A 230,686-nucleotide genomic window follows, 5' to 3' on the forward strand; every position below is an offset into this window, starting at 1 on the left:
GATTTACGTTCATACCGGATTTTGCTGAAAAATATGCAATAAATGTTCCGAGTATACCAGCAACAATAATTGCGTAAATGGATGAAATAATGGCATTAATGGCTCCGAATTGAAGTGCCATCACACTCCCCATTTGAAAATAAAATATGGCTGTTGCAATACCAAAAGTGATATTTGTAATACTCAACCAGCCCATATTCCTTTTTTGTCTTGGTACTCTATCTAATGAAAAATCATCCGTCATATTTACTTTAGCATCGTGATCTGTAACTCGAACAGATCCCATACGATCCACTCCTTTTTTTTGTGTATTATTTCACAATGATGTTCTGCGATTTGTGTACGTTTTCACAATGGTATTCCCGCTTAAGTTGTTAAAATCCATGATCTCGCTTTTTTAGTATAACAATTTAAAGACGAATTTTTCAAATGTCACAGTTTTACATTACTAGTTTTTATCCGCTTAAAAACCAGCTTTATCTCCCGAATCCGACTTATTTCATAGGAACAATATAGTATACAAGTACTATATCCTATCTTGAAAATCTATTGTAAACTGAGAAGAAAAAGGAAATAATACCCTTTTAATATAAAAGATGGTTAAGAATAAATTTTTTTCCTATATTAATACCCCGTTTTTTCTGGAATCTTACAACTAGACAAACAGAAAATGCCAAGGGAATGGAGGGCGTCTGCGATTGAAAGAACAAACTAGGTACTCGAGACTTGCGAACTTAACTAAATTGATTAATACGAAGCTTGAGTTGCGTGAAGTATTGAATCATGTGACGACAGCAATATCCGAAGAAATCGTTCAATGCGATTCTGTTGGTATTTATTTACCGCAAGATGATGGAACATTCAGAGGATTCGTGGGAAAGCCGGAATTCATTAATGGGATGACGCTGGATATGCACGTCGTAGATACCGAAATGGACTTACTCGCAAAAGAAGTGATTGAAACACAAAAAACTATCTATATTCCCGACACATCCGTGGACAATCGTCCAGACCCCAGAGCTGTGAAGGCATTCCAAATTAAATCTTTATTAGGCCTTCCAATTTCTTATGAGCATGAGTTATTCGGATTAGTTTTTTTATTTGATTATGGAATTCCGATGAACTTAACAGAATCAGAGATTCAAACCGTTGAGGCGTATGTGAATATGGCAGCTGTAGCCATTCAAAATGCGACTAACTTAACTCGTAAGGAGAACCTCATCGCTGAAAAGCAATTATTACTAGATGTTACACGTGAATTATCTATGTGCTCCTCAATGAGGGAGGGGATAGATAAATGTTTTTTTTACGTAGGAAAAGTTTTAAATAACTATAATATTGGAGCCCACTTATTAGATCCTTTAGCAGAAAAAAGAATTAAACCTGTAAAGTTAAGTAAGGATAGTGACTGGACAGAGGAAGATTGGTTCAAAACACATAGTAAGATAAAGATTGACCAAAGTAATGATGCTGTGTTTCAAGAGGTTGTTAAAACAAGAAAAGCGATCCTCATCCCAAATGTTTTTGCGGATGAACGACCTAACCATGATCTTTGTCGGAATTTTGGGATTAAGGGTCTGTTTATGTTTCCATTAGTTTCCATGGGAGAGGTTTTAGGAGTAATTGCTGTAGTGAATCTTGAAGACAGGGGTTTCAATTATTCGGAAGCGGACATACAGCTGGCACAATCCATTGTGGATGCAACGGCCTCAACGTTATCAAATTTATTATATATGGAAAAGCAAGAGGTCATTATCGAAGAAAGAACGTTAGAGGTAAGGGAAAAAAATAAGGAACTGGAAAGAGTTCTTACGGAAATAAAATACTATGCTTATTTTGATAGTTTAACTAATTTGCCAAACAGAGTTTTATTAAAAGAAAGATTAAATGAAGGGTTAACTTACGCCAAAATACATGGGAATAAAATAGCGATTCTGTATTTAGATTTAGATCGATTTAAGTTGATCAATGATAGTCTCGGACATAGCTATGGTGACCTACTGTTGAGAGATGTCGCAAAACGGTTAAGTACTTGCGTCCCGGAAAACGCGACAGTTTCGCGACAAGGCGGGGATGAGTTCACAATCTTTTTACCAAATATTAATAGTAAAAAGGAAGTATTAACGGTTGTTAAACGCGTCATCGCTTCTTTTTCAAAACCGTTTTATTTAAAAGGAAATGAAGTATATATAAAAACGAGTATTGGCATTAGCCAATTTCCTGAGGACGGCGATACGGCTGAAACTTTAATTAAAAATGCGGATACTGCTATGTATAAATCTAAAGAGATATCTGGTAACAACTATCACTTTTTCAGATGCGGTATGGATACTAGAAGCTTTGAAAGTGTTAAATTTGAAAATGCTTTATATAAGGCATTAGATCAAGATGAATTAGTGATCTATTATCAGCCGCAAATAAACTATAAAACGAATACAATTATTGGAGTCGAAGCGTTATTAAGGTGGAATCATCCGACAGAAGGGATAATCTCTCCTAATGAATTTATTCCGATTGCCGAAGAAACGGGATTAATCGTTCCTATCGGAGAATGGGTTTTGAAAAATGCATGCAAGCAATTAAAGGAATGGCAGGAACAAGGATATCCGGTCATTAGCGTGTCGGTGAATTTATCCGTTCGTCAGTTTGAGGAAAACAATTTATTTCCTTTAGTAAAAAGAATCTTAAAGAACGCGGACCTATCACCTGAGCTATTACATCTTGAACTGACTGAAAATCAAATTATTAAAGATACGGAAATTACAATAAAAACAATGGAAAAATTAAAAAGTCTCGGAGTTAAAATAGCTATTGATGATTTTGGCACAGGATATTCATCTTTAGGATATTTAAAGGACCTTCCGATCAACACATTAAAAATCGATAAATCATTTATCCAAGATATTATAAAAGATCATGATAATGCAGCCATTACCAATACAATTATCACTTTAGCCCAAAACTTGAATCTTAATGTAATTGCTGAAGGAGTCGAGACAAAGGAACAGGCAAAATTCTTAGCCTCCAGAAACTGTCATTTGATGCAAGGGTTTTACTTTAGTCGACCATTATTGGCGGAAGATGTTGCTGAGAGATATCTTTCTAGAACTAGCGATATATTACATTAAGACTCTCGGAATTTCGAGGCGTGAAATAAGCTTTATTGAAGGTTTGGTATTCGCCTTTTCAAAAAAAGACATGCCAAAGAAGCGTGACATATATATTTTTTAAAAGGTTGTTTTTACAAAAATTGCTATTTTACTAAGGGTAGTGCGTGGTTGATTTCCGCTCCAGTTGCTCGCTTTCCGCGGGGCGGGCGGTGAGCCTCCTCGGCGTAAACGCCTGTGGGGTCTCACCGCACGCCCCCCCCCGGAACGCGTCTGCCTGGAACGGAAATCAACGGTGGTAGGCTCTTACATTGCATGTAGATTATTTAGCTCATTCAAAACAGAATGGGCAATTCTACTAATGAAAAATGAACTATCCCCCTATTAAAAGTAGGAGGAGACAAGCTTTGTACCATCTGATTCGGTGTATGCCGAAAGTCTATCGTTAAATCAGGAGGGATTTTCTTGAAAGCCATTCGTTCAGTATTAGAATATTTAAAAGGTAATGGAGTCAAACATATTTTTGGTATTCCTGCAGGTTCGGTAAACGCGCTTTTCGATGAGCTATATGATATGCCTGAAATCACACCGATCATCACAAAACATGAAGGGGCGGCCTCCTATATGGCGGCTTCTTATGCGAAGCACTCGCAACAGATGAGTGTTTGTATAGGCTGCAGTGGTCCTGGCGGAACCAACTTGGTAACAGGGGCTGCAAACGCGATGCGAGAGCATTTACCTGTTTTATTTTTAACTGGTGCTGTACCTGTTAATACAGAAGGATTAAATGCTTCCCAAGAATTAGATGCCGAACCCATCTTTCGATCAGTGACAAAATATAGTGTTACGGTTAAAGATCCGGCCGATTTATTGAACGAGGTAGTGAAGGCAACTGAAATAGCAGTATCCGGTGTACCAGGTCCAGTACACATTGCCATGCCCATTGATATTCAACAAGAAAAGGTGGAAAATTCCGTTATTCCCGCTCCACCTAAGAGAAGCCCGCTGGTTCCTGATTCGGATAAAATAAAAAATGTTGCTGAAGAGCTGTTAAAAAGAGAAAATGGTTATGTTTTTGTTGGACAAGGGGTAAGGAATTCTGTGGACCAAGTAATAGAGTTGGCGGAATTACTAGATTGGCCAATCATCACAACCCCTCAAGCAAAAGGGTTTATTCCCGATCATCATCCTCTTCTAGCGGGAGTATTCGGATTTGCCGGGCATGAAGATGTCTCAGCGCTAATCAACGAAGGGGACGGACAAGTACTATTGATCCTAGGTTCGAGCTTAGGGGAAACAGCGACGAATAATTACAATGTAAACCTTACAAAAGATCGTTTTACTATTCAAATGGATTTTGACAAGTCAGTGTTTAATCGGAAATATGATATCGACATACCTGTTTTAGGAGATATTAATTTAAGCTTATTATTTCTTATAGAAGAGTTAAAGGCTCTCGGGCTATCGAAAAAAAGTATAAAGCCTATTGAAAAGAAGAAAGTCAGCGAGCATTCAGAGGAATTTAACACCAAAAATATCCTTTTACATTTACAAAAGCAGTTACCTTCGTCCACAAGGTATGCCATTGATATTGGTGAATTTATGTCGTACGTCATTCACCATATGAAAGTTTTAGATTCCCATACATTTGATATTAATGTTCATTTTGGTGCAATGGGAAGCGGTATTGGTTCGGCAATCGGCTCGAAACTGGCCGAGCCTGAACGGCCTGTTGTATGTATTACAGGTGATGGTTGCTTTTTCATGCATGGGATGGAAATTTTGACAGCAAAAGAATATCATTTGCCGATCTTATTTGTTGTAATGAATAATGCCCGTCTAGGAATGGTCTATCATGGTCATTCATTACAATATAAACGCTCCCATCCATCTTTTGAGCAGGAACCAATCAATATTGCGGCGATGGCCGCGGCGATGAATATCCCGAGTTACAGAATTAACGAAATGGAAGACCTTAATCCAGACGTGATTAACGACTTAACTCAATTAAATGGACCAGCTGTTTTAGAGGTAGCCTTAATAGATAACAATATTCCACCTATGGGAGATCGTGTAAAATTTCTATCGTCTTTTGGGAAGTAAAATCCTATTATTACTCTGTTCATGATAAATGGACAGAGTAATTTTTTTTATGACTAATCTATTAAATTAAAAAAAACATTGACAGTTTACTTAGTTTTCTATATTCTGAACTTACAAAGAAAGCGTTTTCGTAAAACGTTTTCTTGGCAATGAATTAGGTGGAGATTTGATGTGAAAAGATTGACGATTAAAGATATCGCAGCAAAATCAGGTGTATCTATTTCAACGGTATCCCGTGTGCTGAATCGTAAAGAGGAGGGGATGTCTCAAGAAACGAGAGAAAAAGTTTTGCAAGTGATTGAAGAATTAAACTACCAGCCGAATCTGTTTGCTAGAGGGCTGATCACAAAACAATCGAAATTACTCGGTCTCGTTGTTCCGAATATTCAAAACCCCTTCTTTCCGGAATTGTGCAGAGGGGCCGAAGATGAAGCGAATCGCCATCAATATAGCTTGATTATTTGTAATTCTGATGATAATGCCGCCAAAGAAGAGAGTTATTTACGTTTGCTTAATGAAAAACAAGTGGATGGAATTCTACTATCCAGTGGAGATAATCTTTCCGTTTTAACTGAAAAACAACTGGAATATGGAAAGACCCCCTTTGTATTAATGGACCGAGGTGGGGATTCCGGAAAATATAATAGTATTTTTGTAGACAATGAAAAGGGTGGTTATTTAGCCGGCCGACATCTGATCGAGTTAGGCCATCGGAAGGTCGCCTGTATCATTGGTTCTGAGAATTTACGAAATTCTAATGAGCGCTTAGCTGGATTTCGGCGAGCGATGATGGAAGTTGGCATGGAGCTTCCCGATGATCACATCATTAACGGAGAATTTCATATCGAACCTGCTTATAAACAGTCGAAGGAATTTCTTGAAAACAAAAATGTAACCGCTATCTTTACTTGTAATGACTTGATGGCTTGCGGAGTTTACCAAGCCGCATCAGAACTTGGGATGAAAATTCCGGACGACCTTTCAATCATCGGCTTTGATGATATACCGCTCGTTTCGGCGCTCATTCCGAAGCTGACAACGATTCGTCAAGATATTTATAACATGGGAAGAAGAGCTGCTAAAATGCTGATCGATCATATTGAAAAAGGGGAAAATGACATTGTCATTTTCGAACCCTCTATCATTGTTCGTGGAAGCACAAAAGCAATATAGATAAGGAGAGTTATTATGATGAAACTACCAATTATTATTGATACAGATCCAGGGATTGATGATGTTGTTGCCATTACAGCAGCCTTATTTTCCGAGCAACTAGATGTTCAATTAATAACAACCGTTGGCGGAAATGTAGGAATTGAAAACACAACGAGGAATGCTCTTAATCTTGTTCACTTTTTAGGAAAGGACACCCCTGTCGCACGGGGGGCAAATGAGCCACTCATGACTCAATTAGTAACGGCTGCAGAAGTTCACGGAGAAAGTGGAGTAGGCACGTATCAATTTCCAGAGCAAGCAGATGAATCCTTACTTGTAAAAGAACATGCTGTTTTAGCATTAAGAAACAAGATTTTACAATCAAGTGAACCTGTCACGCTCGTTCCAATCGGCCCACTGACAAATATAGGACTATTATTGAAAATGTATCCGGAAACAAAGGAAAATATTAAGGAAATTGTCTTAATGGGTGGAGCGGTAGAAGGCGGTAATGCGACATCAGTTGCGGAGTTCAATATTTTTGTTGATCCGCATGCGGCTAAAATTGTTTTCGACTCAAATATAAATATTGTCATGTGCGGGTTAGATATTACGAGAATCACGACCATCACAGATGAAAATATTAAGATTGTTGAGGAATACGGAAAAGTTGGAAAAATGGTTAGTGAAATGTTGAGTACGTATGGGGATTCCTCTTCAACTACGAAACTATCATCTATCCATGATTTATGCACCATCTTTTATTTAACGAGACCTGAGCTGTTTACAGTAGTGAGAAGAGCGAAGGTAGATGTAGTGACTGAAGGCCCTGCCTTTGGCTGTACAGTAGCCGAATATAGGGAAGATGGCAATGTACAGGTATGTTTAGATGCCGATGTCGAAGCATTCCGATTAGAGTTTATCACAACGTTCAAAAAAATCTTTGATGAACTAGAGGTGTTACAATATGTCGATTAAAAAAGATTTTTCACTTATGGCGATCTTACTTATGCCAGTAGCCGTTGCGATTAATATTGTCGGCGGCCAATTGATTAACTTATTGAAACTACCAGTCTATTTAGATGCGATTGGAACCATTTTAATTGCTTGTATCGCTGGACCGTGGGTTGGCGCTTTAACAGGAATTTTAAGTAATGCCATTAATGCCATTTTTGCACCGCAATTATTTCCTTATGCATTTGTAAGTATGTGTATCGCGATTGCTGTTGGATTTTTAGCTAAACGGGGAATGTTTACGACTTTTGGAAGGACAATTATTTCGGCATTAGTCGTTGTCGTCGTAGCCATTATTACGAGTTTGCCGATTACTGTTTATGTATTTGGCGGAGCTTCTGGCGGTGGAACTTCCCTTGTAACGAGCGCACTTTTAGCCATGGGAAATAATTTAATCCAAGCGGTATTAACAACGAGTTTATTATCCGAATTGGCTGACAAAATTCTCTCATGTATCATTGCTTACTTTATTATTAAAGGGATGTCAGCAAGATATTTATCGAAGTTTTCTTTAGGAGAACAATATATTAATAATAATCACTCGCAAAAAAAGAATATAAGTCTTTAAGTAACTCAAGAGGTTCTCAGGAGAGAACCTCTTGTGTAAATGTTTTGTGAAAGGAAGAGAGCTGTGGAAAAGACAAAAAAGAATTTTATTTGCTCTTTATATCCAACGACTAAATTAATCGCTTGCTTATCATTCGTTATCCTAGCATTTTTGTTGCCAACATTTGTTGAACGACTTTTTCTTTTAGCTATTATTCATATTTTAGCGATCGTTAGTGGAACTTATAAAAATTTTATAAAAATCTCTTTCTTATCGGTTGGAATATTAACGTTATTTGTTCTGTTTATCCAATCTTTATTTTATCAAGGAGAAAGCACAAGGATATTAATGGAGCTAGGAATCTTTTCCGTCAAATATGAAGGGTTCATCCATGGATTAAACTTAGCATCATCTATATTAGTGTTCGGAGGAGCAATCTTGCTCTTTTTTCAAACAACGACGATCAAAGATTTTATATACTCTTTAGAGGTAAGTGGTTTAAATTCAAAGGCATCGTATGTCATCTTGGCAACGCTGCAAATGATCCCGCAAATGCATAAAAATTCCCAAGTAATCATGAGTGCACAAAAATCTCGAGGTGTAGAAACGGAAGGAAACTTAATTGTAAGAGCAAAAGCCTTTTTACCAATTTTAGCACCATTAATCTTAAGTTCCATTGCTAATACCGAAGAAAAGGCATTAACGCTTGAAGCTAGAGGGTTTTCGGCTCCAGTTAAAAAGACACAGCTGATGATTCTTCATAAAGAAAAAAGAGATTCTGTGTTAGTTGGTTTTTTCTTAGTATTAACCGTATGTACGATCGTTTGGAGGGTGGCATCATGGGTTATATAACTTTAAGTAATGTTAGTTATTCTTATCCTACTTCAAAAGACGCAGTCATCAAGAACGCCAATTTATCATTAGAAAAGGGAAAGTTCTATGCGTTAGTCGGTAGGAACGGCAGTGGAAAAACGACTTTATGCAATCTCATTAGAGGGTTCATCCCTCATTTTTATAATGGTCAATTAACTGGAAATGTCATCGTCAATAATAAAGATATTAAGAACGAAGATTTAGGTTCATTGGCTTTGGATATCGGCTATGTTTTCCAAAACCCTTTTAACCAGATTAGTGGGATTAAAGAAACAGTTTTTGAAGAATTGGCCTATGGCCTTGAAAATTTCGGCGTTCCTAGAGATGAAATCATTAGAAGAGTAGAAGAAATCATTGATGTTGTTAATCTAGCTGAATTACAACATAAAAATCCGATGGAATTATCCGGGGGCCAGCAGCAAAGAGTAGCATTAGCTTCGATTTTGATTATGGATCCTGAAATCATTGTCATCGATGAGCCGACATCTCAACTAGATCCACAAGCGACAGAGCATGTGTTTAAAATCATCGAATTGATGAAAAACAAAGGGAAAACGATCATATTAGTCGAGCATAAAATGGATTTAATCGCAGAATATGCGGATGAAGTGATCATTATCGATCATGGTGAAATTAAAATTCATGATGTAACGGAAAAAGTATTGATTGACCCGCGCCTGCGTGAATGGGGAGTTTCTTATACAGAATATACAAAATTAGGATTGAAGCTTAAAGAAAACAAATTCAATGTAGATAAAATTCCGACGACAGTAGATGAAGCGACACAAATGATGCAAAAGTTAATAAGGTGAGGTGATACGAATGGCTTACTTACAATTAAAAGATGTAACATTTAAGTATCCGAATGGATTTTCTGCTGTAGAGAATGTATCCATGTCGTTTGAATTAGGTGAAAAAGTGGCGATCGTTGGACAAAACGGTGCCGGAAAAACAACGACTGTAAAAATGATGAACGGATTATTAAAGCCGACACTGGGAGATGTCTTGATCAACGGAGAAAGCACAAAAGGATTTACGACCGCACAAATTTCAAAAAAAGTTGGTTATGTGTTTCAAAATCCCGATGATCAAATCTTTCATAGCAATATTCTGAGTGAAATCAAATTCGGACCGAAAGTATTAGGTTTTTCTCCTGAAAAAGAAAAAGAAATGCTTGAGTTAGCGATCGGTTTAACAGAATTACATGATTATTTAGATGAGAATCCATATAATGTGCCACTATCATTGCGTAAATTTATTACGATTGCAGCCGTTATTGCCATGGATTCCGATGTGTTAATCTTTGATGAACCAACAGCAGGACAAGATTTTGATGGAGTGAAGAAATTATCGAATTTGATTGATAAGCTGATTGAAATGGGGAAAACGGTGATTACCATTACACATGATATGGAATTTGTCGTGAATAATTTTGATCGAGTGATCGTGATGGCGCATAAAAATGTGTTGGCAGATTCGGATGTTAGAGATGTTTTTTGGCAATTGGATTTATTAGAGGAAAGCATGTTAAAACAACCAAGTATTAGTCAAGTAGCCCATCGTATAAACCTTGAATCAAAGGTGTTAAATGTGGATGAAATGGTTAGTGAAATATCGAAGGTAAAAGTGAAGACAAGCTAGCGAAAGGAAGTGATTCTGCTGATCACCGTAGTAGGAAGTATGAATATGGACATCGTCGTTGAAACAAACAAACTCCCCGAAAAGGGTGAAACCATTTTGGGGAAAGAATTTAACACTTTCCCAGGTGGAAAAGGTGCCAATCAAGCAGTCGCAGCGGCTCGTCTAGGTGGAGAAGTACAAATGATTGCTTGTGTTGGGAATGATGTTTTCGGGAAGGAATTAACAGAGAACTTATCTCACGAAAATATAGATATTACTCATGTATCGATTTCTCCTGAAAAGCCTACTGGGATTGCCAATATCATTATATCGGAAAATGATAATCGGATCATCGTGATTCCAGGAGCGAATAATGATTTATCCACGGAGCATATTCAGCAATTAAAAGAAACAATTCAATTAAGTAAAGTGGTCATCGTACAATTAGAAATCTTACCTGAAACTGTTAGATCCGTATTAGAAATATGTAAGGAATTCAATGTACCGGTCGTTTTTGATCCTGCGCCCGCTCAATACTTCGATCCTACGTTCATTCCTTATATAAAATATATGACGCCAAACGAACATGAGTGTGAACAATTATTCGGATTGAATATGGAAGCAGCTTTGGAAAAATATCCGAATCAATTAATAGTGACACTGGGCAAAGATGGCGTCCGCTACTTTGACGGAAAAGAACATATAAAGATTGCCGGAATTAACACAAATGTCGTTGATACAACAGGGGCCGGAGATACATTTAACGGTGCCTTAGGATATGCTTTAAGCGAAAAATATGAACTTAAAGATGCGATTATGTTTGCAAATGCTGCGTCATCCTTATCTGTTGAAAAACTAGGAGCCCAGGCGGGAATGCCTTCGAAGGAAGATGTAGAAAAGCGTTTATCTGAAATCTATCAATGATTGCTTTCGTTACCCTGTTCAAAAAAGGAACAGGGTAACTTTGTATCATAGATGCGAATATAAATTATGAATAACTTCAACAATAGCCCCGATCGTTTGCCCCTTAAAGGCATCAGGCACGGCTTGACCAGACGGATTTTTGAAATAGAAGCTGCCTATTTTCTCTTCGTAATGATACCCAATCCTAGTTAATGACTGTTGCAAATCTTTCGGCAACTCTTCTAATCCAGTTTGCTCAGTAAAATATTTTGTTGGAAAGACCTTTACATCGATATCTCCGGATCCAGTGTGAACGACAAATAAATCTTTCTCATTGCGAATAATCCATTGACCCTTTGAAAATAAAGAAATTTTTGCCTTTTCTAATGAAGAAATCCCATCTAAATTAATCCCAAACGTTTGATTGATAATTTTGCGAATTTCTTCACCAGTTATTTTGTTACCGTAATGATTGAGGCATGAGCCTATAACCACTCTAGATGACTTTATCTTCTCTGAAGATAAAATAGATACGGCATCTAAATCAATTCCGAAAACTTGATTTACTACTCTATAAATTTCAGAAGCATCAATCTTCTTTTCAAGCGAATCAAGATATTTGTCCATGACTTCTACCTTCGACATTGCCTCAACTTGATTTTCTAACTCGATATCCAAATACCCACCCCTATTTCCTATTTATTTCAACTATTCAATAAAATAATATTAACACAACCTCACCTCATTGAGACCGATAAACCCAATCAAAAAGTATTTTCAAACGAACTACAAATCGACAAAATCCACCAAATATCGGGTGGTGACAGGCACTTTGGCTATATGCGAACATTCAATTATTACCAGATAAAATTATTCGTGTTTTTCGTTGACGATTTTAGGACTTTTATGCTATTAATATAAGAGTGGAAAAAATAATTTAATAGAAGTTCATCGAATGTATATACTTGAGAATATGGCTCAAGCGTCTCTACCAGGTAACCTTAAATTACCGGACTACATGAAGAACGATTGGAAATTGACATTTTTTGTTGATATTATTTTTATTTTTTGTTAACTGTCATTTTCTGATATGTTTGAATGTGGAACGTAACCTGGGAGCATAGTACCCGGGTTTTTTGCATTTCATTCGAACTTTAGGAGGAAAAAGGATGGATCGTTATTTTAATTTTAAGGAGTTAAATACAAACTATCGTCAAGAATCCATTGCAGGTTTAACTACTTTTCTAGCAATGGCCTACATCTTGTTTGTGAATACTTCTATCTTAAGTGCGACTGGAATGGATGAAGGTGCAGTATTTGTCGCAACTGGACTTGCATCAGCGATCGGCTGTTTAGTGATGGGGATTTGGGCTAAATACCCAGTAGCATTAGCACCAGGTATGGGTGTGAACGCGTTTTTTGCTTTTACAGTAGTACTAGGAATGGGAGTTCCTTGGCAAACTGCATTAGCAGGGACATTTATTTCAGGAGTCATCTTCTTTATCCTAACTTTAACAAAAATACGTGAAACAATTATCAACGCGATTCCCGAACAGCTTAAGCTTGCTGTAGCTGCGGGTATCGGATTATTTATCGCATTTATCGGTTTTCAAAATGCAGGGATTGTAACGGAAGCAGCTCCTGGTACAACAATCGTTGCATTAGGTAATCTTACTGCACCAACAACTTTGCTTGCTGTTTTTGGCTTGATTGTTACTGCGTTTTTTATGATCAGAGGCTTCAGAGGCGCTATTTTTTATGGAATGATTCTTACTTCCATCGCAGGAATTATTTTCAACTTAATTCCGCTGCCGACTTCAATCATATCTTCTGTTCCAAGCCTTAAGCCTACTTTCGGTGTATTGTTTAGTCATATTGGTAATCTTTTTACTCCAGAACTATTAGTAGTTATCTTTACTTTATTATTCGTTGATTTCTTCGATACAGCAGGAACGTTAGTAGCGGTTGCAAGACAAGCAGGTCTTTTAAAAGATGGGAAACTACCTAGAGCTGGAAAAGCGTTATCAGCTGACTCAGTAGCTACTATGGTCGGTGCGGTTTTAGGAACGTCTACAACAACGTCTTATATCGAGTCTTCCGCAGGGGTAGCGGCAGGTGGTAGGTCTGGTTTTACATCTGTTGTCACAGCTGGATTATTTATCGTTGCATTATTCTTTTCACCACTATTAAGCGTTGTAACACCTCAAGTAACAGCACCAGCATTAATCATTGTCGGTGTTCTTATGTGCTCATCATTAGCAGGAATTAAGTGGAGTGAATTTGAAAATGCCATCCCGGCGTTTCTAACCGTAGTAACAATGCCGTTAACATACAGTATTTCAACAGGAATTGCACTCGGATTTATCGTTTATCCGTTAATGATGATTTTTAAAGGGAAATATAAAGAAGTACATCCAATCATGTATGCATTGTTTGTAGTTTTTGTAGCCTATCTTGGGTGGGCTGTTTAAAGGAGCTGAGCTCCAGATGGGGAATGCTCAGCATAATGGGCATTCCCCATTTTTAATATGTAAAGCGGAGGTTATTATCCATGGTGACGATAAACAACAGGAAAAAGCTATATGAAGTAAGCCAGCACCTGTCAAAGGTTGCTCGAGGTGTTGAGAAAGCTGATTCGGTTATTAAAAATGGAACTTTAGTTAATGTCTTCTCTGGAGAGCTATTAGCACATATGGACGTTGCAATTAGTGAAGGAAGAATTGCCTATGTAGGGGCTTCTGCGGACCATGCCATTGGTGACCAAACCGAAATCATTCATGCGAACAATCAATACATAGTACCGGGTTTTCTAGACGCACATATGCATGTTGAAAGTACAATGCTGTCTGTGACTCAATTTGCGAAGGCAGCATTAGCAAAAGGAACAACGGGAATTTTTATGGATCCGCATGAGATTGCAAATGTCTTTGGTACTGAAGGCGTCCGTCTCATGCATGAAGAGGGACAACAGCTCCCATTAAAGGTATATACAACATTCCCATCTTGCGTTCCTGCCACAACTGACTTGGAAGATGCAGGGGCATCCTTAAGTGTTGAGGATATAAAAGCAGGATTACAGTGGGAAAATGTAGCTGGATTAGGCGAAGTTATGAATTTTCCGGGAGTAGTTTTCGGTGATCCGCTTATGTGCGGGGAAATTGAAGAAACGATGAAGGCTAATAAAGCGGTAACTGGTCACTTCCCAGCTGAAGATCCGCATATGCTCCAAGCTTATATTGCATCAGGCGTAACTTCCGATCATGAAACGGTAACGAGAGAACAAGGACTCGAGAAGGTGCGTTTAGGTATGCACCTAATGATTCGTGAAGGGTCTGCATGGCATGATGTGAAAGAAGTCATCAAGGTCGTTACAGAGGACAAAGTAAACACAGATAATATCAGTTTAGTGACTGATGATGTTTACCCGCAAACCCTCGTGGAAAAAGGCCATGTAAACCATGTAGTTCGAAGAGCCATTGAAGAAGGGGTCAATCCTGTTACAGCAATCCAGATGGCTACTATTAATGTTGCGCGTTATTATAAATTGGAACAAGACTTAGGTGCGATTGCACCGGGAAAATATGCGGATATTTTAATAATGGAAGATCTGCAAAAAGTAGAGCCTTCAACAGTCATTACAGACGGTGAAGTTGTTTTTGAAAATGGAAAGATTGAAAAACCATTCCCAACCTTTACTTATCCCGACCATGTCATAAATTCGATTAACTTGAAATCTGAGTTAACACCTGAGGACTTCTTATTAAAATCTAAAAACGATCGAACTGAGACAGAAGTTCATGTAATAAAAATTATCGAAAACAGTGCCCGTACAGAAAAAATGATGGCTACTTTAGCGGTTGAGGATGGAGTAATCCAACCAGATAATGAAAAAGATATCATTCAACTAGCTTGCATCGATCGTCATCATGCATCAGGACATATATCACTAGGATTTGCGCATGGCTTCCAGTTGAAAAAAGGAGCGGTTGCTTCGACGGTTGCCCATGATAGTCATAATTTAATTGTGATGGGTACGAATCCGGAAGATATGGCATTTGCAGCGAATGAACTTGCAAAAGTCGGTGGAGGGATGATTGTCGTTGAAGATCAGAAAGTTCTGGCTTTAGTAAAAATGCCAATAGCCGGTCTTATGTCAGATCAGCCTTTAGAAACAGTGGTAGAAGAGGTACAGCAGCTTGAGAAAGCATGGAAAGAAATTGGCTGTCCAATCAATGCACCGTTTATGACATTTTCTTTAATCGCATTACCGGTTATTCCAGAAATCCGTATTTCTAATCGGGGAATTGTCGATGTTACCGAATTTAAATTGATGGAAACAGAGATTTAATCATATAGGGCGCCAATGGCGTCCTATTTGTATTTACAAAGTATCCAAAAAACGATTTAATGATTTGATGTTTTGTCCAATGACAAACATGATTAATAGTTTATAATTATAATATTAGGAAATTTCTTTACTTATCAATAATGATTAAGAAAACATATCTATTTTAAGTTATTTAAAAAGGAGTGTTTGATTTTGCAGAAACAAAAATTATTGATAAACGGAGTAAGGTTAAAGGATGAACTTGAGAAATTTGCAAACTTTGGCCGTACAGAAAATAATGGTGTAACTCGGTTGTCATTATCAGAAGAAGATCGTTTAGTCAGAGCTTATTTTCGTACTTGTTGTGAAGAATTAGGTCTGGTAGTCAAAATTGATGATATGGGTTGTATGTATGCGACGCTTGAAGGGACAGAAAATAAACCTCCGATTGTCATAGGATCTCATCTGGATACGGTAAAAAAAGGTGGCCGGTTTGATGGAGTGCTAGGAGTAGTGGCAGGTTTAGAAGTGGTTAGAACTTTGGTAGAGAATAAGATTAAACCGCAAATTCCAATCACGCTTGTTAATTTTACAAATGAAGAGGGTGCTAGATTTGAACCTTCTATGATGGCATCAGGGGTGATTTCAGGTAAGTTTGAGAAAACCGCCATGTTAAATAAAGTAGATTCAGATGGTATCACATTTGAGCAAGCATTAAATTCCAGTGGATATGCAGGTGCAAGTGAGAATCGTCTAAAAGAAGCTTCAGCTTTTTTAGAATTGCATATAGAACAAGGACCCATTCTTGAAAAGGAGTCACTCTCTATTGGTGTTGTTGAATGTGTAGTAGGGATGGTGTGCTATGAAATTGAAATCATAGGGGAATCCGATCACGCGGGCACAACCCCAATGGATATGAGAAAAGATGCTCTTTTTGCAGCTAATAATTTGATAACAGAGATTCGCAAAAGGCTTGGTGCTTTAGATAGTGAATTAGTATACACTGTTGGCAGAATGAACGCTTTTCCAAATATCCACACAGTGATTCCGAATAAGGTTGTTTTTTCCCTAGAATCACGGCACAAAAATCCAGAAATCATCGCCCAAGTAGAAGAGATTATACAAGGACTTCCAAGCCTATCTTCATTAAACGAGGGCTGTGAAGTTAAGACAACAAAATTATGGGACCGTGATACGGTTTGGTTTGAACCCGAGATTTGTAATTTGCTAGAACAATCAGCAGAGTCATTGGGATATTCAAATAAAAGAATGGTGAGCGGTGCGGGACATGACGCTCAATTTGTGGCTAGTTTTATTCCTTCTGCGATGGTATTTGTTCCTAGCCTCAACGGGAAAAGTCATTGTGAAGAAGAACGAACCACTTGGGAAGATTGCGAAAAAGGGGTAAACGTATTATTGGACACTGTTCTAACAATGCTGTCTAAATAAGTGCAAGAGATAAATAAAATGATCAGGGCTGTCCGAACGAGGATAGCCCTTTTCCTATTCATAGTATGTATAGAAGAAGGGAAATATGGAATTATAAAAACATCAAATTAGCTCTTGTCACATAATCACCATGGGTGTATAGTTATGTGTAAATGAATAGGTCAACATATGTCAAGACAAGGGGATTAATAATGAAAACTACAACAAAAGAACAACCTTCCATTTCACGCAATAAATTGCTAGGTATAGCTGGGACTGGGTGGGCATTCGATGCCATGGATGTCGGAATCCTTTCTTTTGTCATCGCAGCACTTGCGGTTGACTGGAATTTGTCACCTGGCCAAATGGGATGGATTGGGAGCATCAATTCAATCGGAATGGTAGTCGGTGCATTCGTTTTTGGTATTCTTGCCGATAAGCTTGGTCGCAAAAATGTATTCATGTTAACGTTAGTCTTATTTTCGATTGCAAGTGGGTTGTCGGCACTTACGACGACTTTGGCTGCATTTATGGTTTTGCGTTTCTTCGTCGGTGCGGGACTTGGCGGGGAACTCCCTGTTGCATCGACATTAGTTTCTGAAAGTGTAGATGCAAAGGAGCGTGGGCGTGTTGTTGTGCTTTTGGAAAGTTTCTGGGCACTGGGTTGGCTTATCGCTGCTGTCATCGCATATTTTATCATTCCTTCCTTCGGTTGGAGGGTCGCACTTATTATAACTGCATTACCCGCATTTTATGCCATTTACTTGCGCAGGAATCTCCCAGACTCACCGCAATATTCAGCAAAGAAAAACTTGACCCAATCGATTGGACAAAATATCCGTGATGTTTGGTCAAAAAAATACGCAAAAGCTACTATCATGTTATGGATTGTCTGGTTTATGGTTGTATTTTCGTATTACGGCATGTTTCTTTGGCTGCCAAGTGTGATGGTTATGAAAGGTTTTAGTCTCATTAAGAGTTTTGAATATGTACTAATCATGACGCTTGCACAGCTACCAGGTTACTTTACAGCGGCATGGATTATTGAAAGAGCGGGACGGAAATTTGTGTTAGCTACGTACATGCTTGGTACAGCCGCCAGTGCATTAATCTTTGGGAATGCTGACACAACCATGGTGCTGCTCATCTCCGGAATATTTCTTTCATTTTTCAACTTAGGAGCGTGGGGCGCATTATATGCCTATACACCGGAGCAATACCCGACAATCATCCGCGCAACTGGGGCGGGTATGGCTGCAGCTGCCGGTCGTGTTGGTGGAGTATTGGGACCGCTATTAGTTGGCTCCCTTGTCGCAGCAAAATACGACATCGGCTACGTTTTCGGGATATTCTGTATTGCAATAGTGATTGGTGTCCTCGCAGTATTGTTCTTAGGAAAAGAGACGAAGCAACTCGAATTGGAATAAATATTTACCGTATGTAAACAAAAATCCCGAATGCTAATCAGCATTCGGGATTAAGTATTTATCGATAAACTTTTACTTTCACTGTTCTTACGCCCCAATTAAAAGCTTTCTTTTTGGTAGGCATGTGTAGATCAATTTTCTTTCCTTTAATAGCGCCGCCAGTATCACCAGCGATTGCTTCTCCGTATCCTTCAACATAGACCTTTGTTCCAAGTGGAATCACTTTTGGATCTACGGAAATGACTTTTGCGTTAGGATTTTTCTTTAAGTTAATGCCGGTAGCGGTAATTCCACTGCAGCCTTTACAGCCCGCAGTATAAGCCGTTGCTTTAACCGTCAAAGTTTTGTATTTAGCCTTTTTAGTAGTTTTCACTACTTTTTTGCTAGTCGTTGTTTTTTTCGTGGCCGTAGCTTTAGGTTTAGTAATCTTTAAAACTTGCTTTGGCTTGATTATATCTTTTTTAAGACCGTTCCAGCTTTTAAGTTGGTTTACAGTCACTTTATATTTAGTAGCAATGCTCCATAATGAGTCGCCTTTTTGTACCTTATATGTAGTAGTCGCAGCCGATGCCTGTGAAACTCCAGAAATACCAAAGATTAGAAAACATGCTGTCATCATTGAAATTACGATTTTTTTCAAATTAGTAGTCTCCTTTGTTTTTAATCGTAGCATCAGTATAACAGTGAAATGTTACATGAATATTTCATTGGAATTACAAATAGATAATATTGGTAAATTGGGTTTAATATTGCTAATCTAGCATTTTAATAGAAATAGGAACAAAATCATCCAGCCAATTTTGATTTTAAGAACTTCGGTTTTCCATATTTATGTTCTAAATCAAGCATAATAGTGATTTGTAGGGTGACTAATTTCCTATATTGATGTACAATTCTGAATTAGAGGCCAATTGGGACGGAGAGGATGGTAGTGAAGTCATTAACTGTTAAAAATCTAGTTCATACATTTTCATTGGCAGTATTAGCCGGGGAAAATCAATTAGATCGAATCGTTACAAAATCGAAATCGCATCGTCCAGGATTGGAGTTCATTGGATATTTTGACTTTTTTCCAATGGAACATGTTCAGATACTGGGCAAAAATGAGATTACCTATTTACATACATTAACCCACGATGAACGCAAATTACGGATAGGCAATATTGTAAAATACCATCCTCCTTGTTTCATCGTCACAGACGAGCAGGAAGGCCTGATGTATTTGAAGCGATATTGCGAAGAAGAAGGGATTCCGTTGTTACATACAAATGAATCCGCCTATGAATTTATCGCAAAACTTGATGCCTATATGACAAAAGCTTTGGCACCAGAAGTCGCGATTCACGGGGTTTGTGTCAATGTATTCGGAATGGGCATTTTACTGCGCGGCAATTCGGGGGTAGGAAAAAGCGAAACGGCGCACACATTAATTGGCAGAGGGCATCGACTTGTGGCAGATGATATCGTTGTGTTAAAAAAACTCAGTCATCAAACCCTTCTTGGTACACACAATATGAAGAATAAGGAATTTCTCGCACTAAGAAGTGTAGGACTGTTGAATGTGGTTCGCGTTTATGGTCGAAAAGCATTTCAGGATGAAACGCGGATCGCGCTAGATATTGAACTAACAAAGTGGCAGAAAAACTCATTGAATAATGAATTAGAGATTAAAACTAAATATAAGGAATATATGGGCGTTCGGATTCCTCATATAGAGATTCAGCTTCAACCTGGAAGAGATGTTGTAGGGTTAATTGAAGCAGCGGCAAATAACTGGTACCTCAAGCAGCAAGGATACAGTGCTGCAGAAGAATTTATTAAACGGATTGAGAATCATGAGGAATGAACAATGGTTATAAATAGGGGCACCGCTTTCAGAAACGGTACCCCTTCTTTAAGGAAATTTACTTCTCATGAAGACTTGTTAATTGTACGTCAAATTCATTTTGTGGGTCATTTAGTGCAAAAACTCGGGCTGTTTCATTTTCTTCGTTAACACGTTGGATATAGATAGGAATCCCGTTATAAGTAACATGTTGTAAATCGGGTGATTGTGCGATTTCCTCAGCTCTTAGTCTGTTCATGAAAAAATCCTCCGTAAAATTTATTTATAGGCCTTCTTCAATTAAACCGTTCAAATCTACCTCTTGTTCATTTTCCATCTCATCAAGAGGAAAAATGGTTGCCGTTTTATTATGGACCTCTTTAATATAAACGGGTATCCCATGGTAATTTACGTTTATCATGACATGCGAATCAATTATTTCTTGCGCGCGCTGGATATTCATTATTTCCTCCTTGTTCAGGATATCCACTGTATGTTTTACTTGAATAGGCATAAATATACGAGATTTAGCAGGAAACCGTGAGCACTCGATGAAATTAGGAAATTAGAATAACGTATCAAAGTGAAAACATTGTTTTCCTCCACATTTAAAATCAGAACGGATTTGAAAAAATGAAGAAAAAAATTATTCTGCTGTTCAGCATTTTTATGGCATTGGTCATTGTCTATTTTGGAGCCCTGCAATTAAAGATGAGTCAATACAGCAAGCTGGAAGCACCAGAAAATGCGGATTATATTATTGTCCTTGGTGCAAGGGTGAAAGGTTCGGTCCCTTCGCTTGCACTCCAGGCCCGGATTGATGCAGCCTCCCAGTATTTAAAGGAGAACGAAAACACCATTGCAATCGCTTCCGGGGGTAAAGGCCATAACGAAGATATTTCTGAAGCCGAGTCAATCAAAAGGGAGCTGGTGAAGCAGGGAATCCATGAGGATCGGATTGTCATGGAGGATCAATCGACAAATACATACGAGAACATCGCATACGCAAAGGCACTCATACCTGGAAAGGCCAGTACAGGAGTGGTCGTCACCAATAGCTTTCACATATACCGATCAATCAATATTGCTCGAGATATAGGGCTTGATCTAGCAGGGCTTCCTGCAGAGACCCCGTTGATAGCAATCCCGAGGTCCTATTCAAGGGAATATTTAGCGATTACAAAGTATTATTTAATTAAACTTGGGGTGCTAAAATAACACTGTATGGATTTTATGAATAAGAGGAGAAATGCCGCATGATTTACGACAAAATTGAAAATTTAGGTCAGTACACTTTTAACAACGAAAAATTAAATAGTGCCATTCAAGATATTGTTGCAGGATTGATTGAAGAAGAAAATAAATCGATCGATTTTCAAAAAAATAAAATTGCGTTTCATACCACTTTACTGAGAGAAAAAAGATATGAAGCTCATAAGAAATACATAGATATCCACATAGTTTTGGAAGGAAAGGAATATGTTGAAGTAGCGAACCTGCAGCTTTTAACGAATAAAAGTGAATATGATAGCGAAAATGATATTTTCTTTGGGGATGTGTCTACAGACAGTAAGTTCTCCGGATACTTAGAAAAAGGATTCGCACTTATTTGTTTTCCAGAAGATGCCCATTTAGTAGGCGCACATAAGGAGTTAGAAGAAAGGGTCAGTAAAGTCGTTTATAAGATTCAGGCATAAAGGTTTGATACGAAGACAGAGCACCATGAAATTAGGCGAAGTCTGTCTTCATAAGATTACTTATGAGGACGCACACCGTAATATCAGGGGACGGCCCTAATAATACAAAAGCAAGTGGAGAAAAACAACTTGTTTTTCTCCACCTGCTTTATTTTAGGGACTTATTTGGCAGCCTGATTAATTTAAGGAACGATATTCCCCGCTGCTTTATAAATCTTGTACCATTCATCTCTTGTCAACGGAATGTCGGAGCCCTTGCATGCGTCTTTCAATCGCTGTGCATTGGTCGTTCCAAGTACTACCTGGATATTGGCAGGGTGGCGAGTAATCCATGCAGTAGCGATCGCAGTATTTGTCACTTCATATTTTTCAGCAATATTGTCAATGACTTCGTTTAACTCAGGGAAGTTCTCAACATCACCCAGGAATGGACCTTTAAAGAAGCCATTCTGGTAAGGTGACCATGCTTGGATTGTAATATCATTGAGACGGCAATATTCCAAGATGCTGCTGTCACGGTTAACAGATTGGTCAATATTCATATTTAAAGCAATGCCTGAGTCAATGATAGGCGTATGTGCAATGCTTAATTGCAATTGATTTACTACCAGTTTTTGAGATATATATTTTTGCAGTAGTTCAATTTGAGCTGGATTATGGTTTGAAACCCCAAAATACTTTACTTTTCCGCTATTATGCAATTCATCAAAAGCTTCTGCAACCTCTTCCGGTTCCATTAATGGATCTGGACGATGGAGAAGTAAAATATCTAGATAGTCAGTTTTTAAACGTTTTAAAATACCGTCAACAGACTTTAGGATATGCTCCTTTGAGAAGTCAAAATAGTTGTCCTTCGTGTTAATTCCGCACTTACTTTGCAATATCATTTTTTCGCGGATGTCCGCATTCATTTGAATAGCGTTTGAAAACAGTTCTTCACACTCGCCGCCGCCATAAATATCGGCATGATCAAAGAAATTAATTCCTTCATCCAAAGCCGTGCGAATTAAATTTTCAATCTCGGATAATGAAAGCTGCGTGATTCGCATATTACCCATAATAATATTGGAAACGTTTAAATTAGTGTTTTTAATTGGATAGTATTTCACGAGTAAAATCCCCCTTAATTTTAATACACACTATTACAATACCTCATCAGGTAGTCCCTAGGTCAATCTATAAGCACTGAAAATGGCAAAATTTCAAAAAACGCATTTTTAGAGTAAAAAGAGAGGTATGTAATGAAAGGTGTTGAATTATATTTAGGAGGGGGGGATTAGATGGAAAAAGAGAAACTAGTTCGTATATTTGACAGACAAGCAGGAAAATATGAAAAAAATAAAGAAACCGCTAAGCAAAGAAGGTGGCGGGAAAATCTAATCAGTCATGCAGAGGGTGAAGTGCTTGAGCTTGCCGTCGGAGCGGGTGCTAACTTTTCATTCTATTCAGCTGGAGTTAAGGTAACAGCAATCGACTTTAGCGAAGCAATGCTAGACATAGCTAAGCATACCGCACAAACATATCGTGTTGAAACAGATTTCATCTGTTCCGAAATTGAAAAGATGAATTTTCCTCATGATTCTTTTGATACGATTGTTTCCACACTATCCTTTTGTAGCTATGAGAACCCTTTAATGATGCTGAAAAAAATTCAAGATTGGTGCAGACCAAATGGGAAAATCCTGCTAATGGAGCACGGTATTAGCCCAAACTTCGTGGTTTCAACAGTTCAAAAAGCCCTCGATCCACTATTATACCGTATGATCGGATGTCATCAAACACGCAATATTCCAGAACTAATTCGAGAATCGGGGTTATCCATTGATCGCGTGGAAAGCCACTACTTTAAAATGCTTCATGTTATTTGGGCTAAACCAGGAGTAAGTGAGGTTTAATGTGCATAATTTAAAAGCCTTTTCCATATTCAATTAGAAAAGGCCTTCAACTCTATCATTTATTTAATAAACTTATAAATTCACGCATAAACCCTGGCAGATCAGGCCAAGCATGACCGGATACAAGGTTTTCGTAGACGTGCAAGTGTTCTTCAATATACTTAGCGCCACAAGCTTGCACATCAGGTTTACAGGCAATATATGCAGTATATTCTTTTCCCCTCATGAGATCAGGTACAACGGAAAGCACCTGTGCTGCATGGCAGATAGCTCCAACAGGTTTATTTTCCTCAAAGAAATGGCGAACTATGGCTGGAACTGATTCATCTAATCGAATATATTCTGGCGCCCGTCCTCCTGGTATAATCAATCCGTCATATTCAGATGGCATCACATCGGCAAAGGCTATATGAGAGTCTAATCCATAGGCTGGCTTTTCGACATATGTTTCTGTTCCTTCCACAAAATCATGACTCACTGTATACAGCTTTTTAACGGAAGGTGAAGCGATGGTTGCTTCGAATCCCTCTTCTAAACAACGATAATAAGGATAGAACACTTCTAGCGCCTCTACTGCATCACCTGTAATAATTAACACTTTTTTACTCATGAACATGCCCTCCATTAAACGATTTAGTTGTTGAAGATTTGTGTTGCTGCTTTCTTGGTGTCCATCATAGTAATCATTCTAGAATAATTGGTAAAAAGCCTTCTTTTTTTAATACCCAAAAACATCAAAGTAAAGCCTTCTAGGTTTTTACTAAATCTCCCCGTAACTTACTGCTCTTAATCTTGGCTGATGGTAGGCTTCTATGTTTCTGATGATTTGAAAGAGGACATTTTTATTTTAAAAAAGGATTTAGGCCCTATGAATTAGTAGCTAAAGGAGCAAATCATGGAGAGTATGAGAGAGTTAAAATAAATGATTATGATCTTGGGAAAATCAGACAAAAAAATTACGTAAGAAATATAATTCAATGGCAGTTATATTTATTTTTGAGAAATTGATTGAATAGATATAATTAGATGGTCAATTGTTGCTCAAAAAATAATATATAGGAGGAATAAAGGGAAGTTTGTAGAAATGATTTAATATCAGCTAAACGAGGTGATTAATTGATTAAAAAAATGAGGGAAATGCCCGTAATAATCTTGAAGCTAGAAGCACTATTGAGACGACTATCATTAAAACATCAGCGAAGAAAGAGCATTGAAGAGGAGTTGGCGATGCGTTATGCTGGATTCCGCGGAGAACAGGCACTAGATTATCATATTGCTCAAATTCCCCAGAAAAATCATTTTATTTTTCAAGACCTTCGATTGCCACTTTCAAAAGATTCCTTCTTTCAAATCGACATCCTCCTCTTATCACAGCAATATTTCATCATTTTAGAAGCAAAAAATATAGCCGGTACAATATTTATTGATCAAAATCAATTATTGCGTACGCTCGATGAAAAAGAAGATTCCTATCCGAACCCTATTCAACAAGTGGAAAACCAGCAATACAATCTTGATGAACTAATCGAAAACCACTGTAAAATAAAACTCCCGAGCACTTCATTTGTTGCCATGACGAACCCGTCCAGCATTATCAAACCCAATCCCCAATACTCCGCCGTAGCTAAAAACGTAATTCGTCCCGCTGCAATTCGGCAAAGATTTGGAGACGTTAATAATTCATACCAAAAGGAGCTGATTGAGAAAAAAGAAATGCAAAAACTTTCCCGCCTGCTGATCGGCATGCACACCCCTTCTGATCCTGATATTTTAAAACAGTTTCAAATAGGGAAGGGTGAGATTCTAACAGGGATATACTGTGACCAATGTAATAATCTGTCCATGACTAAGCGTCAGCGAGTATGGGACTGTACTATATGTAGTTATACGAGTAAAAATGCGCATATTCAGGCACTGATCGATTATCGATTATTAATTGGTCCAACAATATCGTGCAAACAATGTAGTTCATTTTTTCAAATCTCAAGTTCTATATCCTCCAAGTTATTACGCTCATTGAATTTAAATTTTTTTGGAGAAGGCAAAAATCGAGCATACAAGTTGGAGCTGGAAGACTTACAAAAGCTGATAAAGAATAAGTAAAATGCCTGAGTGGCTCGCAATCGCGGCTGAGTGGCTCGCATCCGTGCCCGAGTGGCTCGTATCCGTACCCGAGTGGCTTGAATCGGTCTGAGTGGCTCGCATTTGTGCCTGAGTGGCTCGCAATCGCGGCTGAGTGGCTCGCATCCGTGCCCGAGTGGCTCGTATCCGTACCCGAGTGGCTTGAATCGGTCTGAGTGGCTCGCATTTGTGCCTGAGTGGCTCGCAATCGCGGCTGAGTGGCTCGCATTCGTGCCTGAGTGGCTTGCATCGGTGCTAGAATCGCTAGATTCAAAAGTAGCCATAAAAAAAGACGAAAGGCCAATTAAATATGCCTTTCGTCTTTTCATACAATCTAATTAACGTACACCCTTCATAAAGCCCTGAATTTTAGGCGATAGTACGAAAAGGAGAATACTAAGAACAATCGCAATTCCGCCGATCGTACCGAAATATAGTGTTTCGGTTGCAGGTGAATAGAATTTAACAATTTGTGCATTAAGTGCCTGGGCAGCGGCGTTTGATAAGAACCATAAACTCATCGTTTGCGCCGAGAAGGCAGCAGGCCCTAATTTTGTGGCTGCAGATAGTCCAACAGGTGATAAGCATAATTCTCCAATTACGGCAATTAAATAACTAAGAACAAGCCATATTGGGCTTACTAGTGAATGCGTGCCCCCAAAGTAACCTGGTAAAAGAATAACAATAAATGAGATGCCAGCGAACAATAAACCTAAAGAAAACTTTTGTGGTATTGAAGGCTGACGATTTCCTAGCCTTATCCAAAGCCATGCAAATACAGGTGCTAAAACGATAATAAATAATGGGTTTAAAGATTGGAACCAAGCAGGTGAAATATGTAATCCTGCAAAGTCTAATTGTGTACGCTCGTCTGCATAATTAGCAAGGATGGTTGCCCCTTGCTCTTGAATCGACCAGAACATAACAGAAGCCAGGAAAAGCGGAATAAAAGCAATTAACCGTGAACGCTCTGTTGCTGTTGTTTTCGGACTGCGATACATAACAAAGAAATAAATTGCTGGAATTAGAAACCCAAGAATTCCTACAAGCGCAATGAAGGTTTCAATTGTTAGTAGGCCCATTGGAATTGCCACTGCGATTAAGATAGCGACAATAACAGCACCCAAACCAAACTTGGTGAAAACCTTTTTCTTTTCAGTTGGTGACAGTGGATTTGCTATATAAGTGCCGGCAAGACCGAGATTCTTTTTCTTCGTAACAATAAACACTATCAATCCTAAAAACATACCGACGGCAGCGATACCGAAACCTAAGTGGAAACTATATTTCATAACAGATCCGACAATTAATGGAGAAATAAAACCTCCAAGGTTAATCCCCATATAGAAAATGCTGAATCCAGCATCACGGCGATTGTCCTCTTCACTATAAATATCTCCTACCATGCTGGAAACGTTAGGCTTCAGCAAGCCTGTCCCAATGACAATCAGAACCATCGAAATAAAGAACATCGTTAAACTTCCAGGTAAAGCTAAGACAAGGTGGCCAAACATAATAAATATTCCACCATAAAATACAGCTCTTGACGTTCCGAAAACCCTATCGGCCAACCAGCCACCAATAATTCCGGACATATACACGAGTGATCCATAAATAGATACAATGGCAAGCGCGGTTGACTTATCAATCCCCAATCCGCCTTTTGACACCTCATAGTACATATAATAAACAAGGATTGCCCTCATTCCGTAATACGAGAAACGTTCCCAAAACTCAGTAAAGAAAAGGGTGAGCAATCCCTTAGGATGTCCAAAAAAACCTTTTTGCGGGACACTTTCTACAATTTTCTGTTTATTAAACGTTGACACGTGAGTAACCTCCTTTATTCTTTTACTATAATACTTTTAATCGATTTATATTGCAAAACAATTTTCTCATTCGGCTATTTGTGTGAAAATGTTAAATTTTTTAACTATTCCAGAATACTGTATATAGAGGGAAACTCTATCCTCGAATACGGGTATCATTTCCTATTTATACAAAAAATACAACCATCAGAAATGGTTGTATAGGTTAAACTTCTTTTGAAAGCGGGACACGAATTTCCACCTGAGTTCCTTTATGAAGGGTGCTTTGGATAGAAATAGTTCCGCTATATGAGTCTATAATACGTTTACAGACAGTTAATCCTAACCCGGATCCATCCTTATCCATAGTAAAAAACGGATTAAATACTTGATCCAAAATCTCTTTTGGAATTCCTTTTCCATTATCGACCACTTGAATGATACAGGAATCAGCATGCTTTTGGAGTGAAATGGTTAGTTTTCCACCGTTAGGCATAGCGTGTAAGGCGTTTTTTGATAAATTGAGAAATACTTGTTTTATTTGATCTTTTACACATGAAATAGGCAAATCATAAAGAGGATACTCCATAGAGACATCAACATTCATATAATGCGCTTCTGATTGAATAATGGGTTCTATTTCTTTTAATATATCTTTCACATTGTTCGTATGTAATGTGTAAGCGGTAGGTCTTCCAAGCAGTAGTAGTTCATTCACAATGGTAGTAATTCGAGTAATTTCCATTTGGATTACTTCGAAATAGTATTGAGCTTTCTTATCCTTGTATTCTTCGCTAAGCAGTGAAATCAATCCTTTTATTCCAGTTAAAGGATTGCGAATTTCATGGGCGGTACTAGCAGCAAGATTACCAATTAACTCTAGCTTTTGATATTCATTCTGTTCTTTTTCCTTCTTTACCTTATATTTTAGGCGAATAAAATGGATAAATAAAAGTAATATATTCATGATGAAAAAGACAATGAAAAAGTTATAAAAAATGGTCTTTCCGTATAAGTCGTCCTCATCGGGAATCACTTTGGCCGTAATAGTCCAAGGCAGTGGGATTAAATCAACACTAAAATCTATTGAATGATCTCCAGCAGCCAAAAAAACCGTCTCAATGATTGTTTCGCCAGTATGATCTGTTACTATGATCATTTCATCGTTTAATAAATCCTTCATTGAAGCTCCTAATTCATCCAGTCTTAAGCTAGCCAGGAGAACACCTTTCACATCACCATTGTCGCTCACAGGATTGGCAATTGTAATGATAAAGCGCCCTGTAACACGCCCGATATGTGCATTAGAAAAACTCGTTTTGCCTGTTTTTAATGCCTTTTGAAAATAATCACGATCACTAACATTCACCGAGGAAAGAGAATTAGAACCGAAAAGTAAGTCTCCTTCGGGATTGGCCCAATAGAACCCAGAAAAGCGTTTATCCATTGCGTGCGTTTCCCTTAATATTTCTTCTACATGATCCAAGTTATTATGCTGGATATTGATCAGTGTAGTCAGCATTTCTAATCTACCAACTGTTTCACCGATAAAGTTCTCTATACTTTTTGCATGAAGATTCGCATTCCATTGAGCTTCGTTTTTATATTCGTATGTAATTTCTTTCATTTGCTGTTTTGTCAAAATAGTACAAATAACTATGGTTGGCAGCAAAGTAATCAAAAGATAGATGATTAACTTCTTCGCAAATGGTTTGATGTTCCGTCTTAATATCAAAACGATCTTCTCCTAACTTCATAAAACTCACTTCCAATATTCAACCCATCATATCACCTATTGTCTAATTTTGGGAAAAAATAGCGTATCTTTACAAGATTTTTACACAGTAATTCGCTTATATCTTATCCATTTAGAAAACGGACTTCTATACTCGTTTTCTTATTTGTTATAAAGCTATCAATGCATTGAAAACAGGACCTTAATCATGTGAAAAATGTCGGTGGAAAAAGAGTGTGTAATTAAAAAAAATATGGTAATTTTAAGTAAATAACATATATTAATCTTTGAATCAAGGGAATATTTTACTATTTTATTTTTGGGATGAGGCAGAGGAAAAGAGACGAAAGCGCATATTAACAACCATAATGACGACAGAAAACAATAGGCAGCTGGGAAGTAGGTACATTATCTTAATTAATCAGGAGGAAATTCAAATGAAATATGAACAAGTCAGCATTAAAAGTGATGTTATGTTAAAGGGTACAATGACTTTTCCTGAAACGGAAGATGGCCAGCTCCCAGCGGTCTTATTTCTCTCGGGTTCAGGCAAGTTAAATCGAGATGGAAGTGCTGTTAAAGGGAAATTTAAATTTAATTTATATAAGGATCTGTCTGACTTTCTTGCCTCATTAGGATTTGTCACTCTTCGATATGATAAACGTGGGATTGGTGAAAGTGAAGGAGATTTTCAGAGTGCAGGGCTTTGGGATGCAGTAACGGATGCGGAAAATGCCCTTGAGTTTTTGGCGTCCAATCCTAAAGTTGATCCGAATCGAGTTCTTATTTTGGGCCATAGTGAAGGTTGCATGGTCGGGACGGCATTATCTGAAAGAAGACCAGTCAATGGATTAATTCTCCTGGCAGGTGGAGGCGCAGGGATGCGTGAATGTCTAGACTTGCAAAGACAACAATTATATAAAGAGTTAAGAGAGGCAAAAGGCTTACAAGGATTTATTATTAGAACGTTTAACACGCTTGAAAAAGGTGAAAAGCAAGCACAAGGGACGTATAAAAAAATGACGTCATCGAATAAAGATGTAATTAGGGTAATAGGTTTTATTAAAATGCCTGCAAAATACTTTCGTGAACATTTTGCCTTTAATATTGTTGAAGCGCTTAAGCAGGTTAGATGTCCTGTATTGGCGATAAACGGCTTAAAGGATTTTCAAGCAAGTGCGGAATATTTAAAAAGAATACCGGAAAATGTACAAGGAAGCTCAACGTGTATTTTAGTAGAAAATATGGATCACGGATTAAAAGAACAGCTTACACCACTTTCCGCTTCAACCTACAAAAAGGATTATATAAAAACAATCGGACAACCGATTCATCCAGAACTTACGATGCATCTTGCTTCATGGCTGAATGAATGGAAGGAAACAAAGATTGGTGAAACAGCTTCAACTGTTGAGAATAAAGCATTAACACTTTAAAAAAGAGAGAAGGGGTCAATGTGGTCAGTAATGCTACGATCATCTCAATGTTTGTTCCGATAGTATTTTCATTCTTATTATTTGCCGGGCTGATTTTGTTTTATAAAAAGAAAACAGGTATTTATGTAAAACCATTGATTATTGGTAGTATCGGATTTATTGTATTTACACAAATCTTAGAAAAGGTATTACACGTAATAGTGATAACTAGCTTCCCCAACTATGCGGACCATCCATGGTTATTCGGATTATATGGTGGAATGGCAGCGGGAGTATTTGAAGAGATTGGGAGATTCATATTATTCACATGGCTACTGAAAAAATACCTTGATTATAAAGGCGGAATTTCCTTTGGTATAGGGTGGGGAGGCATTGAGGGAGTTTTGTTAATGCTTATGATATTTGTACCAAATATTTTATTCGCTTTTTTCATCAATGCAGGGACTTTTGAGTCGGAATTAGCTGGGCAAATTCCCGCAGATCAATTAGCTACGCTAAAAGAAACAGTGTTGAGCCAAGGAGTATCCTTTTACTTGCTTGCATCTGTAGAACGACTCTTCGCTGTTTTCTTGCAAATTGCTTTAAGTTTATTAGTTTTACTGGCAGTTGTAAAAAAGAAATTTTCATATGTGATCTATGCTATTCTCATTCATGCTATGATCGACTATCCATTGGCGTTTTACCAAACGGGTCATATTAAAAGCTTATGGGTCATTGAATTATATCTCGCTATCATTTGCGCATTCTCGTTTATATTTATAAAAAAAGCAAAGAGAATGATCCACTAATTGAAAAATAGTGAGCAGTGTTGCATTACTGCTCGCTATTTTTAACGTTCTCTATAATATATTTTTCAATTTCTTTTGCTTCCTCCGGATGAAACATATGCGAAGAATTTTCATACCAGACCATTTCTTTTCCAAAAGGGGCATCTAATCTTTCAAAAAACTCTTGTACAGGCTTTCCGTTCACATGTACATCTTTTTTTCCATGTAAAAAATAAATGGGCGTATCTATCCTTTTCAAAGAATAATTGAAGTCTATTTTTGCAAAATCTTCGATTAAACTTTGTGTATATGTTTTGTTATAAGAGCTATAAAAAGTATGAAAAATATCTTTTAATGAGTAATCAGATGCAAATAAAAATAACTTGAAACCACCGATCATCCCTGGGTGTTTCACTGTCTCACTTGTATAAATCATTGAGTTGTATTTAATCAATGGAGAACGAAAGTCTAACCAGTTTTTGACGTTACTGACATAGGGCGGCTTGCCGATTTCATCCAATTTTTTCAGCGTTTTCTTATCCCCTTTTGCCTCAGCTTTTTTCTTCACCCATTCATAGCATAATTGATCGTTTTCCGTCCAATTCAATATTTGGGAAATACCTACATAGGCATGGAGTTTTTCGGGATATCTTGATGCAATGGATAATCCGATAATGCTACCCCAAGAGTGAGCGACAAGATAGATCTTTTCTTGATTAAACCTTTCTCTGAGAATATCAATCAATTCATTGCAATCACTAACAAACTGCTCCACCCTCATCGATTCAGGTGGAATCGTTTTATTAAATGATTTTCCCGCACCCCTTTGATCCCAAAGTACTAAATTGAAATGTTTCACCAGTTCCTTGGTTGTAGTGGATACGGCATAATCTTGACCGCGAGATACAACACCGGGGACCGGCATACAAGGTCCGCCATGAACGAACAACAGAACAGGATTAGTTGGATTAACAGATTGAATGAGGATTGTCTGATCTACTCCACCTAAGGAAAGTGTCTCGATAGAATCAATACCTGTTTCCGGAATGGTGAACTCTTTTCTTTTAAGAAATAATGCCATTTAATATCTCCCTTTTTTTATAATGATATATTTTTGTGAATATTAAAGCAATATCAATGTGGTTAAAATTGGGTAAAAGGTCATGTGAAAACACATTTAGTCATAAAGCTTGAGTTCGTACCGATTAAAAGTAAAAACAAAATCCACTTTCAAAGAATAAAATACAAAGAGGTTCGGAGATAAACCATAGCGGTCATTTCATCTATGCAAACCTTATTTTATCTTGAAAGGAAGTTGCGAACTCAGATGGGCATTGAAAAGGCAACTTATTTGCAAAAGGAAATTGAGGAAAACATTAAAGTTTTTGAGTACAGGAAAAATAGACATAAAAAAAAGGCATTCTACCTTAAATTGGTCACCGTTATTTGTTCTGCGAGCATTACTACTTTTCTTGGGCTAAAAGGCTTCAATGTGGGGAGTTTATTCATAAATATTTCTATTATTCTAGGAGCAGTTGTCACTGTGATTAATTTTGCAGACGGATTTTATAATTATAAGGAACTATGGATAAAGGACGGCAAGGCGTATATCGAGCTATTAGAGCTTCAACGAGACTTAACATTCTATATACAAGGAAGGGACCCCCGTTCTTATGTAATTGAGGAATTGGAACATTATAAATTCAGACTTAATGAAATCATCCATTCGAGTGCAGAGACATGGCATAAAATGCATCTTAAAGAAGGTAATAATGGTGAAGCGGAAGAGAATATGTAGATTGAGTATGGATGTCTCTTGGGAAAAAGGGAAATTAACACCGTTTGAATTATAAAACGGTGTTTTGTGATTGGATGCATGTTATCCAAAAGGTAAAAGAATTAATAGAATGTGTTGTAACAATTGTAATAATTGTAATATTTATCCAATGATAGTCATGTACAAAGTATTGGTTATTACGTTCCTTTTAGCTAATAAAGCTAAAGGATACAAACTTTTAATATAAAAAAAGTAATCGATATAGATAAAAGGACACTCAATAATAGTTGAAAAATATATTTTAATAATCCTTTAGCTTCATCTTTCTGAATCTGTAAAATTGTCACACTATTTTAACGAGGTCTTAATAATCCTGTTATATGATTGGTGTTGTACATATTATAAGGAGGGATAAAATGAAATTCTTGTTAAAAAAGAAAGTGATTTCCATTGTTGCTGTATCAACACTTATTATTGGAATATTGCTTGGTGCTGATTTCCAACCATCGAGTGTGGATGCACACCCTGCAATCAATAGTGGTAAGGCAAAAAATGTGATCTTTCTGATTCCAGATGGTTTCTCCGCTTCATATGCAACAAATTATCGATGGTATAAAGGCGAGGAATCCGCAATGGATTCTATGTTAGTAGGAATGCACCGTACATATTCTGCTAATTCGGAAGTTACAGATTCTGCAGCTGCTGGAACAGCCATGGCTACAGGAGAAAAAACAAATAATGGTATGATCAGTACTTCCCCAGAAGGAGAAAAATTACAAACGATATTAGAAGCTGCTGAAAAGACTGGTAAATCATCGGGACTTGTAGCTACATCCACAATTACACATGCTACTCCAGCTGTTTTTGCATCCCATGTTGCATCCCGTGCAGACGAAGCTGATATCGCACCCCAGCTCCTGGAAAATGATGTGGATGTCATCCTTGGCGGAGGGAAAAAGTACTTTCCTGACTCTCTGTTAAATGAAGCAAAAAAGAGCGGTTATAATATTATCAGTGATAAAAATGATTTACAGAAAGCTAAGAAATCAAAGAAACTGATTGGATTGTTTGCTGAAGATGCCCTGGCGCCTGAACTGGACAGAGACAAAACCGATCAGCCGAGCCTAGCTGAAATGACAGATACCGCTTTGAATATTCTCAATAAGGATAAAGACGGTTTCTTCTTAATGATAGAAGGAAGCCAAATTGATTGGGCGGGTCATGCTCATGATGCCGCTTGGGCAATGAAGGATACTGAGGCATTTGAAGAGGCGGTTGAGAGAGCGGTAGATTTCGCCAAAAAAGACAAGAAAACACTTGTCGTCATAGCTGGAGACCATGATACAGGTGGAATGTCCGTTGGAGGTTATGGCGAATACGCTGCAAATCTAGAAATTCTTAGAAATGTTACTGCTACTGGTGATTATATGGCAAGTCAATTGAATGATAACCGCAGTAATGTTAAAGAAATAGTTAAGAAATTCACAGATCTTGATCTTTCCGCTGAAGAAGTGGAAAAAATTAAAACAGCTACTAATCCAAATGGGGCAATCAACGATGTTGTATCCGAAAGGGCGCTGGTAGGATGGACAAGCTCTGCCCATACAGGAGTTGATATCCCTCTTTATGCATATGGACCAGGTTCTGAATTATTTAGTGGTTTGCATGAAAATACTGATATACCGAAATTAATTGCAAAGGCGATGAAGATTCAATTCAACAAAACAAAATAATCTGTATTATTGTAAATGGACTGCTGAGAATTTTCTCAGCAGTCTATTTTACTGACCATAATGTTTCTAATCAGTGAAAGGGAAATGGATATTCAAAATTATAAAAAAAGCAAAACGGAAGAAGAAAGCGATTGCATTTTTAATTAGGATAGCTATATAATATTTTTTAAAGAGGTGTTCTATGATGAAAGATGCAGATTATTTAGAGCGGTTTATGGACAGCGTTCAGTATGTCAGCAGGATGATGAAGAGGAATGTTCGTGATCAAGCGCTGCCACATGGGATTACAAAGACGCAATGGTTTATTTTACGGATATTATGGAAAAGACCTTGCACGATCGGTGAGTTAGCAGAAAAGCTGGAGGTACGCTCAAGTTCGATGTCGCAAATGATTGATCGTATGGAAGTGTCAGGCCTCGTACAGCGTCAAACTGACCCCTTAGACGGGCGATCCAAAATGGTCGTGTTAAATGAGAAAGGGGAGGAGCATATTAAGGCCGTTTCACGCAGTGGAATTGAATTATTGTCTGTCCCGTTTTCGCAATTTACTAGTGAAGAAAAAATGGTAATAGTGGAGCTTATGGAGAAATTCAAATTAAATCTTTCTGCTAATTTTGATCAGTGTAAAGATAAATAATATAAGGTACATATCATTATGTTGTGAAGGGTAGTAATTTACGGCAGTCATTTACTGAATTTTTAATTTACTCCCTGTGAGAAATGCGTTACCTTTCATAGTTGGATTAATTTTAGGGGGTATGATTTTGAGGAAGCTCATTCGCTATTTGAAGCCGCATTGGCTTTTTGCTCTGCTTGCACCACTATTAATGGTGCTTGAAGTTTGTATGGATTTATTACAGCCGCGGATGATGGCTAGCATTATTGATGAAGGGATTGTGACGGGAGATATAACGCTCGTGAAGTCAACGGGTTTATTAATGTTGCTTGTCGCATTCATTGGGCTCTTGGGCGGTGTTGGATGTACCGTGTTTGCAAGCTATGCTTCCGTTTACTTTGCGGCTGATTTACGGGAGGATTTGTATCAACGTGTTCAAAGCTTTGCTTTTAAGCAACTAGACCGCTTTTCTGGAGGTCAGCTTGTCACACGGCTAACGAATGATGTCACGCAGCTGCAAATGTTCGTGGAGATGGTATTAAAAATTTTCGTCCGTGCTCCTTTACTTACGGTTGGAAGTATTATTATGGCGATTATGATAAGTCCAAAGTTAGCCGCCATCTTAGTCGCTTCCATACCACTTCTTTTCGCCGCTCTTTTTTTGCTTATTCGCTTTGCGTTCCCTTTGTTTTCTAAAGTACAAGATAGACTTGACAATGTGAATAACGTTTTACAGGAAAACTTACGTGGCATGCGGTTAGTAAAAGCATTTGTACGCAGTGATTATGAACGGAAGAAATTTCAAAAGAGCAATATGGATTATACAGAATTTGCGGTGAAGGCGTTTCGAATCATGGCGCTCAATATGCCTGTGATGATGCTCATTATGAACATGACAATCGTTGCTGTCCTATGGTTTGGCGCCGGTCAGACATGGGCAGGAAATCTACCTGTAGGCGAGCTCGTTGCATTCATCAACTATGTTACTCAAGTGTTATTTTCTCTTTTAATGGCAGGGATGCTCATGATGGCTGTTTCACGAGCAAAGGCTTCTGCTGATCGCGTTAACGAAGTACTTGCTGTCGAGCCGGAAAAACAATCGCCAGCAGCTCAGCCACTTGAAAATTTGTATGGGCATATCCAATTTAATAATGTTTCCTTTGCCTACGAAAAAGAACAAGACTTTATTTTAGACGAAATCAATTTTGAAGCAAAACCTGGACAAATGCTTGCTATTTTAGGGGCAGCTGGATCGGGAAAATCAACGCTTATTCACTTAATTCCGGGGCTTTATGAGCCAACAAGAGGGACCGTATCTCTCGATGGCAAAAACGTACTAGACTTGCCACTTGAAGAACTTCGAAGGAATATTGGTCTCGTCCTGCAGCAAACTATTTTATTTAGTGGAACAATCTATGAAAATATTAGCTTTGGAAAACCGAATGCCACGATTGAAGAAGTAGAGGCTGCTGCTAGAGCTGCACAGGCTCACGAATTTATTAGTAAAATGCCGAAAGGATACGAAACGATACTTGGACAACGTGGAGTCAATTTGTCAGGAGGCCAAAAGCAGAGAATTGCAATTGCTAGAGCTTTACTTTTAAAGCCACAGATTTTAATCCTTGATGATAGTACGAGTGCTGTCGATGTGAAAACTGAAACTGCTATCCAAAAGGCGCTGAAAACGGAATGGAGTCACTGCACGTGTATTTTTATTGCACAGCGTATCTCATCTGTGGTTGATGCCGATCACATTATCGTGTTGGAAAATGGAAAAATTGCCGCAGAAGGAAAGCACGAGGAGTTACTTGTTGAAAGCGACATATATCAGGAGATTTATGCGTCGCAACAGCGGAAGGAGGATGTGATCAATGTCTGATAAGGAGAAACAAAGTGCGGCCACTGGCGCTCCTCCTGGATTTCGCGGTCCAGGCCGTCACATGCCTACAGGTCCTGTCGTTAAGGCGAAAAATACGAAATTAACCTTGCTAAGGCTTTGGAATTATTTGCGCAAACAAAAAGCGGGATTAATCGGAGTAACGGTCTTCACGGCCATTAGTGCTGTCCTTATGTTAACTGGGCCATATTTAATCGGGATATCGATTGACCGCTATATTATTCCCCGTGATTACAACGGCCTTTTTGTCCTTTGCTTTGTATTGCTCGGTGTTTATGTAGCGAGTTCGGCATTTTCCTGGCTGCAAATGCATGTCATGGCAGCAGTATCCCAGCACACAGTTCGCGATATGCGCCACGATTTATTTGATAAATTGCAGAAGTTACCTATTCCTTATTTTGATAAAACGACCCATGGCGAGCTCATGAGTCGTACGACAAATGACATGGAAACGGTCTCGAATACACTTAATCAAAGTATGGCGCAATTTATCAATAGTGTACTCACGCTAGTGGGGGTCATTATTTTTATGCTTGTTATGGACGTGAGGCTGACGATTGTTAGTATGATCATCATCCCGCTTGTTATTTTGACAACGAAAAGAGTTGCCACGTATACACGTAAGTTTTTCAGCACCCAGCAAAAAGAGCTTGGTTCTTTAAATGGCTTTATTGAGGAAACCGTATCTGGGCAAAAGGTCATCAAGGTGTATCGGAGGGAAGCAAAGACGCTCGAGCAGTTTAAAGAAAAAAACTGGGCTCTTCGCGATGTTTCGAAAAAGGCGCAAATCTTCGCCGGTGTCATGGGTCCTTCGATGAACTTTATTAATAATCTAAGCTTTGCACTCATTGCCGGAATCGGTGGTTGGATGGCCTTAAAGGAAATTGTGACGATTGGAATCGTCGTTGCATTCCTTAATTATTCCAGACAGTTTAGTAGACCAATCAACGAGCTGGCGAGCCAATTTAATATGCTGCAGTCCGCCATTGCGGGCGCTGAACGAATTTTTGAAGTGATGGATGAAGTGGAAGAAGATGATAAGAGGGAGAAACGACCAGCCCTTCCGCAAATACAACATTCTATCGAATTTGAAGATGTCTCATTCTCCTACACAAATGAAGATGGTCAGATCTTAAAAAACGTCAGCTTTACTGTGGAAAAAGGACAAAATATCGCTCTTGTTGGACCAACAGGAGCTGGTAAAACGACGATTATTAATTTGCTGACCCGTTTCTATGATATCGAAGAGGGCAGTATTAAGGTTGATGGAACAGATATCAAAGAGTGGGATCGTAACAGCTTACGACGTCGTATAGGGATCGTATTGCAAGATGCATTTCTATTTAGTGGCTCTGTGATGGAGAACATTCGCTATGGACGTTTAGACGCAACAGATGCAGAGGTGCGAAAAGCAGCAGAAATGGCTAATGCCGACAGCTTTATTCGTAAGTTGCCGGATGGCTATGCTTCTAAGCTATCCGCTGATGGCGGCAATTTAAGTCAAGGCCAGCGACAGCTAATTACGATTGCCAGAGCAATATTAGCGAATCCCGATATATTAATTCTTGATGAAGCAACGAGTAGCATTGATACACGGACAGAAAGGCAAATACAAGAAGCAATGAAAACCCTTATGGCTGGACGTACTAGCTTCGTCATTGCCCATAGACTCAGCACAATTCGTGAAGCAGACGTCATTCTCGTCATTAAAGACGGAGAAATCTATGAACGAGGAAACCACGATCACTTAATGGAACAAAAGGGGTTTTATTACGAGTTGCAAATGAACGTTGCAAACGCACAGAAAGCTGTATAGTAAGAAAGAAAAAAGCAGTTGGACTTGTAATCCACTGCTTTTTCATAGCAGTTTGTTATTTGTTCAAAAGATCAATTACAATACGATTTGAGAAATAAGGATCCATATAGGAAACTTTGTTTACCTTTAAGTGGAAACGTGCTTCAAACATATGACCATCTATGATCTCAAAAGTTACCTTTGATATTACAGGGCTGTTAGCAATGGTTACTGTTTTAGCCTCATTGGAAGAGAGGGGAGGACCAATTTCAGCGTATGGTACTGTTAAAATCAGTTGGTTTTCCTCTTCTGAGATTTGATATTCCGTATCTTTATTTAAATCGAAAACGACACGTGCGTAGTCAGGGTTAACGCTATGCCTAATATTGTTAATAATATTTTGAGCAACAACTACATTTCGATTAGCTTGGGTATCTTTATATTTGGCTGTGACTAATCCTGTTCCAGCCTTCTGCGCCGTAAATGTATTTCCCTTAATAGAGCCGACCTCACCTTTCACTTCCCACTTTATAAGAGAGGGATTAACATCAAGTTTGTTCCCATTCTTGTCGAAGCCGATGACTGTTAAATCCTTTGTTTGCCCTGGGGCTAATTCCAAATTATGCGGCAATATCCCAAGTACGGTCTCTGGCTTATAAGGCTGAGCTTTCTCAGGGTAAGGACCGTATAATAGGAAGTGATTTCTAGTGTTTTTAACCCAGTCATCTAGCTCATTCTTCCATAGCCCCATGATCTCTTTAACAGGTCGGTCTTCCAAAATCATCGGACGGACTCGCTTATCACCGATTAATGAATCATAGGAAGAAGAGATTTCAAATTTTTTAGGATTCTGATCCTTCATTGCATCGACTAATTGCAGTCCAAGCTCAACTAAATTTACTTGTTCCTCATCGTCTATGTGTACTTGTACTCCGCCAACCCGTTGCCCCTGGTATTTACCAAACATCGGAGTAAAATAGGCGGAACGAAATGAGACTCCGTCTATACCTCGCCCATTGAGATCATCTGCCAATTCTTGTCCATTAATCCAAGGGGCACCAAGCAATTCGAATGGTTTCGTAGTTCCTAGACCTGTTGAGAGTGACGTATCATCCACTAATTCCGTACCGGTGTACAAAAAGGCCGTTTCAGTCGTTGGAATATTCGGTGATGTTAAGACAAAGGGGAGCCCAGTGTCCTCGAACTGCATCGTTCTCTTCCAACCCTTCATTTTTGCTACCTTCAAATTGACCCCTAGACTATACTCGTGGTTCCACATTGTTGCCAATTCACCGACAGTCATGCCATGTCGTACAGGAAGGAGGAATCTTCCCATAAAGCTTACGGCATCTGCATTACGGACAGGACCTTCCACACGGACGCCGCCAGTAGGATTTGGGCGATCAAGTACAATGACCTCTTTATCATATTCAGCAGCTGCTTCCAATACAAATCCTAACGTATAGATATACGTATAAACATTGGAACCAACATCTTGAATATCGAAAAGAAGAACATCGACATTATCCAACATTTCTTTTGATGGCTTCCAAGTTGATCCATATAGACTGTATACAGGAAGCCCCGTACGTTCATCTGTATACGACTCTACATATGCGCCCGCAGGCTGATCACCGCGAATTCCATGTTCGGGGCCAAACAATGCAGTCAGATTGATATCCGGGTGTTCAAATAACAAATCAACTGTGCTCACTAGATTGCTATCCACTCCTGTTGGATTCGTAACGAGTCCAACCCTCTTTCCTTTAATCCAGTCAAGATGACTTTCCAGTAATACTTCAATACCTGGCTGGACCTTTGACGATCCTTCGTTCTTTTTTGCTTTTACAAGATGTGTATTTCCTGGAAGAGAAAAAGCTACTATTAGTAATACAGCTAAGATGGTAAAGAGACCTTTTTTACATAGTTTCAACTTATACCACACCTCCTGAAATACTTGGTTAACCTATGAATAATTATATCTAATGGAAAATGATAGCAAATGAGGCTAATCTCCCAATTTTGAATTTTGAAAAAATAAACCATGAATAATGGTAATTTACTCACGAAATATCGAACTCTTAGGTAAGTAGAGAGGGTGAAAACTTTTATTTTTATTTTGCCGGAACTATTAAAAGTAGATAAATTCGTTTGTTTTTTCGATGTTTACTTTTATGTATACATGTTTACAAGAAAAGAAGGTTTGTATGCAAATTAGTAAACATGTGTACATTTGTGTACACATGTTGTGCTTTAAGGATGTGTACGGTCTTGTATACATGATTTCAAATATGTCTACATGTTTACATTTATGTAATAATTGGCAGTAAAGGATTGACCAACAGGCAAAATTTATATAATCTTTAATAGAGTCATAAAGATGGAAAGGGATGATTTTTTTGGCAAACTCTCGTATTGCTGCAGTTGATGTAGGTAATGATTCACTAAAAGGAATCTTTGGAAAAATGGAAGCAGAAATCAATATTCCTAATGTGATTGCTAAGGATATTGAAGATCGCCCAATCATTGGAATTGAAGAATTAAATAATCAAGAACCACTCGATGGCATACATATTCGTCTGCACTCCCCTACTTTAAAAGACAATAACTCTATTTATCGTGTTGGGAATCTAGCAACAAAAAGCACCAATTCAACGGAACTAGATCCTGGGAGCAATAAATCTGAAGAAGATCAAACACTGGTTATGTTGTTTGCTGCCTTAGCTTTAGATGCTGCTCGAGAAGAAAATAAACAGGTTTTTAAACGTTCTAATAATGTAATAGAGGCTACTTATACATTAGGAACGGGCCTGCCGCTTAGAGAGGTTAAGGAAGGGAAGGATGTCGGATATCGTTCTCAATTACTTGGCTCTGTACACCAAGTGGAGTTTTTGGTTACACCTAAATATCAAGGTTTGAAAGTAAATATTAAATTTGAAGAAGTGAAAGTCTATCCGGAAGGCTTTGCTGCTTTTATTAATCTTGTGATGGATAATGATTTAAATATCATTAACAAGGATCTTATTGATAGACGAATTCTTATTCAGGATATCGGCGGATTATCAACAGATGTAGCGGTGATCAAAAATCGTAAAGTTGATGATGATAAAGCGCAGGGCTTCAACTTAGGTGTATCAGAATCCCTAGAAGCTATTCGCGATGAAATACGTTCTAGACATGGGGTAGAGCTCGATAGCCGCCGCGATGTAGTGGAAATTATCACGAAAAAACATGATCGAAATCATATTATGGTGAAGGGAAGCCGGACAAGCGTCCATGATATTGTAGATCGCATACTCCTTGAACTGGCGAAAAAGCAATACCGCCATTTGAGAAATATTTGGCAAAAGAACTCTCAGACAGAAATTTGTTATTTCATCGGCGGAGGCTCTATCGTTTTAAAAGAGTATCTAAAAGCGTTAAATAATAGTTTAGATGGATATAATATTGATTTCTTTGAAGATGAAAAAGAAAGTGTTTGGATGATGGCAAATGCCTATTACAAATTAATCTCAGATTTTTCAAGAAAAAATCAACCTGAAAAGAAGAAAGAAGAAGAAAAACTGGTCAAAACTAAATAGGGTGATACTTCATGAGTGAAAAGGGATTAAAGAGGGGGCAGCCCATAACATTCCGTATCCCCTCGGATACGTCTGACCATATATTAAAACAGTTGCAAAGAATAAAGGAAACTGAAAGAAGAAATTTTTCCAGTAAAATTGCCGAGTTTGTTATTTACGGGGTGAACGATTCCCTGTCAAAGCATAGGGAGGCAATCACTATTCCGCTTCCAAAAGGATTAACGAAGGAACAAAGGGATTGGTTGAAACATGAGCATTCTGAGGCGCTTTTAGGTAATATTGTCTATCAATTATTATCAAATCCAATCCGAACAGCATCCATTTTAGCATCATTAAACAGCAGTGCATTAGAGATAGATGACGCATTATATCTTCAAGAAGAAACAGCCGCTGATGAGGATGTCGAGAATGAATGGAATTCAGTGAGTGCCCAACTGCATACAAACAATGCCGAGGAACAAAGAGAAGTCCCTTTCAGGGATGACGATCTAGACAACTTGGATTGGGATAATATCAAAATAGATGTAAATGCTCCTATTGAAGAAGATGAAGTGGAAGAAGATCCACTTGGCGATTTTCTTGCTCAAATGAATAAATAATCCTGCCGATCTGGTGGGATTATTTTTTTTAGCCAAAACATTTATTTCCGGGAAAATACATAATTATTATAAAAGGTAATTAAAAGACTCTGTCGAACTCATTAATATATACTATTTTCCTAAATTGGAGGTTGCGATGACGTGTCTAACAGACTCCTTAATTGTTATCTCATTTGATTGTCTTTCTACCTTGGATTTCCCTTTGTTGGAAGAACTCCCTCATTTTAGAGAACTTTTACAGGGAGCATCGTACTGCAAACAAGTTGAGACGATTTATCCGTCCGTAACCTATCCATGTCACGCCACGATTGTAACAGGGAAGTTCCCGAACCTCCATGGAGTGATTAATAATACATTACTCCAGCCTGGAAACCCTTCTCCTGATTGGTTTTGGTACCGTCATTACGTGAAAGGCACCACTCTATATGATGAAGCTAAGAAAGCTGGAATGAGTACAGCTGCTTTATTATGGCCTGTGACTGCGAAAGCCAATATTGATTATAATATGCCAGAGATTTTTGCCAATCGTCCATGGCAAAATCAAATTGCTGTCTCGATTCAAAGCGGAAGTGTTCTCTACCAATTAGAAATGAACAAACGTTTTGGTCATATACGAAAAGGACTAAATCAGCCGGAGCTCGATGATTTTGTATTAGAGTCGGCCGTTCATACAATTAAAAAGAAAAAGCCTAACGTGATGCTCATTCATTTCACAGATCTTGACACACAGCGTCATTTTCACGGTTTTTCTTCTAATGAAGCACATGAGGCGATTCGCCGCCACGATATTCGGCTCGGCAGGATAATGGGCGCGTTGAAGGAGAGCGGCCTCTATGAACAGTCAACGATCGTTGCTTTAGGAGACCATAGTGCGCTCGATGAATCGAAAGCGATTAAGTTAAATGTTTTGCTTCGTGAACGTGGGCTTATTCAAAGCAATAATAGCGGCAAAATCACAGATTGGAAGGCATATTGCAAAAGCTGTGACGGATCGGCATACATTTATTTAAAAGATGAAAAAGATATAGCGACAAAAAAGTATATGAACGAGCTTTTGCATCAGCTTTTACAAAACGGAAGTAATGGAATTGAAAGCGTATTAACGGGTGAAGAAGCTGGAGAAAAAGGTGCCGATGAGCGCTCGGCCTTTATGATAGAAGCGCGGCGCGGTTACTATTTTACAGAGCACTTGGATGGGGCGTTCATTGATGAGATTACAGCGGAGGATGTAGCGGATAAACGCTATACGGTCGCTTCGCACGGCTATTCTCCTGAAAAAGAAAATTACACAACTGTATTTATTGCTTCTGGAAAAGGGATTAACAAGAACGTTGTCATTCCTAGCATGCATCTTGTTGACGAGGGACCCACATTAGCCCGCTTAATCGGCGTAGATCTTGGTGAAACCGATGGCAGGGTGATAGAAGAAATGATAGCGACGTAGGATTTAGGGCTATTTTAGTAGTATAGTGGCCGCTCGAGCGGCTATTCGAGCCACTCGGAGGATTATTCGAGCCACTCAGGAGGTTATTCGAGCCACTCGGGGGACTATTCGAGCCACTCGAGGGATTATTCGAGCCACTCGGGGGATATTCAAGCCACTCGCCAGAGATACGCCATATAGAACAGGGGGAAAGTGATGAAAAAATATACAAAGCAAGAAAATAGCTGGATGCTTTATGACTGGGCGAACTCAGCGTATTCTATCATTATCACAACCGCCGTGTTTCCGCTCTTTTATAAAGCGGCTGCTACGAATGCCGGCGTGAGCGCCGCAAATTCCACAGCGTATCTCGGATACACAATTGCCATTGCCACATTTATTTTAGCGATGCTTGGGCCGATTTTAGGTACGATTGCTGATTATCAAGGTTTGAAGAAAAAGTTTTTCATTTTCTTTTTAGTAGTAGGTATTTCCGCTACCGCATTGCTGGCATTTATACCAAGTGATCAATGGCAGCTCTTACTAATATGCTATACGGTTACCGCAATAGGATTTTACGGATCAAATGTGTTTTACGATGCTTTTATCGTTGACGTTACGACGGAAGAACGGATGAATCGGGTTTCCGCTCGTGGCTTCGGTATCGGCTATATTGGTAGCGCCATTCCGTTTGTTATTAGCATTGCGATTATCGTTATGGCCCAAAGTGAAATCATTCCTCTCTCTACTACAAAGGCAAGCCAAGCAGCCTTTTTGATCACAGCAGTTTGGTGGGGATTATTCACAATCCCGATGATTAAAGATGTTCGCCAGCGCTACTATATTGAACGTGAGCCAAACCCAGTGGCCAACAGCTTTAAGCGCCTTGGCCAAACGTTTAAAGATATTCGGCAATATCGTGCATTGTTTTTATTCTTGTTAGCTTATTTCTTTTATATTGATGGTGTTGGGACCATTATTACAATGTCCACAGCGTATGGAACTGATCTAGGAATCAGTTCTACAAGTCTTTTGATCATCTTGTTCATGACTCAAGTAGTTGCTTTCCCATTTGCTATTTTATACGGAAGACTCGCTGAGAAATTCACAGGGAAAAAGATGCTGTATGTTGGTATTTTTGTTTATATTATTGTTTGTATTTATGCATTCTTTTTAAAAACCACCATAGATTTCTGGATATTAGCAATGCTTGTGGCGACATCCCAAGGAGGAATCCAAGCATTAAGCCGCTCGTATTTTGCGAAGCTTGTCCCGAAAGAGAGGTCAAACGAGTTTTTCGGTTTCTATAATATTTTTGGAAAATTCGCATCTATTATGGGGCCGCTATTATTAGGTTTGACAGCGCAGCTTACGGGAAGTTCCGCAAACGGCGTGTTCAGTCTAATTATCCTGTTTATTGTTGGTATTGCAATTCTCGCTCGTGTACCAGAACCAAAGGTCGATGTAGCTATTTCTAATCATACTGGGAGGCAATTATGACAGAAGGTAAAATGGCAGTAGAAATTGCAGAAAGTTTCTTAAACGAAGAAGTCAAATCCTTGGAACCCATTCTTGGCAAGGGTTCTGTTAATACGCTTTATATCGCCCGGACAAAAAGTACTGAAATAGTTGTGAGAATGAATTCGGATAGCAGGTCTTTTAAGGATTATCAAAAAGAACACTGGTGTATTGAGCAAGCCTCCGCAAAAGGGATTCCAAGTCCGACAGTTTTAACGATGGGACAGCGAGGCGAAGTTACTTACATGATCCAATCATTTATTGCGGGCGAGCATGGCGAGGATAGCGGCTTAGATAGAAATGGGCTTTGGAGAAAGTTAGGAGAATACGCAAAGTCGATTCATTCGATCAATACAAACGGTTTTGGTGAAGTTTTGACTGACCCGGATAATGGTACTTTTCAAGCTCCTCTGCATGACAATTTTGATGGGACTTGGTCCGGGTTTGTTAAATACAATATTGAGAGCCTCACGGAGGACGACAAGCTCATACTATTAGGCGTCATGACTAAAAGTGAATCCAATCAAATAAAACTGCTGTTTGAAAATATTCAAGGGCGAAAATTTAAGTTTGGATTGAATCATGGCGATATCTCATTAAAAAATACCATCATTAGTAATGATGGTACAGTAAATCTCATTGATTGGGGTAGTGCAGAAGTCAATATCATCCCGCATGGAGACTTACTCCAATTACTGCAATGCCAAATAGAAAGTGATCATCCAAATACAATAGAGTTGCAAGCATTCCTTGAAGGTTATGGAATTACCCAAAGTGATTTTAATAATATGCAACAAGATTTAAATGAACTTTTATTATTAAGAGCATTTGATAAATTAAGGTGGGCCATTGACTGCCATCCACCGAGCATTCCTGATTTCATCGATTACGCAAAAAAAGTAAAGGCTAGGGCTTTGAATTTTGCACCACTTTTAGAGTAGGGATTTTCGAAAATGCTGTCGAAATAGTAAATATAGAGTATTTTTAAAAAGGAGTAGATCTTAAGATGGCGAACCAAACGCGAATTGGCAGGACAGATTTATATGTAAATCCGATTGGATTTGGAACGAATGCTGTAGGAGGACATAATATTTATCCAAACTTAGAGGATGAAGTGGGGAAAGATTTAGTACGAACCGCGATACATAATGGAATCAATTTTTTAGATACCGCATTTATATACGGTCCTAAGCGCTCCGAGGAACTCATCGGTGAGGTGTTGAAGGAAACCGGGAATCGAGCCGAGATCGTCATTGCAACAAAAGGTGCACATAAATTTGTCGGACAAGATATAGTCATCGATAACTCACCGGCTTTTTTAAAGCAGTCAGTCGAAGGCAGTTTAAAAAGGCTTCAAACTGATTATATCGATCTATTTTATATTCATTCACCAGATAAAGATACTCCAAAATATGAGGCCGTAGGTGCTTTACAACGATTGAAAGAAGAGGGGAAAATTAAAGCCATTGGTGTGTCTAACTTTTCAATGGATCAGTTAAGGGATGCAAACCAGGACGGTTATGTCGATGTATATCAAGGTGAATATAACTTATTTAAACGTGCTGCTGAAAATGAGTTATTCCCATATACAACTGAGAATAACATCTCGTTTGTTCCATATTTTCCACTAGCATCTGGCTTGTTAACGGGTAAATTTACAAAAGAAACAGTTCCTACTGATCGCCGTTCGAAAAATCCCTTATTCCAAGGGGAAGCGTACTTACAAAACTTGGAGAAAGTAGAAATACTCCGTAAAATAGCAGACGCTAAGCAAGTGGAATTAGCTCATCTTGTTCTTGCTTGGTACTTGACGCGGGATGCTATCGATGTGGTTATCCCAGGTGCTAAGAGAACGGAACAAGTGCTAGACAATCTAAGAACATTAGATGTTCAATTAACGGATGAAGAAATTCAAAGCATAGATGATATTTTTGCACCTTAATCCATTTTCGATTAATTAATAAGAAAGATGACCTCATCAGAACCAAAAGAAACCATGATCTATATGCGATCATGGTTTTTTCATCACTTACATATCGTGACTGCTGTTTTTCGTTTGTCTTGAATGGTTTTGGTTTTTCACTTTGTGTGAGCCGCTCAATGGTTGTGGTTGACTTGTTTTATTTGGATTTGGTTTTGAAGAATTCTTACTCAATGTATAACGACCTCCGAATTTGTCCTATTTTTAGTACATTTTATATTATGTCTATAGTTTTAAATTATATTAGGCATGCTTGGGAGGGGTTTTTACCAAGTATGTTGAAATATAGAAGGAGGATTAAAGAAGGAAGTGTCAAAGTTGGAAAATATCACATTAATTGAGGAAGCAAGAAATGGTTTAGTGGAAAATATCCATCACGGGCTGATTTGCGGAGTGAATGATCAACGTCAATCTATATATAACGTGGGAAATGAGGAGCAGTATGTATACTATCGCTCCGCATCAAAACCAATCCAAGCGATCCCCGTATTTTTATCTAATATCATTTCTAAATATAATTTAACGGATGAAGAAGCAGCATTATTTACGGCGTCACAACGCGGTGAAACATACCATATTTCTGCACTAAAATCGTTATTACATAAACTTCCTGTAAAAGAGGAAGAGTTGTTTTGCCCTGCATCATACCCATTAAACGCTGGACCAAAGGAAGAAATGATTCGAAATCAAGAAAGTAAGAGGAGACTTTATCATAATTGTGCCGGTAAACATTTAGGATTTGTAGCGATGTGCCGGGAGTTAGGCTATCCTGTCGATGGGTACTGGGAAGAGAGCCATCCGCTCCAGCAAAAAATAGTGAGTATTCTTTCTGAGCTTTCTGAAGTGCCCGAATCACAAATTATTAAAGGTATTGACGGCTGCGGTGTACCTGTTTTTGCCATTCCATTAAAAAATATGGCGATTACATATTTGAAATTAGCATGTCCAGAATTAATTATGGATGATCACATGAAGCATGCGGTAAAGAATATGACTAGAGTCATGAATGAACATTCTAACATTGTTGCATCGGAGGACTTTGTATGTTCAGTCTTGCTAAAAGATTCGAACATCGTAGCAAAAGGCGGAGCACAAGGGGTCTACTGCTTTGGTTTGAAAAAAGAAAGAATGGGATTTGCTTTAAAAGTGTTGAGTGGCTCCGAGGATGTTTGGCCGAATATTTTGGCCTCGATTCTAGAGCAAATCGACTATAGCAACAAAGAGACAACAGCTTCTCTTAGGGCCCTAAAACCCTCTGTAGTAAAAAATGACTCCGGAATGGCAGTAGGAGAAATTAAAGAATTATTTTTACTATCAGGAAATGTAGGAGAGATAGAATGAATAAAAAGGTCATTCTTAACGCAAAAATCGCAGCATTTAAAGAAATGACACAGCCTTCAACAATTTGGATAGAGGATGGGCAGATTCAAAAGATTGATGCTCATGTGCCTCCTAGTATTTCAGATGATTATGAAGTGATTGATGCTAATGGTCATCTATTGATTCCCGGAATGATCGATGTACATATTCATGGCGCCAATGGACACGATATGATGGACGGCACTGAAGAGAGCATCATGGAAGTTTCACGGACATGTGCTCTAACAGGCTGTACTTCATTTCTAGTGACCTCAGTGACTTCTTCCATCGATGATTTAATGCGATTGATCCATAATGTCAAACAAGTCATTGGCAAGGAGCCGGGAGCTAAAATTGCAGGTATTCATTTAGAAGGTCCTTATTTAAATGTGAAGCGAAAAGGTATGCAAAACGAGAAATATTTGCGTCACCCAAATATAGAAGAAATGAAAGCGATTTTAACAGAGGCAGGTTCATTAATTAAGATGGTTACAATCGCACCGGAGCTACCGGGCGGGTTAGAGATGGTTCAGTTTTTAAAAGAGCGAGGCATCATTGTTTCTCTTGCCCACTCCGATGCTACATATGAAGAAGCAAAACAAGCATTTGCAACAGGTGCGAGTCATGTAACCCATTGTTTTAATGGCATGCGACCAATTCATCACCGCGACCCAGGGATTGTTGTAGCTGCATTCGAAGACCCACAAGTAAGCCTTCAAGCAATAGTCGACAATATACATTTACACCCGGCGGTCGTTCGACTCATGCATCGAATCAAAGGAGCGGAGGGAATGGTTCTGATTACCGACGCCCTGCAAGCAATGTATATGGGTGACGGGGAATATGAATTTGGCGGACATCAAGTCACGGTGTCGAATGGCGAAGCAAGACTGGCCGACGGCACATTGGCATCCAGTACAGTTACAATGAATGAAGCACTAAGAAAAACAGTGGAAAGTGGAATTCCCTTAACTGATGCTGTTTATATGGCTTCCACAACTCCTGCGAATATTTTGGGGCTTCATAAAAAAGGAAAGATCCAAGAGCAAACTGATGCAGACCTAGTTCTGATTGATACCGATTACCAAGTTGAATGGACAATGATTGGCGGTAAACTATACAGTGACAAAAAACAAACCGTATAAAAAAGAACCCACGAACCATAAAAAAATGGCCGCCGTGGGTTCTTTTCTGTCTAGCTCCAGCGCCTAGACCCGTGTGATGCTCTTCTTCGCTTCGACAAAATTCGGGGCGTGCCTGTCACTTCCCGAATAATTCGGCGACGATTTCGTAGGATCGCAAGCGGTCTTCTTGGTAGAAGATTTGTGAGTTGATGATGACTTCGTCTGCGTTTGTTTCTTTTATGAAGCTTTCAAGTTTCCGTTTGACGGTTTCCGGGTTGCCGACAATAGTAGAGCGGGAGTCGAGCGTCTTTTCGATATGGGCTTGTTCCATGGGCGACCAGACTTCGCTAATATTTTCAATCGGTGGCTTTAATTGTGTCGGTGTGCCGCGAATTAAGCTTAAAAATTGCTGTTGCTGTGAAGTGGCCAGCCATTGTGCTTTTTCGTCCGTATCAGCAGCAATCACATTAACGCCAACCATCGCATATGGCTCCTGAAGAACGTCTGAAGGCTTAAAGTTTTCACGATAGAGCTTTAGTGCAGGCAATGTGTAATCCGGTGCAAAATGGCTCGCAAACGAAAAGGGCAAACCTTTTTGTGCGGCGAGCTGGGCGCTAAAGCCGCTTGAGCCCAGAAGCCAAATTGGTATTTTAAGGCCTTCTCCGGGAATAGCTCGGACGCGAGCACTAGTATTATATTCAAAATAATCCTGAAGCTCTTCAAGCTGATCCTGAAATTCTTCTGCACCTCGATTCAATGTCCGGCGCAGTGCATAAGCAGTTGCCTGATCACTGCCGGGAGCACGCCCAAGTCCAAGGTCGATTCTTCCGGGATATAAAGATTCCAGTGTACCGAATTGCTCGGCAATCACTAAGGTCGCGTGGTTTGGCAACATAATGCCGCCTGCACCAACACGAATTTTCTTCGTGGCACCGGCAATATGGCCAATGATAACGGATGTAGCCGAGCTTGCAATGCCAGGCATATTATGATGCTCAGCAAGCCAGTAACGGTTGAAACCTAGCTTTTCAGTGTGCTGCGCCAACTCGACGCTATGTTTAAATGATTGTTCCGCATTGCTGCCTTCAGCAATGGGAGCAAGGTCTAGAACAGATAAAGGTATATCATAAAAAAGCTTTGTTTGATTGGAAGCCATATTTTATCACTCCTCTTTAGGGTGTTTCTACACCAAAAATGATACGGCGTTTATAGTGTAGTGTCTAATAATCTGTTCTTTAACATCTCTAGCGATAATGGGATATACAGCCGATATAATTCCAGGTATAAGTTCATCCTATTAATAATCGATATCTTTACACAATCTTTACAATAACTTCATTTACTTTTAACACAATCTTAATTAAGATTGTGTGGGGCAGAATGATGTCGAATTACAATATAAAGGACTGAAGACGTGGAATTGCAAACATTGCTTTTTACTTTTTTTGGAGGACTGGGAATTTTCCTTTATGGAATAAAATCTATGGGGGACGGCCTTCAGAAAGTAGCTGGAGATCGGTTAAGGGACTTGTTGGATCGCTTTACGACAAGACCAATCATGGGAGTTTTAACTGGGATTGTTGTTACTGGATTACTGCAGTCAAGCTCGGGAACGACCGTCTTGACGATTGGACTAGTAACAGCTGGTTTTATGACGTTAAGACAAGCAATTGGTGTCATCATGGGTGCCAATATAGGTACTACGGTTACGGCATTTATTATAGGTATTAATATCTCTGATTACGCATTGCCGATTCTTGCACTTGGTGCATTTTTGATCTTCTTCTTTAAAAATCATAAAGTAAACAATTTTGGGCAAGTTTTCTTTGGCTTTGGTGCATTGTTTTTTGGTCTTAACTTAATGGGCGATGCAATGAAGCCACTACGGGGAGCTCAAGCTTTTACAGATTTAATGTTAAACTTGGGTGATAACCCTATATTAGGTGTCGCTGTCGGTACCGTCTTTACGGTGATTGTGCAAAGTTCATCTGCTTCCATTGCATTATTACAAACACTGTTTGACCAAGGTGCCATTAATTTAAACGCAGCATTACCAATTTTATTTGGTGATAATATCGGAACAACGATTACAGCTGTTTTAGCATCAATTGGTGCTTCTATTGCTGCTAGACGTGCAGCATTGACACACGTCCTTTTTAACGTAATTGGAACGATACTCGTTATGATTTTAATTGTGCCGTTCACACATTTAATAGAGTATTTTCAAGCAAGTTTGGATTTAAATCCGAAAATGACCATTGCTTTTGCACACGGAACATTTAATGTCTCAAATACAATTATACAATTTCCTTTTATTGCCGGGCTTGCCTGGATTGTTACAAAGCTTGTTCCAGGTGAAGAGACAGCCATTGAAAATAGACCTATCCATTTAGGTGAGCAATTTATACGTCAATCACCTTCCGTAGCTCTTGGTCAAGGAAAAAAAGAAGTATTACGGATGGCTGAATTAACTGATAAGGGCATGGAAGAAGTTGGCCACTACTTTAAAACACAAGGAAAGAAACATAGAGATTTGCTTCCTCAAGTAGAAGATGCCTTGAATAATTTAGATAAAAAAATCACGGAATATTTAATTCAAATTTCATATCACTCTTTATCCGACCAAGATTTACATTCTCATCATGCGCTGATGAATACTGTCATTAATCTAGAACGTATTGGCGACCATATAGAAAATATTATGGAGCTTGTTGATCATCAAATAAACCAAAAAGTGAAGTTTTCTGAAACTGCACTTGGTGATTTGGATGAAATGTTCGACTTAACTGTATCGACTTTGAGACAAGCAATTACTGCTTTGGAAACAAACGATATCGGACAAGCTAAAGCGGTTCTAGAAAAAGAAAAATTAATTGATAAAATGGAACGTGATCTTCGGAAGAAGCATATCGTTCGCCTGAACGAAAACCAATGTTCTGGAACAGCAGGCATTCTATATGTTGACATTGTCAGCAACTTGGAACGGATTGGCGACCATGCTGTAAATATTGCTGATGGAGTATTAGGAGAAGAATGATCTTTGATGAAACGGCCGAAGTTGATTCGGCCGTTTTTTTTATTGAGAATTTTGAGTTACAATAAAAGAATAATTTATATTGCCACTTGGAGGTCTTTATGAGGCTTAATAATTATATTAGTTCCACTGGACTTTGTTCCAGAAGAAAAGCTGATGAACTAATTATCCAGAAAAAAGTAAAAGTGAATGGTGAAATAGCAGAGTTAGGGCGCGTAGTAGGTCCGGAAGATATTGTAGAAGTTGATGGCAAGGTGTTGGAAAAGAAAGAAAACGATGTGTATATTGCTTTAAACAAGCCAGTAGGCATTACCTGTACGACAGAGCAGCATATAAAAGGAAATATTGTCGATTACGTCAATCATCCTGAACGAATTTTTCCAATTGGCCGACTTGATAAAGATTCTGAAGGATTAATATTGCTTACGAGTGATGGCAGCATCGTCAATGAGATTTTACGTGAAGAAAATAATCACGAAAAAGATTATATCGTGACTGTGAACAAATCAATTACACCCTCATTTATTAATGGCATGTCCAATGGTGTAAAAATATTTAATCCAGTAAGAAAAGAATATACAACGACCAAGAAATGTACAGTTGTGAAAATGAATGAGCGCAGTTTTAAAATTACATTATCGCAAGGGTTGAATCGGCAAATTCGTAGAATGTGTTCACATTTCGGCTATAAGGTGGTCAAATTGCAGCGCGTTCGAATTGCTCATATTACCTTAAAAGGCTTGGCATACGGAAAATGGAGAAATTTGACGGAAGAGGAAGTAAGGAAGATTCGCTCAAAAAAATAATTAATAAAATGACTGGAATCAATTGAGTCATTTCAGACTGTAGACAAACTCGAAAAAACGAGTTGTCTACAGTCTTCTTATTTTATATAGGATAGAGCAGGTTTTCCGAAGCTTACCGCTCGCTTTCCGCGGGGCGAGTGCCGAGCCGCTTCGTCGCTGCGCTCCTGCAGGGTCTCGGCTGTCTCGCAGATCCCGCAGGAGTCGAGCGGACGCTTCTTCAAACCAATAAAGTACTACATTTTACTTTTCTAGTTACTCTTTCATTTTATAATGGTAAAAGGAAGGATGAGAGAACCAAACAATTCTCGTACTCCTTTCATGCTGGGACAGATTGCCATGTATGGGCTGGGAGTAAAAGCTTCTTATTGGAAATCACAGGAATACCACCAGGTTTTATTAAGTTTATTATATAATAAAACACCGCTTCATCCGATATAATCGTAGTAAGGCAGTGTTTTAATATTGCCCTTTTGTATTAAGCAGGTTCCGTTGATTGGAGCGGAAGGCGGCGACTCCTGCAGGACTAGCGGGACAGGTGAGACCCCGCAGGGCGCGAAGCGACTGAGGAGGCTCACCGCCCGCCCCGCGGAAAGCGTCCGACTGAAGCGCAAATCAACAATGTTTGGTGTAGCCTTTATGTTAGGTGGACTTTTTCAGTGCCCTCTCGAAGATCATGATCTTTGCGGATATCCCTTGAATCATGAAAAAATCGTAAAAGGCATTGGAGATAATTCCCAATGCCCTTTGTCGACCCTCTGAAATGACTGGAATGGATCCAGTTATTTTTTATTATATTTGGAATCTAGTAAACTCCTTTTCTTATGCTAAAATAAAAGATAAATGTATACGCTTTCCGAAAACTTGAGAGGGGTTATACAATGATTGATACACCAAGTGTAATTATTAATGAAGAAAAAATGCAAAGAAACATCGAAAAGATGGCGGAAATATGTAGGAAACATGGGGTTAAGCTGCGTCCTCATACAAAAACACATAAGACCCCTGATATCGCAAAAAAACAAATCCTTGCAGGTGCTCAAGGCATTACAACGGCAAAAGTATCAGAAGCAGAGGTAATGGCCGAACATGGAATCGATGATATTTTTGTTGCCTATCCAATAGTGACAGAGTCAAAGATTGAAAGAGTAGTAAATTTGAGCAAGAAGATTAATCTAATCGTAGGAGTAGATAGTCTAGAAGGGGCAACAAAACTATCGGAAGTAGCTAAGCGACACGAAACACCGATTCAAGTTAGGCTTGAGGTAGATATCGGTTTCAGAAGAACTGGGGTACTTTACGAAAATGCAGTAGCGCTTGCCAAACAAATTCAAGCGATGGAATATTTAAAGTTACAAGGGATTTATACATATCGTGGCTTTTTTATGGACGGAGTGCCGACAATGGAATTGGAGAAGGCAGGTATTGAGGAAGGAAAATTAATGGTCGAGCTTGCGGAACGTATGCGCAGTGAAGGGATTGAAGTAAGAGATATTAGTGTTGGGTCCACACCGACCGCTCAATATGCAGCAACTGTAAAAGGGATTACAGAAGTTAGGCCAGGAACATACGTGTTTTACGATCGTATGCAAGCTGCATTGGGCGTCTGTTCTTTAGAAGATTGTGCAGCATTGGTTCGTGCTACAGTTGTAAGCCGTCCAGCGGAGGATTTAATGATTATTGATGGTGGCAGTAAAACCTTCGCGACAGATGTGGGTCCGAATAGTGAACCTCTTTATTTGAAAGGTTTTGGACAACTTGTTGAAGCGCCTCATGCGTTCATTGAAAGACTGTCAGAAGAACATGGGATGGTCCAGATTAACGAGGATGATCCATTTAAAGTCGGTGATATTGTCCATGTGATTCCAAATCATATTTGCAGTACAGTCAATCTTCACAATAAGGTTTACCTAGAGAATTCAGAAGGGCTGGAAGAAAAGATTGTTTATGCACGTGGAAAGCTCTCTTAAAGGAGGCAAATCGCATGCTCGATATCATTATTAAGAACGGGAAAATTGTAGATGGTTCCGGTAATCCTTGGTTTTACGGTGATGTTGCAATCAAAGACGGGAAAATCGTAAAAGTGGGGTATGTTGACCAAGAATCACATCAAGTGGTCGATGCAAAAAGACAAGTGATCTCTCCCGGATTCATCGATGGTCATTGCCACTCTGATTTAATGATCTTAAATTATCCGGATAGCGAAATTAAGCTGCAGCAAGGCGTAACGACTGAGGTTGTCGGGAATTGTGGTTTGTCGCCGGCTCCCTTTTTTGGCGAATATAAACATTTGCTCCAAGAGTATGTTCAGCCCGTTATTGGCTCATCCCGAAATCCTTGGTCCTGGAAAACAGTAGACGAATATGTCGCTGCCATTGGCAGTGCCAGGCCTTCAGAGAATATATCTACATACGTCGCCCACGGAACATTACGCATTTTAGTGATGGGCTTTGAAAAAAGACAAGCTACGAAAGATGAAATTGAACGAATGAAAGTTTTACTGGAAGAAGGATTGAAAGCAGGTGCAATTGGCTTGTCAATTGGGCTGCTATATGCGCCGGGAAGCTATTCTTCCAAAGAGGAAATTGCTGAACTCTGTTCTATCCTTCCAAAGTATAATGGACTTTTTTCTACGCATATAAGAGGAGAAGGAAATAGCTTGATTTCCTCGATAAAAGAAGTGATTTGGATTGCTCAAACCGCTGGAGTGCCCTTACATATCAGCCACTTAAAAGCGGCGGGAAAAAGAAATTGGGGACTTGTACAAGAGGCAATGGAAGTGATTACTGATGCGCGGGAAAAAGGGTTGGACGTTACTTGTGATGTGTACCCTTATTCTGCAAGCTCTACGATGCTATTGACGGTTTTGCCTCCATGGGTGCTAGAGGGAGGAGTCCAGCATACATTAGAGCGCTTTAAAGATCGGGAAATTCGAAAGAAGATAAGGGAAGAGTTAAGTCATGAACAAACGGAATGGGATAATCTAGTCTGTTCCACGGGATGGGAAAATGTTGTGATTTCATCGGTTCAGACTGATAAGAATCGTAGTTTAGAAGGGAAAAACATAGCGGAAATTAGCGAGATAAGGGGAACACATCCTGTCGATTGTGTATTGGACTTATTGTCGGAAGAAGGGGGAAATGTCTCGATTGTTTATTTCCTCATGTCGGATGATGATGTCAGCCAAGTGATTCGCTGGGATCATTCACTTATCGCATCCGACAGTCTCCATTGTGATACAGGAAAACCGCATCCAAGGCTGTACGGTTCTTTTCCAAGGGTCTTTGCCAAATACGTCAGGGACGACGGTCTGCTATCGCTGGAACAAGCCGTTCGTAAAATCACTTCCTTTCCTGTTCGGCGTTTTAAGCTTGGAAATAGGGGGTTAATCGTCCCTGGCTACGCAGCTGACCTAGTTGTTTTTAATCCCGATACGATTCAGGATGAGGCAACGTATCAAAATCCTAAAAAATATCCAAATGGCATTAGCCATGTGTGGGTAAATGGAAAAATGACGATGGAAAATGGCGTGCACACAAAGGCAAGAGAAGGAGTTTTTATTCATTGCTGTCATTAAAGGAGGAAAAACAATGTCCAAGATTGAACAGAGATTACAAGAGTTAGGTATTACCCTGCCCGTACTTGGAGAACCAAAGTTTTCATACATACCTTGCAGTCAAACGGGGAATTTGGTGTATTTATCGGGACAAGACTGCCGGATTAATGGAGAATTAATGTATACGGGGAAATTGGGCAAGGATCTAACGATTGAACAAGGGCAGGAGGCAGCTTATCAGACGATTATCAACTGTTTGGCTGTTTTGAAAGCGCATTTAGGAGATTTGGATCGAGTCGTAAAAATTGTAAAATTACTAGGCTTTGTTAATAGTGCACCAGGTTTTGCTGACCAGCCATACGTAATGAATGGGGCTTCCAATTTATTGGGGGAGGTTTTTGGTGAGTCTGGCAAACATGCCCGTTCGGCAATCGGCACGAGCGAGCTCCCGTTTCATACGCCAGTTGAGATTGAATTAATTGTCGAAGTACGAGATTAATAGCTTATTATGAAAAGAGGTTATCACTTTGAATTCACCCCAAATATATAGAGGTAATCCGGATAAACAACATTTTGCGCTTACTTTTGATGATGGTCCAAATAAGCTTCCCCTGGAAAATTGGCTGGAAGCACTAGAACAATGTGGTGCGCCGGGAACATTTTTCTTTACAGGGGAATGGATCGATAAAAATCCGGAAAAAGCTAGAGAAATTATTGCGCGCGGTCACGAGCTCGCTCCTCATTCATATCATCATCGAAGAATGGGGGAAATCCCGAAAAATGTATTTTTTGAAGAAATGAAACTTACCGAATTAGCTTATCAAGAAGCAACTGGGTCTCCATGTCCTACTTTTTTTAGATTTCCGTATCTTCATTTTAGGGAAGAAAACTTGAATTGGCTTACTGAATTAGGATATGTCGATATTGAGGGAGATGATTCACGGGATTGGGCAGGTATCACATCTCAACAAATCATTGATAATTCGAAGCCATTTCTAAAAAACGGCACCATCTTAGTTTTTCATGCCAATGATATCGCGAAGGATACTCCGGGAGCTATAAAACCGTTGATCAGACATGGGATTGAAAAAGGTTTGAAGCCGGTAAAAATATCCGAAATCCTAACAGGGTTGAGTGCCCCGCCGTCGCATCGAAAATGGAAAATTTCAATTGATGTCCCTGTAGTTGATAACGAATATACAATTCAGGAATGGAAACCAATCCATAGTAGTGAGGATCTTCACCAGCTAGCTTTAGAAACGATGGATTGGGGAATCGCCCAAACACCTTCTGGAATGGATTCTGAACAGAAATGGCTTAAACATTTGTCAGAGTCGCTAGTTATTAATGGTGTCGTTGAGGATAGACAATTGTTCTCAGGATGGTACATGGCGGACCATTATTGGGGTTATGCTCGCCTAGCGATTGATGGAGAAGAATTAATCTTGCTAGATTTTGCAACGAGAGAAGCGCAAGCTGATGCGCTTGTTTATTTACTAAGATGGGCAGCGAAAACGGCAACAGATTTAGGGTGCAAACGAATTTCAGCAACACGTGATATGCGTAGACTAGAGAAAATGTGTCAGCAATTAGGATGGAAGTCGAATATAGAGCTTGATAAAAGTTTAGTTTCACAATAATCTAACCATTGACCAGGGGCAGCTTCTTTTCTTAGAAGCTGCCCCTCGTTTTAAATTAGTATCTCGCTCATAAAAGCGTGAGTATTGCCTTCTGTATCTTCAAAGAATGTCATCCAAGTTTCAGTTTGTCCCATTTTTGCAATGAGATGAGGGTCATCGATAAAAGAGACTTCTTTTTCTTTGAGATTAGTATACGTTTCTTGAATGTTTTCAACTTGAAAGTAAATAACGGAGCTTGAATGAGCAAATTCTTCCTTCTCGGGCAGGCTGAGCAGAAGCCGAACCCCATCACAATCAAAAAATGCCATTGTGTCCGTGTTAAATAGAAGCGGCAAACCTAGCACTTCATAATAAAATGTAATGGCACGGTCCAAGTTTTTTACAGGTACTCCAATTTGACCCACTTTTTTTATTTGATTATCTCTCATTATGATCTCTCCCCAATTAAAAATGATAGGAACAAATATGATTTGAATTATAATGATTAGTTTTCGTTAAAATACTCAGGATTCCTGCTTTTCTGTGGTGGAACTATCAACCCGTTCAAAAATGAAAAAACTTTCATTTTTAATTCAGAGAGATTTCATGATCATCAATTACTATTAGTTTTGTAAGACGAACAAATAAACTAGTAGGAGTGAAAATCATGAAAAAGAAAATTTTGATACCAGCATTAGCATTAACAATTATCGGGAGCGGGATTGCCGGCTCAACATTAATCAAACCTGCTTCTGCATCTCCTTCAACAGAGACGGCTAAAATAACCAAGGAACAAAGCATCGAAATTGCTCTAAAAGAATTCCAAGGTAAAGTGACTGATGTCGAACTTGAGAAGGAACACGGCACATTAACTTACGACATTAAAGTCAAGGATGAAAACGGAAAGGAACATGAAGTCATCATCGATGCTAACTCAGGAAAGGTGCTAAAATCAGAGGCTGATGACCAAGAGGGCGATAATGATGCAGAAGTGAGCGATGAAGTTGAACAAGCCCAATTACAAAAAGAAGCTAAAATAACAAAAGAAGAAAGTATTTCCATTGCACAGGGTAAGATAAAGGGTAAAGCGACAGATGTTGAGCTTGAAGATGAAAATGGTGTCGTAGTATACGGAATCGAAATTACCGATCAACAAGGACAAAGGCATGATGTGAAAATTGATGCAAAGACTGGAAAAGTGCTAAAGGTTGAAAATGGCGATGACGAAACGAATGATGACGATGGTCAAAATGACGGGGAACAAAACGACGATTAATTTTGAATTGATGTAATGCAGCACAAAGAGAATCCCATCTGTTTTTCAAGATGGGATTCTCTTATTGTGTAACAAGGTTAGGTTATACTATTGTTGAATATCCTCTAAAAAAGGAGGTCATAACAATGAAAAAGATATTAATCATCGAAGATGAAGAAGGCTTAGCTGAATTTATTGAACTGGAACTAAAGCATGAGGGCTATGATGTAATGGTTGCCTATGATGGACGAACAGGACTTGATTTAGCTATAAATGAAAATATCGATGTCATATTGTTGGATTTAATGCTGCCGGGCCTAAACGGAATGGAAGTATGTCGCAGATTAAAAAGCATTAAAGATACGCCGATTATTATGCTTACAGCTAGGGACAGTGTGATGGACCGGGTATTAGGATTAGATAGCGGTGCTGATGATTATTTACCTAAGCCATTTGCGATTGAAGAATTGCTTGCTCGGATTCGAGTTGTTATAAGACGGGAAGAGAAAATCTTAGAAGGCACACCGTTGGCATTAACTTTTAAGGATTTAGAATTAGACGTTGAATCCAGGATGCTGAAAAAGGGAAACGAGCTAATTGAGTTAACGAAAAAAGAATATGATCTTTTATTAATGCTGATGAAAAATATCAATCGAGTGTTAACAAGAGAAATGTTATTGGAACATATTTGGGGATATGACTCGATCGTAGAAACGAATGTGGTGGACGTGTATGTAAGGCATCTTCGAAATAAAATAGACAGCCAGGGTAATAAGGAAAGTTATATTCAAACAATACGAGGCACAGGATATGTGATGCGTAAATGAAATTAACACGAAAGCTAATTGACTTAAACATTAAGTGGAAATTGACCTTATGGTCATCGTGTTTAATGATTTTGTTATTTTTCTCTTATAATTTATTTCAGTATTTTTTTATCCAGAATTGGCTAATAGCTCAAGAAAAGCAGACTATTCAAACAAGGATGGATGAAGTATTGGCCTATTTAAAAGATACAAATCATGCTCAAAATGGGTTGGACATTCAACGAGCAAATGATTTTTTGGACAAAATCAATCAAGAATCCCAAATGATCAGGCTTCTGAATCAAAAGGGAGAAGAAGTATTTTCAACATCCGATGATTTTCCAGAAGACGAGATTAAACCGAAACTAGTTAACCGTTCGGAATTAGATGAAGTGAAAATCAATGAGGATCGAATACTCGTATTAAGGGCCCCATTTAACGAGGGAACAGTTGAAATTGGACGAAGTTTAGAAAAATCTGATGAGCTGATGAAATACTTCTTTTTTGTGATGATAGCAGGTGGGATTGGTGCCACCGGATTGAGTTTATTAGGCGGGAGGCTGATTAGCCACCAACTGCTGAAATCTGTCAACAAAATAGTAGATACGATGAAAAGAATAAAGAAAAAGGGATTGAAAGAAAGAGTGCAAATTGGAGCACATAAAGATGAAATAACCGAATTAGGCATGATGTTTAATGACTTGATGGATGATCTTGAACGGTCGTTTTTGCAGCAAAAGCAATTTGTTGAAGATGCTTCCCACGAACTAAAAACGCCCTTAACGATTATTCATGGCCATCTCTCATTAATTAATCGGTGGGGGAAGGAAGATCCAAAAGTTTTAGAGAGATCGATTGGATTGAGCCTAAAAGAAGTCGACAGGCTTATTCAGCTGGTCGCTGAGCTCCTTGAACTATCAAGGGCCGATGCAAATCATCAAGAAGATTTAATCCATTTTGATGTGATTAAACCAAACGTCGTCATAGACAGGGTATTAGAGAATGTTAAGCTCATTAACAATGATTTTGAAATAAATATAAACCGTGAGGCAAATGAACATTCTCTCATAAAAATTCCAAGCCGTTACTTGGAACAAATTCTTTTAATTGCTTTTGATAATGCTGTAAAATTCGCGAAAGATAAAAAAGTGATTGATGTAAGAACAGTGAATACCGGCAATTTATTTACCATTGAAATAAAAGATTACGGAATAGGGATTCCAAAGGAAGATCTTCCGTTTGTATTAAACCGTTTTTATCGTGTAGATAAAGCACGAAGCCGCAAAAGTGGTGGAAGTGGCTTAGGGCTGTCCATTGCAAAGCGGTTGGTGGAAAATTACGGAGGTAATCTATTGCTTACTAGCTCTGAAGGTAAATGGACACAAATTAGCATCCAGCTTCCGCTCGTAACATGACCCGGTACGGAATGCATCTATAGAGAGGGCGCGAAAACAAGTGGGAATCATTACAGCTTATATTGATCAATATGGATATATTGTGCTTTTTATCGCCTTGATGCTCGAGCTGATTGCGCTTCCTTTACCCGGTGAAATTTTGATGAGCTATGCCGGCTTTCTCGTCTATCAAGGCCATTTAAACTGGATGATAAGCATCTTGGCTGCGGGAATCGGAAGCTGTACAGGAATGACGATTGCATACATTATTGGCTATAAATTAGGAACTCCTTTTATCGAAAAGCATGGACATCGTGTTCATTTGGGGCCAGATCGATTGGAAAAGACTTCACAATGGTTTAGCAAATACGGAAATAAAATGTTGATTTTTAGTTATTTTATTCCTGGCGTGAGGCATATTACCGGTTACTTTTCTGGCATAACTCGGCTTTCATTCCGGACTTATATGTTATTTGCTTATAGTGGAGCATTTATTTGGACTTTTATATTTATTACGATTGGGAAATTATTAGGGCCGCAATGGGACCAATTTCACAACTCGGTAAAAAAATATTTGCTAATAGGCTTATCAATGGCAGTTGTCGTCTTGATTGCAGTTTATTTTTATCGTAAATATAAGCAACTACTAAAAGAAAAAACCATTTTCATGTTAAAGAAAGTAACGACTCTGTTTAAAAGTAGCGGGGTTGCGCTGCTTTTTATTGTTTTCACTTTGATGGCAACCCTGTCCTTAATCATTTTAATGATTGATTTGATACAAGATTTTCTTGGAAATGAAATGAATGATTTTAATGAAATTACTACACTTCTCGTTTCATCTTTTTTTGAAGAACAATGGACTTTAGTGCTGAAGGTCTTTTTAGTTGCAAAATCAGTGCCGGCTCTCATCGTCGTTATTATTTTGACATTGCTGTGGATCCTATGGCGGGATAAGTTGAAGCTTTACGGAGTATTATCCCTAGCAATTGTTGTTTTTGGCGGAGAATTATATGAAGAGAGTTTAAGGCGCTTTTTTCATCGACTTGCTCCAGATCATCTATCATTTATCGAACCACTGACCAATTCATTTCCGAGTGAACAATCTTTAATGGCCATTGTAATTTATGGGTTTTTTTTATATTTATTCGTCCGTTATTCACATAATGGATGGTACCGCATTTTTGCGATCGTGGGGGTTATCGTGATATTAGTACTAATGGCTATTGCTCAAATAAACTTTAACGCGAAACTCCCAAGTGATATAGTAGCCGGTTTTGTTTTTGGCGGTGTTTGGCTAGGACTGAATATCATATTACTTGAGATTTTTTATCTCTTTAATAGTGTAAAGCATGCTGCGGAAGACGGATGATGCCTGATGGAAAATCAAGGAGAGGAAGGGGAGACAAGTGGGTTCTATTGCATCATATATTGATCAATATGGATATGTTGTAATTTTTATCGCCCTTTTACTCGAATTGATTGCACTTCCTCTTCCAGGCCAAGTTTTGATGAGTTATGCGGGTCTTCTCGTCTATCAAGGCCACCTAAATTGGGTGACAAGTATTTTGGCAGCGTGGATGGGAAGTTGCACCGGCATGACGATCACATACCTTGTTGGTTACAAATTAGGACACCCTTTTTTTGAAAAATATGGACATCGCTTTTATTTAGGACCTAAGCGACTGAACAAAACCGCAGCCTGGTTTAGTAAACATGGAAATAAAGTATTGATTTTCGGTTATTTTATCCCTGGGGTTAGACATTTCACTGGTTACTTTTCAGGTGTTTCAAGGCTTCCGTTTAGGGCCTATATGATTTTTGCTTATGGTGGGGCTCTCATTTGGACGTCAACATTTATTTCGATTGGAAAATTATTAGGACCACAGTGGGAATTGTTTCATCATTTAATAAAAAAGAACTTGCTAATAGGTTTAAGCATAGCTGCTTTCATCTTCATTACGGTCTACTTTTATAAATTTAAGAAAAAAATATAACGATCTCTCATACTTTGTTATAATTACGTGGTCTGCATATTGCATAAATTTCCATATTAACAATGTCATATATTAGGAGAAAAAGAATTGAATCTAGATTATCAACTTTTTGAAATGATCAACCAGTTTGCTGGTAAAAATCATTTAATTGATCAAATGGTCATATTATTTTCCAAATACGGTCCAATTTTAATAGGAATGGTATTTGTATGGCTATGGTTTACGAAATCGGGAAATAAGGATAATAATCGCCAAATTGTCCTTTTTGCCTTAACAATAACCGTTATTGCGCTTGGATTAAACAAGCTGATTGAAATGATGTATTTTCGTCCGCGCCCATTTGTAGATCATGCAGTTAATTTGCTTTCTGAAAAAACAAGCTTAGATCCATCATTCCCAAGCAATCATTCGGCAGGATCGTTTGCTTTGGCGTTCGCCCTTTTTTGGAAACGAAGAAAGATCGGTGGTATTTTTTTAGTTTTTGCTGTTCTTATGGCACTTTCAAGAATTTTTATCGGTGTCCACTATCCTCTAGATGTGACAGCTGGAGCGACCATTGCTTTACTAGTTACATTCATGGTTATTTGGCAAAGACATCTTCTCGAACCGCTATTTAATTTGGTAATTCGTATCTTTTCTAAATCCAATTCAAAAAGTGTAAATTTATAGAGCTGATATTCCCTATTCATAGGGGATATCGGCTTTTTTATGTTTATCATCTTTTTATAAGAAAAGTAAAAGGCTGACGGCCATCAGAGCCATCCCGCTAATTAGTCCAAAAATGGAGGTGTGTGCTTCGTCATATTTTTTGGCAGCAGGCAATAATCCATCAAGAGATATAAACACCATAATCCCTGCCACTGCAGCGAAAATAATTCCAAATAAAACATCGTTTAAAAAAGGCATTAAGATCAGGAAGGCAACTAGGGCGCCGATTGGTTCTGAAAGTCCGGATAAAAATGATAGCTTAAAAGCTTTGCTCCTACTCCCTGTTGCAAAATAAACAGGTACAGCAACAGCAATTCCTTCTGGTATATTATGAATGGCAATTGCTATGGCAATCGCTACTCCGATTGAGGGATCTTGCAAAGTTGCTGCAAAAGCGGCAATCCCTTCAGGGAAATTATGAATTCCTATGGCCATTGCTGTAAAAATGCCTATTTTCATTAATTCGGGATCCTTATTGCTATTCCCCGGTGTATTCATCTCTTCCACTTTTTTAATTTCATGTGGGTTTCCTTGTCTGGGGACGAACTGATCAATCAGCGCAATTAAAATCATTCCGCCAATGAAACCGCCGACTGTTGCCCAGGCTCCCCGTTCAATTCCGAGTGCTGTAGTCAATGTGTATTTTGCTTTCTGAAAAATCTCAATCATGGATACATATATCATCACACCTGCAGAAAAACCAAGGGAAAATGATAGAAATTTAGTATTTGTAGTTGATGTAAATAAAGCGAAAAAACTTCCAATTCCTGTAGCAAGTCCTGCCATCAGCGTCAATCCAAACGCAAGCAATACGTTTTCAGTCATCCTCTACTCCTTTTTTGTCAAACATCATTTGTAAATAGTATGCAAAATAACATGAAAACTTGTCCTCGGAAAAATCGGGGACCCATGCGGCAAATAACCGGTCAAAAAATATCTTGCGCACAACCTGAAAAAAACCAATATATAGTGCGTAGTTATGCTAGAATGATAGTGAAAATAGGCAAAAACCCCCATTTTTATAGAGCAAGCAAGAAACGAAGAAGGTGGATAGTTATGTTAGCTAAGTGCCGAGCCAAAACGGATAACAGAGGGATGACTTTAATAGAAGTGCTGCTTTCCATGGTTATTCTTTCGATTGTAATTGTCACTTTCCTGACGATGTTTATCCAATCTGCCAAGACGAATAAACACTCTGGAGATATTATTGACGCAACATATATGGCACAAACGCATATGGAGAATATTTATCAAATAAGTACCAATAACTCTTACGATAAAGGGTTAGAAAAGTTGGTAGATGAAGGTAAATTTACAAAGAAGACGACAACGACTTTTACGAAAAGAGATAAGGGTTTTTACATTTCTATAGAACTGGTCTCACCAAAAGATCAAGATTATGTGGGAAAGGTGCTAGTAAAAGTATTTAATCATCCTGCTGATACGAAGCCAGCAGCTCAAATGGAGTCGAGGATCTTATGGAAGGAAGAAAAATGATAGATTACTTGAAAAATAATCGGGGAGTTACACTATTAGAGGTCCTGCTTGTACTTGCCATTTTATCGATGGTCCTTGTATTAATCAGCAATGTGCAAATTTTGGGGCAGAAGCAGTTTGTTAGCCAATCGCAGAAAATCGATCATCAGGCAAATGTCCGCCTCGCAGCAAAAATGATTACAAAAGAAATTAGAAAAGCCGAAGCCAAGAACGTCACTGTTAAAGATAATGTCTTAACTATTGGCCCAGACAATTATAAACATTCAGGTACAGCCATTGAGAAAAATGGCATACCAGTCATCGATCATATAAGTGAATTCAAAGTGAACCAACAATTATTAGATCAGGTTAGCCTGATAATTACTAGTATCCAAGATCGTCATGGTAAAAAAGAGTCAATCTCAACCACTATTTATTTAAGAAGGTAGGTGCCGGCGATGAACAGGGAAGTTACAATACGCAAACAATTAGCAAATGAAAGCGGCGGTTCGCTCGTCTTCGTGCTCCTTGTTCTAGTGATGTTCACTATTTTAGGCATGAGCCTGCTTGCTCTCGGAATAAATAATGTGAAAATGAGTGCTGGAGAGCGCAAAGATCAGTCTACCTACTATATTGCGGAAGCTGGCATTGTACAATCAATGAGTGATATTAAAAAAGGGGTACGAGAAATAAAAGCTAAAACAGAAAATGAATTTTATGCAAAAGCAGATAGTTTCTTTGCTTCCCTTCCTCCTCCCACTTTTGAGGAAAACTTCGGAAGCCAACCAACAGCGGATGTCTGGGTTAAGAAGGAAGCGGAGAAAGGAGCTTATACTGTAAAGTCCAAAGGGAAGATTGACAATAAAATTCGAATGTTGGAAAGAAGATTCAAAGTTACATGGAGTGGCAAAGCTACAGAGAACCCTGGAGATGGCGGTTACAATCCTAGTAAAAATCTCCCCAAAGATTTAGCAGTTCTCATGAAAGGAAATATCAACTTATCAAGAGGCGCGACTATCAATGGTAAAGTAGCAACTACTTTAGCCGCCAATGTAAATCCGATTACAATCTCAGGTGGCGCAAAAATTGATGGGGGAATTACTTATGGGGAAACAGCGTACTCATTTAATTTGCCAGCTTTTCCAAAGTTTCCTCAGTATCCCATCCCTGCGAACAAGGAAATTAAGAATTCTTCTGGTAATAGTTATTGGGTTATTAATAATGGAAATCTTTTAATTGATAGTTATATATCGGATAATTACAGGCTTATTTTAAATGAAAACATGGCGTTTAAAGAAATTAAACTCACGAACAACTATACATTGACAATTGATATAGGGAACGCGGATAAAGCGATTGTAGTTGATGAATTAAATGTTATTAATGGTCATATTAAGATTATCGGCACAGGGAAACTAACCATCTATGTGAATGGAAATATCACGATGGGATCGGGAAGTACGATCAATGGCGGCCAGTCTTTTAATAAATTGAATGTTTTTTTAAAGGGAACCGGGGATACGAGTAAGCCAAAATCCGTCAAGCTAGCTGGAGATCAAAAGGTGTATGCGTCACTTTATGCCGAAGATGCGAATATTGAAATTGGGCGCGGAGGCGGCTTTCAAGGACATATTTTTACTGGCGGCAAAACGGTTAAGATAGACGGCGGAGGAAGCGGTAATCCCGCTTTTATATTTGCTCCGAATGCGGAATTTACTTTAAATGGCGGCGGTACGATTAAGGGCACGATCATTGGAAAAAGCATGGTTGCAGATGGAGGCACATCCGTCTCATACGAAGCTATAGACCTATCCAGTCTTCCTTTTTTCCCAATTAATCCAGGAGGAGAGTTTGGTGTTGGTGAGGTGATTGAACTAGGAGGCACGATTGAGGAATAAGAGTTGCTTGTTTTAATGTAATCAAGTTAAAGTGATATACTAAACATAATTCACCTTAATTGAAAAGAGGGCTTCACACCATGCTTACATTTGAACAGAAACAAGCTATCATTGAATCTTTTCCTCAGTTGACTCGTAAAGAAGTATCATTGAAACGGTTAAATTATCATTTTGAAGACAGTCTATTTGATAAAACAGTTGTCGTTCATCATCTTCATCCAAATGGAAATGGCTTTGTATATGTGGGAGATTTGCCACAATATAACGCTGATAATAAAGGACTCGTTAATATACGAGAAGCATCAGAAGAAGATCTGCGAAAAATTATCGCAGATTCAATAAAATATTTATCTGATGAAGAATCCGAAGAAGTAAGGGAAGAATCGCCGATTGAACAAGAATGGCGCAATCAAGAGGGCCAGTCGCTCATTCTCATGCATGAAGATATGCTTTGGAATATATACACTGGTTTAAATTTGGAAGAAAGCTTTGCGTCACAATCAGAAGCTGAACAATATTTACGGGAAGAAGGATTCCGGCCGTACGGAGCTTAATCGCCATTAAAGAGGCAATTAAGCTTCTTTTTTTTGAAGAAGGGAAGGATATATCATCAGTTTATCGAATTACATAGAAGGCGATTAAACTAATAAAGGGGTTTAAATTAAATGAGTCAGCAATATTGTAACTTTCAAAAGGAAGTTTCGATTACAAAGGAGGTTCGCTTATCCTACTTATTATCACTTCCAGCAGATTATGAAGAAAATAAGAAAAAATCCTATCCATTAGTCTTATTTTTACATGGAATGGGTGAGCGCGGGGATGATCTTAATCTTGTTAAATTATATGGACCGCCAAAATTGGCTGAAGAACAAGACTTTCCGTTTATCCTTGTTTCTCCGCAATGTCCATTATCTAGATATTCCACATGGCATCTTTATATTGATTCTCTTGCAGCTCTCGTTGATGATATCATTGAGCGCTATCGTGTCGATGAACAGAGGGTCTATGTTACGGGGCTAAGTATGGGTGGCTACGGAACATGGGAATTAGCCATCCAGTATCCAAGTAAATTTGCCGCAGCTGTTCCTATTTGCGGTGGTGGTTCGACAGAGCATATTGAGCGGATAAAAGAAGTTCCGGTATGGGCGTTTCACGGTGCCAAGGACGATGTAGTTCCTCTTGAAGAAAGTGAGATAATGGTAGAGGCGCTTCGAGGTGTAGGTGGAAATGTGAAGTTTACCGTATACCCGGAAGCAGACCACGACTCTTGGACAGAAACTTACAATAATCCGGATTTATACTCTTGGCTCTTAAGCCATAAAAAGTAAAGGACGGGGATAGGTAAGTGAAACAATGGACAAAGGAAATTGTCATAAATGCTCCAATTGAGCATATCTGGGATTTGTTTGATGGCTCGCTTGAAAAAATGCAATCGATCATGCCTCAAGTGGTCGAACATATACCAGTGAAAGTGACGGAAGAATTCGTTGGGAGTGTATACCGCCAACAATACAAAGAGGGAAAACGCATTGAAGAGTATGACGTTGAGACGCTAATATATGTTGATGAACCTAATCAAAAGAAGTTAAAGATCGGATTTATCCTTGCGAATTGTTTCGACATCACCGCGTTTTATGAGTTAACTAAAATAGATGAAATGAGCACACAATTTCGTTATATAGCAACGAATAAAGTTCTAAAGTGGTTTCTTAAACCACTTCTGATGTTTTCAAGCGATAAAATAGTTGTTTCTTTTCTAGAACGTGTCAAACACGTAGCAGAATCTACGTATAAAAAATAAAAAACCACTTCTAACAGGAAGTGGTTGGATAAAATTCACTTAATAAAACAAGCGATGATCATTCCCATAACCGTGAGCGAAACGACATGATAGCTAGCACTTATAAAAAACAACGTAAGCTTTCTTCCCTCAAAGAAAGTCGGTGAAAGTTCACGGGCACTGGCAATCCCAAGACCTGCTAAAAAGCCAATTAATGCACCACTTCCAACCGTCACATGATCTAACATACTGATAAATAATGAGAGAACAATAGCAGAGACTATTGCAGCAATCATCGTCAGCATATACCCAATATTGGCGTTGCTTTTGTTTAATTCCTCTTCTGTTTTACCGAGGCTTTTCATCCATACACTTGCAAATAGGATGGGGGAATACCATAAAGCGCCAATAACAGTATTAGCCACTACGGCTAATATAATAGCTATGATACTAACTTGAGAAAAGTCCATATACTCACTCCTAAAAATCAATATTTTTATCCAGTTTACCACACTTGGTTTAAACGATTAAATAGATTGAAGGATTGTAAATTATCTGATAGGATTGATTCAAGAGCAAGTCACCTTTACAAGGGGGAAAATACATATGAGTAAACTTAAAGTTGGAGTCATTGGCTGTGGAAGTATTTCGAGATACCGTCATCTTCCTGAATATGCAGCTAACAATCTAGTAGAAATTACAGCAGTGTGCGATATCGTTGAATTACGCGCTGATGAGATGGCTGAGAAATACGGAGCTCAAGCTTACACAGATTATGAGAAAATGCTTGCCGAGGCAGACATTGAAATCGTTTCCGTTTGTACACCAAACTACTTACATGCACCTATGTCTATTGCGGCATTAAATGCAGGTAAACATGTTCTATGTGAAAAACCAATGGCGACTTCACAAGAAGATGCTTTGGCAATGATTGAAGCGGCAAAAGCAAGCGGCAAAAAATTGATGATCGCTCATAACCAACGCTTTGTTCCTTCCCATGCAAAAGCTAGAGAATTGATAGAAAAAGGCGAAGTTGGCAAGATTCATAGCTTTAGAACTGCTTTCGGACATCCGGGACCAGAAGGTTGGAGTATCGATGGAAAAGAAAGCTGGTTCTTTAGAAAAGAGGAAGCGTTTATTGGCGCAATGGGCGACCTTGGCGTACATAAAACAGATCTGCTTCGCTATTTACTTGGGGAAGAATTCGTTGAAGTTGGCGCGTTTGTTGAGTCAAGTGCAAAAGAAAATAGCACAGTCGACGACAATGCCGTTTGTGTATTGAAATCAGAGAGTGGAATCGTGGGTACGCTTGCAGCAAGCTGGGCGTATGGAAGAGAAGATAACTCCACAATTATTTACGGGGAAAATGCCGTTTTAAGGCTTGAAGACCATCCTGAATATTCCTTGGTCGTTCAATACCGTAATGGTGAAACTGTAAACTATGAACTTGGAAAAATCCAGTCTAATGAAGACGGTGGACAAAACAGCACGAGAGTCATTGAAACTTTTGTTGACAGCATTGTAAACGATACCGTACCTCCTATTAATGGGGAAGAAGGAATGAAATCGTTGAATGTTGTACTTGCTGCGCTTGAATCAAGCGAAACAAAACAAATTGTACAAGTGAAAAAATAAGCGGTATCCATGTCAGGTTAACCCACACCTTAGAAATCAATTTTAAGAAGTGTGTTAAAAAAATAGAAGGATAGGTGATCTAGCTATGAAACTAGGAGTTTTTACTGTTTTATTCGCGGAAAAATCTTTCGAAGAAATGCTTGACCATGTTAAAGCATCTGGCTTACATGCAGTAGAGATTGGTACGGGAGGCTATCCTGGAAATAATCACTGTGACCTTGATGCATTGCTTGAAAGTGAAGAAAAACGCAAAGACTATTTACATCAAGTAGAGTCTAGAGGGTTAACAATTAGCGCATTCAGCTGTCATGGTAACCCACTATCACCAGACAAAGAACTTGCAAAGAATCACCACGAAACGTTTGTAAAAACAGTTAAGCTTGCATCATTGTTAAATGTACCTGTTGTTAACACTTTCTCTGGAACACCAGGTGACCAAGAAGATGCGAAATATCCTAACTGGCCAGTAGCACCGTGGCCAAATGAATTCGGCGACGTTCTAAAATGGCAATGGGAGGAGAAACTTGTCCCTTACTGGAAAGAATGGGGTAAATTCGCTCAAGATCACAATGTGAAAATTGGCCTAGAGCTACACGGTGGATTCCTTGTTCACACTCCTTATACTATTTTGAAACTGAGAGAATTAACTTGTGATGCAATCGGAGCAAACCTTGACCCAAGTCACTTATGGTGGCAAGGAATTGATCCAGTAGCTGCTATTAAAATCTTAGGTAAAGAAAATGCAATCCACCATTTCCATGCAAAGGATACATATATCGACCAAGATAACGTCAATATGTATGGCCTAACAGATATGCAGCCATACACTGAGCTTCAAACAAGAGCTTGGATGTTCCGCTCTGTTGGATGCGGCCATGATGTAAAAGAATGGTCAGATATGATGAGTGCACTTCGCACATACGGATATGACTATGTGGTCAGCATTGAGCACGAAGATCCGCTTATGTCTGTTGAGGAAGGTTTCCAACGTGCAGTAAGCAACCTGAAATCTGTATTAATAAATGAACAACCTGCTGCAATGTGGTGGGTGTAAAGAAAAGTGGAAGCGCCCGTTAAGCGACGTACAAACTTATAGGGATTCTGACGAGATAAAGGAAACACGGTGAGCCTGAAAGGCGAACCGATGTTGACTTATCGTAGGAAGAATCCTGAAGTTTGCTAGTCGCTGGGCGCTGTAGCTGGACAAATAAATTCTTTTATAACAGCAAAAACCTCGTCCTGAATGGGAGAGGTTTTTGCTGTTATAAACATATTTTGATAAAAATCGACATTTTCCTGTTGTAAACGATAACAATTCAATTTATAATAAAGTTGTTGAAACGTTTCGATGAAAGTAGAGAAAATAATATTATTTATTGGTAATTAATTGAAACGTTTCAAAAGTAGTTGGTTGCCATATTTTTGAAACGTTTCAAATCAAAGGAGGATGGTAATTGGTTACTTTAAAAGATGTGGCAAAACGCGCAGGTGTGAGCGTTTCGACCGCATCATATTCCATTAATGGCAGTTCCTTGATTACAAAGGATACAAAGGAAAAAGTACTGACTGCAGCAAAAGAAATCGGCTATCGACCCAATGGCCTTGCGAAGAACCTTAAAGAGCAAAAAACAAATATTATTGGATTGTTTTTAAGTGGATTTACCGGTCCATTCTTTAATGACATGGTGGAAGGCATCCAGGATATTGTGATGAAAAATAACTATGAGCTTGTCGTCTGTGCAACATCTGATACGCACAGATTGCTCGTGGAAAGGTATGTTGATGGCGCAATCATCCTGAACTACCACATGGAAGACGAGCTTCTCGCCTCACTGGCTAATGAAAGACTACCATGCGTAGTGTTGGATCGCGAATTGCAAAATCCATACATAAAAAATGTTCTTCTTCCGAATGAGGAAGGTTCAATCATCGCTGTCCGATATTTATTAGAAAAAGGCCATAAGCGATTTGGTTATATCGCTGGATCCGAGGAGTCATATGATGGAGAAACACGTTTGCAAGGGTTCAGGAATGAGCTTTATCATCAAGGAGTGGTTTTTTCGGATCAGGATTTAATCCGTGCTGATTTCACGGAAATTAGTGGATACGAGGAAATGAGAAGGTATTTGTCGGAGTCGGATGGCAATCTGCCAACAGCAATCGTTTGTGCTAATGATGAGATGGCACTTGGAGCAATTAAGGCGATTCAGGAAAAGAACTTAAAAGTTCCAGAAGAAATTGCTGTCGTCGGTTTCGATGACATTTATATGTCACATTTTTTTAACCCATCACTTACTACGATTCGAGTTCCAAGAAAGGAATGGGGCATAGCTGCTGCTCAAACATTATTTAAAATGCTAGAACAGAAGTTTGACTTTGAACCAGATCCTTTGAAGGTTGAATTAATGAACCGAACTTCGGGCTAATGTGGTTGACCTGAAACAATGTGGAATCTAGAAGGAGTTTTCTCTTATTAAGGACGAGCTCTATTTTTACCAATATAATTTATTACATTAGGAGTGAATCATCTATGAAAAAGCTATTCTCACTTTTAGCAGTACTAGCTCTTGTATTCTCTTTAGTAGCTTGTTCAAGCGCGAAAGAGACTAGTAAAGATAAAGATAAAGACAAAGGCAACAAAGAAGAAAAACAAGAAGAAGTTACAATTACTTATGCAAACTGGACAGTAGGTACGGAAGAAGAGAATAATCTTGAGCGTCTCATGCTTAAAGCTTTTGAAGAAAAGTACCCACACATCAAAGTGAAAATTGATGAAGCTGTCAACACATCTGATTGGAACGGTACGTTATCCGCTGCAGCAAGTGCTGGGAAAATGCCTGACGTCTTTATGCTTTCTCAGTTACCGCTTGCTCTTTCCAACGACTGGCTTTTAGACCTAAATGAATTAACAGCCGCAGATTCAGACTTTGAAAACGTTCCTGAAGTTGTTCGCCAATCGACAATGTTTAATGACAAAGTTGTTGCATTGCCATATGCTCAGCATTTCTTAGGATATTTTGTGAACAAGGATTTATTTAATGCAGCGAATCTTGACTACCCTGAAATGGGTTCATCTCTTGCAGAGTTTACTGCAGCAGTAAAAGACGTAACGAATGTGAATGAAGGGGTAGCTGGACTTAATCATCCATTCTCTATTCCTGATTGGTACCCTGCTGCTGCAAGTGCAGATATGGGCTGGTACACATACAAAGATGGCGAATATGCACTTGATAGTAAAGAGTTCATTGCTGGAGTTAACTTTGCCAAAGAAGTTGCAACGAATGGCTATGCATATGAGTCTCTAACAGATGATCAAAAAGCAAACTTTAACGGCGAAAACCCAGAAGAAGTATGGATGGCCGGCGAAATTGGCCTTAAATGGGATGGAACATGGACTTCTGCAAGTTTAGCTGAAAATGCTGGCTTCGAATTTGATTTTATTGGTATTCCAGGTGGAAGAACTGTTATTACAAATGACTTGCTAGGAATTTCTAAATCTACAAAACATGCAGAAGAAGCATATTTATTCGCGAAATGGATGTCATTCGGTAAAGAAGGATTTATGAAACGGATGGAAATTGCTGATAAAGAAGGTAAAACGGTTAACACATTACCTGTAAACAGCGATCAGGAAATCCTGGACGAGTACTTCTCGCAATTGGACGTGCCTGGTGTACGCAAAGCCTATGATCATCTAAATGAAGCAATCTTAGAGCCGGTTAAAACCGTGCCTGGATTTGTCCAATCAAGATGGGAAGCTCCGACGGGCATTAAAGTAGGGGAAGAAGAAAATGCGACGATTGCACAAATGATTGACAGCTTTGTCAGAGGAGAGCTGAAGGTCGAAGATTATGCAACTCAATTGAATCAATTAGCTAATGAAAAAAGCAAGGAAGCATTAGAGGCTTTAGAATAAAGCCATATTACTGGGAGGTTTGATAGTATGAGGTCGAAGATGTTGATAAGTTTGGTTTTAATGCTTTTATTGGTGGTTCCGCATGGAGTTGCCTTAGCGGAAAAGGAAAGCTCGATAGACCAGACTGTCGAAAATGTCGTAGAAGAACGCTATCATACCGTCCTGGAACAATGGAAAGAAGCTGGAGTAGAGAGCGCCTCGAATTTTGAGGCGCCTATCTCTCCGTCTAATTTTATCGATGTAACTGAGGACGATTTGCTTTCTGTTAAGGACAGCAAAGGATACGGGGATCGTGTTTTCTATTGGCATAATCAAAAATCACTAACATATAAAGTTTTAGTTCCAGAAGACGGTTTATATGAGTTGTCTTTTGACTATTATCCATTAAGCAAAGAGGTTGTTCCAATAGAGGGTTCAATCCTCGTGAATGGAGAATTTCCATACTACGAGAGTAGAAGAATCGTATTTCCGGTTAATTGGAAAAATGCCTATGATAAGTTCGATACAGACCGATTTGGAAATGAAATTATTCCAAATCAAGAGGCGATTGCTGAATGGAGTAAATTGACTGCTGAAGATGCAAGCCACTTGCAGCCAGAGCCTCTGAAGTTTTATTTGAAAAAAGGTAGTAATGAAATCAAACTTTCCCATTTAAGGGGAGAAATGCTTGTTGGAAATGTCTATGTTCATTCACCTACGAAGCTGCTATCGTACAAAGATTATTCAGCAAACTATGCAAATGGAGAAAAAACAACAGCAATCATCACGCAAGAAGCCGAAAAAGGATATACGAAAAACAGTTCATATATTCGACCTGTTGCTTCAGCTGGTTCGTCCATTGTCCCAAATGATCCAAAGCATTTATTATTAAACACCCTTGGCGGTGAATCATGGGAGCAAGGCGGCCAGCGTGTGAATTGGAACGTTTCAATTGAGGAGGAAGGCTTTTATAAGCTGACATTTAAAGTTCTCCAAAATAAAGAGACGGGCGGGACTGTCTTCAGAAAGCTGCGGATTGATGGGGATATTCCTTTCGCTGAAGCGGCCCAAATCCCATTTGAATTTAACAAGAAGTGGGTTAACGCCACCATTGGTGATGATGCAGGTGAACCATATTTATTCTACTTTACAAAAGGTGAACATGAGATTTCATTAGAAGCAGATGCGTCGCCAGTTGAACGGACGATTAATAAAATCAATGAAGTCATTCGTGACATGCAGGAATTCGCCCTCTCCATTAAAAAATTGACTGGAAATCAAAATGACCGGTCAAGAGGATGGAAGATTAGCGAGTACATTCCTGATATTGAAGATCGATTAGCAAATTGGGCAGATCAGCTTGAAGAAGAGAGTAGGTATGTTACTAGACTGAGTACAGGTAAGCAGTCTAAGGATATTGTTTCTTTGAATATGGCTGTTCAAAAGTTAAGGACGTTAAATGAAAAGCCAGATGAGATTCCTAATCGATTGACAGAGCTTACAGAAGGATCATCTTCTGTTGCCCAGTTACTTGGTAGTTTATTGCTTGAGCTGCCAAAGCAGCCGTTATTGGTCGATCGCTTTTACGTTCATGGCAGCGACCAGATACCTGCTGCCAATGCAGGGTTTTGGAAAAAAACAACGGACAGTATTACACGGTTTATCCATTCCTTTTCCGCCGGCAATTATTCAGCTGCGAATGCCGATGGAAAAACGATTGAAATTTGGGTGAATCGTCCCCGTCAATATGTGGAGCTTATTCAAAATTTAGCCGATCAAACATTTACACCTAAATCGGGTATTCATGTGAAATTTTCTATTATGCCTGATGAAGGCAAATTAATTTTAGCGAGTGCAGCAAATAATCAGCCAGATATAGCCATCGGGATTAGTAACTGGCTCCCTTATGAATTATCGATGCGGGGTGCAGCCGTTGATTTACATGAATTTGAAGACTTCGAGGCATATAGCAAGCAATTTTCTCCCGGAGCCTTTTTACCGCTAATGATCGATGATTCCGTTTATGCATTACCGGAGACACAGGATTTTTATGTGCAGTTTTATCGGAAGGATATACTTAATGCACTCAATGTACCTGTCCCTGATACATGGGATGATGTTGTAAAAATTTTGCCCGAACTTCAGAGATATGGCATGAACTATTATTCTCCTATTGCTGGAGCTGTCGGATTTAAACCTTTTCAAACAACAGCACCGTTTATTTATCAGTTTCAAGGTGATTTGTATGAAGAAGATGGGATGAAGACAGCCATCGGCGAAGAAGAATCTTTGCGTGCTATTCAATTCATGGCTAATTTAAATACGATTTATAGTATGCCGATGCAAGTTCCGAATTTTTATAATCACTTCCGATATTCAACTTTACCGATTGGGATTTCAAATTTCACAACCTATATCCAGCTAACAGCAGCGGCTCCGGAAATAGCGGGATGGTGGGATATTGCACCACATCCGGGCATTACACAGCCAGATGGAACCGTAGAGCGTTGGGCAACTGGATCAGGACAATCGGCGATGATTTTTAAAGGAACAAAAGACCGCGAGAAATCGTGGGAATTTCTAAAATGGTGGATGTCAACAGAAACTCAAACCGAATTCGCTTCATCTTTACAGACGTTATATGGTCCGGAGTATATGTGGAATACAGCAAATATTGAGGCCTTTAAAAAGCTGCCATGGCCAGAGGAACATAAAGACAAGATCTTAGAGCAATGGGAATATTTAAAAGAGGTGCCCAAGACTCCAGGAGCGTATATGGTTGAAAGGGAATTGAGCAATATTTGGAATCGGATTGTATTTGATGGTGAAAATACAAGATCTGCTGTTGATGATTCAGTCATTACAATTAATCGCGAAATCAGCAGGAAGATGGAGGAGTTTGGCTATATGAAAAATGGGAAAATGGTCAGACCTTATCATATTCCTACCGTTGAACAAGTGAAGAGTTGGGCAGGCGAAGAAAATGAAGATTAAAAAGATTGATTGGGCGCCTTGGGCATTCCTTGGCCCATATTTAGTTTTATTTTCAGCGTTTATTATTATCCCGGTTGTGGCAGCAATCTATCTATCTTTTACGTATTTTAATGCTATTCAAGCTCCGTCCTTTATTGGACTAAGCAATTATGTAAGCTTGATCACTCAAGATGAGGTGTTCATGCAAAAAGTCGTGCCGAACACTTTGACGTTCGCCTTAATTGTCGGTCCTGGCGGATATGTTCTGTCATTTATTTTAGCCTGGGCACTGGCTCAGGTTCCAAAGACGATGAGAACCATCCTGGCATTAATCATTTACTCGCCGTCAATGACAGCGGGAGTTGCAATGGCTGTTGTTTGGACAATCATCTTCAGTGGTGATGAAGCTGGCTACTTAAATAGTCTATTAATCACAATGGGTGTTTTGTTTGAGCCAATACAGTGGTTGCAGTCGCCTGATTTCTTAATGAAGATAATGATTTTCGTTACGCTTTGGGGAAGTATGGGCGTTGGATTCCTAGCGATGCTGTCGGGAGTCCTTAATATTGATAGTGAAATATATGAAGCGGGATATATTGACGGAATTAAGAATCGCTTTCAAGAAGTGATCTATATTACGATTCCGTCTATGAAGCCGCAAATGTTGTTCGGAGCAGTCATGGCTGTAGTGGGAACATTTCAGGCGGGAGCGATTGGTGTGGCGCTTTCCGGCGCTAACCCAACACCCCAATATGCCGGTCAGCTTATGGTAAACCATTTAGAGGACTACGGATTTATCCGCTATGAGATGGGATACGCAGCGGCGATTTCAGTGGTATTGCTGCTTGTCGTCTATGCATTCTCAAAAGTGGCTTGGAAACTGTTTGGCGAAAAGGATTAATGACAGGGAGTGATTCAGCATGTCTGCCTTTCAAGGTACAAAGATAAACCCGACAAAGTTTCATAAGAGCCAGTTGAAGTTTTACTTCTTTTTAATACCGCTGGCCATATTTATGGCGATGCCGATCGTATATATTATTTTTCATGCATTTAAACCAATAGACGAATTATTCGCATATCCGCCTCGTTTTTTTGTACAAAAGCCAACGATGCAAAACTTTTCGGATTTGTTTATGAAAACAAATGATTCGGGAATTCCGCTTTCTCGATATTTATTTAATAGTATTATCATTACGCTCATCGTCGTATTTTTGACCATTTTGTTCAGTACGATGGCGGGTTACGCCTTATCAAAGAAAAACTTCTTATTAAAGAAAACAATTTTTGAAATTAATACGTTAGCACTTATGTTTGTACCGGCTGCAGTAGCTATTCCGAGGTATTTATTGATTGAAAATCTCGGGTTGATTAATTCATTTTGGGTTCATATTTTACCGCTTTTGGCGATGCCGATTGGTTTGTTTTTGGTCAAGCAATTTATTGATCAAATCCCTAATGAGTTAATCGAAGCAGCGAGAATGGATGGCGCCTCGGATTTCCGGATTTATACGACCATTGTCATTCCATTGATTAAGCCGGCAATTGCCACGGTAGCCATTTTATCTTTTCAAATGGTATGGAATAATGTCGAAACCTCTACGTTATATGTGAATGACGAAGGATTAAAGACATTTTCATTCTATATGTCGACACTAGCTTCACAAGTATCAGGAAATACAGTGGCAGGTCAGGGAATTGCCGCAGCTGCTACTTTAATCATGTTCGTACCAAATTTAATTATTTTTATTATTTTACAAAGTCAAGTGATGAATACGATGGCACATTCAGGAATTAAGTAATGGGAGGGGAAAGCAAATGCAGCAATTTCTAAAAGTTATCATATGCGCATCTATTTTTATCCTTTTTCCCTTTCTGTCTGCTGCCTCGGCATCAGCTCCATATAAAACAATGACATTATCGGCAGATGGCGAGCTCATTGAAACACAAACAGCGTATGAACCACTTGGTCGCATTTTTTCCAATGTGGAAATCGTCAACCCGGAAGATATTTTCATAGATAAAAAGGGTTCCATTTATGTAGTTGATTCTGGGACGAAAAAGGTGATTGTCTCAGATGCTCGAGGCTCTGTTGTAAATGAAATTGGTAAAGGGATTCTCGGAGTACCAACAGGTGTATTTGTTGATGAAGAAGGCGATATTTATGTTGCAGATTACGAGAAAGAAAAAGTGTTTCGCTTTTCAAATAAAGGTGAATTAAAGCAAGAGTATGCAAAACCGGATTCTCCTTTGTTTGGCAGTAAATCACCTTTTAAACCGCAAAAAGTAGGTGTTGACCGACGCGGAAATATTTATGTCGTAGGTGAAGGTTCAACGAACGGCATGATTCAGCTTAGTCAGAGTGGTGAATTTTTAGGTTATTATGGCGTGAACAGAACGGAAGTTTCTTTTAAATCAGTTATCCGAAACATAATGGCGTCAGAGGGGCAAAGGGCTAAATTATTCATGAAAACTCCACCTGCGCCCGACAACGTCGCCATTGATGAGCAAGGATTAATATATTCTGTAACAGAAGGAACAAAAAAAGAAGTCATCAAAAAGCTGAATGTGGCCGGACAAAATATGTTGTCTCCATACATTTCAGACGATGCTAATTTAGTTGATATTACGGTAGATGCCGATGGCAATATTTTTGTGATTAACGGAGCAGGGAAAATTTTTGAGTATGACAGTTACGGAAATTTATTATTTGTTTTTGGCGGTAAAGATGACGGAACGAATCGGCTTGGATTATTAAAACAACCGAGCGGTATCGCCGTTGATCAATCAGGAAGAATTTATATAACAGATAAAGAGTTAGGCATGATCCAAGTTTTTGAATCTACTGCATTCTCAAAACAAGTGCATGAAGGAATTGCTTTGTACAAGGACGGTCTTTATGTCCAAAGTCAGCAGTATTGGGAATCGGTGTTAAATTTGAACTCCTCTTTTGGCCTTGCTCATACAGCAATGGGAAAGGCGTATTACAAGCAGCAACAATACGAACTGGCACTTGAGGAATTTAAACTTGCTGAAGATGTTTACGGCTACTCGGATTCATTCTGGGAAGTACGCCACGCGTGGATGCAGAGGCATTTGGAAAAAATATTAGTTCTCATACTAGTGTTAACGGCTTTATACTATGGCGTTAAATATTGGGATAAAAAGAAAAGTATTTTAGATGGCTATCGCCGTCAAAGGGACAAGTTGAAAAAGCGTAAGCTGATTTCGGAATTACTCTTTCTTTTCCGGTTTTTTAAACATCCGATTGATAGTTTTTATGATTTACAGCGGATGGGCAGAGCATCGGTTCTATCAGCCACGATTCTATATCTCTTTTTATTTGCGGCCTATTTAATTAATCGATTTCAAACAGGATTTATCTTTTCTTCTTATCGAAGCGGCGACACAAATTTATTGTACGAGTTTGCTATTATCTTTGTACCGTTGTTAGCGTTTATTATCGTCAATTATTTGGTCAGTACGATCAACGATGGAGAAGGACGGTTCAAGGATATTTATATCGGCACGGTTTATTCACTTGCTCCGTATATCGTGTTTATTTTGCCGGTTACATTGCTTTCAAACATATTGAGCGGAAATGAATACTTTGTTCATTTGTTTTCAATGCGGATCATTATTGGCTGGTGCCTGATCATTCTGTTCATCATGATCAAAGAGATACATAATTATTCCTTCTCTGAGACAATCAGGAATATATTGGTCACGCTGTTCGGAATGGCGATTTTACTGCTTGTTGTATTCATTATTTTTGTTCTGATGGATCAAGTATATGACTTTGTCTATTCCGTCATAAAGGAGGTTTTGCTGCGTGTATAAAAAATGGCTGTTCGCAAGTGTGCTTTTTATTCTACCTATCATGGTGATTGCTAATCACTCATTAGGGGCCAAGTCAGATGAACCTCCTATATCGACGGTCCAAGTCGATAGCACGATGAGGTATTCCTCTGCTCAATTTACCCAGCCAGAACCGAACGAAAAGCAAGAAATCATTCAGAAATCCTTATTGGATGGATATACAAAAGCAGCTGAAAATGATGAGATGATCTTATATGTTCATGAGAAATCATTGGCTATTAAGGTTCAAAATAGGAAAACGGGCTATGTTTGGGGATCTGGATTAGATCATCCAGAAAATTACCGTTTGAATAAAACATGGGAGCAAATTGTCCAGTCTGCGGTCACGATTGACTACACGGATCGCCAAGGCAAACAGCGGACGGAAAGCATTTTAACGAATGATTCCAATCCAACTGTGAAAATAATAGACAATGGCTTTAGTGCGAACGTATTTATGGCCCAAGCCAAATTGAACTTTCAATTGGATGTTCAATTGGAAGGAAATGAGTTGGTCGTCTCTATCCCTCAGGAAAAAATCAAAGAAGATAAACGTAATAAGCTTGTTTCCATGCAGATTTATCCATTTTTAGGTGCAATGAATGAAAATGATATTCCAGGCTATATGTTTATCCCTGACGGAAGCGGCGCATTAATCCGTTATGAAAAGAGTACGAAAGCAGCTGGAGCCTCTCCTTTTATCGGGGCCATATTTGGACTGGATGAAGGGATCAAAAATAAAATTAAGACTGGTAAAGATGTAGTGCCTGTGCAACAAATAAAAATGCCTGTATTTGGTGCAGTCCATGGCGTAAAACAGAATGGTTTTGTTGCAATCGTTGAAGAGGGATATGCGTATGGAGATATCGTTGCTTATCCTGCGGGAGCGTCCACAGATTTTAACAGGGTATCATCCAAATTTAATTATCGATATGAATATTTTCAGCCTACAAGTAAGAATTTAAAAGGCATTAATGTTTTTCAAAAAGAAATGAACAAAATGAATGTGAAACTTCGCTTCATCTTTTTAAGTGATGAAGACGCTGATTATGTTGGAATGGCTAAAACATATCGGGGATATTTAGCTGATCATCAGCTACTCCCGAAAGAGGAAGACAAAGCAAGTATTCGCTTGGAATTTTTAGGCGGAGAAATGAAAAAGGGCTTATTCTGGAATTCCGTCATTCCAATGACAGAAATAAACCGGATTCCTTATTTTACAAATGAGCTAAAGAAAAATGGCGTGGAGAATATGTTTGTCATTTATAAAGGCTGGTCTGAAGGTGGATTAACTGGATCATTGCCAGGAAAGTTTCCAATAGAGAAAAAACTAGGTAGTAAAAGAGATGTGAAAACTACAGTCGATTCTTTGAAAAAGGAAAATATCCCTTTATATTTCTATACCGATTACACGAAGGCTTATGATGGTGCATCAGGATTTTCCGGAAGTAAAGATGTCGCTAAAAAAATAAGTGCAGAAACTATCTCTTATAAAGAAAATGATCTGACATCGTTTTATTTATCGCCTAAAAAATCGCTGAGCATCGCAAAAAGTGATAGAAAAAACTATCGGGCGTATGGAATAGAAAACCTAGCCATTGATTCTAGTGGGTCTATATTATTCTCCGATTTTAGTAAGTCTAGTAAACTAACACGGCCGGAAACGATGGATACGTATGGGGAGATCTTTACGTACTTCAACGAAAATGTTGGTCCAACGGCTCTATATAAACCGAATGTGTATGCATGGGCAGCATCCGATAAATATTTGGATATTCCGATGAATTCGTCCAATTATGTGTTCGAAACAGATACGGTTCCATTCATGCAAATTGTATTGAAGGGTTACTTGCCTTATTACGCACCTTTCTCAAATTTTAATCAAAATCCGCAAGAACAAGTATTGCGCATGATCGAATACGGTGCCTATCCATCTTTTCTGTTGACTGATGAGCCTTCACACTTACTGGCAAAGACACCATCGAAGAATGTGTATACGTCTGAGTTTAAGGTTTGGCAGGATGACATCGTTAACCAGTACAAACAAATTCAAGAAACGCTGGGACAAGTAGAATCAGCAACCATTGAAGGTAGATTTATCCCGAAAAAGGGGATTGTTGAGGTTACGTATTCCAACGGAAAAACAATTATAGTCAATTACACAAATTCAGTATATAGCCATGAGGGTATGGAGGTTGCTGCAAGAGATTTTGCAGTCGTGGATAAGGGGGGAGTGCAGTGAAGCTAGGGGGACTGAAAGCTAGACACAGTATGGCTGGCTGGTTATTTGTTTCACCATGGATTATCGGCTTTCTCATTTTCACAGCCTCTCCATTGTTTTATTCTTTGTACTTAAGCTTTCAAAAGGTGAAAATTACGACGAGTGGCGTGCAAACGACCTTTGTTAAATTCGAAAACTATAAATATGCATTTGGTGTGGATGCGGTTTTTGTCGATAACTTAACGAATTATTTAAAGGAACTTGTTATTTCAGTTCCAATCATTATCGTATTCTCGTTAATTATTGCCCTGCTTCTTAACCAGAAAGTGAAGTTTCGCGGGATGTTTCGGACGATTTTTTTTCTTCCAGTTATCATTTCGAGCGGTCCAGTCATAAAGGAATTAATGGATCAAGGAATTACAACTATTCCATCAATCGAACAATATGCCATCTACCAAGCATTGAATGCTAATCCAGATGCATTTGTTAACGGTATTTTGCTTTATTTGATCAAAAACTTGATTGTTATCCTTTGGTTCTCAGGTGTCCAAATTTTAATTTTCTTAGCTGCTCTGCAAAAAATGGATAGCCAAACATACGAAGCAGCATCCATCGACGGGGCATCACCTTGGGAGTGTTTCTGGAAGCTAACCCTCCCAAGTCTACTTCCAATGATTATTGTGAATGTGATTTATACAATTGTGACCTATTCAATATTTTCATTGAATCCTGTGATCGACCATATTCAAAGAAATATGTTTAAAGTAGACACCGGATTTGGCTATGCTTCTGCGTTATCCTGGATTTACTTTTTGATTATTACTCTTGCACTTGCACTCACGGTTGGCGCCATGACATTAAAGAGAAAGAAAAATTACTCTTAAAATGAAGAGTTCAAAAAAGAGGACAAAAAGGGCCGAGAAGTTCGAGGAACGATAGTCTCGAGGACCGGAGCGTATGCTTTTAATACGTGAGGACCGGAGAGGCAGAGTGACGAAGAAATTCGACAGCCATTTTTCCCGGATTTTTTGAACAACCTCTTAAAAAGGAAGGGTTCAACGTGCAAAACATAAAAAAACTAGAGAATCATTATACGAAAGCAAAAAAATGGCTCTTAGGAATGCATGGGAATGACGGGTTGCTTGTAAAAATTCTGATATACGGCTTATTGATTGGAATCGGGTTTGTATACTTATACCCGCTTATCTATATGGGTGTATACAGTATAAAGAATTTGGATGACATCTTAAATCCACTTGTGAACTGGATTCCAACGAAGTTCTATCTTGGGAACTATACGAAGGCGAACGAAGTACTAAACTTTTTCCCTGTTTTGATGGAAACTCTTTATGTTACTGTCCTTCCGTCTTTAGCTCAAACAGCTTTAGCAGCTGTTGTTGGATATGGACTGGCACGCTTTGATTTCCGTGGGAAAAACATCATTTTCGTGCTTGTCATGGCGACGTTTATTATTCCGCCACAAGTAACGTTGATTCCAAGATATATTTTTTTCAATGAATTAAATCTATTAGGCAGTCTCAATGCTTTTATGCTTCCCGCTTTAACAGGGCAGGGGATCAACAGCGCAATCTTTATTCTGATTTTTTATCAGTTTTTTAGAATGATGCCTAAATCATTGGAAGAGGCCGCACAAATTGATGGTGCTGGCCACTTACGTATATTTTTTACAATTGCAATCCCAATGGCGGTACCAGCGATCATCATTTCATTCCTATTTTCATTCGTTTGGTATTGGAACGAAACATACTTAGCGTCCATTTATTTTGGAAATGAACTAACAACATTACCATTACAGCTGCAAAAATTCGTTGCTACTTATCAAAAAATGTTTCCTGCAGGTATGGAATTGAGCGGAAACCAAATAAATGAAGGCATCAAGATGGCCGGGACCTTACTATCGATCCTGCCGCTGCTCGTCGTATATTTCATCACACAGCGCTGGTTCGTTGAAGGTGTAGACAGATCGGGAATTACCGGTGAATAAAGATTAGGAGGAAGAACAGCATGGAAAAACCTAATATTTTGGATTTAGAAGCAAAAGGGTGTTTCGACTTCTTTTGGAATGAAGTAAATACAGATAAAAATTCTAATGGATACGGATTAATTTTAGACCAGTCAGCGAATAAGGAAGTAGCGAGCATCGCTGCCGTTGGCTTTGGATTAACGGCGATTGTGATCGGGATTGAAAGAGGCTGGATTACTCGTGAAGAAGGATACGAGCGTACAAAGGGCACGCTTGAAACATTCTTAAATCATGTCGAACATGAAGCTGGCTTCTTCTATCACTTTTTAAATATGGAAACAGCAAAGAAATATGAAAAGTTCAATGATTGCGCCTCAATCATTGATACAACGCTCTTTCTTAATGGAGCGATTACATCCGCTGAATATTTCGAAGGTGAAATCAAGGAATTATTTGAAAAGATTTATGAGCGTATTGATTGGACCATTTATTATGACGAAAGCGTAAACCAGTATTATATGGGCTATACGCCTGAAACTGGCGGATTCCATCACTGGGAAACATATGCTGAGCAAATGACACAATACGTATTAGGTGTTGCTGCTCCGAACCATCCTGTTCCAGTCAAAATTTACGAAGGTTTTGAGCGTAAATCAGCAAAATACGGTCCATACGAATATATCAATGCGCCGGGCGGAGCTTTGTTTGTTCACCAATTCTCCCATGCCTTTATTGATTTTAAAAACTACTTGGACGCAGACGGCATCGACTGGTTTGAGAACTCAGTGAAGGCATCGCAAGCCAGCCGTCACTATAGCATCGAAAATCCAAACGGGATGAAAACATACCACGAAAATGCCTGGGGATTGACAGCTTGTGCGTCACCAAATGGCTATATTGTACCGGGCACACCACCGTTTTATCCAACCGTTAATCCAGTTAACGAAGGTACAGTGCCGCCATGTGGAGCAGCTGGATCGATTGTCTTCACACCGGAGGAATCAATTGCTGCATTGGAATATTACTACGAAAATCACCCGCAGCTTTGGGGTCAGTACGGCTTCTGGGATGCGTATAACTTGGACGTTGAACCGGCATGGTATGCAGAACACGTGATTGGAATTGATAAAGGAATCACGCTGCTTATGCTTGAGAACCATAGATCAGGGCTTGTATGGGATTTATATATGAAAAATAAATATGTTCAGCGTGGAATGGAATTGCTGGACTGGAAGAAAAAATAAGCCTGAGGTGCGACAATGATTGAAATTAAGAATAAACAAATTTTAATTGATGGCAAGCCACAGTTGATTATGTGTGGGGAGATTCATTACTTTCGCCTTGACCGTGAAGATTGGCAGGATCGCATAGATAAATTAAAGCTTTCAGGCTGTAATGCAGTGGCTACGTACGTGCCTTGGGTGATTCATGAACCAGTTGAAGGGCAAATTGATTTAACAGGTGAAACGCGTCCGGAGTTGGATCTTCGGGCGTTCATCGATTTGTGCCGGGAAAATGACCTTTATTTCTTTGTTCGTCCAGGGCCATTTATTATGGCTGAAATGAAAAATGAAGGACTCCCTTACTGGGTATATGAAAAGCATCCGGAAATCATTCCGACAGGTTGGGACAAGCAGCCAGCTACAACAAAAACAGTTGATTATCTACATCCTGGATTTTTAGCAGATGTAAAAAGTTGGTATGAAGCAGTCATGGAGATCGTTGCACCTAGACTTTATCCTGACGGCAATATCATCGCTTTCCAGTTGGATAATGAAATTGGGATGCTTTCGTGGGTCAGCAACTGCCCTGATTTAACCGATTTTGTTCTGGATGATTTTTCAGTGTGGTTATCCAGGACATATGATGCGGAGGCATTAAGGCAGCGCTATCCATTTGAATTGAGTGATAAGCATGTTCGTAATCAGGCGGTTCGTTCACCTCATGAAACATATTCGTTGTCATTGATGAAAGACCTCGGCTATTTTATGAGGAATCGATTTGCTAGATATATAGCGGTATTGCGAGAATACGCGGAAGAGTTTGGCGCAAAGGATATTCCGTTTGTCGTCAATATCCATGGTACTGGCGGCGGCCGTGGATTTACCTTCCCGATTGGCATCAGCCAGCTGTATGAATCCTACACTCAAGGGCCAGGCTATCTGGCCGGTTCCGATATTTACTTTGGTGATTTAACGGTAGAAACGTTCCAGGATCTATATTTGATCAACGGATTCATGGATGCTGTCCATCTTCCAGATCAGCCACTAACGTCTGTGGAATTTAACTGCGGAGACGGGAACTTCGGCAACAACTTAAGCGGCCGCTACGATCCTTCAGCGGCTGATTTTAAAACGAGAATGTGCATCGCTCAAGGAAACCGGCTGCTCAATTATTACTTATTTGCCGGTGGCAGAAACTATCGTTTCGAAACTTCCTTAGACGACGGGAATGACCGGATTGCTTTCACGGGAGAGCATCATGGCTTTGCTGCTCCTGTTGGCCCTGAAGGGAAATTGAACTATACGTTCCCAAGAATGGCAAGCTCGATTAAAACGATGATGGCTGTCTCAGATAAGCTGGCGGCGATGGATGAGGAGCGGGATAATATCTCCTTTGCGTTTATCCCTGATTACTATATGACGGAGTACCGCTACCCGCAAAGTGAAAAAATGAGAACTGTATTATCGAATATAGAAGCAAACCGCGGATCAGGTTCATGGGAAAGCATGGGGCGCGCAATGTTGCTTATGGGTTACCGCTTCGGAGCGGTGGATATTCAGAACAAGCCGTTATCTGTTGAGGAAACTGAAGTGCTCGCTCTGCCTTCAGCCAAGTATATGGCTGCGAGCATTCAAAGCAAGCTTGTTGATTACTTAGAAGCTGGTGGGAGGGTACTACTATTTGGTGAAGTTCCTCAATTTGATATGGAGGGTAATCCTTGTACATTTTTGGCAGATGCGCTTGGTGTTTCGGTTGCTGGCGAAAAGCGGGATAGCTCAGACTACTATTTATCACTGAATGCAGTGAACTGGGCGGCGCCGCGCCCTGAAACGAGAACTCACTTTGCGCAAATATTAGAATCTGATAACGCTACGCCACTGTTGAAAGTGTACGGAACAGACGAAGTGTGTGCCGTTGATGCCGTTGTTGGAAAAGGTAGGGCGGTTGTCATAGCGGCTGCTTACCCATGTGATTTGGCTTTTTACACGTCTGTGTTTGAACAGTTGGGCGCGAGGGCAAAGCTTACGCATGATTGTGAAGAACATGGAATTTTCAGTACCTCGACCGCTAATGCAGAAGGCGAACGCTTCATCCATCTGCTAAACCTCGATGGTTTTGATAAATCATTGAAGGTGTACAGCGAGAGTGTTGCCTTATTTGGAGGGAGAGAGCTTCTACTGCAAAGCAAAGAAGGCGCTATGCTGCCAGTAGGTGTAAAATTGGATGTCGGAGAAATTGTTTATTCAACGGCTGAAATTATGCGTGTTGGAGTGGACGAAATTGAGTTTCATTTGACTCAAGTACAGGACGTTATTGCATTCAGGACAGATAAAGAAATCGCTGAAAGTAGTGATTATGAAGTGGAATATGCTGACGGATTGACGTTGGTTCATTCTAAGAAACATTCGAAGGTAGATTCGCAGCTTGTGGTGAAATTTAACTAGAAGTAATAAACTAAAATCCCTGATATGAAGATGTTTCTTCATATCAGGGATTTTGAGTTGTTTTACATTTCAGAAACCTAATCCACTTTTCCAACAGAATCTCCTTCGAGTAATTCCACATTGACCTTCTGAATCTCATATTTCTCATTTCCAATCAACCGAATCAGCTTCTCTGCCGCTTTAGCTCCCCAGTCTTGCTTTGAGTAATGGATTGTCGATAGCCGTGGACGGACATAGTGGGCTACTTCAATATTGTCAAAGCCAATAATATGAATATCTTTCCCAACGACATAATCAGTAGTCTCTATGTAGTTATACATGCCAATTGCCATTTCGTCGTTAAAGCAGAATACAGCGACAGGTTTTGTGTAGGTCTGGATGATCTGTTCGGCCGTACGTTCACCAGAAGCTTTATCAAAATCGCCGTGAATGACACTTAAGGAAATAGAAGGATGTGTTTCCAACAGTTTTTTTACCGCTTCTAATCGCTGATCGGAATCATACGAGCCTGCTGGTCCAGTTACGACAACAATGTTTTCATGACCTTTCCCGATCAAAAATTCCACAGCTAGTTCAGCGCCCATTTGATTATCGAGCAGTACCCTGTCAATATTCGGGTGGTCAATTTCGCGATCAAGCACAATCAGTTTATGGCCTCGATTTGCATAGCTGATTAGCTCTTCATCCGGAAAGGTAGCATCCAATACGATGGCACCATCAATAATTCCTTCCGGCAGAAATCGGTGGGATTCTTTTCCCGTACATACTATCAAGTCATAGCCCTTATTGTTTAAAGTTTCGCGCATCCCTTGCAATAACTGGCCGAAAAAGGGGCCACTGTAATCGGTTAAAAAAGCGCCGATTATTTTTGTTTTGCGCTCCCTCAATGTTCTCGCTGCTGCGTTTGGTATGTAGTTCAGCTCCTTGGCAATGGCGAGTATTTTTGCGCTCGTTTCTTCGGTCACTTTTGGACTGCCGTTCAGTGCGTAAGAGACAGTTGATATGGAAACACCCGCTTTTTTTGCAATATCTTTAATGCTTACCATCCCGTTCTCTCCATTCTTACAAACCTACTTTTCTCTAATTTATCGCGAGTTCATGATTTTTACAATGATTTAAAAGAAAAAGCGGCGGTCGATTGCCAACCGCCGCCAAAGTATGAATGAAAATCCTTACCTTTAGGATTTTTAGCGTCCATTATTGACGTTATTGTCCGTTGCCCGCATTTATACGCGGTTCCTTGCAAACAGCCAACGCTTCATCTTTACATAAAAATTTCAATTGTATTTTGCTCGGCGCTTAATCGTTTGATCCAATCCTCTTTTGCAATGCGGACGCCGCCTTCGCGGTACGAGTTATCGACTTTAGCTACATCAAGGAGTTCCCCATTGATTTTAATCGAGCGTTCGACCCCACCAGTCAGATGATAGACAAACATAACTGGGTTGTCATCAATTTCAAACTCAAAGCGCAGACCATCAAGCGTTTGCGGTAAGACCGGGTCAATCACTAAATCACCAGCATGGAAACGGATGCCTAGTGCATTGGAGATCAACTGGTTCATATAGATTCCAGGTCCGCTTGAATAAATGCGCCAGCCGCCTTTTACCGGCACGGAGCCAGTTCTTAGCTCATTAAAGCGCTCTTGTGCTTCGTAGCGTGTATCAAACTTTCCATCCGAGCTGCTGAAGTACGAGTTGCTTTGACGAATTTCTGCATTCGGAACTGCATTTTGAATGCTGACCGGATTAATGATTTCAAGCCCGTTCCACACATCCTCTGCTTTACCAAGCTTCGCCATTGCTTCTACGTAGCGAATATGGGCATGAACGTATTGCAGTCCTACTTCTCGACCGAAGTTGGCTGCCTGCTCAGCACGTTGGAAATGCGTACTTACCCCGCCTTCATAATTAGCAGGTCGGTTCATTAACCGGACACCATCTGGGCAGTAAAACTGTTCTTGAATAAGCTGATAATGTGCCTCTGCTTGAGCCGGTGTCAAAAGCTCACTAATCATACTGCGTGTCATCGGAAGCAGGCGGTATTGGATACCTGTCTTCGTATCTTCAGGGTGGAGCATTTTTTCAGGTTGACCAGGCGTTTCCATGTACACAAAGCCCGGAATTACGTTAGAAGGCGCCATATACTTATGGAAATCAGCGTTGATGCCTGCAGCCATTTCGTGAAGTTCTGCTGCTTCCTTTGGATCTTCAATTTCAAGCGCTGTTGCCAGTTGTTTAATTGATTGATAAGTCAAAGCTACCGTCCAGCTGCTAGACATATATTGTTTGAGCTGGGCATTTGCTGGTTGTAGTGTATCATCCCAGTCGCCATCGCCGTAGGAAGACAAGTACGTATCATGCAGGAAGTGCTCTTTAATATAGTTAATTTCCTTTTTCGCATGGTCGTAAATAGTCGCAGTCTCTTCAGTTAACTCAAAGCTGCCACGTATTGTATAAGGCACTTTTTCTTGTAAAATACCGAAATCCTGCGTCACATTTAAGTAGTCACTTAGAACCTTCAATGGCCAAACAATGATATCTCCATGGCTTTCACCAGCTTGAATCGTGTTATAACGGTCAAACATGAACCACTGTGGCCAGTTGCCATCATCTTCATATTGATGAGTAAATACGGTTTTTAGGATGTCTTTTACGACATGATATTTTTGTGTTGCCATAAAATACTCAACAGGTCCTTGGCAGACATCGCGAGTTCCCCATGCAGCTCCGCCATATTGCTCCAGGCCGTGCGGGACAGAGTAGTGAACGAGCATGTTGTGCGTATACCACCATGCAAGCGTATTGAACTTCTCTACAGCTTCAGGTGTTGAATCATGCTGTGATAGCTTGAAGCCATTCATCGTTTTCTTGAAAAATTCACGGTAGCGTTCGATTTCAACTGCATCATCGCATTCGCTGAAAGGGAATTCTTTTCCGTGTAGTAAACCTTGAACAGTCATAGACCAATCGGCAGTTTCTTTTACATCAAGAACTACAAGAGAAGCTGAGTTTGGCTCTGCATTTTCAGCAAATAATTGCTCGTCTGTCACAGTGAATTCTGCTCCTGTCATACGAAGACGGTAAGTTAGGTCAGGATAGTTGTTTTTATTAAAGGAATGTTGACCCGCTTTAAACGTAAGAGTTTCGTTCTTCTGTTCCATGACAAATGGCGCCTGGTACTCATTACTGTCTAATGTAACTTGATTTGTGACTAAGTAACGGTAAGCCTTGCCGCTTTCCGAACGAACATGCATATGCACTTCCGTCGAATCGACTGTTGTAAAGTTTGTAATGACAAACGTTTCTGTTGCCGTTTTATAGTGCCAACGAGCATAGTTAAAGCCCATTTCAAATAGGGAAGGCATCGTTAGCAGCTGATAAGTGCCGTCAATATTTACATAAATGCGTTGCCCAGATGTTTTCATCACATTAAGAGCGTTTCTCGCATTCGTGTTAAATTTATTAAAGGACGTATTGCCAACAACGAGCTGACAGTTAAAAATTCCGTACATATAAGAAGTTGTCGTGATCACTTCTTCAATATTTTCTACATTGTTTCCGCTCATTAAAATATGGCCATGCGGGCGCTCGACCAATAGCTCTTTTTCCTTTAAGACGATATGTTCATGTGTATCTGTAAAGAAAGCGAGCAATGTCTCGCCGTCATATTCTTCTTGATGGCGCTTAGGGAAGAGGCGGTTGATTTCTTCCACTGTCACTGATTGAGTTTGAAGCGGTTCACCAATGACAGGTGAGAGGGATACTTTATTCACTGAAGTAAAATTAGGTTGCTCCAGTTTATTAACCTGCTCCCATGCTTCGAAAATTTCTTGTTCAAATTCCAAAGTAGAAACCGCTTCTGTATGGTTTTCTTTAAATAAACCGTAAAACACGAATTGTGCTGAACCTGAAAGTTTCACTCGCTCCGACTGTAGAGCAGTGTAGGCAAACTCATATTGGTATACTTCATTTGCTAAATTAGCTTTCGACAAAGCTTCCGGCTTATTTGTTTCTTTATATGATTTTCCGAAGAACTGGAATCCATCTGTTGAATAGCCAACAACTTTCGATAAAGCTCCTTGCTGTAAATAAGGGAAGCCTGTTGATTGTGGCTGGTTTTGACGAGAGCAAACAATATAGCCTCTCTTATCGTCATTAAAAACTTTATAGTCAACATATTGAGACATATACGCTTCATTGGAACGAACAGCGCCTTGGTCGGCAAGACCAACATCTTGACCATAAACGATGTCCACATATGCATCGGATCCTTCTAATTTTACATCCCAAAACCAAATTTTTTGATCTGTCAATGTAAAAGTAACTTCATAGTCAACTTGTTTGTATGAACCTTTCCAACACACTTGTTCATCGGAATGATAGAACAGGCTAGAAGATTGGACGCCAAGTAAAGGAATGGCTTCAATATGATCGTTCTCATGAAAACGCAAATAGATATTATTTAAAGACCCATCTAATGGATTCGCAAACCATTGGTTGAGCATAAGGTGGTTGTGGGTGGCTGCATGAACGTCCCCACTGTTTAAAAAGGAAAACTGAATATTTCCAGCATTAATTTTTATAATCGAGTCTGTAATGGTAGTCATTGTTTTCTCCTTTTATCGTTATAAGAACATCCCAATCGAAACGTTTCGATTAGATCATAATTGAATTATAATCGCTTTCAAAAGGGTAGTCAATGATAAAATCGAAACGTTTTTATTTTAGTAATACAAACAATATCCTGGTCCTTTTTATACAGGGTTCATTACTGACTTAAATATTTTATTCTGAGGGAAGATACTCGATAAGAGGTGATATCATATCATTCAAAGCACTTTGATTATGATAGGAGCTCGAGGAGCACAACAAAAAATGGTGGAGGTACAGAACCTTCACCATTTTTTCGATTAATCCCAATAGAAGATTGATGCTTTTATTCAGGCTCACTCCAAGGATAATGGAAGTTTTTTTACCCCTCTAACAATCATACCTGATCTCCATTCGAGATCTTTTTTATCAGCATTCAATTTAACATTTGGATAACGTTGGATAAAACTATTAATGGCAATCTCACCTTCTAAACGAGCAAGTGGGGCGCCGAGGCATGCGTGAATACCTTTTCCAAATGCCAAGTGTTTACTTTTTTCTCGGGTAAGGTCAAAGACTTCTGGGTCGTTAAATTGGTCCGGATCATGGTTTGCTGAATTAAGGGCCACAATCACTAGATCACCTTTACTGATTGACTTTCCTTTAAACTCTAAATTTTCAGCTGCCCAGCGGGAGGTACTAAATTCTACTGGACCATTGTAGCGAAGTACTTCTTCAATAGCAGTATGAATGAATGCTGGTTGACTTTTTAGCAACTCCAGCTGTTCTGGATGTTCTAATAAAGCCATCATAGCATTACCAATTAAGTTTACTGTGGTTTCGTGGCCTGCAATAATTAAAAGAGTCACAACGCCGTATAGCTCTTGCTCCGTTAGTTGATCCCCTTGTTCTTCGGCAATAATTAGTTGACTGATTAAGCTTTCTACTGGATTTTCTCGGACAATCGCGAATAGTTTTTTGAGATATTGTACAAAGTCATTCATATGTTGGTGCATATCTCGGTCAAATTCCCCGTTTGGGTCTTCGATAATTGAATTAGACCAAAGACGAAACTTGTCACGATCCTCTGTTGGAATTCCAAGTATTTCACAAATAACGATGATTGGTAAGGGGAAAGCAAACTCATTAATTAGATCCACATGTTGCTTTCCGGCCATTTCGTCAAGCAACACATTTGTAATTTCTTGGATACGGCCTCTCATCCCAGCAATTAATTGTGGTGTAAAAGCTTTTGAAACAAGCCCACGTAAACGCTTATGATCGGGCGGGTCGGCAAAAAGCATGTTTTGGCTAAATATATCGTCATGTTCCATCTCTTCATCATAAAGCTTTGTATAGTCTTTAATAAACCTTCGATCTTTTAAAGCTGCAAGCGCATCCTCATATTTCGTTATTATCCATGCATATTGACCATCTGGAAGTAGTACATAGGAAACAGGATCTTCTTTTCTAAGCTTTGCATAAGCAGGATAAGGATTTTCCGTAAATCCTTTTGAAAATAAGCTAGCCTTTAATGGCTCAGTCGGATTCATTATCATTTTCCCCTTTCGAAAAGACGCTCATATAGTATGTTTATATCCTATTAACCTTGCAGATTCATTGTTGACTTCATATCCATGCGAATTAATAATCTCTTTATTATCATATAATTATATATATTCTTCCTTAATGAATGAAAAGCCTTTATCAATATAGGTTTTTTTATGAAAAAGGAGCTCGAATTGCAGCTTTTTCAGAATCGGTTTTTCTACAAAACTTGTGAAAAATTCATAACATAAATTAATACTTGAAAAGGGGAAAATACATGGCCAAAAATGAAGATCCCTCATTCGTAATGTTTTCAACAGCTCATATTATGGCAGGAGTGGTATTATGCCTTTCTATTTTTTTACTATTTATTTTAAAACAGAAACGGCCACATCAGTTGAAGAAAAGCCTCCTACTAGAACGCTTTTTTGCCTTATCATTATTGATAATGGAGGTCCTTTATCATGTTTGGATGATTAAGGCAGGAAGGTGGGATCTGAGTAATTCGTTGCCGCTTGAGTTATGCAGTATTAGTTTAGTCGCGGCCATCCTCCTCCTATGGACTGGGAACAGGCATTTATATGATTTTGTTTTTTTTGCTGGTATCGGAGGAGCGCTTCAAGCTGTGGCAACTCCTGATTTAGACCTCAGCTATCCTCACTTCAGATACTTCCACTTTTTTTATACTCATTTTGGCATTATTTTAACAGCGCTTTATTTTACATGGATGAAAGGATTTGGACCAACCTTTAAAGGAATCATCAAAACGATGGTTGCCTTAAACTTGTTGCTACCGCTCGTTTTTGCTGTGGATATTTTCGTTCATGGGAACTATATGTTCTTAAGAATGAAACCGATAGGTGGGAGTCTGCTTGATTTTCTAGGCCCATATCCATGGTATATATTATCGCTCGAAGCGGTAGCTATTCTAATGTTCGTATTTCTATGGTTACTTTTTAGGAAACGGGCGGTTATTGAAGAAATTATTGGAATGCAAAAATAAATTTTTAATAAAAATGATGAAAATCCCCATCATTCTTTTCCCCAATCCATCATTAAATAAAGGGAAAGTTGAATTTAATTTAGGGATGGATGATGATGGCGAAGAGATACCGGGGGAAAACATTGTGGCGGTTACAATCGAGAGGACGTGGGGAGTGCCCGTTATGTGGTAAGAAAAGAATTAAATTATTGTACACTCATAGAACTGAAGCAAATGAAAACATTCAGGTATGTAAAAACTGCCGACATAAATAATTCGCCAGGGCTACTTAGGCGGATTTTTTTATTAACAGAAGTAATTCTTAAAGAAGGAATTCAAAATAAGCCTAAAGAATATTTAAGATTGGGGAACTCAATAAGCCCTGATAATATTGTGATTCATGATAACTTTTCAGAAGTGGAGAAAATGTCTTAGTAGGAAAATCCAATCGGGATAAAACAATTGGAACAAATAAATTTCTAATAGGGGCATTGATTTATAAGATCTAAACCAAATAGAAATGTACCATGAGAAGTGAAAAAATAATGCTGAATTTAGTAACCATTTTCCAACACATCCTATCTTATAGAATATTGTGCCTTCATCGTTACAATTTTATTTTACCCAAAGATCTTTAAACTAACGTAAAAGAATTGTAATGATTGAGTTAATTTTGATATCTAGAAGTAGTCTAGCAACTTCAAAGAAGGAAAAGTCAGGTGGCTAAGGGAATATTATATTTAGAAGAGTAGGATATTTGGAATCCACTTTTCAAAAGACTGGAGATGAGGACGATCGCGACTCTTCATTTAATGATCGGTCTCCCATGTAGTGGTAAAACTACACTTGCACGGGAACTAGAAAAGAAATATTCTGCACTTCGTCTGACTCCTGATGAGTGGCATATTCCTTTGTACGGACACGATCTTGATGAAAAAGAACATGAAGCTAGACATGATTTAGTGGAGTGTATGCTGTGGGATTTGGCTGCGAGGGTTTTAGTTCTTGGTGTAGATGTTATTTTGGATTTTGGCTGTTGGGCGCGTAGCGAGCGTGATGATTTCCGTTCACGAGCAGCGGAATTAGGAGCCGATTTTAAAATTCATTTTCTTGACGTATCTGAAAAGGAGCTTTTGGAGCGCCTTGCAGCAAGAAATGCTCAGCTTCCTAAAAATACGTTTAGAATTCCAGAGGAAAAGCTTAAAGAGTGGATATTGATGTTTGAACCGCCTTCACAAGATGAGCTTAAATAATCGACTTATTTTAGACTTGACCGAAATTTGAGAAGAAGTTCAAACTCGCCAGAGGTGTATAACTGTAGATAGGATTAACAAAACGGTAAGGCATTTGTCTGCCGTTTTTTCAATTGAATTAAAAACTTTTTAGAGTGATGCCTCGTCTTAGATATAGGAAGGGGGGACCGATGTGGAAGAATTAACGATTGAAGTGTTTGAAACTGAAGATATAGAAGAAAAAATCGATGAAATTATGAAAATATACGGCAATGAAATTTTTCATCTTGTATATTCCTATGTAAAAAATAAAGCAGTGGCTGAGGATTTAACTCAAGATATTTTTATTAAATGTTATAAGGCTCTTCATACATATAAAAGAAAATCTAAGTTTAGAACATGGTTATGGCGAATTGCTATTAATCACTGCAAAGACTATTTAAAAAGCTGGTACAACAAAAATGTCATTATTAGTGAAGATGAATATAGAAAAAACTGTTCCCAAAAGGAAACTGTCGAGCAGGCTGTCATCCAAAAAGATGAAGATCATCGACTGACATCTGCAGTCATGGATCTACCCATCAACTATCGAGAAGTGATTTATCTTTTTTATTTTGAAGAATTGCCAATCAAAGAAATTTCTGTAGTCATAGGACTGAAAGAAAACACGGTTAAGACACGGCTTAGAAGAGCAAAGGAACTTCTAAAAGAAAGATTGGAGGAATAAGCAAAATGGAAGATCGTTTAAAAAACCTTCGTAAATCAATGGAGAAAACGACTTTTAACCAATTGAAGTTTACAGAGCGGCAGCGAAAGGATATTCGGGAAAAAATCAACAAACAAAACGAAAGTGAAGAAGACATTTTACTAGCGATCATGCAGCTTCTTGTTCTTGAAAAGACAGGCTTTGAATTAGCTAAATATTTACGGAGCCGGGGTATTCAAAAATTCGAGAATAACGAAGGATTATTATACACGCTATTACATCGTCTGGAACAGTCCGGTTGTTTACAATCAAACTGGGATGAGTCAGCAGCTAAGCATTATAAGTTAAATGATAAAGGAAGAAAAATATTACGAAAAGCAGAAAAAAAACAAACAAAGAAACGATTTGTTTTAACAGAATTATTAGAGGGGTGAGGGGATAGTGAAGAAAGGAGGACATTTCTTTTTAAATGAAGTCATCAATCAAATCCATTCGAAAGAAGCAAGGAAGTATGTAGCTGATGAATTGGGTTACCATTTAAAGAAGGCAAAGAGCGAATGGATAGGGAAGGGACTAACTGAAGAAGAAGCTGAAGAAAAATCGATTGAGCAGATGGGGAGCCCAATACTACTCGGTAAACAACTTAACAAACTTCATCGGCCAAAGGTAGATTGGTTGATGGTCATCTTGTTGATAACGGCTTTATGTCTTGGGTTCTTACCGTTATTTGCTCTCGGCTACATGAACGGAATACATTTTGCAATATATAAGGTCATCTTTGTCCTTTTCGGTGGTGCTGCAGCTCTTGGTATGATTTTCATTGATTATCGGAAATTGAAAAAGTACGGATGGATGTTTTTCACAATAGGAATGCTCATCCTCATCATGATTAGCCTTTTTTCAAACATAATGATCAATGGGCTTCCTTATGTAAGATTTGGACCTATGAGAATTGAAAGCTCGATGGCTTTACCATTCTTTTTTCTTGCCTGGGCTTCTTTTTTTAATAACAAAAAGTTGAAAGTTTGGCATTTTGTCACTTTGTTTTTACTTTCTTTTTATTCATTCCTTAGTATACCTACTCTTTCAATAACTTTCATTTATTTTATCATGGTATTTGTAATGCTTTGGTGGAGTGAGTTTAGTCGAAAAGTGATTGTAACGATAACAGCGCTAACAGTTGGTTCATTTTGCATCACTGGTATAACACTTTGGCGATTTCTAGCAATTTATCAGAAAGAAAGAGTGCTGGCGTTTGTAAACCCTGAAAAATATCCAAATTCTGGTGGTTTCACTATGTTGCAGCATAAAGAGCTCCTGTCAAAAGCAGGCTGGTTTGGAAGTCCAATGAACAATGAATTAATATCAGAAGCTCATACAAATTTTGTTTTTGTAAGCTTTACTCACTACTATGGCTGGCTTTTTGCTATCGCTCTTGTTTGTATTCTCTCACTATTTGCAGCACGAATCATTGTAGTCATTCCAAGAATAAATGATTCATATGGAAAACTTCTTCTTATCGGGGCTGTTGCTCTCTATACAATCCAGCTGGTTTACAATATCGGGATGACACTCGGATTTTTACCATTGACTACTATGTCCTTGCCATTCATTAGCTATGGGTTGATGCCTATTCTGCTAAATGCCATTTTAATTGGACTTGTGTTAAGTGTATATCGTCGTAAAGATTTGATATCCAGTAGAGTGATTTTTGATGAAAAGTAGATAAGGCTTTTATTAACATAAAGAAAAGCACAGCGGAAACCTGTGCTTTTCATGCTTGCCACCTAAAAAACTTTGCCCCAATTGCAAATGTCCCAATTCCCCATAAGGCAAGTATGCCAATATTTAGCCAAAAGCTCGTGTTCATGATACCGAGTCCGTACACCATGCTGTCACGAATACCATTTGCGAAGTAAGTAAGTGGAGAGATGACGGCAATTGGTTTTACATAGCTAGGAAGCATTGATAATTCGAAAAATATTCCACTTAGAAACATCATGATGAAGCTGAAAATATTCGCTAGACCCATATAGCCATCCATTGACCTAGTAAATGCTGATATCATGAAACCAAAAGCGGAAAAGGTGATCGTACCGGCGATAAAGATTAGGATAAAAGAAAGTATATTTACATGTAAAGAAGCTTTGAAAAAAAGAACTCCGATTAAAGTAAGTAGTACGATTTGAAAGACCGAGAGAATTAGACGCACTAATGAAATACTAAACCCAAACGTTTTCATCGTGATCGGTGTCAGCATCAAACGTTTTAAAAGTCCATTGCGGCGCATTTCAATCATGCTAACCATCCCGAAGAGCCCTGCTTGCGCGATGGATAATGCAATCATACCCGTTACAAGGAAATCGGCATATTTCAGCTTATCATTACCGGCTGAAATATATTGTGTCTGTAAAGAAAGCTGTGGGGTCACGCCTGCGATTTGATAGTTTGTTCCTTGCAGGATACTGTTAATGATCCCGCCCATTGCTTGACTTAGTGTGGAATTTTCCTTTTCTTTGTTCAATAACAGTTCTATGGATTTTGCGTCAGGACTACTAGGCAGCACAATAACGGCATCCACCTTTTTATCCTTTAGCCAATCTGCAGCTTGTGCTCGACTAACAGGAGAATCCTTTTTCCACTTAAGTACTGGTATATGTTTTAAGGTCGATTGGATGTTTTCAGCAAGTTCATTAGGCTCTTCCATAACAGTAACAATTTTAGCCTCAAAGGACGAATCGCCTTCATTCATTCCACCAAAAATGGTAAGGAAAATAACCATAAGTAAAACGGGAAAAGCGATGGACCAGCCCCATACCGATTTTTCGCGGAAAGTAGATTTAAAATTAGCTTTAAAGAGCTTACGAAACTGTTTCATTGATTTAGTCCCTCCACTCTTTCCCGGTATATGATAAAAAAACGTCCTCAAGGCTTAAATCTTTAATCCCGATTTGCTCAACTTTTATTTGATTTTCTGTCGTATACTTAAAAAGATGGTATAGCGATTCTTCCGGACTTGTTGTTGAGAAAATGAGCATGTTCTGCTCTGCTTTTACTTTTGTTACTCCCGGGTATTCCTTCACTACTTGAATTATTTCTCTAGCATCCTTGATACTTGCGGGAAAAGATAGATGAATTTCCCTTTCTTTCGATAAAACTTGTATTAAGTTTTGAGGCGTATCTAATGCGATTATTTTACCTTGGTCAACAATACAGACACGATCGCTTAACTTTTCTGCTTCTTCCATGTAATGAGTCGTTAAAATTGTCGTTTTTCCTAAGCTTTTAAGTTTCAGTACAATATCCCAAATATTTCTCCGTGCTTGAGGGTCAAGCCCTGTTGTTGGTTCATCAAAGAACAGTATATCGGGATCATTGACTAGTGCAATCCCGATTGCCAGTCGTTGTTTTTGCCCGCCAGATAATATTTTCACTCGTTTATTACGATGTTCAGTTAAATTAATGAAATCCAAAATTTCGCCAATTGATCGTGAACGTTTATAGAGACCAGCAAACACATCTAGGCTTTCATATACTGTAAGTAAGTCAAACAATGCACTTGTCTGCGGCTGGACACCGATAATTTGCTTAATCCGCCTCGAATCGCTTTTCCAGTTCATACCTTTCAGTTGGATTTCCCCGCTATCCGGAGTTTGCAGCCCCTCAATCATCTCCAGTGTCGTTGTTTTACCAGCACCGTTTGGGCCAATAATCGTAAATATTTCCCCGTTTTCTACGGAAAAGCTGATATTATCCACAGCCACTACTGATTGAAACGTTTTTCGAAGTTTCTTCACTTCCAATATGGGCAAATCAAATCCTCCTTAAAAAAGTGATTTTGGAAAAAAACCTTGCACGGATTAATTGTATTCCACCTACTTTGGAACGATACCTGGGTTGGTTAACAGAATTTCCTCGGTGGTTTCCCATAGCCTAGGTAGGAACTGGATAACATCTTCTCCTCGACGAATGAGATCGTCGGTGGATTTGATTCCGAGATCGGCAACAATTTCTTCAAAGGCTGGTAAGAGTGTACGTTGCAGGTCCGGTGGGCCGTCTGTTTCAAGAATCTTATGGCAACGTGCAAATGTTGCTACAATCCAAAAGACCGCTTCTCGGTGGTCGCCGGCCTGGATGAGCGCACGACTTCCGTCAATAGCGATCGGTCGCGATTCGGTGGTGATGTCAGTGCTGAAGAAAAACGGCGTCTTTGCTACTGCCGCTGCGGCGTCGAAGGTTCGCGCGAGTTCGTCAAGATGATGTTCGACGCGTTCGGGGGTCAAATGAGCACAGCCGAGCAATTTTAGTAGCTCTGAGTAAAGATCTTCGTGTCCGTACTCAATAAGGACTTCACGGGCAGCGAGGTAGCGCAGTCTTACAGTAGGATTCCGGAGTGCCGCCACTAATAGAACATGCGTGGTCACGCCGGTCGGAAACATCCATGAATTCACTTGATCATAGAATGGACCGGAAGTGTTGATGGTCCTTAGCCCGTTCTCAATTTTCTCTCGGACGTTCTCACATCTTCGGCGTACCCACGTCCGCTCAGCAAAATGACGAGAGACCTGTTTTTGCAGTTTGCGCAGATGTCCCGTAGGATCGTCGATGATTGTATCCACCCGGAAGCTTCCCGCCAAATGATAGGATGTCAGAACTTCCTCGAACGAAGCGAGTTGACTCGAGGATAGGTAAGTGGCCTCTATCAGCGTGTTATCGTAGATGAACTTTCCAAGCTTTTGCGGCGGCTCGTCGTGTGCGGTGACGACTACGACGTCGACATCCGATGACTCTGACAGCTCCGCGTCATCGGGCTTCCCTATAATTGAACCGCTAAAATATGCCCCCCTGAACCAATCTTCTTTGCTGGCGTACTTCATGACCCACTCAACTGCTGCAGCTTTTGCTGGCCCGACTCTCATAGACAGCATCCTCCATTTCGCTTAAATTTGTAGTTTGAGGGACTTACCGAGTTCTTTTTTGTTAGGTTTTCTACACGAATAATCATTTAAGAGAAACCTCCACGGGTAAATTGTATAGCGTTTACATTTTATCTGAAAAAAATCGTAAAGAATAGTCTGAAAATAATTCTTTAAGTGTGATATACTTGCTATAGAAAGATATTTACAAACCAAAACAAAACCCTTGAAATTCCGGTTTTTCCGGATATTTCGGGGGTTTTTTTATTTAATAAAATTCTCATATTGTTTGGAACAACAACTAGCGTAGCTTCACAAGCGATTCTAGATTGGTACTCCGATTTGTTCTTTAGCGGCTCGTAAATCCGCTGAGTGGCTTGAATCCTGTCACGAGTGGCTCGTAAATCCGCTGAGTGGCTTGAATCCAGTCGCGAGTGGCTCGCAAATCCGCTGAGTGGCTTGAATCCAGTCGCGAGTGGCTCGCAAATCCGCTGAGTGGCTTGAATCCACGCGTGAGTGGCTCGCAAATCCGCTGAGTGGCTTGAATCCTGTCGTGAGTGGCTCGCAAATCCGCCGAGTGGCTTGAATCCATGCGTGAGTGGCTCGCAAATCCGCTGAGTGGCTTGAATCCACGCGTGAGTGGCTCGCAAAACCGCTGAGTGGCTTGAATCCTGTCGTGAGTGGCTCGCAAATCCGCTGAGTGGCTTGAATCCATGCGTGAGTGGCTTGAATCCATGCGTGAGTGGCTCGCAAATCCGCTGAGTGGCTTGAATCCTGTCGTGAGTGGCTCGCAAAACCGCCGAGTGGCTTGAATCCAGTCGCGAGTGGCTCGTAAATCCGCTGAGTGGCCCGAATGAATTCGGGAGACTTGCGGAAATTTGTTAAGCGCCGCCCTGTTAAAGGAATAGTCATGTAGAAAGGAGAAGTATTTGATAAGCACCTGCGTAATTACTCAGGGAAAATTATCATCTCAAAAAATAGGGGACGAATCATTTGAAAACGAATTTATTTTTCGTCAGACATGCTCATTCTACTTATACAACTGATGAACTCGGAAGGCCTTTGTCAGAACGAGGCTTTATAGATGCCGAAGCGGTAACTGAAGTACTAAAAACCGAAAATATCGAACATGTCATTTCCAGTCCTTATAAACGTGCGATTCAAACAGTGGAAGGGATTGCCAGTTACATAAATACAGAGATTGAGATTGTAGATGGCTTTAAGGAGCGTACTCTGTCAGAGGAATCCGTTGATAGTTTTACAGATGCCATTACAAAAGTGTGGGAGGATCCAACCTTTTCTTGGGAAGGTGGGGAATCAAATCTCATAGCCCAAATAAGAGGAATCGAAATTACTTTTCAAACGCTAGAAAAGTATGAAGGGAAAAACGTTGTTATCGGAACACACGGTAATATCATGGTTTTGATTATGAATCACTTTGATAAGAAGTTCGATTTCACATTCTGGCAGGAACTTGAAATGCCAGATATTTATAAATTGACTTTTGATAATAAGAATCTAGTTGAAGTAAAAAGAATTTGGAATCGAATAGATAGGGGTGTTTCTCATGATCAGACTAGAACCAATTAAAGCAGCAAAACAGTTCGTCGAAAAAACATTCCAACTTGCCAGGGAGCAGTATTAGCTGGTAGCTTAGTTAGGGGTGAAGGAACAGAAACCTCAGATCTTAATATCTTTTAGAACCATATGGTGGTCGGTTATTCGAGGGTTTTTCTATAGGTAAAATCTAAAATGGAAAAACAGAAAAGGATGATATTTTTTGATTAAAGCAGTTATATTTGATTTTGATGGCACGATTGTTGATACAGGGTCGGCATGGTTTGATATTTATCGGGCCGTGTTGAAGGAAGAGCATCAATACGATCTATCACTTAAGGATTTTGTGAAAATTGTAGGAACAACAGATGAGGCCTTATTCGATTTTATCGATCAGTCGCTCGATAGCCCACTTGACCGGAAATTGTTCGGGGAGAAAGTCAAAGAACATTTTAAAGAAATAAAAGAGCAGCTAGTTTTAAGGGAAGGATTTTTGGAGATTTTGGAAAGCATCAAAGACAGCGGCGTCCAACTTGCCGTTGCTAGCAGCTCGAAACGTGACTGGGTTGTCGGGTTCCTAGATCGGTATGGACTCACCAAATATTTTCCAATAATATTCACAGCTGAAGACGTTCAAGAAGTGAAACCGAACCCTGAGCTTTATATTAAAACATTGGAGGCACTTGGCGTTGATCCGGACGAGGCTGTTGCAGTAGAGGATTCAGCTAACGGTTCGCTTGCTGCCATTCGAGCCGGTATCAATTGCCTCATCATCCCCAACGATGTAACCAGATCCTTTGAATTTCATGAAAAAGCTCAATTGATCGAATCATATGCTGAGTTTGACCTTGTTCGATATTTGAAAAAAGAAACATGGAATTAAATACATACATTTCTCTATGATAAAAAGCATGCAACAAATGTCCCTTTCATATAATTTATTGAAGTGAAAATTATATGAGGGGGGTTTTTAATGGGAGTCAAGCTGATTAAGATTGCTGTCGTTTATTTTTTGATCGGTATTTCTTTTGGGCTTTATATGTCTTTAACTCATGTCTTCAAATTGGCGACTGTACATGTTCATATTAATTTGCTTGGATGGATGTCACTTGCCGTTGCTGGTATTTTATATACTTTATTCCCACAACTTGCGCAAACATCAGCGGCTAAAGTTCATTTTTGGCTACACAATATCGGCTTGCCCGTCATGATGATTAGTATTGCTTTAGCCATTTTGGATGTCAGTCCAATATTTTTTCTCATAGCCACTATTGGTGGTGTAGTGACTGTGATTGGCATTTTCTTCTTTGGTTTTAATGTGTTGAAAAATTTAGGTAATGAATCAAGCATATAATTAATATAGGAAGCACCTCGTCTAATATATGATCGGGGTGCTTTTTAGATTCTACCGATCCAAAACTGCTTTTTCTTCTGTCACAGACGGCAAACTTCCTTGTCACTCCGATCATTATAATTCATAATTTTTATAAAAACTCCTGCCTTCTAGCTGCTTTTCATGGAATAAGCTATTTTGAGAATACTTATAAATAATCCAAGAATACGAAGGAGTACAAAATACGTATGATTAAACGAAGTCGGAAAGAGAAAAGGAAGAACAATAGCGAGCGTTATACCATCGGTGATTTTTTTGTTGATATGCTCTTTTGGTTTTTTGAATTATTGTGGTTGCCTTTCCGTTTGTTGTTTGTCGGAGTAAGTTATGTTGTTCGGTCGATTCTCAATCTTTTTTAAAATGAGGGTGTCAATAGCTTCATTGACATAAAACAACCGACATACCAGGAAACCCTTTGGAATGTCGGTGGTATTCATGAATTTTATGAGTCTATGGAGGAATAAATAAACTTAATCCTCAAACCCAAACCGAGGCTTTAAAATCTATGAATCACTTCTTCTTATTCCCTTTATCTTTTCCAAGCCCAATGGCTGATCCTTCACGGCTTGAATCAGCAGCCCCGTAATAGGCGCCGGTTTTAGGATCGACCATGATTGCTTGGACATTTCCGATTTCCCCATGATTTGCTTCCCATTTATGCCCCATTTCTGCAAGCTTAGCTCTTACATCATCAGGAACTCCTTGTTCCCAGCGAATGGTTGGGAATTGATTGCTGTAGATGCGTGGTTCTTCAATGGCATCTTTTAAGTTCATATCATAATCAATAACATTTAAGATTGTTTGTAATACAGAAGTAATAATCGTTGGTCCACCAGGGGAGCCAACTGTCATAAACGGCTTTCCGTCTTTCAAAAGCATCGTGGGCGACATGCTGCTTAGCGGCCGCTTGCCTGGCTGAACTTCATTGGATCCTCCAGGGATTGCATCAAAATCGGTCAACTCGTTATTCAGCATAATGCCATACTCCGGCACCATAATTCCTGTGCCGAATAATTGTTCAATCGTCGTTGTATACGTAACGATATTTCCCCACTTGTCCGCTACGGTAAAGTGAGTTGTTTGGCCAATGGCTTTTTCGTCGTTTTGTTCTACGTAAGAGTGAACGCTGCCATCTTCATATTTCCATGGGTCTCCAGGCTTTACATCCTTATTTGCTTTGTCCAGGCTAATCAAGCTGCTGCGTTCGGTGAGATAGTCCGGGTGTAGCAAGCCTTTTTCGGGAATATCGATGAATTCCGGGTCTCCCATATAAGCACCTCTGTCAGCATAAGCAAGGTGCATCGCCTCAGCAAGCAGATGGTATTTTTCAGCAGAGCGGCTATCATACTGACTAATATTGAATGGTTCCAAAAGCTTGAGGATTTGAAGCACCGTTAATCCGCCGGAGCTTGGAGGCGGCATAGCAGCCACATCGTATCCTTTATAATCAGAATAGAGCGGCTCATCAATCGTATATTCATAGTTTTTTAGATCATCGATGGCCATGCTTCCGCCAAAGTCTTGGACCGTTCCAGCAATCGAGTGTCCAATTTCTCCTTTATAAAATACATCCGGACCTTGCTTTTGGATTAACTTAAATGTACGTGCCAAGTCTTTTTGAACTAATAGATCGCCCTCTTTTAAAGGCACGCCATTTGGTAAAAAGACGTTTTTTGCAGCGGATTTTGCAAGCTTGTCCTTATTCTCTTCGATCGCATCTGCTAAAACCCAGTTTACTTTTACCCCTTTTTCGGCAAGCTTTAAAGCCGGTTGGATAAGTTCGTGGAATTGTCTAGATCCCCATTTTTCATGTGCGGCATAGAGACCGGCTAATGTTCCGGGAACACCGACAGCATTTCCGTGGGTGTGACGGGCTGCAAAGGGGATGGCCTTTCCATTTTCGTCAAGGAACATATCAGGCGTTGCTCCAGCGGGAGCTCTTTCCCTGCTATTAATGATGGAGATATCTTTTGTTTTCGTATCATAAACCATCATAAAGCCGCCACCGCCGATTCCGGACATCATCGGTTCCGCTACATTCAGCGCAAATTGGACGGCGATCGCAGCATCAACGGCATTGCCTCCTTGCTGAAGAACCTTTGCTCCGATTTCAGAGGCAGCAGGATGTGCGCTTACAACCATGCCATCTTTTCCTGCAGCGGTCTCGCTTGAAGAATCAAAATTGCTAGCGCTTACATTGAAATGTGGGAAAATTGGTATAAGCATGAGCGTCAATAGAATGGATAAAATGGATAAACTAGTTTTCTTCATCATATTTTCCTCCTTGTAAAAGTTATCCATTTCACTTTACTGAATATATTGAATATTATCATGAGAACAAAGGGCACAGTCCATCGGCATGAATAACTTGTAAAATTTTCCTGGTGAAAGGAATTTCAGTTTGATTTGTTTGAATTTTTTATATATAATAACTGAAAATATATGAAATTCTATGATGAAGAGAGTAGTTATGGTGGCGTCTAAAAGCGAGTTAGGGATGGTGGAAGCCTAATAGTCCCGTCATAACGAAGCGCACTTCTGAGGAACAGCCTGAAATGTGATAAAAGTAGGGTGTTAGTCGGGGGAGGATCCCGTTATCAATATGTAAGAAGGTTCTTTGTGAACAATAAGAGTGGTACCGCGGGTAATCTCGTCTCTAACTAGGAGACGGGATTTTTTTATTTTTAAGGAGGCGAACGAAATGAATTTAGTGAAAATGTATGCGGAGGAAGTTTCTTTACAATTAAATGGGATTTTACAACTAGATGAGGTTGAAAAGCTGATTGAAAAACCAAAATATGCCGATCAGGGAGATTTGGCATTTCCATGTTTTACACTCGCTAAAATGCTTAGAAAGTCTCCGCAAATGATTGCCAACGAGATAGCGGATAAGATCAAAAACCCTATTTTTGAAAAAGTTCAAGCTGATGGACCTTATTTAAATTGCTTTCTCAATAAACAAATTGTCAGTAAGGAAATTCTACAGACACTTTTAAAAGATGGATCTAACTATGGTTCCCTTGATATTGGCAAAGGGAAAAATGTCGTCATTGACTTTTCTTCACCGAATATTGCAAAGCCTTTTTCCATGGGACATCTGCGGTCAACAGTGATTGGCAATGCGATTGCAAATATCGCGGAGAAATGCGGTTATCGAGCGGTGAGAATTAATCATCTTGGTGATTGGGGAACCCAATTCGGAAAACTAATCGTTGCTTATAAACTTTGGGGTAGCGACGAGAGTATAACGGTCAATCCAATCAAGGAATTATTAGATCTTTATGTAAAATTTCATCAGGAAGCTGAAGTTGATTCAAAATTGGAAGACGAAGCCCGTGCTTGGTTTAAGAAATTAGAGGATGGCAATGAAGAAGCCTTGCAACTTTGGAAATGGTTTAGAGACGAATCTCTTCAAGAGTTCTCCAAAATATATCAATTATTAGGCGTTCACTTCGCTTCTTATCAAGGTGAGGCATTTTATAACGACAAAATGGATGAAACGATTGAGCTCTTGAAAAAGAAGGGACTGCTCCATTCCTCCGATGGTGCACAAGTCGTTGAGCTAACCGAATATGATTTGCCGCCTTGTTTAATTGAAAAATCTGATGGGGCTACTTTGTACGCAACGAGGGATCTTACGGCAGCACTGTATAGACAAGAAACATACAAGTTTGAAAAAGCTTTATATGTAGTTGGGCATGAACAAAGCCTGCACTTCAAACAAGTATTCCTCGTTTTAGAGAAGATGGGGTATGACTGGGCAAATCAAATGGAACATATTCCATTTGGCTTTATCCTGAAAGACGGGAAAAAGATGTCGACAAGAAAGGGGAAAATTGTTCTTTTAGAAGAGGTAATTGAAGAAGCAATTGAATTAGCTTTAAAGAGTATCGAAGCCAAAAATCCAGGGCTTCCAAATAAAGAGGAAGTTGCGAAGATGGTTGGAGTTGGCGCGATCATTTTCCATGACTTAAAAAATGAGCGGCAAAATAATATTGAATTTTCTCTTGAAGAGATGTTACATTTTGAAGGCTCAACGGGTCCATATATTCAATACACTCATGCGAGAGCATGTTCGATTTTAAGAAAATCTCATATTGATTTGACGGGATTGAATCCAGAAGGACTGAATGATGACTATAGCTGGACGATTTTAAAAATGTTAATGGAATTTCCGAGTGTGATTCAAAGAAGTTTTAATCAAAATGAACCTTCACAAATCGCGAGATATTTAATTGCATTGTCGCAAGATTTTAATAAATATTATGGTCACGTAAAGATATTGTCGGAGGATCAGGAGCAAGAAAGTAGACTTGCTTTAGTCAAAGTGGTTACGATTGTTTTGAGTGAGGGGCTGAGACTCCTTGGAATAGAGGCTCCAGAGGAGATGTAGGTTAAGGAAGGGGTATGAAATTGAAACACTCCCTATGGGAAATTTTACGGGTTTCTACGAAATTGGGACTGACATCCTTTGGCGGTCCCATCGCCCATTTGGGCTATTTTAAAAATGAATATATAGATAAAAGAAAATGGCTGGACGATAAAACATATGCTGATATTATCGCGCTATGTCAATTCCTTCCTGGCCCTGCGAGTAGTCAGGTGGGTATCGCAATCGGTATTTTACGCGGAGGGTTAATAGGAGGGATTCTCTCCTTTTTAGGATTTACATTGCCATCTGTCCTAGTTTTAGTCTTATTTGCCTTTTTATTTAAAAACTTTGAGATTGCCGATGCGGGTTGGATTCATGGACTTAAAATTGTAGCAGTGGCAGTCGTAGCGCAGGCAGTCCTCGGTATGGGGAAAAAGCTAGCGCCTGATAAGCCAAGGGTGACCATTGCTATTTTGGCTACTATTTTTACATTGCTATGGCCGTCAGCCATTGGTCAAGTTGCTATTATCGTTTTGGCCGGGATTATGGGAGTCTTCCTTTATAAAAATCAGACATTCCCTGACGTCCGGGAAATGAGCGTGTCCATTAGCAAAAAGATAGGAATTGCGGCCTTGGCAATCTTCTTCATTCTGTTATTCGGCTTGCCATTTTTGAAACAGGTGACTCAATTGCAAGCTGTTGCGGTCTTTGATGCTTTTTACCGTGCGGGTTCACTCGTGTTTGGGGGCGGGCATGTCGTTTTACCTTTATTGGAAAGGGAACTTGTGCCAACTGGCTGGATTGGCGGTAGTGAATTTTTGGCTGGATATGGAGTTGCTCAAGCCGTTCCCGGACCGTTATTCACTTTTGCGGGCTATCTTGGAGCTATGATTAATGGAGTCAGTGGGGCGCTCCTTGCAACCCTTGCGATTTTCTTGCCGGCGTTTCTTCTCGTTGTCGGTTCGTTGCCGTTTTTAAATGAAATCCGTAAACGACCGCGTTTTCAAGCAGCATTGACTGCAATTAATGCTGCGGTAGTGGGCATCCTGCTGGCCGCTTTGTATAATCCGATTTGGACGAGCACGATTAAAACAACCGGTGATTTTGCCATTGCTTTGGCACTGTTTGGGTTGCTGACATATTGGAAGGTAGCGCCGTGGATGGTTGTATTGATTGGTGCTTTGGCTGGGGTTTTAATCGGAATTGCGGCCTAATTGTCCAGAAGGAGAAAACCGGAGTTCACTCTTCCGGTTTTTTTATTACATCATAAAATAGAAAATTTCATCATAAATTAGGTCATGCGTTACGATTTGAGGAGGATCTAATTATGATGGATTTTAATGAGCTTTGTACACAATTTGCGAAAATTTTAAATGGGAAAAGTAATATAGATCATGGGGTTTGCTCTGTATCATTACATCGCAATCTTACAGTTTCAGTTCAAGGGCGTCCAAGCACTACTGTCATTCCAGCAGACGTCTTGTTCGAATCATTAGATCAAAACGGTTATGCATTAAACTTGGCTGAAATAGCTATTTTAGAAGCTGAGGTTCCTCTGTTTATGCAATCTATCATTCAACAAGGATTGATTGTTAGCGCCTTGCATAATCATTGGATATTTATGGAACCGCATATTCTATATATTCATATCCAATCCGTCGAGCCTCCATTGAATTTTGCGAGAAAATTGGCCCATGCTTTTTCTACTTTAAGCAGTTACCCAATATCCTCCAAAAACAAGTAAAAAATTTTTCTCAATTGAAAGGGTTTTCAGATTTTATTTAATGTGATATCTTTAAGTTATATCTGTGAAAATTCACAAAGTAGAAAAAAGGCGAAAGCTTCGTCTGTAGACTTTGTTGATTCACTAACCAAAGTTCTGAGTAGAAGAAGGGCTCCAATCAGTTGCCTCTTTTCTAAAAAATTTTCTTATGAAGGAAAGGAACGGTGAAGTTTGGTGGGTGCAAAAAAGAAAGTAAGAATTGGAATGGTAGGCTATAAATTTATGGGGAAGGCTCACAGCCATGCGTATCGTGATCTTCCATTTTATTTTGACTGTGAAACAGAGCCGGTTTTACAAGCTTTGGCTGGTAGAGATGAAGAAGGCGTTAAAGCGGCTGCAGAAAAAATGGGATGGCTTTCCTATGAGACTGACTGGCGTAGATTAATAGAGCGTGATGATATTGATTTAATCGATATCGTAACTCCTAATAATACCCATGCTGAAATTGCCATTGCAGCTGCTGAAGCTGGCAAACACATCCTTTGTGAAAAGCCGCTTGCCTTGACGATGGAACAAGCGCAACGAATGTATAATGCGGTTAAAAAGAATAATGTTATCCATATGATTTGTTATAATTATCGCTTTTCGCCTGCAATGCAGTTCGCGAAAAAATTGATAGAAGAAGGTCGGCTTGGTAAAATATATCATATGCGAGCTACATATTTGCAAGATTGGATTATGGATCCGAAATTCCCGCTTGTATGGCGGTTGACAAAGGAAGTAACAGGTTCTGGTGCACTTGGTGATATTGCTGCTCACAGCATTGACTTGGCACGCTACCTTGTCGGCGAATTCGATGAAGTAACCGGAATGATGGAAACGTTCATCAAAGAACGCCCTGTTGCTGAGGTAAGTGGGGGATTGAGCGCTAAATCAGATAGTTCGGTAATGAAAGAAGTAGATGTAGATGATGCATCCGCCTTCCTCGTACGGTTTGAAAATGGAGCAATGGGAGTCTTTGAGGCTTCTAGATTTGCCGGTGGAAACCGAAATGGCAACCGTTTTGAAATTAATGGTTCTAAGGGATCGATCCGCTGGGACATGGAAAGCATGAACAATTTGGAAGTTTATTTTGCCGACGATGAAGCAGGACTTCAAGGCTACCGAAATATTACTTGTACAGAGGAACAGCATCCATTTGCAGATGCATATTGGCCAGCAGGTCATATTATTGGTTATGAACATACCTTTATTAACTTGATGACTGAATTAATGAAAGGCTTAAGTGAGGGCTATAGTCCTTCGCCTAACTTTGATGATGGTATCAAAAATCAGGAGATTTTGGCTGCGATAGAAAAGTCCGTTGAAACACGCGGCTGGGTAAAAGTGGAACAAATGAAGCTAGTAGAGAATGTCTAGAATTGGGAGAGTTCCAAACTTTTAAAGTCATCCGGAACACTCATTACACTCAAGCAAGTGGGGGATTACACAATGGGAAAAGTAAAAACAGGTATTATTGGTTGTGGAATGATCAGTGAAATTTATATAAAAAACATGAGCTCAACCTTCCAAAATCTTGAGGTTATCGCAGTTGCGGATATCGATCTCGACCGCGCAAAGATGAGAGCAGCAGAATTCAATATTCCAAAGGCATATACACCTGAAGAATTACTTGCCGACAACGATATTGAAATGGTCATTAATTTGACAATCCCTACGGCACATGCGCCAATTTGTTTGCAAGCACTTGAAGCAGGTAAACATGTGTTTGTTGAGAAACCATTGGCTGTTACGCGCGAAGATGGGCTAAAAGTGTTGGAAACAGCAAAAAGCAAAGGCTTATACGTGGGATCAGCCCCGGATACATTTCTTGGTGGCGGTCTGCAAACATGCCGCAAGTTGATAGATGACGGCTGGATTGGCGAGCCGATCGGAGCAACTGCCTTTATGATGGGAAGTGGGCCTGAGAGTTTCCATCCAAACCCTGACTTCTTTTACGTAGAAGGCGGCGGTCCAATGTTTGATATGGGTCCCTATTATTTAACAGCGCTAATTAATTTAATCGGACCTATTAAACGTGTGACTGGTTCTGCGAGAGCAACGTATCCAGAAAGAACAATTATGGCTGGTCCGAGAGCCGGTGAAACAGTTCCTGTTGAAATTCCTACCCATATTGCAGGTGTATTTGAGTTTGCGAATGGTGCGGTCGGGTCGATTATTACGAGTTTTGACGTGTGGGGTTCTCAACTTCCAAGAATTGAAATTTACGGAACAACCGGCACATTAATCGTTCCTGATCCAAATACATTTGGAGGACCGATTTTTGTGAAAAGGCAAGGGGAATCCGAGTGGTCCTCAGTTCCTTTCACACATAGCTTTACAGAAAATAGCCGCGGAATTGGTGCCGCGGATATGGCAACTGCCATTAGAACCGGCGAAGCAAATCGAGCTAGCGGCGAACTTGCTTACCATGTGCTAGATGTGATGCACGCCTTCTTGGATGCAGCGGAAACTGGGAAGCATATCGAAATTTCCAGTGGATGTGAGCGTCCTGCCGCACTTCCGATGAATCAGGCATCACAGTTTATGAGATAAAAAAATCCTCCGGAAGACTCCGGAGGATTTCTTTATTTTACAGCATCCTCATATTTTCCTCTATATCGCTTTGCCTGTTCAATTAATGCTTCGTAATCGGCTTTCATCTATTAATCCAGTTTTTCGTAACTCTGTTAATACATGCATTTTTTCACCTCTATAAAATAATGGGAATTAATGATTCATAAAAATTAGAATCTTTGATATAATATAAATAGTTAACTTTAACTCTATTAACTATTTTAAATGATATGAGAAATGAAAGCGCTTCACGAGTTATTGATACTGGCTGTTTTCCTAGTATACTGCATTGTTATTTATATTAATTATAAATAAATACTAATTTTCACTTGAAACAGATTATCAAATTTGATAGAGTGTAATTAACACTATAATTAACACTAACAATACATATAAAGGTGGGGGATTAGTTTGAGTAAAAATCATTTGACTACAAGTTGGGGTGCACCAGTAGGTGATAACCAAAATTCAATGACAGCAGGATCTCGTGGACCATCGTTGATCCAAGATGTACATTTACTTGAAAAACTGGCACACTTTAACCGAGAGCGTATTCCAGAGCGGGTTGTCCACGCTAAAGGAGCAGGGGCGCATGGATATTTTGAAGTGACGAATGATTTATCGAAGTATACGAAAGCGAATTTCTTATCCGAAGTAGGCAAGCGCACGCCTATGTTTATTCGATTCTCAACTGTGGCTGGTGAATTAGGTTCAGCAGATACAGTTCGGGACCCACGAGGGTTTGCTGTGAAGTTTTATACGGAAGATGGCAACTATGACCTTGTTGGGAATAATACGCCTGTATTCTTTATTCGCGATGCAATTAAGTTCCCTGATTTTATCCATACGCAAAAAAGACATCCACAAACACATTTGAAAAATCCAAATGCAATCTGGGATTTCTGGTCCTTATCACCAGAGTCGCTGCATCAGGTGACAATCTTAATGTCCGACCGCGGTATCCCGGCTACATTCCGACACATGCACGGTTTTGGAAGCCATACGTTTAAATGGGTTAATGCAGAAGGCGAAGGGGTTTGGGTGAAATACCACTTTAAAACGGAGCAAGGCATTAAGAATCTAGATGTCGATCTTGCAGCGAAACTTGCGGGAGAAAATCCTGATTATCATACTGAGGACTTATTCAATGCCATCGAAAACGGCGATTTTCCGGCGTGGAAGCTCCATGTTCAAATCATGCCACTTGAGGATGCTAATACGTACCGTTTCGACCCATTTGACGTTACGAAAGTCTGGTCACAAAAAGACTATCCATTAATTGAAGTTGGCCGCATGGTTCTAAATCGTAATCCTGAAAACTATTTTGCAGAAGTGGAGCAAGCCACATTCTCACCGGGAACACTTGTCCCTGGTATCGAACCATCTCCGGATAAAATGCTGCAAGGCCGACTGTTTGGTTATCATGATGCACATCGTTACCGTGTTGGTACGAATCATCAAATGCTTCCAATTAATCGTCCGAAGAATGAAGTGAACAATTATCAACGTGATGGTTCGATGAGATTTGACAATAATGGCGGTGGTTCTGTTTATTACGAACCAAATAGTTTCGAAGGACCGAAAGAGACGCCACATAATAAGCAAGCTGAATTTGCAGTTGCTGGTGTGGCCGACAGCGTTGGTTATGACCACCACGATCACTATACGCAGCCTGGAGATCTATACCGTCTTTTAAGCGAGGAAGAGCGTGCTCGTCTTGTAGAAAATATAGTAGGTGCGATGAAGCCGGTTGAAAAAGATGAAATTAAGCTTCGCCAAATAAGTCATTTCTATAAAGCGGATCCTGAATTTGGAACGCGAATAGCAGAAGGGCTAGGTTTGAAGGTACCGGTGGAGGAAGTATTATCTTAATAATCATTTATGATGCGGGAGCTATTCATTAGCTCTCGCTTTTTTTATTGTTAACGTGTCCGCTCATACAACTTTTCTATGACAAAGAGCTTTGCTTGTTAATGCAACAAAGGAAATGTATGATAAAATGAACATGTGATTTAAGGAAAGAAGACATTGCGTCTTATATAATTTTTGCTTTAAGGAGGAAGAGAAATTGTCAAAACAGCAAATTGGTGTAATCGGTTTGGCGGTAATGGGGAAAAACTTGGCATTGAATATTGAAAGTCGCGGATATTCTGTTTCCGTCTATAATCGTTCTTCTAACAAAACAGAAGAATTTATGCAAAATGAAGCAAATGGTAAGAATTTTGTCGGGGCATATTCTATCGAAGAGTTTGTAAACTCATTGGAAAAACCGCGCAAAATTTTACTTATGGTGAAAGCTGGTAACGCAACGGACGCAACGATTGAATCATTGAAACCTTTTCTAGAAAAAGGTGATATTTTGATCGATGGCGGAAATACATTCTTCCATGACACGATTCGCCGTAACAAAGAATTGAGTGAAGCGGGTATTCATTTCATTGGAACTGGAGTATCTGGGGGAGAAGAAGGAGCGCTTACTGGTCCTTCGATTATGCCAGGTGGACAAAAAGAAGCATACGAGCTTGTCGAACCAATTTTCCAAGCGATCTCTGCAAAGGTTAACGGGGAAGCGTGCAGTACATATATCGGTCCAGATGGAGCCGGCCATTATGTGAAAATGGTCCATAATGGAATTGAATATGGTGATATGCAGCTAATTGGTGAGGCATACTTCATCATGAAAAATATTTTAGGGCTAAATGCTGAAGAACTTCATCACGTATTTGCAGAATGGAATAAAGGCGAGCTTGATAGCTATTTAATTGAAATTACTGCAGACATTTTTGCGAAAAAAGATGAAGAAACAGGCAAACCGCTTGTCGATGTAATTTTGGATACAGCTGGACAAAAAGGGACAGGTAAATGGACAAGCCAAAATGCGCTAGATCTAGGTGTTCCTCTTCCATTAATCACAGAATCAGTCTTTGCTCGCTGCATTTCTGCTATGAAGGAAGAACGTGTGGCAGCAAGCAAAGTATTAAATGGACCTGAAGCAGTTCCTTTTGAAGGAAATAAGGAAGAGTTAATCGAAGCAGTCCGTAAAGCGTTATACATGAGCAAAATTTGTTCTTACGCTCAAGGCTTTGCACAAATGCGGGCGGCATCTGAAGAGTATGGCTGGGATCTAAGTTACGGCGATATCGCCATGATTTTTAGAGGTGGCTGTATCATCCGCGCTCAATTCCTCCAAAAAATCAAGGAAGCTTATGACCGCGATCCAGGATTGGCGAATTTAATGCTTGATCCGTACTTTAAGGAGATTGTTGAAAGCTATCAGAAGGATCTCAGAAAAGTCATTGCAGTTGCTGTTGAACAAGGAATTGCGGTTCCATGTTTCTCAAGCGCCATAGCCTACTACGACAGCTATCGTACAGAAACGTTGCCAGCTAATTTATTGCAAGCACAACGTGATTATTTTGGTGCACATACGTATGCGCGCATTGATAAAGAAGGTATGTTCCATACAGAGTGGATGGAAAACAAATAATAAAAGGTATTTTAAAAACCCGATCGAATATTCGATCGGGTTTTTAAAAATATTCGCCTGCTGCGGCCATTTTTTCATCTGTGACCTGCAAATTTAGATCGGAAATTTCCAAGAAGTTTTTAATGCCATAGACGCATGCACCCATGACACACGCCTGTTTACCGAAATCGGAAACGAGCAATTCGTCATAATGACTAATCGTCGATGTAAGACGCGCTTTTATTTTTTTCACAGCATCAGGATATAAACGGAGCAATTCACTATTTAGGACAATCACTTCGGGATTGTATAAATTAATCACATTATTTAAGCCAATTGATATGTAGTTAATAAAACAATCTATAAGTTCATGCATCACAGGATCTTTGGCGTCAAGCCAAGCTTGGATGTCGTGGAAATCCGCATTGTGACGACCATACTTTTCAGCCAGCTCTCTAAAAAAGCTTGATTCCGCTGCATACCTTTCCCAACAGCCTTGGTTACCGCATGGACATGGTTCCCCGTGCGGAACGACAATCATATGGCCAATTTCTCCCGCATATCCGTGAAAACCCTTCAGAATGTTACCATTCGTCATCATACCAAGCCCGATTCCCGACTGCATCGTAATGCTGAGTAAATGATCGCTTTGATTATGTTTATAGACTCTTTCGGCAAAAGCTGTTAAGTTTGCATTGTTTTCTACAAATACTTTAACAGCAATCTTTTTCTCCAAATCCGCCTTTAAATTTTGATTCCGCCATTGCAGCTGTGGGACAAAATGGATGATTTCTTCGCTCGATACAATGCCATGAACGCCGACCACAACACCGATAATTCCATACGCGCTTTCTTGGCATCTACTTTTAAAGTCACTTATATAAGTACTAAGCAAATCGAGGATTTCCTCGTAATTAGTAGTTTCTAATTGTACAGTTTCGGTATGGACGGAGTAGCCTAGTAAATCAGTTAAATTAAAAATAACTTGACCCTTATCGAGGTCAATCCCTAGTGCATAACCAGCTTTGCGGTTAAGAGAAAGAATGATGGGTCTTCTTCCCAAATTTTTGTGTTCTTGCTGTCCTTCAACAAGCAATTCTTCCTCTAATAAATCAGCAACCTGGACGGAGATTGTGGCTTTATTTAAACCTGTGATTTTCGATAAGTCTGCGCGTGAAATTCCATCATTTTCAATGATTTTGCTTAATATTAATCCTCTATTTAATTTCTTGATATAGGCTGCGTCGCCAGTAATCATATAGGCCCTCCTATTTTAAATATATATAAATTGCGATGGGTTCTTTATATTGTGAAAATTCCCATAATCATTGACGGAAGAGGGATGTGATGCTATTCTACTCATAATAGTTTGTTTGGTCAACAAATGTTTTTGTAAGGGATTTCATTTTATAAAAGGAGGATGTTCCATGAAGTCATTTTTAGGAAAAGATTTTTTATTAAATAATAGCACAGCGCAAAGTCTTTATCAGCATATTTCCAGCACATTGCCCATTTTTGATTTTCATTGCCATCTAGACCCACAAGAAATATGGGCAAACAAACCGTATGAAAATATGTATCAAGTTTGGCTCTCTGGCGACCATTATAAATGGGGGGTAATGAGAATGCACGGAATCGGAGAAAAGTATATTACTGGAGAAGCTAGCGACTGGGAAAAGTTTTCGGCGTGGGCGGAAACGATGCCTTATTTAATCGGGAATCCGCTTCATCACTGGTCACATATGGAGCTTGAAACTTTTTTTGGTATTGATAAAAGCTTATCTCCAGAAACCGCTCGTGAAATCTGGGAGGAGTGTAATGAGAGACTGCAGACACCGGATCTCTTACCTCGCCAATTTATCGAAAGATCTAATGTAGCGTTTATTGGTACAACAGATGATCCCGTTTCCGAGCTAAAGTATCATCAACTATTGAAGGATGATCCCTCGTTCAAAACGGAAGTGGCACCGACCTTTCGTCCAGATGGCGCCCTATTTATTGAAAGGCCAACATTTAATGAGTGGCTAAAGAAGCTTGAAAAAGTTTCAGGTCAAGACGTTGGTTCTGTCCGCGATTTAGTTGGAGCTTTAAGGCAAAGGGTGGATTATTTTAACGAGCAAGGATGCCGTGCATCTGACCATGATATTGCCCAAATGATTTTTACAAAAACTACTCAAGAACATGCGGAAGTGTTATTCCAAAAGCGTATGAGCGGTCAGTCATTGACTGCTGAAGAAATCATTGATTACCGTTCATTTTTGCTTGTTGAATTAGGTAGAATGTATGCGGAGAAACAATGGGTAATGCAGTTGCATATGGGCGCGATGAGAAATAATAATACAAATATGAAACAGAAAATTGGGCCTGATACAGGGTTTGATTCAATTGGTGATTCTCAGGTTGCCGAAGGATTGTCGCGCTTCTTAGATATATTAGACGTTACGGGGGAATTGCCAAGAACAGTTCTTTACAATGTGAATCCGAATGACAATGCCGTGCTTTCAGCGATGATGGGGAATTTTTATGAAGAAGGTGTTCCCGGAAAAGTTCAATTCGGTTCTGCTTGGTGGTTTAATGACCATATTGATGGAATGGAAAAGCAAATGAAAGATTTATCTAATGTGGGGCTAGTTAGCCATTTTATCGGCATGCTCACTGATTCGAGGAGTTTGCTTTCATATACGCGCCACGATTATTTTCGTCGAATTTTATGCAATCTGCTTGGTGACTGGGTGGAGAAAGGGCTGGCGCCAAATGATATGCCAGCATTAGAAAAGATGGTTGAAAATATTGGATTTTACAATGCAAAAAGGTTTTTTACGGAGAGATGACGAAGAATTAAGCAAAGGAGTGACATAGCTCATGAATATTCTTCAAGTTTTATTAAAAGATATTCCGCTGCCCAAAATGGTCAAGGTAAGACAGCGTTTTGGAGATCAAAAGATTGATAGCTTAGAAGAAAAGCTTAGGGAAAAGTTGAATAAAGAAAATATCGTTCAGCAAATTAAGCCGGGCATGGAAATTGCACTTGCGGTGGGAAGCCGGGGAATAGACCGTCTCCCGGAACTCACAGCTGTTACGGTGAGATTTTTAAAGGAAAGGGGTGCGAAACCATTTATCGTTCCAAGCATGGGAAGCCATGGAGGTGCAACGGCTGAAGGACAAACGGCTGTTTTAAAGCATCTTGGTGTAACGGAAGAAAGTGCAGGATGTGAAATCCGCTCTTCAATGGAAGTGGTGAAATTAGGAGAATTACGGAATGGTTTACCTGTATATTTAGACAAACACGCTTCTAATGCTGATGGAATCGTCGTGATTAACCGTGTCAAACCACATACCGCATTTCGGGGGCCGATTGAAAGCGGTGTCATGAAAATGATTAGTATCGGTCTTGGGAAGCAAAAAGGTGCTGAAGCATGCCATCAGCTTGGCTTTAAATATATGGCGGAAAATGTTCCGGCAATGGCCAAAATGATCATGGAAAAAAAGCAGGTATTATTCGGGGTAGCTACCGTTGAAAATGCATTCGATAAAGTAGCGGAGGTTGACGTTTTGGCAGCCGCAGAAATCGAACAGAAAGAAGTAGAATTGCAAAAACTTGCGAAACAGCTGTTGCCCAAGCTCCTTTTTGACGAGTTGGAAGTCCTTGTCATCGACGAAATCGGGAAAAACATTAGTGGAGACGGGATGGATCCGAATATTACCGGGCGCTACCCGACGCCATATGCCCATGGCGGGCCGAACGTAAATAAAATGGTCGTACTCGATCTGACGCATGAAACGGAAGGAAATGCGAATGGAGTAGGAACGGCCGATTTTACTACGCAGAGGGTGGTCGATAAGATGAATTTAGAAGTAACCTATGCGAACGGGTTGACGTCAACAGTCGTGTCTCCAACTAAAATTCCGACCACTTTGGGTAATGACCGCATGGCGCTTCAAGCGGCGATTAAAACAAGTAATATTCTTGATTTTTCAAAAGTGAAAATGGTCAGGATCAAAAATACATTGGAAATTAGTGAAATCGAAGTGTCAGAAGCATTGCTTGAACATGTAAAACAACATCCTGAAATGGAGTTGATTTCCGAGTTATATGATCTGGAATTTGATGATGAAGGAAATTTAAGTTAAAGGAGATACATATGAGCGCATTATTTGATTTGTCAGGTAAAACGGCCGTTGCGATGGGTGGAAACAGCGTTCTAGGGTCATCGATGGCTCTCGGGCTTGCTGAACACGGGGCCCAAGTTGCGATTGTAGGCCGCGATGTAGAAAAAGCGGAGAAGGTCGTGCAAGAAATTGAAACGGCCGGCGGTTCCGCTAAAGCATTCCAGGCCGATGTCAGTTCACGTGAATCGTTGGAACAATTAGCGAAAGAAATTGAGCAATGGTCCGGAGGCTGGGACATATTATTGAATGCCCCGGGAAAAAACAGTCCAACTCCTTTTTTCGATATCGATATGGAGGAATGGGATGATATTATGGACGTAAACTTAAAAGGCCTTGTGCAAACTTGTCAGGTTTTTGCGAAAAGAATGATTGAGCAGGGGAGAAAGGGCAGTATTATTAACATTTCTTCTGTTTCTTCAACAACACCATTATCAAGAGTCTTCACTTATTCGGTTTCTAAAGCGGGCGTCAATAGCATGACCCAATTTTTAGCACGGGAATTTGCCCCGCATGGAATTCGCGTGAATGCAATTATCCCAGGCTTTTTCCCAGCTGAACAAAATCGCAAAATTTTAAGTGAAGATCGAATCAACTCAATTATGAACCATACACCGATGAACCGCTTTGGCGAACCGGATGAGCTACAAGGAGCGGCGGTTTGGCTTGCGTCCGACAAAGCCTCAAGCTTCGTGACAGGTACGCTCATTCGCGTTGATGGCGGATTTGGGAGTATGACTATTTAAAGCGGAAGCGCCTTTGTCAGCCCCGACAAGCAAATGTTCTGATCCAAAAAAGTCCGGTCTTGACTTTTATTGGATCAGGTTATTTGACCTCGAGGGGCTAGGCGCTGCAGCGGACTAGAATTTTAACCAATAATGTGAAAAAGCGATTCCTGATGAAATTTCAGGAATCGCTTTTTATTCGACATTATCCACCAAAATTCGGGTGGTGACAGGCACCGCCCGATACATATATGTATGTTTTAAAGGCAGACTATATGTGAGAAAGGAGTTTGGTTAATTTGAATTTATCTGAGGCTATTTATACACCTGGTGAAATCGTTTATGTGATTTATCGAAATCCTCACACGCAAAATGTTGCCAATATTCAAGAAGCTGCAGTAGTGAATGATCCGGATAATCCTGGCCAACTAGCCGTTTTTTTATATGAAACATATTATCCATTAACGGATGAATTGGCAATTTATCGATCTGCGGAAGAGGCGGAGACAGCTTACAACTATTATTTCGGAGCCATTGATGAATAAAGGGGAGATTTTTTGTGGTTAAACCATTTATGCCTCAGCTTGTATACTTCGAACCTAAAGCGCTGGATTACCCATTAGGGCAAGAATTGTATAAAAAATTTCAAGCCAAAGATATTGAAATTCGTTATACTACTTCCCACAATCAAGTTCGTAATTTACCTGGGGAAAATGATTTTCAACGTTACCGGATTGCTAAATCTACGCTTGTTGTTGGACTTCGTAAAACATTGAAATTCGATACATCAAAACCCTCTGCCGAGTATGCCATTCCTTTTGCAACCGGATGTATGGGGCATTGCCACTATTGTTATCTTCAAACAACGATGGGAAGTAAACCATATATTCGAACATACGTAAATGTAGAGGAAATCTTAGAATCAGCCCACCAATATATGGAAGAACGGGCTCCGGAAATTACACGGTTTGAGGCATCGTGTACATCTGACATCGTTGGCATTGATCATCTCACACATACGCTGAAGCGAGCCATCGAGTATTTTGGCAACACATCTTTAGGAAGACTGAGGTTTGTGACGAAATTTAACAATGTTGATCACTTGCTTGATGCAAAGCATAATGGGCGGACCCGTTTTCGGTTTAGCATGAATGCCGATTATGTGATTAAATACTTTGAACCGGGTACATCTCGCTTGCATGAACGGATTGAAGCAGCTGGAAAAGTAGCAAGGGCGGGCTACCCATTAGGATTTATCATTGCTCCCATATACTTATTTGAAGGATGGCAGGAAGGCTATAAACTACTGTTTGAACGCTTAAGCTCGGAGTTGGAGGATGAAGCAAAAGATGGTGTGACATTCGAGTTGATCCAACATCGTTTTACTAAACCTGCTAAAAGAGTAATTCAGAAAAATTACCCGATGACAAAACTTGAATTAGATGAGGAAAAGCGCCGATATAAATGGGGTAAATATGGAATCGGCAAATATATTTATCCGAAAGAAGAAGAAACGGAAATGAAAGAGACGCTATTTGAGTATATTCACACTTATTTTCCCAAAGGAAAAATAGAATACTTCACATGAAATGATGAAATAGAAGTTTTTAAAAAAACAATCAGACAAGCTTTATAAGCTTGACTGATTGTTCGACATTTCCCGGGTAATTTCGTCTTTTTGTTTACCAGGCCAAAAAGCATATTTTCCAAGAACGGATGTAATTGAAGGCACCAGTAAAGGTCTCACGATAAATGTATCAAGTAGTATACCAAGAGCAGTTACAATACCAAATTGAACGAGGACTTGCATAGGCAGTGTGGCAAGAACAGCAAATGTTCCAGCTAAAATTAATCCTGCAGAGGTAATGACGCTGCTTGTTTCAGTTACTCCACCAGAAATGGCAGATTGCAAAGGTTCATATCGCCGTTTTTTCCAAATGCTTGATACCATAAAAATATTGTAATCTTCTCCCAGAGCAACAATGAAAACAAATGTGTAAAGCGGTATGAGCCCTTGAATTGCCTCCGTGCCCATTCCGTAATGTATAAGGAGCCATCCAGCACCAAGTGCTGAAAAATAGGAAAGCAATACTGTCAGCAGTAAATAAACCATTGCAACAATTGAACGTAAATAAATGAGCAGCAATAAAGCAATAACTGTAATGACTGCCGACATAACTATTTTACTATCTCTGTCAGTAGTCACTTTTGTATCATACAAACCAGCTGTTTCTCCGCCAATCCAGAAATGCTCTTCTGCCTTGGGAACTCCAGCTTCTTTAAGGCTCTCTAATACTTTGTCTTTTATGGTCGAAACATAATCAAGTGCTTCAGCAGAATAAGGATTATCCGAAAGAATGACTTCGTATAATAATAATTCATTATTTTTGGCAGCTGATTGGGGTTCACTTATAGATTTTATAAAAGGTAAGTTTGAAAACTTCTCTTCCAACTGCACTGTTTTTCCATCCGTATCTACAATGACTTGCATAGGAGCCAAGTTCCCCGCTGAAAAATTCTCGCTAATTAATTCGAAACCTTCCCTAGAAGGCATGTTTTTTGGAAATGAGCTTAACAAATCGTATGTGTATTGTATTTTTGGTGAAAATGCTGCCAATCCACCAAGTAAAATTAACGTTGTGCAAATGACGAGCCACGGCTTTGCTGTAACAAACTTACCAAGAGAAATACTGAATTTTCCATGGGCTTTTTGTCGGCGCATAGGCTTTCCTTTCTTTTTTTCAAGTTCACGTAGCATTGATTTAGTACGTGGGATGAATGGGAAAAAGGAAATTCTGCCGAAAATAGCAAGCAGGGCAGGTAATAATGTTAGTGCAGTAAGACCCATGATAAAAATGGCTAAACTGAATGGAACAGCAAAAGTGTGATAAGAACCGTATAACGCGAGAAGTAAAGTTAATAGTCCAAATGCTGTAGTCAAAGCGCTGATCATAATGGCCCCTGATGTATCTCTAGTTGCTTTTCTCAAAGCTGCAAATGAATCTTCTTCAACGAGCAGACAGTCTCTATATCTGGAAACCAAAAACAAGCAATAATCTGTACCAGCTCCAAACAACAACACTGTCATAATCGAAATCGCTTGTGAATCAACAATAATCCACCCTTTTTCAGCCATAAAACCGAGTATTGGAGAAATAATACTATATGCAAAGCCAACAGCAACGAGTGGAACAATTGCAAGAATGGGTGAACGGTATAGAACGATTAGCAGAACAAGCACAAGCAAGACAGTGGCAATCAGCAATTTGAGATCTGCGTCACTGAAAAGTGCTACGGCATCAGTAGAAATGCCGGCGGGACCAGTAATTCTGGTAAGTAAACCTTTATCCCCAATTTTTTTGGAAAATAGATCTTCGCCAGCTATTTTGGCAAGAGTTGCTTTTAAGGTATCAATATCAACTTGAATGAGTTCATTTTCCGTTTCATTTAGCAATATTGGGGTTACTATTGTCGATCGATTGTCTGAGGCGCTTGCAAGCAATGCTTGCGACGGTGCCTTGTGTAATGGCGGTAATAATGATTGTTGTTTTAATGGCTCTTCATCTAGATGTTTATACAATTTTGTAATTAGATTAGCATCTTCTTCTGTCAAGCCATCTTCTCTATGCCAAACAAGCAAGAGGGGTAATCCTGATGCATCGGAAAATTCCTCTTTTACAAGTTTTGCCGCTTGAACGGACATAGTCTCTTTAGGCAGCATTTCAATTGCATCATTTTTTGAGCTTTGAACACTAGGCCAAAAAAAAGTTAATAAGGATGCGAATAGAATCCAAACGCAAAGTGTGATCCATCTGCCTTTTCTGCCCGCTGCACATTCCACTAACTTCGAAATCTTCATTTTCAAGAGTACTCACTCTCCCAGTAAGTGATTTCTTTAATTATATATACTGGTCAGTTAATTACGCAATGCTAATTTTACGTATGTTATAATTATATAAAGTTTATTAGGAGCGAGAATAGAATGAAACACGAAAATATTGGGCGCTCGCTTGGTAGGCCAAGAATCAGCGAGTTGAAACAGCCAACAGACGAATTGATATTAGCTGCTGCTGCACAGCTGTTTTTGCATAAAGGATTTCAAAAGGTTTCGATTGAAGAGGTGGCACAAGCATGTAATGTGACGAAAGCTACAGTATATTATTATTTTTCTACAAAGGCAGAGCTTTATACTGCTGCAATGCTTGCAGTTATGGAGAGGATATACGAACTGACGACCCAGATGTTGAAAACTGATATACCTCTTCACGACCGTTTTCTTGCAGTAGCTGAATCTCATTTGGAGGCAACGGCAGCCATTGATTTAAACTCCTATTTAAGAGAGAGCCAGGAGGTATTATCCGTTCAGCAAATGCAAAAAATGAAGGAAGCGGAAGAAAGGATTTTTCACTTGCTAGAACGGGAGCTGGAGAAGGCGATTAACAATGGGGATATTCGCAAAGTGAATCCAAAATTTGCTGCACATGCTTTTCTGTCCCTTTTAAGAATGGGCAATCAAAGTCTTTCCAGTGGCAATGATTTATTCAAAGATTCAGAAGAGGCGGCGAAGGAAATTATCGATTTTTATTGGAAGAGCCTGCAAATTTAAAATCGGATAAAGGAACCTATACATAGGAAAAGACCCCGTAATTTACGGGGTCTTTTCTTCGACAAAATTCACCAAATTTCGGGTGGTGACAGGCACCGCCCGGTTTTTAGTTGTTTGATAGTTTTAGGGTGTCGAGCAGTTTGAAGAAGAGGCTAAGGAGAATGGCTACGATTGTTGCAAGTCCCATTCCTTTTAATTCGACGTTGCCAAGGTGGATTGTAGCGCCGCTAATTCCAATCGCTAGTACCACACAAGTTAAGATTAAGTTTTGCGATACGCTATAGTCAACTTTTGCTTCGACAAGCATACGGATACCGCTTGCTGTAATGATTCCGAATAATAGTAACGAAATACCGCCCATTACTGGTGTAGGAATCGAAGAAATAAGTGCAGCTAATTTTCCGCAGAAAGATAGTACGATGGCAATGATGGCCGCTCCACCAATGATCCATGTAGAATAGACACGAGTGATCGCAAGAACACCGATGTTTTCACCGTATGTTGTGTTAGGGGTAGCTCCAAGGAAGCTTGAAAGAATGGTTGAAATCCCATTCCCCATCATTGAGCGATCTAGACCCGGATCTTTCACAAGGTCTTTTTTGACGATATTGCCTGTTACAATCAAATGCCCGATGTGTTCCGGAATTAAGACGAGTGCTGCAGGCAAGATAATGAGAATATCTGACACATTAAATTTCATTTGATAGAAAGTTGGCATAGAAATCCAAGATGCTTCTTTTACGCTTGTGAGATCGACCACTCCGAAGAAGTACGCAATGACATATCCTGATACAATCCCTAGTAAAATGGGGATAATTTTCAAAAATCCTCTTAATGTGACCCAACAAACGATTGTAATGCCAAGTGTTAATAATGCAATAAGGATGTTTTTTGGATCTGCTACCCAATCTGCAGGTGCGCTTGCCGGTTTTACTAAATCAGCCATACCTGCTGCGACTGGCACAAGCTCAAGTCCAATAACAGCAACGATTGCTCCCATAGCTGCTGGTGGGAAAATCACGTCAATCCATGCTGTACCCACTGCCTTTACAATCAATGCGACAAGGACTAGTACAATTCCGACAGCTAGAAATCCGCCGAGTACATAGCTGTAACCATCTCCGCCTGTATATTTGCTCAAAACTGCAAAAACAGGAGAGAGAAAAGCGAAGCTTGACCCAAGATAGGCAGGGATTTGCCCTTTTGTAATAAAAATATAAAGCAGTGTGCCAATTCCATTCATTAATAAAATTGTTGCGGGATTGACTCCAAATAAAATTGGAACTAATACTGTTGAGCCAAACATGGCAAATAAGTGTTGGAAACTAAGTGGTAAGCTTTGTAATAATGGTAAGCGTTCATCTACTTGAATTTCTCTCTGATTCATCCGATATCTCCCCTTAACTTATAGTTTTGCCTAGATAATCAGATCGGGTCCTTGGGCAGCAAAAAGCACCTTGCCCAAAGACAGGCAAGGTGCATAATAATCGGATGGGTAAATTCATCGCTATGCTAAAATCACGCACAAGTAGCTTGTGCATGCAACCTTGTCAGCCTCACGGGACTGGATTAAAGGCAATCTGATTCATTTGTCTTATGTATTATTGCAGGTGGCAAAGTGAAAGTCAATACTTTTTAATTTGTACACTCTGACAGAGAAGGCGGAGGCCGCCGTAGGTGAGGAGTTCCTCACCCGATTCATAATTATGCTGATTTATTAGTTTTGGCATCAACTGGCAGAGCAGACGCTTTCTTTCCCCACCATGTTGAGAGCAATGAGCCCGAGATGTTATGCCAAACACTAAAGATGGCGCTAGGTACTGCGGCGAGCGGTGAAAAGTGTGCTGCGGCTAATGCAGCGCCGAGCCCAGAATTTTGCATGCCAACTTCAATTGAAATCGCTTTTTGGTCAGGATAGTTCATCTTAAACAGGCGTGCAGCCCAAAAGCCTAACAGATAGCCAAGTGAATTATGCAAAATGACAACTAGTAAAATAAGAAGCCCTGTCTCAGCAATTTTCTGCTGATTGGCACTGACAACCGCTGCTACGATTGCAACAATCGCAACTACAGATACGAGAGGCAAAGCTTTTACACTCTTTTCAACTTGTGTACGGAAAAGTATTTTTGCAACTAATCCAAGGATAATTGGAATGAGAACAATTTTTACAACGGACAAAAACATGTCTCCTGCAGAAACGGGAAGCCATCTGCTCGCGAGCAGTAGAATTAAAGCAGGTGTCACAATAGGTGCCAATAAAGTTGTAACAGATGTAATAGCAACGGATAAGGCAACATTTCCTCTTGCTAAAAAAGTCATGACATTTGATGAGGTACCGCCAGGGCAGCAGCCAACAAGGATTACACCTGCTGCAACCTCAGGTGGCAGCTTAAATGCTATGGCAAGGCCCAATGCGATAAGCGGCATAATCGTAAATTGGGCAATAACACCGATGGCAACCTTTTTCGGCTGTTTAAACACTTCTTTAAAATCGTCCATGGATAGGGTCATACCCATTCCAAACATAATAATTCCAAGCAAAATTGATATGTAGGGCGCGATCCATGTAAAGCCTCCTGGGCTAAAAAATGCCAGGGCGGCAAATAGTAAAACCCAGACAGCAAACGTGTTGCCGGCAAACTGACTGATTCTTTCTAACGTCTTCATTGATGCCTTCACTCCTTCGTATATTGTATTCATTATACTGTTAATAACGAATTTTGCAATAAATTAAAAAACGGTTGACCCGGATAGTGGGTCAACCAGTTCAAATGTCATTAGTGAAAATTATCCTTAAGCCCGCTCTTCGAACAATGAAGCAATTCCCACAATGACATTGACAGCCTTTTCCATATTATCTACCGAAATGAATTCATATGGACCATGGAAATTTTCTCCGCCTGTAAAAATATTCGGTGTTGGCAGTCCCATATAGGATAATTGTGAGCCATCCGTACCGCCGCGGATTGGTGAAATAATCGGTTCGATGTCGAGACTCTTCATCGAATCTGCAGCGATGTCGACAATTTCTTTTACAGGCTCAATTTTCTCTCTCATATTGTAATATTGATCATTCATTTCAAGAATCACTCGCTCTTGTCCATACTTTTCGCGAAGCTTTTCGACAATCTTTTCTACGTGAGCTTTTCTAGCTTCAAATTTTTCACGGTCAAAGTCGCGAATAATATAATTCAGCTTCGTTTCTTCTACATCACCGTGAAAAGAAATTAAATGGTAGAAGCCTTCATATTCTTCAGTAAATTCAGGTGCTTCTTCAGCAGGAAGGTGACTATGGAATTCCATGGCTATTTTTGCCGCATTTACCATCGTCCCTTTCGCGGTTCCTGGATGAATATTCGTTCCTTTGAAAGTGAGCTTCACGCCAGCTGCATTAAAGCTTTCATACTGTAATTCACCAATCGGACCGCCATCCATCGTATAAGCATAGTCAGCTCCGAATGCTTCAACATCAAACTTGTGAGGACCGCGGCCGATTTCTTCATCAGGAGTAAAAGCTACCCTTATTTTTCCGTGTTTGACCTCCGGATGCTTAATCAAATAATCCATTGCTGTCATAATTTCAGCAATACCCGCCTTATTATCAGCACCAAGCAATGTTGTGCCATCAGTGGTGATAATCGTGTGGCCTACATAATTAGCTAACGATGGGAAATCTTGCGGTGAAAGGGCAATCCCTGCATTAAATGCAACTTCCTTGCCGTCATAATTTTCAATCACATTTGGTTTAACATTGTCTCCCGTAAAATCTGTTGCTGTATCTACGTGAGCTAGAAATCCAATCACTGGCACATGCTTGTCCGTATTTGCCTGAAGTGTCGCCATCACATAGCCGTTTTCATCGATGGAAACTTCCTCCATACCAATTTTTCTAAGCTCTTCCACAAGCATATTTGCAAGTGTTAACTGGCCTGAGGTTGATGGGCATGTTTGACTATTTTCATCTGATTGCGTGTTTACCTTTACATACGAAACAAATCGTTGGATGATTTCATTTTTCATTGAACTTATCTCCCTTATTCTTAATATCTACATATTAACGCAAACCAACGGAGAAAATAAAGAAACCGACTGTCTCTTCATGAGCAGTCGGTATTAAATATTAGATTCTTCTTTATTTATTTCAAGCCAAGACTCGCCCCATTTTTCAATTTCTTTCATTAAAGGCTGTAAGGCTAATCCTTTATCTGTCAAGGAATACTCGATCCTGACTGGCGTTTCAGGGAATACTTGGCGTCTGACAATTCCTTCTTGCTCCAAGTCCTTAAGTCTTTCTGATAAAACCCGGGCGCTGATTGGCATAGCAGCTTCAACGGTACAAAAACGCTGCGGGCCATTGAGGAGCTGGTGAATAATCAAACCCGTCCAACGTTGACCTAATATACTCATTGCCTTTTCAAACTTTGGGCACACTGATTCTTGCATTTCACTCACCTCGCTAATCTAATTATACCACTTGTTTTATTTTTTAACTAACTTTTATTTCGGATGCAGCTTATTTGACGGTAGATGCAAATTATTATATAGTCACTTACGTAAAGTAAGTAATTTTTTTAAGGAGGTCACTCATCGTGCAGTCCCATTCACATTCTATTATTGGGCAAGTGGTATTAAAAGTACAAAATTTAGAATCCACAGTTGCCTTTTATAAAGATTTACTTGGTTTTCAAATAATTGAGCAAACAGATAATAAAGCTGCTTTATCTGCGGACGGAAAAACAGCTTTGCTGATTCTTGAAAAAAGAGATGATGCAACGCCGCGTCAGCCGCAAACGACAGGTCTATACCATATAGCATTTTTATTGCCAAATCGCTCAGATCTTGCAGATATCGTAAATCATTTTATTCAAACCCGTACTCAGTTGCAAGGGGCTTCGGACCATCATGTAAGTGAAGCGTTATATCTTGCCGATCCAGAAGGCAACGGTATTGAAATTTATATTGATAGGGCACCTGAAGAGTGGAAATGGGAAGGTGATCAAGTCTATATGACTACTCAGGCTCTTGATATTGAGAGCTTGTTGGGCGATGCCTCTGATGCAGGATGGAAGGGAATGCCTGAAGATACCATCATCGGGCATATCCACTTGCAAGTGTCTGAGTTACAGAAAACTCGCCAATTTTACTGTGAGGGACTCGGCTTTGACCCTGTGCTTAATTACGGTAGTCAAGCACTTTTCATTTCAAAAGATAGATATCACCATCATATTGGACTAAACACATGGAACAGTGCTGGCGGACAAGCACCAGCAGAAAATAGTGCAGGATTAAAGTGGTTTTCAATTGTGGTAAGAGACGAGGACGAGAAAAGAAAAGTAGTGAACCAACTCGAAAAAATAAACGCATGGATGTCTGAAGAAAACGGGGAAATTATTACGAAAGATCCGTCTGGCATTTATATTAAATTAACGACTAAGGAGAATATATCATGATAAAAACTAATCAAGATTTTTATACAGCAGTTGAAGAAAGACGTTCCTTTTATGGCATAAGTAAGGAAAGTGTTGTATCTGATGAAAGAATTGAAGAAATTGTTGCCCATGCGGTTAAGCATGCGCCATCAGCATTTAACTCACAAAGTGCCAGAGTTATTGTCCTTCTTGGGGACAACCATGACAAGCTTTGGAACATCACAGAAGCTGCATTGAGAGAAATTGTCCCTGCAGATAAATTCCAGCCGACTGAAGAAAAAATGGCAAGTTTCCGTAATGGATATGGAACAGTTTTGTTTTTCGAGGATCAATCTGTAGTTGAGTCATTGCAAGCACAATTTCCATTATATAAAGAGAAATTCCCGGAGTATTCCCTTCAATCATCTGGCATGCTCCAGTATGTAGTATGGACTTCCTTGGAAGTAGAAGGATTCGGAGCTTCTTTGCAACACTACAATCCAATCATTGATGAAGCAGTGGAGAAAATCTGGGATGTCCCGGCAAACTGGAACCTAATCGCACAAATGCCATTTGGAAAACCAACAGCCACTCCTGGTGAGAAGCAATTTAATAGCATTGATGAGCGAATGAAAGTATATAAATAATTCATTAAAGGGCGTCCCAAATATGGGCGCCCTTTTAATATTCGAATGCTATAATGATGATAGATCATTACGAAAGGGGAGATTGTTTTTGGCGAAGAAATACATAGGATATGTTGGGACTTACACGCGACAAGCAAGTGAGGGGATTTACCGTTTTGTCCTCGATGCAGAAGCGGGAACGCTCGGTGAAGTAGAGGTTGCAGCAAAAGTAGGCAGTCCTACATATATAACGATCAGTGAAGATAAACGTTATCTATATTCGGTTGCCCAACAGGAAAAATCCGGTGGGGTAGCTGCATACGCTCTTGACGCAGAAACAGGAGAATTGACGTTTATTGATAGGCAAGTACAAGAAGGGGCTCCGCCTTGTCATCTAGATGTTAAAGGAACTGTACTTGTAACAGGGAATTATCATCAGGGCACAGTTGATTTGTACAAGGTGAATGAAAATGGTGGTGTAGCACCAGCTTCTTTTGTTTCTCAACATCATGGCACTGGTCCTCACGAGCGACAAGAAAAGCCGCATGTTCATTATACGGCACCTACGCCTGACGGGAAATATATCGTCGTAGCAGACCTCGGAATCGATGAAGTTGTTACGTATAAAGTGGAAAATGATGCTTTGGAAAGAGTCAGTACGCTCAATGTAGAAGCAGGCAGTGGTCCGCGTCATATTGCTTTCCACCCAAATGGGAAACAAGCTTATTTGCTGACTGAATTGCGTTCTGAAGTGGTCGTTCTCGATTATGACGAAGCTCAAGGAAGCTTTACTGCAAAGCAATATATTCGTGCAATTCCCGCAGACTTCAATGAAACGAATGATGCGAGTGCCATCCACATTTCTCCAGATGGCCGTTTCGTATATACAGGAAACCGTGGTCACAACAGTATCGCCGTTTTTAGCGTCGACGAAGCTACCGGTGAACTGACATTTGTAGAGCACACACCAACAGGCGGTGAGTGGCCGCGTGACTTTGTTTTAGATCCAAGTGGAAACTTTATTGTCTGTGCTAACCAACACACAAACAACCTAGTATTGTTTGCAAGAAATCAAGAAACAGGGAAACTTACCCAACTTGAATCCGAAGTCGAAGTACCAGAAGGCGTCTGCGTAAAATTCCTATAAAGATAATTCGACAAAATTCGGGTGGTGCCTGTCACCGCCCGAATTCTTCTATATCTTTTAGTTTTATTTTTGTGTTTGTGTCAAATCCAATTGCGTATTTTACGTAGCCATCTATCGTTTGATCCATTATATTTCCGTTAAAGCTAACTCTATCATATTCGTAGTTTTCTGATTGCAGTGTTTGCTGAATGGTTTGAACAGTCGCTAGGATCCCTCCCTTGCTCATGTTAGTCACGTCGACGGTGAGATTAATATACATTGGTTTTTCTAATTTTAAATCTTTTTTCCATTCTGTATCTGCGGCGTATTTCCCCTTCAAGATTTCAATTTGTACATACATATCTTTGATTTCGGGAATTTTCTCAGCCAACACGGATGTCAGCTCTGCGGCAGCTTCTTCTGATAGTTTTTCCATGAGGGGGGTATCTAGGTTCGCATAATAAATCCCGTCATAAGTAACCGTTGGCTTCAAAAAACCTGTCACCTCAAATTCATACTTCGCTTGTTGTTCATCACCTATTTGTACGACTTGATACGTATAACCGCCAATTTTAAAATTATAAAATTCATTGTTAATACGATATTCATGATCAGAGTACTTCTCCGCTAAAAAGCTTTTCAATGCCTTTTTCGAAGCATATTTAGTAACGGGATTCCCATTAAAAGCTTGATAAAAAAGCAAGATTGGAACAACTAAAACGATAAGTAAGACGATATATAACCATTTTTTCCTTTTCATGTTATCAGCCTCTTTCCTTAAGCTTTAAAATTAGTAAACCGATGAGGCACCCTATCATGGCGAATACAAGATGAATGCCCGCAAGCAAAGCCGCCCCTGGGATACCTAACCATAATTGAGCATGTGTAATCTCTCCGGATGTAAACTCGCTGATTGAATGAATGATTGACCAAATGAAGATGGGTAAAAAGGCAATGGCAATCACAATCAAGAAACTTCTGTAAAATAAATAGGTGACAACTCCCAAAATAGCATACGATAATATAAAGCCGAAGCTGTCGTTTAAAAGGGAAGTTTTAATTGCAAAGAAGAATGATAGACCTACAAAGATAATTTGGTATATAGAAAGCTTTAAATTAATTTTTGACATCATTTTTTCATGATCAACCGTTGAAGTAATTGGGTCAGTTTGAACCGGTTCCTTTGAAAGCAGTGCAAGCTCCCGACAATTTGGGCACGTTCTCAAATGTGACTCGAGCCACTCTGCTGTTTCTGCTTGCAGCAGACCTTCGTTGTATAATGGCAGCAAATCTTCTGCAATAAAACAGTCCTTATTCATCATTCACCCTCATTTCTTTTTGCAGCCTTAATTTCGAACGGTGAAAATTTACACGTACATAATTTTCGGTTTTATCAACTAATTCGCCGATTTCTTGAAACGAGAGCTCCCCATAAATTCTTAAGGTTACGATTTCTCTTGAAAGGTCATCTAATTTGCTAATTTGCTGTAAGAGTTTTTCATTTCCTTCTTTAAGCATGTATAAATCTTCAGGGGATAACGGAGGAGTAGCTTCATCCGCAGCCAATTGGTCCTTCAAGTTTTCGACGTATTTTTTTGATCGGTAATGTTTTTTTAATAAGTTTTTTGCGATGGAAAATATCCACGTTTGTAATGTGGATTTGCCAGAAAAGGAGGAGAATCCTTTTACCGCCTCATAAAAGACATCATGAGTCAAATCTTCAGCTGACGCTCGATCAAATGTTTTTACGTAAAAAAAAGCATAAATTTTCGGCTGAATCTCTTTATATAGTTCTTCGAGCTCGTTCATGATGCCCCCTCCCTGACAACTTTCGTGCCTTCATCATATTAGTACCTTGAGAATACTTTTCGTTACAATAAAATATATGTTAACTATAAAATAAATTAGGTTGACATATAATCCAGTCATCTATTATGCTCTTATTATAATAAATACTTGAGGTGAAAAGATGAATACAGCGGTAGTTAGAACAAGAAGTAAACTTAAGACGTTGGATCTGGTTTATGCCAGCATGTTTTCAGCGTTAATGATGATTGGGGCAAATATTACGTCATTTGTGCCCTTTATGGTCATTGGTGGTGTGCCAATCACATTGCAAACATTCTTTGCCATATTGGCCGGTGCACTTCTTGGCAGTCGAATCGGAGCTCTCTCAATGATGGTATATGCGTTTATCGGATTGGCAGGAGCGCCCGTCTTTGCACGCTTCAGTGGTGGAATCAGCACGATCATTCACCCAACTTTCGGATTTATTCTTTCATTTATTTTAGTTGCTTATATTACAGGGAAAATCATTGAAAAAAATGGCAAGCTTCATTTTTATATTATTGCTGCTTTGGCGGGAACAGCGGTCAATTATTTGTTCGGCACGAACTGGATGTACTTTGCTTATAAACTTTGGTCAGCTGCCCCGGAGGTTTTTTCCTATAAAATTGCTTGGGCATGGATGGCCGTTCCGCTCCCAAAAGATCTATTACTGGCGGTTTTAGCGGGAATCTTTGCACATAGAATGCAGAGGATTGTTAAAAGAACAAGATGAGTAGTTGATTTCTTTTTAAAGGAGAGTTGCATTCTACTTTTGGTCGTGTTATGATGACTATACACTTAATAAGTACTAAATCTTATAATTCACATGTTTTTCCGGATTATATTTTGATGGTATGTCCGGAAAAGCATGTGAATTTTCGTTTTTTTACATCGCTATTAAGTAACAAACTTTTGGAGGTTTTTCATAATGAACACAGGTACAGTTAAATGGTTTAACGCAGAAAAAGGTTTCGGATTCATCGAAGTTGAAGGCGGAGAAGACGTATTCGTACATTTCTCAGCAATCACTGGCGAAGGCTTCAAATCACTTGAAGAAGGTCAAAAAGTAAGCTTTGACATCACTCAAGGTAACCGTGGCGACCAAGCAGCAAACGTTGTTAAATTATAATTAACGTTAAAAGGCATTGAAGAGATCCTCTCTTCGATGCCTTTTTTGCATTCCTTTATTGTTATTTCATAGTAATTATGTTAAATTATGAACAAACTGTAAGCGGATTCATTCAGGGAGGACGATGCATATGGAAAATAATGAACGGCTATTGATAATTCATGCAGATGATTTTGGGATGTGTCATGCTACGAATCAGGCGATTATTCAGCTATTAGATGAAGAATCCATTTCTTCTACTACTTTAATGGTCAATTGTCCATGGTCGCTTGAAGCAGCAAAGGCAGCTGCAAGTAATCCGAAATATGACGTTGGCATCCATTTGACCCTGACAAGTGAATGGGATCACTATAAATGGGGACCGGTGAATCAAAATGGAAATGTAGATACTTTGGTGAATGAATTCGGTTATTTTCCAGCTGATCTTGAAAAAGTAGCTCAAGCAGATCGGGAACAGGTTAGAGAGGAAATAATTGCTCAAATTGAGACTGCCCTCAAGATGGGAGTAGACCCAACACATATTGATAGTCATATGGGAGCGTATTTATTTTTCATGGACATCCATATTAATGTCGCTGCTACATATAATCTTCCGCTTCGCTTTACGAAAAATCCACCACCTGGTTATTCACTAGAAAGTTTAGAACAGGTCGCACAACTAGCTGATAGCAAAGGCATCCTTTATCCAGATAACGTTGTTGCTCTTCCCTTTATATTAAAAGAAGGAGAAAGCTATGAAGATTCCAAACAGAATGCAATCAATTTATTAAAAGGTTTGAAACCAGGCGTAACAGAATTATTGTTTCACCCTTCACTTGATACAGACGAATTAAAAGGAATTACTGATACATGGCAAGTAAGAAAATATGAATTTGATATTTTTCGAGATCCGGAAGTTAAGGAGATTATTAGAGAAGAAAATATAAAGGTCATTGGCTGGCGAGAGTTGCGCGATATTCAGAGGGGGGTAGAAAAATGATCATACAAACGAAATTACCTCGATGTGAGCCTGAAGTTCAGAATATTTCATCTACATCGGTTCTCAACTTTGTTAACGCTTTGAAACGAGAAGAAATTGATGTTCATAGCTTTATGTTGTTAAGACATGGGCACGTTGTTGCGGAAGGTACATGGTCGCCGTACAATCCAGATCACCCGCATATCCTTAATTCATTAAGTAAAAGTTTTACGTCTACAGCAATCGGATTAGCGATAGAGGAAGGGAAGCTTTCCGTTGATGATGCTGTTATTTCCTTTTTTCCTGAAGATGTAACCGAAGCCATTGCAAACAATATGGCGCACTTAAAGGTTCGTCATTTACTTTCGATGTCTACGGGGCATAGCGTTGATACGACTCCATTTTTACGAAGAAGTGATCATTGGGTAAAAGAATTTCTAAGTATTCCAATTGAACATGAGCCTGGTACTCATTTTCTATATAATACCGGCGCTACCTATATGTTGTCAGCTATTTTAACAAAAGTAACCGGCTTGAAACTATTAGATTACTTGGAGCCGCGGTTATTTGAACCACTCGGCATGAGTGATATTACGACGACTTCCTGTCCAATGGGTATTCACTTTGGCGGGGCTGGAATGAATGTAAAGATTGAGGATATCGCTAAATTTGGTTTGCTTTATCTGCAAAAAGGAGTATGGGAAGGTAAACAAATTTTGCCGGAAAACTGGGTGGATGAAGCTACGAAAAAGCAAATTTCCAACGGGGATGATGCTAATAATGATTGGGCACAAGGCTATGGCTATCAATTTTGGCGGTGTCGCCATGGAGCCTATCGCGGAGATGGTGCATTTGGCCAATATTGTGTCGTTCTTCCTGAACAGGATGCCGTTGTAGCAGTAACCGCGGGTGTCATGGAAATGTCTAGCATTCTCGATCTTGTATGGACCTATTTACTGCCTGGTATGTCAAATACATTCGATCTGGAGGTTGATCTTGGGAGTAAACTGGATTCCTTGGCATATGCGCCGCCACAAATCCTAAACACATCGCCAAACATTTCTAAGTGGTCTGGTAGATGTTTTGATGTACAGCCAAATGATGCAGGAGTAACGGCGTTTTCTTTTGATTTTTCCGATGAAAATAGCGATTTTACCTTCCGGGATGGTGATGGCGAGCATCATATTCGGGTTGGAAACAGCGAATGGATCGAGAGTGAGCTTAGCTTGCTAGGTCATCATGTGAAGACAGCTGCAAGTGGGACATGGAAAAATCGGAATACATTCGAAATGACCATTCGTTTATTAGGTACCCCATTCGTTGATACATGGACTTGTGACTTTATCAATGATGCAGTGAGAATGAGTGTATCTCGGAATATTTGGACCGTGCCGGGCTTGTCTGATATGGCATTGCTGCCAACAATAGTTGGATACATAAAAATATAAGGAGGCAATAAAATTTGAATCTACTTGAGGATTTATATTTTTTGATTGGAACAGATAAAGTGACTATTAATGAAACGCTGCTTAGACATCATTCGGGGGATGAGTCGCATCATCCAAAAATAGAGCCTGATGCCGTTGTTTTTCCCGAGTCTACAGAAGACGTGCAGAAAATTGTCAGTTATGCAAATGAGCATCAGATTGCTATAGTTCCATATGGTGCCGGGTCAGGGCTTGAAGGTCAAGCAATCCCTATTAAAAAAGGAATTTCAATTAACTTTGAAAGAATGGATCAAATTCTTGAAGTGAGGCCGGAGGATTTAACTGTGAAAGTTCAACCGGGAGTGACGCGCCACCGTTTAAATGATGAATTAAAAAAATATGGACTGTTTTTTCCTGTTGACCCGGGTGCCGACGCCTCCATAGGTGGCATGGCAGCCACAAATGCCAGCGGCACGCTTGCAGTCCGATACGGTGTGATGCGTGATCAAATCCTCAACATGGAGGTTGTGTTGGCAGATGGGCGAGTCATCAAAACAGGCAGTCTGGCAAGGAAATCTTCCTCGGGCTATCACTTAAACGGCTTGTTTGTTGGATCGGAAGGAACGCTTGGTGTGTTCACGGAAATAACGCTTAAATTACATGGGATTCCTGAATATATTACTGCAGCGCGCTGTACCTTCCCGTCAGTACGAAGCTGTGTAGATGCAGCGGCAGCAATATTAACCGCAGGAATCTCCATTGCCAGGGTTGAGCTTGTTGATGCAAGAAGCATTAAACAAGTAAATGACTTTAGTGGAACTAATTATCCGGAAGAGCATTCACTTTTCCTTGAATTCCATGGAAATAAATCGGGGAATGAGGAAGATATCGACTTCGTTCAAGCGATTGTGGAAGAGGCAGGTTGCACCGGCTTTGTATTTGAAACAGATTCCATTAAACGCGCCAACCTGTGGAAGGCTCGACACGAGCTCCATTATGCTTTTAGCCATGGCTTTCCAAAGCTTTCAATCCTTAGTACAGATGTATGCGTACCTATTTCAAAACTCCCGGAAATTGTCGAATTTACACGTAATCAGCTCGATGGCTTAGGACTAGACGGAGGAGTGCTTGGTCATGTTGGTGATGGGAATTTTCATGCGACCGTTTTATACGATCGAAACGACCCAGAGCAAGTGAAAAAGATGCAGCAATTAAACGAAGAACTTGTCGCCTATGCATTACGGGTTGGCGGGACCTGTACAGGGGAGCATGGGGTAGGTATTGGAAAAATGAAATTTCAGGAACAAGAACACGGAGCCGCATTGGATGTGATGATTGCCCTTAAAAATACCCTTGATCCAAATAATATCCTTAATCCCGGAAAAGTGCTGCCGATTGAAATGAAAGTCTATTAAAATAAGCTAGTTTTCTCCACTCTCTTAAGGGTAAACCATCAATGATGGACATTTACTATTTTGGGAGGGGAAATGATGAAATACGATAATGATGGACTGCATGAAAATAAAAAAAATCAGCAATTAGACCATTTTCGCGTGGATGATACCGGAAAAAAGTTAACAACGAATCAAGGACTCAAAGTCTCTGAAGATGAGCATTCCCTGAAAGCTGGTGATCGAGGTCCCACGCTTATGGAAGATTTTCATTTCAGAGAGAAATTAACCCATTTTGACCATGAAAGAATTCCAGAGCGCGTTGTCCATGCCCGAGGGTTTGCGGCACATGGAGTTTTCGAGCTATATGAATCTATGACACCGTATACGAAAGCGAAATTTCTACAGGATCCAGCAGTTAAAACTCCTGTTTTTGTCCGCTTTTCCACAGTGGCCGGTTCTCGCGGTTCAGGTGATACAGTGCGTGATGTCAGGGGCTTTTCTACAAAGTTCTATACAGAAGAAGGAAACTATGACCTAGTTGGAAATAACATCCCGATATTTTTTATCCAGGATGCGATTAAGTTTCCCGATCTTGTTCATTCAATCAAACCAGAGCCTCACAACGAGATACCTCAAGCAGCAACGGCACATGACACGTTTTGGGACTTTGTCGCCAACAATACCGAGTCAGCCCATATGGTTATGTGGCATATGTCTGACAGAGCGATTCCCCGCAGCTTTCGAATGATGGAAGGCTTTGGCGTGCATACTTTCAGATTTGTGAATGAAGAGGGAAGGGCTCATTTTGTAAAATTTCACTGGAAACCTGTACTCGGCATTCATTCATTAGTCTGGGATGAGGCACAGAAGATAGCCGGGAAGGATCCCGATTTCCATCGAAGAGATCTTTGGGAAGCCATTGAAATGGGCGATTATCCAGAATTCGAATTTGGCGTACAGATTATTCGTGAAGAAGATGAATTTATGTTCGACTTTGATATTTTGGATCCAACCAAAATTTGGCCGGAGGAGATTGTCCCTGTTAAAATTATTGGAAAAATGACCTTGAATCGCAACGTCGATAACGTATTTGCCGAAACGGAACAAGTTGCATTCCATCCAGGTCATGTCGTCCCGGGAATAGATTTTACAAATGACCCACTGCTGCAGGGAAGATTATTCTCCTATACCGATACACAGCTGATCAGGCTTGGGGGACCAAACTTCCACGAGCTTCCAATCAATAAAGCGGTCTGCCCAATCCATAATAATCAACGTGATGGTTATAGCCGGATGGCGATTAATAAAGGTCCTGTCAGCTATCATAAAAATTCTATGGCACATAATGATCCGTCACCTGCAACAGCTGAGGAAGGTGGATATGTGCACTATGAAGAAAAGGTAGAAGGACGGAAGGTGCAACGGCGCAGCGATAGTTTTAAGGATCATTATAGTCAGGCGAAGCTTTTCTGGAATAGTATGTCTGAGGTGGAGAAACATCATATTTTACAGGCATTCCGCTTTGAAGTAGGCAAAGTGAAAAGCCCTGATATTCGCCAGCAAGTTGTCGATATGTTTGCGAATGTAGATTCCGAGCTTGCTAGACAGATTGCAATCGGGGTAGGAGCTAATCCTCCAGAGGGGTCCACGACTGAATCTAATGTAACAGAAACATCTCCAGCATTAAGTCAGATGAATACGGTTAAAACAGCGCAAACACGAAAGGTGGCTCTGTTAGTTGACAATGGATTTAATGCCGACGAACTAAACCTCATTCTCACTGCGTTGAAAGAAGCTGGTGTCCATGGGGAGGTTATTAGCAGGCATTTAGGGATGATCCAAAGTGCAGATGGTAAAAATCTGCAGGTGGATGCAACATTTTTGACAACTGACTCCGTTGTATATGATGCTGTATATGTTGCTGGAGGAACAGAGAGTTCTGCAAGTTTATCGATGCTAAAAGAGGCTAAGGATTTTATTGCTGATAGCTATCATCATTATAAAACGATTGGTGCTGCAAACGAAGGTGTCGAATTACTTACTGCAGCAGGAATATCGACTGCAGAGCAAACAGGTGCAGGTGTCGTTATTGCCCGTACTGAAGAAGAAGTTGGGAGCCTAAGCAAGGAATTCATTCATGCGATTGCTCAGCACCGCCATTGGGCGAGACAAGTATAATGGGAAAAAAAGAGCCTGAATCATATGATTTACGATTCAGGCTTTAGTTTATGTTTTTTAGAAAGGATTTTTACATATGTTTGAGTATGTTGTTTTTGCCATAATCATCTTAATGGCTTCCATCCTGCAAACTAGTACAGGGTTCGGCTTTTCGATTATGGCTACACCGTTTCTGCTTCTATTATTTATACCACAAGATGCCATCCAAATTAATTTAATTCTGTCGCTCATTATTTCCATGGCTTTAATAAGAAAAATCAGGAAAGATGTAGAGTGGGGGATGTTAAGAAGGTTTATCCTTGGGAGTATATTTGGCTTATCAGTCGGACTCTGGATATTCTTGTCAGTGAATCTGAATATGCTAAAGTTAGGAGTCAGTTTGCTTATTCTCTTTTTGACGCTATTATTGATTTTAAATGTTAGGGTTAGACAGGAAAATGGGAGAGACCTCCTCGTCGGAGGATTCTCAGGAATATTAACGGCAAGTATTGGTATGCCGGGTCCGCCCTTGCTCCTCTATTTTTCTGGGACAGATGCAGAGAAAGAAAAGCTTAGGAGTACAACATTAGCCTTCTACTTATTCATATATTTTGTTAGTTTGTCCATACAGATTATCTTTGCCGGAACGACAGCCAAAGCTTGGACTTCCAGTGCGCTTGCGCTCCCCCTTGTCATTGTGGGCCTTTATTTCGGTCAATTGCTTTTCCATCATATAAATCAAAAAAATTTCCGGACTTTTACATACGTTATCCTGATTTTTACTGGAATTTATCTACTTTTCGGTAAATAAAAACAAGGATTCTCTAGGAATCCTTGTTTTTATTTAGGTCTGTTCTTATATTATCCCTTGCATAATCATCGCATCTGCCACTTTTGTGAAACCAGCGATGTTTGCGCCTGCCACAAGATTACCTGACTGGCCATATTCATCTGCCGCTTTTACACTGTTGCGATAAATGTCTGACATAATTTTCTTCAGTTTTTTATCTACTTTTTCAAAAGACCATGGAACGCGTGAGCTGTTTTGAGCCATTTCTAGCGCTGACACCGCTACACCGCCGGCATTAGCTGCCTTTGCTGGTCCGAAAAGCACTTCATTTTCAAGAAATAAATCAATCGCATCAAGTGTCGATGGCATGTTTGCACCTTCACCGATTGCTTTAACGTTATTAGCGACAAGAATTCTGGCTGAATTTTCATCAATTTCATTTTGAGTTGCGCAAGGAAGAGCGATATCGCACGGAATTGTCCAAATACCATGACTTCCTTCTACATATTTTGCTTGCGGGTGTTCTTTTACATATTCGCAAATTCTTGATCTTTCAACTTCTTTTAATCTTTTTAGTGTATTAAGACAAATACCGTTTTCATCATAAATATAGCCTCCGGAATCGCTGCATGCGACAACCTTTGCACCAAATTCCTGTGCTTTCTCAATCGCATAAATGGAAACATTCCCTGATCCCGATACAACGACGGTACTGCCGGCAAAACTTAGGCCTTTATCCCTTAGCATCTCTTCAACAAAATACACCGTGCCATAGCCAGTAGCTTCTGTTCTCCCGAGACTGCCTCCGTAGCCAACACCTTTGCCAGTAAACACACCAGAATCGAAACTGCCACGCATTCTACGATATTGGCCGAACATATATCCAATTTCACGGGCGCCGACACCGATATCACCTGCAGGAACGTCAATATCTGAACCAATATACTTACTTAGCTCTGTCATGAAGCTTTGGGTAAATCTCATGATTTCTCCATCTGACTTTCCTTTAGGGTCGAAATCCGATCCACCTTTTCCGCCGCCAATTGCTTGCCCTGTCAAGGCGTTTTTGAAAATTTGCTCGAATCCTAAAAATTTGATGATGCTTGCGTTGACGGAAGGGTGAAACCTAAGTCCACCTTTATAGGGACCAATCGCACTATTATATTGAACTCGAAATCCGCGGTTTACTTTAACTTTCCCTTGATCATCTACCCATGGGACACGGAAGGAAATTAATCTTTCAGGCTCGACGATTCTTTCAAGAATGCCGTTTTCCATGTAATGGGGATTCCTGGCTAGCACCGGAACGAGGGAGTGAAAAATTTCCTTTACAGCTTGTAGAAATTCATATTCATTCGCATTGCGTTCAACTACCGTTTCATATACATCATTCACATAAGCCTGGGCTGCTTGCAGATTATCATTTTTCATATTAATCACCATCGCCATCATTTCCACTCCTTTTCTACGTTCTCTCCGGACCGGGCATACAAAAAATACCAACCGAACGAAAAACCTTGTTAGAAAATATTTTATCTTCTACAATTAATCTAAACAATATGAAGTTGAGATAATATTGATGCTTTTGTGAGATGAATGCGGAAAAGGGTGGGTATTTTGGAATTAAGACAAATACAATATTTCATTGAAGTTGCCAAAAGAGAACATATGACAGATGCCGCTGACGCCTTGCATGTAGCGCAATCTGCAGTAAGTAGACAAATCGTTAATTTAGAAGCCGAGCTCGGTATCAATCTATTTATTAGGGAAGGCAGAAATATTCGGCTTACACCAATTGGTCGAATGTTTTTGGAAAAAATGCAACAGGCTATGGATGTGATTGAGCAGGCAAGGAGAGAAATCGAAGAATGCCTAGATCCTGAAAAAGGAACCGTCCGAATTGGATTTCCCAGCAGTCTCGCTGCTCATCTGCTTCCAACCGTAATTTCTGCATTTAGAAAAAAACACCCTGATGTAAAATTTCAGCTACACCAAGATTCCTACCGTAATTTGATCGATTCTGTTTTAAAAGGTGACATCGATATGGCGCTTCTCGGTCCACTTCCTATGGAAGAACGCCGTGTAAAAAGTGAAATCTTGTTCATGGAAAATCTTGTGGCATTACTTTCCTCTAATCATCCATTAGCAGGGAAATCCTCAATCCCTTTAGACGCCTTGCGCGGTGATTCCTTTATATTGTCACCAAAAGGATATATTCTTCGTGATGTTGTCATTAATGCATGCAAACAGTATGGCTTCGAGCCCGCCGTCTCTTTTGAGGGAAAAGATATTGATGCGATTAAAGGCTTAGTGTCAGCGGGACTTGGCGTAACATTGCTTCCTGAAATCACACTCGTTGATAGTTTGCCTCGTGCAACGGCAAAGGTTCGTATTGCGGAGCCGCGAGTCACACGGACCGTTGGAGTCATTATTCCAAAAGACCGCGAGCTTATGCCGACAGAACTGCTTTTTTATCAATTTCTAAGAAACTTCTTTAATACGTTAAATGAATACCAATAATATATCTCTATACCCAATCGTAATTAAATATAAACCGCCTCATCAGCGGTAATTTACGAATGATTTTTTTTACCAGTAATCCTAACGATTTCTGTTAAAATGTTAATTCCATTAAATAGTGCCTCTTTATCGAAAGACATGTCCGGGTGGTGAAGACCTGGCTGTAATCCGCAGCCAAGTCCAACCATCGTCGATTTTAAGGATGGTTTATGGATTGTATAAAAGTGGAAATCATCTCCGCCTGGTGTAAGGAGTGGCGGAACTGTTTTTTCTTTTCCAAGAACCCTTTGTATGGCTATTTTAGCGATTTCTTTCGCTTCATCATTTACTTCTGCAGCTGCGACTCCATAGTCAGTCGTAATCATTATTTTCGATTTGAATAAATATTGGGCAGCAACTAAGATGTGATACACTTTTTCCTTTAGTAATTTCATCTTTCCATTCGTTTGTGCACGTAAATCAAAAGCTAAAGCTGCTTGACCGGGAATGATGTTTGTGTTTTTTCCTCCTGCATGAAACTTTGTTACTTTTACTGAATGAGGAATGGTCGGATCGAGATGGATGGTATTAAGCGCATTGACAATATGGGTACCGACATCGATCGCGTTGCTTGTCAAATGAGGTCTTGCTCCATGTGCGTCCTCCCCAATGATTTCACATTCAATTGCCCCGGTTGCTCCGTGAACGATTGCAGGTGCCGCATAGCCGTTGGCTGTTTCCGCCTCAGGACGGAGGTGAATCCCGAACAAGTAGTCAAGAGGATCAACCACACCTTTTTCAGCGAGTTTAAGAGCTCCGGTTCCGACTTCTTCTGCAGGCTGAAAAATAAATCGCACCGCAATTTTCTTTTGAATGTCCGGTTCTTCAGCAAGCTTCCAAAGAACACCAAGCACCATTGTCATGTGGGCATCATGTCCACATGAATGATTTGCCTTATTTACGCCATCCACCTCCTGCCATAAAGCATCCATATCAGCTCGGATGCCGATGACCGGGTTATGTCCGTTGAAATTTCCAAAGTCCCCGACTACTCCCGTACAATCGTCGAAGGTAGACACTTTACAACCTGCTTTTTTAAGATGTCCTTTTATATATTCAGTCGTTTTCTTTTCTTCCCAGCTAAGTTCCGGATGGGTATGAAGATAATTAAAAGTTTCCAATACTTTATTTCTAAGTATTTCTTGATGCATGACTTATCTTCCTTTCGCAAAAATTCCCATTCACATATTTTTCAATCCTGTGTCATTTTAACCAAATAGTCAGCCATCGACTCTTTTTTGTTATACTTAAGTATATGGTTTAATTACTTCAAGAGGGAAGGTATTGCCAAATGGAATTCGTTTATGAAGGAAAAACAAAAGATGTCTACGCGCTTGAAGATGGAAATTATTTATTAAAATTTAAAGATGATGTCACGGGTGAAGATGGCGTATTTGATCCTGGAGCAAATACGGTAGGGTTGCAAATTGAAGGAGCTGGGAAAGCAGGACTTCGGTTAACTACATATTTTTTCGAAATTTTAAAGGATAGGGGTATTCCGACTCATTACATAGATGCAAATATTGATGAAGCCGAAATGATTGTCAAACCTGCTAAGATGTTTGGTAAGGGCCTTGAGGTTATTTGCCGATACAAAGCAGTAGGAAGTTTCTTGCGCAGATATGGGATGTATGCAAAAGAGGGACAAGAACTGGATGCATTTGTAGAAGTTACGCTGAAGGATGATGATCGCCAAGATCCGCCGATTAGTGCGGATGCATTACATATGCTTGGGATATTATCACTGGATGAATACGTGGAATTGAAAAGTTTAACGCAAAAAATCAGTGGAATTGTAAAAGAAGAGCTAGCGAAAAAGGGCATTGATCTATACGATATTAAGCTTGAATTCGGCCGAATGGATGAAGGCAATGGGATTATGCTTATTGACGAAATTTCGGGCGGTAATATGAGAGCTTATAAAAATGGCGTTTATATCGAGCCGTTGAAACTTGAAAAAATGCTCAGCTAGACAAATCAGGGAGGGGTCAAATTGGATCAATTCATGAAAAGAGCAGTGGAATTGGCATTAAATAATGTGGATGAGGGCGGACAGCCGTTTGGCGCCGTTCTTGTTAAAAATAATGAGATCATTGCTGAAGGAGTGAATGAGCTCCATCGAAAGTATGATGTGAGTGGTCACGCTGAACTGATTGCCATTCGGAAAGTACAGGAAGAATTTCAGACGCTTGATTTGAGCGGGTATACAATGTATGCAAGCGGTGAACCTTGCCCGATGTGCATGGCAGCAATCTATTTTTCTGGTATTGAAAAAGTGTATTATTGCGGTTCCGTAGAAGATGCTAAAGAAGCAGGATTAGGGAAATCTTCCGTAATATATAAAGAATTAGCCTTGCCACGGAAAGAACGTTCAGTTGAAATGATTCATATGCCTCTTGGAGAGGGAATGCAAAATCCGATGATTAAGTGGAATGAAAAATAAATGAGGAACAGTGGAGGCCTGAAATTAGGTCTCTACTGTTCCTATTCTTTTAATTAAAGTAATCTATAAGTCCTTGAGTGATAGATTCAGCAACTTGATGCTGATAGTTTAGTGACTGTATTTCAGCCATATCATATGGATTCGTAATGAAGCCAAGTTCAATCAATACAGATAACGGATCATTGTTTCGAAGAACATAAAAGTCTCCGTGCTGTGCTCCGGTATTTTGCAAAGAAGTTTGTTGGGCTAGTTGATTTTGAATCGCCAGCGATAATTCTTTATCGGAGTTGTGGTAATAAAAGGTTGCCATCCCTTTAGCTCCTGGATTTGCATGTGCATTATAATGGATGCTCAGAAAAACACTTGAGGGAAAAGAGCGACTTATATGAACACGCTCTTGTAAATTTAAATGGCGGTCTCCAGCTCTCGTCATGATGACTTCTGCACCAGCTTGTTTTAACTTAGTAGCAACTATTTGTGCTGTACGCATCGTAAGATCCTTTTCAAATATACCTCCAATGCCTATCGCTCCAGGATCATATCCGCCATGGCCTGCATCAAGAACAACAGTACGTCCGGCAAGTGTTCCATTTTTATGGGCAGCGGTAGGTGGACTCTTTTTTTGAATCGGCACAGTCGATGTAGTCGATGCCGTCGCTGATGAAACGAGCCAATCTGCAATCCAAGCAGTTTCTCCATTATGTGTCCGGACTTGCAGCCAATCATTCACTCTATCAATCAATTGAAAGCGATTACCGTATGTAGTATAGCCGATAATAGAATGTTCTGTTCCTGGGCCGCTGCGTAAACGAACACCGTTCGCGGCTACTGTAACCGCGGAGTCGGAAATTTCCGTCCCGCCAGCAGCGGATTGTTGAGTAAGAAAATATGAAGCAATCCATCCAGTTTGACCGTTGTATTGTACCTTTGCCCAATCATACTTAATCTCCAAAACATTTACGGTTGCTCCATTTGGTAAAGAGCCGATAACTTGTGCATCTAATGACGGTTCCGTTCTTACATTTAATGAACTAGTCCCAACATTGTAGGTCTCTCTAGCATATACTCCTTGTGATGAAAACGAGCTCAGTACTAAAACAAGGATCAATAAAAAAGCTGTAATCCATAATTTTTGCTTCATGCCATCCTCCTTATATTTTAATAGACCCTCGGCATTCAACGTATTCTGCCAACGTTGATTTCCGTTCCAGGCGGACGCGTTCCGGGGGGCGTGCGGTGAGCCTCCTCAGTCGCTTCGCGACTTGCGGGGTCTCACCTGTCACGCTGATCCCCCAGGAGTCGCCGCCTTCCACTACAATCAACTGGGATATTCTTTTGCTCATGGTAGAGCGACTGTTCATACCTTACTCGGAAGAACATTTCATACGTTTAGGAAGGAGAATCTGCGATTGTTTACCAGAACTCCTAGAACGTCTGAAAAGTGGCCGCTCATATACAACCGCCGTACATCCGTAGAACGATCAAACAAAAGGGGAAAAAATGGATTTCCACTTGGAGTCTGGTAGGCATCGTTCCACAAAAATATGGTACGTAAGGACATATGCATCATGATGTGCCAACACATTGACGCTTGGTATGCTTATCAAAAAGATAAACTATCGATCCTTAACGGTCATATTCTCCCTTCAATGGATTAATTTTTTAAAAGGCACTTTTCTAAGGGAATAGTTGTCTTTAAAACATAATCTGTTGAAAGTTGATTGGAGCGAAAGTGCGAGACTCCTGCGGGATCAGCGGGACTGGTGAGACCCCACAGGCGTTTACGCCGAGGAGGCTCACCGCCCGCCCCGCGGAAAGCGAGCAACTGTAGCGGAAATCAACCACGCACTACCTTGGTAAAGCAACAATGTTGTTTTCATAAAAGCCTTTTTAAAAAATAAATATGTTAGCCAAATAGGTTTTCGGAGACTCGGCAGATTATCGCCTAGAAAGTCCGAGAATCTATCCCCTATATTATCTTGTAATTTCATCATTACACTAGTCGACCAAACTACCAAATGAGAAAAAGATTCTTTTGTAATGATAATATGGGAATTATTGGTGGGTTTTTTCAAAAAAAAGCCATCCCATTAAAATGAGACGGCTTTTAATATCTTAACTAGCTAATTTTTTATTTTGTTTTAATGATAAAACAAGCATGAGCGGTATAATCGATAATGCTGCTGAGATAAAGGGAGTGTATAAGAGCCCGCCATTATGGATGATGATGCCACCAATCATTGCCCCTAGTCCGATGCCAATATTAAGTGCTGACATGTTTAAGCTCAAAACTAGTTCGGATGCTTTAGGATTAATATTAATAAGCGCATATTGAATAGGTGGGTTTGTTGACCATTGAGCGAAATTCCAAATGAATACGACTAGTGTAAATAAGAAAATGAATGGAAGAGCAGCACGAAGGAGCAACATGGACACGAGAAATAATAGGCAAGAAATCATTAACGCCTTTTTTGCACCGATTAAATCTGTCAAGCCTCCACCTGCGCTTGTACCAAGTGTTCCGGCGATACCTGCAAGCAGCAACATAAAGCTTACCGTGGAAAGTGAATATCCGGCTCCTGTCATAAATGGACTAATATAGGAGTAAACAATATAATTAGCTGCTAATATAACTGTTGTGATCGTTAAAAGAGAATGGATTTCTCGATTTTTAAAGACTGTTTTGAATGGAGCTTTTTCATCCGTTTCCGAGCCATTTGTTTTTGGCAGGAACAATATAATTAATATGAAGCAAACTACCGACAATAAGGTGATCAACCAGAAAGTAAATCGCCAGCCTAGTGCCATGCCGATAAATGTCCCAAATGGCACGCCAAACACATTTGCTGCACTAAATCCCATATAAACCAATCCCAATATTCTTCCTTGTTTGGTCGGGTGTGCTAGCTTTGCAGCCGTTGATAAAACAACGACGATAAATAGAGCGGCAGAAAAAGCTGTGACTACTCGAACCACCGCAAGCATTGTATAAGTTTGACTTATAGCCGAAATCATATTGCCGATAATGAAAATGGATAATGAGGCTAGTAAAACCTTTTTCCGTTCTAACTTGGCCGTTTTAATGGATAAAATCGGTGCCCCGATTGCAAATGCAAAAGCATAAATGGTAATGAGCTGGCCAGATAATGATTCACTCACATCTAAATCAGCAGCGATGAGCTCAAGTATTCCGGTAATAATCAATTCAACGGTTCCAACGACGAATGTGCTCATGATGAAAATAAATAATAACCGTTTTTGCATCGTGATCAAACTTCTTTCTTTTGAATTTTTCACATCCATGATCTTATCTTTTTCAATAAATAAAAGCAAATATGCCGTAGAGTGAACTTTTTTTGTTAAAATAAGGGATAAGAAACTTATTAGTCATATAAAACGTCTATATTGAAGCACATACTTTAATCGGATACCGATAAAGAAAGGGACCTGACATGAACTCTTCTTCTTTTATGGAAAAGAAAAGAAAATTACTCATTGGATTTTGTATATTCTTCATCATCACACTTTTCATTCCGACCCCATACTACCTTTTTCGTCCCGGCTCAGTAGAAGAGTTGGAATCAAAAGTAACAGTAGAAGGCGGCGAAAAAAATGCCGCAGGACATTTATATTTAACCACCGTCCTTTCAATCAGAGCAAGCAACATCTACTATTTGACATATGGCATGTTTGCCAAACATACCGATTTGCGGAAAGTAGAGGAAGTTAGGGGTGACTTGAGTGATGAAGAGTACGGTCGCCTCCTTGAACATATGATGAGCTCTTCGCAACACTATGCCCTTGCAGCTGGTCTTCGCGCTGCTGGGGAGGAAGTGAAGGTTCAGCCAAACGGTATATTTGTTAGTAGCATACTCGGCACTTCCCATGCAAAAGGAAAGCTTGAAATTGGTGATATTATTCTCCAGGTCGATGATCAGCCTGTTGAAAAAGCAGCAGACTTTCTTAATTACCTTGCTCATAAAAAAGCTGGTGATACGGTCAAAATCAACTTTAATCGTGATGGGGATATAAAAACGAAGGATATACAATTGATTCCTCTTCAAAATGGGGCCAATAAGGCGGGAATTGGCATTGTGCCTGAAGATCAATTTAAACTTGAGACAACTCGGAATGTAAAGATTAACGCCGCCGATATTGGCGGACCGTCCGCAGGATTGATGTTTTCACTAGAGATTTACAACCAATCGACCCCGGGAGATATAACAAAAGGATATGAAATTGCAGGGACTGGGACGATTAATATGGATGGAAATGTAGGGCAAATTGGCGGCATTCGTGAAAAAATTGCAGCCGTAAATAAAGCTGGCGTCGATATATTCTTTTGCCCGGCCGATGTAACGCCTGCTGATACAAATGAAAAAGATGTCATGGATGAGGCGCAAAAAGAAGGTTATAACGTAACCATTGTGCCAGTGAAAACATTGCAAGAAGCGATAGATTATTTAGAAAAGCTGCCTCCAAAAAAGTAAAATTGCAGCATGAGGGGAGAAACTCGATGAAAAACATTAGCAAGCTTTTATTACTCTGTCTAGTAAGTTTTGGACTTGTAATAACCGGAATTGGAAAAGCATTCGCTGAAGATAAAGATGATAGCATTAATGAAAAATTAGGTTTACCTGTTGTGGTGTATGGGGAAACATTAACAGATGCACAAAAGGATGAAGTTAGGAAGTATCTTAATATTAAAGATCCAACGATGGTTGAGGAGATTACTGTTTCAGCTCAAGATCTCGCGCGTTTAATTGGAGGGAATCCGAATTCACGGATGTTTTCCTCGGCAAAAATCACCTTAAAGGAAAAAGGGCACGGTCTCGTAGTGACGAGAGTAACCCCTGACAATATTACGGAAGTAACAGAAGAAATGTATGCGAATGCCATGCTCACCGCAGGAATAGAAAACGCAAATGTAGAAGTAGCATCTCCAGTGAAGGTGAGCGGACATTCAGCGCTTCTCGGCATTTACAAAGCGTATGAAAGCCGTGGAAAGACATTGGACAAGGGTCGGATGGAAGTGGCCAATGAGGAACTCGATTTGGCAACAGATCTTGCCGACAAAAAAGGATTGGATGAACAAAAAGTTGGAGAACTTTTAACAGAAATTAAAAAGTCAATCGCGGAACAAAACCCTGCCACAAGGGAAGATGTAGAGAAGATTGTGGAGGAACAGCTTAATAAAATGAAAATCGAGCTTAGCCCTGAAGACAGGCAGCTTCTAATCGATTTATTTGAAAAAATGCGATCACTTGATATCAACTTTGGGAACGTTAAAAAGCAGCTAGAAGATCTTTCAAAAGATATTGGAAAGAAAATGGAAAAAGTGATTGGTGACGAAGGCTTTTGGGATAGTGTCAGCAATTTTTTCAAAAAACTTATTGATGCGATAGCGAATTTATTTAAGTAATGATAACTCAAGACCCAATAAGAGCCATGCTTTCTACTCGTCCCATAGATATATATGGAAGAGAAGAGGTCTTGGCTCTTTGCTTTGAATTAAAGTTAAATATCGTCTAAAAATATATGAACATTTTAAACGATTTTGGAATAAATAATAAAATAAAGTTTAAATGTTGCCCTTGTCAAACTTACTTGGTGGAGGTAAAATAAAAGAAAATAAAAATTAAATTAAAAATAAAAGAGAAGAATATAGAGTAAAGGAGTGAACACAGTGGCTAATGCAGTGAAGGTGAAAAATTTACAAGTTTCCTATTATGGACAGGAAGCAGTTCAAAACGTCAGCTTCGAGATTGAGACAGGTAAACTCGTGGGAATTATTGGTCCTAATGGTGCGGGGAAATCCACCTTGTTGAAAGCTTTGTTAGGGTTGATTCCTATAGACAAAGGCCAAGTCAATATACTTGGAAAAGAAATTCAAGATATTCGTAAAAAAATTGCTTATGTACCACAGAGGAATAATATTGATTGGGATTTTCCGATATCTGTTCTTGAAACTGTTTTACTTGGTACGTATCCGAATATGGGTGTATTCCGAAAACCGAAGAGAATGGAAAAAGAACTTAGTTATGAATGCTTAAAAAAAGTAGGAATGGAGTCATTCAAGGACCGTCAGATCGGCGAGCTGTCAGGCGGGCAGCAACAAAGGGTTTTCTTAGCTAGAGCTATGGCGCAACAAACGGATATTCTTTTCCTTGATGAACCTTTCGTTGGTATTGATGTTTCGAGCGAAGAAACAATCATCCAAATATTAAAAGAGCTTCGTAATGAGGGGAAAACCGTCTTGCTTGTGCACCACGATTTGAGCAAATCCAATGAATACTTTGATGAATTAATCCTCTTAAATAAAGAATTAATCCGCTGCGGCCCTGTCAGCGAAGTGTTAAAGCCTGGCGTCATTGCAAAGGCATACGGTGGGCATTTGTCATTCTTGAGAGAAATGGTGGTGGTTTCACCGTGACATTCATCGAAGCAGTGATGCAATATGGATTTTTACAAAAAGCGCTTATCACCTCAGTAATGGTTGGAATCATTTGTGGTGTCATTGGGTGTTTTATTATATTAAGAGGAATGGCATTAATGGGTGATGCTATTTCTCACGCCGTTTTGCCAGGAGTGGCTATTTCTTATGCACTTGGAATTAATTTTTTCATCGGTGCCGTAATCACAGGAGTCCTGACGGCCATTGGAATTGGCTATATTAGCCAAAACAGCCGAATTAAAAACGATACTTCTATAGGGATTGTGTTTACAGCCGCTTTTGCACTGGGAATTATCTTAATTACTCTGTTGAAAAGCAGCACCGATTTGTATCACATCTTATTTGGCAACGTACTCGCGGTTAGGCCGTCAGATATGTGGATGACATTGGCGATTGGAATCATCGTGTTGGCTGGGGTGTATTTCTTTTACAAAGAACTCCTCATCAGTTCATTTGATCCAACGATGTCACAGGCGTATGGCCTTCCAAATAAGCTCATTCATTATTTCTTAATGACGTTGCTCACGATGGTCACAGTTGCGTCCTTACAGACAGTTGGGATCATTCTTGTTGTTGCTATGTTGATTACGCCAGCTGCTACAGCCTACTTATTAACAGATCGCCTCTGGAAGATGATTTACCTTTCAGCTGGATTCGGTGCCGTGTCTTCTGTTTTTGGACTTTATGTTAGCTTTAAATATAATTTAGCCTCAGGCGCTACGATTGTCTTGACAGCAACATTGCTGTTTATTATTGCATTATTACTTTCGCCTAAACAAGGTGTAATTTGGCGTTATTTTAGGTCGCGATCTAAGCGGACGCCCATTGATGCATAGAAAGTAAAAAACAATGTTAGGAGATTGCTATTGCTATGAGAAAATTAGGCTTTGCAGCGTTCATCGTGGCCCTATCGGTTTTGTTATTGTCAGCTTGTGGCAGTGCAAATAGTCCGCCACCAAAAGCAAAGGATGGAAAATTAAAGATTGTCACTACGTATTCTGTTATTTACGATATCGTAAAAAATGTTGGCGGAGATGCTGTGGAGGTAGAAAGTTTAGCTCCCATTGGATCCGACCCGCATCAATATGATCCATTGCCTGCAGATGTGCAAAAAACGACAGACGCAGATGTCGTATTTTATAATGGGTTAAATTTAGAAACAGGCGGCGCTTGGTTTGCAAACATGATTGAAACAGCGGGTAAAGGCGGAAAGGATGCTCCCGTTTTTAAAATAAGTGAGGGAGTCGAGCCGATGTATTTGAAGTCGGGTGGCCATGAGGGAGAGGAAGATCCACACGCCTGGCTAGCAGTTTCCAACGGCATCAAGTATGCGGAAAATGTAAAAGAAGCTTTAATTAAAGTCGACCCTGACCGTAAAGTAATCTATGAAAAAAATGCTGCAGACTATATTGCGCAATTAGAAAAACTTCATGAAGATATTACAAAGAAAATGAATGAAATCCCGAAAGAAAAAAGATTGTTAGTATCGAGTGAAGGTGCCTTTAAATACTTTTCTGCTGCATATGGATTCGAAGCTCATTATATATGGGAAATCAATTCTCATAAAGAGGGAACACCGGAGCAATTAAAAGCAATCGTTGACTTTATCAGAGAACACGATATAAAAGCATTGTTTGTTGAAACAAGCGTTGATCCAAGAAGTATGGAAACCGTCTCAAAAGAAACAGGAGTCCCGATCATCGGTAAAATCTTTACCGACTCCATCGGCAAACCAGGAACGGACGGCGACACATACATCAAAATGATCGAATGGAACGCAAACATCATCCACAAAGGACTAACCGAAAACCAAAAACCATAAAGAACACTCGACAAAATCCGGGGCGTGCCTGTCACTTGTCGAAAATTAAAGTCGCTATTTTTGGCGGCTTTTTTTGTTCTTGGTTGTTATTTTGGGGTATGCTTATTTCATAAATTATTAATCTGTGATTCTAATAGTTAAAGACGAGGAGTGAAGAATGATGATGGATGCAGCAGTTTTAAATAAGCCTTTGGATATCGAGGTTAAAAAAGTAAGTATTCCGGTTCCGAATGCAGATGAAGCTTTGATCAAAGTGTATTGTATCGGTGTTTGCGGATCAGATATTCACTATTATGAGCATGGTAAAATCGGGCGTTATGAAGTGAAAGAGCCACTTATATTAGGACATGAGTTGGCGGGGGAAGTAGTAGAGATTGGTGAAAGGGTTACGAATGTTTCCGTTGGCGACCGTGTTGCCGTGGAACCAGGAGTTGCTTGTGGAAGATGTGGCCATTGTAAATCTGGACGCTATAACTTATGTCCGGATGTTGTTTTTATGGCTACACCTCCAGTTGACGGTGCTTGGGCTGAATATGTTACGATACGCAGCGATTTCCTTTTCCAACTTCCTGATGAAATGAGTTATGAGGAGGGGGCATTGCTTGAACCACTTTCCGTCGGAATCCATGCAATGATGCGCGGGAAAGCAACTCTTGCAGATCGGCTGTTTGTCAGCGGTTTAGGTCCGATCGGTCTTCTCGCCATCCAAGCAGCAAAAATGGCTGGCATTACAGAAATATACGCCAGTGATGTGGTCCCATTTCGCAGAGAGTTAGCGAAAGAGATGGGGGTAGAAACGACTATTGATCCCCTTAATGAACATGTTAAGGAGCGGATCACTGAATTAACTGGTGGAAAAGGTGTTAGTTTAGTAGTGGAAACGTCCGGTAATGAAAGGGCAATCTCGGATACTGTTAAAATTGTTAATAATGGTGGTCGCATCGTGCTTGTTGGACTGCCGACTGCAGGGGAAATTCCGTTCGATGTTAACCAATTGATAGATGGGGAAATAGACGTATACGGTGTTTTCCGTTATGCAAATACATATCCCGCAGCAATTCAGGCGCTGAGCCGTTCACAAATTAATATTGAAAAAATCATTACCCATAGATTTGCATTATCAAATATTAAAGAGGCTGTGGAAATTGCTCGCACTGAAAAAGATACGAGCATAAAAATTATGATTTATCCAAATAAAGAGGTCTAGAACACTTCCTCTGGAAGGAAATATCACGCCTTTACATAAAAAAAGCTAAGGCCTTCTAAATGAAGGGCTTAGCTTGAACAAGGCGCTTACGCTTTTCTTATAAATACAACTTTTAAGTAATTTCCCTCTTTAAAATCTTTGCTCGTTCGGAAATCTTCCGGAAGGGAAAATTCCTCGAGTATTTGATAGTTAGTGCCACTTTCCTTAAAGGCAGAATTGATAAATCCTTTAAATTTCTTCATACCAAACGCGTTACTGTTCGTTGAAGCGACGATAACTCCACCATTTTCTGTAATAGCAATGGCTTCCTTCAATAAATTTTTATAATCTTTTGCTGCGCTGAAGGTCACTTTCTTTGAACGAGCGAAACTTGGCGGATCGAGGATGACTAAATCGAATGCTAACTGTTTCCGCACTGCATATTTAAAGTATTGAAACACGTCGTCAACAATAATATCCTGCGCTTCAAAATCGATGTCATTAATACTAAATTGCTCAATGGTCTTAGCTTTACTTCGATTTGCCAAGTCAACGCTTGTAGTTTTCGCTGCTCCACCTAGAGCGGCAAAAACCGAGAAAGCACCAGTATAAGAAAATGTGTTTAACACTGTTTTTCCATCAGAATAGCGATCTCTAATTGCTTTTCGTACTTCACGCTGGTCCAAGAATACGCCTGTCATAGCGCCATCATTTAAATAAATGGCGAAGTTAACACCGTTTTCTTTTACAATCATCGGGAATTCCCCGCGTTCACCTTTTACAAAGTCATCATCTTCCACATATTGACCAGTATCAGCAAAGCGTTTTTTTTCATAAATCCCTTTGTAAGATACAGCCTTTTCTAGCGCATGAATCACTTCATCCTTAAATGAATAAATCCCTTTACTATACCATGTCACTAAGTAGTAGCCTGCAAAGTAATCAATGGTGAGTCCGCCAATCCCGTCTCCTTCACCATTAAACACTCTAAAAGCTGTCGTTTCGGTATTTTCGTAAAATTGTTTTCTTAATGAGACTGCAGCAGCAATTTTCTCCTCGAAAAAACTTTGGTCAATTTCTTCGTTTTTATTAAAGCTCAATACCCAACCATAACCTTTATTTTGTAATCCATGATAACCTTTTCCAAGAAATTGTCCTTGTTCATCCACAATGTGAATAATCTCGCCTTCGGTTTTTAAAACTTCTACATTTAAAATGGCTTCCTTTGTAATTAAGGGATATCCACTTTTATAATCAGTACGATATTTATTTCTTATTTTCACAATGGTTTTGCCTGACATTTGTTCACCTCATCAAATTGAGTTCATTCACTATTATAGCAAATCAAGATGATAAACAGGAATTCTTCAAGCTATGGCGAATATATAATAGAGATTGAAGGAGGAGATTTTTCATGACAACGAAGGCAATTATCAAGTTTGCAAATCATTCACGAATCGAAAAGGACGTACAACTAAAGTCATTTATTGAAAATAGCAATGGTGGCTTTAGCACAGTTTTATTGGATGGCAACATCTATGCAATCATCAAACCGTTTAAAAAAGGAAAAAATACATATGAGGAAGTACGAAAAATTGCAGGATCCATTGCACGAGAACTGAGCGCAAGAAAAGTAGATTCAGCATTGATTGAAGGGGTTACATTAGAAAGCGGATTGCCTGAACTAGATAAAGGCAAAGCAGTTAGTGCATTTGTTGAAGGTTGGGAATTGGGCTCTTATCAATTTCTTACATATAAATCGGATAAAAAGCCATTTCGTACGGAATTAGAATTGGCTGGCTTTGATGATGTTAAACCCTCTCTTATTGAAGGTAATATTCGTGCCCAAGCCGTTGCCTTTTCCCGTGATTTGATGAATGAAGTTCCAAATGTGTTAAATCCAGAAACATTTCCAGAGGTTTTGGAAGAAACATTTAAAGACGCAGGGGTCGAAATCAATGTTTTTCGTAAAAGTAAACTGGAGGAAATGGAAATGCACGGCGTACTTTCCGTATGCCGCGGAAGTAAATATGAGCCTGCTTTCGTAGAAATCATCTATCGTGGCGATGAAACGAAGCCGCTTGTAGCTCTTGTCGGAAAAGGGGTAACATTTGATACTGGTGGCATTAGCTTAAAGAGTGGCCGCGATTTAAGCGATATGAGAATGGATATGGGAGGCGCAGCTGCCGTTGCTGGGGCAATGAAGATTTTGGTCGAATCAAAGGCTAAAGTGAATGTCGCTGCACTCATTCCTATCGTGGAAAATATGCCTGACAATCTATCTTTACTTCCTTCTGAAATTATTCGTTACAAAAACGGCCTCACGGTGCAAGTGGGTAACACAGATGCAGAAGGCAGACTTATTTTGGCAGATGGGCTCATTCGTGCAGGTGAATTGAATGCTGAGTATATCGTGAATATCGCCACCTTGACAGGAGCAATCGCCAACGCGCTTGGCTCAAAAATCGCCGGGGTATTTGGCGATGAAGAACTGGCGGTGGAAATGAAAAATATTGGAGCAGAAAATGGCGATCACGTTTGGCCAATGCCACTCGTTGATGCATATGATTCATACTTGAACAGCGATTATGCTGATATAAGTAATATTGGCTCGAAGGGGGAGGCTGGCTCCATCACAGCTGGTTTATTCCTACGCCGATTCGTTCCAAAAACGGCTAAATGGCTACATGTCGATATGGCTGGGGTCATGGCAAGCAGCCAAGCTACAGGTTACTATCCAAAATCAGCGACAGGCTATGGGGCACGATTGCTTGCAGACTATACGACTTACGTATCGAAATAAAAACCGGAAATGCCCATGCTTTTTTACTAGCATGGGCATTTTTATCAATAAAAACCATTCATATTCAAAACTAGATTCATATCACCGAATTCATGCCAAAGATAACCTTGATCTAAAGCGTTGGAATATGCTTTTATAAGATGATTTTCCTCAATGAAAGCCGTTAATAAATCGAGATGGCTTGCCTCAGGCTCATGAAAGCCCGTCAACAATCCATCGACCACCGTTAGCTGATAATCCTTTTTAATATATAAACTTGTTAACCCGCTTTGCGGTTTGACCGTTCCGTCTTCATTCGCAGCCGTTTCTAGTGCTCGCACGACCGTTGTTCCAACGGCAATCACTCTTCCGCCGTTTTCCTTCGTTTTAGCGATTTGCTGTGCCGTTTTTAAGGGAATACAGTAAGACTCGGGATGTTTTTCCGGATGTGGCCACATGTTCTCGCCATAATAACTAAGCCCTGTATGAAGCTGCAAAAAGCCAAAATCAATTCCTTGTTCTTTCAGATTGTTTAACATTTTCCAAGATAATGCCCTGCCTGCAGAAGGCATTTCCACAGAACCAGGAACTGAAGCAAACGCCGTTTGATAAGTGTCAAGAGGCCAAGGGTAGTCAATGTATTCATAGTGAATAGGCAGTCCAATACGATAAATGTGATTTAATAAATCAAGGCCACTTTTAGAAAAAGAAAGGGTGACAAGCGGGAGTTCACTGCCATCGCTTATAACGACAGCTGACATATCTCCAGGAAAGGTGAGTGTTGAACCAATGGCTAACGTGTTACCTAATATGACTGCATCCCATTCTTGCTCAGACACTTGTCTCGATAACCTGACTTCAATCGTGTTATTTTTATATTTTCCTGTTAATACGGCAGGAATTGTCCGGCTATTATTGATCACTAATAAATCACCTGGCATTAAATAATCTTGCAGTTGGTTGAAATGAGCATGAAATCTAGTCCCATTTAATCGGTCTAAGACGAGCAGCCGTACATCTTCCCGGCTTTTTCCGCGATATTCAGCAGGGGAGAGGGCATTTAAATGTTTAGGTATTTGAAAATTATGGACTGCTGTCATGGTTTTTGAGCCCCTTTTAATGAAAACAGTTGGGCTTCAAAGCGCTGTCCATGAATGCTAGCTGATTTTTCAGATGCAAGGTATAAGAAGACTTCTACACAATCTTTCGGATCAGCAAGTGGATAATCACAATCAGGAACGGCTATTTCATGCATCTCTGTGTTCATTTCTCCCGGATCCACTAAATTGATACGGACACCCGTGTTTTGTAATTCATCAGCCCACGTTTGTGTTAATCCCTCGACTGCAAATTTAGAAATTCCATATGCACCCCATTCAGCAAAACCAGTTTTGCCAGCTTCAGAAGATACGTTTATAATTGAGCCCGTATTTCTGACTAGCATGCCTGGTAAAACCCTTTTAGTCACTAAAAAAGGATTAAACACATTGGCAAGAAGCACATTCTTAAATTCCTCCTCCGGATAATCAGAAAGCAAGGCTGGACCAGGACCAAACATAGATGCATTATTAATAAGTACATCAATATGACCATAGCCTGCTTCTACGATTGATACGAAGCGATCAACATCCCTCGGATTTAGCATATCTGCTGTGACCGCAATGACGCTTGCGCCTAGTTTTTCGACCTCATTCTTTACATCCATCAATGCATCTTCACCTCTTGCACATAATGCAAGATCAGCTCCGTTTTCGGCAAATGTTAATGCCAAAGCCTTGCCAAGTCCTTTTGAAGCCCCAGTTATCATCACAACCGGCCTATTCTTCACAAAAATCATCCCACTTTCGTCTAATATATCCTTATTATAAAAAAGGAAGGATCTTCCCACATCGGTTAACGGGTGGAAAAGGCATTGGTCTTTTGAGAGTATGGATATTTGCAACTTTTGATGGAGGGGGTATCGCCCGCGTTTTAGGAAGCTTCGTTTCCCTAAGACTCAATCAAACGTTTGATTAGACGTATGTTCGCATAATCAAACGTTTGATTAGATATATGTTCGCTATTCAAACGTTTGATTGGATGTACGTTCGTATAATCAAACATTTGATTAGATGTATGTTCGCATAATCAAACGTTTGATTAGATGTATGTTCGTATAATCAAGACGATTTTAGTAAGGAAATTTTACCGAAGAAAAAAGAACCTCCCTTCATGTAGGGAAGTTCTTTGAGCTTTATCCAAAAATGATAATAACGATGAAGTACACAACCATTGCGATTAATCCAACAGGGACACCGAAACGCGCCCATTCTTTGCTCGTAATATTTAACTTACCAGCAGCAATGATATTCGGAATGTTCCCTGGGATTAGCATACCACCACTAATTAGAAGTCCGAGCAGAATAGCTTTTATCGTTGGCTCGTCCATCGCAGGACTAATTTCTGCTGCAGCAAGAGTCGCATTATCCAACACTGCAGAGATCATATTAATCCAGTAAAGCAAGAGTGGGCTCAGTCCAAGTAAATATTTTTCGATGAAAGGTTCAAAACCTGCACCAAGTAGTGTCAAGCCCATGACGAATAAATAGATTTTGAATGCACGTATAATGATTTCCATATAACTTTCTGTTTCCAGTGCTGCCGTAAGTCCTTGGTCTTCTTCCTTTGGATTGACGAGGAAGGCTGTCAATATTCCGAAAAGAAGTACTGCCGGAATGACATCTACGCCAATTAATCTAATCAGGTAGAAAAAGTCTTCATTCAGCTTGCTGATGGCAATCGTTGAAAGCGGCTCACCGATTGGTGTCAATGCCGCGCCGAGTCCAATTGAAAAACACGCTAATACAACGAGGCGGAGTTCTGATTTTCGGTCAAGCCTGAGTACGCTGACAACAACAACAAGAACAATCGCAGCGATAATCGCTGTTATGATACTTGAAATAAAACCAAGGATGATGACAACGAGTGCCAAAAATAAACGAAATGGAATCGCCTTGCTCATCCCCAAAATTCCTTTTTCCATTGGAGTTTGGAGCCACCTGAACAATAAGCCTGCGATAAGGACAGCAAGGGAAATATGTATTGGATCTTCCAGAGCCTTAATGAATAGATTTCCGTCAAGTACATGACTAATCGCCGCTGCCGCAATTCCCATAATAAATAAAAACGCTTCTAAGTTTTTTTCAACAATTTTTACTGTAAAGGGCAAAAATAACACAAGTATTAAAATAATCGTTAGTCCTAATATCATATGCTCGTTCCTTTTCTAGTTTTTTTTAGTATAACATGAAAATACAGGCTATTTCGAATGTTTAAGTATACCAATCCAACTAACAAAGGGTTTAGTCCAATATCTTTTTTACTCTGCCAACTTGTCCATTCTCAAGTCTCACTTTTATCCCGTGAGGATGAAAAGCTGACTTAGTTAAAATATCTTTTACTCTGCCCTTAGTCGTTTTTCCTGTTCGTTGATCTTGCTTCAATACGATATCAACTTCTAGTCCTTGCTTAATATTCTCGCGGTTTTGTCCATTCATTTACTTATCAGCCCGATCTTTTTTCTTTTAGTATAAAGGAACTTATTTATTAAATGAAATCTCTTGCATATAATGTAGGAGCCTTGGAAGAGAGGGGCGGTGCTGAAGCTAGACAATTACTGAAAAAGGAGAGGGGATCATGTATTTTACAAAAAAGATTTCCGATGATCCGCAATCGATTCATATTGCTTTTAAACGGCTTTCTCATACAAATAGACTCGTACTCGTTTCAATATTTAGCGGCTTTGCTGCCATTTTTCAGGCGGCAGGAGGATTTATGCCCGGAATTGGTTATTTTATCAGCCCGCTAGCATCCGCACCGATTATCTTTTGTTCAATTTTGTCTAAAAGGCTTGGTTTTCTATCATATTTAATAACGATTTTTATGTTGCTTATTTTACAGCCAAGTGAGCTGATTGTTTTTCCGTTTACAACGGGATTGCTTGGATTGGGAATCGGGATAGCATTTCTAATGTATAAGAAACGGCTAGCGGTCATGGCGAGTGGATTTGCGGCTTTAACACTCGGAATACTAGCCGTTTTATATGGATTTAAATTTCCTTTACTGGGCCCAGCAGCATCAACGTCTATTAACGGTCTTACTATAATAAGTATTTGTCTATTCTCTGCTATTTATAGTTGGATATGGGTAGAAATAAGCGTTGCGTGCTTTAAAAGAATTCGGGCAGTTACTGCCTCTTAATCTGCAAAATTGGCGACACTTCACTCCGTCATATTACTGAGATATTCTTTCTATGTTGTTTGTTGTAATGGAATATCGAATAATACAATCCCAGTTTGAGATTCTAATTCTTGTTTTAACAAAACTTCAAATTCCTCAAGTGTTTGAGGTCTTACACCCTTGACTCCGAAACTTTCCGCCAATAAAGCAAAATCTGGGTTACCAAATTTCACCCCAAAGCTTTTATAGAATTTCTTGTTCATCATTTGTCTCTCTAACTCCAAAACATGGTTATTGAGTACGATGATGATCAAAGAAAGACCTAAACGTGTGGCTGTTTCAATCTCAGAAAAGGTCATTAAGGCACCACCATCTCCACTTATACAAATGACCGGATTATTTGGACGAGCTAATTTTGCACCTATTGCTCCAGGAATCGCAATACCCATCGATGCGAAGCCATTTGAAATAACCAATCCACCAGGCTGTTTAGGCTGGTACGTACGCGCTATTGAAATTTTATGGGCGCCTACATCGGAAATGATAATCGTTTTATCGGAAGATAACTTTTCGATTACTTGCAAAATATGCTCAGTCGTTAAAGGTAAATGGGCCGTGTCTTTCTCGTCTTGAAAAATATGATGCGATTGCTCAATTCTATTTTTCAAATTACCTGAAGGAAGCCAATGTTTTGAAGGTAGATCAAGTGTGTTGAGTGTTTGTAATGTTATTTTAAGAATACCGACCAACTCCGCTTGAACTGGATAATATTCATCCATTTCAGCTGGAATTGCATTTATATGCAAAACTGGTACTTTTGCTCTGTTCCAATCCTTTGGCAATTTTTCTATAAAATCAAAACCAATGACGATCAAAAGATCTGCTTCTTCAATTCCAGATAAGACGAAATCGTTCTCCCCGAACCCGAACGTATAAAAGTTTTGTGGATGATGTTTCGGCAAAATTCCTTTTGCCATGAATGAATGGGTGACGGGAGCACCCAATTTCTCAACGAAATCTAGAAGTTCCTTAGATGCTGTATCCCTTATTACGCCATCGCCGACAATCACGAATGGTTTCGTACTTTGTTTAATCACATCAGCAGCAGTTTGAATAGAACGATCATCCGGTATTCTTGTTGGAATTGGAATCACTGGCAATACTCGGGGTGGTACATCCTCTACTGCCAAGTTTTCCGGCAATTCAATGAGGACGGGCCCAGGCCTTTCTGTGTTTGCTATCCTAAAAGATTTTCGGATCATTTCAGGGATTGTTTTAGGGTCTTTAATCTGCGATGCCCATTTTGTTGCGGGCTCCATCATTTTAACTACATCAATTAGCTGATGTGATTGCTTATGCTGTCTTTCAAATCCAGCCTGGCCTGTGATAGCGAGCAATGGGGAGTGGTCGAGAAGGGCACTGGCAATCCCAGTTAATAAATTGGTCGCACCAGGTCCTAGTGTAGCTGTACAAACCCCAGTTTTATTTGCTAACTTTCCATATACATTTGCCATAAAAGCGGCACCTTGTTCATGCCTGACAGGGACAAATTGAATTTGTTCTGAACGAGAAATGGATTCAACAAGGTCAAGCGTTTCTTTGCCGACAATACCGAAAATGTATTCCACGCCTTCATTTTCCAAACATTGAATGAGTACATCTGTAGCTTTCATCATATCCCTCCAAAAAAACACCAAATATGTGTAATAGTGTTAGCTTAGGATGGGAGATTTATGAAATTCATATTTTTAAAATAAAAACAATGCTAACTTCAGGGAAACAGCCAGCATCCTGAAATTACTCTTGGTTAAACAAATGATGAAGCAGCCGATCCTTATCATCAAAAAACTGTTTCATTAGTAAGTAGTGGTTCGTATCCTCAAGAGCAGATTCGCGAATTCCTTCATTTGAAAACTCATAAATAATAGAATTGGGATAAGCCATGAGGACGGGTGAATGGGTAGCGATAATAAATTGGGATTGTTCATCTACCAGTTCATGAATTCTCGACAACATAGATAATTGCCGTAATGGAGACAAGGCTGCTTCTGGTTCGTCCATAATATATAGTCCATTACCTCGAAATCGGTTTAAAAAGGCAGCGAAAAAGGATTCACCATGCGACTGCTCATGTAAGGAAACCCCACCGAAATGATCGATGACCCGAGGGTTGCCTGGCTCTTTGTCCAATTCTTCAATATGCGTAGCTACATTATAGTAAGTCTCTGCACGCAGAAAGAATCCGTCTTTCGGCTTTTCGATCCTTTGATTAAACGTAAGTGTTCCTCAAGCTCCGAATGTGAATCATGTGTAGAAAAATTAAAATTAAAAGTACCACCTTCTGGATTAAAACCGGCAGCTATTGCAATTGCCTCAAGCAGAGTTGATTTCCCCATTCCATTTTCTCCAATCAAATAAGTTACCTGAGGATGAAAATGAAGTTCATCGAGCGCCTTAATAACAGGCAAGTGGAACGGATATTTAGAGGAAGAGGGGATATGCTTGCGAAGCAGATTAACGCTTCTGATGTATTGGTTTGATTTTGAAAGCATCATTATCATCACTCCGATTATTCATACTCATATTAGTCTAGCTTATATTACGAATAACATCATTTGTGAATATTTTCGTATTTGCGTCATTCGTCATATTTCCCCGGAAATAGACGGCTATTTTCTAGCCTTTTCTACAATCCACCGATCCTGATACTTTTTGTTCTCTTATCTAAAAATCCCGATACATTAGAAGGAAGAAGTCTGTAGAGGGAGTGATCAATTTTGAGATATCAACAAGGGCGAGCATTAATAAAAGGCGATAAAATTGGCCTGACAGCACCTGCAGGGCCAGTAAAAAGTGAACAGCTGCAACAAGCCATCTTCGCTGTTGAGGAGCTAGGATTTAAAGTTGAAGTAGGCATGACCTGCCACGAGGAGTATGGCGGGTATTTAGCAGGGCCTCCCGCTCATAGAGCACGTGAACTTAATTGGATGTTTGCCAATCCGGAAATCAAGGCGATTTTTTGCCTGAGAGGGGGATACGGCAGTCCACAGCTGCTTCATCTGCTTGATTATGAGTTAATTGCGAGAAATCCAAAGATGTTTGTCGGATATAGTGATATTACCGCACTCCACATTGCTTTTCAGCAAAAAAGCAACCTTGCAACCATTCACGGTCCGATGCCGGCATCCGACTTAATTTTAGCGGATGATTTTACAAAAACCTCCTTATTAAAAGTATTAATGGGTGATCAGCCATTGGGATTAATCAACAATCCAAATAACGAAGAAATTCATTCCCTTATACCTGGTTTTGCAACCGGGGTTTTAACTGGAGGAAATTTAAGTCTTGTGACAAGCTTACTTGGAACACCATTCCAAATTGATACGAAAGGCAAGCTTCTCTTTTTAGAGGAAATAGGAGAAGAACCATACAAAATAGACCGAATGCTTACACAGCTTGCCTTAGCTGGAAAACTAGCGGATGCAGAAGGTATTGTGTTGGGAACGTGGACCGATTGTGAATCGGAAAAATATGAGGATGGCTTTCAAGTAGAAGATCTATTTGATAAAATCATCGCTCCATTTGGAAAACCGACTATATTTAATGTAAGAGCGGGACATTGTAAACCTGCATTAACGTTGCCATTTGGTGTGCTTGCCTCAATATACACAGAGGAAAAGCGGTCGGTCATTGATCTCAAAATATAGGAAATTAGCCCTAAACAACTTTAATAATCTTCCGATAATACAGATAGTTGCTACAGAAAATGATGGGGGAGAAAAGATGAGGAGTTTAAAGGGGAAAATATTGAGCGGGTTTTTAGTTGTGATGGGCTTAGTACTAATTATGGGCGGGGCCAATTATTTTTTCACAACCATTACTAATAAACAAACAGCTAAGGTGATTGACGAAGAGTTGCCGCTACTTTTACTTGCTGAAGAAATCAACTTAAATATTGCCGAGCGTACATCTTTGGCAAGTATTTATCTTTTATTCGGCCAAACACCTTATTTCAAGTCATTTGAAACCGCTTCCGAAGAAAGTGAGAAGTTAGAAGAAGAGTTATTAGCGCTTTCTCCATCCGAGGCAACAAATGAATTACTGTTAAAGCTTCATACATGGGAAGAAATGATGGATACCCAAGTTTTTGCTGTTTTTAACGAAGATCGGGATTTAGCAAGAGATCACTTTAGAAATACAGTTGAGCCAATGGGTCATCTAGTCAAGGAAGCATTCAATGAGTTATCAGAGGATCAAGTGAAAAATATAACAACCAATGGAAAACAAGTGATTAAGGGTGGAGCAAGAAACACCTTATTCGGTGCGAGTATCGGACTTGTAATCATTGTTTTAGGGTTAGCCATCGCCTTTTACATGGCAAATTCACTTTCGAGACCGATTATTAGAGTAGCGAATCGAATGAAATTGATTGCCGATGGAGACTTAACACATAAGGATCTGAAAACTAGATCAAAAGATGAAGTCGGAGTTTTAATTGGAGCCGTGAATGATATGAATCGGCAAATTCGGTCAATGACGATGGAGATTGGGAACGTGTCAAATATAGTTATGCGACGTAGTGAAGAATTAAGTCATTCAGCTATAGAGGTAAATTCGGGCAGCCAGCAAGTAGCATCTACGATGGAAGAGTTAGCGATTGCCTCGGATACACAAGCTCAATCATCATCCGAATTAGTTGATTCCATGGGAGCATTATCCGAAAATATTCATAACGCGAATGAGTATGGGCAAAAGGCTAATCAAGTAACACATGAGGTTATTGAGCTGACGGAAAAAGGGAATGCAGCCATGACTGAATCAATTTCAAAAATGAGATTGATCGATGAAAACGTCAGAGGAGCTGTGAAAAAAGTCCAAAGACTAGATGGCCACTCGAAAGAAATTTCACAGCTAGTAAAGGTGATATCTGATATTGCTAGTCAAACGAACCTGCTAGCATTGAATGCTGCGATTGAGGCGGCTCGGGCTGGCGAACACGGCAAAGGTTTTGCGGTCGTAGCTGGAGAAGTAAAGAAACTTGCTGAACAAGTAGCAAGCTCTGTTTCTAGTATTACAAGTATTGTTTCAACAATTCAACAGGAAACAGGTGACGTCGTCAACTCTTTGAACGAGAGCTTTGAACAAGTGGAAATGGGTACACAGCAAATTATGTCAACAGGTACGACGTTTGAAATGATTACTCAGTCTATCCAACAAGTGGTAGAACAGATTCAAACCATTTCTATAGACCTTGATAACATCGCTAGCAGTACGATCGTGATGAACTCTTCCATTTCCAATATCGCTTCGATTTCTGAAGAGGCATCTGCAGGTATCGAAGAAACTGCTGCGTCTGCAGAACAAACAACGAGCTCCATGCAGGAAATCGCAGCGAATGCGGAATCACTTTCAAGCGTAGCGGTAAATTTGGACAAGTTAATCCGCCAATTCAAAGTGTAATGAAAAAAATGCTAAGAGAAAAAATCAAGGTATTTCCCCAATATTGGGAGAAATGCCTTTTTAAAATTTTAAAAAGCATAAAATAGGAGTTAAGTCCTGAAGATTTAGATTTATCTGCCGATAATATAATTGAACTATGGAAAAAATACATACAAACAACGTGAAAATAGATGGAGGAGAAAACATGAGGAGTTTAAAGGGGAAAATTTTAAGTGGATTTTTAATTGTCATTGGCCTAGTGCTGATTATGGGCGGAGCCAATTTCCTTTTTACTACAATCACTAATAATCAAACAGCCAAGGTTATGGATGAAGAATTACCTGTGCTTCTGCTTGCTGAAAAACTAAATCAAAATATAACTGAGCGGACTTCGCTAGCCCGAGGTTATCTTCTATATGGACAAAAAGCGTATTTTAGCACATTTGAAGCCGCAACAGAAGAAAGCCGGCAATTAGAGAAAGAATTATTAGCCCTTGCTCCTACTAAAGAAAATAAAGAAGCGATAGAAAAGTTACGTAACTGGGAAGAGCAAATGGAAAACCGAGTTTTTTCTGTTTATAACAATGCTAATAGAGACTTAGCAAGAAACAACTTTAGGAGTGTAATTGAGCCAATTGGTCAGCATGTACAAGCTACTTTTAATACAATATCAGATAAACAAGTGGTCAACATTACATCCAATGGGAAAAGTGTAATCGAAGGTGGCTATAGAAATACAATTATTAGCGCCGGTATTAGTCTTGTTATCATTGTTTTGGGGCTAGCCATCGCTTTTTACATGGCGAATTCACTTTCAAGACCGATTATTAGAGTAGCCAATCGAATGAAATTGATTGCGGATGGTGACCTGACACATGAGGATCTAAAAACTAGATCGAAAGACGAAGTCGGAGTATTAATTGGAGCCGTGAATGATATGAATCGGCAAATTCGGTCAATGGCGATGGAGATTGGGAATGTATCAGAAACAGTCATGCGCCGCAGCGAAGAATTAACCCATTCGGCTATGGAAGTAAACTCAGGCAGCCAACAAGTAGCTTCCACGATGGAAGAGCTTGCTATCGCTTCGGAAACGCAGGTACAGTCCTCATCGGAATTGGTAGAATCGATGGGTTCATTAACTGAAAATATTGATAATGCAAACGAATATGGACAAAAAGCCAATCAAGTAACACGTGAAGTTCTGAAGCTAACAGACAATGGAAATGAAGCGATGAATGCATCCATCCTGAATATGAAAATGATTGATGAAAATGTGAGGGAAGCAGTCGTGAAGGTCCAGAGGCTTGATGGACATTCAAAAGACATCTCACAGCTAATTAAGGTCATTTCGGATATCGCAGAACAAACGAATTTATTGGCATTAAATGCAGCGATTGAGGCTGCCCGTGCCGGGGAACACGGGAAAGGTTTTGCAGTTGTCGCTGGAGAAGTGAAGAAGCTCGCTGAACAGGTCGCACGCTCCGTATCCAATATAACGGGAATCGTGGCAACCATTCAAAAAGAAACTAGTACGGTAGTTCAATCGATGCGAGAAAGCTTTGAACAGGTTGAACGTGGAACTGAGCAAATAAAATCTACCGGAAGTGCTTTTGAAAGCATTACTTATTTCATCCAGCAAGTGGTGGAACAGATCCAGAACATTTCAACCGATTTAGACGACATTGCTAGCAGTACGAAGGTGATGAACTCTTCCATTTCGAACATCGCTTCTATTTCAGAGGAGTCATCCGCCGGGATCGAAGAAACGGCGGCTTCTGCTGAACAGACGACGAGTTCAATGGAAGAAATTGTAGCAAATGCAGAGTCATTATCCACTGTTGCAGTCGATTTGGACAGGTTAATCAGGCAGTTTAAAGTTTAAGCAAAAGGAATCCTTCAATGCTTTTGGAGGGTTCCTCTTTTTTGCTCTATTTTACGATGTTCATTCTTGCGCTTGTTGATTAGACTTTTCGCAATCGGATATACAACTGGTGCCGCCTTAATAGCAAAGCGAAGAAGTTTTGATACTCGTCCCATAATACCCAGTCCTTTCATTGGAATTTATATTTTATTAGCGTTAATATACTTTAATGTACCCCTTTTAGATCGGTAAAAACAAATGATATTTGGGTCGTATATAATAAGAAGTAAGGTGAGTGGGTTATTAGAAAAGATACATGGGAATACAATAAGTATCAGACAGGATTTTTTATGTAATTAAATTTTTTGACAGCATTAGAATAACTTAGAAAGTGAGGGGAGTCAGATTGAATACCATTTACATTATTCTAAATATAGTCGTTCTACTCGTGCTTATCGCATGTTTATACTTTATGCAGAAAAAACATATTTCATTTTCAAAGCGTGTTTTTTCAGCGTTAGGCCTTGGGATTTTATTAGGCTTTCTGATTCATTTGATTTACGGAACTGATTCTGAAGTGACGAAAAGATCCATTGAATGGTTCAATATTGTCGGAAGTGGTTATGTATCATTACTGAAAATGATTGTCATGCCGCTTGTGTTCATTTCAATCGTCTCGGCATTTACAAAGCTGAAAATGACAAATAATCTTGGAAAAATTGGTGGGCTTGTGATAGGGATTTTAATGCTCACAACTGCCATCTCTGCTTCGATTGGAATCGTTACTGCGCTTGGTTTTCAGTTGGAAGGCATCCAGCTTGAGCAAGGTGAAGCAGAAATCGCCCGAAATACTCAGCTTGAACAAACAGTTGGGGATGTAGAAAAGACGATTCCAGAGCAAATTATTAGTCTTTTCCCGCAGAATCCGTTTATGGACCTGACGGGTGCACGTCCAACTTCGACGATAGCAGTAGTTATTTTTGCTGCGTTTATCGGGATCGCCTATTTGGGCATAAGAAGAAAAGAGCCTGAGCATGCTGATTTTTTCGCGAAAATCATTGAAACGATTTACACCGTTGTTATGCGAGTAGTAACTTTGATTTTACGCTTAACACCATACGGCGTTCTCGCATTGATGACGAAGGTGACAGCAACAAGTGATTATTCAGCGATTGCTAAGCTAGGTAAATTTGTCGTTGCATCTTATGTAGCGTTGATTGCGATGTTCCTTGTTCATTTAATCTTATTGGCGCTCGCAAAGCAAAATCCGATTACTTATATTAGGAAAACTTTGCCGGCACTAACTTTCGCTTTTACGTCGCGTTCGAGTGCGGGAACTTTACCGCTGAACATTAAAACGCAGCATAAAGAGCTTGGTGTTTCAGAGGGAATTGCCAACTTTGCCGGTTCATTCGGGCTTTCCATTGGCCAAAATGGATGTGCAGGCGTTTATCCGGCCATGCTCGCTGTTATGGTGGCACCTACTGCAGGGATCAATCCACTAAATCCAACTTTTATTGCTACATTAATTGTCATCGTCGCCATTAGCTCATTTGGAGTAGCTGGCGTTGGGGGCGGAGCAACTTTTGCAGCCTTGCTCGTTTTATCCGCGTTGAATTTACCGATTGCCATCGTTGGGCTACTGATTTCAGTTGAGCCATTGATTGATATGGGTCGGACAGCATTGAATGTGAGCGGAAGTATGACTGCAGGTGTGTTGACAGGGAAAATAACAGGAGAACTAAGCGAAGAAGTATACAATCAGCCAAAACAAAATATGGAAGTATAAGCGTAAAAAGGGACTGGAATAAATTAATCCAGCCCTTTTTTATTTTCCATCCAAGAAGCATTAATTAATCCTCCTGTCAGTAAGACAGCGGCTGATAAATAAAACCAGATCATTAACACGATGATGCTACCGAGCTGACCGTATAGCTGCGAATAATTCGCAAATGTAACGTAGTAAGAAAAACCGACAGACACACATTGCCAGCCAACCGTTGCAAAAATAGCTCCAGGTATGGTTGAAAATAACCGCACTTTAGTGCTTGGTACGAATTTATATAGGAATAGAAAAAACAGAAATAAATAAATGGAGCCGATGATCCACTTAATAATCAACCACCAGTTATAGAAGGATGGTGGCAGTTCAATTTTTGATGCGATAAATATCCGACCAATTTCCTCACCAATCGGTACAAGCAAGGAAATCGTTAACGTGACCATTAAGATTACAGTCAAAATTAAATCTTTTCCGAAGGCAAGAAGAAATCCTTCCTTTCGGACAATCCGATATGCGTCATTCATAGCTCTGACAAGCGATTGCACGGCCATGGACGCTATCCAGAAAGCAGCAAGTAAGCTTAATGAAGCAAGCCCTGTCCGCTGTTGTCCAATGATGCTGTTTAAATTGCTTTTAATTAAATGATAGCTTCCTTTTGGTGCAAATGGTTCAATCGCGGCAAGTGCATCATTTGAATGAATCGGTAGAAAGCTAACAATTGAAAAGGCAAACATAAGAAAAGGAAAGACGCAAAGCATAAAATAATAACCCATTTGCGCTGATTGATCATGGAATCGATCGACGAAAAAGCGTTTGAAAACAGATGAAATAATCTTCAATGAAGCCACCCCTCCACAACCATTATTCCCCTTTTCCTAGTGAGAACTCCTCATTATTTAGAATTTCAGACATATGCATGCGGTATACCGTTTTTGGAGGCAATGAAATGATGAAAAAATGGATTACATTCGATTTGGATGGAACACTTATGCAGAATCCCTTCATTGGTCACGTATTCCCAGAAATTGAAAGGAAGATTTATCAGCAACCCGATGTGAAAGAAAGCCTTATTAAAGAGCATTTTGCAAGAATGGAAGCAGGCAGGACCGTGGACGCATATGACTGGGATGATATGTTGAGAAGTTATATGGAGGCCACGGGCATTGATTGTATGATTGATGTAGAAATCCTTGTGAAAAAGCATTGCCAAGCACCGGCGATCTATTTATTGGAAGAGTGCATTCCTTCTGTTTTAAAAAAACTAAGGGAAAAGGGCTATTCATTAGCTGCCGTGACTAATGGCTTTTTAAAATATCAATTGCCTGTAATGGATGCTTTAGATTTAACACAGCATTTCGATGAAATCATTACTCCTGAAAAAGTTGGATGTGCAAAGCCTGACATGAGAATTTTCGATTCCTTAAAAAGCACCGGCGAAATTACTGCACATGTGGGCGACCGGATTGAACATGATGTGCAGTGTGCAAACATGCTCGGAATTCAATCAATTTTCATTTATCGTGCTTTACCAGATCAATATCGAACTCAAAATCCAATGAAGAGAAACGCAGAGCCTGTAATACGAGAAGCATTCCTGCAAAAATTGAGAAAAGAAACGCGTAAAGAATTTTTATCACTTCCCACCGATGCGATTCCGAATGTTGTTTTATTCTCAATTGATGAATTATTATTAATATTTTAATCTAATAAATGTATAATAATGGTTAAAGGCTTCGGGGAGTGAATTGGATTGCTAACAATTTATGATGATGTTGCTTTATTTAAAAAAGAAGTTATCCCTTTTCTTGAAAAACATGAAGTGGAAAATAACCTTGCGTTAGGTGTTTTGCATTCATTAGAAAAAGCGCCAACATTAATGGCCACAGTCAAAAGAGATGAAGAATTATTGCTTGTTTTACTGCAAACTCATCCACTGCAAATCATCTTATCAAAGCCCGAAAGTGTTACAGAAGAAGAAATAAAGATTATAGCGATTCAGCTATGCAGCGAGATTCGAGAAATCCCGGGATTCATTGGCGAAAAAGATTTTACTATGAAACTAACACAGCATATTTCTGACTTGAGTGGCAGTCAGTTTCATGTCCAAATGAATCAGAGAATCTATAAATTGGAACAAGTGAAAAAAGAAGCAGGGCAGGAAGGAAGACTTCGAATGATTAGATTGAAGGATTCTTCGTTAATCAACGAATGGGTTTTTCAATTTTGCAAGGATATTGGCGAGGATATTAGCAGGGATGAAGCTGAGGAAAAAACAGCTGAACTCATCGGAAGAGGGAGGCTTTACTGCTGGGAAGTGGAGGGGAAACTCGTTTCAATGGTGAATGCTTCCCGCCCTTCAAAAAGTAATATTACCATTAATTATGTTTTCACACCTAATGATGAAAGGAAAAAAGGCTACGCATCCAGCGGTGTGTCGGCATACACACAACTCTTGCTCAATGAAGGCTATAAAACGACAGCCCTTTATACGGATTTGGACAATCCAACGTCTAATAAAATCTACATGGAAATTGGTTATGAGCCGGTAATGGACTCGATTTTAGTGAGGGTTGATCATTAAAAGCTGAAAAAGCTGTCGTCTATGACAGCTTTTTCTAATGGGGATTAGTTAAGCTTTTCAAAGTGATTTTATTCTTGTTCGAGAGTGAGTTATTCTTGTTCGTAGGTGGTTATTCGCGTACGAAGTGAATTTATTCTCGTTCAAAGTGAATTTAATCTCGTTCGAGGTGTTTACTCACGTTCACAGTGGGATTACCCCCGTCCATGGCATCTTTACCCACGTTCGGCTTGGGTTTACTCTTGTTCACACTGAATTTCAAGTTTAGCTAACAATTCAAATGACGAATCCCGCGGAATCGATTGATAATCCCGCCAATGACATGAATAATCTCGCCGAATTTACCATTAATCCCGCCAATTCCGGTGATAATCCCGCCAAAGTCCAATTATTCCTTATCATTCATACACAACACGATTTTCCCCGCATTTTTGTTTTGCTCCATATATGCATGCGCTTCATTTGCCTCTCCCCAATCCCATATTGAATCAATAACCGGCTTTAAGCGGCCTTCCGCAAATTTCTGAAGGGAAAAATCGGCAAACGCTTTTGTCAAAGCAATTTTTTTATCAACAGGCTGTGAACGAAGGGCGGTACCAATCACTTGCAGTTTTTTGAAAAGTAGCTTACCGAGATCGACGTTATCTACCTTCGAACCGCCCATTGTACCGATCAAAATCAATTTTCCATTTGTCGCAAGAGAGCTAATATTTTGCTCCCAATAAGGGGCGCCAATAAAATCAAGGATCAGGTTTACGCCTTTTCCTGTTGTAGCATCTTTGACTTTGGGAGCAAACGGTCCTTCTTTATAGTAAATGGCATGGTCAGCACCTAGTGAAAGACATAGCTCCAGTTTTTTTGCGGAACCAGCCGTAACAATTACTTTTGCACCGACTTCACGAGCAAGCTGAATTGCAGCCGTACCAACACCACTCGCTCCTGCATGGATGAGCACAGTTTCGTCCTTTTTCAAATCGCCTAACCAGAACATATTTAAATAAGCGGTTAAGAAGACTTCGGGAATCGCAGCAGCTTCCTCAAAAGAAAGATTGTCAGGGATCGGTATTGCCATCTCAGCAGGAATGGTGACATATTCAGCGTAGCCTCCGCCTGGAAGGAGGGCACAAATACGGTCTCCCTTTTTCCAGTCTTCAACATTTTCTCCAACCTCTTCGATGACGCCGCTCATTTCTAATCCTAATATGGTAGATGCTCCTTCAGGGGGTGGATAAAGTCCGCGCTTCTGAAGTAAATCAGCCCTATTCAAGGCTGATGCTTTCACTTTTACGAGCAATTCATCCTTTCCAATAGCTGGCTTTTCCGCTTCTCCAATATATAAGTCCTGTGAGCCTTCCTCCACAAGTATCGCTTTCATTTTTCTCCACCTTTCAAATTTTTAAATAAAATTAGGTAATATATGATATCGTATAAGAATCAGTCTGAATTTACTAATTTTTTGATAAAAAAGAGGTTGTCTATTAAATGAAAAACACTCACTCTAATACTAACAGCTTCATCTTAATTATCGGGATTATTTTTATCGCATATAATTTACGACCATCTATTACTTCGGTCGGACCATTAATCGGTGTAATCCGTACAGATCTTCACATTTCAAATGGTGTGGCAGGGATGATTACAACTTTGCCTTTGATTGCATTTGCACTTTTATCGCTGGCGGCACCTAAGATTGGAAGAAAGCTAGGGAATGAACTGACAATATTTATAAGCTTACTCGTCTTAATGTTTGGAATCATCATTCGCTCATCAGGCGCGCTAGGTTTGCTTTTCCTTGGCACGGCGTTAATCGGAATGGGTATTGCTATTTGCAATGTACTGCTCCCGGCGATTGTTAAACAAAGCTTTCCATTAAAAGTTGGCATTATGACCAGTGTTTACTCAACTTCCATGGGCATATGCGCTGCAACTGCCTCAGGTATTAGTATCCCACTTGCCAAAAGCTTCGGTCTTGGTTGGCAAAAATCATTGCTTGTTTGGGCAATCTTTGCCGGAATTGCTCTCGTTATTTGGTTTCCGCAACTTTTAAAATCTAAGAGCACTCGGCCAATTCATAATACGGGACTCTCTTCTGTTAACATGCTGCGATCAAAATTGGCATGGCAAGTTACCTTATTTATGGGGCTGCAATCAGTTTTATTTTACTGTCCCATCGCATGGCTGCCTCAAATTCTTATTGCTAAAGGACTTAGCGTTGAAGCGTCTGGTTGGATGCTATCATTTATGCAATTTTCCGGTCTGCCTGCAAGTTTTTTAACGCCGATGATTGCAGGTAAAATGAATAATCAAAGAGGAATTGTCCTCATCATTGGTTCCTTATTTTTTGCTAGTTTAATCGGGATATTAATCGGAGGGGGAAGCGGGTTTCTAACTTTTTGCGTTGTTCTGCTTGGTATAGGGCAAGGGGCGAGCATCAGCCTTGCTCTCACGATGCTCAGTTTGAGAGCGGCTGACGCGGCCCAAGCATCCCAATTGTCAGGAATGGCTCAATCCCTCGGATATTTGCTTGCAGCAATTGGCCCAATCTTGATCGGTCTACTTTTTGATATCACTTTATCATGGACAACTCCACTCATCACGTTAATAATCGTTACGGTTGCACTAACGGCGGCAGGACTTGGTGCTGGGCGCAATGTTTATATCGCTGGAAAATCACCTGTTTCATCGAAGTTGGGATTCTAGTATTTGCAAGCTCTCTTCAATGGAATCCCAGCGATTCAAACAATGATTCTCAATCATATCCAGGTCATTTAATACTTGGTCCTCATTTAATTGATGGACAAGCATATTATTCATCCAATTAGTTAGATTTCGCAGTTGGGCTTGAAATGCGTAAAATCTTAATAGATCAATATTCGGCTGTATTTTCCTGTCTACCACTTCTGAATAGGCAGCGATAAAATCCGCCGGACGCTGGGAAACATATCCCGCCAATTCGCGTTCCATCGGAGCAAGGATAACAGATTCCCAATCAATGATTCGGATTCCAGCTTGGGATGGAATAAGGTTTCCGCCCCAGAGATCGCCATGGCATATGACAAACTCCGATTGGTCGCTATTAAAAGAAGAAGCCAAATTTCTAACAAGTTCAATGAGAAACATGATTTCTTTTTCCTTTGGATTAACAATTTGATAGAGTGCTGATCCAGCTTTTTCATGATTGGGTACGTTCAAATGTGAGATAAGCTGATCTAGAAAAGACAGATCAAAATTCTCTACGGGCAATCGTATCTGATTTGAAATATTAGGTGTTGTTAGGTGAAGTTGTCCTACTATTTTAGCTATCGAACACACATGTTCTTTTGAGAGAGGATAGGCATCAGCTAATGTATCACCTTCAATCCATGGGAATAAAATCAATACAGCGGTTTCCAGTTCTGTTCTGTTTTGATGAGCTTGATTCATGATGGGGTGGATGGCAGGGGGAAAAAGATTCTTATGATGAAGTTCAGACAATAACGGTAAATAGTAATCTGTATGCAGGATTTCTTCTTGCTGATGTTGTTTATCCAGCAGTTTCAAATAAAATTTTTCCCCATCCATACAACTCACTTTATAGCTAAAAGACTTGTCACCGAGCGGGATAAAGGAAATTTGGTTTGCTTGAATGCCGTATTGCTCATTGAGTAAAAATAAAAGCTCATCAAATGTGATCTCATGTGGGGCCCGCATACATATCCTCCTCTGTAGAGTTGATGCTCTCGTCGTATTCTAATTCGTTATATGATATTATATCACCATCATGTCGGAAGATAGAGGTGAAGATCATGAATAAAAAAGAAATCGAATATAAAATACAAGACTTAAAAACAGATTATGTCAGGCTACAGCAGGACTTGGAAAAGCTTGAATACGTAAAAGGCATCCTCCATCCATTGGAGCGGCAGCTAGAGGGAATCGAACAGGAGCTACGTGAACTAAATAAGCAATTGGATGAGATGGAAGACTAATTCGCTTGCTAATCAAACGTTTGATTAGATATATGTTCGTTAATCAAACGTTTGGTTAGATGTATGTTCGCATAATCAAACGTTTGATTAGACATATGTTCGTTAATCAACCGTTTGGTTAGACATGTGTTCGCATAATCAAACATTTGATTAGATATATGTTCCCTTATTTTTACGCTTTATTAAGATCGGAAATTTTAAAAAAACGAAAACAAATTACTTTGGTTTCCTAATTCAGAAAAATCAATTGATTTGCAAAATAAAAGGTTATAAGATTAAGAGAAGGACAAAATGTTAATCTATTACAATTTGAAAGCGCTCCCCTGTGTTCGTGGAAGAGAATAGCGAGGGATGGATGATGAATTTAACTATTGGTATTGATGCAGGTGGCACAAAAACAACAGGGTTGATCCTCGATAACCAAAAGCGAGTTGTTTTTCAAACGGAATCGGGTTACGGAAATCCTAATATTCATTTTGACAAGGCTATGGCAAATGTTTGGGAGACAGTAGCTGCCTGCTTAGCAAGTGAATATGGAAAAGACTGTAGAGCGATTGTTGCGGGTGTTGCGGGGATAGAGGCTGAAGGGAATTTACAGAGATTTGAAGACTTTTTTGCAAAAAAAACAGATTTGCCAATTATTATTGTTAATGATGCAGTCCTTGCCTACCACGCATTGCTTGAAGGTGAAGATGGGATTTTAACGATCGCTGGAACGGGTTCAATTTCTTATGGGAGGAAAGGTGAGAGTGAAGGATATGCTGGCGGATGGGGGCATTTTCTTGGTGATCCGGGCAGCTCATATGATATTGCCATCCGGGTTTGTCGAGAGATTACCAGAGAATACGATCAAGGGAAACCATACTCGTCACTGTCACAAGTCATTATGCGGGAAATCGGAATCACAGATCCGAATGGTCTAAAGGGCTTTATATACAATGCAACAAAAGGTGAGATTGCTTCATTATCTTATCCGGTTTTTGTTGAAGCTGAAAAAGGAGATGAATCTGCAAGAAAATATTTTTATGAGGCTGGGTGCGAATTAGCGGAACAAACAGCTTCTTTATTCACAAAATTACATATGGATTCTCCGCTGAAAGTCGCCTGTAAAGGTTCATTGCTAGAAAAAAATTCATACGTTCAATCAGCATTTAAAAACAAGCTTCAAACGTTGGTAGGTGAAATAGAATTCATTAAGAACCACCTTTCCCCGGCAGTTGGAGCTTTGTCTGTTGCCTCTTTGTATCTTGATCAAATTGGGAGCTAAAGGATTTCGGTATGAAAACAAAACCTACTCGAATTTGTACAATGCATACATATCTACTTTGCCGCCACATAGAATGAGCGATGGAAGTTTTGCTAGTTAGGGTCCGTTGAAAGAGGGTGTGATATGGAAAATAAAGTGCTCGATTTTCTGAAGAAGGAAATAGACATGGGGAATATTCCCGGTGCTGCCATTTATGTGTCCTATCAAGGTAAAGCGGTGATGGAAAAATCAATCGGCTATCGTACTTTACACCCGGAAAAAGCACAGATGAAAAATGATACCATCTTTGATTTGGCCTCATTAACGAAAATAGTTACAACAACGATGGCTGCTTTACAATTACTGGACAAAGGAGCCATTAGACTTGATGACAAGGTTTCCCATTTTTTCCCTAAGTTTGCTGTGGATGGGAAGTCTGGTGTCACATTTAAGCACTTGTTGACACATACATCTGGTTTATCTGCACATCGTCCTTTTTATGAAGATGCATTGCAAACGGACCAAATAATTGAAAGAATTTGTGCTGAAAAGCTTGAAGCGCCACTCGGAGAAAAAGTGATTTACAGTGATTTAGGTTTTATTTTATTAGCAAAATTGATTGAAATGATTACAAATCAGCCGTTTGATCAGTATGTTTTTCAAGAAATCCTTGATCCATTAACTATGAATGAAACGGGTTTTAATCTCACGCTTGATCAAAATCGTTTTGCTGCAACGGCATTTAGTGAAAAAATCGGCGATTATAAATACGGAATTGTCCATGACGATAATGCCGAATCGATGGGTGGAGTGAGTGGACATGCAGGCTTATTTTCCACGCTGCAAGATTTGGCAAAGTTTACTTTAATGATTGAAAATGGCGGAAGTTTTAACGGAAAAAGGATTGTTTCAAGCGCAGCTTTACAACTATCAAAAAAGAATTTCACAACCTTTGATTCAGAGGGAAGAGGGTTGGGTTGGCAAATAAAAAGCCCTGGCTTATCATGTGGCGATTTATTTTCGGAAAATTCCTATGGCCATACGGGCTATACTGGGACAAGCATCTGGTTTGATCCCGATATTCAACTGCACGTCATTTTACTAACGAACCGAGTTCATGCGAAAAATACAGAAGCCATTTTACGTCTTAGACCGAGATTGCATAACTTGATTCGTTCTCATTTTTAAATCAATCAGAGGGGGAAATGAAGTGAAACTATCGATTGGCGGATACTCATTTTTTAATACGATTCGGGAAGGGAAAATGGATATTTTCGGATATTTAGAGACTGTAAGGTATCGCTATGGTTTAGACAAAGTAGATTTTTGGAATGGACAATTTAGCTTGGATTTTTCAATCGTTCCTGATGAGGAATACGTGCAAAAGGTCCGCGAGGCGATGGATGAAAAAGGAATGACGCTCGTTAATTATGCTGTGGATGGCGCGCATATTTGGGATGCTGATCCGGAGGAACGTGAGCGTCTTTACGAAAGGGCTTTAGGACACCTAAAAGTAGCTGAAATACTTGGAGCAAAAACGGTTCGAATTGATACAGGGGGTGTATTTGGCAATAACCCTGAATTTGATATGAATATGAGTGACGAGCAATTTGAATATATCGTAAAAAGGTATCGAGAGTTTAGTAAACGCGGAGCAAATAATGGTTATATGGTTGGTCCTGAAAACCATATCGGTCCATCGTTAAGCCCTGTTCAAATGAAAAAGATTGCGGAAGCAGTGGACCATCCTAATTATGGAATTCTCTTGCATATCGGCCGGTGGAAAGAGGAAGCTGATAAAGGTGATGAAATGGTTGCACCTTGGGTTTATCATACACATTTTGATGCGAGTACTGCGGTAGCTGAAGATGCAGAAGAAAAAATAAGCATGTTGCTCGAAAATGGCTTTGATGGGTATTGGGGCATTGAATACAACGCTGATAAAAACCAATATACCGAAATAGAGTGGATCATCGGAACAGTAAAGCGGCTTCTAGTTAACCTAAAACGATAATAAGGGGGAGAATAGATGAGAAAGATTAGGATTGGGGTTATCGGTGTTGGTTTAATTGGGAAAACACACTTGAATAATTATTCAAAAATCGAAGGTGCAGACGTTGTAGCTGTTTGTGATATAAATGAACAGGAAGCAAGAAATGTAGCGGAGCATTTTAATGTTCCAAATGTGTACACTGATTTTCGGGAATTATTAAAGCGTGATGACATTGATGCTGTTGATGTTTGCTTGCATAATAATTTTCATGCCCCAATCACGATCGCTGCTTTGGAGGCAGGCAAACATGTTTATTGTGAGAAGCCGATTGCTGGCACATACTATGATGGAAAGAAAATGCTGGATGTGGCGAAAGAATGCGGTAAGCTGCTTCATATTCAATTAGCGACGCTTTATTTAAAAGAAACGAAGGCGGCGAAAATTTTAATTGATGGTGGAAAGTTAGGAAAGATTTATCATGCACGCAGTACCGGTTTTCGACGTAGGGGTCGCCCTTTTGTTGATGGTTATGGAACAAAAGCTTTTACAAGAAAAGAGACAGCAACAGGTGGTGCACTCATTGATATGGGTGTATATCATATTGCGCAAATGCTCTATCTTTTGGATACGCCCATTCCAAAACGGATTTCTGGAAAAGTGTATCAGGAGATGGAAATGGATCCTGCGAGGCGAGATGAGAGTGGTTTCAATGTCGAGGAATTAGCTCTAGGATTTGTTAAATTCGAAAATGGTTTAACGCTTGATATTATGGAAGCTTGGTCTGTTCATTTAGGTGGAATGGAAGGATCAAGTATTATGGGTTCTATCGGAGGGATTCGATTGTCTCCTTTCCAAGGTGGTCCTCAACCTAACGCCTTTAGTTTCCATTCAACTGTTTGTGATATGGATTTTGATAGTACGGTTGATTTGGATGCAGCAAATTACCGCTGGAGTACGCTTGGTAAAAATGCCGATGCATACGATTCCTCACAGCATCACTGGATTGCAGCTCTTCAAGAGAAAGTTGAATTGCTGCCTACAGCGGAAATTGCCTTACAAACAATGTTAATCAGCGAAGGAATTTATCTTTCAGATCAACGTGGGGAGGAAGTTTCTGTTGAGGAATTAGAAGTACAGTCTCAATCGACTTCAGTAACCGTTTAAAATATGATCCGGGTACGAATTAACCTTGAACTAAAGGATGAATCGTACCATCTTTGTTTGGTGGATAAGAAGGGAAATTCAATTGACAGAAAATAAGCCTTTATTAACTCTTAAATTATTTAACTTTTTTTTATATGGTTCCATTTCAATTTTAATGTCCTTTTTTCCTTTATATTTTCAAAAAGTGGGCTTTAGCACAGTGGCAATTGGCATGTTGATGGCAGGAGGCCCTTTCGTCTCCATATTCGCCAATCCCTTCTGGGGATACTGGAGTGACCGTCTGCAAAATATTAGACGTATCCTCATCATCATGTTATTAGGAAATCTATTCGTTGTTCAGTTTGTGTTTCAACTAAACTCATTAACATGGGTTTTTATTGCGATGCTTGCCTTCTTCCTCTTTCAAACGCCATTGTTTTCACAGAGTAATAGTTTGATTTTAAATGCGATCGAGGGGACTCCTTATAAATTTGGCGCATTTCGTCTTTGGGGATCCTTAGGATGGGCACTCATGGCAGTCGGTGCGGGGCCACTCATTGGTGTGATTGGAATTAAGAATTTGTGGATTGTATATAGTCTCATGCTTTTGCTTACGCTCTTTGTGAGTAGCAAATTGCCGCAGGGAAAGGTAGAAGGAGCAAAGAAAATTGCCAAAGGCGGATATGCCAAGGCCTTATTTGGGAACAAATATTTTTTAGTATTTGTTATTTTAGGTGTGTTAATTTCAGTTCCAAATTCAATGAATCAGACGTTTATTTCTTTATATATTGACCAATTGGGTGGGTCCGTTGTTTTAATAGGCTGGTCAGCTTTCCTAACAGCTATTTTTGAAATTCCAGTTTTTTTATTGTTCGACCGGTTTTTGAAAAAACGCACTTCTACGATGATCGGCTGTTTAGTTTTTGTTAGCTTATTATTTGTTTTACGCTGGATTCTCATGTCCATGGCGACAAGCCCAATACAAACTATTTTCATTCAAATGTTGCACAGTATTTCGTTTGGCGGATATTACTATATTGGCACGACCTTGACGGCGCAATTAATCCCCGTCGAATTGAGGGCAAGTGGCCAAGCGGTATACGCACTCACATGGGGTGGGATATCTGGAATCATTGCAGGGATCATGGGTGGCTGGATATTCCAAGAGTTAGGTCCGAAGACAATGTATCAGGTCAGTACGCTCATTGCACTCTTCGGAGTAGTTGGATTTGCGGTTATGTGGCAGCAAGTCCGCAAGAGTGGAACACATCAAGAGGAAAGTCAACTTTCAACAGGTGGATAATCTATCTTAGAAAAACAGGATGATTATTTATAAAGGGAGTTAATCAATTCATGGTCCAAGTCGCATTTGATTTGGGCCTTTAATTTTTTGTGGATTTAATAAGGGACGTATCAAGGTGACAATGCTTTTGTCATATTGCTTTCCTAATAAGGCGCAAATTTATTCATCCATTGACGCTAAAAGAGGAAAAAATCGCTTATACGGTAAATCGCACATGGTTCCATTACCTTTAAAAAGTTTAAAATGCTCTAACTGGTAAAAGGAAGCGTAAAATTAATATAACTATAAAAAAATTAATGTACCACATAATTGAAACTTCCTTCAATTCAGACTATTTAAGTGTATAATATTTTTATAGAACCTAGGATTGATTTTATATTTTCACCTTATGGTAGAAAGGCAGTGTGTATAATGAAGGTCAATCTTTCAGAGTTAACAACAGAACAAATAAATGAAGGTACACAGAACTTGGATAAGCTTTCAACGCTTGAAGTTATCCAATTAATGAACGAGGAAGATAATAAAGTAATTGAGGCTGTTCATGCAGTTCTTCCGAATGTGGCCAAAGCTATTGACGCTATTCATCTGGCATTTAAAAAAGGTGGTCGCCTTTTTTACATTGGGGCTGGGACAAGCGGGAGGCTGGGAATTCTTGATGCAGCCGAATGTCCACCCACTTTTTACACGGCTCCGGAAATGGTGCAGGGGATTATGGCTGGTGGCAATCAAGCTGTTTTTTCGGCTGTCGAGGGTGCGGAAGATGATCATGAAGCAGGTAAAAAAGATTTAATGGATAAAGGAATTACAAATAATGATGTTGTCGTGGGAGTTGCGGCAAGTGGGAGAACCCCTTATGTAATGGGTGCCTTACTTTATGCAAAAAAAATCGGAGCAGCCACTATCGCTCTGTCATGTAATAAAAATGCGAAAATTAGCCCATTAGCGGATTATGCCATTGAAGCAATTGTAGGACCAGAAGTGTTAACAGGCTCGACAAGATTAAAAGCGGCTACTGCCCAAAAAATAATTTTGAATATGTTCTCGACAGTTTCAATGGTGAAGTTGGGGAAAACTTATGGGAATTTAATGGTGGATCTTCATCCCAGCAATGAAAAGCTTGTTGAGCGTGCCCGGAATATGTTGATGACGATCACGGGAAAGTCGTATGAGGAAGCTACCCAGGCATTAAATCAAACCAATTTAAAAGTGAAGCCGGCGATTGTCATGCTACAGGCAGATGTATCCTATGAAACCGCAAAGCTAGCCATTGAAAAATCGAATGGATTTGTACACGAGGCAGTTCTGATCGCTTTAAGGGATAATTCTTCTTTATTGAAGGAGAAATAAAAAGTTAATTTGATACTTCTTAATAATAAATCGGTTCCACTGAGATGGGTGCTCTAAAGGTTATTTTCGGGGCACTCTTTTTTGTGCAAAAAGAAATATAAGCGAGGTTTGTCGTGAGATAGCAGCGTTTGTTATAGTTTAGTGAATTATCCAAATTAATAAAACAATTTGAAAATAATGTTGACCCATCAACCTGACAATGTTTATAATAACTTTACTAGGCAATGTTAACCTTTGGAAAAAGGAGTTGGTAAACAAATTATTGTATGCGCTTACATAAAATTTTAAAAAATGGGGGATCAAAACATGAAAGGAAAAAAACCGTATATTCTATTAAGTCTCTTGCTTTGTATTTCTGTCATTCTATTTGGTTGTTCAACTGGTAGTTCCGGATCATCGGATGATAGTGGAAAAGTAACACTTGAATGGTGGAGTCATGATAACCCTTCCTTCGTTGCGGCCAATAAAAAATTTATAGCTGATTATGAAAAGGAAAACCCCAATATAAAAATAAAACTACAAATTTTCCCTTATGATGCTATGATGCAAAAATTGAAGGCTGCTTATGCGGGAAAAAATCCGCCGGATCTTGCTCAAGTTTTCGGAAGCTGGGTGCCGGAATATGCAAAAAATGGATTGTTATCGGAAGTATCTCCGGTAGATAGTGAGTGGGTAAAAGACAACTTCTACGAGCCTTCTTTAGGTTCCTATTCGATTGGGGATAAGGTTTTTGGTATTCCGCATGAATATAACTTGGAAAACGGCGGAATACTTGCTCACCCGGAAATGTTTGAAAAGGCAAATGTTGAGTACCCAGAAAATTGGGAACAACTATTGGACGTTGCACAAAAACTAACCATTAGAGACGGGGATAAAATTAAAGTAAAAGGGTTTGAATTTGTTAGTTCTGACAATGTAATGTTTACCTTATTCTCCTTGATATTACAACAAAATGGCACCTACCTAACTGAGGATGGTCATCTTAATTTATCTTCTCCTGAAGCGATAACAGCAATGACTGAATTAAAAAAGTTTGTTACAGATTATAAGATTACAGATTTGCTTGGGTTTGGTGAGACAGAAAGTCAGGATATGTTTTTTAAGAAACAGGCGGCGATGGTCATTCGTGGACCATGGACGATAGGAGTGGGAAGAGATAATTACAAGACGGATGATTTTGACTATATTCCGATGCCTTCCTTTACCGACAATCCGCCTTATTTTGCAGCAGAATCGGGCTGGGGAGAAATTGTTGCAGGGCAGAGTAAACATCAACAAGAGGCATGGGATTTTGTTAAATATATGGCAGAAAGTGATCAAGCAAAATTCTTTAATCTTACAACACTTTCTGTTCCTGCAAACAAAAGTGTGGCAGAAGATCCTAGTTTTTTAGAAGAAGCACCTCTTATGAAAGCTTCCTTGGATGTTCTACAATATGGTCAATTTATTGGTGAAGGAATTGATACAGACTATTTGAAAAAACAGCTTAATGACAATTTCCAATTGATCGCTACGGAGAAACTATCAGTAGAAGAAGGGTTAAAGAAGACTGAAGAGGCTGTTAATAAAATGATAGATAAACAAAAATAGGCACAGAATGTTTAAATAAAAGGGCTTTCCTATGGGCCAAGCACTTTAAAGGTGTCAGGCCCTAATGGATTTGCAATAAGGGAGGACATATGGATATAAGGCCTAACTCTAATAAAATAGTTAAAACAAAGGACAAAAGAAAGAAATCTGTACAATCTTTTAGAAGCCAACGTTTTATATTTTTATCGCTAACACCAATTTTAAGCCTTTTCATCCTTTTCTTTGCTATTCCAATTATTTGGGGACTTTTCTTATCTCTATTTCAATATAATCCATTACAATTGACTTCCCCATTTATCGGGCTGGAGAATTTTAAGGAATTGTTGGCCGATGATATTTTTGTAAAAACGTTAATGAATACCTTTCAATTTGTATTGGTAGCAGTAACAGTAAACATCGGTTTAACATTATTAATTGCCTTAGGTATAAATAAAATAAAGAGTGACTTTTTTAGAAATACGTTTCGGTTAGTTTACTTTTTGCCATGTATAGCTCCATTGGCTGGTTCAGCCGTCGTATGGTCGACGATTTTTAATAGTCAGTCAGGGTTGTTTAATGTGGTTTTAGAAAAAATGGGGTTTGAAGGTGTGATGTGGTTAACCGACCCGACAATAGCAATGTATTCAATTGTACTTATGACTCTATGGGCGGATATGGGTTTTAACATCGTTATTTTTCTAGCGGGTATCGATTCAATCCCAGAAACCTTTTATGAGGCGGCTGTATTGGATGGAGCTAATGGTTGGGATCGCTTTAAATATGTTACTTTCCCCCTACTAAATAGGACAACCTTATTCGTATTGATCATGACTTGTTTATCATATTTTCAGATGTTCCCTCAATTCCAAATATTAACGAAGGGCGAACCTCAAAATCAAACGCGCGTATTGGCTTTAGATATATATGACCATGCCTTTTTGTATATGAATATGGGCTACGCATCTGCAATAGCAACAGTTCTATTTTTGATTATCCTAGCCATTACCATTATTCAACTCCGTTTAGGAAGATCTAAATGGGAGTATTAGGGGGGAAACGATGAAAAAGAAAAATACTATTCCCTATATGATTATGTTTACGTTAGTAGCCATAGGCGCATTTTTAATGTTTGTCCCTTATCTATGGATGGTGTTATCGTCGTTCAAAAGTAATTTAGAAATCATCGAAGGCGGCACGAACATCTTCCCGAAAAACCCATCATTAGATGGATATAAAACGGTTCTAAATGAAGCACCATTTTTACGTTGGTTAATGAATAGTTTTATAGCAACGATATCGGTGACAGTTGTTACTCTTTTTACAAGCGCACTTGCAGGTTACATTTTTGCGAAATTTAAATTCAGGGGTCAAAAATTTTATTTTATCATTATATTAGCCACAATGATGGTTCCTTTCCAGGTAACCATGATTCCAACGTATTTAATTATCTCAGACTTTGGATTAATCAATAATATTTTGGCTTTGATAATTCCTAACTTGGTAAATGCTTTTGGTATTTTTTTAAGCAAACAATTTATTGAGGGAATTCCAAATGACCTAATAGAAGCCGCGAGAATTGATGGAGCAGGAGAGTTTAGAACATTTTGGAGTTTGATATTACCGCAAATAAAACCGATATTATCGGCCTTGGCCATTTTTACTTTCATGGCCACTTGGAACGACTATTTATGGCCTTTGATCGTTCTTAATGATCTGGAAAAAATGACGGTTCCATTGGCATTGGTATTTTTTAATGGACAACATGCTGTGAATTACAATGTAGTTATGTCTGCGGCGGTATTAATTATGATACCTGTGGTCATTGTTTTCTTAATTTTCCAAAAGCAATTCATAAAAGGAATGACATTAACAGGGTTTAAGTAATACAGTTTTTAATTATTTCGTGCGGAGGATAGCATTGTGAATAGAAAAAAAATCGTATTAATTGGTGCAGGAAGTGCCGTATTTACTCAAGGATTGGTTGCTGACTTCATAATGGCAAAAGGTTTTGGCCTTTGGGAAATTGCTTTAGTAGATATAAATGAACAAGCCCTTCATTCAATCACAACTTTAACTAATAAGATGGTAAAAGAAAAAAATGCCGATATAGTTATTACGTCTTCTAGTAATCGCAGGGATGTATTGCCGGATGCAGATGTTGTGATAACAACTATAGCTGTAGGTGGAAGGAGAGCTTGGGAAAATGACGTAATAATACCTAGAAAATATGGTATTTATCAACCGGTCGGTGATACTACAATGCCAGGTGGCATATCAAGAGCTTTACGAATGATACCTGTCATGATCGATATTAGTAAGGATATAAAAGAACTCTGTCCAGATGCACATTTTATAAACTATTCAAATCCTATGACCGCCATTTGCCAGGCTATTCAAAAAGTAACGGGTGTAAATGTAACAGGATTATGTCACGGTGTAATTCATGTAGAACAATACTTGGCAAAGTTTATTAATGCCAAAAATTCTGAAGTGAAATCATTAGGTGTAGGAATAAATCATTTAACCTTTCTTTATGATTTACGCATAAATGGAAAGAATGCATGGCCAATTATTGATCAAGAGCTTTACAGACAAAAGAAAATGGAGCCTGGTTCTTCACTTGGCAAAGAAGAAAAAATACTGTATGAAAATTCATATAAAAATAATCAATTTTCGTGGTCTTTCTATGAACGCTATGGTGTATTCCCCGCTGTTTTAGATCGCCATGTCACTGAGTTTTTCCCAGAGCATTTTCCTAATGGTAAATACTATGGAAAGGTTTTGGGAAAAGAGGTATTTTCATTAGAAAGTGTTATTGCTGAAGGGGATAAAATTTACGAAGAAATGCATGAACAAGCACAAGGTAGGCTTCCGTTAGATGAGAAGTCCTTTAAGCGTACTGAAGGTGAGCACGAACAACTAGTTGAGATACTAAGATCTATTTATAATGACGAGAGAAAAATATTTTCAGTTAATTTACCAAACGAAGGTGCGGTACCGAATCTTCCCGCACATGCAGTATTAGAATTACCAGCTGTTGCAACGGGAATGGGTCTTATACCACTTCATATCAATGACTTCCCCGATGAGCTGGCATTAATCCTTAGAAAACGCATTCATGTTGTTGATCTTACAGTTGAAGCAGCTTTAACAGGAAAAAAATCTTTACTTGTAGAGGCAATGGTAGCCGATGGTGCAGTGGATAGTAAGGAAATGGCTAATAGTCTTGCGGAAGAATTACTAATCACAAATAAGCAATATTTACCCCAATTCAATTAACTAGTATGGTCTAGCCTTTACATTATTAGAATGCGTCGGAAAGGGGCCATTATGGATAGGAAACTTGATCATGAAAGTATTGTCCCTTTATATCACCAACTAAAAGAACTATTAAGGGAAACAATTGAAAAAGGAGTAAGCAAGCCGGGGGATAAAATCCCCTCGGAAAAGGATATATGTGCACAATTTAATATCAGTAGGAGTACTGCAAAAAAAGCTATTGAAGATTTAGTGCAGGAAGGAGTCCTTAATCGCATACAAGGAAAAGGTACATTTATTGCTAAGCCAAAACTAGAACAATCATTATCAGGTTTTTATAGCTTTAGCAAAGTTATGCAGGAAAAAGGATTAAATCCTAGAGATATTATTCTTGACATGAAAATTGTAGAGGCAACACCAAAAGTTACAAGAAAGTTAAAATTAAAACCTGATGAAGAAGTGATAGAGCTAAAAAGATTAAGATGTGCTAACAATGAACCTATTATTTTTGAAACATCTTATATTCCTGAAAAAATTGTTCCCAAAATTTCGCCTGAGAGCATACTTGAAAATTCCTTATACGATGTAATGTTTAAGGAGTTTGGGATTATAGTTGCAAAAGCTAAAGAAGTATTTGAGCCCATTTTAATTCAGGAGTATGAAAGAAAATATTTAGAAGTTAAAGAAGGCTATCCAGCTCTACTGTTGGAGAGAATAGCGTATGATACATATGAGAATCCAGTAGAATATTGCCATTCTATAGTGAGGGGAGACCGCTGTAGATTTTACACTGAGCTAATATAAAATAGTCTTTTAATTACAAGGTTAGAAGGAATCATTTATGTATATTTGGTCCAATACAACCGAGTATAGTTCTATTTGGGAAGGAAGAGGCAAACAATTAGCCCCTTCACTCATTCCCCCAAAGAAACTCAGCGATCAGTTTGTCGACTCCTTTATGTTCGTGTAAACCGGAGTGAGTAGCTTCAGTGTCATTCATAACAATTTCCGTGAATTGGCTTGGAGGTATAATATCGCGATTACCTAAAGCACTATATTGGGAAACAAGACCGTCGCCTGTTACAGGATCATTGATTACGCCCGCTATGGAAAGTACGGGTAGACGATCAGGAAAACTGCCTTTATTCTCAACGAGTTTTTTAAGCGCTGCAGAAGTTGGTTTCAAATCAATCAGTGCTGCGCCGTAATTTTGTTTGAAATAGTCTTCACGGTCAATACCTTTAAATGGACTGCCAATCGTGACAAGCTTGATGGCTATCGGATAATCCGTATTTCCAGAGACGGATTCAAGGTAACTTGTCCAAGCTAATCCGCCCATGGAATGTCCAACAAGATTGACTTGTTGAATGCCGTGTTGTTCCTTCAAGATCTTCATTAACTTTTTTAACCACATAGTTTGATCGCTGATCTGTGCACGATTATTTTCAAAAATCACTTGGATAAAAGGATTATGCACATCCTTTGGCACGGATCCTTTCATAGAAATCCGTCCGTTTTTTCTAACATGAACGACCATTGTTGTTGTACCTAGTTGGTCTGATTTCAATCTTTCAAGCATAGTGGAAAAAGACCGTTCGCTTCCTTTATAGCCATGTACAAAAACGGTTGGAACCGCATCATTAAGTTCGGCTGCCGTTTTTTTACCTTCTAGCATTTTAGGTCGAAAGAAAACTAAGCCAATGATAATAGCAACTATGAAGAATAGGCCAATGCCTCTATATTTTTTTCTCATTATTAACCCCCTGGTTTCATCTTTATTATATTAACATATATTGGGAAAGACTAGAGGGAGAATTTATGAAATGTTGGAGTTAAGTTCGATGTAGACATAGCCAAGCCAAAATGCATAGGCTACATAGTAATTAACAAATGGGGAGTGACGATGTGGACGGACAAATTTTGCGTTACTTTGCCGGTGGCAATACAGCGAAGGGGTTTTACAGTTTGTTTGATTCAAATATACAAGGTCTAGAACGCGTATTTATTTTATCAGGCAAATCAAAAGCAGAGAAATCGCAAATGATTAGCGAACTTGCTGATGAATGGACAGGAAAAGGATTCTCACTTGAGGTGCTACATAGCGCCGATAACCCCGCTGATCTGGATGGACTCATCATCCGGGAGCTTGGCTTTGGTATCGTTGACGGTGATGCTCCTCGAGAAATCAGTAAAGAATATATGGGTTCCCATTGGGAAACGATCGATTTGGAAACGGCTTGGCCGACAGCAAAGCTGGAAGACCAGCTCCCGAAAATTAAATTTTTACAAGAAAAATTAAGTGAGGCTAAATCTCAAGCCTATCATTCTTACGCAGCTGGCCTCCGCGTTCATGATGAATGGGAACATATTTATATTGAACGAATGGATTTCAATAAAGCGAATGATGTTACTCGGAAGCTACTGGAAAAGCTCTTTACACATAAGAAAGAAAGTAAGGATTGTACCGTTGTACACCGATTTTTAGGCGCAGCAACACCAGTTGGCCCCGTTGATTTCGTAGATAATATTACAACAGGTTTAACAAAAAGATTCTTTTTAAAAGGCCGGGCTGGAACTGGGAAATCGACTCTATTAAAGAAAATTGTTGCTGAAGGGGAAAATCGTGGCTTCGATCTTGAAATTTATCATTGCGGATTTGACCCTGGAAGTCTTGATATGGTCATTGTTCGCGAACTAGGTTGGGCGGTATTCGATAGCACTCTGCCCCATGAGTATTTTCCAAATGAAAATGGAGATCAAATAATTGATATGTATGAGTTGACCGTCTCACCGGGTACAGACGAAATGTTTGCGAATGAAATTGCTGAAATAGAATCAAGATACCGTGAGAAAATGAGCGATGGAAAAAGGTATTTAGCAGAAGCGAAGCAAATCCAGGATCAGTTGGAATTCATTTACAAAGATGCTTGTGAAAAAACATTTTTAAAAGAATTAATTGAAGAGATCAATGTTGAAATTCAATTGCTTGCACTCAATCATTGACCACAAAATACGATAAGGCAGATAAATCATCTGTCTTTTTTGTTTGCTTTTCAATAAAATATTTGTATTTTCCCAGTAAACATTTTAATGTGTATGTGATATATTATGTATGAGGACTTGATTTATTATAGGTGAGTGTCCTCTGTATAAATACAAATGTATATAAAACGCTTACAAGATAAAATTTTATCATAATGGAGGGATGGACATGTCCAGTCAAACACTTAATCAATTTTTAACAGATAATCTAGCTGCGTTACGTGAACAAGGACTTTATAACGATATCGATACAGTGGAAAGTCCAAATGGTCCAATTATAAAAATAAATGGTAAAGAGCAAATCAATTTATCTTCCAATAACTATCTTGGCCTTGCGACAGATGAGCGCTTGAAAAAAGCTGCGCTAGATGCCGTCAGTGAGTGGGGTGTTGGAGCTGGTGCGGTACGGACGATTAACGGTACGTTAGATCTTCACATTAAGCTTGAGGAGAAATTGGCGGAGTTTAAAGGAACAGAAGCGGCTATTTCTTATCAGTCAGGATTTAACTGTAATATGGCAGCGATTTCAGCTGTGATGGATAAAAATGATGCAATATTATCTGATGAATTAAATCATGCCTCGATTATCGATGGCTGCCGCTTGTCAAAGGCGAAAATCATTCGCGTGAATCATTCGGATATGGATGATTTACGCCAAAAGGCTAAAGAAGCACGAGAATCAGGACAATATAACAAAATTATGGTCATTACAGACGGTGTTTTTTCCATGGATGGTGACATTGCCAAGCTCCCGGAAATCATTGAGATTGCTGAGGAATTTGACTTAATCAGTTATGTTGATGATGCCCACGGTTCGGGTGTGCTCGGAAAAGGTGCAGGGACAGTGAAGCATTTTGGTCTTCAGGATAAAGTTGATTTCCAAATAGGCACTTTGTCGAAAGCGATTGGCGTTGTCGGCGGTTATGTAGCAGGGAAAAAAGACTTGATTGACTGGTTGAAAGTTAGATCACGACCATTCCTATTCTCGACTGCGGTAACACCAGCTGACGCCGCAGCTGCAACGAAAGCAATCGAACTATTAATGGAAAGCACAGAGCTGCATGATCGTCTTTGGGAAAATGGCAACTATTTGAAAAAGGGTTTGAAAGCATTGGGCTTTAATATTGGGGACAGTGAGACGCCGATTTCCCCGTGCATCATTGGTGATGAAAAAACAACTCAAGATTTCAGCAAACGTCTATATGAAGAAGGTGTCTACGCGAAATCCATTGTGTTCCCAACAGTACCAAAAGGAACAGGGCGTGTTCGCAATATGCCGACAGCGGCCCATACGAAAGATATGCTTGACGAGGCAATCGCCATTTATGAAAAGGTCGGCAAGGAAATGGGAGTTATTTAACTTTATTCAGCAGAAGTCTCTAAGCGATATAAGTGGTGAGATCGATGCAAATCCAATTCAGTGGGGGGGTCAAACCCCTGCTGAATAAAGTTAAGCCTCCGGCGGATGCCTCAGATTTTTTAAAGGAATTTATCGAGCAAGCTCGATAAAAATCTGGGCGCAAATACGCCAAGGCGAATTTGATTTCTGCAGCGTATATGTGGTAACTAAATCCGCATCAGGGGGAATTCAGATGAAAAAAATAATGGTAACCGGTGCTCTTGGACAGATCGGTTCTGAGCTGGTTGTAAAACTGCGCAATGTGTACGGGAAGGAAAATGTGATTGCGACAGATATTCGCTCATTCGGCTGTGAGGCTGTTTTATCAGGTCCGTTTGAAATTTTGGATGTGACAGATGGAAATCGTATGGTTGAATTAGCTAAAAAATATGAAGTGGATACGATGATTCATTTGGCAGCGTTATTATCCGCTGTTGCTGAGGCAAAACCTTTAATTGCTTGGAATTTGAACATGGGTGGCCTTGTGAATGCCCTTGAAACTTCTAAGGAGCTTGGTTTGAAATTCTTCACTCCGAGCTCAATCGGCGCATTCGGCCCTTCGACTCCGAAGGAAAAGACCCCTCAAGATACTATCCAGCGCCCGACAACAATGTATGGCGTCAACAAAGTTGCCGGTGAGCTGCTATGTGATTACTATTTTGCTAAATTTGGTGTTGATACACGAAGTGTCAGGTTCCCTGGATTGATTTCTTATGTTGCTCCTCCCGGAGGGGGAACCACAGATTATGCCGTAGAAATCTACTATGATGCAATTGCAAAGGGACGGTACAATTCTTTTATTGATAAAGGGACGTATATGGATATGATGTATATGCCTGATGCATTAAACGCAATTATTGATTTAATGGAAGCGGATCCAGCGAAATTGAAGCATCGCAATGCCTTTAATATTACGGCGATGAGCTTTGATCCCGAGGAAATAGCCGCCGAAATTCGCCGTCATCTGCCGAGCTTCGTACTCGGCTACGCAGTCGATCCAGTCCGTCAAGCGATTGCAGAAAGTTGGCCAAACTCAATAGATGCCTCAGCTGCTCGTGAAGAATGGGGATTTAAAGCGGAATACGACTTAGCGAAAATGACCACACATATGCTCGGTAAAATCGGGAAGAAAGCAATCGCAGAATAGAGGTCGGCCTAGCATTTGGATGCTAGGCCGATTTGTAATTTGTCCCTTATTATCCTTCTTCATTAATTAATAGTCCATTATTTTTGCTATAATATAGGTATCTATTAACTGGAGGTTTTATCATTGTTGACGAAGGCAAAAGGCCATCTCCAAACTCATTTTGGGTACGATGAATTCCGAAAAGGACAGGAAGACATGATCCAAAAGGTCATGGAGGGGAAGGATACGCTCGGGATTATGCCGACAGGTGGCGGGAAATCGGTTTGTTATCAAATTCCGGCACTTCTTTTGCGTGGCGTGACGGTCGTGATTTCACCCCTTATTTCATTAATGAAGGACCAAGTGGATGCCCTTGATAAAGCAGGCATACCGTCCACATATATAAATAGTGCGCTTTCAAGCGATGAAATGCAGGATCGATTAGCGGGTATTTACAACGGTGAATATAAACTCGTTTACATTGCTCCGGAAAGATTAGAAACTCCCTCATTCCTTCGCTTACTTGAAGGTATTCATATTTCACTTGTCGCCATTGACGAAGCTCACTGTATTTCACATTGGGGTCATGACTTCCGGCCAAGCTATTTGCATATAAAAAAACTGATCAGCAGTATTCAGCCAAAACCAACTGTGCTTGCACTGACAGCAACCGCAACACCGCAAGTGAGAAATGACATTTGTGATTTATTGCATATCGATGAGCAAAACACGGTGATGACAGGATTTGAACGGGAAAACTTACATTTTCAAGTGGTGAAAGGACAGGACCGGGATCGTTTTTTGCTTGATTACATCGGAAAAAACAAAGGACAAGCAGGCATTATTTATGCAGCAACGAGAAAAGAAGTCGATCGGCTTCATCATTTTTTGGAAGCAAAGGGATTATCAGCTGGTAAATATCATGCGGGCATGTCGGAAAAAGAACGGAATGACCATCAGGAACGATTTTTATATGATGACATCACGTTGATGGTTGCAACGAATGCATTCGGCATGGGGATCAATAAATCCAATGTGCGGTTCGTAATTCATTATCATATTCCACGAAATATGGAAGCCTATTATCAGGAAGCGGGAAGAGCTGGCCGTGACGGGGAAGAGAGTGCTTGTATTCTCATGTTTGCACCTCAGGATACACAGATTCAGTCATTTTTAATCGAGCAATCCGATATGGAAGAGGTTCGAAAGGAAAATGAGTATTCCAAGCTGAGAAAAATGGTTGCTTATGGACATACAGAGTCATGCTTACAACAATTTATTCTTCATTATTTTGGTGAAGAAAATCCTCCTGAATGTGGAAAATGCGGAAACTGTACAGATGACCGCGAACAAGTGGATGCTACTGTAGAAACGCAAATGGTGCTTTCCTGTATAAGGCGAATGAACGAACGGTTTGGCAAGACAATGATTACGAAAGTGCTCACAGGCTCGTCAGACAAAAAAATAAAAAGTTTTGGTTTTGATCAGCTGTCGACACACGGAATCATGAAAGATAAGACGCAAAAAGATGTGAGTGAATTTATCGATTTTCTCACAGCTGAAGGATATTTGCGGCCGACGGATGGCGCCTATCCGATCTTAATGTTGACGGAGAAAGCGGGAAATGTTCTTCGTGGTAAGGAACCAGTTCTACGCAAAGAGAGAGTCCGTATTTCCCAAATCGTAGAAGATAATGATTTGTTTGAAGAACTGCGTTCATTACGAAGAGAAATTGCCGAAGCAGAAAAAGTGCCTCCATACATCATTTTCTCGGATGTGACTTTAAGAGAAATGAGTGCCAAGCTCCCAACGGATGAAAACGAACTTTTACAAATAAAAGGGATCGGTGAACGAAAGCTTGAAGCGTACGGAAAGGAATTCCTGGCTGCAATTAACAACTATTGTAAAGAAAATGAGATTGAGAGAACACCAATCCATTCAGTAAAAAGAGAAAAGAATGCTGTTTCAAAAAACAGCGATAAGGAACCAAGCCATCACTTAACCTATCAGCTGCTGGAGGAAGGAAATAGTGTCACTGACATTGCCGCAGAGCGAGGGTTGTCTGAAAGGACGATAGAGAGCCATTTAATTAAATGCCATGATGAAGGTATGGAAATTAATTGGAACGATTTTATACCAGAACAATATGAGCCGTTAATTGCAGAAGCAGCAAACGAGGCTGGTAGCGATAGACTTACACCAATTAAAGCACTTCTCCCGGACGAAGTGAGCTTTTTCATGATTAAGGCGTTTTTACAAAAACGCATATAATAACGGATTGCGAGTAAAAAAATCGAATCTTTTGTAGATTGTGGTCTGGTAACTCATTCTACTAAAGGTGGCGGTTTTTTTCTATTTTCAATAAACAAATGATTTCATGGAATCGGTCCAATTGCTTGTTGGTGCTCTTTCAGTGCAGGCGTGAGACTCCTGCGGGAATGAAAAGTGCCTTGAGACCCCGCAAGGCGCGCAGCGACTGAGGAGGCTCAAGCCATGCCCGCGGAAAGAGAGCGCCGGAACGGAGAGCAACAGACTCCATACATAAAAAGAGGACTGTCACAAAAAATCAGTTTTTACTGACTTTCTTGACAGCCCCTTTGTTAAAATATTAAATGTGCAATTAATGTAATGATCGGCAATGTAATCAGTGTACGCAGTATGAACAGGATAATTAAATCCTTCATGCCTACTGGAATCTTGGAACCGAGCAGGACGCCGCCAACTTCTGACATATATATGAGTTGGGTGACGGATACGCTGGCAACAATGAATCGGGTCATATCTGACTCAATGCCTTCTGCTAAAATGGAAGGCAGGAACATGTCGGCAAATCCGACGACCAATGTTTGCGAAGCGGCCTGTGCTTCAGGCACTCTCAAAAGCTCAAGCAGCGGGATAAAAGGAACACCCAGCCATTGAAATAATGGTGTGTACTCCGCAATCACCAATGCAACAGTGCCGAGCGCCATAACAATCGGTGCTACACCTAACCACATATCAAGAATATTTTTGCTTCCGTCCAATAAAAATTTACTAATACTCTTGCTTTTTCTAGCTTGGAGCTGTGCTTGCTCCAATCCATATCCGAATCTGGAATAACCTTCAGGAATAATTTCTGACGTTTGATCGTCTTCTTTTTCATTAATAAATGTATCAGGCTTGGTGGAAAGCGGCCAAATGCGCGGAAGGATAAATGCTGCAATTAAGCCTGAAAAAGTAACCGCAAAATAATAAGGAACGAAGTAATTCATTAATCCGACCTGTTTAATCACAACGATACTGAATGTAATTGATACAACAGAGAAGGTTGTCCCAACAATCGCGGCTTCCCTTTTTGTATAATATCCGTCCTCGTATTGTCTGCTTGTCAGTAAAACACCGATCGTTCCATCTCCAAGCCATGAAGCGAGTGCATCAATGGAAGATCGGCCTGGTAACTTAAAAACGGGCCGCATGAATTTAGTTAAAAGAGCTCCAAATAACTCAAGCAACCCAAAATTTAATAGAAGTGGAAGTAAGAGTCCTGCGAATAAAAATACACTAAATAGAACAGGTAATAAATCAAATAATAAAATGGCACCTGTATTTTCCGACCAAATAGCTTCTGGACCTACTTTAAAATAAATCATGATAGAAAAAATGACTGCTAGAATTCGTGCAATAACCCAGATTAGTGGTATATCAAATAAGGCAGTTAAAAAAGGCGACTTCGTAATCATTGCCGGCTTCATCGTCTTGGCAAGAACAGTTCCGACAAAAGCTAGTAAAATAATGATGACCATGATGGACGGGATACTTGCACCGAGCAGGCTTTGCAATGCTTCCGATAATACGGCAATCGGAATGGTAACCCCTTCTTTAGAAGGGATGGGAATCATAAATAAAAATATACCGAATAAGGATGGTATTAAAAACAGGAGTAAATCTTTCAGTGTGAAGCCTTGGTTGCTATTCAATGTTTACTCACCTTTCATACATAAAAATTCAAACCTTCCTTATTTTAATGCATGATGATAAAAAAATCCATCAAATAATTAGTCCAATATTTGGAGCAGATCCTAAATTCGTCTTTGTCTAGTAAGTCTATATTCCAAGCGAATTTGTTGGAACATCGTAAAGCCCATGACGACCAAGATGATCGTAAAGGGGAGAGCAGCAACAAGGGAAGCGGTTTGCAGTCCTTCAAGTCCGCTTGCGAGTGTAAGCACAGTAGCAATCGCAGAAATCAGAACACCCCAAATCACACGCACCGTAATAGGTGGAGTAGCCATCCCATTTGTCGTCATACTACCCAAAATATACGAAGCGGAGTCCGCCGATGTAATTAAAAACGTAAATATCAATAGAATTGCGACTATAGAAAGTGGAAAGCTAAAAGGAAGTTCATTAAATGTAGAAAATAAGGCGGAAGTTACATCGCTATTTACATCTTCCGCAATTTTCGTTCCTTCAAATAAATCTTTATATAAAGCTGTTCCGCCGAAAACGGAAACCCATAATAGGGAGATCAGTGGAGGAATAATCAAAACCCCCATCACAAATTCTCTAATTGTTCTACCACGCGATACTCGGCCAATAAATGCACCGACGAAAGGAGACCAAGCAATCGTCCAAGCCCAATAAAAAATTGTCCATTCGCGTACCCAAGTTGCACCCGTATACGGGGAAAGCCTCAAGCTATATTCGATGAACCGTGTAACGTAATCACCCAAACTTTGTGTAAATGTATTAAGAATAAATATAGTGGGTCCAGTTAGAAATACGTAAAGCATTAAAACTAATATAAGAACGAGATTAAAATTACTTAACCATTTAATCCCTTTATCTAAACCGGTTACGGAGGAAGCAAGATAACAAATAAGCATGAAACCAACGATGCATAAATGCATGGTAATACTATTGTTTAAACCAAAAACAGTCTTCATGCCGCCATTAATTTGCATAATACCGAGTCCTAAAGATGTAGCAACACCAACAACAGTTGCAATGACAGCTAAGATATCGATGCTTTTTCGAATCGTGCTGGCACCTCTGCGCTCCTTAATTAACGGTTTTAAAGTTGTCGAAATTAATCCATTTTCTTTTTTTCGAAATTGAAAAAATCCAACCGCAAGGCCTACCATTGTGAAAATTGCCCACTGGCTTAATCCCCAGTGGAAGAAGGAATAGGTCATAGCAGTACGAGCGGCTTGTCTCGTCATTGGCTCATGCCCGAACGGACTTGTAAAAAAGTGGCTCATAGGCTCAGCAATGCCCCAAAAAACGAGACCGATCCCGAGTCCGCAAGAGATTAGCATGCCAACCCATGTGAAAAACGGATAATCAGGTTTAGATTCATCAGGTCCTAATTTCATTTTTCCATATTTACTTACCGCCAAAACTAAAAGAAATAATACAAAAAATAATACTGCCAATAAATAAAACCAACCAAATGCGTATGTAGTAAAATTAAACGCCGCAGAAGCTCCCTTTGCAAATCTTTGAGGCCAGATTGCTCCGAATAAAACAACGATCGTAATGACTACCGATGAAATCCAAAAAACCGAATTATTATAAGCTAACTTACTTCCTGTTTTCATGCTGTCCCCTTCCAAATCATCTTGTCTGTTTTTTTGATATGGGTACTATTTAAACATACAAAGTTATTAACCGAAATGTATGTAATAGCCCAAATCTTGAACTAGTATTTAATACCCACCAAATAAAAAACGAAACATATTCCCCTTTCTTTGCAATGATTCCTGTTTTCAGTTAGAATAATGCCCAACAGGAATGGGCGTTTGCCAAAACAGAAGGAGCTAAAAAAATTGATTAAATGTATTGCTACAGATATGGACGGAACTTTGTTAAATGCAAATCAAGAAGTAAGTGAAGCAACAATACAAGCAATCAAAGCAGCACAGGAAAAAGGAATTGATTTCCTTGTTGCGACAGGCAGGGCATATAATGAAGTCCGCTTTGTACTTGATAAAGCAGGCATCGAATGTCCAGCGATTTGTGTAAATGGTGGAGAAATTCGCGATAAAGAAGGAAATGTTGAATATTCGGTTGGGCTTGACGGCTCAACATCGGCAAAAATTACATCTGTTTTTAACGAGATCGATATGTACTTTGAACTTTATTCTGAAGGTGGCACATACACGACTGATTATGAAAAAGGGATTCAAGTACTCGTTGATATATACCATACAGCTAACCCATCACAGGATGCATCGGAAATTCGGGATTCAGCTGATGAGCGCTTTCGACAAAGGCTCATTCATGTGATCGATGATTATGATTCGATTTTTGAAGCAGAGGATTGCCACGTCTATAAATTCCTTGCCTTTTCAAAGGATGAAGAACTACTTTTGGAAGCGAGCAAGCGTTTGAAGGAAATCGATGGCATCGAGGTAACTTCTTCAGGACGTAATAACCTTGAAGTGATGCATTTTGCTGCGCGAAAAGGGACTGCATTGCAGAAATATACAGAAGCTAAAGGTATTTCACTGGAAGATACAATGGCTCTTGGCGACAACTACAATGATTTATCCATGTTGAAAATTGTTGGCCATTCGGTTGCAATGGGTAATGCTGAACAAGAAATTAAAAATGCTTGTCGTTATGAAACAGCACTGAATGATGATGATGGTGTTGCTAAGGCGATTATGAAGGCAATTGAGGAAATGGAAATATCGAACTAACAAATAACCGCTGTCACGAGACAGCGGTTATTTTTCATGAAAATAGTTTAAATCTGCCTGTAGATGTATAGATATAAATAAACAAGTTTGGGCAGGTGAGGGATATGTATTTGAATGAAGTGTTTGTGGTAATCATGTTTGTCGTTTTTGCTCTTATCATTATTATTCCTTTAATTGTCTTCGTCTGGATTTACATATTCGATGCACGTCAAAGTGAACACTCCGTTCTCCGGAATTACCCATTACTCGGAAATATACGATATTTATTAGAAAATATCGGACCGGAATTAAGGCAATATTTATTTGCGAATAATCGGGAAGGAAAACCATTTAACAGACATCAGTATGAAAGTGTCGTGAAATCCGGGAAATATCTAAGCAGGATCCATGCGTTTGGTTCCGAGCGTGATTTTAAAGAACCTGGATTTTATATAAGGAATTCGATGTTTCCGCTTTTGCACGAAGAATTAAGAATTATTCAGGAGCCGAAAATTGAGACTAGGCTTTACCAAATTAATCATGAGGGTCTTTTTAATAGAAAAGAGCAGCGCAAACATTCGATCGTTGACCCACATTTATTGGCTGAAGAGGATGCGGTTATTATCGGAGATAATACTTGTAGAGAACCTTTTAAAGCAAAAGGGCTGATAGGACAATCAGCAATGAGCTACGGTTCACTTGGAAAAAATGCAATAACAGCTCTTTCGAAAGGACTCGGTCTTGCCGGCGGAACTTGGATGAATACTGGAGAAGGAGGACTCTCCAAACACCATTTACGCGGCGAAGTGGATATCATCATGCAAATCGGCCCAGGCCTATTTGGTGTAAGGACAGAAGACGGTGACTTTTCATGGGAGCTGTTTAAGAAAAAAAGTGAGACGGTACAAGTTAAGGCATTTGAACTTAAGCTTGCCCAAGGTGCGAAAACCCGCGGAGGTCATATTCTCGGAGAAAAAGTCACTCCAGAAATCGCGGAAATTCGCAATGTAAGACCATGGCAAACAATCGATAGCCCAAACAGATTTCGTGAATTTAAAACAACGGAAGAATTAATGAATTTCGTTGCTGAGTTAAGGGCGGTAGGGGGAAAACCCGTTGGGGTGAAGATGGTCGCCGGTTCTAAAGATGAGGTTGAAAAGTTCGTTCGAGAGATGGCGGAACTTGATAAAACACCTGATTTTATTACGATTGATGGTGCTGAAGGAGGCTCGGGGGCAACATTTCAGGAACTCTCGGATGCTGCAGGCCTGCCCTTATTCTCGGCATTGCCTTTGCTGGATGAAATGCTGAAGAAATATGGGATTAGAGACCGATTAAAAATCATCGCCTCTGGGAAACTCGTAACTCCTGATAAGATTGCTTTTGCGTTATGCCTTGGTGCGGACCTTGTCAACACCGCTCGGGGGATGATGATCTCAGTCGGCTGCATTATGGCGCAAGTATGCCACAACAACACTTGTCCAGTAGGCGTCGCAACAACGGACCCGAAACGGGAAAAAGCACTGGTCATCGAAGAAAAAATGTACCGCGTGACAAATTACGTTCTTTCTTTGCGCGAGGGGCTATTCAATCTTGCCGCTGCTGCGGGTGTCGCCTCACCAACAGAACTGTCCGAAGAACATTTAATGTATAGAACATCATCAGGTCAGCTTATGACCGGATATGAATTCAAGAAAAGCATGCTGATCTTACCACCGGAATTGGTGGATAAGGAAGCTTGATATCAACAAAGATTTCTCTTGAGCGGGATACAATAATTGAAATCGGAAGACCTATTCACATATATGGATAGGTCTGTTTTTCATTTATATGGTTGATGAAGAAGAAGGTGAAAAATGGGTTTTAACGCTCAATTATTAAGAGATTCGAATAATTAGATTTTTAATTCCTCCTAAACTGTTGGAGAAATATTGTGAATGAAATATGATTGTATTAATAGTGTCATTAGTTTTCTCTTAAGTTAATCAAAGTTAGGATGATCATCAGATGAAAATTTTGCTTGTGGAAGATGATAAAACAATCGCATCTGGACTTGAATATTCGTTGCAGCAAGATCACTTTACCACGGTTATATGCCCTGATGTTGCCTCTGCAAAAAAGGTGTTAGCTGAGGAATTAGATCAATTCGCTTTATGTCTGCTTGATTTATCATTGCCGGATGGAAGCGGCTATGAATTATGTAAAATTGTGAAAGAGCGAAGTGACATTCCAGTCATTTTTTTAACAGCGGTTGATGATGAGGTCAATGTTGTGATGGGACTTGATATGGGAGCTGATGATTATATTACGAAGCCATTCCGTATTCGTGAGCTTTTATCAAGAATCAAATCGGTCTTGCGGAGATACCAAAAGCAGACTCTGCCAAAAACGATGATTGAAATAGAAAACATCCAGATTCATACGCTTGAAGGCAAGGTTTATAAAAATGGCAATGAAATTACCCTAACTGCTTTAGAGTATCGCTTATTTCTTATTTTTGCTAACCATATTGGACAGGTTCTTTCAAGAAGTCAGCTTTTAGAGCAGATATGGGATGTGGCGGGAGACTTTGTGAATGATAATACATTAACTGTTTACATAAAAAGGCTAAGAGAAAAATTAGAGGATCATCCGCAAAATCCTAAGATTATTAAAACAGTACGCGGTTTAGGCTATAAGGTTGGTGATTAGCATGCTGCGTAATCGAGAGATCCAAATTCTAATACTAATCATGTTCACAATCAGTCTAGTGGCAATTGTAGGAGCGACTTTTATTTCGTCTATTGCGGCTGTGCTTGTTTTCATCACTTCGGCCTTACTGGTTGGATGCTCCTTATTTTTTACGCGGTGGAGATATCGCGAAATCGCAAAGCTTTCTGGCTATTTACGGCAAATTACTAGTGGCAATTATTCTCTGGATGTGCGTGATAATCATGAAGGTGAGCTTAGTATTTTAAGGAACGATATATATAAAGTGACGCTTATGTTATCAGAGCAGGGCTCACAGTTACGAAAAGATAAAATTCAGCTTACAGATGCCATTTCAGATATTTCCCATCAGCTCAAAACCCCACTTACCTCAATGATGGTGATGGCGGATTTATTAAGTGATCCCGAGCTGCCTTTAGCGAAAAGAACAGAATTCACCAATAATATTCGTATTCAGCTTGAACGGATTGATTGGCTAGTTTCTTCATTATTAAAGCTCTCGAAAATTGATGCAGGTACCGTACAGTTCAAAAAGGATCAAATATCTGTGGAAAAGCTTGTACAAAAAGCGTTACAGCCTGTTCTAATTCCTATCGATATTAAAGAACAAACCGTTTCGATTAAGGGCAAAGACTCAGTCTCGTTTGTTGGTGATCTCAATTGGACAGCTGAAGCAATGATCAATATTTTAAAAAACTGTGTGGAGCATACTCGTGTTGGCGGAATAATCACTATTAATTTTTCGGAAAATGCACTGTTTGCGGAAATTATCATCGCAGATAACGGTAAAGGAATCGCGAAGGAGGATCTGCCGTATATCTTTAAACGTTTTTATAAAGGAAAGAATGCCAGCGAAGGCAGCATAGGTATTGGTTTAGCGATGGCTCATAGCATTATCTCAAGCCAGAGTGGAGATATAGAAGTGAAGAGTGATAGCGAAAAAGGTACTGAGTTTCGGATTAAGTTTTATAAGCAAGTAATTTAAAGTGACTAAACTGTCATTTTTGCTGTCACTTGAAAGTCATATTAGACAGATATACTGAGACCATCAGCAAAACTATGGAGGTTTTAACAATGGAAATCTTAAAAATAGAGAATCTGTCTAAAGTGTATGGAAAAGGCGAAACGGCAGTAAAGGCCCTTAATGATGTTTCTTTTTCCGTGAAAAAAGGTGAATTCGTCGCCATTATTGGTCCCTCAGGTTCTGGAAAATCTACGCTATTGCATATGCTTGGCGGTGTCGACAAACCGACGGGCGGAAAAGTATTCGTTGATAACACGGATATTTATCACTTGAATGAAACCCAATTAGCCATTTTTAGACGTAGACAAATCGGTTTAATCTATCAGTTTTATAATCTAATTCCCGTTCTTACGGTTGAAGAGAATATTACCCTGCCACTCCTGCTTGATGAACATAAGGTGGATAAAAAGCAGTTTGATGATATCGTGAGGACTTTAAATCTAGAAAACCGCTTAAACCATTTACCAAATCAGCTTTCCGGTGGGCAGCAGCAAAGGGTTTCGATTGGTAGAGCGCTAATTAGTAATCCTGCAATTATGCTCGCAGACGAGCCAACAGGTAATCTAGATAGTAAGAATAGCAGCGAAATCATTGATTTATTAAAAATGTTTAATAAAACATATAATCAGACACTTATTGTCATTACCCATGATGAACGAATTGCGCTACAAGCTGACAGAATTATTTCGATAGAAGATGGAAGGATTGCCAAGGATGAGGTGGTTCGTCCATGAACATCGTAAATAAACTAACGATTAGACATTTGAAGGAAAACAAGAGACGGACGCTTGTAACGATTATTGGAGTTATTATTTCAGTTGCGATGCTGACCGCGGTCGCTACGCTTGCTGTTTCTTTCATGGATTTAATGAAAAGGCAGACGATTGCAAATGAAGGTGAATGGCATGTCCTTTATCAGGATGTCAATAAAAATCAACTTGATGCGATTAAAAATGATGAATCAACAAAAAAGGTTGTGCCCTCAAGGGACCTTGGCTATGCGCACTTAGAAGGTAGTCAAAATGAGAACAAGCCGTATTTGTTTGTAAAAGAATATAGCACAGAAGGTTTTAAACAGTATCCGATTGAATTGAGTCAAGGGCGACTTCCGCAAGCAGCCAATGAAGTGGTGATTTCAGAAGGAATTAAAAACAATGCAAAAGTCGATTACAAAATTGGTCAACAAATTACCCTGGATATCGGGGATAGATTTATGAAAGACGAAGAAGCTAGCGATATTGTTCTTGATCAGACAAGTTCATTAACCTTTATGGACGATCAGTTAAATGAAGTGTTGAAAATGAAAGGAACTGAAACTTTTACAATTGTCGGTGTGATTAAACGCCCTACGTGGGAACCGGCATGGGCACCCGGTTACACAATCATCACTTATCTAGATGAAAGTAGGATTGGAGTATATGATGCGGTCAATGCAACAGTCGTATTAAAAAAAGTGAATAATTCCTTGTATAATCATGCACAGGACTTGGCAAAGAAAAACAAAATAGAATCTATCAGCTTTAATAATAATTTACTTCGTTATTATGGTGTAACGAATAATGATGGCTTGAGCAGAACGCTTTTTTCCTTGTCGGCGATTATTATGGCTGTCATCATTATTGGATCCGTGTCGTTAATCTATAATGCTTTTGCGATTTCCGTCTCGGAGCGTTCTCGACACTTAGGCATGCTTGCGAGTGTAGGGGCTACGAAAAGACAGAAGAGAAACTCGGTATTTTTTGAGGGCGTAGTTATTGGATTAATCAGTATCCCGATTGGAATCATTTCTGGCCTTGTCGGAATTGGTATTACTTTTTTCTTCATAAACTCAATCATACAAGGAGCACTAGGGGTGACTGAAAAGTTAATCGTATCCGTCACGCCATTATCAATCTTGGTTTCCTGTGTCGTTTCGATGATCACGATATTTATTTCAACATATCTCCCAGCCATCAAAGCCTCGAAGATCTCTGCTATTGATGCGATTCGACAAACAACCGATGTGAAGCTTACAGGTAAAGCAGTGAAAACATCGAAATTTATACGAAAGATCTTCGGGATCGAAGCTGAAATCGGCTTAAAAAACTTAAAAAGAAACAAACGAAGATACAAAGCAACTGTGTTTTCTCTCGTTATTAGCATTGTTTTATTTTTAGCGGTATCCTTTTTCACGGCAAATTTGAAAAAGTCGCTTGAGCTCTCACAGGATGGTGTGAATTATGATATTCAAGTATCGAAGGACGGTGAAATAACCGAAACGGAAGATCGATTGATGAAATCAATGGCTGCCCTTAATGATGTGACCGAATATAGTTTGATTAAATCATTCGGTTTGTCCTCTTGGATTGACAAAGCATCCGTCGCTGATGAATTGGTTGATAATAGTATGTCTGAGGATGGGAAATTCTCTTACTTTATTCACCTGTATGCATTAGATGCGAAGAGCCTTCAAACTTACGCAAAAATGATTGGTGTGGATTATGAACAGTTATCGATAGATACAGGGAATGTATCGGGAATTGTGATTGATACAATCCCTTATCAAGATATGGGTACAGGGAAATATGTTGAAACGAAGGCGATTCATAAGGAAATTGGCCAAACTCTTGATTTATACTATGGGGATAGAGAAAGCGGAGAAGAGAAACTTATAAATAAAATAAAGATTGCTGCATTGACAGATCAATTTCCAATGGGTATTTATCCAGCTGGGTTAGGTGGATTAGATGTCATTGTTTCTGACCAAGTCATGAATCAATTGGTTGATAAAAAGATGACTGATGATATTTATTCCCGTCTTTACCTGAAAAGTTCTGCCCCAATGAAAACACAAGGGGAAATCGAGGATATGAAGGAGGGCAATATGTATGTTCACAACTTATACCAAGCCAGACAACAAGAAGAACAGATGATCATGCTAATGTCCGTGTTTACGTATGGATTTATCCTGTTAATTACTGCAATTTCGATTGCAAATATTTTCAATACAATTTCGACGAGCATATCTCTTCGAAAACGGGAATTTGCAATGCTAAAATCGGTTGGGATGACGCCAAAAGGCTTCAATAAAATGATTAACTATGAAAGTATTTTTTACGGAATTAAGTCTTTGCTCTACGGGCTTCCAATTAGCATCATTATTATGTATTTAATCCATAGGGCATTGATGAACAGCTTTAGCTATGGATTCACGCTTCCTTGGATGAGTATTTTATATGTTATTGCTGCTGTATTTATCATCGTTAGCTCAGCGATGCTTTATTCCAGCGCAAAAGTAAAAAAAGAAAACATTATTGATGCTTTAAAGCAGGAGAGTATCTAAGTTCATCATGTAAAAAGGCTTCTTAAAAAAAGAAGCCTTTTTACTTATTTCCGTCTACCTTTTCCATACATATACGTCTTATAGTTAAGGAGGTTTGAAATGAATGAATCGATATTGGGCGAAAAATTATATGAGCAGCTAGAAATCGTTAAGCGATATTTAATCAAAATGGGCGCAAGTTTGCAAGATGCCGAAGATGTTGTCCAGGATACCGCGTATAAATTTTTAATTTATATTGACTCAATGAATATACGTCATATAGAAGCTTGGCTATTTCGTGCAGCTGTCAATCAATATGTGGATTTATGCAGAAAAAGAACGAGGCAAAGAAATATTCTATTGAGATTTAATTATGAAGAGCTGTTTGAGGAATATACGCCAGAGGCTGCAATATTGCAAAAGGAATTAAAGACTGATATCTCAAGTCTCATAAATCGGTTAAAGCCGAAATATGCAGAGGTTTTACTTTTGAAATACAGTGCTGATTTAAAAGTAACAGACATAGCCGAATTATACGACATGAAAGCCAATTCTGTAAAAACAATGCTTTATAGGGCTCGAAAAGATTTTATAAAAGAATATAGGAGGTATGAAGATGAGCGAAGAAAATGAATTGTTTTCAAAAGATGATCACTTTCGTGGTTTGGTAAAAAAGGCGAGAAGACATTCCGTGATTAGAACAGTCCTAATTTCATTATTAATAAGTATTATTGTGTTCTTTAGTATTTTTTGGCTGAATAGTTTCCTTATGCAAAAGTCTATACAAAAATACTCCATGGACGATTCCCTTTGGAATTATATACATGGTGCTAATATTGAAAGTAACGGAACTTCGTATAATTATAATTTGCTTTCAGCTGTTGGAAAAACTGATTTTTATAAAGATATAGATGGAATACTCGTTCCTTGGACACCTTCAGAAAGAGTCTTTTCTATTTTTGGTAAGTCAAGTCTAGTTACTTCAAGTGGTGCCTCAACAGGAATTACTCTTATAGGGGCGGACAGAGTACCGTATTTTTATAATGGGGAAAGAGTAATTGAATTTTACCATCCAAAAGTAAACAATGAAAATATTGTGGATGATAGAAAAATTCTCACGAATATTCCGGAGGATAAGGTAATCGAACTAGCTTATTCATTTGACGATAACTATACAATAGAAGAAGTAGAGAAAGTGTTCAAAGACGATATGGTCTGGCTGTGGGTAAATGCATACGATGAAGAAGAGATGAGAAAGGATAACGAGGTTATTGAGGAACATGATAAGCGCGGCCACACAATCATCGGTGATTCAGCCTTTGGGTTTCATTATAATAGTAGAGAGCCTAATGGCGGAGCGGAATACTTTATCTCAAGCTTGGAACAAATGAAAAAGAAGGGATCTAACAAATCATCTGCAGAAGATTTAATCAATAGAATAACGAATAATGATGAAAAAAAATTAACTCCTGAGAACCTTGAAATTATCGGGGTAGTTGTTACAGGTAGCCCAAAAGAATTAATGAAGTATAATGATGTTCCAATGATTAGGGCTGCAACTCTTGGTGTAACTGTGGATAAGTATTAACGCAATTTTGGTAAACGTGAAGAAAAAATAACCTTTGAAATAACATAAAACCTGAGGAAAAAAAACCATTTCCCTCAGGTTTTACTAATATACTATGTCATTTTCCCGGCTAAGCACACTTAACCCGCAATTTGATTATTCGTTTTAGCTGCTAATTGTTGATAAATGAGCAAGTCTCGGTTGTAGCATGCTGTATAACTTAATAAACTATCGAATTTAACTTTTTCAAAGCATTCCCAATCGATAACATGATAGAGGCGATTTAGCTTTTCTGCATTGGTCCAAGCGCTTTCCTCGAATACATAATCCATTTCATGAATTTCAATGTCCGCCTTAAATAATTCGATATTTAATTTTCGTTCACGGAAAGGTGCTTTTCTCTTTATTTTTATGAGCTCTATCATTCTTGGGATGGAAGAGAGCAATGCCTCACGATCGAGAAAATGCCCTAACTCATGCAAGGTTATAGCCTTTATATACACTTCCAGCCCTACAGCATTGTACATTTCCAATCTGGCTTTAGGTAACCTTTTGGAATCGAAGATTAGATAATTTTTTATAAACTCATAGCACATATTTACTCCTGTGCGCTGATGTCTAACCTCTATATTCATTTCGACTGAATTTATTGTTGCTTGAATTAATTTTTTTATTTGTTTCTTTTTGACTCTCTTTTTCATTAGATTCCTCTTTTTTTTATAATGTATATGAAATCACGTATGTCAATATGACTATTTCCATAATGGGAACTATTTTACCATGGGGTTGTGGAAAAAAATAGATAGATTTTTTCCTATTATTGTGCTAGTAGCATCATCATCAAGCCTTCATGCAGAACGGAGATATGTGAAAATAGGGTGCTGATGGGAGTCCTAATGCTTTCATAAGTACAGTTATTTGAATAAATAAGCAAAAGCGGTACTCATGGACCGTTCATGAGTATTAGTATTCACCTTTTGCAATAAAAAAACCTGAGGGAAAATTTCCCCTCAGGTTTTTTCATAATACTTTATCTTTTTCCCAATCATACGTCCAAAATCGCTCTATTTGCCAACGGGCCAGTAACTCAGGGCTTTCTTCAGCCAGTTGTTTTTCCATATCAGCAAGCATCCATGCGGTTTGTGAAATATGTGCTTTTAATGCTTCAAGCTTATTCTTCCAAGCCGCACTGACATCATGAACAATGTCGGGCTTTCCGATTTCTGCTTCGTGATTATTTGAAAAGGCTACACAGTGTAGCTTTGGACGGTTTTCAATCGGTAATCGGCGTACTGCCCGTACAACCGCTCTTCCAGTTGCCTCGTGATCGGGATGAACGGAGTAGCCGGGATAAAATGAGATGACAAGTGAAGGATTCAGTTCTTCAATCAGCTCAAATACCATATTGGCAAGCTCTTCATCGTTTTCAAATTCAAGGGTCTTATCTCGATATCCCATCATGCGCAAATCGGTGAGACCCATTGCTTTTGCTGCAGCTTCAAGTTCAGCTTTGCGGATTTTTGGCAATGATTCTCTCGTTGCAAACGGAGGATTCCCTAGATTTCTACCCATTTCCCCCAGCGTCAGGCAGGCGTATGTAACAGGTGTGCCGTTTTGGATATAACTAGATATTGTACCTGATACCCCGAAAGCCTCGTCATCAGGATGAGGAAACACTACTAAAACTTGGCGTTCTTTTTCCATTAGCGTACATCCCTTTCTTTTACTCGAACGGTGTTTTACTAATTTCTAATGCGACAGCGAGTTTTCCATCATAACCATGGCCCGCAAGCAGCAGCCTTCCAAGATCATCCATTTCAAAATGGGTAAGGCCTTCTGCATAAATCCAACCAATTGGCAGCTTCAAACCAGCGCGATACGGACCGTCTCCAACAATTTTTCCATGCTCGTAACAAACTTGGGCATTGCGTATATATGCCCCCGCTGAGAAGAAAGATTCGTCCGCGTGTGAAGCGTAGGCGCCGTTCGTTGTTTCTAAATGTATGTAAACGTTCTCGCCGGCAAATGCATTAATTAATTCCTGTACTTTTAAAATATTTATTTCTTCCATGTGTGTGGCCTCCTTCCTCATGGACCGATATGATTATTTTACTAAAAATAGTGGGAGAATACCATGTGATTGCACTTTGATAGGGTGCCTTTAATATTTTTAATATGGTAAAATGGATTGATAAACAGGAGAGGAGGGAATAGAGTGGAGAAAAAATTAGATCTTATTTTACAAAAATTGGACAAGATTGAAATCCAATTGGAAAGTCACAGTGAAATATTGAATAGTCATACTAAAATATTGGAACATCATAGTGAAATTTTAGCACGTCATACTGAAATACTCGATAGTCACGGTGAAACATTGCATAGCCATAGTGAGAAATTAGAACAATTAGAAGCTAAAGTTGAAGCCAATAGTAAAGATCTTGAATTAATCAAAAAGACAATGGTTACACAATCTGATTTACATTACTATGATCAAAAAATTTCTGAACATGATCGAGAAATTATGAAGATTAAACTCAGTTAATAATTCCCCTTAAGAATTGCTCCTACTGGATATCAACAACTTTTATTCCCTACAATTGCCACGGAAGGTAAAAATTAACCCGGTAGAGACGAAAAGTCTCTCCGGGCTTTTAATTAATTTTTCACACTGCCTACAAATTGATTATAGGCACCGTGCATAACAGGTCCAACGTATTGGTTCAACTTCCAGCCATGTTCAATTGCGGCCGTTACAAATTCTTTCGCAGCGGAAACTGCTTCATGAACAGATTTTCCTTTTGCCAAATTAGCCGTAATGGCTGCAGCGAATGTACAGCCTGCACCATGGTTGTATGTTGTATCTAGCTTGTCTTTTTCAAGAAGTGTAAAATCCTTGCCATCATAGAATAGGTCAACAGCTTTATCGTGATTTAAGCCTTTTCCACCTTTAATGACGACATTTTTTGCACCGAGGTCATGAATTTTGGCAGCTGCTTCTTTCATATCATCAATCGTTTTAATCGGACCTGTTTTAGCGAGCTGCCATGCTTCGAACAGGTTTGGAGTTACTACTGTAGCTCTTGGTATTAGCAATTCGCGCATTGCATCAGTATTTTCCGGTTGTAATACTTCGTCTTCACCTTTGCAAACCATGACAGGGTCGATGACGATGTTATTCAGTTTGTGCTCATCGATTTTTTTGGCACCAAGTTCGATAATATCAACAGAACCTAACATTCCAGTCTTCATTGCATCAATGCCGACAGAAAGAATCGTATTTAATTGTTTTTCCACTGTATCAACGTCAATCGGAAATACTCCGTGGCTCCAGCCATTTGCCGGATCCATTGTGACAATCGATGTTAAAGCCGTCATACCGTAGACGCCATTTTCTTGAAAAGTTTTTAAATCTGCTTGTATACCTGCACCGCCGCTTGAATCAGATCCGGCGAGTGTCAATGTTTTTTTCATTGTCATCGAACTTTCCTCCCAGCTTGCGCTTGATGTTTATTTTTAGAATATAACAATCGTTTATTAAAAGAAAGAGATATTATTTATGAAATCGCTTTACAGCCAACTTCTTACATAGTAAAATAAATATGTAAAAATACACCTTATTTTCCAAAGGAGGAATGTAGTATGGAGAATGTAATTATGAAAACTTTAGACAATTTCATCATGCTGCCCGTGGAAAAAGGTGTCAATTCGCATTAATTTCTTTATGCTCCTTTGATTTATCCATTTTCCATGGGCAAAAATTTTAGCTCATGGTTTTATATTTGTACGGGATACGTATGCCCTTTACAAAAACAGAAAACCGCAGCTTGCGGTTATTTTTTATGAAAAAATATGGAAATGATCATTGGAGGAAGCACATTGAACTTACAAACTTTAGGTTGGAATCAATTTTTTGAAACGGATTTTTTAGCATATAAAGAAGAAGGCTATACCGTAGGAAGAGTAGCCTTGGAACATAAACGTTTGTACAGAGTTTTTACGGAAGATAGTGAAGTTTTGGCGGAAGTGTCAGGAAAGTTTCGCTTCAACTCCTTAGACCGCGGTGATTATCCGGCAGTTGGGGATTGGGTCGTAATGACAGTCCGGCAGGAAGAAGGAAAGGCAACAATTCATGCGATCCTGCCGAGGAAAAGTAAATTTTCCCGAAAAGTGGCCGGTGTGACGACTGAAGAACAAATTGTCGCGGCAAATGTTGATCATGTTTTTATCGTGGCCGCCCTCAATGCTGACTTCAACGTTCGCAGAATTGAAAGGTATATGTTAACTGCTTGGGAAAGCGGGGCGAATCCGGTTATTGTATTGAGCAAAGCTGATCTATGTGATGATGTAGACGAAAAAGTAAGTGAAACAGAGACGGTAGCCATCGGGGTTCCGATCCATGTCGTCAGTGCGGAGCAAAATATCGGTCTAGAAGCTCTGTCTGCTTATATAGAAAAAGGACGGACGATTGCACTGCTTGGTTCATCTGGAGTTGGAAAGTCTACACTCGTGAATGCTTTTACTGGAAAAGAATCGTTGAAAACGGGTGGCATTCGAGAGGGTGATGATCGAGGAAGGCATACAACTACTCACAGAGAGCTAATCGTGCTTGACCAAGGCGGCATCTTAATTGATACACCAGGAATGAGGGAGCTGCAGCTTTGGGAAGCGGACACCGGTTTGGGCCAAGGTTTTTCTGATATTGAAGTGCTTGGAGAACAATGCAAATTCAGAGATTGCCAACATAATGGCGAACCGGGGTGTGCCGTTGGTCAGGCGATTACTGATGGAGAACTCGATTTGGAGCGTTTTAAGAGTTATTTAAAGCTACAAAAAGAACTGGCCTATTTGGACCGGAAAGAAGATAAACAACTAGCCATAGCTGAAATAGAAAAGTGGAAAAAGATTACGGTTGGGCAGAAGAAGCGTAAGAAATGATGACATTTAAAAGGGAATAAGGTCTAAGAAATATCATAGACCTTGTTTCTTTTCATCTACCTATCAAACTGCCGTTTTTCATAAACGATAAATGTGACTACTAGTGACGCCGCTGCCCATATAAAAAGGGTGAAAATATTACCGCTTATGGCTGCAAAACCTTTTCCATTGCTAAGGGAAGTCCATGCAGCTGTAAAGTGCTCGCTTGGAAGAAGTTGAACGATTTTTAATATCGCTTTATTTTCGATCATCGATACGAACATTGGGGCAAGTCCGAAAATAACCATAACAGGCATCCCGATAATCGTTGTTTCCATCACTGTGCGAGAAAGCAAACCGAGAATTGTTCCCATGGAAATATAGAAAATAAGATTAATGATGATGATAAGGGCAAACAACGGCACATGAGTAACTTGAAAATCGCTTAGAAAAATAGAACCGATGATGACAAATACGGTCATGACAAATGTTAGGGCGCTTTTTCCGATTAAAATTTCACTCGTTGAGGCGGGAGAAAGGAGCAGTCCTCGCAATGTGTTCTTTTCTTTTTCTTCAGCAATCATAGCTGCCTGTATAAACACACCGGCAATGACAAGTGCAAGAGTAATTGGCATCGAGTGAAACGTCGATGCATCTTCTCCAATTCTCCCAAGGAATGCTGCGAAAGCCAAAGGCATGGCCAAGGTAAACAAAATATACGAATTCTTATATAATTCCTTCCAATCTTTTTGAAAAATGGCATTCATCCGTCTAAATGAAAATGTCATGATAAAACCCTCCCAGTTAATTTTACGAAAATATCTCCTAATGTTGGTTCATTGGAATGAATGGAAAGCAATTCCCCGTTTTTCATAAACTGATAGATTTGTTCTGCACCTGTTTCATCCTTTTCTACGGAAATGGTCCGTTTGTCCTTCAAAAGTACAGTGATTCCTGAATCTGCATAGTGCAGGCGCAGATTTTGCGGAGTATCGAGAGCCTGGATTTCCCCGTTATGTAAGAAAGCAACTCGGTCACATAGTTCCTCGGCTTCGGTCATATCATGGGTTGTTAAAAAAATCGTTGTTCCTTCTTTATTTAACTGGCGCAAGCCTTCATGAATATGCCTTGTATTCACTGGGTCAAGTGCAGAAGTCGGTTCATCTAAAAACAGGAGATCCGGCTTATGTATAATGGCTCGAGCTAGAGTGACGCGCTGCTTCATTCCTTTTGACAGCTCTTTAACGACAGTATTTTGATCATTTTCTAGATTGACCTGTTCCAATACTTGCCCAATTCTTTTTTTGTTTACTCCGTAGAGCTTACAAAAAAGCAGCAGGTTATCGTAAATAGAGAGCCTGTCATACAATCCGCTATTATCGGTCAGGATGCCAATCCGCTTCATCATAGAAGCATTTTTCTTTTTCGAAAGTGGCTTGCTAAACACATTTACATTACCAGCAGTATGTAATAATTGGGAGGTTAAGATTTTAATAGTGGTTGTTTTGCCCGAGCCACTCGGTCCCAAAAAACCAAAAGTTTCTCCTTTTTTCACATTAAAAGAGACATTTCTTAACGCCGTTTTATTGCTGAAAGATTTCATTAATTGCTTCACTTCAATGATATTTTCCATCGATTTCTACTCCTTCTCACGTTTAGTTTTTATGATTTTGTTTTCTGGCTTAATCATAGGACGAAACATGAGAAAACGCACTATATCAACGTTCAAAGGAGCATTCAGGAGGTTGAATGGTGCAATTTTATAGATGAATGGAGTTAAAATAAGGATGAAATTTCATATTCCGATGATGTTTTTCAGCTCATCCAGCTTTCCTTTCGATAACGGAATCGAGCTTTTTTTCTGATCATCAAGAATCAAACTATAACTGTTCCGCGTCCATGTAATAACTTCCCGAACTTTTTGTAAATTGACAATATAGGAGCGATGGCAGCGGAAAAACCCAAATGGCTGAAGACGGGCGTCAAGGTCGTTTAATTTGAATGTACAAGGAAAGGTTTCACCTTTTACATTCAAATTGGAAATTCCGTTATTACTTTCTATATAGTCAATCTCAGTAGGATCAAATAAAATCAACTTATCTTCCACTTTTGCAGGGATTTTATCGAAGCGAATTTCCATGTTAATCTCGTTCTCTGTCTCCTCTTGGAAAGCTTTAGCCTCTTCGGTAACAGGCTCCTCATTTTCATCCGTTAAGTCCACCTTTTTCAACCCCGAATCGTCCAAGCGATAAACATGGTTTGTCATGGATATGGCATTTTCCAAATTGCTGGTTGTAATGAAAATGGCTTTCCCTTGATCTTCTAGGTTAGAAATTAATCTATGTAAAATCAATGTACTTTCGATATCAAGATTTTGAGCGGGATCTTCAAAAATAATTAAATTTGGGTCATGTAAAATAGCACGTGCAAAATGCAGCCGCCTTTTTTCAGAATAAGAAAGCTTATCAGATCTGATATTTTTCTTATCGATTAATCCAGTTTTTTCTAGAAGGTTGTCGACATCTACATGCACAGCGTATAGTTTTTTGAAAAAAGTTAAATATCCTTTAGGACTAAGGCGTTCATATAGGGCATCTGTTTGTAATGAAAGGCCAATTCTTTGAAAAAAAGCTTGGCGATCATTCGCTAATTCTTGAATATTCACTTCACCACTAGACGGAAGGAGTTCACCGATCAATATTCGGATTAATTTATTGCCTAATTCACTGTTGCAGTGAATGGCGACTGTTTCACCTTTCTTAACTTTTAAATCAAAAGCAGGAAAAAAGATGGTGTTTTGCGCTCTTTTCTCTAATTGGTGTATCGTTAAAATCGTCATTTTTTTATGTGCTCCTATCTGTTCTCTATTAAAAAGCTTCCTCTCACAGGCAGGCTCCGCTATCTGCTATAATGGAAAAAATCATTATTTTCCAAAAAATGAGGGCAAGCTGCTCACGGGTTTCTCAGTAGATGAAAACTTTTTCTATTCAAGTAGTCTCTATATAAAAAGCATAGATGATTTGTAAATATTAGTAAACAAGGGGGGGCGACTGCTTGAAAACTATTATTCTAGCAGGCGGGAAATCCAGTAGGATGGGCGAAAATAAGGCGTTAATGAAAATTGGCGGAGTTCGAGTAATCGACCGGATCATTTCAGAATTTGCGCCAGTTTCGGAAAAACTCATCTTGATTGCGAACGATAAAACGATGTATGACGGTTTACAAGCTGAGCTGCTAGAAGATGCGACACCATATGCAGGACAAGGACCGCTTGCGGGGATATATACAGGACTAGTAGCAGCATCCGAAGGGCCTTGTATCATTGTTGCTTGTGATATGCCGTTTGCCTCCAGTGACTTTGGGTTAAAGTTAATAGAAACGCTAATTGAAAATAAACGGGATGCTGTTGTGCCAGTTACGGAAGGTCAAATTCATCCACTTTTTGCTGCTTATGACGCGAGTATTGCGGAAAAAGTAAAAATGGTTCTTAATGAAGGAAAGCGATCTGTAAGATCCTTGCTCGATCAGTTAAATGTCGAGTTTTTTAAAATGGATACAATTTCCGAAACAGTATGGAATATGAATACGCAGGAAGATTACATAGAGGCTGTGAAAATAGCTGAAAGGGGCGGCCGTAATGAATTGTGAAATCACGAGAGATCCGATAAAAATTGAAGAAGTTTATCAAAAAGTCGTGCGCCGGGAAGCAGGTGCGGTAACGACTTTTATAGGTACCGTCCGGGAGCTGACGCATGGAAAAAAGACGCTTTACCTTGAATATGAAGCATATGAAGCGATGGCGGTGAAAAAGCTGGAGCAAATTATCGCGGAAATGAAGGAGCGTTGGCCGGGGGTGCAAGCTGCAATATCTCACCGAATCGGCCGCCTGGAAATTAGCGATATTGCAGTCGCGATTGCTGTTTCATCTCCTCACCGTCCAGAGGCATATGAAGCAAATCGTTATGCAATCGAGCGGATTAAAGAAATCGTCCCTATTTGGAAAAAAGAACATTGGGAAGATGGGGAAGAATGGATTGGAAATCAGCAAGGCACGAAGGAATACGCTGATGGGAAACCGGAGGAGGCTGACTTAAATGAATAAAGTGATGTTGTTTGCACATTTGAAAGAGCAGGCGGGGAGCGGAGAGCTAACGGTTCAGGCTTCTGGAAAATCAGTGAAGGAATTGCGAGATTATTTGGAGGCTGAAACGTCCTTGGGGAATTTGGAAGGGATTATGATTGCGGTAAATGAAGAATTTGCTACAGATGAAGCGATCATTCAAAAAGGCGATGACATTGCACTCATTCCTCCGGTGAGTGGAGGCTAAAGGGAATGAACGAACGCTATTCACGGCAAATATTGTTTAAATCGATTGGAGAAAAAGGCCAAGAAGAAATCGGGAAAAAGCATGTGTTGATTGTTGGGGTCGGAGCGCTTGGTACACATACGTCTGAATTGCTTGCAAGGTCTGGGGTCCGAAAACTAACACTAATCGATCGTGACTATGTTGAAATGAGCAATCTGCAAAGGCAGCATTTGTTTACGGAAGAGGATGCGGCTGAGAAATGGCCAAAAGCGGCGGCTGCGAAAGAGCAATTGCAGAGAATCAACAGTGAAGTTGAAATTGAAGCAATTGTTGGTCAGGCTGATGCGGTGTTAATGGAAAGTTTAATGGACGATGTAGATTTACTGATCGATGGAACCGATAATTTTGAAACACGATTTTTACTAAATGATCTTGCGCAAAAGTACCGGATTCCATATTTATTCGGATCATGTGTCGGAAGTTTCGGTATGGCTTTTTCGATTATTCCGGGTGTGACTCCGTGCTTGCAATGTTTATTGAAAAGCTTGCCGCTTCAAGGGCAAACATGCGATACGGTCGGCATCATTGCCCCCACGGTTCAAATGGTAACCGCACATCAAGGAGCGGAAGCGTTGAAAATTTTATCAGGAAAAATGGAGGCTGTTAGGCAAGCCTATGTAACTTTCGATTTATGGGAAAATGAATACTTGTCATTGAAGGCTGGAGCGCTGAAAGATAAGTACTGCCTTTCATGTGGAGCGGAGCGGACATACCCATTTTTAACTATTGAATCTGGTACAAAAGTGGCTGTTTTATGTGGAAGGGACACGGTGCAAATTCGTCCTGCCAAAAGCGAGGCCTTATCTTTAGAGCGGCTTGCGGACCAATGGCGGTCGGCTGGATATGAAGTCGGCGGCAATCCCTTTTTAATATCTGTCGTCAAAGAAGGGATGCGGTCCGTGTTTTTTCAAGATGGCCGCGCACTGATTCATGGAACGAGCGATCCTGTTGAAGCGCGGAAAATCTACCATTCTTTATTAGGGTAAAACAAAAGCGCAAGCGCCTTGATATAGGAAGAACGGCTAAGGGCGCCACGTCCTGTGGCAATGCCGTTCTGACCCGCATCCTGCGGGCCTCCGACAAGCAAATGTTCTGAGACAAGAAAAGTCCGGTCTTGACTTTTATTGGCTCAGGTTATTTGACCTCGAGGGGCTAGGCGCTGGAGCTGGATGTCGACTTAATTTATTTGAACTTAATCACACTATTTTTTATAATTTCATTGACAATAAAAATCCCCTCTTCATCGAAAGAGGGGACTTTTCTCAAAACCTTATTAGTTTGTAGCTACAACGACGACTTGGCCGCCGTCTAATACTTTTTCGTACTTTTCGGCTTCGGCTTCAGTTAATCCGACCGATTCGAATTTGGAACGCAATTCATCGCCTCGTTTACGGAATACGTTACTGACCGAGTCGAGGATTCCTTGTTCTCCTACGCCAACAGTGCCTGTATCGGTAGCGTCCGTTAAATCTTTGGAGCGTTCTTCCCCATGTGCAAATAGATAAATATTATCTCGATCATATCCATTATTAGTCAATTCTTCGATAATATTTACAGCTTGTACACCGTTCTCACAAACTTTTACTGTATTCATAAGTGAAAATCCTCCTTCTAATCTAGTATCGCTACATCTTTGGCGATGCACTACTACATATATAACCGTTCTCCCGTAAATCAAACATGAAAAGCTCAGGTTGAAATATCGGATGTGATGGGTAAAAGGATTGTATATACATTTCATAAAAGGGGGAAGCGTTGTAATGAAGACTTTAAATAATGATTGGGGTCCTCTTTTGGAAGAGGAGTTTCAGAAGCCATATTTTGAGAGTTTACGTGAGTTTTTGCAAGAGGAATACGAAAAGCTAGTTATTTACCCAGATAAAAATGATATTTTTAATGCGCTAAATTATACGCCATATCAAAAAGTTAAAGCGGTCATAATCGGTCAGGACCCGTATCATGGACCAGGGCAAGCGCATGGGCTTAGTTTTTCAGTTAAATCTGACGTTAAGATTCCACCTTCACTAAGGAACATTTTCAAAGAATTGAAAAATGACCTCGGCTGTGAGTCTCCGAATAATGGATATTTAGTAAAATGGGCTGAGCAAGGGGTATTAATGCTAAATACTGTTTTAACAGTTAGACAAGGACAAGCAAACTCTCATCGTGGTAAAGGATGGGAGATTTTTACCGATAAAATTATTTCCCTGGTTAACAAGCGGGAAAATCCTGTGGTTTTTATTCTTTGGGGACGCCCAGCGCAAGAGAAAATGGCCCTAATTGATACTAAAAAACATAAAATTATTCAGTCGCCGCATCCATCGCCATTTGCTGCGAGAAAAGGCTTTTTCGGAAGTCACCCATTTTCAAAAACGAATGAATTTTTGCGGGAAATCGGTGAAAAGCCGATCGACTGGCAAATCCCTGATGTTTAAATTGCACCTTGCTTTCGTTTGATTTTAACTAAAAAAATGCATATGCTGTAAATTGTTGATACGAACAAGATACTGGTAAAATATAGCGACAGGAGTTGTCGATTTTGAGTATTTCATATGAAACACTTATCAATAAGATGGAGATTGAGCTTAATAAAGCGAGACAAGCAAAAGGAGCGCAGCAACTGCGCGGCCATATGTATGCTTTGAAAGCACTCGCCGAAGTGGTTTTGGAAGAAGGGCAAAGTGAGTATAAAATTATTGAACCATTTGTGGACAAACATCAAGTTACATCAAATGAAAGAATACAACAAGTATCCCCAGTATCAACAGTATCCACAGAACCATTGAAAACCGAAGATGGAGCAAATGGGGATTCACTTTTCGATTTTTAAAAGAATTTTGAGGTGGCTAAAAGATGAAAGCATTTATTATTTTTGGAGCAATTAATGCATTATTAGCGGTTGGTCTTGGGGCATTTGGCGCTCATGCGCTTGAAGGTAAGCTGGAGCCTAAATATTTGGAAGTATGGAAAACTGGTGTGACCTACCAAATGTTTCATGCGCTAGGTCTAATCGCAATTGGGATTCTGGTGGGTAATGTTCCTGCGTCATCCTTATTGTCATGGTCAGGGTGGCTCATGTTGACTGGGATTATTCTTTTTTCGGGCAGCTTGTACATATTAAGCATTTCCGGCATTAAAGTACTGGGCGCCATTACGCCTCTTGGAGGAGTCGCATTCCTCATATCTTGGCTGCTTCTCATCATATTTGCGGTCAAGCATCTTTAATCTTTAATAAAAGCGGGTCTGGTTGAGTCAACCTGACCCGCTTTTGTTCATTATCTAGGTGGTGCTGACGCCAATGGTCCAGCTCCGAATGGATATTCATATTCGATCGGCTCGCTGAATGTAATGAAATCAACATATATCATTGGAAGTAAGGTTCTTTTTCCTGTCTGAGGATCACTAAGAATGACATGATCGCGGCCTGCCGCTTCTATGATGCCGTTAAAAATTTTTGCATTCCATTCTTTATTATGTTCAAAGGTACTGTGGATAGAAACAAGTTTGCCTTTATTAAGCCGTAGAATATTCTCGATGTAGGATTCCTCTATCGGCAGCATGCCCGGAACATTCACGCCGCCTTTTGCAGGGATCCCTGTGGGAACTTGCATTGGCTGTTGATAATATCCTTGATACGGATTGGGCTGCATAAAAGGCATCTGTGGTGGATTTTGCCGGTAATAGCCTGCTGGATTAGGCGTGTTTGGATATTGATTTTGGTTTTCCAATTTTTCCCCTCCTAAAATTTCGGCTGCTCTTTCTAATTTGGCAACCATCTGCAGCTACAAGCCGCGCGTGAAAGAAAGTATAATAAATGCACCAAGTTTTTAATTACTCATTCATTTGTATGCAAGCTTGTGGGCAGCTATGCACCTATGATTGAACGATGCCAAAAATCAAAAGCCCGAACGCATTTGCGTTCGGGCTTCTTATTCGACAAAATTCGGGGAGTGACAGGCACGGCCCGAATTTTATACGTGTAGAAATTTTTCAATGTTTTGGTCTTCGAGCAGGTTGCCGACGTAGAATGAGCCGAATTCGCCGTAGCGGGCACTTACTTCGTCAAAGCGCATTTCGTAGACGATTTTTTTAAATTGGAGGACTTCGTCAGAAAATAGAGTGACGCCCCATTCCCAATCATCGAAACCGACAGAGCCGCAGATAAGCTGTTTTATTTTTCCAGCATATTGACGGCCAATCATGCCATGGCTGTACATTAATTCTTTGCGCTTTTCCATGGAAAGCATATACCAGTTGTCATCACCTTGGCGGCGTTTATCCATCGGATAGAAGCATACATGCTTCGTCTTTGGAAGAATCGGATACAAACGACCGCGTACATAAGGGTTTTGATAAGGGTCTTCGTTAGATTCTCCCGCTAAATAGTTGCTCAATTCGACGACAGATACATAGGAGTATGTAGGAATTGTAT

Annotated in this window: 209 protein-coding genes, 1 pseudogene, 1 riboswitch and 1 other annotated feature (2 of these 212 running past the window's edge); of the genes and pseudogenes, 149 read left to right on the forward strand and 61 right to left on the reverse strand. The window is 39.6% G+C overall.

The genetic code is table 11. From position 1 onward, the window contains the following. On the reverse strand, positions 1-286 hold the 5' end (the start) of the coding sequence (locus tag KHA88_RS10335; RefSeq protein ID WP_213121866.1) for a purine-cytosine permease family protein. The gene continues 1,115 nt to the left of window position 1, outside the view; 286 of the gene's 1,401 nt are visible here — the first part of the coding sequence; its start codon is at positions 284-286; its stop codon lies off the left edge, out of view. Between the two features lie 412 nt (positions 287-698). Here KHA88_RS10335 and KHA88_RS10340 point away from each other — a divergent pair, with 412 nt between their 5' ends. From KHA88_RS10340 to rbsK, 9 genes are all read left to right on the forward strand, one after another. Then, complete coding sequence (locus tag KHA88_RS10340; RefSeq protein WP_213121867.1) at positions 699-3,128, forward strand: bifunctional diguanylate cyclase/phosphodiesterase; 2,430 nt, start codon at positions 699-701, stop codon at positions 3,126-3,128. 444 nt (positions 3,129-3,572) lie between these two features. Beyond that, entirely contained in the window at positions 3,573-5,210 is a 1,638-nt protein-coding gene (locus tag KHA88_RS10345) for a thiamine pyrophosphate-binding protein (RefSeq protein WP_213121868.1), read from the forward strand. A 171-nt stretch (positions 5,211-5,381) separates the two neighbouring features. Next, complete coding sequence (locus tag KHA88_RS10350) at positions 5,382-6,383, forward strand: LacI family DNA-binding transcriptional regulator (RefSeq protein ID WP_213121869.1); 1,002 nt, start codon at positions 5,382-5,384, stop codon at positions 6,381-6,383. Between the two features lie 18 nt (positions 6,384-6,401). After that, positions 6,402-7,343, forward strand: a complete 942-nt coding sequence (locus KHA88_RS10355; protein ID WP_346729176.1) for a nucleoside hydrolase — start codon at positions 6,402-6,404, stop codon at positions 7,341-7,343. Further along, the gene (locus KHA88_RS10360) at positions 7,333-7,947 is read left to right on the forward strand and encodes an ECF transporter S component (protein WP_213098679.1); all 615 of its coding nucleotides are present in this window, start codon (positions 7,333-7,335) and stop codon (positions 7,945-7,947) included. Before KHA88_RS10355 ends, KHA88_RS10360 begins: the two co-directional genes overlap by 11 nt. A gap of 63 nt (positions 7,948-8,010) precedes the next feature. Then, complete coding sequence (locus tag KHA88_RS10365) at positions 8,011-8,778, forward strand: energy-coupling factor transporter transmembrane component T family protein (RefSeq protein ID WP_213121871.1); 768 nt, start codon at positions 8,011-8,013, stop codon at positions 8,776-8,778. Continuing rightward, the gene (locus tag KHA88_RS10370) at positions 8,766-9,611 is read left to right on the forward strand and encodes an energy-coupling factor ABC transporter ATP-binding protein (RefSeq protein WP_213098677.1); all 846 of its coding nucleotides are present in this window, start codon (positions 8,766-8,768) and stop codon (positions 9,609-9,611) included. Before KHA88_RS10365 ends, KHA88_RS10370 begins: the two co-directional genes overlap by 13 nt. 10 nt (positions 9,612-9,621) lie before the next feature. Further along, positions 9,622-10,440 (forward strand): energy-coupling factor ABC transporter ATP-binding protein, encoded by an 819-nt coding sequence (locus KHA88_RS10375; protein WP_213121872.1) that lies wholly within the window; start codon positions 9,622-9,624, stop codon positions 10,438-10,440. Between the two features lie 9 nt (positions 10,441-10,449). After that, positions 10,450-11,343, forward strand: coding sequence for a ribokinase (gene rbsK, locus KHA88_RS10380; RefSeq protein WP_346729177.1), 894 nt, complete (start codon positions 10,450-10,452; stop codon positions 11,341-11,343). A 45-nt stretch (positions 11,344-11,388) separates the two neighbouring features. Here the strand turns inward: rbsK and KHA88_RS10385 are convergent, their stop codons facing one another. Continuing rightward, complete coding sequence (locus KHA88_RS10385) at positions 11,389-12,000, reverse strand: hypothetical protein (RefSeq protein ID WP_249313032.1); 612 nt, start codon at positions 11,998-12,000, stop codon at positions 11,389-11,391. A gap of 257 nt (positions 12,001-12,257) precedes the next feature. After that, positions 12,258-12,359: riboswitch (purine riboswitch) on the forward strand. Positions 12,360-12,491: 132 nt separating this feature from the next. On the opposite strand from KHA88_RS10385, the gene KHA88_RS10390 reads away from it, so the two are divergent. The 4 genes from KHA88_RS10390 (at position 12,492) to KHA88_RS10405 (ending at position 18,504) form a co-directional block, all read left to right on the forward strand. Further along, positions 12,492-13,793, forward strand: coding sequence for an NCS2 family permease (locus KHA88_RS10390; RefSeq protein ID WP_213098675.1), 1,302 nt, complete (start codon positions 12,492-12,494; stop codon positions 13,791-13,793). Between the two features lie 80 nt (positions 13,794-13,873). Continuing rightward, on the forward strand, positions 13,874-15,670 hold the full coding sequence (gene ade, locus KHA88_RS10395) for an adenine deaminase (RefSeq protein ID WP_213121873.1): 1,797 nt from the start codon (positions 13,874-13,876) through the stop codon (positions 15,668-15,670). Positions 15,671-15,862: 192 nt separating this feature from the next. Next, positions 15,863-17,098 carry a Zn-dependent hydrolase gene (locus KHA88_RS10400; RefSeq protein ID WP_213107605.1) on the forward strand — a complete coding sequence of 412 codons (1,236 nt, stop codon included), beginning with the start codon at positions 15,863-15,865 and terminating at the stop codon, positions 17,096-17,098. A 191-nt stretch (positions 17,099-17,289) separates the two neighbouring features. Then, complete coding sequence (locus KHA88_RS10405; RefSeq protein ID WP_213107606.1) at positions 17,290-18,504, forward strand: MFS transporter; 1,215 nt, start codon at positions 17,290-17,292, stop codon at positions 18,502-18,504. Between the two features lie 58 nt (positions 18,505-18,562). On the opposite strand, the gene KHA88_RS10410 is transcribed toward KHA88_RS10405, so the two are convergent. Further along, positions 18,563-19,144, reverse strand: a complete 582-nt coding sequence (locus tag KHA88_RS10410) for a 3D domain-containing protein (RefSeq protein WP_213098671.1) — start codon at positions 19,142-19,144, stop codon at positions 18,563-18,565. A gap of 291 nt (positions 19,145-19,435) precedes the next feature. On the opposite strand from KHA88_RS10410, the gene hprK reads away from it, so the two are divergent. After that, positions 19,436-20,350 (forward strand): HPr(Ser) kinase/phosphatase, encoded by a 915-nt coding sequence (gene hprK / locus KHA88_RS10415; protein ID WP_213098670.1) that lies wholly within the window; start codon positions 19,436-19,438, stop codon positions 20,348-20,350. Positions 20,351-20,408: 58 nt separating this feature from the next. On the opposite strand, the gene KHA88_RS10420 is transcribed toward hprK, so the two are convergent. After that, positions 20,409-20,588 carry an H-type small acid-soluble spore protein gene (locus tag KHA88_RS10420; protein WP_213098669.1) on the reverse strand — a complete coding sequence of 60 codons (180 nt, stop codon included), beginning with the start codon at positions 20,586-20,588 and terminating at the stop codon, positions 20,409-20,411. 24 nt (positions 20,589-20,612) lie between these two features. Further along, entirely contained in the window at positions 20,613-20,792 is a 180-nt protein-coding gene (locus KHA88_RS10425; protein ID WP_213107607.1) for an H-type small acid-soluble spore protein, read from the reverse strand. A gap of 170 nt (positions 20,793-20,962) precedes the next feature. On the opposite strand from KHA88_RS10425, the gene KHA88_RS10430 reads away from it, so the two are divergent. Both KHA88_RS10430 and KHA88_RS10435 read left to right on the forward strand, forming a co-directional pair. Then, a complete protein-coding gene (locus KHA88_RS10430; protein WP_213098667.1) occupies positions 20,963-21,547 on the forward strand; it encodes a YdcF family protein in 585 nt (194 codons plus the stop codon). Between the two features lie 38 nt (positions 21,548-21,585). Then, on the forward strand, positions 21,586-22,026 hold the full coding sequence (locus KHA88_RS10435) for a YhcH/YjgK/YiaL family protein (protein ID WP_213107609.1): 441 nt from the start codon (positions 21,586-21,588) through the stop codon (positions 22,024-22,026). A gap of 182 nt (positions 22,027-22,208) precedes the next feature. Here the strand turns inward: KHA88_RS10435 and KHA88_RS10440 are convergent, their stop codons facing one another. Further along, entirely contained in the window at positions 22,209-23,135 is a 927-nt protein-coding gene (locus tag KHA88_RS10440; protein ID WP_213107610.1) for an aldo/keto reductase, read from the reverse strand. 171 nt (positions 23,136-23,306) lie between these two features. On the opposite strand from KHA88_RS10440, the gene KHA88_RS10445 reads away from it, so the two are divergent. Then, complete coding sequence (locus KHA88_RS10445; RefSeq protein WP_213107611.1) at positions 23,307-23,921, forward strand: class I SAM-dependent methyltransferase; 615 nt, start codon at positions 23,307-23,309, stop codon at positions 23,919-23,921. Between the two features lie 55 nt (positions 23,922-23,976). Here KHA88_RS10445 and KHA88_RS10450 read toward each other — a convergent pair whose 3' ends face one another. Then, positions 23,977-24,531, reverse strand: coding sequence for a DJ-1/PfpI family protein (locus KHA88_RS10450; protein WP_213098663.1), 555 nt, complete (start codon positions 24,529-24,531; stop codon positions 23,977-23,979). A 506-nt stretch (positions 24,532-25,037) separates the two neighbouring features. Here KHA88_RS10450 and KHA88_RS10455 point away from each other — a divergent pair. Together KHA88_RS10455 and KHA88_RS10460 are read left to right on the forward strand one after the other, a co-directional pair. Continuing rightward, positions 25,038-26,024, forward strand: a complete 987-nt coding sequence (locus tag KHA88_RS10455; RefSeq protein ID WP_213121874.1) for a nuclease-related domain-containing protein — start codon at positions 25,038-25,040, stop codon at positions 26,022-26,024. Between the two features lie 180 nt (positions 26,025-26,204). Then, positions 26,205-26,384 (forward strand): hypothetical protein, encoded by a 180-nt coding sequence (locus KHA88_RS10460; RefSeq protein WP_213121875.1) that lies wholly within the window; start codon positions 26,205-26,207, stop codon positions 26,382-26,384. Here the strand turns inward: KHA88_RS10460 and KHA88_RS10465 are convergent. Then, the gene (locus KHA88_RS10465; RefSeq protein WP_213121877.1) at positions 26,381-27,871 is read right to left on the reverse strand and encodes a peptide MFS transporter; all 1,491 of its coding nucleotides are present in this window, start codon (positions 27,869-27,871) and stop codon (positions 26,381-26,383) included. The two genes, KHA88_RS10460 and KHA88_RS10465, sit on opposite strands and share 4 nt — an antisense overlap. Positions 27,872-28,076: 205 nt before the next feature. Further along, positions 28,077-29,585, reverse strand: coding sequence for an ATP-binding protein (locus tag KHA88_RS10470; protein ID WP_213121878.1), 1,509 nt, complete (start codon positions 29,583-29,585; stop codon positions 28,077-28,079). A 437-nt stretch (positions 29,586-30,022) separates the two neighbouring features. Between KHA88_RS10470 and KHA88_RS10475 the strand changes: the two genes are divergently transcribed. Then, positions 30,023-31,021: an alpha/beta hydrolase gene (locus KHA88_RS10475; RefSeq protein WP_213121880.1), complete on the forward strand. Its 999-nt coding sequence runs from the start codon at positions 30,023-30,025 to the stop codon at positions 31,019-31,021. A gap of 20 nt (positions 31,022-31,041) precedes the next feature. Continuing rightward, positions 31,042-31,809 carry a YhfC family intramembrane metalloprotease gene (locus KHA88_RS10480; protein WP_213107616.1) on the forward strand — a complete coding sequence of 256 codons (768 nt, stop codon included), beginning with the start codon at positions 31,042-31,044 and terminating at the stop codon, positions 31,807-31,809. 25 nt (positions 31,810-31,834) lie between these two features. Here the strand turns inward: KHA88_RS10480 and KHA88_RS10485 are convergent, their stop codons facing one another. After that, a complete protein-coding gene (locus tag KHA88_RS10485) occupies positions 31,835-32,869 on the reverse strand; it encodes an alpha/beta fold hydrolase (RefSeq protein ID WP_213121881.1) in 1,035 nt (344 codons plus the stop codon). A 246-nt stretch (positions 32,870-33,115) separates the two neighbouring features. Between KHA88_RS10485 and KHA88_RS10490 the strand changes: the two genes are divergently transcribed. The 5 genes from KHA88_RS10490 (at position 33,116) to KHA88_RS10510 (ending at position 39,627) form a co-directional block, all read left to right on the forward strand. Continuing rightward, a complete protein-coding gene (locus KHA88_RS10490; protein ID WP_213121882.1) occupies positions 33,116-33,586 on the forward strand; it encodes a DUF4231 domain-containing protein in 471 nt (156 codons plus the stop codon). Positions 33,587-33,981: 395 nt separating this feature from the next. Beyond that, positions 33,982-35,298 (forward strand): alkaline phosphatase, encoded by a 1,317-nt coding sequence (locus tag KHA88_RS10495; RefSeq protein WP_213098655.1) that lies wholly within the window; start codon positions 33,982-33,984, stop codon positions 35,296-35,298. Positions 35,299-35,479: 181 nt separating this feature from the next. Further along, positions 35,480-35,935, forward strand: coding sequence for a MarR family winged helix-turn-helix transcriptional regulator (locus KHA88_RS10500; protein ID WP_213098654.1), 456 nt, complete (start codon positions 35,480-35,482; stop codon positions 35,933-35,935). A gap of 127 nt (positions 35,936-36,062) precedes the next feature. Continuing rightward, on the forward strand, positions 36,063-37,793 hold the full coding sequence (locus KHA88_RS10505) for an ABC transporter ATP-binding protein (RefSeq protein ID WP_213098653.1): 1,731 nt from the start codon (positions 36,063-36,065) through the stop codon (positions 37,791-37,793). Then, entirely contained in the window at positions 37,786-39,627 is a 1,842-nt protein-coding gene (locus tag KHA88_RS10510; protein ID WP_213098652.1) for an ABC transporter ATP-binding protein, read from the forward strand. Before KHA88_RS10505 ends, KHA88_RS10510 begins: the two co-directional genes overlap by 8 nt. A gap of 55 nt (positions 39,628-39,682) precedes the next feature. Here KHA88_RS10510 and KHA88_RS10515 read toward each other — a convergent pair whose 3' ends face one another. Continuing rightward, positions 39,683-41,539: an exo-beta-N-acetylmuramidase NamZ family protein gene (locus KHA88_RS10515; RefSeq protein WP_249313035.1), complete on the reverse strand. Its 1,857-nt coding sequence runs from the start codon at positions 41,537-41,539 to the stop codon at positions 39,683-39,685. A 466-nt stretch (positions 41,540-42,005) separates the two neighbouring features. Between KHA88_RS10515 and KHA88_RS10520 the strand changes: the two genes are divergently transcribed. The 6 genes from KHA88_RS10520 to KHA88_RS10545 all read left to right on the forward strand — a co-directional run bounded on the left by KHA88_RS10520 (position 42,006) and on the right by KHA88_RS10545 (position 48,669). Beyond that, positions 42,006-43,187, forward strand: a complete 1,182-nt coding sequence (locus KHA88_RS10520) for a ParM/StbA family protein (RefSeq protein WP_213098651.1) — start codon at positions 42,006-42,008, stop codon at positions 43,185-43,187. A gap of 11 nt (positions 43,188-43,198) precedes the next feature. Then, complete coding sequence (locus KHA88_RS10525) at positions 43,199-43,786, forward strand: hypothetical protein (protein WP_213121884.1); 588 nt, start codon at positions 43,199-43,201, stop codon at positions 43,784-43,786. Between the two features lie 136 nt (positions 43,787-43,922). Further along, a complete protein-coding gene (locus tag KHA88_RS10530) occupies positions 43,923-45,230 on the forward strand; it encodes an alkaline phosphatase family protein (protein WP_213121885.1) in 1,308 nt (435 codons plus the stop codon). 192 nt (positions 45,231-45,422) lie between these two features. Then, entirely contained in the window at positions 45,423-46,709 is a 1,287-nt protein-coding gene (locus KHA88_RS10535) for an MFS transporter (RefSeq protein WP_213121886.1), read from the forward strand. Beyond that, complete coding sequence (locus KHA88_RS10540) at positions 46,706-47,668, forward strand: aminoglycoside phosphotransferase family protein (protein ID WP_213121887.1); 963 nt, start codon at positions 46,706-46,708, stop codon at positions 47,666-47,668. The genes KHA88_RS10535 and KHA88_RS10540 overlap by 4 nt, the downstream gene beginning before the upstream one ends. 65 nt (positions 47,669-47,733) lie before the next feature. After that, on the forward strand, positions 47,734-48,669 hold the full coding sequence (locus tag KHA88_RS10545) for an aldo/keto reductase (protein ID WP_213121888.1): 936 nt from the start codon (positions 47,734-47,736) through the stop codon (positions 48,667-48,669). An 87-nt stretch (positions 48,670-48,756) separates the two neighbouring features. Here KHA88_RS10545 and KHA88_RS10550 read toward each other — a convergent pair whose 3' ends face one another. Then, a complete protein-coding gene (locus tag KHA88_RS10550) occupies positions 48,757-48,882 on the reverse strand; it encodes a small acid-soluble spore protein P (protein ID WP_213098645.1) in 126 nt (41 codons plus the stop codon). 144 nt (positions 48,883-49,026) lie between these two features. Here KHA88_RS10550 and KHA88_RS10555 point away from each other — a divergent pair, with 144 nt between their 5' ends. Then, positions 49,027-50,049 carry an asparaginase gene (locus tag KHA88_RS10555; protein WP_213108097.1) on the forward strand — a complete coding sequence of 341 codons (1,023 nt, stop codon included), beginning with the start codon at positions 49,027-49,029 and terminating at the stop codon, positions 50,047-50,049. Continuing rightward, positions 50,046-51,212 carry an N-acetylglucosamine-6-phosphate deacetylase gene (gene nagA, locus KHA88_RS10560; protein WP_213121889.1) on the forward strand — a complete coding sequence of 389 codons (1,167 nt, stop codon included), beginning with the start codon at positions 50,046-50,048 and terminating at the stop codon, positions 51,210-51,212. Before KHA88_RS10555 ends, nagA begins: the two co-directional genes overlap by 4 nt. 115 nt (positions 51,213-51,327) lie before the next feature. On the opposite strand, the gene KHA88_RS10565 is transcribed toward nagA, so the two are convergent. Continuing rightward, on the reverse strand, positions 51,328-52,347 hold the full coding sequence (locus tag KHA88_RS10565) for an LLM class flavin-dependent oxidoreductase (RefSeq protein WP_213121890.1): 1,020 nt from the start codon (positions 52,345-52,347) through the stop codon (positions 51,328-51,330). 258 nt (positions 52,348-52,605) lie between these two features. Here KHA88_RS10565 and KHA88_RS10570 point away from each other — a divergent pair, with 258 nt between their 5' ends. From KHA88_RS10570 to KHA88_RS10595, 6 genes are all read left to right on the forward strand, one after another. Continuing rightward, positions 52,606-54,228, forward strand: coding sequence for a Na/Pi cotransporter family protein (locus tag KHA88_RS10570; protein WP_346728962.1), 1,623 nt, complete (start codon positions 52,606-52,608; stop codon positions 54,226-54,228). 98 nt (positions 54,229-54,326) lie between these two features. Further along, the gene (locus tag KHA88_RS10575; protein WP_213121891.1) at positions 54,327-55,031 is read left to right on the forward strand and encodes a pseudouridine synthase; all 705 of its coding nucleotides are present in this window, start codon (positions 54,327-54,329) and stop codon (positions 55,029-55,031) included. Between the two features lie 878 nt (positions 55,032-55,909). Continuing rightward, a complete protein-coding gene (locus tag KHA88_RS10580) occupies positions 55,910-56,998 on the forward strand; it encodes an alanine racemase (protein ID WP_213121892.1) in 1,089 nt (362 codons plus the stop codon). Positions 56,999-57,012: 14 nt separating this feature from the next. After that, on the forward strand, positions 57,013-58,605 hold the full coding sequence (locus KHA88_RS10585) for an N-acyl-D-amino-acid deacylase family protein (protein WP_213121894.1): 1,593 nt from the start codon (positions 57,013-57,015) through the stop codon (positions 58,603-58,605). A gap of 13 nt (positions 58,606-58,618) precedes the next feature. Continuing rightward, the gene (locus tag KHA88_RS10590) at positions 58,619-59,083 is read left to right on the forward strand and encodes a RidA family protein (RefSeq protein WP_213121895.1); all 465 of its coding nucleotides are present in this window, start codon (positions 58,619-58,621) and stop codon (positions 59,081-59,083) included. A 28-nt stretch (positions 59,084-59,111) separates the two neighbouring features. Continuing rightward, positions 59,112-60,224, forward strand: coding sequence for a polysaccharide deacetylase family protein (locus tag KHA88_RS10595; RefSeq protein WP_213121896.1), 1,113 nt, complete (start codon positions 59,112-59,114; stop codon positions 60,222-60,224). A 50-nt stretch (positions 60,225-60,274) separates the two neighbouring features. Here the strand turns inward: KHA88_RS10595 and KHA88_RS10600 are convergent, their stop codons facing one another. Beyond that, a complete protein-coding gene (locus KHA88_RS10600; protein ID WP_213098636.1) occupies positions 60,275-60,652 on the reverse strand; it encodes a VOC family protein in 378 nt (125 codons plus the stop codon). Positions 60,653-60,870: 218 nt separating this feature from the next. Here KHA88_RS10600 and KHA88_RS10605 point away from each other — a divergent pair, with 218 nt between their 5' ends. The 6 genes from KHA88_RS10605 (at position 60,871) to KHA88_RS10630 (ending at position 66,321) form a co-directional block, all read left to right on the forward strand. Further along, positions 60,871-61,479 (forward strand): PepSY domain-containing protein, encoded by a 609-nt coding sequence (locus tag KHA88_RS10605; RefSeq protein WP_213098635.1) that lies wholly within the window; start codon positions 60,871-60,873, stop codon positions 61,477-61,479. 125 nt (positions 61,480-61,604) lie between these two features. Beyond that, positions 61,605-62,285 (forward strand): response regulator transcription factor, encoded by a 681-nt coding sequence (locus KHA88_RS10610; protein ID WP_213107632.1) that lies wholly within the window; start codon positions 61,605-61,607, stop codon positions 62,283-62,285. Positions 62,286-62,350: 65 nt separating this feature from the next. Continuing rightward, the gene (locus tag KHA88_RS10615; protein ID WP_249308496.1) at positions 62,351-63,679 is read left to right on the forward strand and encodes a HAMP domain-containing sensor histidine kinase; all 1,329 of its coding nucleotides are present in this window, start codon (positions 62,351-62,353) and stop codon (positions 63,677-63,679) included. A 40-nt stretch (positions 63,680-63,719) separates the two neighbouring features. Then, positions 63,720-65,027 (forward strand): VTT domain-containing protein, encoded by a 1,308-nt coding sequence (locus KHA88_RS10620; protein ID WP_346728963.1) that lies wholly within the window; start codon positions 63,720-63,722, stop codon positions 65,025-65,027. A gap of 37 nt (positions 65,028-65,064) precedes the next feature. Beyond that, on the forward strand, positions 65,065-65,652 hold the full coding sequence (locus tag KHA88_RS10625) for a DedA family protein (protein ID WP_213098632.1): 588 nt from the start codon (positions 65,065-65,067) through the stop codon (positions 65,650-65,652). Between the two features lie 87 nt (positions 65,653-65,739). After that, positions 65,740-66,321, forward strand: a complete 582-nt coding sequence (locus KHA88_RS10630; protein ID WP_213098631.1) for an undecaprenyl-diphosphatase — start codon at positions 65,740-65,742, stop codon at positions 66,319-66,321. Between the two features lie 54 nt (positions 66,322-66,375). Here the strand turns inward: KHA88_RS10630 and zupT are convergent, their stop codons facing one another. Then, positions 66,376-67,185, reverse strand: a complete 810-nt coding sequence (gene zupT / locus KHA88_RS10635; RefSeq protein WP_213107634.1) for a zinc transporter ZupT — start codon at positions 67,183-67,185, stop codon at positions 66,376-66,378. Positions 67,186-67,416: 231 nt separating this feature from the next. On the opposite strand from zupT, the gene KHA88_RS10640 reads away from it, so the two are divergent. The 6 genes from KHA88_RS10640 (at position 67,417) to KHA88_RS10665 (ending at position 71,535) form a co-directional block, all read left to right on the forward strand. Further along, complete coding sequence (locus tag KHA88_RS10640; protein ID WP_213098629.1) at positions 67,417-67,857, forward strand: prepilin-type N-terminal cleavage/methylation domain-containing protein; 441 nt, start codon at positions 67,417-67,419, stop codon at positions 67,855-67,857. Continuing rightward, positions 67,839-68,285, forward strand: a complete 447-nt coding sequence (locus tag KHA88_RS10645) for a prepilin-type N-terminal cleavage/methylation domain-containing protein (protein WP_213098628.1) — start codon at positions 67,839-67,841, stop codon at positions 68,283-68,285. The genes KHA88_RS10640 and KHA88_RS10645 overlap by 19 nt, the downstream gene beginning before the upstream one ends. Before the next feature lie 9 nt (positions 68,286-68,294). Continuing rightward, positions 68,295-69,734: a DUF7305 domain-containing protein gene (locus tag KHA88_RS10650; protein WP_213098627.1), complete on the forward strand. Its 1,440-nt coding sequence runs from the start codon at positions 68,295-68,297 to the stop codon at positions 69,732-69,734. Between the two features lie 80 nt (positions 69,735-69,814). Then, positions 69,815-70,288, forward strand: coding sequence for a hypothetical protein (locus KHA88_RS10655; RefSeq protein WP_213098626.1), 474 nt, complete (start codon positions 69,815-69,817; stop codon positions 70,286-70,288). A gap of 111 nt (positions 70,289-70,399) precedes the next feature. After that, positions 70,400-71,062: a carboxylesterase family protein gene (locus KHA88_RS10660; protein WP_213098625.1), complete on the forward strand. Its 663-nt coding sequence runs from the start codon at positions 70,400-70,402 to the stop codon at positions 71,060-71,062. Positions 71,063-71,079: 17 nt separating this feature from the next. Next, a complete protein-coding gene (locus tag KHA88_RS10665) occupies positions 71,080-71,535 on the forward strand; it encodes an SRPBCC family protein (protein WP_213098624.1) in 456 nt (151 codons plus the stop codon). A 35-nt stretch (positions 71,536-71,570) separates the two neighbouring features. Here the strand turns inward: KHA88_RS10665 and KHA88_RS10670 are convergent, their stop codons facing one another. Continuing rightward, positions 71,571-71,984 (reverse strand): DUF1761 domain-containing protein, encoded by a 414-nt coding sequence (locus KHA88_RS10670; RefSeq protein WP_213098623.1) that lies wholly within the window; start codon positions 71,982-71,984, stop codon positions 71,571-71,573. 136 nt (positions 71,985-72,120) lie between these two features. On the opposite strand from KHA88_RS10670, the gene KHA88_RS10675 reads away from it, so the two are divergent. From KHA88_RS10675 to KHA88_RS10735, 13 genes are all read left to right on the forward strand, one after another. Further along, positions 72,121-73,149: a Gfo/Idh/MocA family protein gene (locus tag KHA88_RS10675; RefSeq protein ID WP_213121897.1), complete on the forward strand. Its 1,029-nt coding sequence runs from the start codon at positions 72,121-72,123 to the stop codon at positions 73,147-73,149. Between the two features lie 85 nt (positions 73,150-73,234). After that, complete coding sequence (locus tag KHA88_RS10680; RefSeq protein WP_213098621.1) at positions 73,235-74,203, forward strand: sugar phosphate isomerase/epimerase family protein; 969 nt, start codon at positions 73,235-73,237, stop codon at positions 74,201-74,203. 400 nt (positions 74,204-74,603) lie between these two features. After that, positions 74,604-75,575, forward strand: coding sequence for a LacI family DNA-binding transcriptional regulator (locus tag KHA88_RS10685; RefSeq protein ID WP_213121898.1), 972 nt, complete (start codon positions 74,604-74,606; stop codon positions 75,573-75,575). A 104-nt stretch (positions 75,576-75,679) separates the two neighbouring features. Next, positions 75,680-77,065: an ABC transporter substrate-binding protein gene (locus KHA88_RS10690; RefSeq protein ID WP_213121899.1), complete on the forward strand. Its 1,386-nt coding sequence runs from the start codon at positions 75,680-75,682 to the stop codon at positions 77,063-77,065. Positions 77,066-77,092: 27 nt separating this feature from the next. Further along, on the forward strand, positions 77,093-80,038 hold the full coding sequence (locus tag KHA88_RS10695) for an extracellular solute-binding protein (RefSeq protein WP_249313041.1): 2,946 nt from the start codon (positions 77,093-77,095) through the stop codon (positions 80,036-80,038). Then, a complete protein-coding gene (locus tag KHA88_RS10700) occupies positions 80,028-80,918 on the forward strand; it encodes a carbohydrate ABC transporter permease (protein WP_213098618.1) in 891 nt (296 codons plus the stop codon). The genes KHA88_RS10695 and KHA88_RS10700 overlap by 11 nt, the downstream gene beginning before the upstream one ends. Positions 80,919-80,937: 19 nt before the next feature. Beyond that, positions 80,938-81,816, forward strand: coding sequence for a carbohydrate ABC transporter permease (locus tag KHA88_RS10705; RefSeq protein WP_213107637.1), 879 nt, complete (start codon positions 80,938-80,940; stop codon positions 81,814-81,816). A 16-nt stretch (positions 81,817-81,832) separates the two neighbouring features. After that, positions 81,833-83,854 (forward strand): YIP1 family protein, encoded by a 2,022-nt coding sequence (locus KHA88_RS10710; RefSeq protein ID WP_213121900.1) that lies wholly within the window; start codon positions 81,833-81,835, stop codon positions 83,852-83,854. After that, positions 83,847-86,114, forward strand: a complete 2,268-nt coding sequence (locus tag KHA88_RS10715; RefSeq protein ID WP_213121902.1) for a DUF5696 domain-containing protein — start codon at positions 83,847-83,849, stop codon at positions 86,112-86,114. Before KHA88_RS10710 ends, KHA88_RS10715 begins: the two co-directional genes overlap by 8 nt. Then, positions 86,111-86,977 (forward strand): carbohydrate ABC transporter permease, encoded by an 867-nt coding sequence (locus tag KHA88_RS10720; protein WP_213121903.1) that lies wholly within the window; start codon positions 86,111-86,113, stop codon positions 86,975-86,977. Before KHA88_RS10715 ends, KHA88_RS10720 begins: the two co-directional genes overlap by 4 nt. 176 nt (positions 86,978-87,153) lie before the next feature. Continuing rightward, positions 87,154-88,098 carry a carbohydrate ABC transporter permease gene (locus KHA88_RS10725; RefSeq protein WP_346729178.1) on the forward strand — a complete coding sequence of 315 codons (945 nt, stop codon included), beginning with the start codon at positions 87,154-87,156 and terminating at the stop codon, positions 88,096-88,098. Between the two features lie 20 nt (positions 88,099-88,118). Further along, positions 88,119-89,321, forward strand: coding sequence for a glucoamylase family protein (locus KHA88_RS10730; RefSeq protein ID WP_213121905.1), 1,203 nt, complete (start codon positions 88,119-88,121; stop codon positions 89,319-89,321). Positions 89,322-89,336: 15 nt separating this feature from the next. Further along, a complete protein-coding gene (locus KHA88_RS10735) occupies positions 89,337-91,745 on the forward strand; it encodes a beta-galactosidase (protein WP_213121906.1) in 2,409 nt (802 codons plus the stop codon). A 77-nt stretch (positions 91,746-91,822) separates the two neighbouring features. Here KHA88_RS10735 and KHA88_RS10740 read toward each other — a convergent pair whose 3' ends face one another. From KHA88_RS10740 to KHA88_RS10750, 3 genes are all read right to left on the reverse strand, one after another. Then, a complete protein-coding gene (locus KHA88_RS10740; RefSeq protein ID WP_213121907.1) occupies positions 91,823-92,791 on the reverse strand; it encodes a LacI family DNA-binding transcriptional regulator in 969 nt (322 codons plus the stop codon). Positions 92,792-93,009: 218 nt separating this feature from the next. Then, positions 93,010-96,354 carry a GH36-type glycosyl hydrolase domain-containing protein gene (locus KHA88_RS10745; RefSeq protein ID WP_213121908.1) on the reverse strand — a complete coding sequence of 1,115 codons (3,345 nt, stop codon included), beginning with the start codon at positions 96,352-96,354 and terminating at the stop codon, positions 93,010-93,012. Positions 96,355-96,693: 339 nt separating this feature from the next. Beyond that, the gene (locus KHA88_RS10750; RefSeq protein ID WP_213121909.1) at positions 96,694-97,890 is read right to left on the reverse strand and encodes a cytochrome P450 family protein; all 1,197 of its coding nucleotides are present in this window, start codon (positions 97,888-97,890) and stop codon (positions 96,694-96,696) included. Between the two features lie 272 nt (positions 97,891-98,162). Here KHA88_RS10750 and KHA88_RS10755 point away from each other — a divergent pair, with 272 nt between their 5' ends. From KHA88_RS10755 to KHA88_RS10785, 7 genes are all read left to right on the forward strand, one after another. Continuing rightward, complete coding sequence (locus KHA88_RS10755) at positions 98,163-98,888, forward strand: YwaF family protein (protein ID WP_213121910.1); 726 nt, start codon at positions 98,163-98,165, stop codon at positions 98,886-98,888. Between the two features lie 13 nt (positions 98,889-98,901). Then, positions 98,902-99,060 carry a hypothetical protein gene (locus KHA88_RS10760; protein WP_213121912.1) on the forward strand — a complete coding sequence of 53 codons (159 nt, stop codon included), beginning with the start codon at positions 98,902-98,904 and terminating at the stop codon, positions 99,058-99,060. Beyond that, positions 98,984-99,142 carry a hypothetical protein gene (locus KHA88_RS21540; protein WP_488153859.1) on the forward strand — a complete coding sequence of 53 codons (159 nt, stop codon included), beginning with the start codon at positions 98,984-98,986 and terminating at the stop codon, positions 99,140-99,142. The genes KHA88_RS10760 and KHA88_RS21540 overlap by 77 nt, the downstream gene beginning before the upstream one ends. 510 nt (positions 99,143-99,652) lie before the next feature. Then, the gene (locus KHA88_RS10770; RefSeq protein WP_213121913.1) at positions 99,653-100,120 is read left to right on the forward strand and encodes a P-loop nucleotide/nucleoside kinase family protein; all 468 of its coding nucleotides are present in this window, start codon (positions 99,653-99,655) and stop codon (positions 100,118-100,120) included. 172 nt (positions 100,121-100,292) lie between these two features. After that, positions 100,293-100,826 carry a sigma-70 family RNA polymerase sigma factor gene (locus tag KHA88_RS10775; RefSeq protein WP_213121914.1) on the forward strand — a complete coding sequence of 178 codons (534 nt, stop codon included), beginning with the start codon at positions 100,293-100,295 and terminating at the stop codon, positions 100,824-100,826. Between the two features lie 5 nt (positions 100,827-100,831). Beyond that, positions 100,832-101,239, forward strand: coding sequence for a PadR family transcriptional regulator (locus tag KHA88_RS10780; RefSeq protein WP_213121915.1), 408 nt, complete (start codon positions 100,832-100,834; stop codon positions 101,237-101,239). A 7-nt stretch (positions 101,240-101,246) separates the two neighbouring features. Then, the gene (locus tag KHA88_RS10785) at positions 101,247-102,530 is read left to right on the forward strand and encodes an FtsW/RodA/SpoVE family cell cycle protein (RefSeq protein ID WP_213121916.1); all 1,284 of its coding nucleotides are present in this window, start codon (positions 101,247-101,249) and stop codon (positions 102,528-102,530) included. A gap of 49 nt (positions 102,531-102,579) precedes the next feature. Here the strand turns inward: KHA88_RS10785 and KHA88_RS10790 are convergent, their stop codons facing one another. From KHA88_RS10790 to KHA88_RS10800, 3 genes are all read right to left on the reverse strand, one after another. Next, a complete protein-coding gene (locus tag KHA88_RS10790) occupies positions 102,580-103,683 on the reverse strand; it encodes an ABC transporter permease (RefSeq protein ID WP_213121917.1) in 1,104 nt (367 codons plus the stop codon). Positions 103,684-103,687: 4 nt separating this feature from the next. After that, entirely contained in the window at positions 103,688-104,617 is a 930-nt protein-coding gene (locus KHA88_RS10795; protein WP_213121918.1) for an ABC transporter ATP-binding protein, read from the reverse strand. Positions 104,618-104,680: 63 nt separating this feature from the next. Next, complete coding sequence (locus KHA88_RS10800; protein ID WP_213121919.1) at positions 104,681-105,724, reverse strand: hypothetical protein; 1,044 nt, start codon at positions 105,722-105,724, stop codon at positions 104,681-104,683. 990 nt (positions 105,725-106,714) lie between these two features. Here KHA88_RS10800 and KHA88_RS10805 point away from each other — a divergent pair. The 3 genes from KHA88_RS10805 (at position 106,715) to KHA88_RS10815 (ending at position 108,632) form a co-directional block, all read left to right on the forward strand. After that, entirely contained in the window at positions 106,715-107,311 is a 597-nt protein-coding gene (locus tag KHA88_RS10805) for a histidine phosphatase family protein (protein WP_213121920.1), read from the forward strand. Between the two features lie 190 nt (positions 107,312-107,501). After that, positions 107,502-108,161 (forward strand): HAD family hydrolase, encoded by a 660-nt coding sequence (locus KHA88_RS10810; RefSeq protein WP_213121921.1) that lies wholly within the window; start codon positions 107,502-107,504, stop codon positions 108,159-108,161. 90 nt (positions 108,162-108,251) lie between these two features. Next, positions 108,252-108,632: a cytochrome-c oxidase gene (locus KHA88_RS10815; RefSeq protein WP_213107652.1), complete on the forward strand. Its 381-nt coding sequence runs from the start codon at positions 108,252-108,254 to the stop codon at positions 108,630-108,632. Between the two features lie 549 nt (positions 108,633-109,181). Here KHA88_RS10815 and ggt read toward each other — a convergent pair. Continuing rightward, entirely contained in the window at positions 109,182-110,942 is a 1,761-nt protein-coding gene (gene ggt / locus KHA88_RS10820; RefSeq protein ID WP_213121922.1) for a gamma-glutamyltransferase, read from the reverse strand. Between the two features lie 172 nt (positions 110,943-111,114). After that, positions 111,115-111,332: a binding site (T-box leader), on the forward strand. 40 nt (positions 111,333-111,372) lie between these two features. Between ggt and argS the strand changes: the two genes are divergently transcribed. From argS to gndA, 7 genes are all read left to right on the forward strand, one after another. After that, entirely contained in the window at positions 111,373-113,064 is a 1,692-nt protein-coding gene (gene argS / locus KHA88_RS10825; RefSeq protein WP_213107654.1) for an arginine--tRNA ligase, read from the forward strand. A gap of 14 nt (positions 113,065-113,078) precedes the next feature. After that, positions 113,079-114,257 (forward strand): chromate efflux transporter, encoded by a 1,179-nt coding sequence (gene chrA / locus KHA88_RS10830; protein ID WP_213121923.1) that lies wholly within the window; start codon positions 113,079-113,081, stop codon positions 114,255-114,257. A gap of 113 nt (positions 114,258-114,370) precedes the next feature. Beyond that, positions 114,371-114,787 (forward strand): DUF1259 domain-containing protein, encoded by a 417-nt coding sequence (locus tag KHA88_RS10835; RefSeq protein WP_213107656.1) that lies wholly within the window; start codon positions 114,371-114,373, stop codon positions 114,785-114,787. Between the two features lie 243 nt (positions 114,788-115,030). Further along, a complete protein-coding gene (locus KHA88_RS10840; protein WP_213098940.1) occupies positions 115,031-116,185 on the forward strand; it encodes a Gfo/Idh/MocA family protein in 1,155 nt (384 codons plus the stop codon). A gap of 72 nt (positions 116,186-116,257) precedes the next feature. Continuing rightward, complete coding sequence (locus tag KHA88_RS10845) at positions 116,258-117,361, forward strand: Gfo/Idh/MocA family protein (RefSeq protein WP_213121924.1); 1,104 nt, start codon at positions 116,258-116,260, stop codon at positions 117,359-117,361. A gap of 432 nt (positions 117,362-117,793) precedes the next feature. After that, positions 117,794-119,254: a catalase KatA gene (katA, locus tag KHA88_RS10850; protein WP_213121925.1), complete on the forward strand. Its 1,461-nt coding sequence runs from the start codon at positions 117,794-117,796 to the stop codon at positions 119,252-119,254. Between the two features lie 196 nt (positions 119,255-119,450). Next, positions 119,451-120,869, forward strand: coding sequence for an NADP-dependent phosphogluconate dehydrogenase (gene gndA / locus KHA88_RS10855; protein ID WP_213107659.1), 1,419 nt, complete (start codon positions 119,451-119,453; stop codon positions 120,867-120,869). 43 nt (positions 120,870-120,912) lie between these two features. Here gndA and KHA88_RS10860 read toward each other — a convergent pair whose 3' ends face one another. Further along, positions 120,913-122,106 carry an ROK family protein gene (locus KHA88_RS10860; protein ID WP_213121926.1) on the reverse strand — a complete coding sequence of 398 codons (1,194 nt, stop codon included), beginning with the start codon at positions 122,104-122,106 and terminating at the stop codon, positions 120,913-120,915. A 169-nt stretch (positions 122,107-122,275) separates the two neighbouring features. Here KHA88_RS10860 and uxaC point away from each other — a divergent pair, with 169 nt between their 5' ends. The 5 genes from uxaC (at position 122,276) to splB (ending at position 127,328) form a co-directional block, all read left to right on the forward strand. Next, positions 122,276-123,679, forward strand: a complete 1,404-nt coding sequence (gene uxaC / locus KHA88_RS10865; RefSeq protein ID WP_213121927.1) for a glucuronate isomerase — start codon at positions 122,276-122,278, stop codon at positions 123,677-123,679. A 31-nt stretch (positions 123,680-123,710) separates the two neighbouring features. Then, the gene (locus tag KHA88_RS10870) at positions 123,711-124,979 is read left to right on the forward strand and encodes a nickel pincer cofactor-dependent isomerase, group 22 (protein WP_213121928.1); all 1,269 of its coding nucleotides are present in this window, start codon (positions 123,711-123,713) and stop codon (positions 124,977-124,979) included. Between the two features lie 11 nt (positions 124,980-124,990). After that, on the forward strand, positions 124,991-125,761 hold the full coding sequence (locus tag KHA88_RS10875) for an SDR family oxidoreductase (RefSeq protein ID WP_213121929.1): 771 nt from the start codon (positions 124,991-124,993) through the stop codon (positions 125,759-125,761). A 278-nt stretch (positions 125,762-126,039) separates the two neighbouring features. Further along, on the forward strand, positions 126,040-126,285 hold the full coding sequence (locus tag KHA88_RS10880) for a transcriptional regulator SplA domain-containing protein (RefSeq protein WP_249313044.1): 246 nt from the start codon (positions 126,040-126,042) through the stop codon (positions 126,283-126,285). Between the two features lie 14 nt (positions 126,286-126,299). Next, positions 126,300-127,328 (forward strand): spore photoproduct lyase, encoded by a 1,029-nt coding sequence (gene splB / locus KHA88_RS10885; protein WP_213121930.1) that lies wholly within the window; start codon positions 126,300-126,302, stop codon positions 127,326-127,328. 42 nt (positions 127,329-127,370) lie between these two features. On the opposite strand, the gene KHA88_RS10890 is transcribed toward splB, so the two are convergent. Beyond that, positions 127,371-129,599, reverse strand: coding sequence for an MMPL family transporter (locus tag KHA88_RS10890; RefSeq protein WP_213122291.1), 2,229 nt, complete (start codon positions 129,597-129,599; stop codon positions 127,371-127,373). Positions 129,600-129,722: 123 nt separating this feature from the next. Here KHA88_RS10890 and KHA88_RS10895 point away from each other — a divergent pair, with 123 nt between their 5' ends. After that, positions 129,723-130,346 carry a TetR/AcrR family transcriptional regulator gene (locus tag KHA88_RS10895; protein ID WP_213121931.1) on the forward strand — a complete coding sequence of 208 codons (624 nt, stop codon included), beginning with the start codon at positions 129,723-129,725 and terminating at the stop codon, positions 130,344-130,346. Between the two features lie 106 nt (positions 130,347-130,452). Here KHA88_RS10895 and uraA read toward each other — a convergent pair whose 3' ends face one another. The 4 genes from uraA to KHA88_RS10915 all read right to left on the reverse strand — a co-directional run bounded on the left by uraA (position 130,453) and on the right by KHA88_RS10915 (position 134,789). Further along, entirely contained in the window at positions 130,453-131,733 is a 1,281-nt protein-coding gene (gene uraA / locus KHA88_RS10900; protein WP_213121932.1) for a uracil permease, read from the reverse strand. Between the two features lie 317 nt (positions 131,734-132,050). Beyond that, on the reverse strand, positions 132,051-133,013 hold the full coding sequence (locus KHA88_RS10905; protein ID WP_213107666.1) for a bile acid:sodium symporter family protein: 963 nt from the start codon (positions 133,011-133,013) through the stop codon (positions 132,051-132,053). Positions 133,014-133,139: 126 nt separating this feature from the next. Next, a complete protein-coding gene (gene pepT / locus KHA88_RS10910; RefSeq protein ID WP_213107667.1) occupies positions 133,140-134,366 on the reverse strand; it encodes a peptidase T in 1,227 nt (408 codons plus the stop codon). 93 nt (positions 134,367-134,459) lie between these two features. Continuing rightward, a complete protein-coding gene (locus tag KHA88_RS10915) occupies positions 134,460-134,789 on the reverse strand; it encodes a winged helix-turn-helix transcriptional regulator (protein WP_213098578.1) in 330 nt (109 codons plus the stop codon). 146 nt (positions 134,790-134,935) lie between these two features. Between KHA88_RS10915 and KHA88_RS10920 the strand changes: the two genes are divergently transcribed. The 3 genes from KHA88_RS10920 (at position 134,936) to KHA88_RS10930 (ending at position 137,527) form a co-directional block, all read left to right on the forward strand. Further along, entirely contained in the window at positions 134,936-135,796 is an 861-nt protein-coding gene (locus tag KHA88_RS10920; RefSeq protein WP_213098577.1) for a VOC family protein, read from the forward strand. After that, the gene (locus tag KHA88_RS10925) at positions 135,793-136,401 is read left to right on the forward strand and encodes a nitroreductase family protein (protein WP_213121933.1); all 609 of its coding nucleotides are present in this window, start codon (positions 135,793-135,795) and stop codon (positions 136,399-136,401) included. The genes KHA88_RS10920 and KHA88_RS10925 overlap by 4 nt, the downstream gene beginning before the upstream one ends. Before the next feature lie 88 nt (positions 136,402-136,489). Beyond that, positions 136,490-137,527 carry a lactonase family protein gene (locus KHA88_RS10930; RefSeq protein WP_430413699.1) on the forward strand — a complete coding sequence of 346 codons (1,038 nt, stop codon included), beginning with the start codon at positions 136,490-136,492 and terminating at the stop codon, positions 137,525-137,527. A gap of 31 nt (positions 137,528-137,558) precedes the next feature. Here the strand turns inward: KHA88_RS10930 and KHA88_RS10935 are convergent, their stop codons facing one another. Genes KHA88_RS10935 through KHA88_RS10945 form a run of 3 tightly spaced genes read right to left on the reverse strand, consistent with a single transcriptional unit; the run spans position 137,559 to position 139,315 of the window. Beyond that, positions 137,559-138,266 carry a YfjL-like protein gene (locus tag KHA88_RS10935; protein WP_213121935.1) on the reverse strand — a complete coding sequence of 236 codons (708 nt, stop codon included), beginning with the start codon at positions 138,264-138,266 and terminating at the stop codon, positions 137,559-137,561. Between the two features lie 4 nt (positions 138,267-138,270). Continuing rightward, entirely contained in the window at positions 138,271-138,825 is a 555-nt protein-coding gene (locus tag KHA88_RS10940) for a zf-HC2 domain-containing protein (RefSeq protein ID WP_249313046.1), read from the reverse strand. After that, entirely contained in the window at positions 138,818-139,315 is a 498-nt protein-coding gene (locus KHA88_RS10945) for an RNA polymerase sigma factor (protein WP_213121937.1), read from the reverse strand. Before KHA88_RS10945 ends, KHA88_RS10940 begins: the two co-directional genes overlap by 8 nt. Positions 139,316-139,475: 160 nt before the next feature. Between KHA88_RS10945 and KHA88_RS10950 the strand changes: the two genes are divergently transcribed. The 7 genes from KHA88_RS10950 (at position 139,476) to KHA88_RS10980 (ending at position 147,209) form a co-directional block, all read left to right on the forward strand. Then, the gene (locus tag KHA88_RS10950; RefSeq protein ID WP_213107679.1) at positions 139,476-140,066 is read left to right on the forward strand and encodes a biotin transporter BioY; all 591 of its coding nucleotides are present in this window, start codon (positions 139,476-139,478) and stop codon (positions 140,064-140,066) included. A gap of 195 nt (positions 140,067-140,261) precedes the next feature. Beyond that, complete coding sequence (locus KHA88_RS10955) at positions 140,262-140,462, forward strand: cold-shock protein (protein ID WP_213098570.1); 201 nt, start codon at positions 140,262-140,264, stop codon at positions 140,460-140,462. A gap of 130 nt (positions 140,463-140,592) precedes the next feature. Beyond that, positions 140,593-141,441 (forward strand): polysaccharide deacetylase family protein, encoded by an 849-nt coding sequence (locus tag KHA88_RS10960; protein WP_249313055.1) that lies wholly within the window; start codon positions 140,593-140,595, stop codon positions 141,439-141,441. Then, positions 141,438-142,868: a serine hydrolase domain-containing protein gene (locus KHA88_RS10965; RefSeq protein WP_249313058.1), complete on the forward strand. Its 1,431-nt coding sequence runs from the start codon at positions 141,438-141,440 to the stop codon at positions 142,866-142,868. Before KHA88_RS10960 ends, KHA88_RS10965 begins: the two co-directional genes overlap by 4 nt. Positions 142,869-142,882: 14 nt before the next feature. Continuing rightward, complete coding sequence (locus tag KHA88_RS10970) at positions 142,883-144,262, forward strand: FAD-binding oxidoreductase (protein WP_213098568.1); 1,380 nt, start codon at positions 142,883-142,885, stop codon at positions 144,260-144,262. 75 nt (positions 144,263-144,337) lie between these two features. Further along, complete coding sequence (locus KHA88_RS10975; RefSeq protein WP_249308480.1) at positions 144,338-146,419, forward strand: catalase; 2,082 nt, start codon at positions 144,338-144,340, stop codon at positions 146,417-146,419. 76 nt (positions 146,420-146,495) lie between these two features. Next, on the forward strand, positions 146,496-147,209 hold the full coding sequence (locus KHA88_RS10980; RefSeq protein WP_213121939.1) for a sulfite exporter TauE/SafE family protein: 714 nt from the start codon (positions 146,496-146,498) through the stop codon (positions 147,207-147,209). Between the two features lie 45 nt (positions 147,210-147,254). Here the strand turns inward: KHA88_RS10980 and gdhA are convergent, their stop codons facing one another. Beyond that, positions 147,255-148,637 (reverse strand): NADP-specific glutamate dehydrogenase, encoded by a 1,383-nt coding sequence (gene gdhA, locus KHA88_RS10985; RefSeq protein ID WP_213098565.1) that lies wholly within the window; start codon positions 148,635-148,637, stop codon positions 147,255-147,257. Positions 148,638-148,805: 168 nt separating this feature from the next. On the opposite strand from gdhA, the gene gltC reads away from it, so the two are divergent. Next, on the forward strand, positions 148,806-149,708 hold the full coding sequence (gltC, locus tag KHA88_RS10990; protein ID WP_213098564.1) for a glutamate biosynthesis transcriptional regulator GltC: 903 nt from the start codon (positions 148,806-148,808) through the stop codon (positions 149,706-149,708). A 53-nt stretch (positions 149,709-149,761) separates the two neighbouring features. On the opposite strand, the gene KHA88_RS10995 is transcribed toward gltC, so the two are convergent. After that, complete coding sequence (locus KHA88_RS10995; RefSeq protein WP_213121940.1) at positions 149,762-150,898, reverse strand: M20 peptidase aminoacylase family protein; 1,137 nt, start codon at positions 150,896-150,898, stop codon at positions 149,762-149,764. A gap of 140 nt (positions 150,899-151,038) precedes the next feature. On the opposite strand from KHA88_RS10995, the gene KHA88_RS11000 reads away from it, so the two are divergent. Continuing rightward, entirely contained in the window at positions 151,039-151,719 is a 681-nt protein-coding gene (locus KHA88_RS11000) for a phosphoribosylaminoimidazolesuccinocarboxamide synthase (RefSeq protein WP_213098562.1), read from the forward strand. A gap of 21 nt (positions 151,720-151,740) precedes the next feature. Beyond that, positions 151,741-152,190: a nucleoside deaminase gene (locus KHA88_RS11005; RefSeq protein WP_213121941.1), complete on the forward strand. Its 450-nt coding sequence runs from the start codon at positions 151,741-151,743 to the stop codon at positions 152,188-152,190. A 49-nt stretch (positions 152,191-152,239) separates the two neighbouring features. On the opposite strand, the gene KHA88_RS11010 is transcribed toward KHA88_RS11005, so the two are convergent. Further along, a complete protein-coding gene (locus tag KHA88_RS11010; protein ID WP_213121942.1) occupies positions 152,240-153,331 on the reverse strand; it encodes an N-acetylmuramoyl-L-alanine amidase family protein in 1,092 nt (363 codons plus the stop codon). Positions 153,332-154,305: 974 nt separating this feature from the next. Next, entirely contained in the window at positions 154,306-155,493 is a 1,188-nt protein-coding gene (locus tag KHA88_RS11015; RefSeq protein WP_213121943.1) for an MFS transporter, read from the reverse strand. Between the two features lie 167 nt (positions 155,494-155,660). Between KHA88_RS11015 and KHA88_RS11020 the strand changes: the two genes are divergently transcribed. The 6 genes from KHA88_RS11020 (at position 155,661) to KHA88_RS11045 (ending at position 161,673) form a co-directional block, all read left to right on the forward strand. Then, complete coding sequence (locus tag KHA88_RS11020) at positions 155,661-156,680, forward strand: SepM family pheromone-processing serine protease (protein ID WP_249306010.1); 1,020 nt, start codon at positions 155,661-155,663, stop codon at positions 156,678-156,680. A 26-nt stretch (positions 156,681-156,706) separates the two neighbouring features. Continuing rightward, positions 156,707-157,612 carry a DUF1002 domain-containing protein gene (locus tag KHA88_RS11025; RefSeq protein ID WP_213121944.1) on the forward strand — a complete coding sequence of 302 codons (906 nt, stop codon included), beginning with the start codon at positions 156,707-156,709 and terminating at the stop codon, positions 157,610-157,612. A gap of 264 nt (positions 157,613-157,876) precedes the next feature. Then, positions 157,877-158,623: a metal ABC transporter ATP-binding protein gene (locus tag KHA88_RS11030; protein WP_213121945.1), complete on the forward strand. Its 747-nt coding sequence runs from the start codon at positions 157,877-157,879 to the stop codon at positions 158,621-158,623. 17 nt (positions 158,624-158,640) lie between these two features. Next, entirely contained in the window at positions 158,641-159,480 is an 840-nt protein-coding gene (locus tag KHA88_RS11035; protein ID WP_249306071.1) for a metal ABC transporter permease, read from the forward strand. A gap of 35 nt (positions 159,481-159,515) precedes the next feature. Then, positions 159,516-160,466, forward strand: a complete 951-nt coding sequence (locus KHA88_RS11040; protein WP_213121946.1) for a metal ABC transporter substrate-binding protein — start codon at positions 159,516-159,518, stop codon at positions 160,464-160,466. A gap of 160 nt (positions 160,467-160,626) precedes the next feature. Then, complete coding sequence (locus KHA88_RS11045) at positions 160,627-161,673, forward strand: NAD(P)-dependent alcohol dehydrogenase (RefSeq protein ID WP_249313061.1); 1,047 nt, start codon at positions 160,627-160,629, stop codon at positions 161,671-161,673. An 86-nt stretch (positions 161,674-161,759) separates the two neighbouring features. Here KHA88_RS11045 and KHA88_RS11050 read toward each other — a convergent pair whose 3' ends face one another. Next, a complete protein-coding gene (locus KHA88_RS11050) occupies positions 161,760-162,953 on the reverse strand; it encodes a class I SAM-dependent rRNA methyltransferase (protein WP_213121948.1) in 1,194 nt (397 codons plus the stop codon). Between the two features lie 113 nt (positions 162,954-163,066). Between KHA88_RS11050 and KHA88_RS11055 the strand changes: the two genes are divergently transcribed. Next, complete coding sequence (locus KHA88_RS11055; protein WP_213121949.1) at positions 163,067-164,455, forward strand: leucyl aminopeptidase family protein; 1,389 nt, start codon at positions 163,067-163,069, stop codon at positions 164,453-164,455. Positions 164,456-164,499: 44 nt separating this feature from the next. On the opposite strand, the gene KHA88_RS11060 is transcribed toward KHA88_RS11055, so the two are convergent. From KHA88_RS11060 to KHA88_RS11075, 4 genes are all read right to left on the reverse strand, one after another. Then, positions 164,500-165,534, reverse strand: a complete 1,035-nt coding sequence (locus KHA88_RS11060; RefSeq protein WP_213098550.1) for an S-adenosylmethionine:tRNA ribosyltransferase-isomerase — start codon at positions 165,532-165,534, stop codon at positions 164,500-164,502. Continuing rightward, positions 165,531-166,262, reverse strand: coding sequence for an SDR family oxidoreductase (locus KHA88_RS11065; protein ID WP_346729179.1), 732 nt, complete (start codon positions 166,260-166,262; stop codon positions 165,531-165,533). Before KHA88_RS11065 ends, KHA88_RS11060 begins: the two co-directional genes overlap by 4 nt. Before the next feature lie 405 nt (positions 166,263-166,667). After that, positions 166,668-167,684 carry a DUF1646 family protein gene (locus KHA88_RS11070; RefSeq protein ID WP_213098548.1) on the reverse strand — a complete coding sequence of 339 codons (1,017 nt, stop codon included), beginning with the start codon at positions 167,682-167,684 and terminating at the stop codon, positions 166,668-166,670. 91 nt (positions 167,685-167,775) lie between these two features. Then, the gene (locus KHA88_RS11075) at positions 167,776-167,970 is read right to left on the reverse strand and encodes a YwbE family protein (RefSeq protein WP_213121951.1); all 195 of its coding nucleotides are present in this window, start codon (positions 167,968-167,970) and stop codon (positions 167,776-167,778) included. Positions 167,971-168,109: 139 nt separating this feature from the next. On the opposite strand from KHA88_RS11075, the gene KHA88_RS11080 reads away from it, so the two are divergent. Then, a complete protein-coding gene (locus KHA88_RS11080) occupies positions 168,110-168,673 on the forward strand; it encodes a YybS family protein (RefSeq protein WP_213121952.1) in 564 nt (187 codons plus the stop codon). A 50-nt stretch (positions 168,674-168,723) separates the two neighbouring features. Here KHA88_RS11080 and KHA88_RS11085 read toward each other — a convergent pair whose 3' ends face one another. Further along, positions 168,724-170,325, reverse strand: coding sequence for an acetolactate synthase large subunit (locus KHA88_RS11085; protein ID WP_213121953.1), 1,602 nt, complete (start codon positions 170,323-170,325; stop codon positions 168,724-168,726). Between the two features lie 124 nt (positions 170,326-170,449). Continuing rightward, positions 170,450-171,207, reverse strand: a pseudogene (locus KHA88_RS11090) (AAA family ATPase). A 222-nt stretch (positions 171,208-171,429) separates the two neighbouring features. On the opposite strand from KHA88_RS11090, the gene KHA88_RS11095 reads away from it, so the two are divergent. From KHA88_RS11095 to KHA88_RS11105, 3 genes are all read left to right on the forward strand, one after another. Next, positions 171,430-172,359, forward strand: coding sequence for a S66 peptidase family protein (locus KHA88_RS11095; protein WP_213121954.1), 930 nt, complete (start codon positions 171,430-171,432; stop codon positions 172,357-172,359). A 76-nt stretch (positions 172,360-172,435) separates the two neighbouring features. Next, positions 172,436-174,112: a methyl-accepting chemotaxis protein gene (locus KHA88_RS11100; protein WP_213121955.1), complete on the forward strand. Its 1,677-nt coding sequence runs from the start codon at positions 172,436-172,438 to the stop codon at positions 174,110-174,112. A gap of 184 nt (positions 174,113-174,296) precedes the next feature. Beyond that, the gene (locus tag KHA88_RS11105) at positions 174,297-175,976 is read left to right on the forward strand and encodes a methyl-accepting chemotaxis protein (RefSeq protein WP_213107697.1); all 1,680 of its coding nucleotides are present in this window, start codon (positions 174,297-174,299) and stop codon (positions 175,974-175,976) included. A gap of 14 nt (positions 175,977-175,990) precedes the next feature. On the opposite strand, the gene KHA88_RS21545 is transcribed toward KHA88_RS11105, so the two are convergent. After that, positions 175,991-176,149: a hypothetical protein gene (locus KHA88_RS21545; RefSeq protein WP_488153858.1), complete on the reverse strand. Its 159-nt coding sequence runs from the start codon at positions 176,147-176,149 to the stop codon at positions 175,991-175,993. Positions 176,150-176,361: 212 nt separating this feature from the next. On the opposite strand from KHA88_RS21545, the gene KHA88_RS11110 reads away from it, so the two are divergent. Then, positions 176,362-177,744, forward strand: a complete 1,383-nt coding sequence (locus KHA88_RS11110) for an L-cystine transporter (RefSeq protein ID WP_213098540.1) — start codon at positions 176,362-176,364, stop codon at positions 177,742-177,744. Between the two features lie 23 nt (positions 177,745-177,767). Here KHA88_RS11110 and KHA88_RS11115 read toward each other — a convergent pair whose 3' ends face one another. Next, positions 177,768-178,586 carry a YihY/virulence factor BrkB family protein gene (locus tag KHA88_RS11115; protein WP_430413700.1) on the reverse strand — a complete coding sequence of 273 codons (819 nt, stop codon included), beginning with the start codon at positions 178,584-178,586 and terminating at the stop codon, positions 177,768-177,770. A gap of 98 nt (positions 178,587-178,684) precedes the next feature. On the opposite strand from KHA88_RS11115, the gene KHA88_RS11120 reads away from it, so the two are divergent. Both KHA88_RS11120 and KHA88_RS11125 read left to right on the forward strand, forming a co-directional pair. Then, complete coding sequence (locus tag KHA88_RS11120) at positions 178,685-179,440, forward strand: HAD family hydrolase (protein WP_213098538.1); 756 nt, start codon at positions 178,685-178,687, stop codon at positions 179,438-179,440. Between the two features lie 48 nt (positions 179,441-179,488). Continuing rightward, positions 179,489-180,319: a GNAT family N-acetyltransferase gene (locus tag KHA88_RS11125; RefSeq protein ID WP_213098537.1), complete on the forward strand. Its 831-nt coding sequence runs from the start codon at positions 179,489-179,491 to the stop codon at positions 180,317-180,319. A gap of 273 nt (positions 180,320-180,592) precedes the next feature. On the opposite strand, the gene KHA88_RS21170 is transcribed toward KHA88_RS11125, so the two are convergent. Next, on the reverse strand, positions 180,593-180,718 hold the full coding sequence (locus tag KHA88_RS21170) for a hypothetical protein (protein WP_283247429.1): 126 nt from the start codon (positions 180,716-180,718) through the stop codon (positions 180,593-180,595). Beyond that, positions 180,705-181,691, reverse strand: a complete 987-nt coding sequence (locus KHA88_RS11130) for an NAD(P)H-quinone oxidoreductase (RefSeq protein ID WP_213107699.1) — start codon at positions 181,689-181,691, stop codon at positions 180,705-180,707. The genes KHA88_RS21170 and KHA88_RS11130 overlap by 14 nt, the downstream gene beginning before the upstream one ends. 107 nt (positions 181,692-181,798) lie before the next feature. On the opposite strand from KHA88_RS11130, the gene KHA88_RS11135 reads away from it, so the two are divergent. Continuing rightward, complete coding sequence (locus KHA88_RS11135; protein ID WP_213107700.1) at positions 181,799-183,016, forward strand: CynX/NimT family MFS transporter; 1,218 nt, start codon at positions 181,799-181,801, stop codon at positions 183,014-183,016. Here KHA88_RS11135 and KHA88_RS11140 read toward each other — a convergent pair. Next, a complete protein-coding gene (locus tag KHA88_RS11140) occupies positions 182,996-184,006 on the reverse strand; it encodes a phosphotransferase (RefSeq protein ID WP_213121956.1) in 1,011 nt (336 codons plus the stop codon). The genes KHA88_RS11135 and KHA88_RS11140 overlap by 21 nt on opposite strands. A 95-nt stretch (positions 184,007-184,101) precedes the next feature. Between KHA88_RS11140 and KHA88_RS11145 the strand changes: the two genes are divergently transcribed. The 12 genes from KHA88_RS11145 (at position 184,102) to KHA88_RS11200 (ending at position 196,947) form a co-directional block, all read left to right on the forward strand. Next, complete coding sequence (locus KHA88_RS11145; protein ID WP_213098533.1) at positions 184,102-184,284, forward strand: SE1832 family protein; 183 nt, start codon at positions 184,102-184,104, stop codon at positions 184,282-184,284. A 358-nt stretch (positions 184,285-184,642) separates the two neighbouring features. Continuing rightward, positions 184,643-185,551: a BadF/BadG/BcrA/BcrD ATPase family protein gene (locus KHA88_RS11150; protein ID WP_213121957.1), complete on the forward strand. Its 909-nt coding sequence runs from the start codon at positions 184,643-184,645 to the stop codon at positions 185,549-185,551. Between the two features lie 123 nt (positions 185,552-185,674). Next, positions 185,675-186,718, forward strand: a complete 1,044-nt coding sequence (locus KHA88_RS11155; protein WP_213121958.1) for a serine hydrolase domain-containing protein — start codon at positions 185,675-185,677, stop codon at positions 186,716-186,718. Positions 186,719-186,740: 22 nt separating this feature from the next. Next, positions 186,741-187,544 (forward strand): sugar phosphate isomerase/epimerase family protein, encoded by an 804-nt coding sequence (locus tag KHA88_RS11160; RefSeq protein WP_213107704.1) that lies wholly within the window; start codon positions 186,741-186,743, stop codon positions 187,542-187,544. Between the two features lie 15 nt (positions 187,545-187,559). After that, positions 187,560-188,687 carry a Gfo/Idh/MocA family protein gene (locus tag KHA88_RS11165; RefSeq protein WP_213121959.1) on the forward strand — a complete coding sequence of 376 codons (1,128 nt, stop codon included), beginning with the start codon at positions 187,560-187,562 and terminating at the stop codon, positions 188,685-188,687. Positions 188,688-188,724: 37 nt separating this feature from the next. After that, the gene (locus tag KHA88_RS11170; RefSeq protein ID WP_213121960.1) at positions 188,725-189,969 is read left to right on the forward strand and encodes an MFS transporter; all 1,245 of its coding nucleotides are present in this window, start codon (positions 188,725-188,727) and stop codon (positions 189,967-189,969) included. A 411-nt stretch (positions 189,970-190,380) separates the two neighbouring features. Further along, on the forward strand, positions 190,381-191,316 hold the full coding sequence (murQ, locus tag KHA88_RS11175; RefSeq protein WP_213098527.1) for an N-acetylmuramic acid 6-phosphate etherase: 936 nt from the start codon (positions 190,381-190,383) through the stop codon (positions 191,314-191,316). Between the two features lie 306 nt (positions 191,317-191,622). Then, on the forward strand, positions 191,623-192,906 hold the full coding sequence (locus tag KHA88_RS11180; protein ID WP_213121961.1) for an ABC transporter substrate-binding protein: 1,284 nt from the start codon (positions 191,623-191,625) through the stop codon (positions 192,904-192,906). 89 nt (positions 192,907-192,995) lie between these two features. After that, positions 192,996-193,934 carry a carbohydrate ABC transporter permease gene (locus KHA88_RS11185; protein ID WP_213107708.1) on the forward strand — a complete coding sequence of 313 codons (939 nt, stop codon included), beginning with the start codon at positions 192,996-192,998 and terminating at the stop codon, positions 193,932-193,934. Between the two features lie 10 nt (positions 193,935-193,944). Then, entirely contained in the window at positions 193,945-194,769 is an 825-nt protein-coding gene (locus KHA88_RS11190) for a carbohydrate ABC transporter permease (RefSeq protein ID WP_213098524.1), read from the forward strand. Positions 194,770-194,805: 36 nt separating this feature from the next. Then, positions 194,806-196,164 (forward strand): family 4 glycosyl hydrolase, encoded by a 1,359-nt coding sequence (locus KHA88_RS21320; protein WP_213121962.1) that lies wholly within the window; start codon positions 194,806-194,808, stop codon positions 196,162-196,164. A 51-nt stretch (positions 196,165-196,215) separates the two neighbouring features. After that, the gene (locus KHA88_RS11200; protein ID WP_213121963.1) at positions 196,216-196,947 is read left to right on the forward strand and encodes a GntR family transcriptional regulator; all 732 of its coding nucleotides are present in this window, start codon (positions 196,216-196,218) and stop codon (positions 196,945-196,947) included. A gap of 106 nt (positions 196,948-197,053) precedes the next feature. Here KHA88_RS11200 and KHA88_RS11205 read toward each other — a convergent pair whose 3' ends face one another. Further along, positions 197,054-197,896: an alpha/beta fold hydrolase gene (locus KHA88_RS11205; RefSeq protein ID WP_213098521.1), complete on the reverse strand. Its 843-nt coding sequence runs from the start codon at positions 197,894-197,896 to the stop codon at positions 197,054-197,056. 152 nt (positions 197,897-198,048) lie between these two features. Between KHA88_RS11205 and KHA88_RS11210 the strand changes: the two genes are divergently transcribed. The 4 genes from KHA88_RS11210 to recQ all read left to right on the forward strand — a co-directional run bounded on the left by KHA88_RS11210 (position 198,049) and on the right by recQ (position 203,981). Beyond that, positions 198,049-199,146, forward strand: a complete 1,098-nt coding sequence (locus KHA88_RS11210) for a PRK06851 family protein (RefSeq protein WP_213121964.1) — start codon at positions 198,049-198,051, stop codon at positions 199,144-199,146. A gap of 208 nt (positions 199,147-199,354) precedes the next feature. Then, on the forward strand, positions 199,355-200,545 hold the full coding sequence (locus KHA88_RS11215; RefSeq protein ID WP_213121965.1) for a glycine C-acetyltransferase: 1,191 nt from the start codon (positions 199,355-199,357) through the stop codon (positions 200,543-200,545). 232 nt (positions 200,546-200,777) lie between these two features. After that, the gene (locus KHA88_RS11220) at positions 200,778-201,731 is read left to right on the forward strand and encodes an L-threonine 3-dehydrogenase (RefSeq protein ID WP_213098518.1); all 954 of its coding nucleotides are present in this window, start codon (positions 200,778-200,780) and stop codon (positions 201,729-201,731) included. A 123-nt stretch (positions 201,732-201,854) separates the two neighbouring features. Next, positions 201,855-203,981 (forward strand): DNA helicase RecQ, encoded by a 2,127-nt coding sequence (gene recQ / locus KHA88_RS11225; RefSeq protein WP_213121966.1) that lies wholly within the window; start codon positions 201,855-201,857, stop codon positions 203,979-203,981. A 329-nt stretch (positions 203,982-204,310) separates the two neighbouring features. On the opposite strand, the gene KHA88_RS11230 is transcribed toward recQ, so the two are convergent. Further along, on the reverse strand, positions 204,311-205,588 hold the full coding sequence (locus tag KHA88_RS11230) for a YjiH family protein (RefSeq protein ID WP_213098936.1): 1,278 nt from the start codon (positions 205,586-205,588) through the stop codon (positions 204,311-204,313). Positions 205,589-205,768: 180 nt separating this feature from the next. Beyond that, a complete protein-coding gene (locus KHA88_RS11235; protein ID WP_213121967.1) occupies positions 205,769-207,289 on the reverse strand; it encodes a BCCT family transporter in 1,521 nt (506 codons plus the stop codon). 228 nt (positions 207,290-207,517) lie between these two features. Between KHA88_RS11235 and KHA88_RS11240 the strand changes: the two genes are divergently transcribed. From KHA88_RS11240 to KHA88_RS11275, 8 genes are all read left to right on the forward strand, one after another. After that, entirely contained in the window at positions 207,518-208,393 is an 876-nt protein-coding gene (locus KHA88_RS11240) for a Cof-type HAD-IIB family hydrolase (RefSeq protein WP_213098515.1), read from the forward strand. Positions 208,394-208,497: 104 nt separating this feature from the next. Next, positions 208,498-210,114: an FMN-binding glutamate synthase family protein gene (locus KHA88_RS11245; protein ID WP_213098514.1), complete on the forward strand. Its 1,617-nt coding sequence runs from the start codon at positions 208,498-208,500 to the stop codon at positions 210,112-210,114. Positions 210,115-210,379: 265 nt separating this feature from the next. After that, complete coding sequence (locus KHA88_RS11250; RefSeq protein ID WP_213098513.1) at positions 210,380-211,063, forward strand: response regulator transcription factor; 684 nt, start codon at positions 210,380-210,382, stop codon at positions 211,061-211,063. Position 211,064: 1 nt separating this feature from the next. After that, positions 211,065-212,066, forward strand: a complete 1,002-nt coding sequence (locus KHA88_RS11255) for a sensor histidine kinase (RefSeq protein ID WP_213098512.1) — start codon at positions 211,065-211,067, stop codon at positions 212,064-212,066. A gap of 89 nt (positions 212,067-212,155) precedes the next feature. Continuing rightward, positions 212,156-212,839, forward strand: a complete 684-nt coding sequence (locus KHA88_RS11260; RefSeq protein ID WP_213098511.1) for an ABC transporter ATP-binding protein — start codon at positions 212,156-212,158, stop codon at positions 212,837-212,839. Beyond that, positions 212,836-215,427 (forward strand): ABC transporter permease, encoded by a 2,592-nt coding sequence (locus KHA88_RS11265; RefSeq protein WP_213121968.1) that lies wholly within the window; start codon positions 212,836-212,838, stop codon positions 215,425-215,427. The genes KHA88_RS11260 and KHA88_RS11265 overlap by 4 nt, the downstream gene beginning before the upstream one ends. Positions 215,428-215,526: 99 nt before the next feature. After that, on the forward strand, positions 215,527-216,039 hold the full coding sequence (locus KHA88_RS11270; RefSeq protein WP_213107717.1) for an RNA polymerase sigma factor: 513 nt from the start codon (positions 215,527-215,529) through the stop codon (positions 216,037-216,039). Then, positions 216,023-216,994, forward strand: a complete 972-nt coding sequence (locus KHA88_RS11275; RefSeq protein ID WP_213121969.1) for an anti sigma factor C-terminal domain-containing protein — start codon at positions 216,023-216,025, stop codon at positions 216,992-216,994. The genes KHA88_RS11270 and KHA88_RS11275 overlap by 17 nt, the downstream gene beginning before the upstream one ends. A 119-nt stretch (positions 216,995-217,113) precedes the next feature. Here the strand turns inward: KHA88_RS11275 and KHA88_RS11280 are convergent, their stop codons facing one another. The 3 genes from KHA88_RS11280 to KHA88_RS11290 form a co-directional block, all read right to left on the reverse strand. Then, positions 217,114-217,674 carry an integrase gene (locus KHA88_RS11280; RefSeq protein WP_213121970.1) on the reverse strand — a complete coding sequence of 187 codons (561 nt, stop codon included), beginning with the start codon at positions 217,672-217,674 and terminating at the stop codon, positions 217,114-217,116. Between the two features lie 319 nt (positions 217,675-217,993). After that, positions 217,994-218,677 carry a bacillithiol biosynthesis deacetylase BshB2 gene (gene bshB2 / locus KHA88_RS11285; RefSeq protein ID WP_213121971.1) on the reverse strand — a complete coding sequence of 228 codons (684 nt, stop codon included), beginning with the start codon at positions 218,675-218,677 and terminating at the stop codon, positions 217,994-217,996. A 19-nt stretch (positions 218,678-218,696) separates the two neighbouring features. Next, complete coding sequence (locus tag KHA88_RS11290; RefSeq protein ID WP_213098505.1) at positions 218,697-219,044, reverse strand: YojF family protein; 348 nt, start codon at positions 219,042-219,044, stop codon at positions 218,697-218,699. Positions 219,045-219,188: 144 nt separating this feature from the next. Between KHA88_RS11290 and KHA88_RS11295 the strand changes: the two genes are divergently transcribed. Next, positions 219,189-219,515, forward strand: coding sequence for a hypothetical protein (locus KHA88_RS11295; RefSeq protein ID WP_213107721.1), 327 nt, complete (start codon positions 219,189-219,191; stop codon positions 219,513-219,515). A 113-nt stretch (positions 219,516-219,628) separates the two neighbouring features. Here the strand turns inward: KHA88_RS11295 and pdxK are convergent, their stop codons facing one another. Further along, entirely contained in the window at positions 219,629-220,450 is an 822-nt protein-coding gene (gene pdxK / locus KHA88_RS11300; RefSeq protein ID WP_213121972.1) for a pyridoxine/pyridoxal/pyridoxamine kinase, read from the reverse strand. A gap of 399 nt (positions 220,451-220,849) precedes the next feature. Here pdxK and rsgA point away from each other — a divergent pair, with 399 nt between their 5' ends. Then, the gene (gene rsgA, locus KHA88_RS11305; RefSeq protein ID WP_249313065.1) at positions 220,850-221,908 is read left to right on the forward strand and encodes a ribosome small subunit-dependent GTPase A; all 1,059 of its coding nucleotides are present in this window, start codon (positions 220,850-220,852) and stop codon (positions 221,906-221,908) included. 56 nt (positions 221,909-221,964) lie between these two features. On the opposite strand, the gene KHA88_RS11310 is transcribed toward rsgA, so the two are convergent. From KHA88_RS11310 to KHA88_RS11320, 3 genes are all read right to left on the reverse strand, one after another. Further along, positions 221,965-222,675, reverse strand: a complete 711-nt coding sequence (locus KHA88_RS11310) for an ABC transporter permease (protein WP_213098501.1) — start codon at positions 222,673-222,675, stop codon at positions 221,965-221,967. Then, positions 222,672-223,520 carry an ABC transporter ATP-binding protein gene (locus KHA88_RS11315; RefSeq protein ID WP_213121973.1) on the reverse strand — a complete coding sequence of 283 codons (849 nt, stop codon included), beginning with the start codon at positions 223,518-223,520 and terminating at the stop codon, positions 222,672-222,674. Before KHA88_RS11315 ends, KHA88_RS11310 begins: the two co-directional genes overlap by 4 nt. 162 nt (positions 223,521-223,682) lie before the next feature. After that, on the reverse strand, positions 223,683-224,726 hold the full coding sequence (locus tag KHA88_RS11320; RefSeq protein WP_213121974.1) for a LytTR family transcriptional regulator DNA-binding domain-containing protein: 1,044 nt from the start codon (positions 224,724-224,726) through the stop codon (positions 223,683-223,685). Positions 224,727-224,941: 215 nt separating this feature from the next. On the opposite strand from KHA88_RS11320, the gene mobA reads away from it, so the two are divergent. The 4 genes from mobA to KHA88_RS11340 are packed head-to-tail and all read left to right on the forward strand — an operon-like array spanning position 224,942 to position 227,240. After that, on the forward strand, positions 224,942-225,535 hold the full coding sequence (gene mobA, locus KHA88_RS11325; protein WP_213121975.1) for a molybdenum cofactor guanylyltransferase: 594 nt from the start codon (positions 224,942-224,944) through the stop codon (positions 225,533-225,535). Next, the gene (locus KHA88_RS11330) at positions 225,525-225,989 is read left to right on the forward strand and encodes a molybdenum cofactor biosynthesis protein MoaE (protein WP_213098497.1); all 465 of its coding nucleotides are present in this window, start codon (positions 225,525-225,527) and stop codon (positions 225,987-225,989) included. The genes mobA and KHA88_RS11330 overlap by 11 nt, the downstream gene beginning before the upstream one ends. Then, complete coding sequence (moaD, locus tag KHA88_RS11335; RefSeq protein WP_213098496.1) at positions 225,982-226,215, forward strand: molybdopterin converting factor subunit 1; 234 nt, start codon at positions 225,982-225,984, stop codon at positions 226,213-226,215. Before KHA88_RS11330 ends, moaD begins: the two co-directional genes overlap by 8 nt. A 5-nt stretch (positions 226,216-226,220) precedes the next feature. After that, positions 226,221-227,240, forward strand: a complete 1,020-nt coding sequence (locus KHA88_RS11340; RefSeq protein WP_213107727.1) for a ThiF family adenylyltransferase — start codon at positions 226,221-226,223, stop codon at positions 227,238-227,240. Positions 227,241-227,527: 287 nt separating this feature from the next. Here the strand turns inward: KHA88_RS11340 and KHA88_RS11345 are convergent, their stop codons facing one another. Beyond that, entirely contained in the window at positions 227,528-227,848 is a 321-nt protein-coding gene (locus KHA88_RS11345; protein WP_213098494.1) for a YflT domain-containing protein, read from the reverse strand. 166 nt (positions 227,849-228,014) lie between these two features. Between KHA88_RS11345 and KHA88_RS11350 the strand changes: the two genes are divergently transcribed. The 3 genes from KHA88_RS11350 (at position 228,015) to KHA88_RS11360 (ending at position 229,479) form a co-directional block, all read left to right on the forward strand. Then, positions 228,015-228,689, forward strand: a complete 675-nt coding sequence (locus KHA88_RS11350) for a uracil-DNA glycosylase (protein ID WP_213107728.1) — start codon at positions 228,015-228,017, stop codon at positions 228,687-228,689. Positions 228,690-228,793: 104 nt separating this feature from the next. Then, positions 228,794-229,084 (forward strand): YwdI family protein, encoded by a 291-nt coding sequence (locus KHA88_RS11355; protein WP_213107729.1) that lies wholly within the window; start codon positions 228,794-228,796, stop codon positions 229,082-229,084. Positions 229,085-229,107: 23 nt separating this feature from the next. Continuing rightward, positions 229,108-229,479, forward strand: coding sequence for a DUF423 domain-containing protein (locus KHA88_RS11360; protein ID WP_213107730.1), 372 nt, complete (start codon positions 229,108-229,110; stop codon positions 229,477-229,479). A gap of 50 nt (positions 229,480-229,529) precedes the next feature. Here the strand turns inward: KHA88_RS11360 and gerQ are convergent, their stop codons facing one another. Together gerQ and hemQ are read right to left on the reverse strand one after the other, a co-directional pair. Continuing rightward, entirely contained in the window at positions 229,530-229,982 is a 453-nt protein-coding gene (gene gerQ, locus KHA88_RS11365; RefSeq protein ID WP_346728966.1) for a spore coat protein GerQ, read from the reverse strand. A gap of 243 nt (positions 229,983-230,225) precedes the next feature. Then, positions 230,226-230,686, reverse strand: partial view of a hydrogen peroxide-dependent heme synthase gene (hemQ, locus tag KHA88_RS11370; protein WP_213098490.1) — the 3' portion only. It continues 289 nt past the right edge of the window; the window shows 461 of its 750 coding nt (coding positions 290-750); the start codon falls outside the window, past its right edge; the stop codon is at positions 230,226-230,228.

Origin of the sequence: Lederbergia citrea, from assembly GCF_018343525.1 — a bacterium.
Taxonomy (GTDB): Bacteria; Bacillota; Bacilli; order Bacillales; family Bacillaceae_C; genus Lederbergia; species Lederbergia citrea.

What these genes read in the sequence shown, in the direction of transcription:
- KHA88_RS10355 (WP_346729176.1), top strand. Translation starts at nt 6,402, where the DNA reads ATGAAACTACCAATTATTATTGATACAGATCCAGGGATTGATGATGTT.
- KHA88_RS10360 (WP_213098679.1), top strand. Translation starts at nt 7,333, where the DNA reads ATGTCGATTAAAAAAGATTTTTCACTTATGGCGATCTTACTTATGCCA.
- KHA88_RS10370 (WP_213098677.1), top strand. Translation starts at nt 8,766, where the DNA reads ATGGGTTATATAACTTTAAGTAATGTTAGTTATTCTTATCCTACTTCA.
- KHA88_RS10375 (WP_213121872.1), top strand. Translation starts at nt 9,622, where the DNA reads ATGGCTTACTTACAATTAAAAGATGTAACATTTAAGTATCCGAATGGA.
- KHA88_RS10390 (WP_213098675.1), top strand. Translation starts at nt 12,492, where the DNA reads ATGGATCGTTATTTTAATTTTAAGGAGTTAAATACAAACTATCGTCAA.
- ade (WP_213121873.1), top strand. Translation starts at nt 13,874, where the DNA reads ATGGTGACGATAAACAACAGGAAAAAGCTATATGAAGTAAGCCAGCAC.
- KHA88_RS10405 (WP_213107606.1), top strand. Translation starts at nt 17,290, where the DNA reads ATGAAAACTACAACAAAAGAACAACCTTCCATTTCACGCAATAAATTG.
- KHA88_RS10420 (WP_213098669.1), bottom strand. Translation starts at nt 20,588, where the DNA reads ATGAACAGACTAAGAGCTGAGGAAATCGCACAATCACCCGATTTACAA.
- KHA88_RS10425 (WP_213107607.1), bottom strand. Translation starts at nt 20,792, where the DNA reads ATGAATATCCAGCGCGCGCAAGAAATAATTGATTCGCATGTCATGATA.
- KHA88_RS10430 (WP_213098667.1), top strand. Translation starts at nt 20,963, where the DNA reads ATGAAGAAAAAAATTATTCTGCTGTTCAGCATTTTTATGGCATTGGTC.
- KHA88_RS10435 (WP_213107609.1), top strand. Translation starts at nt 21,586, where the DNA reads ATGATTTACGACAAAATTGAAAATTTAGGTCAGTACACTTTTAACAAC.
- KHA88_RS10445 (WP_213107611.1), top strand. Translation starts at nt 23,307, where the DNA reads ATGGAAAAAGAGAAACTAGTTCGTATATTTGACAGACAAGCAGGAAAA.
- KHA88_RS10450 (WP_213098663.1), bottom strand. Translation starts at nt 24,531, where the DNA reads ATGAGTAAAAAAGTGTTAATTATTACAGGTGATGCAGTAGAGGCGCTA.
- KHA88_RS10475 (WP_213121880.1), top strand. Translation starts at nt 30,023, where the DNA reads ATGAAATATGAACAAGTCAGCATTAAAAGTGATGTTATGTTAAAGGGT.
- KHA88_RS10485 (WP_213121881.1), bottom strand. Translation starts at nt 32,869, where the DNA reads ATGGCATTATTTCTTAAAAGAAAAGAGTTCACCATTCCGGAAACAGGT.
- KHA88_RS10490 (WP_213121882.1), top strand. Translation starts at nt 33,116, where the DNA reads ATGGGCATTGAAAAGGCAACTTATTTGCAAAAGGAAATTGAGGAAAAC.
- KHA88_RS10495 (WP_213098655.1), top strand. Translation starts at nt 33,982, where the DNA reads ATGAAATTCTTGTTAAAAAAGAAAGTGATTTCCATTGTTGCTGTATCA.
- KHA88_RS10500 (WP_213098654.1), top strand. Translation starts at nt 35,480, where the DNA reads ATGATGAAAGATGCAGATTATTTAGAGCGGTTTATGGACAGCGTTCAG.
- KHA88_RS10510 (WP_213098652.1), top strand. Translation starts at nt 37,786, where the DNA reads ATGTCTGATAAGGAGAAACAAAGTGCGGCCACTGGCGCTCCTCCTGGA.
- KHA88_RS10525 (WP_213121884.1), top strand. Translation starts at nt 43,199, where the DNA reads ATGAGTGAAAAGGGATTAAAGAGGGGGCAGCCCATAACATTCCGTATC.
- KHA88_RS10530 (WP_213121885.1), top strand. Translation starts at nt 43,923, where the DNA reads ATGACGTGTCTAACAGACTCCTTAATTGTTATCTCATTTGATTGTCTT.
- KHA88_RS10540 (WP_213121887.1), top strand. Translation starts at nt 46,706, where the DNA reads ATGACAGAAGGTAAAATGGCAGTAGAAATTGCAGAAAGTTTCTTAAAC.
- KHA88_RS10545 (WP_213121888.1), top strand. Translation starts at nt 47,734, where the DNA reads ATGGCGAACCAAACGCGAATTGGCAGGACAGATTTATATGTAAATCCG.
- nagA (WP_213121889.1), top strand. Translation starts at nt 50,046, where the DNA reads ATGAATAAAAAGGTCATTCTTAACGCAAAAATCGCAGCATTTAAAGAA.
- KHA88_RS10565 (WP_213121890.1), bottom strand. Translation starts at nt 52,347, where the DNA reads ATGGCTTCCAATCAAACAAAGCTTTTTTATGATATACCTTTATCTGTT.
- KHA88_RS10575 (WP_213121891.1), top strand. Translation starts at nt 54,327, where the DNA reads ATGAGGCTTAATAATTATATTAGTTCCACTGGACTTTGTTCCAGAAGA.
- KHA88_RS10580 (WP_213121892.1), top strand. Translation starts at nt 55,910, where the DNA reads ATGATTGATACACCAAGTGTAATTATTAATGAAGAAAAAATGCAAAGA.
- KHA88_RS10585 (WP_213121894.1), top strand. Translation starts at nt 57,013, where the DNA reads ATGCTCGATATCATTATTAAGAACGGGAAAATTGTAGATGGTTCCGGT.
- KHA88_RS10590 (WP_213121895.1), top strand. Translation starts at nt 58,619, where the DNA reads ATGTCCAAGATTGAACAGAGATTACAAGAGTTAGGTATTACCCTGCCC.
- KHA88_RS10600 (WP_213098636.1), bottom strand. Translation starts at nt 60,652, where the DNA reads ATGAGAGATAATCAAATAAAAAAAGTGGGTCAAATTGGAGTACCTGTA.
- KHA88_RS10605 (WP_213098635.1), top strand. Translation starts at nt 60,871, where the DNA reads ATGAAAAAGAAAATTTTGATACCAGCATTAGCATTAACAATTATCGGG.
- KHA88_RS10610 (WP_213107632.1), top strand. Translation starts at nt 61,605, where the DNA reads ATGAAAAAGATATTAATCATCGAAGATGAAGAAGGCTTAGCTGAATTT.
- KHA88_RS10615 (WP_249308496.1), top strand. Translation starts at nt 62,351, where the DNA reads ATGATTTTGTTATTTTTCTCTTATAATTTATTTCAGTATTTTTTTATC.
- zupT (WP_213107634.1), bottom strand. Translation starts at nt 67,185, where the DNA reads ATGACTGAAAACGTATTGCTTGCGTTTGGATTGACGCTGATGGCAGGA.
- KHA88_RS10640 (WP_213098629.1), top strand. Translation starts at nt 67,417, where the DNA reads ATGTTAGCTAAGTGCCGAGCCAAAACGGATAACAGAGGGATGACTTTA.
- KHA88_RS10645 (WP_213098628.1), top strand. Translation starts at nt 67,839, where the DNA reads ATGGAAGGAAGAAAAATGATAGATTACTTGAAAAATAATCGGGGAGTT.
- KHA88_RS10650 (WP_213098627.1), top strand. Translation starts at nt 68,295, where the DNA reads ATGAACAGGGAAGTTACAATACGCAAACAATTAGCAAATGAAAGCGGC.
- KHA88_RS10655 (WP_213098626.1), top strand. Translation starts at nt 69,815, where the DNA reads ATGCTTACATTTGAACAGAAACAAGCTATCATTGAATCTTTTCCTCAG.
- KHA88_RS10660 (WP_213098625.1), top strand. Translation starts at nt 70,400, where the DNA reads ATGAGTCAGCAATATTGTAACTTTCAAAAGGAAGTTTCGATTACAAAG.
- KHA88_RS10670 (WP_213098623.1), bottom strand. Translation starts at nt 71,984, where the DNA reads ATGGACTTTTCTCAAGTTAGTATCATAGCTATTATATTAGCCGTAGTG.
- KHA88_RS10675 (WP_213121897.1), top strand. Translation starts at nt 72,121, where the DNA reads ATGAGTAAACTTAAAGTTGGAGTCATTGGCTGTGGAAGTATTTCGAGA.
- KHA88_RS10680 (WP_213098621.1), top strand. Translation starts at nt 73,235, where the DNA reads ATGAAACTAGGAGTTTTTACTGTTTTATTCGCGGAAAAATCTTTCGAA.
- KHA88_RS10690 (WP_213121899.1), top strand. Translation starts at nt 75,680, where the DNA reads ATGAAAAAGCTATTCTCACTTTTAGCAGTACTAGCTCTTGTATTCTCT.
- KHA88_RS10695 (WP_249313041.1), top strand. Translation starts at nt 77,093, where the DNA reads ATGAGGTCGAAGATGTTGATAAGTTTGGTTTTAATGCTTTTATTGGTG.
- KHA88_RS10700 (WP_213098618.1), top strand. Translation starts at nt 80,028, where the DNA reads ATGAAGATTAAAAAGATTGATTGGGCGCCTTGGGCATTCCTTGGCCCA.
- KHA88_RS10705 (WP_213107637.1), top strand. Translation starts at nt 80,938, where the DNA reads ATGTCTGCCTTTCAAGGTACAAAGATAAACCCGACAAAGTTTCATAAG.
- KHA88_RS10710 (WP_213121900.1), top strand. Translation starts at nt 81,833, where the DNA reads ATGCAGCAATTTCTAAAAGTTATCATATGCGCATCTATTTTTATCCTT.
- KHA88_RS10730 (WP_213121905.1), top strand. Translation starts at nt 88,119, where the DNA reads ATGGAAAAACCTAATATTTTGGATTTAGAAGCAAAAGGGTGTTTCGAC.
- KHA88_RS10735 (WP_213121906.1), top strand. Translation starts at nt 89,337, where the DNA reads ATGATTGAAATTAAGAATAAACAAATTTTAATTGATGGCAAGCCACAG.
- KHA88_RS10740 (WP_213121907.1), bottom strand. Translation starts at nt 92,791, where the DNA reads ATGGTAAGCATTAAAGATATTGCAAAAAAAGCGGGTGTTTCCATATCA.
- KHA88_RS10745 (WP_213121908.1), bottom strand. Translation starts at nt 96,354, where the DNA reads ATGACTACCATTACAGACTCGATTATAAAAATTAATGCTGGAAATATT.
- KHA88_RS10750 (WP_213121909.1), bottom strand. Translation starts at nt 97,890, where the DNA reads ATGAATCCGACTGAGCCATTAAAGGCTAGCTTATTTTCAAAAGGATTT.
- KHA88_RS10755 (WP_213121910.1), top strand. Translation starts at nt 98,163, where the DNA reads ATGGCCAAAAATGAAGATCCCTCATTCGTAATGTTTTCAACAGCTCAT.
- KHA88_RS10760 (WP_213121912.1), top strand. Translation starts at nt 98,902, where the DNA reads ATGATGAAAATCCCCATCATTCTTTTCCCCAATCCATCATTAAATAAA.
- KHA88_RS21540 (WP_488153859.1), top strand. Translation starts at nt 98,984, where the DNA reads ATGGCGAAGAGATACCGGGGGAAAACATTGTGGCGGTTACAATCGAGA.
- KHA88_RS10770 (WP_213121913.1), top strand. Translation starts at nt 99,653, where the DNA reads ATGAGGACGATCGCGACTCTTCATTTAATGATCGGTCTCCCATGTAGT.
- KHA88_RS10780 (WP_213121915.1), top strand. Translation starts at nt 100,832, where the DNA reads ATGGAAGATCGTTTAAAAAACCTTCGTAAATCAATGGAGAAAACGACT.
- KHA88_RS10790 (WP_213121917.1), bottom strand. Translation starts at nt 103,683, where the DNA reads ATGAAACAGTTTCGTAAGCTCTTTAAAGCTAATTTTAAATCTACTTTC.
- KHA88_RS10800 (WP_213121919.1), bottom strand. Translation starts at nt 105,724, where the DNA reads ATGAGAGTCGGGCCAGCAAAAGCTGCAGCAGTTGAGTGGGTCATGAAG.
- KHA88_RS10815 (WP_213107652.1), top strand. Translation starts at nt 108,252, where the DNA reads ATGGGAGTCAAGCTGATTAAGATTGCTGTCGTTTATTTTTTGATCGGT.
- ggt (WP_213121922.1), bottom strand. Translation starts at nt 110,942, where the DNA reads ATGAAGAAAACTAGTTTATCCATTTTATCCATTCTATTGACGCTCATG.
- argS (WP_213107654.1), top strand. Translation starts at nt 111,373, where the DNA reads ATGAATTTAGTGAAAATGTATGCGGAGGAAGTTTCTTTACAATTAAAT.
- chrA (WP_213121923.1), top strand. Translation starts at nt 113,079, where the DNA reads ATGAAATTGAAACACTCCCTATGGGAAATTTTACGGGTTTCTACGAAA.
- KHA88_RS10835 (WP_213107656.1), top strand. Translation starts at nt 114,371, where the DNA reads ATGATGGATTTTAATGAGCTTTGTACACAATTTGCGAAAATTTTAAAT.
- KHA88_RS10840 (WP_213098940.1), top strand. Translation starts at nt 115,031, where the DNA reads ATGGTAGGCTATAAATTTATGGGGAAGGCTCACAGCCATGCGTATCGT.
- KHA88_RS10845 (WP_213121924.1), top strand. Translation starts at nt 116,258, where the DNA reads ATGGGAAAAGTAAAAACAGGTATTATTGGTTGTGGAATGATCAGTGAA.
- KHA88_RS10860 (WP_213121926.1), bottom strand. Translation starts at nt 122,106, where the DNA reads ATGATTACTGGCGACGCAGCCTATATCAAGAAATTAAATAGAGGATTA.
- uxaC (WP_213121927.1), top strand. Translation starts at nt 122,276, where the DNA reads ATGAAGTCATTTTTAGGAAAAGATTTTTTATTAAATAATAGCACAGCG.
- KHA88_RS10870 (WP_213121928.1), top strand. Translation starts at nt 123,711, where the DNA reads ATGAATATTCTTCAAGTTTTATTAAAAGATATTCCGCTGCCCAAAATG.
- KHA88_RS10875 (WP_213121929.1), top strand. Translation starts at nt 124,991, where the DNA reads ATGAGCGCATTATTTGATTTGTCAGGTAAAACGGCCGTTGCGATGGGT.
- KHA88_RS10890 (WP_213122291.1), bottom strand. Translation starts at nt 129,599, where the DNA reads ATGAAGATTTCGAAGTTAGTGGAATGTGCAGCGGGCAGAAAAGGCAGA.
- KHA88_RS10895 (WP_213121931.1), top strand. Translation starts at nt 129,723, where the DNA reads ATGAAACACGAAAATATTGGGCGCTCGCTTGGTAGGCCAAGAATCAGC.
- uraA (WP_213121932.1), bottom strand. Translation starts at nt 131,733, where the DNA reads ATGAATCAGAGAGAAATTCAAGTAGATGAACGCTTACCATTATTACAA.
- KHA88_RS10905 (WP_213107666.1), bottom strand. Translation starts at nt 133,013, where the DNA reads ATGAAGACGTTAGAAAGAATCAGTCAGTTTGCCGGCAACACGTTTGCT.
- pepT (WP_213107667.1), bottom strand. Translation starts at nt 134,366, where the DNA reads ATGAAAAATGAAATCATCCAACGATTTGTTTCGTATGTAAAGGTAAAC.
- KHA88_RS10915 (WP_213098578.1), bottom strand. Translation starts at nt 134,789, where the DNA reads ATGCAAGAATCAGTGTGCCCAAAGTTTGAAAAGGCAATGAGTATATTA.
- KHA88_RS10925 (WP_213121933.1), top strand. Translation starts at nt 135,793, where the DNA reads ATGATAAAAACTAATCAAGATTTTTATACAGCAGTTGAAGAAAGACGT.
- KHA88_RS10935 (WP_213121935.1), bottom strand. Translation starts at nt 138,266, where the DNA reads ATGAAAAGGAAAAAATGGTTATATATCGTCTTACTTATCGTTTTAGTT.
- KHA88_RS10940 (WP_249313046.1), bottom strand. Translation starts at nt 138,825, where the DNA reads ATGAATAAGGACTGTTTTATTGCAGAAGATTTGCTGCCATTATACAAC.
- KHA88_RS10945 (WP_213121937.1), bottom strand. Translation starts at nt 139,315, where the DNA reads ATGAACGAGCTCGAAGAACTATATAAAGAGATTCAGCCGAAAATTTAT.
- KHA88_RS10950 (WP_213107679.1), top strand. Translation starts at nt 139,476, where the DNA reads ATGAATACAGCGGTAGTTAGAACAAGAAGTAAACTTAAGACGTTGGAT.
- KHA88_RS10955 (WP_213098570.1), top strand. Translation starts at nt 140,262, where the DNA reads ATGAACACAGGTACAGTTAAATGGTTTAACGCAGAAAAAGGTTTCGGA.
- KHA88_RS10960 (WP_249313055.1), top strand. Translation starts at nt 140,593, where the DNA reads ATGGAAAATAATGAACGGCTATTGATAATTCATGCAGATGATTTTGGG.
- KHA88_RS10965 (WP_249313058.1), top strand. Translation starts at nt 141,438, where the DNA reads ATGATCATACAAACGAAATTACCTCGATGTGAGCCTGAAGTTCAGAAT.
- KHA88_RS10975 (WP_249308480.1), top strand. Translation starts at nt 144,338, where the DNA reads ATGAAATACGATAATGATGGACTGCATGAAAATAAAAAAAATCAGCAA.
- KHA88_RS10980 (WP_213121939.1), top strand. Translation starts at nt 146,496, where the DNA reads ATGTTTGAGTATGTTGTTTTTGCCATAATCATCTTAATGGCTTCCATC.
- gdhA (WP_213098565.1), bottom strand. Translation starts at nt 148,637, where the DNA reads ATGGCGATGGTGATTAATATGAAAAATGATAATCTGCAAGCAGCCCAG.
- KHA88_RS10995 (WP_213121940.1), bottom strand. Translation starts at nt 150,898, where the DNA reads ATGCATCAAGAAATACTTAGAAATAAAGTATTGGAAACTTTTAATTAT.
- KHA88_RS11000 (WP_213098562.1), top strand. Translation starts at nt 151,039, where the DNA reads ATGGAATTCGTTTATGAAGGAAAAACAAAAGATGTCTACGCGCTTGAA.
- KHA88_RS11010 (WP_213121942.1), bottom strand. Translation starts at nt 153,331, where the DNA reads ATGAAGCAAAAATTATGGATTACAGCTTTTTTATTGATCCTTGTTTTA.
- KHA88_RS11015 (WP_213121943.1), bottom strand. Translation starts at nt 155,493, where the DNA reads ATGGATGTGAAAAATTCAAAAGAAAGAAGTTTGATCACGATGCAAAAA.
- KHA88_RS11020 (WP_249306010.1), top strand. Translation starts at nt 155,661, where the DNA reads ATGGAAAAGAAAAGAAAATTACTCATTGGATTTTGTATATTCTTCATC.
- KHA88_RS11025 (WP_213121944.1), top strand. Translation starts at nt 156,707, where the DNA reads ATGAAAAACATTAGCAAGCTTTTATTACTCTGTCTAGTAAGTTTTGGA.
- KHA88_RS11035 (WP_249306071.1), top strand. Translation starts at nt 158,641, where the DNA reads ATGCAATATGGATTTTTACAAAAAGCGCTTATCACCTCAGTAATGGTT.
- KHA88_RS11040 (WP_213121946.1), top strand. Translation starts at nt 159,516, where the DNA reads ATGAGAAAATTAGGCTTTGCAGCGTTCATCGTGGCCCTATCGGTTTTG.
- KHA88_RS11045 (WP_249313061.1), top strand. Translation starts at nt 160,627, where the DNA reads ATGATGGATGCAGCAGTTTTAAATAAGCCTTTGGATATCGAGGTTAAA.
- KHA88_RS11050 (WP_213121948.1), bottom strand. Translation starts at nt 162,953, where the DNA reads ATGTCAGGCAAAACCATTGTGAAAATAAGAAATAAATATCGTACTGAT.
- KHA88_RS11055 (WP_213121949.1), top strand. Translation starts at nt 163,067, where the DNA reads ATGACAACGAAGGCAATTATCAAGTTTGCAAATCATTCACGAATCGAA.
- KHA88_RS11060 (WP_213098550.1), bottom strand. Translation starts at nt 165,534, where the DNA reads ATGACAGCAGTCCATAATTTTCAAATACCTAAACATTTAAATGCCCTC.
- KHA88_RS11070 (WP_213098548.1), bottom strand. Translation starts at nt 167,684, where the DNA reads ATGATATTAGGACTAACGATTATTTTAATACTTGTGTTATTTTTGCCC.
- KHA88_RS11075 (WP_213121951.1), bottom strand. Translation starts at nt 167,970, where the DNA reads ATGAATGGACAAAACCGCGAGAATATTAAGCAAGGACTAGAAGTTGAT.
- KHA88_RS11080 (WP_213121952.1), top strand. Translation starts at nt 168,110, where the DNA reads ATGTATTTTACAAAAAAGATTTCCGATGATCCGCAATCGATTCATATT.
- KHA88_RS11085 (WP_213121953.1), bottom strand. Translation starts at nt 170,325, where the DNA reads ATGAAAGCTACAGATGTACTCATTCAATGTTTGGAAAATGAAGGCGTG.
- KHA88_RS11100 (WP_213121955.1), top strand. Translation starts at nt 172,436, where the DNA reads ATGAGGAGTTTAAAGGGGAAAATATTGAGCGGGTTTTTAGTTGTGATG.
- KHA88_RS11105 (WP_213107697.1), top strand. Translation starts at nt 174,297, where the DNA reads ATGAGGAGTTTAAAGGGGAAAATTTTAAGTGGATTTTTAATTGTCATT.
- KHA88_RS21545 (WP_488153858.1), bottom strand. Translation starts at nt 176,149, where the DNA reads ATGAAAGGACTGGGTATTATGGGACGAGTATCAAAACTTCTTCGCTTT.
- KHA88_RS11120 (WP_213098538.1), top strand. Translation starts at nt 178,685, where the DNA reads ATGATGAAAAAATGGATTACATTCGATTTGGATGGAACACTTATGCAG.
- KHA88_RS21170 (WP_283247429.1), bottom strand. Translation starts at nt 180,718, where the DNA reads ATGATAAGGAATAATTGGACTTTGGCGGGATTATCACCGGAATTGGCG.
- KHA88_RS11130 (WP_213107699.1), bottom strand. Translation starts at nt 181,691, where the DNA reads ATGAAAGCGATACTTGTGGAGGAAGGCTCACAGGACTTATATATTGGA.
- KHA88_RS11135 (WP_213107700.1), top strand. Translation starts at nt 181,799, where the DNA reads ATGAAAAACACTCACTCTAATACTAACAGCTTCATCTTAATTATCGGG.
- KHA88_RS11140 (WP_213121956.1), bottom strand. Translation starts at nt 184,006, where the DNA reads ATGCGGGCCCCACATGAGATCACATTTGATGAGCTTTTATTTTTACTC.
- KHA88_RS11145 (WP_213098533.1), top strand. Translation starts at nt 184,102, where the DNA reads ATGAATAAAAAAGAAATCGAATATAAAATACAAGACTTAAAAACAGAT.
- KHA88_RS11150 (WP_213121957.1), top strand. Translation starts at nt 184,643, where the DNA reads ATGAATTTAACTATTGGTATTGATGCAGGTGGCACAAAAACAACAGGG.
- KHA88_RS11155 (WP_213121958.1), top strand. Translation starts at nt 185,675, where the DNA reads ATGGAAAATAAAGTGCTCGATTTTCTGAAGAAGGAAATAGACATGGGG.
- KHA88_RS11165 (WP_213121959.1), top strand. Translation starts at nt 187,560, where the DNA reads ATGAGAAAGATTAGGATTGGGGTTATCGGTGTTGGTTTAATTGGGAAA.
- KHA88_RS11170 (WP_213121960.1), top strand. Translation starts at nt 188,725, where the DNA reads ATGAATCGTACCATCTTTGTTTGGTGGATAAGAAGGGAAATTCAATTG.
- murQ (WP_213098527.1), top strand. Translation starts at nt 190,381, where the DNA reads ATGAAGGTCAATCTTTCAGAGTTAACAACAGAACAAATAAATGAAGGT.
- KHA88_RS11180 (WP_213121961.1), top strand. Translation starts at nt 191,623, where the DNA reads ATGAAAGGAAAAAAACCGTATATTCTATTAAGTCTCTTGCTTTGTATT.
- KHA88_RS11185 (WP_213107708.1), top strand. Translation starts at nt 192,996, where the DNA reads ATGGATATAAGGCCTAACTCTAATAAAATAGTTAAAACAAAGGACAAA.
- KHA88_RS11190 (WP_213098524.1), top strand. Translation starts at nt 193,945, where the DNA reads ATGAAAAAGAAAAATACTATTCCCTATATGATTATGTTTACGTTAGTA.
- KHA88_RS11200 (WP_213121963.1), top strand. Translation starts at nt 196,216, where the DNA reads ATGGATAGGAAACTTGATCATGAAAGTATTGTCCCTTTATATCACCAA.
- KHA88_RS11205 (WP_213098521.1), bottom strand. Translation starts at nt 197,896, where the DNA reads ATGAGAAAAAAATATAGAGGCATTGGCCTATTCTTCATAGTTGCTATT.
- KHA88_RS11215 (WP_213121965.1), top strand. Translation starts at nt 199,355, where the DNA reads ATGTCCAGTCAAACACTTAATCAATTTTTAACAGATAATCTAGCTGCG.
- KHA88_RS11220 (WP_213098518.1), top strand. Translation starts at nt 200,778, where the DNA reads ATGAAAAAAATAATGGTAACCGGTGCTCTTGGACAGATCGGTTCTGAG.
- KHA88_RS11230 (WP_213098936.1), bottom strand. Translation starts at nt 205,588, where the DNA reads ATGATTCCCATCCCTTCTAAAGAAGGGGTTACCATTCCGATTGCCGTA.
- KHA88_RS11235 (WP_213121967.1), bottom strand. Translation starts at nt 207,289, where the DNA reads ATGAAAACAGGAAGTAAGTTAGCTTATAATAATTCGGTTTTTTGGATT.
- KHA88_RS11245 (WP_213098514.1), top strand. Translation starts at nt 208,498, where the DNA reads ATGTATTTGAATGAAGTGTTTGTGGTAATCATGTTTGTCGTTTTTGCT.
- KHA88_RS11250 (WP_213098513.1), top strand. Translation starts at nt 210,380, where the DNA reads ATGAAAATTTTGCTTGTGGAAGATGATAAAACAATCGCATCTGGACTT.
- KHA88_RS11255 (WP_213098512.1), top strand. Translation starts at nt 211,065, where the DNA reads ATGCTGCGTAATCGAGAGATCCAAATTCTAATACTAATCATGTTCACA.
- KHA88_RS11260 (WP_213098511.1), top strand. Translation starts at nt 212,156, where the DNA reads ATGGAAATCTTAAAAATAGAGAATCTGTCTAAAGTGTATGGAAAAGGC.
- KHA88_RS11265 (WP_213121968.1), top strand. Translation starts at nt 212,836, where the DNA reads ATGAACATCGTAAATAAACTAACGATTAGACATTTGAAGGAAAACAAG.
- KHA88_RS11270 (WP_213107717.1), top strand. Translation starts at nt 215,527, where the DNA reads ATGAATGAATCGATATTGGGCGAAAAATTATATGAGCAGCTAGAAATC.
- KHA88_RS11275 (WP_213121969.1), top strand. Translation starts at nt 216,023, where the DNA reads ATGAGCGAAGAAAATGAATTGTTTTCAAAAGATGATCACTTTCGTGGT.
- KHA88_RS11280 (WP_213121970.1), bottom strand. Translation starts at nt 217,674, where the DNA reads ATGAAAAAGAGAGTCAAAAAGAAACAAATAAAAAAATTAATTCAAGCA.
- bshB2 (WP_213121971.1), bottom strand. Translation starts at nt 218,677, where the DNA reads ATGGAAAAAGAACGCCAAGTTTTAGTAGTGTTTCCTCATCCTGATGAC.
- KHA88_RS11290 (WP_213098505.1), bottom strand. Translation starts at nt 219,044, where the DNA reads ATGGAAGAAATAAATATTTTAAAAGTACAGGAATTAATTAATGCATTT.
- pdxK (WP_213121972.1), bottom strand. Translation starts at nt 220,450, where the DNA reads ATGACAATGAAAAAAACATTGACACTCGCCGGATCTGATTCAAGCGGC.
- KHA88_RS11310 (WP_213098501.1), bottom strand. Translation starts at nt 222,675, where the DNA reads ATGACATTTTCATTTAGACGGATGAATGCCATTTTTCAAAAAGATTGG.
- KHA88_RS11315 (WP_213121973.1), bottom strand. Translation starts at nt 223,520, where the DNA reads ATGGAAAATATCATTGAAGTGAAGCAATTAATGAAATCTTTCAGCAAT.
- KHA88_RS11320 (WP_213121974.1), bottom strand. Translation starts at nt 224,726, where the DNA reads ATGACGATTTTAACGATACACCAATTAGAGAAAAGAGCGCAAAACACC.
- KHA88_RS11330 (WP_213098497.1), top strand. Translation starts at nt 225,525, where the DNA reads ATGAATTGTGAAATCACGAGAGATCCGATAAAAATTGAAGAAGTTTAT.
- moaD (WP_213098496.1), top strand. Translation starts at nt 225,982, where the DNA reads ATGAATAAAGTGATGTTGTTTGCACATTTGAAAGAGCAGGCGGGGAGC.
- KHA88_RS11340 (WP_213107727.1), top strand. Translation starts at nt 226,221, where the DNA reads ATGAACGAACGCTATTCACGGCAAATATTGTTTAAATCGATTGGAGAA.
- KHA88_RS11345 (WP_213098494.1), bottom strand. Translation starts at nt 227,848, where the DNA reads ATGAATACAGTAAAAGTTTGTGAGAACGGTGTACAAGCTGTAAATATT.
- KHA88_RS11350 (WP_213107728.1), top strand. Translation starts at nt 228,015, where the DNA reads ATGAAGACTTTAAATAATGATTGGGGTCCTCTTTTGGAAGAGGAGTTT.
- KHA88_RS11360 (WP_213107730.1), top strand. Translation starts at nt 229,108, where the DNA reads ATGAAAGCATTTATTATTTTTGGAGCAATTAATGCATTATTAGCGGTT.